The organism is Agrobacterium sp. LAD9 (assembly GCF_003031125.1).
In the GTDB taxonomy this organism is placed as follows: Bacteria; Pseudomonadota; Alphaproteobacteria; order Rhizobiales; family Rhizobiaceae; genus Agrobacterium; species Agrobacterium radiobacter.
On sequence record NZ_PHGS01000013.1, the window covers coordinates 1 to 230686 of the forward strand.

Sequence of the window (230686 nt, forward strand, 5' to 3'; positions counted from 1 at the left end):
GCAAAGTGTATCTCTCGCCTATCATAGATTGCTTCGATGGCATGGTGATCAGTTGGTCGATTGGAACGCAACCTGATGCGGGGTTAGTCAACACGATGCTGGACGCCGCTATCAAGACAGTCACCGATGCCGAAAGCGGGACAATCATCCATTCGGATCGTGGAGCGCATTATCGCTGGCCCGGCTGGCTCACGCGGATCAGCGATGCGAAGCTGGTTCGTTCAATGTCCCGCAAGGGCTGCTCACAAGATAACGCTGGGTGCGAAGGCTTCTTCGGCCGATTGAAAACAGAACTCTTCTACCCTCGAGACTGGAAGACCATCACAATCGAGCAGTTTGTCCACGAGGTTGATGCGTACATCCGATGGTACAATGAAAAGCGCATCAAATTATCACTGGGCTCACGCAGTCCGGTCGAGTATCGAGAAAGCCTTGGCCTAACAGTATAAATTAGTCCAACTTTTTATCCGCATCCCCGCCGGCTCAGTTCTCAATGGAAATCAACAGCTCTCATCTGCCTTGAACCGGTGCAGTGCAAGTTTGTCCTCCTCCGCCCATATCGCAACCGTTTTCAAACCGAGTTCATTGGCCGCGCGGAACACGCGGATCGCAATCTCTGAACGGTTGGCGACAAGGATCTTGGTAATGTGCCTTTTCGGCATATGATTTCCTCGTTGAGAGGCCAACTGTCGCCATCACAAAATCATGCAAAGGCGGTGACTGGCTAAGGTGTCGCTCGATAGCCGCGCATGGCGGGCCAGGTAGGGGCGTGGTCGAACAAGCGCCTCTACGACGTGGAGTTGCCGCGGACAGTTCGATGGCCCCAAAAAATGCTTCATGCTGATCGAAGAGTTCGCTCGAATTGTCGCATGGGGCGCGCATATGGCGCGCCCCATGTCTTGGTCCGCCTTTAGTCTACAATCGCGACGGCTCGCACCGGAGACCCCGTTCCTTCACGAAAATGGAGAGGGAGGCCGAAGTACTCAAACCGCTTACCGACAAGCTTATCGAGATTGGTCAGGTTCTCCGTATTGACGATCTGATATTCAGCGCAAACGGCGTGACCGACGAAGGTCATGTCGTCACTATGATCAATCGCCAGAGAGTCGATGCCAATGTTGACGACACCCCGTTCAGCAAGCCACACCGCGCCTGAGCGATCTAGCCCGGAATAGACGTTAATGAAGTCCTTCGTGCCGAAGGTGCGATCGCCGTGTCCGCTGTAAAGCAGCACGATATCGCCGACCCGAATTTCCTGACCACTTGCTTTCAGCGCGTCTTCAAGGATCTCAGAGGTCATGTAATCGGGGTGCCGAACATGGCTCACATCCAGGCATATCGCCGAGCCGTAGTAGTATTCCAAAGGCATGTCATCAAGCGTTGCGCCGCCAGGATCATACTCGAAGATCGCGTCGGTGTGGGTGCCCGTATGCTCGCTCAGCAGCCAGTTATGCGCTTGAAACCCGAAATTGGTTCCCCACCGGTTTTTGAACCCATCATGGGTCTGGTTGATCATTTTGAAGGGAAGCTGGTGTCCAGGCCACAGAGGCATGCCCTCGTGGATATCCCTCGAAAGATCGAGGACTGTACGCGCTCCACGGTCCAGCGCTCGCTTGCCGACCTTAGGAATGGCCGTTTTTGACGTTCCGTCTGACATTGGTTCGCCTCCTTAAGCGTCTACCAGCGCCGGCTCGATGACCACCGGCAGGATTTCGAGGGTTTCAACGTTCACGAGACCGCGGTCGGTAAGCTTCCAGACAGGGCTGGTAGAGAGCGAGAGGAACGCGAGATGCATGAACGGGCCGTGAACTTGAACACCGAGGCGATCCTGGGCAATCTTGGTCATCTCGGAGACTTTGGCGGTCATCTCTGCCGCGTTCAGTTCATCGTTGATCAGACCGGCCACCGGCAGCGGAAGCGTACCGATGAGTTCGCCATCGTCGACCATGACGATGCCGCCCTGGATTCGGATGACTTCATTGACGGCCTTGACCATATCGTCATGGTTCGTGCCCATGACGATGATGTTGTGCGTGTTGTGCGAAACCGTTTCAGCGATAGCGCCACGCTTCATTCCGAAGCCGTTGATGAACCCGTTCGCAATGCCGCCGTGACGCCCATAACGCTCGACAACCGCGCCGAGGAGGATGTCCTGCTCAACACTTGCCTGTGCGACGTCGTCCTCGACGGAGACGGTAGCCTCAACAGCGCGCGACAGGTTCTGATCAGGGATCAGGCCGACCGCGCGGACCTTCGCCGAATTTCCGGTCGTCTTGGTTTCAAGGTCGGCCTTGGAAATCGGGCTGCGCTTCACGCTCTTGCGGACCCAATCCGGATAGCGATACGGCGGAATTTCGATCTTCAGCTGGTTGTCTTCAGCAACGAGTTTGCCGCCGATGTAAACCTTGTGGACCTGCATTTCCGCAAGATCGCCCTTGACGATGCAAAGATCGGCGAGTTTGCCCGGTGCAAGCACACCAACATCTGGCAGGCCCATCCAGGTGGCCGGATGGATAGTTGCCATCTGGATTGCCAGAACCGGCTTGATACCCGCTGCGATCGTGCGACGAACAACGTCATTCATATGACCATGGTCACGCAGATCGTCCGGCAACATGTCATCGGTGCAAAGGCAAAGATAACGCGGGTCAAGACCATCCTCGGTGTAGACGCGAATGCACTCCTTCATGTTGCGCTGGGTCGATCCTTCGCGCATGAGAATGCGAACACCGTAACGGATCTTTTCGAGGGCTTCCTCCTTAGAGGTCGTCTCATGGCAGGAAATGTCTGTACCGCTAGCAATGATGTGTGCAGCAAGTTGGTCATTGAAAAGCGCCGCGGCGTTACCATCGACAACCTTGCCGGCGGTACGGGTGAACACGGTCGACTTGATCGCGTCGTCGAAAACATCCGGCGTGTTGTCGTACGCGAAGCGGGGTGCACCAACAGACTGCATTTCGCCAATGCCATCCACAGTCGGCATTGCAAGCATCCGAGGCACGTCTGCAGACGTGATATCAACACCGCAGGTTTCGACAAGCGATACGTCAGGGACGCGGCAAGGAACACGGGTGTGAATGCGGTTGGGAAGCAGCGCGCATTCCTTAGCCATTTCCTCCACGCCGTCCGGGCCAAGCACGTTTGCAATCTCGTGCGGATCGGAGACGACAGATGTGGTGCCGGTCGGAAGCGAGAGCCTGGTAAACTCCGTGCAGTTCAACATGGCACTTTCGAAATGCATGTGAGCATCAATCAGGCCCGGCATGACGTGCGCGCCATTCAGCTCAACGATTTCCGTATCAGGCCCAACCAGCGAGGTGCAATCGCCAAGGCGTACAATGTATTCGCCGGAAACGGCGAGTTCAGTCTGATAAATCTCGCCGGAGATGACGTTGACGATGTTGCCGCCACGGAAAACCTTTTCGGCAAAATGCTTGGTGCTCATCAGGACATCGATCAGATGACGGCGGTCCTTGGCGAGTTTGGCTTTTTGCTGTTCGTTCATAATAGAGTTCCTTTCTTCAGTTGTTACTATCGGTCCAGTCGAGTGCCAGCCGCTCATAAAGTTGGCTGGCTCGCCAGATCGCTGTTACGGAGCACGATTCATTGACCTTGTGCGCAAGGGCCGGGTCGCCCGGCCCGACAATGGCGATGGGGGGCGAATTCAACGCGGGAACGAGAACGGACCCGTCAGTGAAATAAGATACGCTTGTCGGCGTGATCCGCCGGCCTTCGATCTCTGCAGTCCTCGCAGTGACCGATTGTATCCAAGCGTCGTCGGGATCGCACGCCACCGCATCGAGAGCGAGAACGGTTTCAATCTCGACATCACCACCAACGCATTCGGCGACGAGTTTTTTCGCATGGCTTGCGGTGAGGCCGGGGATGAGTCGAATATCGACGGTGCACTCGCATCTGTCAGGCACGATGTTTGTTCCAGAGCCTCCCGACACAGTTCCTACATTGTAGGTTGGATCGCCGAGCAGCGGACTAGATGCGACCCCAAAAGAGAGGCTACGTAGCGAAGAAATTGCTGTCGACATTATGTCGATGGCGTTGACACCAAGGTGAGGCATTGACCCATGTGCCGCTTTGCCCTTCGTGGTGAGCTTTAGCCACAACACGCCCTTGTGCCCGATCGCAAGCTCGCCATTTGTTGGCTCGGCTATGACGAGCGCGCCGATCGGGGGAAGTTTGTCCACCACGTGGACAGCTCCCTGACAACCCGTTTCTTCCGATGCAAGAAGCGCGAGCACGACATTGGCCTTGCTTCCCTGAACGCGAAGACGCTCGAAGGCAGTAACCATTGCCGCAACGCCGCATTTCATGTCGGTCGTTCCGCGCCCCCACATCCGGTATTCGCTGATCTCACCACTCAGCGCACTAACCTTCCAGGGCTCTGAACCCAGTGGGACAGTATCTAGGTGGCCGCAAAGACATAAAGCGGCATCGGATGCCCCCGGATTCAGATGCGCGACTATGCTGTCCCGCCCGGGCTCGAGTTCGTGCCATTGAACATCGACACCCAACGATACGAGGCGGTCGGCGATCAGCTTGGCCGCAAGTGTTTCGTTGCCTGGTGGGTTGGACGTATCCAACCGCACCAGCTGCTGAGCAAGTTCGATGGTAGGAACTGCTTCCTCTGGCACTTTATTGAGGGCGCTATTCATCGATAACGGCCACCACATCAGCCTCAATCAGGAAGCCATCATACATCAGGCCCGCAACGCGCACTGCTGTCGCGCCCGGCCCGGGAGTGGGAATGTATTCAAGGCGAACCTTCGTCATCTTCTCCCAGAATTCCTGCGCCTCCGTGCCCGTACCGTTGAAGACGTAGTAGGTGTTGAGCTTCACTACGTCTTTCCAGCTCGCGCCAGCGGCCTTAAGAAGCTTTGTGATATTCTCGAAGACGTTGCGCGTCTGGACTTCGATGTCGCCAACGCCGACGACATTTCCCTTTTCATCGGCCGACAACTGTCCACCGAGATAGATAGTCCGCCCAGCTTTCACGGCTTGTGAGAACGGGGTTGGGATATGCCAGTCCCAATGTCCTTCCGGCTTGATATGCTCCTTCGTGGAGGAGACGCTGAGTGCTGCTGATTCCGACATGCTGTACTCCCTAGTCGTATGGATCGGACGGCTGGCATGCTGTTTGATGCCCGACGACCTCTTGAAATGGCTTAGCTGGCCAGTTGGATCTTCTTGTAGATAGAATCCCAAGGCATTGATTTTTCTACGAAACGGCCGGCGTTCAGGACCGCTCCGTCCTCAAATCGATTTCCGACGATCTGCATGCCGATTGGCAGGCCGCCGGAAGAAAGTCCTACCGGAACAGAAAGGGCGGGATGTCCGGTGTAGTTGAAGTAGCTCGTGAGCGCGAAGCCGATGAGTGGCTCTACCGGAACCCCCTTGATCTCAGTCGGCCCGATCGTGTCGCCACCAATGTTATTTTTGATGCCGAGCAGCGCCGTAGTGGGCGTGATGAGAACGTCGTAGCTGTCCAAGACTGCCTGAACTTTCTCGTAGATCATCGTGCGCAGGATCTGGTGCTGGTGGCGTTCGAGCGTCGTTGCCTTCAGTGCCTTATCGATCCAGTAGCGATGCAAATCGCAGAACTGTTCCGGATGATCGCCGAGCAGATCGATCCCGGCTGCCTTGAGAGCATTGAGACCTTCGATCTGAGAGTGGACGATAAGGTGTCCCCACAATTCGCCGATCTCCAGATGGTCGGCAGTGAAGCCCAGCTTTACCTCTTCGACGATCGCGCCGGCATCCTCGAACACAGCAACGGCACGCTTCATGGCTTCGTCGATTTCATCTTCGATCGGATAGGTGTCGAGGTTGCGCGAGAAGGCGATCCTCAGCCCCTTAACATCCCCTCGAATTTCAGATCGATCGACTTTGGGGCCTCTCGATACGAACGGGTCACGGGAATCGTAACCCTCCAACACTTCCAGCGCGATCGCGGAGTCTTCAATCGTTCTGGTTACCGCGCCGTCGAAAAGAAACGGGCTCGTGCCGCCGAAAGCATTCGGCCGGATAGGCATCGGGATGCGTCCAAAAGTGGGCTTGAGGCCGACTAGGCCACAGAACGCAGCTGGAACTCTGGTGGAACCTCCGCCATCCGTCGCTTGTCCGATTGAAACGAGGCCTGCCGCAACAGCGGCAGCTGCGCCACCCGATGAGCCGCCGCTGTTGTACGACAGGTCGAACGGGTTCTTGGAAGGGCCGAAAAGAGGGTTGTCACCGGTTCCGCGGAAACCGAATATTGCCGCGTTCGTCTTACCAACGATGTTTGCGCCCGCCTTCTCCATACGTTCGACCCAAAGCGAATTGAACGTAGCGATGTTGTTGCGTAGAGCGGGAACGCCACCGAGCGTCGAAGGCCAACCAACCTTGAAGTCGTAGAGATCCTTCATCGCGACGGGGACTCCACCAAGCGGTCCCAGGTCATCCCCGCGTAAAAGTGCGCCTTCCTGCTTCTTCGCCAATTCCCGGGCTTCATCGAAGCCAAGGTGAACGAAGGCGTTCACGATGTGGTTCTTTTCCTCAATTCCCTCGATCGTGGCCTCCAGCAATTCGACTGGAGAAATCTCCTTCTCACGAAGGAGGTTGGAAAGTTCGGTGGCAGATGCGCTTGTGGCGAGCTCTTTCATGCCAACCGTTGGAGTTTTTGAGGCTGTTGAAGCTTGTTCGTTTGTCATGTTCCACTCACATTTTTTATTCTGGATCTTAAAGAGACGCCAACGCTCCAGGAGGTGTAGCGCCACCGTTGCATTTCGCGCTCGCGGTATTACCGGCTACTGCGCACGAAGCGTTTACCCTCCTCGGCAGGACCGTTGGCGCGGCCAGTCAGCGTGACGATCAGAAGCGTCAGAAGATAGGGGAACGCGAGCATGACCTCGACAGGCAGGCCCCATCCTGATTGTTGCTGGCGTACCTGGAGTGCGAATGCCAAACCGAAGACAAGAGAAGACAGGAGAACAAATAGCGGCCGCCAACGTCCTAGAATAATGATCGCAATCGCGATATATCCTTGGCCGGCGGTCATGTTCGTCGTGAACATGCCAATATAGCTCAGAGAGAGAAACGCACCGCCCAGACCCGCGATGACGGACCCTATGATGTAGCAGATGCAACGAAGGCTGTTGACAGGAACGCCGGCCGCATCGGCCGCCCGTGCCTGTTCTCCAACGGCGATGATCGATATGCCCACCGACGTCTTCTTTAATATAAAGGCAAAGCCGATCACCAACAGAACTGAGACGATCAGGAAGGGGTTGATTGCCTGTAAAAGCTCGCCCAGACCTGGGATTTTGCGCAATTTTGCCATTGCGTCGCTGAATTCCGCTGCGCCTGACAGACTTCCGGATCCAAATGTACCCTGGATGAGGCTCGCGCAATAGGTTGTGAAACCAAGCGCGAATATGTTGAACATAATGCCGGTTACGATCTGATCGGCGCCTCGTATGACGATGGCGTAGCTCATCGCCGCTGCTATAAGCGCTACAAAGAGCGATGAAAGCAGCAAGCCAAGATAGAGGTTTCCCGCATAAACGGTAGCCGCGCTCGATGCGAATGCTCCCAGGAGCATGTATCCCTCGAGGCCGAGATTGATCACGCCGGCGCGCCAGGCCAATAGTCCGCCAATGGCAGCCAGTAGCATGGGAGTTGATATCCGCAGGACTGACAGAAAGAGATCTGCGCTGATGAAATCAAACATTGGGCTTGGCCTTTCTCATTGCGGAGCCCGCGAGATGCACGGCGATAAAGATGACAGGCAAGGCAACGAGGCATTGTGCAATGGAACTCGGGACCGCCATCGTGCGATTGAGGACACTGGTGCCGTTGTAGAGGATCGCGAAAAATAACGCCGCGAAGATAACTCCACCCAGCCGATGTCTGCCGAGCAAGGCGATGCCGACGCCTGCGAAACCGTAGCCAGGTGAGAAGGTGGAGAAGAGGTTGCGCTGCACTGCCAGGACCTCGACAGCTCCCGCCAATCCGGCGAGCGCGCCGCCGATTGCCATCGCACCGATCAGAGTGCCACTGATCGAGATACCCGCGAGCAACGCGACTTTCTTATCGGCCCCCACAACTTTAAGAGCGAAGCCCAGTTTTCCCTTATCGATGTAGAAGACAAAGAAGAGTGCTGCCGCAAAAAGCAAAAGGAGCGATGAGTTGACCTGGAACCCAAAATTCAGATTCGGAAGAACAGCACTGCGCGGGAAGTTCTTCGTGATTGCGATCGGTTGCGTCGGGTCTTTCCAAGGACCGCGTGCCAGATATTGACACAGGAAGGCGGCGACGAAATTCAACATGATCGTCGTCAGGACTTCGTTCGCGTCACGTTTCGCCCGCAGCAAGCCGGCAAGGGCACCCCAGGCAGCGCCACCGATGATCCCGGCGACAATTGCCATAGGCAACTGGACATAAATTGGCGCGGGGAACAGTATAGCAATGCCGGTTGCCGCAATGGCCCCAGCAATCAGCTGGCCTTCGCCGCCGGTGTTAAACAGGCCTGCCCGTAGGGGCACGGCCACTGCCAGACCGGCAAGTGCAAGTGGCACGAAATAGCGAAGGGTGAGCGTTAGCTCGTAGGAACCTCCAAGGGCGCCAGTCACAATGGTCCAATATGCAAGTAGGGGATTGACGCCGGCCGCAAGGATAAGGCCCGCGCCGACAATCATGGACAACCCGACGGCAACGGCAACTGGGCCTGCTCGCTGGGCCGTCTCGAACAATGTGGCCATGAAATTAAATCCCGGAGATGAGGTGCTTGAATGTGTTTCGGCGTGGTCGGTCATGCCGCGATCTCCCCGCCGTTGATCATCAGTGGCCCGAGGACCTCTCTTGAATATTCATCTCGGCTGACGATCTTCGCGAAACCGCCACGAAACATAACCGCGATACGGTCAGCGACGGTGAACAGCTCATCAAGCTCGGTGGAGACATAGAGAATTGCCGCGCCTTGCTCTCGCAGCGTCAACAACGTCGACTGGACGAACTCGATTGTCTTGAGGTCGAGGCCAATAGTTGGTTGTGAGGCGATCACAAAGGTGGGCTTGTTTTCGAGAGCCTTGGCAAGTGCAATTCGCTGCTGGTTGCCACCGGATAACAGTCGGACAGGTGCATCGAAACGAGAGGCAGGCACTGAATATGCGGCCCCCATTCTGCGCCCTTCACTTTCGAGTTTCTTCCGTCTTAAGACCCCGAAGCTGTTGAACATGGCGTCGGAGAACCGGTTCATATAAAGGTTCTCGCCGACGGTGAGCTGCATGGCGATACCGTCTTTGCGTTCTTCGGGAATATAGGCTAGGCCCGCGCGACGACGATCCTGCGGCAGAAGACTGGTGATGTCCTGTCCGTTGAGCGTAACCACGCCACTCGCAGAGTTCCTTGTTCCGGCCAACGCCTCGCACAGGTGGGACTGCCCGTTGCCGCTAACACCTGCAATGCCAAGGATTTCACCTGCGGAAATTTCGAAAGAAACATTGTTAACGGAGGGATGATGCTGGTCATCCATCACATGCAGGTTGTTGACAGACACGCGGCGCGATTTTGCGCCGATGTAAGGGCCAAGGGATGGCGCACCGTGATCCTTTGAATCTCCGAACATGTCCCGGATGATTCTCTCATGAGTGAACGTGCTCACAGGTCCTGTACTAACGACTGACCCACCGCGCATGACTGTAAGGCGGTCGCTGAATTCGGTTGCCTCGCGAAGCTTGTGTGTGATCAGGACGACCGCCGTCCCGTTGCTCGCAAGGAGCCTCACGAGCTTGCCGAGCTTCTCAATTTCTGGGGGAGAAAGCACGCTGGTTGGCTCGTCGAGAATAACCAACCGGACATTCCGTATAAGTGCCTTCAAGATCTCGACTTGTTGGCGCTGGCCAAGTGCCAGGGTATGCACTTTCCTATCGAGTGGGATCGTGACGCCGATCTGACGGGCGAGCGCAACGATCCTGTCTCGCATTGACGGCACGCCGGTCGTCTTTCGAACTCGTTTCATCCCGAGCACGATGTTTTCGTAGACAGTCAGTTCGTTTACCAACATGAGGTGCTGGTGAACCATCCCGATGCCAAGATGAAGCGCGTCTGATGGTGAGCTAATATCGACCGCCGCGCCATTGATGAATACGCTGCCACTGTCAGGTTTATTGAACCCGTAGAGCGTGTTCATCAATGTTGATTTGCCAGCGCCGTTTTCTCCGACGACACAATGCACTTCTCCGGCGGAAACGTCGAAGAAGACATTGTTGAGGGCTACGACCGTTCCGAAAGTTTTGCTGACGCCTCGTACTTCCAAGAACGGTTTAGTCGCAGCGCCATGTGTTCCCATTAACATGTGCGTTCTTTCCAAAAGTGTTGATGTTCGAGACGTCAACCGCCAGATCACGGTTGGGGAAGGGCCACTTCCTCAAGCTTGATCTTGCCCGAGCAAATGTCGGCTTTGGTTTGTTTCACGCGTTCCTGGATTTCGGCGGAGACATCGTTGAAGGTACCCAGTGTCACACCGTCTTCGCACAGACCGAACTTATAAACCTTGGCTTCGATCTTATCGTTCAGGAAGTCCTTTGCGATATGATCCCACACCAGCTCATCATTGTAGATACCGCTAGTCAGGACGTCCTTTGAATGCAGACCCTCGTCCGCAAAGCCGCCGATAGCTTTGTTGCCGGTTTCATGGGCTGCCTGAAAAATTCCCTGGCTAGCGGTATCGACGGTGTGACCGACCACCTTCGCGCCGTTCTGGAACATGACGAGAGCAGCTTCCTTCGCCTTACCCGCGTCGGAGAAGCTGTTGGTCCAAACCACATCGACCTTTGCGTCAGGCTTGGCGAGTTTCGCACCTGCCACGAAGCCGCCGCCTTCTTTCAGGATGCCGGGGAGAGGTACGGCGCCAATGTAACCAAGATGGCCGTTTTCAGCGGTGAGTGCAGCAACCATCCCAGGCAGAAGCAGGACGTGGAAGGGATTTTCTTCGTAGACGGAAACGTTCGGAAGGTCGCCCGTTTCGCCGGCCGGCGAGATGACAAAGTGGGTGTCGGGGAAGTCTTCCGCGACACGATGTACGGCAGCCTGGTATCCCTCGCTATGGGCAATAACGAGACCGAAACCGCGTCGGGCAAAGTCGGTCAGAACTTCAACCGCTTTTTCGAACGGCACAGCTTCCGCAAACTCCGACTTCTCGAATTTGTTGTTCTTGATTATCGACTGATAGGCATGGAAGGCGGTCGGATCAAAATTCCCAACCTTCACTTCACCGAGAAATACCGCTGCCACACTTTTGGTGGGCTCTTCAGCACGAGCGGCGGCAGCGAAAGTCATAGCCAGGCCAAAGGAGAGGGCCGTCGCGCAGACAAACTTATGGCGTGATTTGAATCGATTTCCCATTTTTTTTGTTCCCTTGTTTTTTCAAAAATGACCAAGTCACCGTATGTGCTTGAGCCACGCAGACGAGCGGATCCGCTGTGGCGGGAGAGGCATATTTACCTTCTCAATCGCCCGTCTGTTCGCCATAATTAGTCATGTGCACTAACTTGTCAACTGGCTTTGCAAGGGTGTGCTGCACATATTTTGCTTGCCTAATGTTGCGGCAGGTGCCGCCCTAAAGGGCGCGTTTGCGCTCAACGATTAGGCAGGTCGCCGTTGAACTCCGAACTTTTGTGCACGGTGCAAAAGTTAGGCCACTTTTTAATTGTTTTTTTCTCGAATTCGGTCGAACTTATGTTCAGTAAATTTCAGTTGTCACTTTAGGAGCGATATTTTGAAAAACTCTACAAGTCTGGGTGAGGACGAAGGTCAACAAAGCAATCCGCCTTACAGCGGGCTCTACATCGGACAGGTAGCGGAAATCCTGGGTGTTACTACCACGATGATCCGGCAGTGGGAAAAGCACGGTTTCATCTCGACTGTTCGAACCTCTGCCGGGTATCGTGTCTACCCAATGGAGCAAATGAAGCTCATGCAGACCGTTCGCGATCTCGTGAAGTCGGGTGTAAACCCAGCAGGTGTGAAACTCGCTCTACAGCAGATGGAGCCAACGGCTAATAAGGGCTCGATAGCGCCCAATCCAACTGCGTTGGGGCCGAAACTTCATCGACTGCGCACATCGAAGAAAATCAGCCTTCGCGATCTCGGTGCGGCAACTGGTCTCAGTGCCTCACATCTCAGTGCAATCGAGCGTTCGATCAGTCATCCTTCGATCGCTGTGGTTCAGCGACTTTCCGCCGCACTTGGAACGAATATGGTGCAGATCCTTGGCGGCGAGCCGGTGGATAACCAACTGGTCGTGAAGCCGGAAGACCGACGTCCCCTTGATGCGCGCTTGAACGGTGTCGAGATCCAACAACTCTTCCGTGTCGAGACGGTCCTGGAATCGCTTCTGTTTATTGTCGAGCCTGGTGCTTCGAGTGGAGAGAGCTACCAGCACGACGGTGAGGAGTTCCTATACATGCTCGAGGGGGCCCTCGAGCTGATTTTGGATGAGACCGAGACCTATCGGCTTGAGCCTGGTGACTCCATGACTTTTGCGAGCCATCGCCCACACCGCTTCTCTAATCCAGGCGATGCGCCAGCCTCGATCCTGTGGATCAACACTCCACCAACCTTCTGACATCAACATTTGCGCACAAAAATATTCTTAACGCACAAGATCGATTGACGCTCGCATCAGAGAAGACTAGCTTGAGCGCACTTGGATGCTTCTAGTTAAGCAGACAAGTGACACGAGCGAGTGGGAGAGCTCGGTTTTGACCGACGCCGAAGGAGCAACCGCCCCGGAAACTCTCAGGCAAAAGGACCACTCGGCGATTAATGAATCTGGAAAGTGAGGCGCACTTCAGTACGTCTCCGCCGAAGGAATAATATTCTCAGGCATCAAGACAGAGGGGGCCACTCGTTCAACGTGGAGGCCCTATGTTTTCGAATCCCCCCGACAAAGTGCGTTGCGACGACGAGGCGAAGCGACTGCCGTCGGTAGCCGCACCAGTTTCGGATATCTTTAAAATCGGAATTGGTCCCTCATCGTCGCATACCGTAGGCCCGATGGTAGCTGCGCGTCGATTTGTGCATTCACTACCAGCCAATTGCGTTAAAAGGTTGATTGCGACAGCTTTTGGTTCGCTGGCGTGGACGGGCAAAGGTCATGCGACCGATGTTGCCATGATACTTGGGATGGCTGGGTATGAGCCGAAACAGCTGGATCCCGATGCAGTCAACGATATCTTGCGTGACATTGCCTTATCCTGCCAACTTCGGTTGCCGGATGGCTGCGTTATATCATTCGATCCCCAGCGAGACGTCATATTCGACAAGAAGCAGAAGTTCGAGCGTCATCCCAATGCCATGAGGTTTCAAGCGCTCGATCACGATGACGCAGTCTTAGCGGATGAAATGTTCTACTCGATCGGTGGCGGTCTCGTTACTGGAGAGCATGCCGAGGCGAGACACGAAACTTACGTTGTTCCTTTCTCGTTCGCAACGGCGGCCGAATTGTTGGAGCATTGCGAGAAAAATCAAAAGAGCATCGGTGATCTGGTGCTCGCGAATGAGTTGTGTCGTCAGCCCGCTGACGAAATCCACGAGCAGCTCGACGAAATTATTGATGTGATGATGTCATGCATCGACCGGGGCATTAGCCAGACCGGTACTCTCCCTGGGGGACTACAGGTTCCGCGTAGAGCCAATACGCTATACGCCCAGCTCCGGAAAGAGGCTGAGGTGGGTACACGGCCGCCCGGGTTTACCGACATGGAATATGTCTCGGTCTTCGCCATCGCCGTCAACGAGGAGAATGCATCCGGCGGCAGGGTTGTTACGGCGCCGACGAACGGTGCGGCAGGCGTCATTCCCGCCGTCCTCAGGTTCTACAGAGATTTTTGCAAGGGGTCGTCGCGTGAAGGAATGCGAACCTTTCTGCTGACCGCAACAGCGGTCGGTGGCTTGATCAAGGGAAACGCATCGATCTCGGGTGCTGAGGTCGGCTGCCAAGGGGAGGTGGGATCGGCTGCGTCCATGGCGGCAGCCGGTCTGGCTGCTGCGTTGGGAGCGACACCTCGCCAAACCGAAAATGCGGCGGAGATCGCCATGGAACATCATCTGGGCATGACGTGTGATCCGATTGGGGGATTGGTGCAAATACCCTGCATCGAGCGTAACGCGTTCGGAGCCGTAAAGGCCATCAACGCCGCTCGTCTGGCACTGCGCGGGGACGGAACGCATCACGTGACGCTCGACCAGGTCATCAAGACCATGTGGGAGACCGGCCGAGACATGAAGACCAAGTACAAGGAGACCTCACGTGGAGGTCTTGCAATTAACGTTCCCAACTGTTGAGAGGAAACCGACATGAGTAACAGTGAAGCAAACCGGACCACAGATGACACGCGACTTGTCGATCCTGTGTTTGAATCGATAGAGCGGGAATTTGACAGGCAGAACAAGCAGATCGAACTTATCGCCTCCGAAAACATCGTGTCGGCGGCGGTCCTGCGGGCTCAAGGATCGGTACTGACCAACAAATACGCTGAAGGGTATCCCGGTCGCCGATACTACGGTGGCTGCGAGTTCGTCGATGAGGTGGAGTTGCTAGCCATTGAACGCGCACGACAACTTTTCGGTTGCGAATTCGCGAATGTCCAGCCGCACTCGGGAGCACAGGCAAACACCGCAGTGTTTTACACCCTCCTGCAGCCGGGGGACACCTTCCTCGGCATGTCGCTTGCGCATGGTGGTCACTTGACCCACGGTGCGAGCGTTGCGGTATCGGGAACGTGGTTCAAGCCGGTGCACTACGGTGTTCGCGAAGCTGACCAGATCATTGATATGGCCCAGGTTCGTGAATTGGCACTTGAGCACCGCCCGAAATTGATTATCGCTGGCGGTTCCGCCTATCCTAGGCGTATCGATTTTGCAGCCTTCCGCGCAATCGCGGACGAGGTCGATGCCAAGCTGATGGTCGATATGGCGCATTTTGCCGGGCTGGTCGCGGGCGGCAGTTTCCCATCGCCATTTCCTCACGCCCATGTCGTCACCACAACGACGCATAAGACTCTGCGAGGGCCCCGCGGAGGTATGATCCTCACGAACGATGCGGATCTAGCAAAGCGTTTCAACTCCGCGGTGTTCCCGGGCCTGCAAGGTGGTCCTTTGATGCACGTTATTGCCGCGAAGGCAGTCGCTCTCGGTGAGGCACTTGAACCTTCGTTCAAACTCTATGCGCAAGCGGTCATCGATAATGCCAGGGCGCTTGCGAAGCCGCTTGTGGATGCAGGTCTCGACGTCGTTTCCGGCGGTACCGACAGCCACCTTATCCTGGTCGATCTTCGAAAGAAGAGCCTTACAGGTAAAGACGCTGAAGTCGCCCTGGAAAGAGCAGGCTTGACCTGTAACAAAAACGGCATCCCGTTCGATCCGCAAAAGCCGGCGGTAACCTCGGGGATCCGACTTGGGACACCCGCAGGGACGACCCGTGGATTTGGAGCGTCAGAGTTTGCTCAGATTGGGAGCTGGATTGTCGAGGTCCTTGACGGGCTCGCCACCAATGGGCCGGACGGGAATGCTTCTGTCGAAGCGTCGGTTCGAAAGGCTGTGATAGCGCTCTGCGAGCGTTTCCCGCTTGAGCACAAATTCCGATAGAACGACCCGCGTGTCAGCTGTCTGAACCCGTAAGAACAAGAATGATGCCGAAACGATCCACGTCGATGCGTTGTTGCGTCTGACGTGGATCGAAATTCGGTCGATGCTTGCGGGCCTATTTTAGGCAGCGACCGTGGGGATGCGGATAAAAAGTTGGACTAATTTATACTGTTAGGCCAAGGCTTTCTCGATACTCGACCGGACTGCGTGAGCCCAGTGATAATTTGATGCGCTTTTCATTGTACCATCGGATGTACGCATCAACCTCGTGGACAAACTGCTCGATTGTGATGGTCTTCCAGTCTCGAGGGTAGAAGAGTTCTGTTTTCAATCGGCCGAAGAAGCCTTCGCACCCAGCGTTATCTTGTGAGCAGCCCTTGCGGGACATTGAACGAACCAGCTTCGCATCGCTGATCCGCGTGAGCCAGCCGGGCCAGCGATAATGCGCTCCACGATCCGAATGGATGATTGTCCCGCTTTCGGCATCGGTGACTGTCTTGATAGCGGCGTCCAGCATCGTGTTGACTAACCCCGCATCAGGTTGCGTTCCAATCGACCAACTGATCACCATGCCATCGAAGCAATCTATGATAGGCGAGAGATACACTTTGCCGGCTGGGATCTGGAATTCGGTGATGTCCGTGAGCCATTTCTCATTCGGTGTTGCTGCATGGAAGTCGCGGTTGATCAGGTTCTCAGGCGCAGGACTGATTTCTCCCAAGTACGAACCAAAACGCCGTCGCCGTGGTCTGGCGGCGACCAGGCGCTCCTGTTTCATCAATCGCTGCACAACCTTTTCCGAGATTGTCACACTCTGCCTGGCCAGAGACGCCTGCAGTCTACGATAGCCGTAGCAGCGATGGTTGGTTTCAAAGATCTCCGTGATGCTGCGACGGATGGTGGCATACTTGTCTGCCAGGCTCGCTCGGGCGCGGTGGTAGAAGTAGGAGCTTCGCGCAATTCCCAACTGCACTAGCAGTTGTGGCAATCGATAGATGTCTTTGAGGGCGTCAACCAGCTGTGTCTTCTCCCGATTACTCAGGAGTTGCAGATCGACGCCCAGGCCTTTTTTTAGCAGTTCATTGGCCTTCTTCAGCAGATCATGCTCGAGTTGCAATTGGCGGACATCGCGTTGGAGGGCCTCAAGCTGTCGCTCGAGTTCCTCGCGCTCAGGTGCCGGCGCAGAGGTTTTGCGGCGTTTCATCGATGAGGCAACCTCATGACCGAGTGACTCATTCCTCCAACTGTACAATGTTGGCCGACATACGCCCAGCCGGTCGGCGACTTCCTGGGCACTCTCTTCTCCACTGCAAAGATCGAGGACCGCGACCTGCTTCAAGGCCTCAGGATAAGCTGGACGCCAGGATCGACCGGCCATCGAAGTCCTCGCCTCCGGAAACGCCTCTCGAACCCATGCCGTCAAAGTTCCACGACCGGGATAACCCAACGCTCTCATCGTTGAAGAGATACAGCGATCGTGAGTGCGGTAGTGCTCAAGTGCCACCTGCTTCTGGGCCTCGGAAAACTTCGGCGCGCGACCCACAGAACGAACCCGCAGGTCTTGGTGCTGCTCGTATTCGCGGTACCAGTTCCTCAGCGCATTCTTGGTCGGATAACCCAATTGGCGGATCGTCGCCTTAACCCGCTTGCCGAGCTTAATATACAGCTCGACCGCGCGAATTCTGTCTGTATGGGAATACATGAACTACCTCCTGGTGGTCCAAGTTTTCGTCCGCATCCCCGCCGGGTCAGCTCTCAGCGGCAATCAACACTGTCGCGAAACTCACTCGCAAAAGTCAGAGTTTCGCGACAGACATTTGCGACAGAATTACGCCGCGAGTGACATGCTCTCGGCTTTACGCTCTACGAGCGCCCAAATGTGGCCGAAAGGGTCGAAGATCGAGGCCACGCGACGACCGATCATGTCAGTCTGGATTTCGTCGCGGATCACAGCTCCGGCTGAAAGGGCGCGTTGCATCACATCTTCAATGTTGCCAACCTTGAGCTGGAAAATCGTGCTGACCGCTCCCGGCTCTTTCGGGAAGAACGGGCCGCCGTAGGATGTAGACTTTTCGCGATTGGGGTTGGAGCCGGCGACCCATATCAGGAGATTTCCAAACCGCATTTCGACAGCCGCCAGAACGCCATCGATGTCATTAGTGTTCTCTTCATGCGCACCAAAAGCAGCGGCATAGAAGTTGGCGGCCTCTCTCTCCCGCCCATGTTCAACAAACAAAGAAAACTCGACGCTGATATCTTCTGTCATCTTGGCTCCTCGCTCGATCTGAATCACCTCTTCAGCATACCGCGAACTTTGCCGAACCAATGGCATCGGACGAGAAGTTGCTGAATTCAGGATTTCCACGACAAATGATATCACGGCATGAGCTCTGCCTGAACCTCGCCCAACAACGCCATAGCACCCAGCCGACCCAATTCATCAGAGCATTTGGCACTCTTGCCGTAGCAGCAGAATGCAACCGTTACCCTTTCTGAAACCGGCCCGATGCAGGGCAGCCCGGTATCACCAAAGGTAGTCATGCAGGGCACCAACCAGGACTCCCAATGTTCGGCTTCACATCACAAGATGGCCGTCACCGTGGGGATACCCCTCATCCAAGTAGCATCTCTTTGCTGTTTGACTGTCTCTCAACTGTCATGATTTTCGCGGAAATGCTGCTAGTGTGCGTACAAGGCGACCGGGCGTTCGTTCAATTGAGCCTCGGTAGAAACTCATTTGAATCCAGTGGACTAGATGCAAGAAACAAGACAGACCCAGCCATTGTTGCTCGACATGATCTACGCTGCGATCAATTCCGCGCCAACGGCGCTTGCGCGGGTTGCGCTTTACATCGCACAAGATCCTGAGATTATTCTATCGCTCTCCGTAGCGGATCTCGCACGCAATACGGGTAGCGGGCCGGCCTCAATCGTAAGGTTCTGCCGGACGCTCGGATTTTCCGGATTTCGGGATTTTAAGATCGCACTTAGTGGAGAGATAGAGAGAGGGAGGATTCTCAATCTTGCCCAACGAACGGCACCTGAGGATATCTACCTCCCCCCGAAACTTGCGGTGTTGAGCACGGCTCTGCAGAATTCAATCGCTGCGTCAGCGCGTATGCTCGATGAGTCCCAAATTACGGGTCTTGCGATACGAGTTCGAGCTGCCCGGCGTATCGAAGTGTTCGGAATGGGACCATCATCAGTGTGCGCTGATATTTTGGCAATGCGCCTTATCTGGTTAGGGTTTCCGGTTCACTCCCCCAGCTCGGCAAGCTTATCGCATGGGCTCGCGCGAACATTGGACAATTCAAGCCTTGCGATAGGAATTTCGTCTTCAGGCGTCACTGACGAAACCAAGGACTTCCTCTCGATCGCGCGCAAAACGGGCGCACACACGATGGCGATTACGACCCGCTCTGACTGTCCGGTTGCGCAGAACGCCGAGGAAGTAATCGTGGTGACCACAGCGGGAGCATGGCCTGAGGCGGGTTCGGCGATGCACGTACCATCAATAGTGCTGTTAAGTGAATACCTATCGCTCTGCCTTCAGCAGTTGGAATCACGATAGGATCGCATCAGTCCTCTTCCTCCTGCCGTCTGCACCTTGACATAGGCTGGAATAAAGTTCCAAACGTCATAAATCTGAAACTTGGTTCCGATATCTCGTGCTCACCAAAGAAGAGTATGAGGACACAATGGGCGCGACACTCAGTATTTGCGATCTGACAAAGGCTTTTGGGCAAACCCACGTTCTTAGCCAAATTTGCCTTGATGTGCAGGCCGGATCGTTCGTTTCACTATTGGGTCCGTCCGGTTGCGGAAAATCCACTCTCTTACGCATCATTGCAGGATTTGAAGCTCAAGATCAGGGGATGGTCTCGGTGAACGGCCACTCGATCGACCACCTGCCTCCCCGTGCACGTAATCTTGCGATGGTATTCCAGAGCTATGCGCTCTACCCCCACATGACCGTAGGAGAGAATATATCGCTACCCCTTGAGATGGACCGTCTTTCTACGTTTCAGCGTCTCCCACTTCTCGGCAGGTGCACGCCTGGGCAACGGATGCTGATGGCGGACATAACTGAGGAGGTGCGGAAAGTGGCCTCCATTGCTGAGATCGACCACTTGCTCGACCGCCGGCCCGCGCAGCTTTCAGGAGGTCAACGACAACGTGTCGCGCTTGCCCGCGCCATGGTGAGGGCACCGGGATTATTCCTTATGGACGAACCGCTATCGAACCTGGACGCCAAATTGCGTGTGACCATGCGCAGCGAACTGGTGGCCATGAACAAGCGTCTCGATGCGACAGTCCTCTATGTGACGCACGACCAGACTGAGGCGATGACCATGTCCGATCGAATCGCATTGATGATGGGCGGCCAGATTCTTCAATATGACACTCCTGAGGCAATCTATACCGCTCCCGCACACATAGACGTGGCGAGGTTTATCGGTCACCCGTCAATCAACTGCATCCCGGCGCTGAACGACGCGGGCGTGGTCATTGCAGAGGCGGAGCGGTGCAACATACGAACTGCGGAGCGCGAACAGAAGATAACTTTGGGCATCAGGCCAGAGGCATTTGCCCTGCGACCGGCCCCGACCGCCAAGGCAGTTCTCGGGATTCCAGTCAGCCTTGATCGCGTAGAGCTACTTGGACCAGAGGTGCTCCTCTGGTGCACAGCCAAGCGGACAGGGCGAGTTCTCGTTGCCCAGGCGCGCGCAGCGGACCATCGTGCGATGGTGGAATCGGGGCTGCTAACGGGCTCACTTTGGCTTGAGGCATATGGTTCCGGTCTTCACCTCTTCGATCCCAGCGGGAAAGCCATTCCGATCACAAATGCGCTAGGAACCGAGATAAAGGCCCCGCTGGCAGCTGTATCATGACCGCAATCAGTCAATATACCGTAGGTAGCCACGGAGCTATAGCGGCCAGGGCTAAGTCAGAACAAATGGCCCTTTGGTGCATTGGACCGGCAGTCGTTTTGATTGCTGTCACGACCATTGCGCCGTTCGCCGCCGTTCTCGCTTTTAGCTTTACCGACTATGAGTTGGGCAATGTCGGTCTGAATTGGGTCGGATTAGCGAATTTTTCCAAAGCGCTGAGAGATCCGGAGGTGAGGCAGGCTGTGACGAACACCTTCCTGTTCGCCGGCATGGTTGTCCCAACAACTGTGGTCCTCGCGTTATTCTTCGCACTGCTCGTGAATTCTAGGACCGTTACACGCCGGTTTTATGAGCTGGTTTTCTTTTTGCCAATCACCGCGACCATGCCCGTCATGTCGCTTGTATGGAGCTTTATCCTCCACGATCGGATCGGGCCCATAGCCGCACTTCTTCAGTACTTTGAGCTTCCCGCAATAGGCTTCTTTTCCGATCCTGATTTCGCGTTAGGGAGCATCGCTCTTATCGCAATTTGGCAGCACACCTGCTTCTGTTTCATCATTTTCCTTGCTGGATTGACCACAATTCCAAAGGAAATGTACGAGGCGGCCGCTTTGGATGGCGCGGACCGGGGATGGGAGAAGTTCAGGCGCATCACCTGGCCTCAGCTCGCTCCGACTACTTTGGTTGCCGCGCTTCTAACAACGATACGCACCTTCCAAGTTTTTGAATTGGTGGTCGTCCTTACCTCAGGAGGTCCTGCGGGCCGCTCCCAAGTCATTCTCTATAAGACCTATCTGGAAGCATTCTCCTACCTTAGGATCGGCTATGGCAGCGCTCTTACCCTGATATTCGTCGCGATGGTCTGCGCGATCTCTCTCGTGCAGTTCAGAATTGCAAGAAGGCAGCAGGCAGCATGAATCGTGGAAGCTTGAAACCCGCTATTTTTGCACACGTGGTTCTTTCAATCGGTGTGGTCTATTCAATATTTCCGTTTTTCTGGATGATAATAACGTCGCTGCGGTCATCCGGTGACGCGTTTAACAGCGACTCCTTACTCTGGCCTACAAAATGGGACGTTGTTTACAATTACACCCAAGCGCTGCTGACGACGCCTCTACCACGGTTCTTGGCAAACGGTGTGTTTGTGTGCGGCGTGATACTGCTTCTGCAGATCGCCACAGCGCTCCCCTGCGCTTATGCTATCGCGAAACTATCTTTCCGCGGCAGGACGTTTTTGACGGCGACGGTAATTTGCTGTCTCGCAATACCTTTTCAAGCCGTCGCTTTGCCGCTCTTCGTGGGATTGGCTCAGCTGGATCTTCTGAACTCGTATTTCGCGTTGATCTCTCCTTTTGCCGTATCCGTCTTTGCAATCCTGATCCTTGCGCAATATCTGCGCGGATATCCAGACGAGATCATTGAAGCCGCTCGCCTCGATGGGCTTTCGGAAAAAGGAATCCTTTGGCGACTAATTTTGCCCGCAAGCAAGCCTGCCATAGCTGCCTTCGCGATCTTCTCTGTCTCGGCCCATTGGAATGATCTTTATTGGCCATTGATCGTGGTCACCGAGCCAGATCTCGCGCCGCCGACGCTTGGCGTTTTGTTCTTTCGCAGCGAAGAGAGTGGGGATCAGACCGGTCCTCTGATGGCCGCTGCAACGATCGTGACCCTGCCGCTCGTTGTGTTCTTCCTTGCCGCTCAGCGCCGCTTTGTTCAAGGCATCACCATGACGGGCGTGAAATAGCTGTCCGATTAGACACGGTCCGGTGTTCCCACGCTCCGGCCTTAACATATCCGCAAAAATTCTATCAACGGAGTGATCAAAATGCCTATCGTATCGAACATGCCAAAGGCGGCACTCATTGCCATAGCTTTGGGCTGCGCCAGCCTGGGTTCGCCACTCTCCGCAATGGCCGAAGACGTCACCCTTGATGTGATGTATCCTTGGCCGGAGTCGAAAAGTTTCCACGAGCCTCTTGCGCAATCATTCATGGCGGCGAATCCGGATATTAAGATCAAGTTTCGGTTGTCGCCACCCGACTACACGGAAGCGACATTGGCAATCGCTCGCGGTGCGCTGACTGGCGATCTTCCAGACGTCTATTTCTCGGGCTACAGCGAGTTGAACGCTATGGTCGAAACGCTGTCCAAGCGAAAGCAGGCCGTCCCTTTGACGCCCTTCATACAAGCGGAAGGTTCAGAGTGGATCTCCGAGAATTTCGGGCAGGCGCTTCTTGCGCTCGGACAGGTCGACGGCACGCAATATGCAATCCCCTTCAATGCCTCGACCCCGATCATCTACTTCAATGCAGACTTGGTCAAACATGCAGGGCACGATCCTGATGCCTTTCCCAAGGATTGGGATGGACTGATCAAGCTCGCGCACGACATCGGTGCATTGGGTAACGGAATAAGCGGGATGGACTTTTCGGTCGGAGCAATCGAATCCGATTGGGATTGGCAGGCAACCGTCCTCAGCTACGGTGGCGAAATGGTCAGCGCAGACGGGAGAACTGTCGGTTTCGACAACCAGATCGGCCTTAGTGCCATGAAGTTGCTGCAGCGGATCGCGAATGACACCAAAATGAATGTCGCGGCGAAGGCAAGTGCATACCAACAGCAGTTCTTTGCCGGAAAACTCGGGTTCTTCGTGACGTCGCCGTCAAGCGTCGCAAACTTCACCAAAACGGTCGGCGGCCGTTTCGAGATGAGAACCGCAACCTTCCCGATTGCCGCCAAAAACGGCGGTTTGCCGACGGGCGGAAATGCAGTTGCAATTACAGCAAAAGACCAAAAACATCGGGATGCCGCGTGGAAGTACGTCAAATTCGTTACAGGTCCGGAGTCGCAGGCCTTCGTCGCCAGGTCGACAGGCTATATGCCGACCAACCTCAAAGCCGGCGATACGCTAAAAGAATTCTACGTCCAGAATCCGACTTATGCCACCGCGTTCAAGCAGGTTGGCTTTGCCCGTCCCTGGTATAGCTATCCTCGCGGCAACAGCAAGGAAATCTGGGCTGCTCAGCGCCAGGTGTTCGATCAACTTCAACGTGGGAGCATCACACCGGAAGATGGCCTGAAGCGGCTTGTCGATGCGACAAATTCCCTCCTTCAGAACTAGATCCTGCACCTCGCTGATGAGGCCCGGCTTCTTGAGCTGGGCCGAAAGGAACGTAATCATGCAAAAAATCATCCAACTGACCGATCCTCACCTTGTCGCGCCGGGCAATACCTTGTTCGGATTGGATCCTGCACATCGGTTGCGCGACACGCTGGCTCATATAAGCTCGGAGCACCCGGATAGCGCTGCTATTCTCATTACGGGAGATCTGACCGACACTGGAGAGCCAGAAGCCTACAAGCTCCTGCAGAAGATACTCACCGATGTCGCTCTTCCGGTCCATTTGACCCTGGGAAACCATGACAGCCGCAGTGCGTACCGAAATGTCTTCGGCGGACACGGTTTCGTCCAAGAGGTCATCGACCTGAAGGGCTGGCGGATCATTTTACTCGACACAAATGACGAGGACAGTGACTGCGGCTCACTCGATGGTGGCCGGTTGGAATGGCTGGATGAGCAGCTTGTCAGATCGGTCGATGTTCCGGTTGTCATCGCCATGCACCACACACCCAGCAACTTCCACGCCCCCTTTTTCGGCCCGGAAGACGATATGAAGGATCCAGAGGGCTTTCTGCGTGTCATCGGCAAGCACAAGACGGCCCGGCACATGCTTTTCGGCCACCGGCACCTCACGGCGGCCGGAAGCTTTGGTGGCGTTCCGTTCACCGCAAGCCGTGGTACGGCCCACCACATCGCCCTCGACTTCCAGCAATACGGACGATCAACCCTTGTTGCGGCGGCACCGTCCTACGATGTGATTTTCCTTGGTGACGAGAATGTCATCGTGCACTCCCATCATGGGCTTGAAAGCTATCAGGCAATCCGTCCCGGAGATCCGAAAAATGAACTTTATGCCGTCGCGTAGCCTGGTCGGCTCTTGCCCTCCAAAACTTGTCATTTTTGACTTTGATGGAACGCTTGCCGAAACGGAAATCCTTGTGGCCGAAATCATTTCGGCTAAACTTACCCTTCTTGGGTTCGATGTCGCAGCGCATGCCGTCTCGTCGGCATTGTCAGGAGCGGCCAAGGAACAGGATCAGCCTCTTTTAGAGGCGCTTATAGGCAGCCGGCTGCCAGAGGGCTTTATAGAGGATGTTCGCATCGATTGGCGAGCCGCCATATCCAGTGGGGTGGTTCCGACCCGGGGCGCGGTAGACGCGCTGGAAGGTCTTCCGATTCCCTATTGCATTGCATCGAACGCCTCTCGCCCCGATCTGATCCACCGAATGAGATCGGCTGGGCTTCTGCGCCTGGTCGGGCCGCGATTTTTTTCATCGGACGACGTCGGTTTACGGAAGCCAGACCCTTCGGTTTTTCTTCTCGCAGCAGAAGTAATGGGCGTTGAGCCGGATGAATGCCTGATTATCGAAGATAGCACCGTCGGGCTTGAAGCGGCCCGACGCGCCCACATGCGCAGTTGCGCGTTCGTGGGAGGTAAACATCATTCTCCCCAAATGCAGGGGGAGTTGAGAATGTTTGGCCCGGACCTTGTCATTTCAGACCTCAGCGAGCTCAAACTGCTTTTAACTGAGATATGTGGTTCGAGCGCTTTCGGTCATCCAGCATCGCTCTGATCACAGCTTCTGCCGTCTCCTGATCAACCACTTTTCCTGTGTCGGACAGCGTTTGCCTTAAACTGACGTCGGCGGCTTGGAGCTCGAGTTCATCATGCTGGAGGCCTGCTTGGGATGCGATATACGCGAGTGTCCCAAGACTATGCTTGCCGCTGAGAACGACGGACACATTCTGTCCGACATCGCCGGGGTTGAAGGGAAGATACGCAGATTGATTGTTCAATGGCCCAAGTTGCTCGAATGAAAAGCTGTGCCGCCCAATGACCCGTTGGAAGGAGGGAAAGGTGATCCCGAGGCCGCTTGCCACCTTCTCGGAGATGGCGGAGATATTTGACAGATCCCTATCACTATCTCCGAACAAAAATTTCGCGACGGCGAGAGCGTCGAGGATGTTGATGTTTCCACCTCGTTCCCCGACTCCCAAGAACGTCCCTGAAATCCATGTCGCCCCCGCTTCGGCTCCGGCTATGCCATTAGCCAACGCTAACCCGAACATGTCGTGACAATGCATTTCAATCTGAGCGCCGGGAACTGCCTCAAGAAGCCCTTTGATGCGGGAGAAAGTCTGGACTGGCAAACTGCGGGAGACGGACTCCGCGTATCGAAACTTTTGAGCTCCGCCTGAATGCACTATGGCAAGATATTCCTGCAGATAATTGATATCCGCAGACGGCGAATCCTCGCCAGTTGCGACGACGTATAATCCGACCTCGGCGGCGAGTTCCAATGTTGTTGATATGAGGTCGAAGCGATACTGCCAGTCCGCTGACGGAAGTTTGATTTGCGCAAACTTTTCGGATGCCGGGATCGATACAATAACGCCGTCCACGCCCAGAGCCTTTATCTTCTCCAAATCGGCTCGGATCGTTGAAGGGTTTTTCGGCCCGTAGAATGTCGCTACCGGAGTGCGAAGTTTCAGCCGCCTCAAGAGTAACGCATCGGACTCGTAGGAAAATGGGTCTCCTACTTCGAGCTCGTCTAGATCGAGTTGATCCAATAGGTCCGCGAGCATCGAGCAATCCAGGGCCGCAGTGTTGACGAACGCCGAACCGACGTAATCCCGTAAAGTACAGTCGCTTATTTTCATGATGCTATCCTCCTTTGGTCCGCGCTTGTATGTTTCAGCCGGTTCATCTGCCCAATGCGCGTTGGGCTGCTTACGAGGGCTCACTCAAACGAGCCTCGGATGGTCGCGCCCGTCGATGCCTTGCCTGTTGCAGAACCCACGCACCGGACAAAACGATAAAACCACCCCCTATTGATGTCGCAGCGCTAGGCCAGGTGCCGAAGATCAGGATGCTTGACAGCGTCGCAAACACGATCTGGGTGTAGACGATGGGGGCGAGGACCGACGCCTCAGTGAAACGGTGAGCGGCAGCGACGAGGGTGTGGGCGATAGCTCCGAAGATTCCAACCAGGGCAAGGATGACCCATTCGTAGGGAGTAGCTGGCCACGCTAAGAAAGTGGCCGCGAACGGAAGCAGAAGCACCACTCCTAGCGCGCTTGACCAACATTGCATCGCGGCCATGCCATCGACCCCGGATAGCATCCGGGTGAGGATATAATACAGGGAGCCGCAAGCCATCACGCATAGGCTCAGAATCAGGGCGGGATGGAAGTCTCCTTCCCAAGGCTGAAAAACTATGAGAACGCCAAGAAAACCTAAGCAAACTGCAAGGATCCTGGCGAGATCGACATGTTCTTTGAGAAGCGGGACAGCCAATACCGTCACCAGTATCGGGCCTGCAAAGGAGACCGTTGTCGTGACCGTGATAGGAAGGTATTTCAATGCGACGACATTAGCGATTGTCGCGCAAAGCAGGCAGCTTGAGCGTAGAAACTGTTTTCCCGGATCTACTGTGGCGAATATCGAAAATCCGCGCGTAGGCAAGTAATAGATCACAGATGCAAGAAAATGCACTAAATATCGCACGAAAACGATCTGAAGGACCGGCGTGCCAATGACTGTCAACCACTTGGCCGACGTGTCGGTTCCGATAAAAAATACTTGAGCCGCCACCATCAATGTAATTCCGGTCAAGGCTCGTTGACCTATATAATTTGCGTTGGGCATTAGGCACCTCGGAATTCGACCACAAGGGCAAGCTCTCAATTTCAGGCGTGTAGCGACACTCCTGTTCCGGAGCTTCGATCGGCGAATTCATTCAACTCGCCGGTTTGCATGATATCTTCGATGAAAGCTGCGGTCCGTAGCGCCAGCGCGCAGATCGTGAGTGTAGGATTGGCTGTTGAGCCTGTCGGGAAAACAGAGCTTCCGACGATGAAGAGGTTTGGGTGGCCATGTGCGCGGCAGTTCGGGTCGACGACCGAATCCCTGGATTCCAGCCCCATCACGGTCGTTCCCATTATATGGCTTCCCGCTGGATCGGGCTCCAGGGGCGCGTCCTGCATGTGAAGGAAGGTCTCATCTTGGCGGCAGCCAAGCGCGTCAAATATCGCCTTATGCAGTAGAGTCGCCGCGGCGATACCATCCCGCTCATATTGGCCAATCCTGAAGTTGATTTCAGCGCGAGGCGAGCCCCATTCGTCTTTTAACCCGGGGGACAAAGAAACGCGGTTCTCTTTAATAGGCAAAACCTCAAGGACACTTTGAAGGGCGAACTGGCGAGGAACCATGTCCACAAGAGCGGAACGAAGCATCCTGCCACTCAGATGCCGGCGTCCAACGAGATCCAGCAACGTTCCTTCAAGAAATTTTCCCGTATTGCCGAGTGGAGCGCTGTTCGCAATCCGCCACCCGTCGTTTCGAAATGCGGTGCGGAACGCCGCCCTATTTCGGCGAAAGCCTCCGTCTCGGAGCACCTCTATCCCTGACGTCGACTGCGGTCCACGATAAGGAAAGACTGGCTCGCAAAGCAGGGCGCACGAGTACTTCTGCGGGTGATCCATGAGATGGCAACCGACATTGCCGCTCTCATTTGCAATGCCGCCGGGGTACCTTTTGTTTGACTGTAGAAGGAGCTTCGGCGTTTCTATGCCATTGGCTGCGAGAACGAAAATTCTCGCTTGCACGGCTTCGACAGAACCGTCCGGCATCCTAAAAATTGCGGAGGTGACACGGCCGTGCGCAGCTGTTTCGAGCTCCGTGACCGTCGCGTTCTCAAATAAATCGGCTCCAGAAAGCAATGCCTGTCGCAGATGGATAAGCGGATCATATTTTGCGCCGACCGGGCACAGCGGCACGCAAGATGCGTATCCTTCGCACTGCGAGCGGCCGTTGTAACCTTCCACCGAGTTACGGGCTTGGGGGGTGCTGACGACTCGAACAGCCTTACCTTCAAAGCTAAGATGGCCAATTTGGCCAGCAACATATCGGTCTGAATAGCTTTGCGCGATCGGCGGCATTGGAAACGGCCTGCTCCGATAGGCCCCGAGGCTGGCATCAGCATCCGGTTCGCCAGCTACGCCAAGATGTTCTTCTGCTAAACAATACCACGGCTCAATATCGTCATACGATATTGGCCAGTCTCGTCCCCGACCGAAAGCCGATCGCATACGGAAGTCGTTTGGTGACATGCGCAGCGCCGTTCCTAGCCAGGCCAGTCCCGTACCCCCCACAATCCGCAGGTAATCACCCGCGAATTGGCTGTCTTGTGGATGACGAATGCTTGAGTACGGCTTCGTCTTCCATCCCTGTTCCCCAGCCGGAAGCTGTTGCTCATACGGGGCAAAAACCTCCTCCTCATCCGATTTGGCGAAAGCTTCGCGGAGCTTCTGCCTCACCCCACGCGAATCTTCGAAGGAACTGCCTGCTTCGATAATCGCAACAGATAATCCCTTCGCCGCCAGCTTGCTGGCAACCAGCGTGCCGGCGAAGCCCGAGCCGATTATCGCGACGTCGTATGCGAAAGTGGTCATATCTTGCCTCGTTCTGCGATTTCTGGAACATGACTGGTGGAGGACTGTTGTGCCCAATCACCGTATGTGCCTGTGCCACGTGTCATTGGCGCATGGGTTCCAATCGTAGGCCAAACCAACGCTGTCTCGTGTTGGCGCCAACCACACCGCTTCCAGCGACTGCCGACACGAATAGCACCGGTATAAAACAGGTAGACAATCTGGCAGGCAGTAATGAAAAGTGAGGTTTCTTCAATCCAGTCGAGGAAAGTTTCGTCGGGGCTCGAGGGTCGTTTATCTTCCTTGAAAACGCGATAGGCCACGGTCAAGGTCCCGAGATCCCCCACGCTAGCTGCTTCACTCTGTAGAAGAGCAAGGTTTTCAGCAACGAGATCAGCGGAAATGCGGTCGTATCCAGTAAGCTCTTCAACGAGCGTTTGAAAAAGGCCAAAATCGACTCCCCGCATGCCCACCATAATCCCGAGGCCGGAAAGATTGGTCGCAAACTTGATCGGTTCAATTTCAGACTGCAGAAGTGCCGATTTGTGGAACAGAGAAATCAGATCGTCCTTGTGCTTGACCTGATGATCTTCCGCATACATTTGCATCTTGCGGTCGATAACGTCCGCATAGCTTGCTCGCACTCCCAGCAATGGATCATTGATAACAGTGACGGGCCGCTTCTGCTCGAGAACCCAGTTTATCGTCAGGGACACGCCCGCATTGGCAAAAACCCTCTCTCGCTCTGTCTCACTCTCTTGATCGAAAATGATAAAGTACCCGGCCGCCAATAGTACTTCAGTGTCCTTAATCACGGATTCTGCGAAAGCCGCCGTGCTGACATGATGGACGTCGATATCATTTGGGATCCGATCGATGAACGCGGCTAGCACGCTGCTGCCAGCCACCCAACTTTCCTGCGATCTGTTGGAACGAAGTGAGGCGAAGGCCCAATGCATCAATTCCGAAATCATTGCGCGGCCTCCTTCCTTATAGAAAAAAGCCGATAGGTAACGTTGACATGCGCGTAACTGCCGGACGCCAATAATTCGGACGTGAGCGCGTTCACCGAGACGATTTCCTTGAGAAGATCGTCGCGCGCATTGGTGCCAAAACCGAGGAGTATGCACCCTGCATCAGCGAGGAATTGTGGGCCTTCTGAAAGAAACCGTCTGAGCAAGCTATAGCCCGGATCGATTGCCCCCCGTTCCAGCGGGTGAACATACTCATACTCCGCCGGAGCAAAATTCGACGGATAATTCCAAAATATTATATCGAATTTCCGACAGGCTGGAATACTGCTAAATATATCACTTTCAACGACTTCTATATTGGTGATTCCGTTTCTTGCTGCATTCTCCAGCGTGTTTGCAACGGCCTTTGGATTAACATCGCAAGCTACCAGCGACCGGGCGCCGTTCTTCGCCAGATAAAGTCCGGGAAGGCCAAATCCGCACCCAATCTCCAGGATCGTTTTATCGTCCATTGGCGGGAAATTCTCCGTAAGCCACCGCCAGCTCTGAAAATTCTCTGGTGGGAAGACCCCCTCATGCACAGTTAGATCAAGACCAAATTCCCGCATTGAAAGCGGAAACGTGCACTGTTGGCTTGCCTCCAGCGTCGCTCTGATCCTATCGAGGTCGATCATCCTCTTGCCTTTCTGGATCCACGCGCGGGCGACGCGAATGGTGCGCCGCCACTGCCGGGGCTTGGTCGTGCGCTGGTGATGAATCTGAATCCAACAGCGCGCTCCAAAGCGGCATCGAAAACAGTCCGGCTTCAAGTATCAGCCGGTCCCAGGCCGAGAGGACCGGCCCGCGCCTCAAGAGCGCTTCGAGCCCCTCGGCTTCGCCCCGGAAGTAATCCTGGATCGCGGGAAGCGTATCCATCTTCTCTGCAAGGAGATACGCGCGGCGATAACAGAAGCGAGCGTGCTCTATAGCGTCACCGTCTTTCTCGCCATCCGACGCGCTCGCGGTCCGATTGTCGCCGAGAACATCAAGCAGGACACGAAATGATGAATGCGAAATGCGACCGGAGGCGGCTGCCAACCATCCCGTGTCCACATCTCCAGCCATCTGTTGTCGTAGGATTTTCAGCTCAGCTTCCATTATTGCGTTGTCATCGCTAACGTGGATGAGATTGGTCACCGGATTGTCGCAAAAGAAGCGGCCTCGGACAGTGCCGCGTGCCGCGCGCGCAGGCTGAGTGTTTCCTTTCAGTTTCTGCAATCGCTCCAGCGCGTTTGGGCCGCTCCAGATGGTGGCACAAGCCGGGCGCATGTCGAAGAGGTCCAAGACCAGCCGCCAATGCTCTCCACCTGTGGAGCCCGTGAGAGAATAGAAAGAGGCGATCGAAGCGCGGCTGTGAATCGAGAAAAATCGCCTGGCGATCTCCAAACCTGTTTCCCTTCTAATGAAGTCGTCAAGCGAAGCGCTGAGGCCAGACATTCCAACCTCGGGGCCGTAAACCGTCAAGCCGTCGTTGGACATCACGCGGCTCCCGATGCCACTATTTGGACAGGCATTTTGTTGCTTATGCCAACAGTGATGGTCGTTGCCGTAACGCGTTTTCTTTCAAGCCAGGCGGTCAACCTTTGTGGATAGGCGCCGTTGATTACAACACCAGGCACGCCGCGCTTCGCCATGAAATTCGCCGCACAGGCGTCAATTGAAGTGTGCCCGAGCTCTGCCAGATCGTGAGCGTCAATCTGTTCTATCAGGGCGGCTGGATCTTTCGTTGCTGCACCGCGGTAAACCCCGTCAACATCGGTCAGGATCGCGAGATAAGGCGTGGACGTGATCCATGCAATCCAGGCCGCAACGGCATCAGAGGTGATGTCCCAGCTCCATTCAACTGGGTCCATCGTAAACAGCGCCCGAGACGGAAGCAGCACGGGAACCTTGCCATTCTTCGCCAGAGTTCTGCACTCGCCGAGGGCGGAAGACGCAACCAGCTTTGACGAAAATGCTCGGTCGGCCAGTAGGTATCCCGTTTGATCCTGCGCGAGCGCGCACGCGTGGTGGGCCGTAAAAGACTCGAGCGGGTGAGATGCATCGATTGCCTCGATCGCTTTGTCGGGGATGCCTCCACCAGGAACAATCAAAATGCGATGGCCTTGGTCCGTCACCCGCTCAATCTCGGCGAGAGCTGCCTTGCATATGACGGGGTCACGCATCAGGCTTCCGCCGAATTTTACAACAACGGAGAAGCCATAGGAAGGAAAGCCTCTTAAAACGTCCTGCATTTCCAAACCCTCTTCAGTTTAGGCTGCGGCGACGCCATCCGGAATCTTCGAGATGAGGTTTGGCAGCGCCGCCCAGATCTTGTGAAAAGCGGCCGCATAAAGCTTCATGACGCCGGCATCGTTTGGCGGTGCGATCTCTGACACATAAAACATTGTGTCGAGCAGCCTCATGGCGTTGGGAAAATCCGCCTTCGACCATTTTCCTCGGACGTCGGGTAGATACTCAAAGACTGGTTTTGTGAGCCATACCCAGATCGGAACGCCTTCAGCCTGAAGGAGCTTGATGATGAAGTCTCTAGCAACCGGACCGGACGGAAATCCGAGCTGCTCCGGTTCGATTCGCAGTGGAAAGTTGAGCATCGACTGATGACGATCCGAAGGGTCGAACAGAGGAGCCAAGCCTGGGAGCTGGCCAATCTCCCGCCACAGGAGGAGGGCGTTGTTCCTGCGCTTTTCCAGCTGCTGGTCGAGATGCTTCAAACGATAGTTGGCGATCGCCGCAGAGAATACGTTGGGGCGGTAATTGTAGCCCTTCGAGTTCGGGGAGAAAATCCTTGCTCCATTTCGAGACGAACTCGTTAAGGACACCTCATCGACGTGATCGATGAGGTTCAGGTCCCTTGTAAGAACAAACCCGAGTTCACCCGCCCCCAGGTGCTTTGCTCCATTTCCAGAAAGAGCAAGCACATCGGTATCCAGATGCGATCCACCGACAATGCCTCTCACTGCCCCGATTGATTGGCACACGTCGTCGATCAGCGCGATACCTTTTCCTCTCGCTGCAGCCCGAAGATCTGGGACTATAATATTGTTGCCGAACAGATGCGTAGTCAGCACTCCTGCGACATCAGGATCAAGAACGGTTGATGCCGACTTTTCGTCTATTCCGGCCAAACGCGGTTCGACATCGACAAAAACCGGCTCAAGGCCGCTTATGGAGATTGGGCCAACAGCGCCCGGCCAGTTAAGCGCAGAGGTCACGACGCGGCGACCGCGGTCCTTGAAATAGTCCAGCGCAACGTGAACGGCTGCAGTCCCACTACCGACGGCGCGGACAGACAGGCCTCCCGACCATTCCGTCAGCCTTCCCTCAAGTTCGGTCACCAACGGATGGTTTACCCGATGATACTTGCCGCTTTCGACGACGCTGGCAAGCGCCTTCAGATGCTTTCGCTTGGCAGCAGGCCAGGGCGTAACCCGGCCAGGCGAGATGACCGGCGTTCCACCGAAGAGGGCTACTGATGTATCAATGAAACGAGGACTCCTGGCGCTAGCATCAGAAGCTATGCTTACATGCTTGTTCATCGGAACCTCCAGGCCACGGGTCTTCCGCAGGACGCAGACAATCTGATCCCCGAAGCTCAATAGGATATCTATTTTGGCGTTGTAGTCGTTCGCGGCGGGACTAAGCGATGCCTGAAAAGAAGCCTTGCTGCCCGTTGTCATGCCTTCTTCATAAAACTCAGGTTCGATGAAAACATGAGGCAAAGCAAGAATATTCTACAGTATAATCAAAGTATACTGAGGAATATCAGAAAAATACTCGATACCTCAGGTCGCGGAGGCGTAAATGGCTTGTTGGAACAATGACTTGCAGGAACAATAGCTAGCCAAAAATATGCGAGTATATTCCGAATATAACCAACAGCACCCGTCGGCACAGTCTTTCAGGCAGCGCGGCAGACCCGAGCCTCCAGTAGCAAAAAGAGGAAGAGTTTGCCAACAGACGATCGGGAAACAAATCAGGCCGACTACCGGTGTAGCCGGGCCACCAGCAGTTTGATGCGTCATTTCGAAAGCGTCAGGAAGTCGAAGGACACTTGTTTCGGAGAATAAGGTTGCACCATCTCAAGACAGGGGAATAATGCTTATGCAAGATATCTCCCTAGAAAACAGTGGGTCCATGTACCACTGGATTTCTTCTGCGAAGGGACTGGGCATGGAATTACCGCGAGACTGTTCCTCGCCAAACGACTTGATGGCACTTCGAGAGCAATTCGATTTTGGCCACACAATCATGACACACGCGGTGCGACAGGGTATCGCATCATTTACCTTTGCAGGGCTCCGCGTGCCCGCAGTCTTGAACGGCACGGCCGCCACCAATGATATTTCGCAAGTTGTACTCAGTCCTTTAGAGGTTGTGGTTTTTCAGGAACACCTTCACGATCGAATTACAATGCTTGCGAGAAACAATCGCATGCTTCGCGAAATCTGGGCCTTCAATGAACGCTCGCGCTGTTTTCGAGAATTCGAACTGACGTCCACACGAACAGCATGTGAGGTCATCATCCAAACTGCTGACGTCGTGGCGGCATTGCGTGGCGGGTCCGAGAATATGGTGATTGACGCCCTTGAGCGAAACCTTGCCTACCGCCTTAATAGGCTGGAGGTACTTTTATCCCAGCTGGTGAGGGCCCAAGCCGGGCCATGAGGCTCGCGGTTCACAGGCGAGTGCTCAATCGGGAGTAGCTTCTTGTTCGATCACGCGGTTAACGACAGAAATGTGACTATGCAACCTACGCGGCGCGTATTATGCTGGGGACGTTGGCCTCGGGTGGCGGAGCGGTGACATTCAAAGTCCCGCATCAGCGCGCAAATTGGGCTCTGACCTTGGTGTCGGGGGCAGTGCATGTCCATTATGACGGGAGCAATGGCGACTTGCCACGCGCGAACGAGAGGGAACTTATGTTCACGCACCATGACGATGACATAGACGATAGGGGAGGGGCGGACCGGTTTAAGGCCATGCAGGCTTATAGCCGGTTAAAGAGCCTTCTCGTGGCCCAGAGAGTGCCGCCTCACACAAAGCTCGACGCTGGCGTGCTCTGCCGCTATTTGAACGTGAGCAGGACGCCGGTTCGTGAGGCGTTGATCCATCTGTCGATCGAAGAGATCATTCTCAATGTTCCAGGAAGTGGATTTTTTTCAAAGCCTTTGAATGTCGGCGAGATTTCCGAGGACTACGACCTCGCCCTGACAATCCTCAAGCATATAATCGCCAGCGATGTCGGCTCGGTCCCATCTTCTCGCCTCGCGCTTCCGAAGCCTCCTGTTCCCGCCTCTGGGAGGCACGGACAACCACAGCCTGCTTTGGCGTTCAAGGGGTTCATAGAGACGCTCTATGAAAGCGTTGCAAGGGTCGCCGCCAACAGAAAATATCTTCAGGTCGTCCATACCTTTAATGCCCGAACGGCCTTCGTCCGCCACTTGGATCTGCAGCGGGCCGAGCGGTTCGAAGAGATTTCGGCTGATATGAGCGAGCTTCTGGAGTGCCTGCGAAAGAAGGAGATCAAAGGTGCGGTCAAAAATCTTGATCGTCAATTCAGAGCCAAGATCGACATCCTCCACGAACTTGTGAGGGAGGGTAACCTCTACTCGGCAAATGCCAGTGTGAACTGGATGAAACTGTTGAATTAACATTCCAATAAAATGAAAAGAAATAGAAGACGCTGCCTGACCGGCGTCGATAGCGGTCCGAAAACAGCGGGAGAGCACGCCCTTGAGTTTCCTTTCTTCCATGTGCCGCTCAATCGAGCAATCGCGACGGTTGCAGAACGATTTCGAGATTGAGTACGCGTTTCAGCGCTTTGCAATCGAAAAGAGCATCGCTGAGTTTACCCTTTCCGGACTGCGCCCCCCGACTGTTGTTAACGAATGGGGCTTTAGACCATTTAATAGCGACATCGCCGCGCTCGTATCAGAAGTGACGACCTTTCAGGAACGGCTTGACGAACGCATAGGTTCGCTCTCCGGCAACCATGATTTGATGCGCCATCAATGGGAAGTAATTGAGCAGACGCGCGTCTTCCGAATTGGCGAGTTTCTGGAGCCGACGCTCTGCTACGAGGTCATTGAAGAAACTGTTAATCTGATGAACGCTCTGATGGGCGGTATGCGGGAACAGGCGACGTCGATTTTAACCGAGCGGCTCCAGCGTCGTTGTGATATCATTAATGGGCACCCCCTAAGGGCGCGAAAGGCCCGGCTTCACGTCGTGGCGTGACAAGAAACCCCGACGCCGGGGCTCGCCCGGCAACTCCACTACTACTACCTAATCCCAGGCTGGCAAATCATCAACAACACGGATATCGCATCGATAAAGTCCCGCGCGCAACCGCAGGAACTCTACGACCTTGATCCGTCCGATCTCCTTGGTGTTTCGAACATGGAGTCCGTCGCAAGGTTGAAGATCGACATCGCCAATCTTGATCGCCCTCATGTGGCCCTTTGAACTGGGCCAGGTAAACGGGCGCACTCTAACTCGAGGATCCCTAAGTGACTCTGCGGTCCAGATAGCTTCAACGGCCAGACGTCGACGGACCAGCGTTTCCACCCAGTTCTCCAGATCCTGCGCCTCGAGGCCGGTATTGTCCGCCTCAAAAGTTGCGCTTCCCCATCCCGGGAACACTTCCCCGTCAATCATCGGGTAAGGAAATCCAACCGAAACGAGATGCAGCGCTGTGTGAACACGCATCGCGGAAAATCTCAAAGAATGATCAATTCGGGCGATGACCTTCGCGCCCGGCAGAAGATCATCGGGAACCGCGTCGCAGAAATGCTCAAGCACGCCGGGTATCGTTTCGTGCCAATCACTATGGTTGACGGTTAGCACGCGCCCGTCATCGACTATGATTTCGCCTTTGTCTGCTGGTGAAACACCGATGCCGGGATAAAATACGGTACGATCGAGAACAACGCGATTGCCTTGCCGGCACAACACAAGCGCTTCCGCCTCGACCTGATAGGGATCGTCCAGGAAATCCAACACTGTCTGCATGATCTTTCCCGAAGGCCCCTCCCTCGGAAAACCAGGGATGTGGTTGATTCTCTGCGGTTCAATCAATTAAATGCCGAGAAGCCTGTCATAATCAAACAAAAGGTCCGGACGTCGTTGAGGCTTGCGGAAACGCTTCCATCCCCGAAGTGGCGCAAATTGCGCTCAGGAGCGATCGTGATTTCGGGACAAACTACTAAAGCGACGGCAGGGCCGCTGGGCGTGGATCTACCTCATTCGCCCCACGGCTGATCATTTCGTTCACATGATCGCGAGCGTCATCCTGCCAAATCGGCCTGGCAATGGCGCAACGACAGCTTTTACGGGGCAACGGGAATGACGTCATCTATGGTGGTGTTGCCTGAGACTCAGTCTCCGGGAAAGCAGGTGACTACCTCTATTTCAACTTCGGCGCCGGCCAGGTTTCCTGCTCCGTTGGCGATGACCATCTGTATGGATCGGTCCTAGCTGACACTTTATGGGGTGGGAACGGGTGCTGATTTTATCGCCGGTGGCGCCAGGAAGATGCCGGCGACGATATTATTGGTGGTGCCACTGGCAACGACCAGCCTTATCGAGGCAGCAGATCAGAGTGGTCATGATCGAGGCCGCCGAGCGAATAGACCTAATCTGCGACTGGGTGGGCGGTATCGACGAAACTGTCGTCGGCTCATCGATTACCACGCGCAACCTCTACAACTGGCGCTGTCAAGTCTCCTCCCTGTTCACTCCGCGGCGTCCTGCAGATGTCCGTCTTCGTTGGGATTCAGGCTGGCGACGGCCCGCACGAGATCAACAATCTTCCGCCGAAGTCAGGGATCGGTTATCCGGGCGAAAGCCTGATTGAGCGAGACATTTTCACGGGTGACAGGAAACTCCACTTGTGCGCTATTTGCAAGACGGAATGGCACCTTGGGGTCCTCAGCCTCGATACCGTCGAAAAAACTTCGTACATCCACGTGCAGGGCGCGGGCAATCACCACCAGCATGCTTGCCGAGACCCGGTTCGCGCCCTTCTCATATTTCTGGACCTGTTGAAAGGTGACGCCAATATGCGCGCCAAGATCAGACTGAGAAATCCCGTTGATCAAGCGCCGCTTTCGGATGGCGCGGCCGACGGCGACATCGACTGCATGAGGCTCATGTTTCATCTCGTGTCCTCGCAATTACTGAATCCCAACTGGCGGATCAGGCTGAATTCCGCCGACCAGGGCGCAGGTTTGTCGGTTCCAACTCACCGATCGAAGGCTCTTTGAACAGATCCCTAATGGGGACGCCGAGAGCATCTGCTATTTTACCGAGTGAATCGAGGCCCGGATTAATTCGTCTGCGTTCTATCTGCGAGATCGCAACCCGTTCGAGATGAGCATCGAGAGAAAGTCGCTCTTGCGACAACCCTTTCGCGACACGCAGTTTTTTCACATTCCAGGCCAACAGTTCACGTGGAGACATCATGGTTCCACATGAACATTCGGTAGTCAATTAAATAACTGGCTATTCTATACAGATAGATTCGTGCGCTGTCTGGTCGTTGAGAGCGTTTGTGCCGCTGGCGCGCGGCAGGCCGCAAGGGAAGCTTCGCCGCCGCCTGGGCGATACAGCCGACACCTCATATTTTTTGACTTGCCGCCGTCGCCCTTGCCCCCTTTGCTCTTCGCGGCAGTTGGAAGGGTGGCTCATGTTGGAGCGACACGACAGAAAGGTGGACCGGCCAGAGGAGCGGGAAGATCATGAAGAAAGAGCAAGTCGAAGAACTGAGGGAAAAGGTCGGCTGCGGTGCGGTGCTGGAGCAGGCGGGCTTTTCTATTGACGTCAAGGAAAGCACGCGCCGCGCGGTCAAGCATCGCCGCGGGCCGGAGATCATCATTGTCAATCACGAGGGCAAAGGCTGGTTTGATCCGCTCAGCGATGCCAAAGGGGACGTCTTTGACCTTTTGGAGCACCTCGATGGTGCCAGTTTCGTGGAGAGCCTGGATCGGGTTGCGCAACTACTCGGTTATGATCTCTCGGAACCGCAATGGAGGCCGCACTCAAAGGGCCAAGGTTCTTTCGGCTCTACCTCGGAACGATGGGCAAGCCGCCGCAAACCATGGCGGGGCTCGGCCACGTGGCGCTACCTTTGTTCCGAACGGTTCCTGCCATCTTCTCTTCTAGAGGCAGTTATTGCGACGGATATCGTGCGGGAAGGTCCCTATGGCAGCATGTGGGCGGCTCACACGGATGATGCGGGCCAGGTGACGGGTTGGGAAGAACGCGGTGTGGAATGGCATGGCTTTGCGACCGGCGGAACAAAGATCCTGTTTCGGTTCGGTCCGCCTGACGCTGACCGCATCTGCGTCGCCGAGGCCGCGATCGACGCCATGAGCCTCGCCGCAATCGAGGGTGTCCGCGAAGGCACGATTTATCTGAGCACCGGCGGGGGCTGGTCGCCCGCAACGGAAGCCGCGATCCGAGCACTCGTGTCCCGGCCGGGGGTGCAACTTGTTGCTGCCACCGACGCCAATCCCCAGGGAGAAACATTTGCCGGGCGTCTGCGAGCGCTCGCGCAGGAGGTCGGCTGCGACTGGACGCGCCTGCGGCCGAACGAAGAGGACTGGAACGAAGTTCTGAAGGAATCTCAGAAAGAAGAAAGAGAGAGGAGGGAAAGAGGAAAAGGCCTGCCGCATGCCCGCCACTCGCGTCAAGGGTGAAGCTTCGCCCGGCTGTGCCGGCCCTTGACCCGCCTGGACGGAGAGGCGGCCTGAGGGGAGGGGTCAGGAAGGGTTGAAGAGATGATGGCGACCATGAGGATCCGCCGCGCTTCAGCCCGGATGAGGCTGAAGGAGCCCGACATGACCCTCTCCCCCATCCGCAAAATCTATCAAGGCGTCGCCGATCGCCGGCAGATGTTTCGCATGTTTGACCGTCATGCGCAGCGCCCAAACCGAGCGCAGGGTGCCGGTGTCATGAAGTTTGCAATACCCATGACCATGCCGGGTGCCATGCGCGACCATCGCGCCACTCTTTGAGCATCAGGTACACTAGGCCGTGTCCCCATAAACGGGGTTCATCTTCGTCATGGTGTGTGATGCAATCTCCGTGAAAGGAGATCACCATGCACCGTCACGAACTGAGCGACGAAGAATGGGCAGTTATAGAACCGCTTCTGCCGACCAATAGTCGTGGAGTTGAGCGGGTTGACGACCGCCGGGTGATCAACGGCATTCTGTGGCGTTTCAGGACTGGCTCGTCCTGGCGAGATGTGCCGGAGCGTTATGGTCCGCGCACGACGCTTTACAATCGGTTCTCCCGCTGGCGCACGGCAGGCGTCTGGGATCGTCTTCTGGACGCCGTTTCAAAGCGTTACGATGGAGACATCGTGATGATCGACAGTTCTTGTGTTCGCGTTCACCAGCATGGTGCCAATGCTAAAAAGGGGGCTCTGCCGATCCTTGCATGGGACGTTCCCGCGGCGGCCTGACGACAAAGATCCATGCTCTTGTCGATGCAGACGGCAGACCGGTTCGGCTGGAACTCACCGCAGGACAAGCTGCCGATGCACCCATGGCCGAAAAGCTGCTGAGCGACCTGCGGCCCGGCGCAACGATCCTTGCCGACAAGGCATACGACACCGATGCAATTCGTAACTTTGCCAAGCAACGCAAATGCTGGGCGAATATCCCTGCAAAGGCCAATCGAAAGCAGACATTCAGCTTCAGCCGCTGGGTCTACCGTCAGCGCAATCTCGTGGAACGGTTCTTCAACCGTATCAAGCAGATGCGGGGCCTCGCGACACGATACGACCGGCGCGCTGATAATTACCTCGCCGCGCTCAAGCTTGCGGCGACCAGATTATGGATCGCATCAGCTAATGAGTCATCGGGTAATTTGTGGCTGCCTCCCTCGGACCTGAAAGATGGGTCACACTTCTGGCTATCCGAAGCTGAAGGAAGGACGCAACCATGACGTATTATGCCGGACTGGACCTGTCGATGGAAACCACGCAGGTCTGCATTGTGGACGAAACTGGTAGGAAGGTCGCCTTGATGAAAGTCGAGAGCAGTCCTGATATGATCGCATATGCATTGCGCGAAGTCGGCGGCGTCGAACGAGCTGTCATAGAAACCGGACGTATGTCACCGGCGATCTGCCATGGTTTGCGTGCTCTGGATATTCCCATTGTCTGCATCGATGCCCGGCAGGCACATCAAAGCCTAAAGGCATTGAAGGCCAACAAAACCGATCCGCATGACGCAGCCGGCCTGGCCCAACTGGCCAGAACCGGGTTCTACAAGGAGGTGCACGTCAAATCTCCAGCGGCGCACGGCGCGCGAAGCATCATTGCAACACGCAACCACCTAGTCGAATCTCGAGTTCGCCTCGACAACATGATCCGTGGTCTGTGCGCGACCTTCGGCTTCAAGCCCGGGCCTGGCCAAGGCAAGGCGTTTATCGACCGCGTGATGGAGGCGGCCAAAACACCCGGTCTGGGCCAAAGCATCACCGCACTGCTTGCAGTGAGAACAGGCCTGACGGCGCAGATCAAGGAGATGGATCGTGTTCTACGTGAGCTCGCCCATCGATCCCAATCCTGCCGGCAACTCATGACCATCCCTGGTGTCGGTGTGCAAACGTCCGCTGCTTTTGTCGCCGCCGTTGATGAAGTTGGTCGCTTCCGACAATCACGCACCGCCGGCGCTTACTTCGGGCTCGTCCCCAAACGTCATCAATCCGGGGAAATCGATTGGACGGGGCGGATCACCAAACAAGGTGACAGCACGGTGCGGAAACTCCTCTACGAAGCAGCCAACTCGATCCTCACACGCAGTCGCGGGAGCTTTGCGCTCAAGGGGTGGGCAATGAAGATTGCCAAGCGGCGCGGACTGAGAAAGGCACGGGTGGCGCTGGCGCGTCGTCTTGCGGTCATCATGCATGCCATGCTGCGCGATGGCACTTTGTTCGAAGCATGAGGTGAGATAAGATTTATTTGCCAGCGGTGAAGCCGGATAGCTGATCCGAGGGCGGTGTCCCGAGAGGGAACGCAGGGACGAATGATCTGCGAAGGTTACCGGATGGGCCAGAAGCCCGCAACGAGTCAATGCAACATTCGGCCTTGTGAAACCCGATACAGCACGATCGCTGCCTGCAGCCATCAGTGCGGACAGATCCTTGAAACCCTCAAGGGAAACACCGTCAAGCTCTGCAAATTACAGATCCGTGTCCTAGGGCCGAAGCGTGAGGGGGAGGCGAGGCAACTAAGGACAGTTAGCTGAGCCATGGCCTGTATTCACCTCAGCTTAGACCATCGGACCACGAAAACTACACCATGCGGGACCAATCACTGCACCCAGAATCGGGCAGTCCATTATAGAGACCCTCGCCAAACTGCGTTGGATCAAAGAACCAGGCCCGATCGGGACTACTGATATTTTCGGCGGCTCTGACCGAGCTCAGCGCGCCCTTGATCTTTCAACCGTTTTCAGCTGCGCGATCAAGCTTGCTCGTAGTCGAATGAGGCCGGCTTAAGAGCCGGCCTGCCCCTTTGGGTGCCGCTTGCGAGCCGGCGGCGGCAAGGGAAGCTTCGCCGCGGCGGACAGGCGGCGCTTGTGGCTCCCGATTTCTCAGCAGCTGCCGCCGCGCCCTTGCCGCCGCATGCTCTTCGCGGCCGCCAGATGGGGTCCCGCGAAATGTGCGGGAAGGTATTCCGAGTGGAAAAGAGGGCGGCTGGAAAAGGCCGGAAAAAGAATGGAAAAGAAAGAAATCGAGGAACTGCGCAGCCGTGTGCCATGCACGGCGGTGTTGGCAAAGGCGGGCTTTGCCATCGATCTGAAGGAGAGCACCCGGCGGGCGGTAAAATATCGCCGCGACCGTGAGATCATCATCATAATCCATGACGGTCACGGCTGGTTCGATCCGTTTTCCGAAGCCAAAGGCGATGTATTCTCCCTCGTCGCTCATCTAGATGGTGTTGGATTCACGAGAGCACGCGATCGCGTGGCCGAACTGATCGGCTATGTCCCGCAGGAAACCGGCAGGAGGATGGTTGATCGTGCCCGAGGTCCAAACCTTGCAATCGCCGAACGATGGAACTGCCGCCGCCGCCCATGGCTCGGTTCCCAGACTTGGCACTATCTCTCCAGAATAAGGTTGTTGCCACCCCATACACTCCATGCTGCCATATCCCAAAACCAGCTTCGGGAAGGACCTTTTGGCAGCATGTGGGCCGCCCACACGAACGATGTTGGCATCGTCACGGGTTGGGAGGAGCGGGGCGCGGAATGGAGGGGATTTTCGACCGGCGGAACAAAGGCCCTGTTTCGCCTCGGCCGGTCTGCGGCTTCCCGGCTCTGCGTTACGGAAGCGGCGATCGATGCCATGAGCCTCGCTGCGTTCGAGGGTCTGCGTGATGGCACTCTCTACCTGAGTACCGGCGGGGGCTGGTCTCCGGCAACGGATGCGGCGCTGCGGATGCTTGCCGCCTCTTCCGGTGTTCAACTGGTTGCCGCAACCGACAACAACACGCAGGGCGACACGTTCGCCGACCGTCTTCGCACACTTGCCCATGAGGCCGGCTGCGGCTGGCAGCGATTGCGGCCGCCTGCAGATGATTGGAATGAGGCTCTGCAGGAAAGGGAGCGAGAAAAGAGAAAAAGAAGGGAGGAAAGAGAGGGCGTGCGGCATACGCGCCACCCGCGTCAAGGGAAGCTTCGCCCGGCCTGAGCCGGCCAGTCGCGATGCAGGCGGTGGGGGAGGGGAGCAATGTAATCATTATTCTTAGATCGAAAGTAGCCGCTAGTCGATATGTCATCGAGCGACCATCGTTGCTTAACCTATGGATCACAAACAATATAAGCAACACGCGGACAGGATATTTTCGAGATAATACAACTATATATATAGTTGATTGACAAGTAATATTCTACTTGATGTTGCATTTTGGCCAAACCCATGGCGAACTAAATGTGGGCTTGACGGCCCGATACTCAAACCCAAAGGAGAGAGTAATGACTCGTAATAACCAGGCAGAAGGCCGCAAGGTCGCCGATCTGAAAATCGTGACGGTTGCCAAGAGTGCGGTCAAGAGTACGATGGGCGGCAGTGGTCCCATTCAGGAAGTCGACGCCACTGGCGGCACGAAATACGGCTGATCGGAGGGCTGGGGCGGTCGGAAGGCCGCCCCTTGCATTTTGCTATGACCTACTCGATCAAAACGCATCTACGCGTTGCCTCCTGTAATGAGGACCTCGTGATCTTGGATTTACAGACGGACCAGTTCCACATTCTAAATGATATTTCTGCTGAACGCCTAAACTTGGCGATGGAGGGGGAGGATACTACCCTCGCTCAAGCGCTCGAGGATGCTGGCCTTATTGAACACTCAGAAGCCTTTACACCTATTTCGCTCCATCAAACGAGCGGGTTTTTTGAACAACGCTGGATGGCACCTCTTGTGAATTCAACTTGCTCCTGGAAGGACAAGCTATTCGCGACTATTGTTGTAGTCCGGACCAACTGGAAACTTAAGCGGTCCAGCATGGCAGACATTCTGCGCGAGATGGCCGCAACGCCTTCCGCTGCCGGGTATCCTCTCAAAGGTGGGACGCGTCTTGCCGAGTTGATGAGTGCACTCAATGCTGCATTCGCTTTCGACAGAACCCGCAATCAATGTCTTGCATATTCTTATAGTCTCGCATGGATGGCGAGACGACAAGGAATACGGGCGGAGCTTGTAATCGGCGTCAGGACAAAGCCGTTTTTCTCTCACGCGTGGATCGAGTACGGAAACCAGGCTGTCAATGATGACAGCATGCTTCGTGAGAAGCTTTCTGTCATTGCGGTGGCCTGATGCTTTTCATCGCTCCTCATGGTCATCCCTCTTTGCACTCCTGTGAAGTGCGCACCGCAACAATGCAATGCAATAGGCACCAGAACGACCGCTTCACATTCTACTACGACGGCACTTACAATCTCATCAATTTAGCCGAGGGTAAAGCGCTCGTATCGGGCACGGGTTACTGTGGCAAGCAGGAAATTTTGGCCTGCACTACGACCCTGCAGCTATCGAATTTTCTCAAAGAGGCGGTCGGTTTCTTCACTGTCGTTTTTATCGCTGCTGATAGGTTTGAGGTAACAACAAGCCTTTACAGGCACAAGGACGTGTTTTACTGGCAGGCAGGTAATGAATGGCTTGTGGCGGATACGCTTACGGGCTTCGACAGGACGATTGGCCGCCGCAATCTGAATGCGCGATATGCGCGCGAGTTTGTTCTCGACAGCCTGGCCTCAGGCCCAGAAACTCTATTCGAGGGCGTATATCAAGTTGAGATTGGCACGACCATCGCGTTCGACGGGTGCGTCGGAATTAAGCGGACCGTGGGTAATTTTCCCTCAGCACCTAAGGAGGGACTTGCCGAAGAACTAATTTGCAACATTCGGCGCTTTGCAGCGGGAAAGGATCGCGTCATCGTCAGATTTTCTGGCGGTATCGACTCGAGTCTCATACTAGCGGCGGCGAAAGAGGCTCTCGGATCCTGTGAAGCAATTCACACCATAATCCCCGAGGAAAGACAGAATACCGAGTTTGGAATCGCTGAGAAGGTCGCACAAGACCTAGGCTGTAAACTGCGAATCTTGCATTCAGAATACTGGTTGTCTCACCCTAGGAGGAGCCAGTTTTGCGGATCAAAATCTGTAACTTCGCCATTTGACGTGTACCCTTTCTCTCATGATGCAACAGACAGGAGTGGAGCCTTCTTGGAGAGCTTCGAGCGAATCGATACGAGTCGGACCCTATTCCTCTCAGGCCAAGGCGGGGACAACGTCTTTTTGCAGAATCCACCCCCCTATATTGTCAAAGATGCGCTTTTTAGTCGAGGTCCTCACGCCTTCGCGCAAGAAGCGATAAAATTCTGCCGCCTAAAGAACGTTCCTTTGCTCGACGTCATCCGGAAGGCGTTCTGGAATCAAACAGCGGGCGCCGATGTTGCTGAACGCTTGATTGATGTGCCCGCTACACCGCCACATTTGTTGTTGGAAAGACATCGCCCAAAAACCGCAAAGTACTACCACTTGAGGAGCATTCTAGAGGCGTTGCAGCAATATGAGACGAGCACGGAATTCGGGGTTTCCAGTCTTCATCCGCTGCTGTTCCAAAACGTGATTTCCTCCGCACTTAGTATAGAACCTCACGATCTTTATTCGAAGCGTTTTGATCGTATGCCGCAACGCCAGGTGTTGCACTCCCGCTACCACTTGGACGTCGCTTGGCGGCGGACCAAGAAGGCCGCTACAAGTGCCGTTTTCATGTTCTTTATGAACAATAAGGACCTAATTCACGATACTCTTGTAGATGGCTTCATTGCACCGGCGCTGAGTGTCGATCATGCTTGGTTGCGGAAGGAAATAGATTATAATGGGTCCGTTGCAATTACAGATTCTTTTGCGCTGTTTTATAACATGTTGCGCCTAGAGATATTCTGCCGTCAGCACTGCGCCAAGCTGAATTTTATAGCTGATTGAGCGCTTCGGTGCGGCCTGTTCCGCGGCGCGTGAAAATTCTCTACCCTCGCCATGTATTTGCCGACCCTGCCGTCGAGACGAGATTTCGATGCCGTCGGCGGCAGCGAGTGTCCATTCCTCGAGCGATCATGCATGTTACAGATCGTAGCGGTGCCGACCTGCCCACGTCTTACATGCGACGACGACCTTGTTCCAGGAAATACCAGACGGACGGGACGGCCACGTGATGGAACCGCTTTGAGGAAAAGTGCTCGGTCGGCCTGAGCTTCGCCCCAGTTCGTGGCGGCGGAAAGCGTTGCCGGCACCCGCATTCGCGTCGCTGGAAACGGCGGTCGTTCCGGCGAGCGAGATCATGGCGCATGTTGTATGACAGCCGTATACCATCGCCTCACTGGAGAGACAGCGTTTCACCCTAGTCCAATGAACGTCCGGCCTGCGGCGAGAAACCCGCTGCCGGTGAGAGCGGCTTCCCAGGCTTACGCTTTGCAGATCGAGGCGCGTTGAGATCCTAGGGAGGGGCGTCTTCGACCCAGGGACCAGTCTGGTCCTTGGCCACAGGTTTTCTGATGGTGCCTGACGACTGTTGACTTTTTCGACTACGTACGAAATTGTACTTAAGTGCAAGTATGGGAAAGGTTTGAAGATTGAGATAGGTTGTCCAAACCAATAATTTGCATGTGGAGACAAGCAGATGACGATACATCCAAAGGCGCTCAAGTCCTTCAATTTTCCATTCCGTGCGGTGAAAGTTCCTGGTCCAAACTACAGCTCTTTGCTGGTGTCGACTGCGTTATTCTAAACTTACAAGGTTCTCGATGCGGCCATCAAACGATTCCATCGTTGTAGCGGAGTTGCGTCGTCGGCTCTTTGTTGGCGTTCTCCGCCCGGGCTTCCCCGTAAACGTGGCCAACGTCGCCGATGAATTGGGGGTTAGTACCGCTCCAGTTCGAGACGCTTTGATGAAGTTATCTGAGCGAGGACTTATAAATCGTATTGAAGGACGTGGCTTTTTCGTTGCTGTAACGCCGGATCATGAGGCGTCAGAGCTTTTGGAGATTCTCCATAACATTATCACCTTCGCCATCGAAAGGTCGCACACGGCAAATGGCTTAGACCGGATTGAGGAAGCGCCGGCCCCCTCCCTGACTTCTGCGACGGTGAACTGCCATGACAAGCTCAATGAGATGTTGGAGCGCATTTGCTCGCCTACTGTCGCGGCTATAGCGGTTTCTGTAGCTGACAGACTGTGGGATGTTCGAAGACGCATTGCCGACCACACTGGACGTGCCTGCCCCGAGCCGCGATTAATTAGGGTCATCGTGCGTTCCCTAACCCGATCGGACAGAAAGAGGGCAATACGGGTCGTCAATACAGCTTACCAGTTTTGCCAAAAGTTCTTGATGAAGCAAATCGTGAACCGTTAATCGGCCCGAAGATAAGGAATCCTGATGTCAAATCAAAAGTCTCACGTGCGTAGCGCTCTATCCCACGTGTTAAAGGAATTTGCTCGACGTTCTTATGGTACGCTGAGCCTGGCGTTTTTCGTTATTGTTGGTTCAGCTACTTGCGCGGTATTGGCGCCTTATATTTTTTCCAACGCTGTAGACACCATCACAGCCGGCTCGGCAAGCAACGGAATCCTTACGGGGTTGGCTTTATACGCAATGGTGATCGGGTTTTCCCTGACCTTAAGCCAAATGGTAAAATACCTGGCTGCCATGACAGCGGAAAACCTTACACGCGTTTCCAGCACCAGCTTTTTCGGCAGGTTGCTTCGCAAAGAGGCGTCGTTCTTCGTCGAACACAATGCTGCTGAAATCCAATCTGCCCAAGCTCAGGGCACGGCCGCCGTGAACACCATCGTTCAGCTCGGACTTATGTACATCGTTCCCACGACCGCCCAGCTTACGCTGACGCTATTTATCCTGGGTTCCAAGATTGATCTTAGCGTCGCATCGATCGTGTTTGTGTACGGCGCTGTTTATATTTTGCTTACATTCTTTTCCAACAAGTGGGCGAGGCCTCACTTGCAGAAGGCCACAGAGTCCGTTCAGCAAAATGCAAAATTTGTTGGCAATATCGTTCCCGCACTAGAGACACTCAGGTTTTTTGGAAGCGCTGCCTGGATAGGTGAGCGGTTCAACACCACCGCAGATGAAATCTACAGGAACTGGCGTGCATTCTGCATAAAGCGGATGTGCTATTGCGTACTTTATGGCGTAGCGATCGGCGTGCAGTTCCTGATCACTTACTCTCTGTTGCTGCCACGTTACAGCGCCGGTGTCCTTTCTGTAGGGGATATTGTCCTCTTCAATATGCTCCTCCTGCAGTTGAATCTCCCTTTCGAGATGGTGGGACAGACGGTTGATAACTTTGTTCGGGCATTTGTTCAGCTAGTTCCGTTCGCGAAAATGTGGAACGCTGCCGAATTCACAGAGCGACCCACCGTGGCTACATTTGCTCCGACTGAAGGGAAGCTAGAGTTCAAACAAGCCCAGTACAAATACGAGAATGGCCGAGGGGTTGAAGATCTATCGTTCACGGCAGGACGCGGTCGCATTACTTTTATCACCGGTGCTACCGGCTCAGGAAAATCCACTGCGTTCAAACTCGCGCTTCGCTCTCTTGAGCCGCAGTCCGGTTCAATCGAAGTTGACGGGCAAAACCTCAGCACTATCTCCCGTGAGGGCTGGTATGCTGCAGTCGGGGTTGTTCCTCAGGAGGTAATACTTCTTAACGACACTCTGGCGGCCAACATCATTCTTGGTCGAGAGTTCGATAAACAAAGACTGATTGCTTCAGCTCGAAAGGCTGCAATTTACGATCGCGTCCTTTTGATGCCCCAAGGCTTTGAAACAGAAGTTGGAGAGCGCGGCATGAAGCTGTCTGGTGGTGAACGGCAACGTATTGCAATCGCGAGGGCCCTTTATTCAAGCCCGACCTTTCTTTTCCTCGATGAAGCTAGTTCTGCATTGGACGATGCGACGGAGGACCAGATCATGCAGGAGATCAGGGCGCTTACAGGTGACGTCACAGTTGTTGCGATCACACACCGCACGAGCGCAATTACTGCGCAAGACCAAGTCATCGACCTTCATCCCCAGTCAGTGGAGCTAGCCTGACGAGTGGTCGGCCCAAGGCCTGCCTTATGCCTCATCTATGCTTTCCTGGCCCACTACACATGAGTAAACTAACATTCGGCAGCGCTCGCTAGTTTGGCAACATCAACCGAGGTCTCTGTAATGTGCCACGGCTCGTCCTTCAGTAATGACGAAAAGGCTCAGCTTGCCCTAGCACCCCTTGAAGATCCGTGGAGGCGAGCAACCTGGGCCACACGGTCTTACGCTCCAACGGGGGCTCATCTGTTTAGGTGACATGCCTGGCTGCGCCGAGCGGGCCCGCCCAAGGGGCACGTCGCTTCTGCTTGGTGGCTCTATGAGGGGCGAGGAAGGAAACAAGAAGACAACTTTTGCCGCATGCCCGCCGGCCGCGTCAAGGGTAAAGCTTCGCCAGGCATCCGCCTGCCCTTGACACGCCCGGACGGAGAGGCGGCGTGAGGGGAGGGGTCAGGAAGGGCTGAAGAGATGATGGCAACCACGAGGATCTGCCACGCTCCGGCCCGACAAGGCTGAAGGAGCCCGATCATGACCCTTTCTCCCATCCGCAAAGTCTTTGAGGGCGTTGCCGATCGTCGCCGGATGTTCCGCATGTTCGACCGTCACGCCCAGCGCCCGAACCGATGGGAGGGTGACGACAGTTCGCTATATCGCGGCGAGTGGTTCGAGGTTGGTGAAGCCGAACACATTTACATGTTCGAGATCCTGCCGCCGCTGTGGATGCGAGGCGACATGTTCGCGCTGCGCGAGTTCCTCATCGGCTCGATCACCAGCATCTTCTTCACATTATCGATCGACGACCGCATCCGTCATTTCCACGGCTATTGCGATCTGTCCGACAAGGACGCGCCCGAGCGCATGCGCGATGCCATCGTCGAGCGGGAGACCCGGCCGCACCGGGCGATGTCTCGCGAGGAGCGGCTCGAACACATCTGGAGCAGTACGGCCGATGACTATCGCGGTTATGCCGGAGCGCGCTGGCCGGAGACCGATCGCGGCAAGCGCACGGTGCTGCTTTATGGCGGCAGGGAGGGCTCGTTCCTGAAGCGGCTCGACCAGCTTAGCGACAGTGAAATTTCCGCGAAACTGCCGGTGAATCTGCGCTATTTGCCCGACGCGATTGCTGCGTGACGGAGGTGCAGATGTTCACCTTTTCCGTGACGGACGTCCGCATTGTCATGATGCGCGGACGGATCGACGCTTACCCTCAACGGCGGCTTTCGCAATCCCCACTACGGCCTCTATCCCGGTCGTGATGAGCAGCCGGGTGTCTGGCTGGTTGGCGATGAGGGCGTGTATATCATGTCCAACGGCAAGCTCGCTGAAGGGCAGCGTCCAAGCGTCGTCTACGCCGAAGAGTGCAATCCAAAGACCGACCCCGATTATTGGCACTACAAGCGCCAGAATTTCGGGAGCGATGACGGGATCGAGTTTCTCGATGCCGCCATGCTGGTGAAGCTGATAGCCGCAAGCCCCGAATGCACATATCTGAAGATCGTGTTCCAGCCGAACACGATGCAGCTCTTCGTGGTCCAGCGGGACTAGCGATCCGGCGACGGGCACCGTCCGGTGGCCGACCAACAAACCCCATCCTCAACATCCTGCGCATGTCGAGCCGGCTGGCGTCTTCCAGCGGGGCTGAGATGTGCGCCCTCAGTCTGGAGAAACAGCATGTCGCACGACGATCCCTTTACCATCGACATCTTCGGCAATTCCGCCATTCCGTCCGGTCTCGGCATTGGCGTCACCACCTCCGGCAGCTTTGCAGCGGATCCGGCAAACGATCCCGATCCAACGCCGCCAGCTCCGGCATCAGCGCTCGTCGCGTCCCAAGAACCTGCTGACCGCAAACAGGGTGATCGTCCCAATTTCTACCTCGACGATGGCGACCGCAGCCTGGCCGCAACCTGGAAAGAACGCGCACGATTGAACCTGGCAGCGATCCTGACCGCCAGTGAGATCGAACGGAACAATATCCCCATCACGCGCACGCATCAGCGAAAGCTGATCCAGTTCACGGGGTTTGGTGCGTCCGAACTCGCAAACCGCATGTTCCGGCGCCCCGGCGAGGCCGAATTCCGGGACGGCTGGAAAGACCTCGGTAGTTCGCTGGAAAGCGCGGTCTCTGAGACGGACTACGCTTCGCTGTCACGCTGCACGCAATATGCTCATTTCACGCCGGAGTTCATCGTTCGTGCCGTCTGGGCGGGTCTTGAACGCCTTGGATGGCGCGGCGGCCGCGTTCTCGAACCGGGTATCGGTACAGGCCTTTTCCCGGCATTGATGCCGGAGCCGTTCCGCGCATCCAGCTACGTTACCGGCATCGAACTCGATCCGGTCACCGCCCGCATCGTCCGCCTCCTTCAGCCGAAGGCGCGGATCATCAACGGCGACTTTGCCGGTACCCATCTCGGGTTGACCTACGATCTTGCCATTGGCAATCCGCCGTTTTCCGACCGCACGGTGCGTTCCGACCGCAACTATCGCGGCTTTGGTCTCAGGCTGCATGACTATTTCATCGCACGGTCGATCGATCTGCTGAAGCCAGGAGCTCTCGCCGCCTTCGTCACCTCCCACGGTACGATGGACAAGGCGGATACGACTGCGCGTGAGCATATCGCGAAATCGGCCAACCTTGTTGCTGCCATTCGCCTGCCCGAGGGCGCCTTCCGTGCGGATGCCGGAACCGACGTCGTGGTCGACATCCTGTTTTTCCGTAAGCGAAAGGCCGGCGAGGTCGAAGGCGATGTCACCTGGCTCGATGTCGATGAAATCCGGCCAGCCACCCACGATGAAGGCGCGATCCGCGTCAATCGCTGGTTCGCCAGACATCCCGTCTTCGTCCTCGGCCACCATGCCCTTACCTCCGGGCCGTTCGGCGAGACCTACACCTGCGAGCCCCGTCCCGGCGAAGAACTGGAGGGTCTGCTCAAGGCCGCCATCTCGCTGCTTCCCGAACATCTCTATGATGGCGAGCCGAGCGTCATCGATCTCGATCTGGAAGAGGAACTCGCCGATATCGTCGACCTCAAGGCCGATAATACCAAAATCCGGGAAGGGAGCTTCTTCCTCGACAGCCAACATCACCTCATGCAGCTTATCGACGGAACTGCCGTGCCGATCAGCATACGCAAGGGTCGCAGCGCCGACGGCATCACGGAAAAGCATGCCCGGATCATTCGCAAGCTCTTGCCTGTCCGCGATGCCGTGCGCGAGTTGCTGAAGGCCCAGGAACAGGATCGCCCCTGGCGGGATCTTCAGGTCCGGCTGCGTATTGCCTGGGGGGCTTTTGTTCGGGAATTCGGCCCAATCAACCATACCACCGTCTCGATCAGCGAGGACAAACAAACCGATGAGGTCCGTGAGAGCCATCGCCAACCGAATCTGGCGCCGTTCAGGGACGACCCCGATTGCTGGCTGGTGGCATCGATCGAGGACTACGACCTCGACACCGACACGGCCAAGCCCGGTCCGATCTTCTCTGAACGGGTGATCGCGCCACCGGTCGCGCCGGTCATCACCAGTGCCGGTGATGCGCTCGCGGTCGTGCTCAACGAACGCGGGCGTGTCGATCTCGAACACATCGCCGAACTTCTGCACATGTCCGCCGGGCAGGTGATCGAAGAACTCGGGGAGGCAATTTTCCAGAATCCCGCTGACGGCTCCTGGCAGACGTCCGACGCCTATCTCTCCGGCCCGGTTCGCACCAGGCTGACCGAAGCGGAAGTCGCCGCGGCACTCGATCCATCCTTCGCGCGCAATGTCCGCGCCCTGCAGGCGGTCCAGCCGGCCGATCTTCGGCCTTCCGACATCACCGCCCGCCTCGGCGCTCCCTGGATCCCAGCAGCCGACGTTGTGGATTTCGTGAAGGAAATGATGGGCGCCGAGATCCGCATCCACCACATGCCGGAACTGGGAAGCTGGACGGTGGAGGCGCGCCAGCTTGGGTACAGTGCCGCTGGCACCTCCGAGTGGGGCACCAGCCGGCGCGATGCGGGCGAACTGCTTGCCGACGCGCTGAACTCCCGCGTCCCGCAGATCTTCGACATCATTAAGGACGTCGGCGGCGAGCGCAGAATCCTGAATGTGGTGGACACCGAGGCAGCGCGCGACAAGCTTCAGAAGATCAAGGAGGCGTTTCAAAAATGGGTCTGGACCGATCCCGATCGAACTGACCGGTTGGCCAGAATTTACAACGACCGCTTCAACAACATCGCGCCTCGGATCTTTGACGGCTCGCATCTGAAACTGCCTGGCGCCAGCGCGGCCTTCAATCTCTATTCACACCAGAAGCGTGGCATATGGCGCATCATCTCCGCCGGCTCTACCTATCTTGCCCACGCTGTCGGTGCGGGAAAAACGATGACGATGGCCGCCGCCATCATGGAGCAGAAGCGCCTTGGACTGATCGCCAAAGCCATGCAGGTCGTGCCTGGACATTGCCTCGCACAGGCCGCACGTGAGTTCCTCGCGCTTTATCCATCGGCCAACATCCTTGTTGCGGACGAGACCAACTTCACCAAGGAAAAGCGGGCGAGGTTCCTCTCCCGCGCTGCGACTGCGACGTGGGATGCGATCATCATCACCCATTCCGCCTTCAGGTTCATCGGTGTGCCCTCAGCCTTTGAACAACAGATGATCCATGACGAACTGGAGCTCTATGAAGAGATGCTGACCCGGGTCGATAGCGAGGATCGTGTCTCACGCAAGCGGTTGGAACGATTGAAGGAGGGGTTGCAGGAACGACTGGAGGCGCTGTCGACACGCAAGGACGACCTCTTGACCATCTCCGAGATCGGCGTCGACCAGATCGTCGTTGATGAAGCCCAGGAATTTCGCAAATTGTCGTTCGCAACGAACATGTCGACGTTGAAAGGGATCGATCCGAACGGTTCGCAACGCGCCTGGGATCTCTATGTAAAATCCCGGTACATCGAAACCCGCAACCCCGGCCGCGCGCTGGTGCTTGCTTCGGGCACGCCGATCACAAACACGCTTGGCGAGATGTTCTCGATCCAGCGGCTGCTTGGACATGAGGCGCTTGCCGAGCGCGGCCTGCATGAGTTTGATGCCTGGGCAAGCTGCTTCGGCGATACCTCAACCGAACTGGAGATCCAGCCGTCCGGCAAGTTCCGGCCCGTCAGCCGCTTTGCGAGTTTCGTAAACGTGCCTGAGTTGATTGCCATGTTCCGGGCCTTTGCCGACGTGGTGATGCCCGACGATCTTCGTGAATATGTCAGGGTGCCGGCGATCTCCACGGGCCGCCGCCAGATCGTTACCGCCAAGCCGACGCCTGCCTTCAAGATGTATCAGCAGATCCTCGAAGCGCGCATCAAGGCAATCGAGATGCGTGAAGGACCGGCGCAGCCCGGTGACGACATTCTCCTGTCGGTGATCACCGACGGCCGCCATGCGGCGATCGACCTGCGTCTGGTCATGCCTGCCAACGACAACGAGGAGCACAACAAACTCAACTTGCTTGTGCGCAACGCTTTCCGGATTTGGCAGCAAACAGGTGAACACACCTATCGCCGCCCGGATGGCAAGGATTACGACCTGCCGGGCGCCGCCCAGATGATCTTTTCCGATCTCGGGACCATAAATGTCGAGAAGACACGTGGCTTCTCCGCCTACCGCTGGATACGCGATGAACTGATCCGGCTCGGTGTGCCCGCCTCCGAAATCGCCTATATGCAGGATTTCAAGAAAACTGAAGCCAAGCAACGGTTGTTTGGCGACGTGCGCGCGGGCCGCATCCGCTTCCTGCTCGGATCCTCCGAGACAATGGGGACGGGCGTCAACGCGCAGCTTCGCCTGAAAGCCTTGCATCATCTGGACGTGCCATGGCTCCCATCGCAGATTGAGCAGCGCGAGGGACGGATCGTTCGTCAGGGCAACCAGCATGACGAGGTCGATATTTTCGCCTACGCGACGGAAGGCAGTCTCGATGCGTCCATGTGGCAAAACAATGAGCGCAAGGCGAGATTCATCGCTGCGGCATTGAGCGGCGATACCTCGATCCGCAGGCTTGAGGATCTTGGTGAAGGCCAGGCCAACCAGTTCGCAATGGCGAAGGCGATTGCCAGCGGCGACGAGAGGCTGATGCAAAAGGCAGGGCTTGAAGCGGACGTCTCGCGGCTCGAACGGTTGCGTGCTGCCCACGACGACGATCAATATGCTGTTCGACGCCAGATCCGTGACGCCGAGCGTGACATCGAAACCGCGACCCGCCGGATCGGTGAGATCAATGAGGACTTGAAGCGGCTTATTCCTACCGCAGCAGATGCCTTCACCATGACCGTTCTCGGTGAGGTGCACGATGAACGCAAGGAAGCTGGCCGGACGCTGATGCGGGAAATCTTGACGCTGGTGCAGCTTCGCCAGCATGGTGAGGTTCATCTTGCATCGATCGGCGGGTTCGATCTCGTCTATGAGGGGGAACGGTTTGGCAAGGCGGACGGCTATCGTTATGCGACGCTACTGCAGCGCACCGGCGCTGACTATGAGATCGAACTGGCCGTCACGGTGACACCGCTAGGGGCTATCTCCCGCGTTGAACATGCGCTCGACGGGTTTGAGGACGAGCGCGATCGTTATCGCCATCGTCTCGAAGACGCCCGCCGCAGGCTCGCCTCATATCGCACCCGTGAGGGCGGCAACTTCGCCTTCGCTGACGAGCTTGCTTTAAAGCGTCGCCAGTTAAGCGATGTCGATGAGGCATTGGCCGCCTCGATGCGTGAGGAGAGCCAAGGCGTTGAACAGGCAGCCTGATCGCTTCCATCTCTTGTCCCCCGCCGATCGTGGGGGACAAATCGTGTTTGACGCCTGTCCTCCGGCTGTTCACGCACGCAGACCCGCTGGAATTTGCAAAATAGTCAAATAATTCGTATATTCCGACTAAGTTGAATGGAGAGCGGTGATGAAAAAGTTTTCGACTGTCGAATTGCTGCGGGACATCAAGACCGTGACGATGGCTGCGGATCGTCAGCCTGTTGCGATTACGCAGCATCGCAAGCCAAGATATGTGCTGATGACATATGACGAGTTTGAGGCGTTGAAAGGCAGGAGCGATTCCCGCCGGGTCTACGGCCCGAATGAAGCACCAGCTGACCTCGCAGCGATGGTCCTGCCTGAACTGGACAGGCTGATCGAGGAAGGGCGTGACCCCAATGGTTGACGTACCGTCGAATGGTTCTGTCATTCATTACCCCTATCTATGGGCATGGCAACGCGACAAGGGAGAAACCGAGGGTCGAAAGGAACGGCCTGTTTGCATGGTTCTTGCAATCGCCAAGGGCAACCAGACAAATCTCATTCTGCTGGCGATCTCGGGAACACCGCCTCGTGCAGATCAGGTGGCGCTTGAGATCCCGCAACTCGAATGCCGCCGTGCCCGTATCCGCGAATGGAAAGAGGCCTGGATTACAGTGTCGGAATTCAATCACGACGTGGCAGAGACCTCCTTCTACTATGACCCAAACATGGAAGTGCTGGGATCGTTCAGCAAAGGCTTTCTTTCCAAGATTGCCGCAGCCTTCAAGCCATATCTCGCAACGTCAAGCGCAAAAATCAGCCGTATCGACTAAATCTCATACGCAGCAAACAGGTTCTATCAGTTCTTTTTTCCTGATTTTTGCTTCACCCGGATACGCAGCGGGCGGCCCTCTGCATGCTCCAGATCGAAGGCGTTCGTTTTCCTCACGAGATCGCTCAGCTTGCGAAACCCATAAGTTCGCGGGTCAAAATCCGAAGCGAGATTTGCAAGTTGATTGCCGACGGCGCCAAGCGGTACCCATCCATCCTCACTGTCCATCTGAGCGATGACCTTCCTGATGATGGGCGTGGCGGCTGTCGGAGGCTGGAGAGAGGCTGTCGCCTGTGCCGCATCTGTCCCGTTCGCGGCAGCCACGGGCAACAGATTTTCGGTATAGATGAAACGCCGGCAGGCCTGCCTGAAACTTTCAGGCGTCTTCTGCTCTCCAAAACCGAAGACGTCGATGCCTTGTTCACGGATGCGAGAGGCGAGGCGGGTGAAATCGCTGTCGGAAGACACCAGGCAAAAACCGTCGAAGCGGCCACTATGCAGCAGGTCCATCGCGTCGATGACAAGCGTGATATCGGAAGCATTCTTGCCGGTCGTGTAGGCGAACTGCTGCTGGGGAATGATTGCGTGTCTTGCGAGAACGTCGATCCACGCCTTTGAACGGGCATTGGCGAAGTCGCCATAGATGCGTCGAACACTCGCTTCGCCGATCTTGGCAATTTCTTCAAACAGGCCATCAACAATTTTCGCGGAGGCATTGTCAGCGTCGATAAGCACCGCGAGCCGCGGGGAACGGGGTTCTGCCATGCTAAAGGATCCTGCCTATCAAAATTGACGGTAGTCCAACATCAACGAATGGGTGGCGTGTGGCAACCGCGTTGTTTTCCCTTCACTCGCGCTCGCTGGTCTATAGATTAGCGAGCGCTCCGCATCCCCAAGAAAACAGGGAGCGCACCGAATGCGGCCAGTCGGTCCCGCCATCTCAGCTCATTTTCTGGAATTGCTCGCCCCAGTCGCGCATCGTTATCAGTATCGGTGCGAGTGACACACCGAGCGAGGTGAGTTCATACTCTACCTTCGGCGGCACCTCGGGATAAACGATACGCCGAATGATCCCATCCACCTCCAGTTCTCGCAACTGCAGTGTCATCATGCGGGGTGTGGCAGCTGGGACGAGGCGACACAGCGCATTGAAACGCAGCTTGCCGTCCAGCAGGTGAAACAGAATGACTGGCTTCCATATGCCGCCGATGACCGACAGCGTAGCTTCGACTGCGCATCCGGTGCGATCGGCGCGGCGGCGCCCCCGTTTCATGCGGGCACTATCATTCATGATACTACATGCTCAATTTGTGCGTACTTCATCAATATGACTCATAGGCTTATCTAGAGGCTCTGAAAAGGAGATACCTCACATGCAACGATACATATTGACCGGAAACGAAAACCCGCGCCTCAAGCTGACCTCGGGCAATGTGCGCCAGCCGGAGAAAGGCGAAGTTGCCGTAGATCTGCGGGCTGCCTCCCTTAACTTCCGCGACCTGATCATCGCCAGAAACTTCAAGGACGTGGTGCCCCTCTCGGATGGTGCAGGTATCGTGTCGGCCGTAGGCGAGCAGGTAGACGGCTGGAAGGTTGACGATCGCGTGGTAATCGGATTTATGCCGGGATGGGTAGATGGCCCGATCACTGCCGCGAAGAAGGCAACAAGCCTCGGTGGTCAGACCATGGACGGCGTTCTGACAGAGCGCATTGTCGTGCCCGCGGACAGCATCGTGCGTATTCCAGATGCAATGACGTTCGAGGAGGCCGCGACGCTGCCTTGCGCCGGCGTGACGGCGTTTGCAGCCCTGTTTGAACGCCGCCCGGTGCAGCCAGGTGAAACCGTTTTGTTGCTCGGCACGGGCGGCGTATCGATCTTCGCTCTTCAGCTCGCTAAAAAGGCGGGCGCTCGTGTCATCATCACCTCCAGCTCGGACGAAAAGCTCGATCGTGCTCGTACGCTGGGCGCGGATGAAGTCATCAACTACCGCCGCACTCCGGCCTGGCAGGATGAGGTTTTGAAACTCACAGATGGCATCGGCGCTGACCTGGCGGTTGACGTAGCCGGCCCCGCCACGCTCAGCCAGACCCTTGCCGCTACCCGTTTTGATGGTCGTATCTCCCTGATGGGAGTGCTAACCGGGTTTGACGGTCACATTGATACGGGAGCGATTCTGGAAAAGCGGATCACCCTGCAGGGGATCTATGTCGGCCCCGTGGCAACGCTCACGTCCCTCGTGAAGACCGGAATCACCCCCCAGGTTGACCAGGTGTTCCCTTTCGAGGAAGCAGAAGCCGGCTATAACGCGCTGCGGGATGCAGGCCATTTCGGCAAGCTGGTCATCAAGATAGGATAATACCACTGCGCCACGATTCCCTTCCCGCACATATGCGTTTGCCGGGGCGGCTCATCTTGCAATTTAAGGTGATGCGAGCTAAATGTTGTTACGTAACCACAATTTTCGGAGGCTTGTCATGACGGTCACCACGCTATCAGGCCGAGAGCTCAATCAGGATCTTGGCCGCGCAAAACGCGCGGCCAACGAGGGGCCCGTCATCATCACCGACAGAGGACGGCCAGCGCATGTCCTCTTGTCGTTCGACGAGTATAAACGGCTGACCGGAAAAATGCGGACGCTTGGCGACATGCTGGCTGCACCGGGTGCGGGAGAAATTGATTTGCCGCTTTCGCCGCGAACGGAACGTGCGCAGGCAGTTGACCTGTCCTGATGCTATTGCTCGATACGAATGTTGTCTCCGAACTGCGCAAGATTGTGAGCGGCAAGGCGCATCCCAATGTCGTGGTCTGGAACGAAACCGTTGATCCGGACGAAACGTTCATCTCTTCCGTCGTTCTGCATGAGCTTGAGATCGGCGTGCGGTTGGTGGAACACAATGACAGCGCTGCCGGGAGAGTATTGCGCAACTGGCTGGACAACACGGTTATCACGGCGTTCTCGGGTCGAATCCTTCCTCTTGACGACGCGGCGGCCTTACAGGCAGCCAAATGGCATGTGCCTGACCCCAAGCCGATCAACGACGCCTATATCGCGGCGACGGCGCTCGCCCGTCGCATGACACTCGTCACGCGCAACATCAAGGATTTTGCGGGTATGGGCGTGAAACTCGTCAATCCATGGGATCCTTCCATGTAGCCGCGGTGTGATGATTTCGTTCGCGCCAAAACATAGAGACGAAACCGCAATAGCGCTCCATCTTCGCGCAAAGCAGCATCCGGACCCACAAATATTCCAACCCTGTTTCTGGGCAGGTGGTCAGCGGAACTGTTCTCGGCAATTTGGGCCATTCACAAGGGCGTGCAGCATTTGCATGGCTGCATTGCACAATAAATAGTTTCTATCTGGTCAGAAATTAGTCATACAGCACACAGCTGATGCATTTTGACGGTCACCTCCCAGTTCCGTCGCGTCAGCTGTTCCCCTCTGGAGGTTCAAAATCTCCACACTTCATGGGCCGCGGTTTCCGAGGGCCCATTTTTTTGTCTTCCGCTCAACTCTGATGTCGCGTTCCTCGCAAGAGGTGGCATCGGTTTGTGCGTCGTGCGGTGTGGGCTGAAAGTGAATGGGAAGGAGTAAAAGGGGGAGAAGAAACCGGTCGCAGATCGGTCCTCCCGCCGACGCTCACGCTCAACCGCCGCCTGCCGCATCCCGGCAACTCGTCCTTCGCAGGGCCTTAGGCCCCGCTTGTCCTTCGCTGCAGGGACGCTCGGCCGCAGTTGCGCCGGTGCGGCCGTCCCGCGGTCCGGAAGATGTCTTCGGAAAAAAGAAGACACGAACAGGAGCAGCAAAGGGCCGGCTCCGTATCCGGTTAAGGAGAATCCCATGTATCTTGTCACGCTCGATCCACGCGCGCTGAAAGACAACCCCGACAAGACCCGCCAGTCGAAGTCGTCGCCGCAGGCAGATGCGCTGCTTTTGGCCACGATCAAGGCCGTGGGCATCATCCAGCCGCCTGTCGTCGAACCCGAACAGGGGGGCGGCAACGGCTATATCATCGATATCGGCCATCGCCGCGTGCGCCAGGCGATCGCTGCGGGTCTTGAGGAAATTCAGGTCCTCGTCGCGGACACCGCAAACGACAATGGCGCCATGCGCTCCATGGTGGAAAACACCGCCCGCGACGCCCTCAACCCGGTCGACCAATGGCGCGGCATCGAACGGCTCGTCGCTCTCGGCTGGACCGAGGAGGCCATCGCTCTTGCCCTCACATTGCATGTGCGGCAGGTTCGCAAGCTCAGGCTTCTCGCCAATGTGTTGCCTGCGATGCTCGATCAGATGGCGCTCGGCGACATGCCGTCGGAACAGCAACTTCGCACAATCGCATCCGCCAGCGTTGATGAACAGAAACACGTCTGGAAGGCCAACAAGCCGAAGAAGGGCGAGCGGGCGTCGTGGCACCAGATCGCAAGTGCGCTCACCAAAAAACGTATGTATGCGAAGGACGCCAGCTTCGGCGATGACCTTGCAACGGCCTATGGTATCGAATGGGTCGAAGACCTGTTTGCTCCCGCAGACGAGGATACGCGCTACACGACCAATGTCGAAGGCTTCCTCGGTGCGCAACACGAATGGATGACGGCAAACCTGCCCAAGCGCGGTGCTATCGTCGAGGTCAATTCCTGGGGACAACCCGAACTCCCCAAGAAGGCCGATCGCGTCTACGGCAAGCCGCAGAAGTCCGACCACACCGGCATGTATCTCGATCGTGACGGCAAAGTGCAGACGGTCCATTATCGTCTTCCCGAGGTGAAGAAGCCGAAGGGCGCCGGTGGTGCGACGACGGGCGGTGTCGGCGAAGCCGACGATACGATCGTCGCGGCAAAGCCACGCCCCGATGTCACCCAGAAGGGGCTCGACATGATCGGGGACTTCCGTACCGATGCCCTGCACGAGGCGCTCGGTCGCGCGCCAATTGAGGACGAGACTTTGCTGGCCCTGCTGGTGCTCGCCTTCGCAGGGACGAATGTGCGCGTCGACTCCGGTGCCGGCGACACGGTTTACGGGCAGAAGCGTTTCGCCCGCCATGTCGTCCGCCTGGTCGATGAGAATGGTAAGCTCTCCTTCGATCTCGACACATTGCGGGTCGTTGCCCGCACGACGCTGGTCGAGGTGCTGTCATGCCGGCGTGGCATGTCGAACAGCGGTGTCATCTCCAGGATTGCCGGCGATGCCATCGGGGCCGACGGCTATCTCCCGAACATGGGCACCGAAGACTTTCTGCTTTGCTTGTCGCGACAGGCGCTGGAGGCATCGTGCAAGGAAGCTTCGGTTCCGCCACGCCAGAAGGTGCGGGAGACCCGTGCTGCGCTGGTCGACCACTATCAGGACGGCCATTTCGTGCACCCTTCGGCTCTCTTCTCGCCGGATGCCGGCGACGTGGCAGACCTGATCAAGCGTGGCGAGGTTCTCGACGCCGATGAAGACGGTCCGGGGGACGACGAGGACATTGAGGTCTCCGAGGATGTCGAAACTGGCACTGAGGCTGCCGACGGCGAGCCGTCCGAAACCGGCGATGATGAACCGGGTCAGGATCCCGCTGATTCAGACGACGGATCGGACGCTCCGACGCCTGACGATGACGACAGCGCCTACGGCATCGCCGCCGAGTAGCAGCTTCACCTCACCCAGTTCCAGACCAACTCCCGCCGCCGGCTAATCACCGGCGGCGATTTCGTTTCCAGCCTCTCAAACCAAAGGAGAAATCGCATGTCCGCGTCTCTCGTTTTCAAGCTCGTTCCCCTCGGGTCCATCGTGTCCTGGTCTGATGGAACACCAAAGCCGCCGGAGCGTCACAAGAAAAAGCTTGCCACCTGGAAGACCAGAAACAGTTCCGGCCGTCTGATCCGCAAGCAGGCCAGCCAGACCCGCGGCACCTATACCGCGCCGGACTGCTTCACCGTCCATGAAGGTGATCATGGCAGCAACGGTACCATCGTGCTTCGGGTATTTCGCACCTTCGATGTTGGAGCCTGCTCCCTGAGCTTCGCTGTGGTCGAGCGACCTGCGATCGGTTCGGTGCGGATCTTCGATCGCGCCGGTGAGGGCGCGGAGCTTGTTCATGTCGCTGCCGATCGTTCTACGGCGGATGAATGGCTCACCCGGCATCGGCATCCGCACGCCGTGCTGGAGGACGTGACACGCATCCAGGAAAGCCCCTCCGCGGGTCAGGCCGCCGCATAGGCCGTGATTTGCTTTGTGCATCGAAATGACCTGCCGCCGCCGGGCATGTCCGGCGGCGCTTTCGTGTTCAACTCCCTTAGTGAGAAGGAGGACATAGATGTCCGCACTCATGATCTTCGACCATGCTCCGCTCGGCGCCGTCATTTCCTGGTCGGACGGCAGCGCTCGTCCGCCCGAGGACAGAATCCACACGCTTGCCGGATGGAAACGCGACAATGCCGTTGGGAGACTGGTGCGTAAACGCAGCCATTCTGTCATGGGGCAGTCCCGCATCCCTGCAAGCTTCAAAGTCGCCACCGACGGTATCGACGATCTCGGAGCCATCATCGGCCCCGACTTCAGGACATTTGCCGTCGACAGCGTGCTCACTTTCGCTGTGCTCGAACGGCCCGACATCGGCTCCATTCGCATTTTCGACGGTGATGCCGAGGACGCTGAACTCCCGCATCTTGCAGCGGATTGGGACCATGCCGAGATCTGGCTACGGAGCTGCGGGTTTAGCAAGACCAGGTTGAGCGAGGTCACAGCGGATGAAGTCGCCGCCGACCGGATCGAGGGGAGGGTGGCATGAACAAGCCAGCCAAATCCCACGATGCGACCACCCCCGAAAATTCAGTGGTCGAGTTCGCGCGCAGTGCTGAAGATTTCCCGGTCGCCCGGATCGATGAGATCACGCTCGCGATGCTGCCGTTGGTCGACGGCGGCGGCTTTCCTGCCAGTGCCTGGCGCGTATCCAGGCCACTTGGCGAGATGACGCGGGCCGACTATTACGGTCACCAAGGCCGGATGGACGACGAGGCGACATTCCAGGATCGGGTGTTCGAGATGGCCGAGCACCGTCGCGAGCTTTCAGCTCTTGCCCGTATTGAGACGCGGATCGCCTGCAGCACGCCATGGGGCGCCTCGCAAATGGCAACGGTTTATGCCGAAGGTGTCACGTCGCATATGACCGCCAGCCATGGCGGCTTCCATCTGTCGATCGAACGTAATAGCCGGATCCACCCGGCGCTGCGCAAAGGGAGCCCGTGGTACGAAGAAGATGCCGAATGGGCCATCGTCGCCCTGACTTTCCCTGATCTGTTTACCACCTACGAGCGCCGGATCGCCGGTGATGCGATCCGCAATAGCTGGCCGGACGCGTGGGAAAAGATCCATTGCTGCGTACTGGACCCAGCCGAATCCTGGGCCAAGGCCCGCAGGCTTTCCGATGAGGCGCATGCAGACGACTGGGTCGTTATTTCGGCAATCCTTTCCAGCCACCATGTCGGCCTCACAGAGGTGATCGCCACACTCGGCGGCAAGCGTGATCTCGATGCCGTGGAGCGCCGGTATCTCGTGCCCAGTCCCGACTACGCGACCCGAAGTCCGCTTGGTTTCGTCATCGATATGGACCGTCATCAGCTCTATGACGGCCCCTCCAGCTTCATCGGCTGGGACGCGCGGAGGACGAGCGCAAGAAGCCCCTAAGCCCTCGCGTGTTGTTGACCCGCATGGAAGCAGCACATCGCGAGACCCGGCATCATCTCGATCGCGTTCATCGGAAAATCGCTGGCCGCGCCGAACGCATCGCGATCACGCAGAAGCGAAAGCCAGACACCGCGCACGCAACCGGACCGGGTCACGATGGAGCCGCAGCGACGAGATGTTGTTCCATGCGCATTTCGATCGCCTGCAATTCGAAAGGCGTCTCGAGTTCGATGGCCCCGCAGGCAATCTGGCTCGCCAGGACCGGGCCATCGACACGCTGCGGCAAAAGCTCGGCGAAGACGTCTGGCGCAAAGTTGCATAAGCCGCCTGATAGGATGGTCTTGCGGCAGAGACACGGATGGGCGGCGCGGTGATTGCCAACTGCGGTCACGGCGCGTCATTTTCGGGCGGGATCCCACCGCGCGTTTCCGATGATGCCTTCAGCCCCTTGCCGCTCCGCCCCTCGGTTGTGTTGCGGTCTAAACCAGCGGCCGTTTGCTTCAAGGCCGCTATCGCGCCGCGTGGCGGCCGGAGCAGCCTGTCTCACATCATCAACCCGCGTCCCGCGCAGGGCTGCACCCCGCTTGGCCGCAGGCCGATGACGCTCGCCATGGCGGCCCCGGACCCCTGAAGCAACCGTCATTCCGCCGGCTTTTCCAGACCGCACCCGAGGGACGGAGCGGCAAGGGGCCGCTTCGGGTCCCCGGAGGAAAACCCGAGAAGGAAACCCTCATGGCAAAGCCCTCTACACCCTCCCGTCAGTCCACCGGCCCATCGGCTCGCGTCGTCCAGCTCCGCAAGGGAGCAACCCTCGAAATGGTGCGGCTCACTTGCCCCGATACCGCACAGGCACTGCTGATCTCGGAGAGCTTCGGGACCGCCGTAGTCGATAGCGACGGCATCCGCGATCTGCATGAACGCCTGATCATCGAAACCGCACACAGCCTCTCCGATGGGCTCGGCGAGCGGGCGATGCAGATCCATCTGCAGCGTATCGTCGGCGCCTATGTCGGGTCGGCCCATGGTGCGGGGCAATTCTACAGCCGTGCTGTCTCTGAGGCTCGCGACGCAACGGCCAAGGCCGCCAACGACGCCCGCGACGAGGACCTTGATGGCCCGGTCGGCTACGACAGTGCCGCCCAGCGCAAGCGCGAGTTTGCCGCCGATATGGGTATCCAGTCCCATGCGCTCCGCATGGCGGCCGAAGGTGCCGTCGCGGCCTATGAGCAGGTGGTCGGCGAAAGCTGGAAGCCGTTCGACCGTCCGGTCGAGAATCCGGGTCAGGGCCTCGACCGCAAGGCCGCCGCGGCGCAGATGGCGGCTTTCGACTGAACCGCTTGATGGCGGGGCTTTGCCCCGCCATTTCTTGTGCTGACAATAAACCTCCACCTACGGTGGAGGACTGGACGAGTTCTACATCGTCATTGAGAGACCTCCGTGCTTGGACCGTTAGCAGGCCGAGACGCGAAACGGAGGTTTTATGGATGAGCAATCACAATCGCATGCGACGTGGGACTGCAAATACCACGTTGTTTTTGGAAGTAAGTACCGCACGAAAAGGCTCTACGGGGACGTGCGACGTGAATTGGGTGACCTCTTGCACAGGCTTGCTCTGCAAAAGGGTTGCCGGATCGAGGAGGGGCACCTGATGCTCGACCATGTGCATATGCTGATATCGATCCCGCCGAAATATTCAGTTTCGCACATTGTCGGGTTTTTGAAGGGTAAGACGGCGATTTACGTCGCCAACAAATACGCCCGTAAACGGCGTTACAAGGGATACCACTTTTGGGCGCGTGGGTACTTCGTGTCCACGACTGGCTATGATGAGCAGGTCGTCAGACATTATATCCGTAATCAAGAAAAGGCCGACAAAGCTTCCGACTTTGCCGACCTCTTTAATCGCAGCTACTAGCTTATAGCAAAACCGCTTCTAGCGGTTCAAGCGCAGCGTTTCAAACCTCCACCTCTGGTGGAGGTCATGACTCGGCCGAGACCGGTGCCCGCTTGCGGGCGCTTTCGCGATGCAGCCGTTTAACCGTCGCAGTTTGTCACTATATCCCCATGGACGGCGTTATCGATGGGGATGACATGAACAACGAACAATCGTCGAAAGTGAAGCCATGGGTCAGCTCGCAAGGCCCGGTCCTTGCCAGTGCCAATGATCTCAAAAAAGCTGCTGCCATCAACGAATTGCTGAGCGAAGGCGCGGCGATCCTTCCACAAAAGGAAACCGATCCGGTTTTGCCATTCGAGCTCGGCATCTTCGAGCAATTCAGCGCCCGACTTCAGCCTGGAATCGCCAGGATTCGTCTTCGTCGCGCGATTGCGACCTATGCTGCCGCAAAGAACTACTTGCTGGCATCCGCCCAACCTGATCAATGCGCCACGATATTGCGGGACGCCCGACCTTGCCGGTCAGTGCTGACGATAGAATGGCGGCGCAATTGCGCGTTACAGAAATTCGCCGTCAACGCAAATCGCAGGCGGATGCTCGCGGCAGCGCGCCCGTGATCGCCATCGGCGGTGTCCGACAAAGGTGAACCCATCCACCGCGGTCAAGCTGTCACCGCTTGATCGTTTTTCAGTCTGCCGCCCGAAGGCCGACTTCGATGCCATCCCCTTTAATAGCGCATGGATCATCAAGATGCTTTGAATGGTCGCGGCGATGCGACCCCGTCCTCGCTGTCGGTCCTGCAGGAGCCGGCGGCAAGCCGCAACGGCTGCGCCGTCCTCCACTACGTTTCGGCCGTTCCGGTGCAGCTCACCGCCTGACCGCTCCTGCCCTTGTCCCTCCGCGACGGGGCCGCAATGGCGCGGCCTCCCGAGTGGAGGTTTAGGAAAATGAGCAGGAAAGAACACAGCGATCGAACCGACATCTATTCGCGGATCACCGATCGCATCATCGCCGACCTGGAAAAAGGCGTCCGGCCGTGGATGAAACCCTGGAGTTCCGCCAACGCGGTTGGCCGGGTAACCCGGCCGAGGCGCCACAACGGACAACCCTATTCGGGCATGAATGTACTCCTATTGTGGTCGGAGGGTATCGCCCGAGGCTTCGCCTCGTAGACATGGATGACATTCAAGCAGGCATTGCAGCTGGATGCGGCCGTGCGCAAGGGCGAGACCGGCTCGACCGTTGTCTTCGCCAGCCGCTTTACGAAGTCCGAAGATGATGGCGAGGGCGGCGAGGCCGATCGGGAAATACCGTTCCTGAAAGCCTACAGCGTATTCAACGTCGAGCAGATCGACGGTCTGCCTGAGCATTATTATTATCGCCCCGTAGCGCAGATCGATCCTGTCGAGCGCCTCGAACATGCTGACCGGTTCTTTCGTAACACCGGAGCCCTTATCCGGCATGGCGGCAACCAGGCCTATTATTCGCCGGTCATGGACTATATCCAGATGCCACCTTTCGAGACCTTCAAGGATGCTGCCAGCTATTATGCAACCCTGAGTCATGAAGCGGCTCATTGGACGGCGAGCCCCGAGCGGATCGGACGTGACCTCAGCCGCTATGCCAAAGACAGATCGGAACGAAGCCGGGAAGAGCTGATCGCCGAGCTAGGAAGCGTTTTTTTGGCCGCGGACCTGGGAATCTCACCCGAGCTCCAGCCACGGCCCGATCATGCAAGTTACCTCGATTCGTGGTTGAAGATATTGGGTGACGACAAGCGTGCAATCTTTCAGGCGGCAGCCCACGCGCAACGCGCTGTTACCTATCTGCACGGCTTGCAGCCGGACGCGGCTGAAGAAAGCGAGGCGGCGTAACGGTTGTTCCGTCCACCAGATTGCTCATCCTCGCGCGCTCGGCAACCAAACGCGACGGACCCCGATACACGCCCGCGTTCGACCGTTCCGATGGTCCACTTTCGCGGACACTCTAACAGTGGCCCGAAAAGAGAGACGGCACAAGCTGCCTTCCTCTCCGCCCATCGCGGTTCAGAGCGGCAAAGGCGCCGATCGAGACGTACGAGGCCCTTATAACGAAAGCAACGGGGGCCGAAACGCAGCGCGGTGATCTTGTACCGTCTCAGTACCGGATCGAGATGGGTATACTTCGCATGGCGTACTGGGCTGATCCTCAGGTGAGGGGTGCGAGATTCTGCGGTTCACCGATCTCGACCGCATGGCCATCCGGATCATAAAACCGAAATACGCGCTGCCCCCACTCTTGTCGCTCGACGGGATGAATAAGTTCGACATAGGGCGCGATGCTCACGAAGGCGGCGTCCACGTCTTCGTGCTCGAAATACAGCAGAATATTCCGTCGCCCATATGGCTCGGAAAAGTCTGATGTGCGACCCCATATCGTCTGTTCTAGCGCCGCGCCCTCGTGGATTGCGAACCCCGTTTCGAACAGTACGAAACTTCCCGCATCCTCCAGCACCTTCAGACCCAGCCTTTTTTCATAAAATTCCCTCGATCGGCCGATGTCGTGGACGAAAGGAATCGGATTAATAAACCGCATTGTGGTCCCAAGGCTGTTTCCGGATTTCGACGCCACGCTTACAGTCGCCGATGACCAGCTCAGTTTCGCCAACGAATGGTTGGCGCAAGAGTGTATCTCGCATTTCAGTTTTGCACCACATGCGGACAGTCTCACGGCACCCGCGTCTGTGCCGTCGTTCGATGTGGCAGCCCGCATCCCTTCCCGCTGACGCGGAAGTCGGCAATCGGGCAGCCGGGCATCGCACCCCGCGCTCTGATCGGACGTGAAACGGAGAAGGCGCACTTGATCTGTTTCGGCAGGAGGAGCTCCTGACAGCAGTCCTTCGCGCAGGCGCTGGTTCGTACGGCGGATGAGGATAGCGGGGCTGTGCATCGATAAAGCCGCCCCATCCTGCCGCTTCAACCGCCAGGCGGAGCCGGGAGATCGGGTAGCCCGGAAACAGCCGTCGCCAGCGGCGGCGCCAGCATGCGGTCCATCCCGGCAGTCCGCGCCACTGACAAGGTCTGTTCGAAGCCGGGGACCGCCGAGACCCTGCCCCCTGCCAGGTTCCTCCGCCCTAGACACCGGTGCATCCACGCAGACCTCGATGGAATTGGTGTGACCGTAAGACGCCTCCGGCTCGATCGGCTGACCGCAACGGCCGGTCCGGACTATTTTCCGCCGCCCGGCAGGCCGGGCTTTGCATCGCCAAGCAAAATAGCGCGGTCCAGCCGTCCTCCACTACGTTACGTCCCCTGGAGGGGTGCAGTGCCGATCGCTCCCGGTCCTTACACCGCCATCGAGGCAGCGATGGGCGCAGCCCGATCACACGAAAGGAACCAAGTCATGGCAGTCATCGGCGAATTCACCACCAACGGGAACACCATCGTCGGCAACGTTCGCACTCTTACGGTCGCAATGAAGGCCCGCCTCAATCCCATCGAGCGCGTGTCCCGCGGCGCTCCGGACTTCCGCGTCACCTCCGGCGCCGCCGAGGTAGGAGCCGGCTGGAACGCGGTCTCGGCTAACGGCGAGCCCTACATCTCCCTCAAGCTCGACGATCCGAGCTTCACCGCTCCGATCAACGCGGCCCTGTGGCCGGGCGAAAAGGAAGGCGACTACGTCCTCGTCTGGTCCCGCCCGAACCGCGAGGCCGCATGACCGGGATCCCCGAATGGCCCCGCCGCAAGGCGGGGTCGTTCGCACAAAACCACAAGGCCGGACCCAGGCAGCGCGCACGGTTCCGGCTTCGACTTTGTCACGAGGATGGCTCAGACGTTGAGTGCGTCCTTCACCGCCTTGCCCGGCGTGAAGGTAAGCTTTTTTGCGGCCGCGATCTTGATCGTCGCGCCGGTCGCCGGGTTGCGGCCTTCGCGTTCCGGGGTTTCCTTAAGCTTGAATTTGCCAAAGCTCGGGATGGACGTCTCCGCGCCCGCCAGCGCCGCCTCGGTGATCTGCCGGAACACACTCTCTACAATCGCCTTGGCCTGCGCCTTGCTCAGGTTCTGCTCGGATGCGATTTTGTCCGAAATTTCAGTGGTCGTGGTCATAATCCTTGGCTCCTCGTGTTTCATCCCATCCGGTATGATGTTGAAGATAGGAAAACAATAGGGGTCATGAACCAACACCTGCCCGAAAATGCCTGAAAACCACAGGAAATATGCGCTCTCCCAGCGTTTCTGACGCCTGACGTGCGATCCCGCCGCGCCCAACGGTACAATCCCGGCGAACACGTCCGGGCTCTCCCAATACGATGAAGATGCAAGCGGGCATCGAACCCGCCTGCATCTTCGGTGCCATACGGAGAGGTGGGGTCTGCTCAGATAGTCCCATTGTGCCGTTCGGAAATGACGGCCTCAAGGACGCATGGTTCCCCCAATTTTCAGCCCCGTCCCGCAGGGCCGGGTCAGAAAATCGGCTCCCCCATACGCCGGCTCCGCCGGTCGCTACGCAATCCTTGACCCCGCCATCCCCTCACGCCGCTGGTCCTCGTCTTTCACAAACGTCAAGGAGACGACGATGACCTATGCCCTCGAAATCCAGATTGAAGAATTGCGCGCCGAACTACGCAACGCCGTGTACCAAGACGAGTGCCAGTGGATCCTCAACGAACTGGCAGCGGCTGAAGTGCTGCTTGCCGAAAAGGAAACCGCGTTTGACGACCTGCTGTTCGAGCCGCCCGAATAGGGCGGTCATAACCGGTGGCACCTGTCATTTCCCATAGATGACTTCAGCAAACGCCCTTGATTCTCTTGGGTGCATGGTGCCAAAGTTCGCTTCAGCAGCACCCTGATTGAATGCATTTTCGGGGCAAATTGCCAGATATAATTTCAGCATCATGCAAGATCGGACGCAAGCATGGTGGATTTGGCAGTGATTCCAACAAGTCAGTGGATCGAGGCTCAACGCCGCGCCGAAGTCGTGCGACCGCTTGTTGAGCGGAGCCGGTGCCCTCGGCGCGGCGCAAGAGCTTGGAATATCAGAGCGCCAGGTCTATGCACTGGTGCGCCGCATGAGGGAAGCTGGCGGAACCCTCAGTGCGCTGCTGCCGAAAGAGGGCCGAGGCGGTCGCGGCCGGGGGCGGTTGGCACCTTCGGTCGAAGAACTAACGGCGCAGATCATCGAGGATGTGTATCTGACCTCGCAGAAGCGCAACGCCGCCGAGGTCATTCGCGAGGTGCGACGGCGGTTTGCCTCTGCCGGAATTGCCGGCCCCATCTGCGAATACGGTTCGTCGCCGCATCAAGGCGCTCCCGGCATCAACACGGGAAAAGCGCGGCGAGCCGTTTCCTGCCGGACAGTCGATTTCGGGCGCAACGCCAGTGCCGTCCCGACCGCTCGATCTGATGCAGATGGATCATACTCCGGTCGATCTTATCGTGGTCGATCCTATCGACCGGCTGCCGATCGGCCGGCCCTATCTGACGCTCGCCATCGACGTCTTCAGCCGGTGCATCGCAGGGCTTCATCTTTCGCTGGATGCACCCTCGGCAACCGGGGTCGGTCTTTGCCTGACGCATGTGGCTTCTGACAAAGCATCGTGGCTGGAGGCCCGCCACACCGATGCACGTTGGCCGGTCGTCGGCAAGCCCCGCAGGATCGGCGTGGACAATGCCGCCGAATTCCATTCTGACGCCTTCGAGCGGGGATGCGAGCAGCATGGAATCACCATCGATTGGCGGCCGATCGGACAGCCCCATTTTGGTGGAATCATCGAGCGCGTCATCGGCACGATGATGGAGCTGGTGCATGGGCTTCCGGGCACCACTTTTTCCAACACCGCGGAGCGCGGCAACTACGACAGCGACAAGACTTCCTGCCTCACCCTTGAGGAACTGGAAAGGTGGCTCACCGTCGCCATCGCCAAATATTATCACCTGCGCGGCCATGAAGGGTTGGACGGGGAGCCGTCGAACTGGCGGAGGTCGGGGAGACCATCCCGATCCCTGCCGACACCCACGCCTTCCTGATCGACTTTCTGCCGGTGTGCCGACGCAGCCTTCAGCGCAACGGCATCATCCTCGATCACATCGTCTATTTCTCGAATGCCTTGACCCCTTGGATACATGACCGAAACCGCCCCGATCCCCTGATCATCCGGCGCGATCCGCGCGATCTCTCCCGAATCTTCGTTCTCGATCCCTTCGACAATGCCTATCTGGAAGTCCCGTACCGGATGCTTTCGCGACCATCGATCACGCTCTGGGAGCATCGTCTTGCCTTGCGCAGGCTGCGTGAGCAGAACCGGGCAAAGGTCGATGAAACCAGTCTGTTCGCAGCCGTGGACGAAATGCGGGCGATCGAGCGCGATGCCGCGCGCCTGACCCGAACGGCAAGGCGCAACCGGACGCGGCGATCTGTCCGAACCGAACTCGAAGCAGCAGCCCCCGAAGCGCCGCCAGTTCGCAGCACTACGCCGCCTCAACCCTTTGATGATGTGGAGGAATGGTGATGGAGCTTTCGCATCTTCGACCGGAGACATGCCCGATTGCCGAACTTCCAGCCCAGGAGCGCCTGGAACGGATGAACATGGATCGATGGATAAGCTACACCCGCGCCAACCTCGCGGTCGCCACCCTGGAACAGTTGATGCGTGTCGAGCCCGGCAAGATACGGCCGCGCAATATGTTGCTCGTCGGCGCGACCAACAACGGCAAGACGATGATCGCTGAAAAGTTTTTGCGCCAGCATCCTCAACGATCGTCCGACGATGGCGAGCATGAGATTATTCCGGTTCTTGCGGTCCAGATGCCGGCAGAGCCGACGCCGGCCCGCCTGTTCTCGTCTTTGATGATGGCAATGGGCATACCTTCGGGCGGCTTCAACCGAGCAGAGCACAAAGAGGCTTTCGCCCTCGGAATCATGCGCAAGGTCCAGACCCGGCTCATCATCATCGACGAGCTGCATAACCTGCTTGGGGCATCCGCTCGGCGGCAGCGCGAGTTGCTGAACCTTCTGCGCTACATCGGAAACGAACTTCGGATTCCGCTCGCCTGCCTTGGCACGCGCGATGCATATCTGGCCATACGCTCCGACGACCAGCTTGAGAATCGGTTCCATCCCTATCCTCTGCCTCGATGGAGCGACGATGAAGAACTCGGTCGACTCCTGTCGAGCGTCGAGACCATATTGCCGTTGCGGGAACCCTCCCATCTGGGCGCTCCGGAGATGCGAAGCCTCATCCTGCGCCGCTCGGAAGGCACTATCGGGGAAATCGCGAGCCTGTTGACCGAGGCTGCATCCGTCGCCCTGCAATCCGGCTGGGAGCGGATCGACACAGCCGCCGTGATGGAGGCGGCGTATCAGCCGCCCACCGTGCGGCGGCGCTCGGTGGAACGGAGCGTCATGTCGTGACTGAGCCTTCGACCAAGCCGTGGCCGCTGCATCCCCAACCCCGGCCCCATGAGGATCGCCGCGCCTATGTTCGTCGTCTTGCAGAGACCTATGGGGCGGACTACCACCGTTTTTGCCGCTCCGTCCTCGGTCTATCTGCATCGGAGACAGCCGCCATAGGCAAGGAGATGCCAGAAGGTGCGTTGCAACGTTTGGCAAGCGGGACAAGCCTTCCGACCGACAAACTCCGGGATATGCAGTACCCGAACATCATGAATGATGCCGTGGCCGAAATGCGCGCGTTCTTCGAGACTGACGAAGGTCAGCAATGGTTCGACCGCTGCTTTGGGCGGCCAAGCATGATTAGCATTGGCGCACAAACGAACGTTTGTGCAGCCGAGAGACCGCCAACATTCCCAGACGCCCACTGTGGCGACGTCAGCCACTTAAAAAGAGCCTGATTTCCAATACCTTGTCCTCGTTGTCCGCTCTCTGGTTTTTAAACTGCTTGACTCGCGCATAAACCTGTTGCCAAATCCGAGTGATTGGCAACAGGTTTATGCAGCAGAACATGTTCATCGGCTACGCACGAGTTTCGAAGAATGACGGCCAGGAGACGGCCACCCAAATAAAGGCCCTTTGGGAAGCCGGTTGCGGACGTGTATTCGATGAAAAGGCGTCGGGTGGGCGATGGGATCGACCAGAGCTTCATCGGTTGCTTGACCAGTTGCGCGACGGAGACACACTCGTCGTTTGGAAACTCGATCGACTTTCGCGCTCATTAAAGGATCTTCTTAATATTCTTGAGAAGGTCGAAGCCGCTGGCGCCAGCTTCCGGTCGTTGACCGAAGCTGTGGACACCTCAGGGCCGGCGGGCCGGATGATGATGCAGATGCTCGGGGCATTTGCAGAATTCGAGCGCGCCATGGTTCGGGAAAGGACACGCGCGGGATTGAACTCTGCGCGCGAGCAGGGCCGCGTCGGCGGCCGGCGGCCGAAATTCAACGACGAACAGCGCGCAGAAATCATCGACATGCTCGAAGCCGGGCGGAAGCCGGCCGATGTAGCCCGGCTGTTTCGTGTGCATCGAGCGACGATTGCGCGGCTGACGGCTGCGATGAAGTTTGAACAGGCTGAAGATTCGGACGATGCGCCTACGGTCAGAGTTTCCTTTCTGACGCCCAAATTCAGCGCGGACAGGAGACCTCCCCATGGTGAATGAGCGAGCCAGCATCGAAGAAATCCGGGGCTTTTATGCCCGCCTCATGGCGGCGGCGAGCAGATCGTCTGATCCCCGGCTTGAGAGAGCTTTCGAGGCTGTCCCTCGCGAAGCGTTTTTCCCTCCCGGCCCTTGGAAAGTCATGGTCAACCTACGGTATTTTGAGACGCCGAGCGCTGATCCAGTCTACCTCTATCAGAATGCCCTCGTAGCGCTGGATGCAGACAAGGGGATCAATAATGGCGAGCCTTCGCTTCATGCGGCATGGATAGGAGCAGTTGCCCCACAGCGTGGGGAGACCGTCACGCATATCGGCGCAGGAACCGGGTATTACACTGCGATCCTGTCAATGCTCGTATTGCCCACGGGCAAAGTCACCGCATTCGAAATAGACGGGAATCTGGTAGAAAAGGCTATGCGGAACCTCGAACCTTTTGAAGGTGTAGATGTCATCAGCGGTGACGCTACAAGAAAGCGGCTGCCGCTATCGGACGTGATCTATGTGAACGCCGGCGTAGCCGCACCGCCGGCCGACTGGCTAAGAGCACTGAAGCCCGGCGGACGGATGATCTTTCCTTGGCGGCCGAGTGAGGAAGTCGCGCTAACGTTGCTGATCCGCTCTGAAAACGGTGGCTTTAGCGTCACACCTCTAATGCCTGCCTGGTTTATTCCTTGCGTAGGCGCATCGAAGGAAGTCACGCCCTCCAGGGTGGCCGCCAGTTTCGCGGAAGCTCGGTCCATTCGTTCGATTTGGAGAACTGCCGATCGCGCTCCCGACCACAGCGCGATAGCCATCTATCCGGAGGTTTGGTTCTCCACCGGGCCGGCCGCTGCCATTCACTGAAGTCAACTTTGGCATTTTGCTGAAGCGAACTTTGGGAAATGACAGCACCAGTCTAAGGCAGCCTCCCGATTGAAGTTGTTGCAAATTTCCCTATTCTGCGACGTTGCAAAAGTCGGGAAAACATATGTCGCGTTAATCGGGAATTTTGCGACGATTCAGCAAGGCAGTTATATTCTTAGGCCGAGGAAGAGAGATGCAATGTGCATGCGCATAACGGTTATCAGCGGCATGTGCGCTGCATTCTTAAATATTGGAGCAGCCACAGCGATGCCCATGGACATGACGGTAGATCGCCTTCTCAATATCTGCGAAGCGCCCACTGTGCAGGCGGCGACAGTGAAAGGCGACGAACTTGGCTGGCAGCGCCAGACCGATGCGGAAACAGAGGAGTGGCGCACTCATTTCGTCGCCTACAATGGCGGTTCGGTGGAAGTTGTAGGCTGGCGGCGTGATAAGGCTGGTGAAGCCGAATCATTGTCGGTTTGGGTTGCTGTGGGTCCAAGCGGACACAAAGCATGTGCATATTCGACGAAGAAGCCTGCCGAATTTCTCCGTGCTCTATCAGAACGTCTTGGCTCTCCCGACACTCTCGACAGGGAGGACGCTATAGAAATGATATCGGCTTATTGGAAACGAAGTTCGGTCGAGTATACCTTTACTCAGATAGGATCATCCGCAACGATTAATATCGGACAGGGCCAATAAATTAGTGGTGAATGCCTTTATATGTATTGTCGCGGAAATCATTATTTTGAAAAATAACACAAATCAGGTGAGCATATCGAGTAAAAGTCAAGGTTCTGGGGGCGGCAAAACCAAATAAGGAATGACATATTCGTGAACGAAGTTCAGCAATACAAGCGCCTATCGGCTTTTTCAGTCTATTTAATATCAGGCATTAGCCTGACTATGAGTGTGGCGTGGGCGGCTCCCGATGATAAGCGGCGCGGCTGGATATTCAGTGGCATCAACCTAATCAACGCGTTGGAAGGCCAGCCAGCAGATGAAACTGCCGGCAACGAGCGTGATCGTGCTCTGTCTAGCGCTCGGGCCAACGCCTACATCGCTGGTGTGGCGGACGCGACAAGCGGCAAGCGATGGTGCGGCGCAGGCACGGTCATGCCTCACGAGCTTGTCGATCGCACCTATACCTATCTGCGCACCCTCCCGTCGAGCAGCCTTGAAGGGAACGCATCATCGCTCGTGGCCGACGGACTGGCGTGGGCGTTTCCGTGTCGTGCAAACTGAGGGAATTTCGCGACAGAATGCAGGTTTTAATAGCTTCTGATGAGACAAGAGGATGAACACGATGCTCATGGACAAGCTCTCCCCCGAATACGCTCCTTACACCTTCGATGGACTGCCGACGCTCTACGGCGTGGACGGATTTTGGGAAACGGCGCTCCCTATGCCGCAGACGTCGACGCTCTGGCATTCTCTCGTTGCCCTACCTCACCCCCGCCGGGGCTATTCCAGCTACGCCGAACCGGGCGAGGTGCCCGTTTCCTTTGAAAATGACGACGGCGAAGGCGACTCCCCCGATCCCATCATGCTTGAAACGGCACGGTGGCTTATCAAAAACGATGAGGAAGTGGAGCGGGCCATTATCGACACGATCTTGAGCGACATGCCAAGGTTGCGCGACATCCAGAGCGGTATCGTGTTGGGGGACGAGGATAAGCCGCTTCCTGAAAGCTGTGACGAGCCGATGCTGCGTCAGATGGTCCGGCTGCTTCAGCTTACGCTGCCTCCTATTCAGGGTAAGCTCCCCTATTTCGGGGCGGAACTTGCATGTACATGGGATCGGGAGCATGGCTATGGCGTCATGTTCCACGGCACCAATGTTGTGAAGTCCGGCGGAGGCGATATCCCGAACCTCTCGTGGATCGCCAATCGCCACGCCGAAGGACGCACGTGAAATTTGGATGTCGCGGGCATTTGCGGTGTAAAGGCTGCAATTGTTGTTGCCGACCCACCTCGGCTCAGGAGCAGCCACACCCGCTCAGCGGCCGCGCTGTCTGTCGAGGAATTCCAGATAAGCCTTTTGGTGGCCAGCAAAGCCCTTTCTGCCATATATTTCCTCGATCCGAGAAAAGGCCCGAAACGCTCTGTCGGTATCGCCAAGTTTGTACATGGCTTCGCCTTCCTGCATAAGCACTTGATGATCTTCGCGATTTGGATCGTCGTACATGAGAGCCATTGTTTCGATCCATCGGAGGCAACTCTCCTTATCGCCAAGATCGGCGAACCCGTTCCGACACACTCGGCGCCGACATGCCGACGGTGCGGGCAAGCTCGCTCATCGACAGGGCGGGCATCGGAATCCAGTGCGGCAAGAATCTGCGCATCCGTGGCGTCTATGGAAGATTTTCCAGTTTGAAGGTTTGGATGTGATTTCGCTTTCGACATGGAAAGCAATTTACCCAATCATCTGCCGCCATTCCATATAAATCAGCCGGATCGCATTGCATGATGCTCGCAACAGGAGAATATCATGCTGCTTGGGATCGCCGCCGGCCTCACCACTTGCGCTCTATGGGGGCTGACTTTCATCGCCCCACGCGCCGTTGCACCGTTCACGACATGGGATTTGACGATCGCTCGGTATGGCATCTTCGGGCTTGCCTGCCTGCTGCTGATGGCTGATCGGCGGTTCCGGCCCGCAGGCATAGCCCCTTCGCGGCTCCTGATCGGGCTGCTCCTCGGTGGAGCGGGGTATGTCGGGTACTTCATCAGCGCAGCGTTTGCGGTTCAGCTCGCCGGCGCGGCCGTTCCGCCTGTCATCATCGGAACCATGCCGGTGTTCCTGGCGATCATCGCCAATGTCAGGGAACGAACGGCTCCATGGAAAGCACTCGCGCTGCCTTTGATGCTGATCGCGATCGGCGTGGCGATTGTGAATGCCGCGACGATCAGCGCGGCTCATGTTGCGGATACGGCGTCGATCTTGCTCGGCGTCCTCGCCAGCTTGGCAGCGCTGGCGATCTGGATCGCCTACGGCTTGGTGAATGCGGCCGTCATGCGTTCGGCCAACGCGCCGGATGGTCTGCAATGGACAGGACTGCAAGGTGTTGGCGCAGCGATCGGAAGTCTTCTCCTGCTACCGCTTGCATCATTCGATCTCGCACATACGGCATCAGCTCCGGAGGCCTTTCGCTTCATTGCGTGGGCACTGGTCATGGGACTGGCCGGCTCATGGTTCGCGACCTGGTGCTGGGTAATCGCTTCTCGTCGCCTGCCGCTGGCGCTCGCGGCCCAGCTCATCGTTGCGGAAACGGTCTTCGGTCTCGCTTACGGCTTCATATTCGAGGGCCGATTCCCATCTCCCGCCGAGGCGATCGGAGCGACGATGCAGCTCGCCGGCGTCTGCTTCGCCATCGCAGTTTTTAGCAAGCCACGTGAGCCGTCCGGCTTGTCGCAAAACTCAGTCGCATAAATCCGGCTTTTGCGCTTGAGTTTTGCGACAGAAATTCCGCTGAAAATTCAGCGACGATCGATATGTCGCAAATATTAGAATTTCTCTTAGAGCAGTTGGCCCATGTCCAGCGTTGAGAGCCCGGGTTGACTGTCAGCATAACGCGCCGAGATGCTCGATGCCGCCGAGCGCCGCCGGATCAAGGCGGGACTCGAACTCGCCCAGGTCGAACTGGCCGCCTCGCTTGCGGAACAGGCCGGCAGCCATTCTTCTGAGCCTCCGTTCTGACGGGGCTTCTGCCGCTGTTCTTGGCCCACCCCGCCGGATCGACCGACGGCCAAGGCCCGAAGCTCCGCTTCGGTCGCGAACACATCGACACCGCAGCCTGCATTCGTCCGGAAGAGATCGGGGAGGTTGCCGCGACCTTCCTTTCGATCCCCTGTCATCGGCATCGGGGATGTTTGCAGCCCGGTCGTCGCACCGCAACCTGCCGCCACCGGAATTTTCCTTAGCCTTTGGCTCCTCGCGCTCCAAAATTCCGTCGCCGGCAGGTCCTTCGCATGCGCTGCGGCCCTTGCGGGTGCAGCACGCCTTTCCGGGCCGCGGCCTATCCCCGCAATGACACGTTATCGAAAGGAGTAAACATCATGCGCCAACTCGCCCAATTCCTCACCGCCACCGGCCGCCGGCTCCGTGCACTCTGCAAAGTCGCTGGCCACTTCTTCCGCAAAGGAAAGCTCGGCCTCAAACTCGCAATCAAGATCCCGTTCTTCGTCGAGATCGAGATCGCTTTCGAGACCGACTGGGACCGGCGCCGATAAGGCTCCTGTCGAGGCCCGCGCGAGCGGGCCTCGTTCCACCTGCCGCGCAGCCGGGCGATAGCCGCGCGTCCGCTTCTGGCAAACGAGATCGAGAAACAACAGCACGGCGTCCTCTTCCCGCTGGAAGACATGCGCCTTCGCCTGGCCACGCGCACCGATGCGTCCCCAGCGGCGCGTCAGCCGGGTCTCTCCAAACAAGGTCTCCGAAATATCCATGGCATAGTAACGCGCCATGTTCATCGAGGCGTCCGTGCGTTCGATATAAAGCTGATAGGGCTGCGTAATCATGCCGACAGGATCGTCGATCACTGAGCGCAGGTCCAACGAGAGATTTGAATCGGTCATGCCCGACCGATTCATTTGCGTGATGTGTTGGCAATCCGCGAAGAGATGATCGGGCGAGCCGGCCCTGCCGGACGGCTCTACTCGCGCCCCGGGGCGCTCCCGGAGCCCCAAGCGGTCTCCGCGCAGTCGCGTGATGATCCTCTCGCGATGTTGCACTGCCGGCGCGATATCGCGACCGTTGCGGCGCGGAGATGGTGCAGGACCGGCTGGCCGCCGGAAACGGTCACGCCCGCGACAGCGGGCGTGGTTCTCTCTATCTCTATGACGCCGCATTCTACGATCCCCTTCTCCCGCCTCAAGGACATCGCGGTTCCCCCAATTTTGCCGCCGGCCGCTGAAGCGTCCGCCGACAAAATCGGCTCCCCCGCTCGCCGCCGCTGGCGGTCGCGTTCCGCGATCCTTGACCCGCTCGGCGGCGCTCTGTGGCTCCCTTTCGTCATAGACACGAAAGGATACGATCATGACCAGAGTTTACGGCGGCTGCGTGGAGCCGGGTGGTTTCGACCTTGATGACGATCTCGAAACGATCGAGTGCCCGGAGTGCGGCGGTGAAGCATTTGAACGCTACTGGGAGGCCTGCGAAGCCGGTTCGATAAATCAGTATCATACGATCAGATGCACCGAATGCGGTTACGAAGAGGGTGACCTTCCCAACCATGGCGACGACTACGATTTCGCCCGCGATGCGGAGCTTGACGAGATCATCGCGAATTTGGGCTACTGACCTCGCATCAAGGGGCTTCCGCTCTCACCGGGCGGGAGCCCTTTTTTCATGATCGCTCGCCATGCCGTCCGATCTCGGTTCCCAAAAAAGCCCAGCGCTAGTGGACAGGAAAGAGCCGGCTGGTCGCCGGAAACGGACACGGCCCCTGATCGTGGCCGCGGGCTCTCTTCTCTCTCTGACCTCCCATTGTGCACCCGCCACTCCGGCGTCAAGGACTGCGCGGTTCCCCCAATTTTCAGCCGCCGCTTTTGGCGTCGGCAGAAAATCGGCTCCCCCGCTTGCCGCCCATGGCGGTCGCGTGCCGCGATCCCTGACCCCTCGCGGCTATCGTGCGGTCTCCTTCCGTCAGAAAACGAAAGGAGACTTCTTATGACACAGCGCAAGATCAAACACATCGATGGTGGAAGCCCGGAATACTGGCGGCAGCGCACCGAGGGATTTCGTCTTATCCGCGAGGCAGAACGAGTACTAGTCCGTGTAAAAAATGCGCCGCAGTACATCGCCGGTCACTGGGACGAAGATTACGGGGACTATGAGCCTGTCGAAAATCTAGGCCCCTACGACGACATGGATGAGGCGATCCGAGCCATCGAGGCCAATGAGACGGCCGTCGACATCCTCGTTGCCCAGCGCCGGACCCATTTCGGCGACTGGTCCGTCGCAGCCGTGATCCGCGAACTGCGTGCCGACTGAATCGCAGACGAGAGGCGGCACGTCCGCCTCTCGTCTTTTTCGCGTGGTCCTGACCGCTTGCCGGCATCGAGCCTGCGCGCGGTCTTGAGGGGAGAGACTTGCCGCCTCTCTCCTCAAACACCCCTCTCCCTGTGGTGCGGGGCTAACCTCGCCCGGCCTCTCGGGCCGGTAGACGGACGCTGCCGCGACTTCCCCAAACAATAAGGACAGGATGTTCGTCCTGCGCTGCACCCTCATGCTTCGGGCATCCGCTCCTGACGTTCATCGTTTCCTGCGGTGTGCTCGCCGCCCCGTCGTTCGCATGTCATCGATGTCCGTTCCCTGCTCACGGGCATCCCGACTGCTCCCGACGGCGGCTCGCTTCAGCATCTCTCACCGCGATGTCCGGCCCACGCGCTATTCCTCCTCCGCGGATCACAGGCGATACACCTGTGATCGCTGTTGCATCGTCTGACGACTCGCAACAGCATTGGCGGGTCGGGCACGGTGGCCAGGCCGATTGGTTAGAGATGGCAGGATAGGCTATTGGTATACCAATAGCCGTTTCGCCCGGGGGGCGATCGTCGCCAAGCCGACCGAGCGGTTCCATAATCTGCGATTTTTTTGGCAAGCTGGACACGAATGACAGCTGCAAACGATCAGTGTGCGGCCGAAAGGCGGAAGACGATTGGGCCTGTTTTGATGGTCCAGCAGAGCTTGCGACCGGCTGGTATTATACCGCAGTTTAGGCGTTCAGGCGATTGCGCTACTCAGCGAACGAGCGGACAGGTTTTCCGGTGAAGTGGTGAATCAGCGTGTGGGCGCATGCGCGAATGTGTGTTTCTCCGATTGCGTGCACCGGTTGATCGGTGAATGAGTGAACCGGTGAAACGGTGGATGCGTAAATTGGCAAATCCGCGTTTGCGCGAATAGGCGAATGATTGGATCGGTATTTATGCCAACAGTGAATCGGTAGATGAGCAAAGTAGCAACGCGGTGAAACGGTGGGCCACCGATTGGCAAATTTGTAAATGCGCGAACCGTCGTTTTGATGCAATCGCCCTAAACATCCCGGTCGGAATAGTAGACAGCACCCGCTCACAAAAGACGACGTGCGTCCCCATCACAGTCAACCGGAACGAGTTTAGAATACGTGCTACGTCGTAGCGAGAATAGTTTCATTATGCCGGCTTTGTGAACGGTTCACTGTCAGACATGAGAGCCAACGTCTGCCTTAGCTTACGTTGTTCGAGGACAGGCAATCTGCATATTTCCGCCTCTACGAAATCCGTTATTGCTTTGGGATCATCCCCAAATTTTCTTGCTCCTTCAGCACAAAGCGCCACTAACCTGTCCATGGGTTCGATGGGGCACATCATTTTTGAAATCCCCCCTGAAATCTTCGTTCTTCGCTTCGCCGGCCTTCTGAAGTTGAACTTAGCTGTCCGAAAAGCGAGGTTGACCAATGGTGAGCAAATTTCCCGATCTTCGATGCGAAGTAGCGACCACACCTGAACATGTTCGCGATGCTATGATACTCAGAAGCATATGCTTCGTACATGAGCATGGCATCGCGCCTTCCTTTATCTTTGATGGAAATGACCATCAGGCTACGCATTTCGTCTTTTACGACGGTATTGAGCCCGTTGGCTCCCTCCGTATTCGATGGTTTGCCACTTTTGCCAAGTATGAACGTACTTGCTTTCGCGAAAAATACCGGCATCCGTTCACGGTGAAGCGGTGCATTCAGATGACATTCGGTCACGTTGCACGCAAAGGCTATACGCAAGTCCTCACACAGGCTGAAGAGAGGCTTGCTCGGCTGTGGACCAAACTCTTTGATCTTGAAATAGCGGACAGCCCAGCAGTGCATATTGATGGCCATCCCCACCCTTATCTTACAGTTTTAGGTTCTATCCCAGCGTCGGAAGATCCCATCACGACGGAAAGTAGTAGTGCGGTCTTATTACGCGTCGAAGGCCAATGGGATGCCCCAGATGCGTTTAAAACTCTTTAAAAATGGAAAAGTTCGGAATTTTGTCCTGCGACTTTGCCTCAGCAGGGCTTCCTGACAATATTCTTGTGCGTACAAGACTCCATACCGAAATGGTTCGTCGAATCGTGAGCGACCCTATGATGCAACCTCTTGAACTCGCAGGTTTTTTGGAAGAAGTCGCGCAGGGTTATCTGTTGATATCAGAAGAACTTAATCGACTTGAGTCGGAGTCGACGAAGAAATAGTTTTCAACATCTTGCGCAAGCTTTCCTCTCTCTCCAGACGGCCTGATGGAAACGTCAAATCGCTTTTGAATGACGGGTTTGTACTGAAGACGTACACGAGCCAATCATAAACGGCTCCGACCGCCTTGGATTGGCGGCGGTTAGCTGCGGAAATCAGGTAAATGGGAAGAGATACATGAACGCCTAGATCTAGGGGAACCAGTTCTGGATCTGCGAGAACATAGTTCCCGAGCAGACCGACGCCCGCGTCGTTCTTGATTAGCGCAAAATAGGCTAGCGAATTTTCGCAGTGGTGCGTCTGATGTCCGGTATTCACGAGCTTACGCCAGCCATTCCAAATCTCCCGATCAGAATCGTAGTATTTGCACTGTATGTAAGCATGCTGAGGAATGGATTGTCGCAAGGGAATGCCAAATCTCTTAACATACTCCCGGCTGGCAACCGGGATCAAATGTAGGGTTCCAATCTGTATGCAGTCTACATCTGCCCGTGAAATGGAAGACAACGAGACCATTAAATCAGCTTGATTTTTCTCGAAGTTGACCAGCGAGACCTGCTCCTTGATATCGAGACTGAGGCGCGGATAATTGGCGCTGAGCTGGGAGACAGAGGGAGCCACAATGGCTACTGCCAAGCCCGACGTTACGCTGACGACAACCCGGCCGGTAACAGCATCGATGTCGTCTTTCAGGTCATTTGACGCGACGAATAGCTTGAAGTCGAGGTCGGCGGCTTCCATAGCCAGTTTCCGTCCCATCTCGGTCAACGTGACGCCAGAAAAGGTGGAAATCACCAACTGCGACCCGATTTGATCCTGTAGGCGCTTTACATCTCGGCTCACGGTGGGGGCGCTGGTACCAAGCAATTCGGCGGCCCTCGAAAAAGACGGGCTTTTTGCTACGGCAAGAAATGTCCTCAATTCTCGCCAGATCGCAGGCGATAGAAGAGCGGGTATCTCCAATGGGGATTTGTCTAGATCGGTACGTTCACTGCCGAACGGAATGGGAGGCACGGCTTTCGTCATGGCAACCTCTCGTTGGCTAAAAGCAATCTATATACTTAAAGCCGCAGAAAGAGCAACTGCTTGAAATGAATGACGAGGATCTGGCGAAATTAACCAACCCTCAAGAGCAATTGGTTCTAGCGCAACATCGGTTAGCGAAGAATCAGCTTCCTCGACCCACGTTAGTGCATACCGGTTCAGGCTTTGCCGCTATCGCGAATGCCTTTGGGCGGAAAGCCAAAAGCCCTCTCGTGACCGTGCGCTTTAACAATCTCCATAGTAGCACCACGCAACGTATCCTTCTTGGTTGTCAGATCGTAATAATCGTATGGGTTATCGGTCATGAAGAAACGCGCCAAGCCAAGCCCCTGACTTTCAGAAAGAAGCCCCTCAGACATCTCCTTCTGAAGAGTTCGACTGAACCAGTTGCGGCATTGGTGGCTGTATCCCACAGATGCCGCTGGCAGATGAGCGTCTCCGCCGAATATGAAGAGTTTGTTTGTCGGAGCGGCGTGCATGAACCGCCGCAAGAAGTCGCTGGCGTGCAGCGGATTGATGCTCCAAGCCCAACACATGTCTACCGAAACGTTTGTGTAGTGTTTCGCCAACGCGATCATCTCGTCCGAGTGAGGATAGGCAATGTGCATCAAGACGAAGCGAGTGCGAGGGTTCGCCCTGATCAAACCGTCAAGATTTCCGGCCCGTAGGTTTTCGGTTGGCATGAAGTTGTTTTTCGCAAAATAACCCGTGTGGATTTTCCACGGCAGATTATGAGCTGCGCATTGCTCCGCGATACGCGATAAACACCAGTCGCCAAGGCATAGGCGGTCGGCTTCCGATGCGCCTGATCTGGCTTGTCGGACATTCCACAGAGCCAGGGCGGCCTCTTCGTTACTGCGTGGGCTCCACTTTAACGTTCTGGCGTAGGCGTGCTGCGTCTTCACTGCCACTGCATAACTGGAGCTGATCGCAAACAATGTGCCGATTGCGGCTTCCAAGGCTTCAAGAGATTCTATTTTCTCCCCGAGCTGACTTTCAATCTGATTGAAATCCGGGCTGCCTGCCGCAAAGTCGAACATATTCAGGTCGTACAGGAAGAAATCCTGACCTATGATTTCGAGCGGCAAAGGTCTTGAATTGGTGTCAATCTGGACATGATCCAGACCGGCGATTTCCTTCAGAATCGCAAGCCGCTCTCCTTTCTTCCCTGGATACGGGTTGCTCTGCTGCGCCGTCGCCACGGCATCTGAAGTTAGCTCATCAATTGCAAAGACGCGCTTGGCGGCTAACTTCACCGCCTCGGCGTAACCAGTGTGTTGAATGTTATTCCAGTATGACTGGATGTCCCTGAACCGTTTGCCCGAATCTCCGCTGGCTGGATCAATGAGCGCCGCCAGTTTTTCTTCTGGGGCGCCTGCAGATTGCAGATCATGAACGACATAGTTGTCGAAGAGCTGCGTGAGCACGTCTGGCTTCGACGCGCAATAATAATGCTCATACTCCGTGTGCTCGTGGGTGCTGCACATCGCGCTGGAGTAGATAAAATCTGTCAGTTCTGTAGGCATTGAAGCCTCCTTTCGTGATACTCGTTACGAAGCCGTCTTCGACGGCTTCAATGCAATTCTGCTTAGGCCCGAAACTCAGGCATCCCTCGAGACGAGCTCCGTTAGGCCTTGCAGGTCCACTTCTCCCCGCTCAAACGAGCCGATGGCGCGGCCCCTTGCAAACACAATAAGATGGTCCGCAATCTCGAGCGCGTGATTGAAGTTGTGGGTAATAAGAATGACAGCGTTGCCCATCTGTCGTGCCCGGTCGATGTGCTCGATTACCCGGGTCGCTTGTCTGACCGCTAGGGCGGCCGTCGGCTCGTCCAGAATGAGGCAGGAGGAGCCGAAATACATTGCTCTAGCAATGGCAAGAGATTGTTTCTGACCACCAGATAGTGTCGCCGCCCTTGAGCGCAGGCTCCCCCTTAGCTTGACGCCTAACCCATCGAGAGCTTCTTTTGCGAGACGATCGGCCGCCTTGGCATCATAAATCCGGAATTTCCAGAATCCCTTGGTAGGCTCTTGCCCGAGGACGATGTTCCGGGTGACGGAGAGAAGATCGCAGACGGCGAGATCCTGATAACACGTTGCGATCCCGAGCGCTCTGGCCTCATTGGGGCCGGCGAGGGTTACTTTCTTACCCTTGAACCGCAGCTCGCCCGCGTCCGGCCGATAGACGCCTGAAAGGATCTTGATCAGCGTCGACTTTCCAGCGCCGTTATCCCCCAGGAGAACTGTTACCTTGCCGGCCCAGGCTTTCAGCGAGACGTCGGAAAGCGCTGTGGTCGCGCCGAAATATTTCGCGATGTTGACGGCTTCAAGGACGGGTGTCGCATCAACAGATTGAGCTGTACGTTTTGGCTGGACATGGATCGTCATTTCGGCACCTCGCGGTTCGCCTGCGAGGCGACGGAAGCTTTACTCTTGTCCGCATCATGTCCTGCAATGCGCAATGGCAATGCACGCTGCCCAGTGTCTCCTGCCGATTCTTCTCCTGTCATCGGAGCAATGCGCAATATGAGAGTGCTGAACCAGTTGTTCACCAGAACAGCGCCGACGACGATCACACCCATAATTGTCGTATAAAGAAATCCCGGCGCAGAAACGAGCACGAGGCCCGTTTGAATAGACGCGAGTACGATCGCGCCCATCATCGCGCCGATTGCAGAACCATACCCTCCCGACAGGAGCGTTCCTCCGATAACGGAAACCGCAACAGCCTGGAGTTCAATCCCCGTCCCCCGCATGGCGTCGACACTGGCAAATCGCGCGACCTGCATAACACCGACAATTCCTGCGAGACCTCCGGAAAGAACAAAAGCCAGAATGGTCGTCCTGTTTACGTTAACTCCCAGGTTATGGGCCGCTTTCGGATTTTGACCTACAGCCTGAATCCAGTTGCCAAGCCGCGTTCTGAGCAACAGGATCGTTGCAAGACAGGTGATCAGGATAAACCAGACGAGCGACATCCTCATCCCGCCAAACAGCATTGGACCGGCGATTACGTTGGAAACTGCCCGAGGCATGTCAACGGATTTTGGAAAGCCTCCGGTGAAGGCGAGAAGCATGCCTCGATAGACGAGCGACGTCCCCAAGGTGATGATGAAGGAATGGATACCGGTCTTTGTCTGGAGAAGGCCATTGATCAGACCAAGCGTGCATGCTCCGACGATAGCCAGGAAAATGGCGATGACCGGAGGAAGTCCAAGGTCGTTCATAAGCGTGACGACAAAAAAGGACGTCAATCCCAGAATCGCGCCAACCGACAGGTCGAAGTGACCTGCAATCAGAAGAATTGTCATTCCGATGCTGACGATGCCCAGTTCCGCCGCAACGCTACTGACCGAAGCCAAAGTTGGAATTGTCAGAAATAGCGGCGACATGATGCTGAATAGAGTGATGACGACGATTGCAGCGCCGACTGCGGTGAATTCGGGGCGCAACAGCAATTCACGCGTACGCTCAATTGCGTTTCCCGAACGCTCAGAAAGGTATTTTTGAGACATGATGTTGATCCAATCGCGTTAATAGGTCTCGGCAACCGCCGAGACCAAAAACAGATTACCGGTAGCCGGCTGAAACAAGGGGGGCGACTTTGTCGATATTCGATTGATCGACAATTGCTGGTCCGGTGAGAAATGCATTCGCCGGGATGAGGCCATATTTTAAGTAATGCGTCATCAGCAGGACCGGCATGTAGCCGCGCCAATATTGCTGCTGATCGATCGTAAAGTTAAGTTTCCCGGACTTCAGTGCCGCCACACCATTTTCGTCCAGATCCCAGCCGGCAAGCAAAAGATCTGAAATCTCTGCCCTTTCTTTAGCTTCAAGATAAGGGGCAATTGGTGAGCATGCGGAAACCATGGCTCTTGTATCCGTATGCGCTCGCAGATAATTGGTCATCGTCTCGGCGATCTGGCCGGGGTCGAGCGTAAGTTCCTGGACTTCAGCCGTCAGATTTGCAGCTTTCAGAGTGTCGACGACACCAGCTGCGCGTGGTTGGCAGGTCGCGCTGTCACCTGGCTGCGGATTGCCGACGACGACATGACCGGTCTTGATGGTTTCGAGCAATTTCTTTGCGATAGCGACGCCGCCCGCGTATTCATCGGCGCCAACGTGGAAGAGGAAAGGGTCGCTAAAATCACGCAGCTGCGTTCCCTTCCCCGCTTGTGGTCCCAACGCACTTCCAAAGGCTATGCCTTGCGCTTTGCCCTGCTCAATGATGTCATAATAGGATTTGTCGTCCCCGATGCCATTGATGATAATTCCGTCAGCACCGCCAGCAATTGCTGCCGTGATGGTCTCGACTTGCGCCGGAAGAGTGGGGGTACTTGGAAAGACATAGGTGAAATCGACACCCAGGTCCTTGGCGGCATCCTCAGCCCCCTTGTTCAGATAGGCGAAAAAGCCGGTCGGTGCAGCTACACCAATGTGTACGATTTTTAGGCGCTTGTTCTCGGCAGACGCCGGCGCAGCCGAGACAACCGCGGCAATAATTGCGGTTGAAACCACCCTCAGAAAAGTCTTAATCCCGAAGCCGGGAGCTTTGTGGTCATTCAAATTCATTTTGTTCCATCCTCTGATCGCGCCACTTTGGTGACATCTCTAACAAAATGAGTTTAGACTGTTGGTATCCCACTAGGAACTTCAACAATGTTGGGAATCCAACAGAGGCAGATATGAAGGTCGGTAAGAAGGCGTCTTTCGCGGACGTGGCAATAGCTGCTGGCGTCAGCATTGGGACGGTGGACCGCGTCATCAATGGGCGTGGCAATGTAAAGCCTGAAACAGAACAGCGTGTTCTAAAGTACGCCCGAGAGCTTCGCCTGGATCGTATGCTTAGTCTTCGGCCAACCCGAATCTTGAAGCTTGGTGTAGTACTGCAAAACCGCAGCAATCCGTTCTACATGGAACTGGCGGATGCGTTAAAGCGATGCGCCTCTGACTACAGTTACCTCAATTTTCAGGTTGCCTTCTACTTTTATGAGCGTCTCGATTATCGCGATGTCGTGGAAAAGATCGGGATGGCATCAGCCGGCTGTGATGGTGTTTTGGTGGACGTATTCGACCATCCGCAGATAAGAGATATGCTTCAGAGGCTAGCCACCAGTTTGCCCGTCTTTACGCTGGCATCAGATCTCCCAGGTATCGGGAGCATCAGCTTCATCGGAGTCGATGCCCGATCGGAAGGGAGGGTCGCCGGAGAATTGATGGGGCGATTTTTGGGCGCGGCAGGGGGCGATGTTTTGCTCATTTCCGGTCTTCAATCCTTCCATTGTCATGAACAACGAGAAATGGGCTTCCGATCCATCCTGAGAGATAGATTCCCACAATGCACCTTTGCGAGGCCTGTAGAGAGCCAGGAAGACGAGGTTTCCACGGAACTTCTTGTTAAAACCGCTCTTTCGGAACATGAAAATATTGCCGGTATCTACAATATTTCTGTCGGGAGTAAAGCGATAGCCGAGCTTCTTAATAGCACCGGCAAACGGAAGGTATTGCTTATCAGCCATGAGCTGACGCAAGAAAACAGAGGATTGCTAAAAGAGGGCTTGGTTGACGCAATCATAGATCAGGATCCCGTGTCCGAGGCTCGAGTTGCCGTGCAGAGATTTTTAGCTCATTACGGCAGATACGATGGTGAGCCCGGCCGGCCCGAGTTTCGCATCTTCTTGCAAGAAAACTGCTAAGGAAACATTTCCTAGGTGGTGCAGTCGCCTAATGGCTGCGTCGCATAGCAACCGCTGGAACAAAAAATATCGTTACGAGAAGAAAAGGAACCATGGCGAGCAAAGCCCACCGCAAGCCAATTCCTTGCGATAGAAAGCCGAAAAGAGGTGGTCCACAGTAGACAAGCAGCGTTTGTACGGTTGAAAATGACGCCACGTTCTCGGCCGGGGATCGATCGCCAATCGACGCTGCGGCCGATACTGATTGGGGGTGTGCCGTGCTGACACCGAAACCGATAAGCAATATACCCAGAAGGGCAATCCATACATTGGTGGAGACCGCAACGATGGCGCATCCGCTAGCACCGATCAAGATCATTCCCACAGCAACAGTTGCCTTACCGTAGCGCTTGATAAGCGGGTCTGACGCAAGTCTCCCCAAGGCTTGACTGAGGATCACGAGAGGCAAGGCCAGCGCGGCGAGTTCTCCGGGAGCATTGATGATATCACGAAGATAAATAATTCCCCAGTTTCGGGTGATGCCTTCCACAATTACTGTCGCTGAGGCATAAGCGAGTATGTACAGAACAGCCCGTGTCGGAAGAATCATGGAAGGTGGCCCGGCATAATTTTCTGCGTCGGGCTCCCATCTGTTTCTACTGTAAGCAGCCGAAAGAACGGCCGTGAGAGCCAAGAACGTACAGCCGAACTGAACACGGAAGTCTATTTCCATCGCTACTAGAGCCGCGCCGATGAGGGACGCCGCCAACAGCGAAATGCTCCACACCCCATGGCACTTGTTCAGAAGCGGCCGGCCTTGGGACTTCTCCATTTGATGTGCCAAAACGTTGACCGAAACGTTGGCAAGTGCGAGAGCAGCACCCTGTATGGCCAAAGATGTCGCGGCAGAAAAAGCCGAGCCGGCGAGCCCGGTTAGAAGCGGGCACGCGCTAAACATAATTGTAAAGGCGATACTGGCGCGCTTGGCGCCGATTTGCGGTATAAGCCTGGTGAGGAATACGCTGCCAACGATGATTCCCACAGGAATGCCAAGCAAGACTAAGCCAAACTCAAAGTTCGTGGCACCTAATGCTATCTGTAGATCGGGCAGTCTGGACAAGAAGCCGCCCAGCGTTGTCGCGTAGGCCACGAAAGCGATAAATAGAGATTTTGTTCGGTTACGATCACTCTCAGAGGCCACGCTTTTCATTTTAGAAATCACCAAGTCTGAAGGCCGAGCAGTTTCCTGCCAAGCTCATTGAGAGTAGCGGGGCCATATCGAAGTTGCTCCCAACCCCGTGGATCGCCAGGGAACGCACCGCTGGGGAGCTTTTTCATATTTCTCCACACATCAATGCGCTCATCTCTTTCCGCAGAATCGGGCTTGGCGGGATACATCGAGATGTATTGTGCAATTCGGGCACGGTTGCGAGATCGATTGGGCCTGACGCCATGGGGCTGCAACGAATTGAAGATCACCAAGTCACCGGGGTTCATGACCAGGAGTGTTGGTGAAAAGCCCGCGAGATCGGGCCGTAACGGATCGCGATCCTCGGGCTGGCGAGAAATCCAGTTCTCGAGGTCCGAAAACAACTCCGGCACACACTGGAACCCCCCAATTTCTTCGTCCTGGCCGGAGAGGCTGAGGACACCTTGTACGCCGATCGGAAGAGGCCTGAGTGATGTGTCGACATCCCAATGAATGAAACCAGGCTTTCCACTCTGCTCAGGATTGGGAACGTTGAGATTGGCTCGGTCCAAAGCAACCCACAGATCCTCGCGATCCCAGATATCCACAAATGCATCGTAGATCCGCTTCGATTGCCGAAGATCCCACATCAGTTGATGATGGTAAATCTCCAACATTCCTGTACCATTAAGTTCCTTCATTCTGTGCGGCAATCGGTCGCTCGAGAGCCAGGTATCATGGCGATTTGGATCTTTTTCGTCGAACTCCCACAACACGTTCACCAATTGCCGAACTAACTCTGCGTCCGCGGCCTCGCGAATGATGATATAACCTTTGCTGGTCCATTGGTGCCAGTCAGCGTCTGACAATACCCGAAGTGGCAACCTCTTCTTTATGTCCTTGAGTTGGACACCAGAATTATCTGTGGGATGACCATCAGCGTGTTCCGCACGTCTCATTGTTTTCCTCCTCGCAACGAACTGCACAACGATTTTCTACAAAACGGGAAAGGGCGGCGGTGAAAGCCGGGCTCGGCTTGGAGCGGCGCGCTAGAGAGAGAGCGTCGTAGCCCGAACCGGCATCTACAATCTCAACGCCGCAGGCCTTCAGGTAATACTCAAGAGATGCGGACGATAAAGTCCTATCGCCGATGCCAAGAAGGAATATTTCGAGGGTCTTTTGCCAGGCCGCATCGCAGTTGCGGGGAGATCTGGCTAACTTATGTAACTCCTCCACACTGACTGCGCCCGCTCGCTGCCGGTTCTGATGCGCCGACGAAACAAACGATATTTCATGACCACTGCGACTTTTGATTGGAAAGCGCAGCCAAGTGTCGATGATGGAGGCTCCATTAGCAATGGCAAGTAACTGCCTCCGAGGGTTGGTCACAAGCCAAAACGCAGGGTCGAAGACCGCGTTTCGCACTTGAGGGAAAGGGATCGTGCCCTGCTGCCGGAGTGAAAAAATGGCGATACCAAGTTCGTCGTCTTCCGCTTGCTCGAGGCTGATATCGTATCCCCCGGCGGCACAATAGGCGGAAGCACGGAACGCTGTGTGTGGTCCTTCCGTGGTAAAGAACCGCGCACCATAAAAATATCCATTCAATCGCGAGAGCTGCCTTGCCTCCAAAACTCTGTTTCCGAGAAACAGATCTGGTACAGGTGGTTCAACTCCGATGTAGTCATCGCCAGTTGCGGTGTATCCGTAGAACAACGGTCCGCTCAGAATATCTAGGCACGGGTCGGAGAAGCGTTCCCCAATTATCCGACCGTAGTTGTCGGGCGTAAAGCAGCAATCGATATCGTTGGAAACGATAATCAGGTCATCGACTAAAAACCGGAGGGCTCGCGAGACAATAGCATCACACAATATCGCCCTGATCCGGCCAATGGGATAGGACCTCCCGAAATTTTCGCTGGCGACAGAGAAATCGTCGAGACGGCAATACTGATTGAGATACGAGCAAACGTTGCTGGCAAGTTTATCCACGTCGCTGTGTAAGCTAGGTGCGTCGGCATTGATCAGCACGACCACGTGCCCTCCGGCCTTGCCAATATGGTTCACGTGGCTGACAAGAGCTTGCAAATTTGGCTGCTCCAATGCATAGCAAGGAATTGCCGAAACGATGCGCTGGCCCGTGTAGGCTGAAATTTGATGAGCGATGCTATCACTCGCTTCCAGATCCGGAGAAGCGAATTTCGTAGCGAGATAGGTTTCTGCCTCGCGCAGAAAGCCGAAGCGTTGATCAGTATCTATCTTGCGCTCAGCCCATTTTCGACGAAAACTCGGCCTGATAAAATCTGGCTGTCTAGTCAACACATTTTCTCCCAGAAATGCCGGTTTCTAAACTTCGGAGGGGTTCTCCAGTGGCGCTACATGTTGGCCAGATGTGTAAGCTTCGAAACATTCGCATTGCCGGCTTGCTGCCGCACGATGTGATATCCCCACGATGCCCGTCTTCGCGGCGGGTCGGTGACCGTCCCATTTGCTGTCTGTTTGCTTGCTGCAACCAAGTCGATAAATCTCGCCGAAATTGCCACAACCGTCTTCGCAGAAACGACAATTTCATTAACTCGGGCAGAGGCGATATCGATGTACTGCACACCGGGAATACTAAGGCTCAACGTTGGCACTACGGGATCGAGTATCCGGTTGACGGCGTCAGACTTAATTTCGTTAAGTATAAATGCCACGGTCCCAAAACGGCTGTATCGATATCCTCTTACTATTAGTTCCTCGGGTATCCGGTCGTTAATTTTAGCGATCTCCATTGCGATTCTAATTCCCATCGCCCCATCCTCCCGCTCGCTCTCCTTCACAACAACACATGCGATTCAGTTGGAGATTTCCCGTCCTTTAAGCGGCGGAAGACTTCGCTGTTCTCACTTACCTCTGAGTATGAGCCAATATCGACTATTCGGCCCTTATCCATCACGATGATCTTGTCAAATAACCTCGTTAATTCGATATTATGAGTTGCAACAAGGAAGGTCTTATTAGGAAATCCGGAAAGTATTCTTTCATATATCTTGAGTTCGTTTGCCGCATCGACGCTGCTTGTCGGCTCATCCATCATCATAATTTCAAAGGCAGGTGCGTAAAAAACACCTCGGGCCAATGCAAGGCGTTGTTTCTGTCCACCCGAAAGGCTCGACCCATTCTCTCGCATTTCGGCCTTCAAACCTTCAGGTTGCCGAAGGAGAACCTCATCAAAGGTCGAATAAGAAAGAGCCCGCTCTAAATCCCCGAGGTCGTTGACCGCGCCCAACAATATGTTTTCCTGGATCGTGTCTTCGAATACCTCGGGATTCTGAGGCACAAGTAGCGCCATCGATGACAACACAGCGAGGTTGTCATGCTGGTCGCCGTCGATTGTTACTTTGACTGTATCGGGGGTATGTATCCCCGCGAGCAGAAGAAGAAGCGACGACTTGCCGCAACCGCTTTCGCCCACAAGCGCTATCTTTTGTCCCGATTCAAATGACAACGAGCACATCAAGGAGGAGTGCTGAGTGTCACGCGTAAATTTAAGGCCTTCAATTGCCACTGTGTGGAAGGAACGAGAATTAACATGCTCATCAGTATTGACGCTGTCATTCCGGAGATCTGAGAGAGCTTCCATGTCAATATTCCACTGGATAATCTTCTGATACTCCTGGGAAAACGAACGGAAGGTGTTGGTGAATCTGTCCACGTATTGATAGACAGCTGTAACATTACCCGCAAGCACGGCCCCATTTCTGCTGAGCTCACTTGCGATGTAATATAATACGCTGAGTATTTGCATCGTCGTCATAAGCATGGTTACGCAGAACCACTTGGCGGCGTTAACAATGCCATTGGCCCGCATCGTCGGGGCATAACCTTGACCGAGTGATCGTTCGAGCCTTTCGCCAGTGTAACTGGCAGCGCGATAGGCAATGATGGTCAATACTTTCGGCAGCAAATCGAGAAGCGTAGAAGAAATTCGATGGCTGACGGTGTTGATGGTTCGATACCAGCGAGCAAGGCGACCGTCAAAATAGCGGATCAGTAAAAGTGCAACTGTTGCCATTACGAGAGCGCCTAACGAGATCTCCGGGATAAACAGATAAAGCGCAATCAAAGATCCCAGAAACATGACGGCAAACTCGATGTAAACGAATTGCATCGTTATGAACGAGAACAGCGCGAGAGATGATATATTTATTCTGTTTATTATATCTCCGCTGTGGTGGGATTGGTGCCATGCGACAGGCTGGCGCAGTAGGGTATCATATGATGTTCGTATAAATCTTTGTTTTGCGCGGTAAGCCACGTGAAATTCGATATATCGGCCGATTCGGTGAAACAAATTGAAGGCAAAGAAAAGGAGCCCCCATACAAGAAGCCAATACACTACAACGGGTATTATGTTTTCTTTCGCTTCAAGCTGCACCGCGTTTACTATTTTCAGGAATACGAAGGGATATAGGAGCTCGCAGATCGTCGCTAATATATGCAGCGCGTAGAACGAAAGAATCAAATGCCGAGAGCCAGCTGCAATCGTCCACATTCTCCGAAACAAATCTAAATACGCCATTTATCGCTTCTTCTTTGTAGGCACAGTGACAGCGCGCTGCGATAACTATGAGAATTCTATCAAGGTTGCTTCCGCGGCTATGGATGAAGGTCGATAAAACGAGCGCGCCAAAGAGAGATTATTTCCTGCTGCACACCTTCTCGATCTTCTGCGTTGAAAACTCGAAGTAGGTCTCCAACCTTTTGAGTTCCATCCCAATGCGCCTTGAGCGCACTCGCCAACTGAGGCCAGGAAAGTTTTTGACTGTAGTTTGGGACGCGGCGAAGGAACGCCGCACATTTCCCACTTGCTGAGATCTCCTCGACCCACGTCCCGTTTGTTAATTTCCACCACATGTCGTCAATCGGGCCAGCGATGGCTTTCTCTTTCGTAACCATATGATCACGTACAAAAAGGTAATCGAGCTCTGTAGTCAAAAAGGTTCGGAGCGCATCGTCCACGGTTTGGACAATAGGTTCAAAGCTGTTGTTAAAAGATGTGTTCAGGATAATTGGGCAACCAGTCTGGCTCTTGAACTCGCGAGCAAGCTTCCAAAAATCTGGATGTTCTTTCTCTGAAATTACTTGTACGCGCGCCGTGCCGTTCACGTGCGTAACAGCGCCCAACTCGGTTCGTTTTTCTTCTCGAACCTTGGTAACAAAAACCATATGGCCGAGATTTGCAGCAGCAGGGAGTGCTTCGAAATATTCGTCGAAATCTTCATCGAGCACGGCCGGCGCAAACGGACGGAAACTTTCACGCTGCTTAATCGCAAGATTGATCCTCTGCCAATTTTCCTTGGGCCGCGGGTCAGCCAGTATGCTCCTGTTACCTAACGCCCTTGGGCCAAATTCGGAACGGCCTTGGACCCAGCCAATGATTTTTCCATCAGCGATCTTTGATGCGGCGTCTTCAAACACGTTACTGCTGCGGACCGACTTGGTAACGCTGCTCCAAGATTTGAGGACTGCGCTCAGTTGATTTTCAGTTGGTAAATCCGGACCCAAAAGCGGACTGTAGGCAGGATAGCTTTCTCGCTCTATGCGCTTCTCGGAATTAGCTACATGGATAGCGGCGCCCAGCGCGGCACCCGCATCATGCGAAGCAGGGTGAACATAAATGCGTTCGAATATAGATGCCTCAGCGAGGCAGCCGTTCATTACGCAGTTCTGCGCAACTCCACCGGCTAGACAAAGGTTGTGGAAACCCAGTTTGCGCTGCCACCAGGAAGCGATGTCTTGAAGTGCTACTTCAAGCAGCTTCTGGACAGAAGCTGCAAGATGAGCCTTTCTGATCCAACCGCGCGACTTCGGTTCGGCCGGACCAATCGCGCCAACATTGTAGGCGATCTCGCTTAGTCCGTCGACATCCAGCTCGTAAGAGCCGTCCTGATTGAAGCGATATAACTTCGATACGAGACTGTAGAACTTTTCAGCATCCCCGTATGGCGCCAGCCCCATCACCTTATATTCGTCAAAGTTCGAAAATCCAAGGAGTTGGGTTGCATGGCGGTAGAAGTAACCGAATGATGACGCAACGGGATACGAATGCACTTCGCTCAGCTTGCCGTCGACAGCGGCGAAAATTGTCAGAGATTCTTTTTCACCATTTCCGTCCACCACCATGACCAGCGCGTCTTTAAATCTCGAAGCAAAATAAGCGCTGGCTGCATGCGCTTCATGATGACGCACAAAGACAATTTTTTCTTTGGGTATATCTGCGTCAAGCGCACGGGATATGTTACGCGCGATGATTTCCCGGACCGAACCAGTTTTTTGCAGCTTCAGAAGCGCCGCGTCTTTCGCCAAATCGATCTCGAAGAAATCCTCACTGAAAAAGAATGCGAATTTCGAGATTTGGCCAACATCGCCCTCGGCTACCTTAAGAGCTTCCTTCAGGCCGAGAGAGGGAAATCTGTTGGTATGCTTTTGCCTGGAAAGGCGTTCTTCCTCGACTGCGAATAACGGCACGCCATCCTTCACTATGGCTGCTGCAGCGTCGTGAAAGTATAAGGGCGATAGTCCACTGAAGTCATCATCGAGCTCAAAATAGCGCGGGCCGCCGCTGAAACCGATCACATACATTTTATGCGCCCTTTTCAAAAAATCTGTTTCCCCAAACATCCGCTAGGCGATCTGAGACCGCCTTCCAGGTTGGCATCGAGGCAAGTGCCTCAGGTATCCTCGCGATGACCTCTTTGCGAGTTCGAATGCTGTCGAAGAACGCAACCGTCAGTAAGGCAATAGCTCGCGGAGTTTCGCCGCGTAATATCATTTCGCTAACGGTTGGAGGGAAGCCGCGCTCGCATTCAATTGTTCCGACCACGGGAAGGCCATGAGACAAAGCGTCTATGACTTTGACTTTACTCCCGCCACCAAAACGAAGGGGGCAAATGAAGACACTCGCATCGGAAGCGACGTCCGAGAATTGATCGAAAACACCGACACATTCTACCTGTGGCGTGCGTCTGGCCCGCGCGAGCAGTTTTTCGTTCATTCCGCTGCCAGCTAGAATGAGCTTTGCCTCAGGCGCAAGGACGTGAATCAACGGCCATACCTCTTCGAGCAAGAAGTACGCCGCGTCTTCACTTGGAGCCCAACCGTAGTTTGCAACGTACAGAGCTGTAGCACCGTTGCTGGCAGCAAGCGCTTTGGTTGTTTGTTCCTTAATTAGGGAGGGTTCGATCCCGTTTTCGATGGTAAAAGAGTTTAATGAGGGGGTTATTGATAACGCAACTGTTTCGTCAGCGGGTGTGACGAATACACATGCATCAGCTTTCTTCCAGGCAGCGATCTCAAGTGCGCGTGCAGCCTGGATAAGGTCGTTGTCGGCTGACCCGTCGTTGAGAACGGCTGCTTTGTCTGCATCAAGTGCAAACTCGATATTCTCCTCCGTGAGCACGATCCGATGCGAACAGTTTTCACCTATGTAGTGCATCAAGAAATAGCCTTCGACGTGAATGGCCCAAGGGTCTATTTCTTCAATCAAAGGGCCGATAAGCTCTTTTCCGAACTTCGAGTAGTGTTCTCGAACGCGCAGCGGAAATGTGGCAGGCGCGTCGGCGGGTTCTGCGCGTAGCAGCGAGAGCGATGCAAACTTTGTCTTGATCGCTTCGACGTTTTGCAGATCCGACTCGAAGTCTTGCGTTAGGCCAATGTAATGAATATCGAATCTGTCGAGCAATGGTTTTAGGAGGTTCCACTCCCGCACCGCGCCGCCGGAATTCGGCGGGAAGCAAAGTTTGTTCGTTATATAAAGTATTGCGAGTTGCGGCTCACTTTGAGCGTAGGAGGAAGTGCGACGGTAGTGGTATACATGACTTGACGGAAATTTTTCTGTCATGGTCTCTCACCCCTCCGCCCGCGTTACCAGAAAGTTATTGACTGCTAGAGCGTCGATATCGCTTCTCTTAAAGAAGCCGATGCTGTCTTTCGCGCTGTGGCATACGGGCTCGCCTTTGCCATTTAATGAGGTGTTGATAAGGATCGGGATGCCGGTGATTGCCCCTAGCTTGTCTAAGAGAGACCAATACTTCGGATTGGCGTCCTGGCTGACAATCTGGGGTCTAGCAGACCCGTCGACATGCACCACGGCGGGGATTTTTCTGCGTACCTCGTCTTTCACCTTGGCAGCTACGATCATAAATGGATTCGGGTTGCCGACAAAGAAGTCGTGAAAACGATCCTCAAGAACACTCGGCGCAAAGGGCCGCCAGAGTTCGCGTTCCTTTATGCGGTTCAATTTTATGAGTGTCCTGCGTTCAGCCGGATTGCCGAGGAGACTTCTGGCACCCAGCGATCGCGGTCCCACCTCTGCCTTCCCTTGGTGCCAGGCGACAACACCGCTTCCCGCGATGATATCCGCCACGTTCTGGCTCAACTGATCATCGGTGAGTTTTACATATTTAAGATCGGCATTGCGTAGCGCTGCCTCCACTTCGTCGTCGGTTTCTTCGAGTCCCCAATACGCGTGCGTCATGACACTCGGCGCAAAACCAGAACCATAGAGCCCACGTGATGCCAACAATGCAGCCCCCAAGGCAACCCCGCTGTCGTTCGCAGCCGGCTGTACAAAAAGGCGGTCAGCGATATCAGTACGCGCAAGCTTTCCGTTCGCAGAGCAATTGAGAGCCACCCCGCCGGCCATCACCAGATTTCGGCTTCCAGTGTCTTCAACGGCCCGCCGGGCAAGCTCTTGTATGCATTGCTCAAGAGCGAACTGCGCAGATGCCGCGAAGTCCGTATATGCCATCACATCGTCCGATAACCCGGCGGCATAGGGAAAGTGATTTTGCTCGAAGTATCGAAGAAGGGCATCGTGCCTTAGATTAATTCCCTTCCGTCCAATCGCATCGGCGTGCTCGCGGTCGGTCCAGAGCGTGTCGAGGCCAAAAGATATGGGCATGTCCATGTCAGCTCTTCCGTAGGAGGCGAGCCCCATAAACTTTCCTGCCTCCATCTTATCGAAACCCGCATACGCTGATGCAGCTTCATAAAAAAAGCCAAGTGAATCCTCGACGCCGTATGATCGAACCAGATCGATTCCATCTTCCGAGCAGTTGAAAATGCTCGTCGAGGTATCCTCTCCCATCGCATCCATCACGAGAGCAGCAGCTCTTTTGAAGCCGCTAGGATAAAAGGCACTTGCCGCGTGAGAAGCATGGTGGGGGAAAGTTAGGATCGGCGGGACTTCTCTGGGAGAAATGTTCGCGTGAGCGAACAAGTGTTCAAACGAATCGTAAGGTAAAACCTTGGCTTTCTCTTCGGCGTTCAATCCGAGCCATTGGGCCAACGCATTATGGTCAGAACCCAGCGCGATGCAGTCCAAATCTCGGATCGTAATTCCTGCGCTCGCAAGGGCTGCCATCAAAGCGACACTAGGGGACTCTTCAGTGGCGTGTTTTCGTCGAGACAATCTTTCCTGCTCGATGAAGACTACAGTTCTTCCCATATGGAGGAGTGCGACAGAAGGATCGTGGCCACCGTGATTGATTCCGGCAACCCATCCCGATCTCGGCTGCACTTGATCAAACTGAATAGTGTCAGGCAAAATACTCCTCCTTAAGAAATCTGAGATAGCTCCATCCAGGCCTTCAACCGGCTGGCGCTCGGTAATGGCAATGGCATACGCTGCTAGATTCTCCCTGTAGCGAAGCTGCTTAATACCCATCCCGCTTTCTCAACGAAGGATGAGAGTTTTAGAATTGGCAATCTGTTGCCTTTTGTGGAATGCCAAAATTTTTATGCGGGTATTCAGAAATGATGAGCTTCCATGGGGGGCGTGGCGACACAAGATAGCCACCTTGGGGCTGGACCACGAGACCCGGAAAAACTGATACACTCTGCGCCCCCCCAATCGGACTGGAACGCGATTTCTATGCGCATCGACGGCTGCTTCACGGCTAAATCGCCCATGGGGAGCGATATCCGGCTCCATTAGGCGACGGATGTTCTGGAGAAGATGAACGGTAGCAGACCGCCTATATTAGCATTCTCGTCGCGCTGCGGTAGTTCATTTAGCGCGTGGCGCAGCCAAGTAAGTGGGACGACGCCAGAGGACGGCAAGTCAGCTTTAGACTTAAATCACGGCGCTGGCCTCGCTCCGTCAGCGGTATACCCGACCGCCAACTTGCGATGCGCTTTGTCCAGATGGACCCGAAGCCCTGCTCGTTCAGGAATATGCCAGTGTCAACGGCAGCAGCGGCAGATCGGAGTATGTATGGCTTTGCCTTCCAGGGCGCGCGTCCCTTTGCAACTTCCCTCGCACGCCCAAATATGTCCTGCCAGAGGTCGATGACGCGCTTTCGGCCCAGCGGTGGTTTCGGGGGCCGCCAGGTTGTTGCACTGCCACCCTTGCCTGCCTGACCATGCACGCCGAGGACAGTATACGCCCCAGACGCCACTGCTACCGCCAAGGGCTCATCGAAATCTCGGAGGTCATATGCAACTCGCAGTGGGCGCCTCTCGTGCTAGCACTGCGCCGGCAAACATCTGCAATCGAGATCAAGGCCATGTGGGGATGCAGTTGGAGATTCTCAGATCGCTCAGACATGAGCTTGCAGGAGACGTCGAGAAGCTATCGAGATGTTCTCACGCTGTCTGTGTGGGGATCAGAGCCACCGAAAATGGCCAGGCGTTCAGTTTGCCCGACAAGCGCGGGGCCGCTTTCAGGCTAGCGGGAGCATTTGAATGACGGATCTGCGCGGTCCGGAGGCCACTTGAACGGCCACTTTCCCAGTTCCACTGCCCTGAAGCGGGTAAGCAGGAAGCTGCCCCAACTTGAATGTTCGAGCCACGAAGCGGGTTCTTGCGACATATTCGCTGCTTGCTGAACACGTCGGCGACCGGAAGAGAGGATGCCACAACCGGATTGCTTTGAACCGGTGCTAGCACCAAACCCGACTTCCCCATCTTGAGCGCTTCGCCTATGACTGCTACAAAATTGTATCGAAGTACAAGTTTGACCGCAGAACTCCAAGCGTTGCCGATGACATTTCTCCCTTGTTGCAATGCGCCGGGGCGTCGGTTCTGCGCTGATATCTACAAGTCCTTCCAGCAAAATAGCAAGACGGGTTTCCCACTGACAAGCCACCGATCTCTACTGACGAAGGAATGGTACCGGGTGCCGGTCAGCATAGATTGCCCGCACTGCGGTGCGGAGACGCGGACCGCAGGCATCGTGGCCGGCCCATCCAGCTTGGTGAGCATCGCAGGGTTATCGGCAGAGAGTGATGCCAATCAAGCCTGGACGCGGTTTGGTGCGTTTGCATTCATCGAGTCGCTTGGCGGTCGCACCGAAAATATCGAACGCTTCCTCCTCGATCGTTTCCACAACACGTTCTCTTTCAGGAACGATCAGTTGGTGCAGGTCTGCGAGCACTGCGAGGAATGTCTAGCACCAAAAATTACTCGTTCGGGCGTCATGAACGGCTTTGTGCGCCTCGGACAACGGCGGCTGCTGGTCAACGAACGTTTGCTGCTGTTCTCGTCTTCGGTGGCGCTCACAGAGTTTAATGGCGGAACCTCGATCGAGGAATGCGCCCTTCCTCTTCCAGACTACGCGATGATGGTCACCTGCGACACGGAAACCCAAGACGGCGAAACCGGTACCGTCGAATTGTGGCACAGCATCGCGCGCAACGACTATGCGATCGTCGTCAAGAGCCATGATGGACGTGAGCTGTTTCGCGATGGTCTCAATGATGACCTCAAAGAGGTAACCACGACCATTGGAGCGCTCGGGCTGGTCCTGACTCAACTGCATCTGGCGCAGCCTTCGTCGCCCTATTGCGGGGTCGCCCGGGACCTCTTTCTCGAAGCCCTCGAACATGCCGGATATCAGCAGCAAATCTAGGAGGTAAACCGTGCGAATCATGAAAGCGCTGTTTTGGCCGTTAGCCTTGACAATTCCATTGGCCGCATGCGGGCAGCACGCCCAGTCGTCCCGGCCGTTGCCGCCAGCACCATTTGCCTATCTCGGTCTTTCCGCGTGCAGACACTATCCAGGCAATATTGTCGAGTGCCAGCTCGACTATGGAACTGAGTTCGGACGGCATAGGCTCGGCCCGGTACAGCAGATCTCGCGCGATTTGGATACTACCCTCCGTGGCGCTCGCTATCAGGTTTCTTCATGCTGGCCGGTCTCCAGGATCCAGCGGGAACTGCCGAATTTCACATGCCGAATCTATCACGGGCAATCAGACGCCGATGCGGGTTCGGTGCTTGTCAAAGGGGGAACCGCTGTTCGTTTGGCAAGAATCCTGGGAGATCGAGACCAGATCGAGTATCGATGGAAGCCGGATCGGTGGTCGCGGTTACGGGATTGATTTCGTTTGATATTTCTCAGGGTTATATCTGCTTCTGGGGAAAAACTTGTACTCCAGTTATATTTTTTAGTTGATTTCTGATGCGGATTGCGGTCCATAACTTGTATTAAAGTGCAAGTTATGGACCGGTTCGAAATGGATGACAGCCCGCTTTCTTCCTTGAATAGACCGCGACCCAAACTGTCACGAAGGGCAGTCTGGCCAGCGGTAACGTGTGTGCTAATGGCGACATGTTTTGCCGCAACGTCCGCCAAGAGCGACCCGCCTAAGATCGACGAGAACGATGAACGTACCGATTGGTCGTTCCGTTTCGAGGGTAAAACCTCAAGTGAGCCCAGCGCGCTGCCAACACCTGTCGTGGACGCCGACCAACAGCCACCGCCAAGCATCGATCTCACCAGTTTCAATGCGCGTTTTTGGGGGCAGGCCAATACGAACACAGTCCCCGCAAACCTTTCTCTAGTCGCAGAAGCAACGGTCGAATCCGACGACAGTGACCCAGAGCTACCGGGAGAAGCGGCCGGCAGCATGAGAACACGGCGCGACCGCGCCGTGTTCTCATCCATCAGTGTCTTCTCGTTTGACGCGGGCACCGTCCATCGGTCTGCCAATCCAGCCCAAGCCCGTCCCGACCTGCTTTCCGGCGTGCCCGAAGACTACGCAGCCCTTGCAGTGGAAATCGCGGCTGAGGAGGAGGTCGATCCGAACTGGGTTCTGTCGATCATGCGTGCGGAAAACGTGCGGTTCGATCCCGGCCTTGTCAGTTCGGCCGGCGCTGTCGGTCTGATGCAGGTCATGCCGAAGATCGGTGAGGCCTTTGGCGCCCATGACCTCACCGACCCCGAACCGAACATTCGTGCGGGCACGCGTTTCCTGCGGGTGCTCATCGACAAGTATAGCAATCCTGTGCTGATCGCCTCCGCGTACAATGCCGGCGAACCTCGCGTCGATGCACATCAATCCCTGCCGCTGATCCGCGAGACCGCGGACTATGTGACGCGTGTTGTCGGCTACTACACCGGCAAGCCGACAAGTTCCCAGGCCCCGACACCTGGCTCTCAATCCAATCAGCACCGCCGCGCAGGCCCGGCCGACCGGGCAAGGTCCCCGATGCTTGTCTTCTCAGCTGCAAGCCCGCTCGTGTCGGACAGCCGCCTCCCAGAGCCGCTGAAAGCGGCCCAACTCGGCGGTCCGGTCAAAATTGTCAAGGAAGAGGTACTTCAATGAGCATAGTGGTCATGGCAATTCTTGTTGGCAGCGTCACCTGCCGTTCCCTGGTCAAGCGCAAGTGGGCCGGCCGTGTCGCCATGGTGTTGCTTGCGGCCTCGGTGCTGTTCGTCAGTCAATACGAGCCAGCCGCAGCGCAGAGCCTCGATGCCTTGGAGAATGCTGCCGACAGGCTGGTACAGTTCTTTACAGGCGCTTTCGGCCGCTCGGTCGGAGCGATCGCGTTCATTGGCATGTTCCTGGCAGCAGCCTTTGGCTTCTGGTCCTGGGGCGCGCTTCTGCGGGTCGGTGGGAGCCTCGCCGGCATGTTTGCATCCGCCGAACTTGTGGACTTCCTCACTGGCGGCGGATCGTGAACATGGCGAACTCCGGCAACAAGACTTCAGGCGGGGACGACTATATCGAATCCTATCCCGTCATCCTTGCCCTCACGCGCCCGCCGACGGTGATGGGGATCCCTTACACCTACTTCCTGGCGGAATGCTTCGTCTCGCTGATGGTGTTCATGGTGCTGGGTTCCATTCTGTGGTTCCCCGTCTCCTTCGTCACCCTGCACAGTATTCTTTATGTGCTGACGGTCAAACTCGACCTCTGGTTCTTCGACATCCTCGGGCGCCTCAGCATGTGCGGCGTCAATCCCCTCGGCCGGAAACTCGGCGGGGGTATCCGGACCTACGGAGCTTGACCGATGAGCACAATGGCAAGATCGCTGAAGGGTAGCTTGTCGAAGGGCTGGGAGATCTTTGCTGATCGCAGTATCTCGACCCATGTTCCCTTCTACGTTCCGATTGAAAACGGCATTATCCGGCTGAAGAACGATTGCCTGGTATCGACCCTGCGTCTCACAGGCTTCTCCTTCGAGACGGCCGACATCGAAACGATCAACATGCTGCAGCGGCAGCGCAACTCGGCTTTTCGCGCCATTTCCTCGATCGGCAATTTTGCGCTCTATACCCACGTTGTCAGGCGCAAGGTCGCACCGTCCTTGCCGGCGACGTTTATCGATCCCTTCATCCAGCGTCTGGATGATGTCTATCAGGCGAGCATCTCGCGGAACGAGATGTTCGTCAACGACACCTACATCTCGCTTGTCGTGCGACCGCTGTTCAAACAAGGGTCTGCGCTGTCGCGCATCGTGGGCATCGGCGGCGATGTCGTTCGCAAAGAGCAGTTTCGTTCGATGCGTGACAAACTGGTTGAGGCGACGAAAGCGCTCGAAAAGTCGCTCGCCGCCTACGGTCCCAAGGTCCTGCGCGACGTGCAACGGGTCCAGGTTGATCTTGGCAACGGGAAGACGATCTATCGCGACTTTTCCGAAAGCATGGAGCTCGATGAAAGCTCTGCCAAAATCTGGTTCTCGGAACAATGCGAATTCTTCTACACGCTGCTGAATGGAGGCCGTGTCCGGCCAATCCGGCTCGGCAACCTTCCCATTGATGCGATGCTGCCGGCGCGTCGCACATCGATCGGAAACCGGACCATCCATCTTCAGGGCGATACCCCGGGCGATGACCGCTATGCTGCAATGGTTTCCTTGAAGGAATATCCGCCCGAGACGGGCGCCGGCATGCTCGACTATATCCTCAAGCTCCCCTTTGAGATGGTGCTTACCCAGTCCATGTCCTTCATAGACGACATGGCCGCGAGAAGCCGGATCGAGCGCCTTGACCGGCAGCTTTCGAAGGCAGACGAGGGCGGTTCCAGCGTCCAGGCCAATCTCGATATTGCGCGTGACGAACTGGCCAGGAAACGCGTTGCCTTCACCGAGCATCATCTCACTGTCATGCCGGTGGCAAAATCGGCGGCCCAGCTTGATGATGGCGTTGCCCTGATCGGCAACGAGCTTGGTGCGCTGGGTGCTTCCTATGTCCGCGAGGATCTGAACGCGGAGCCGGCCTATTGGGCGCAACTGCCCGGCAATCAGGCCTATATAGCCCGTCGGGCCGTGATCTCGACCCTTAACTGCTCAGGCTTAAGCAGCTTCCATGCCTATCCCTATGGCAAACCGGACGGCAATCATTGGGGGCCGGCGATCACCATATTCGAGACGACGTCAGGGACGCCGTTCTTCTTCAATTTCCACCAGGGCGATGTCGGGCATACGACGGTGTTCGGGCCGACCGGCTCCGGCAAAACCGTCATCATGGCCTTCCTGATCCTTCAGGCATATCGCGTCAGCCCGCGTCTGAAGACGGTTGTCTTCGACAAGGACCGCGGGCTCGACATCATGGTACGGGCTGCCGGCGGAACCTACATGACGCTCGAACCCGGCGAACCGTCCGGTTGGAACCCGCTGCTTCTCGACGATACCGAGGAGAACCGCGTCTTCCTCTATCGGCTCTTGAGCTTCATGTTGAAGCCGGCGAAAGAAGGCGAAAGCCTGACGCCACAGGAAGAGACCATCATCCGCACCGCGATCAAGTCGGTCCTGAAGACGAAGGACCGATCCTATCGCCGCCTGTCGTCACTTCGCGCCCTGCTCGCCGGAAGCGAGCGGACCGAAGGAAGCCTGATTGCACGGCTCGACAAATGGGTCGACCACGGCCCCTATGCCTGGCTCTTTGACAATGCCGACGACAATCTCGATGTCTCCCGGCCGATGATCGGCTTCGACATGACGTCGATCCTCGACGATCCCCCGGTGCGTACGGCAGCACTCCTCTACATGTTCCATCGGCTCGACGAGGTCTATGACGGCAAGGCGCCGATCATCAATCTGATGGACGAGGCCTGGAAGCTGCTCGACGACGACGAATTCAAACGCACCATGAAGGATTACTTCAAGACCATCCGGAAGAGAAATGGTCTCGTGATCTTCGGCACCCAGTCGGCCGACGACGTGGTGCAGTCGAGTGTCAGCCGGACGATCATCGAACAGACGTCGACCAACATCTTCTTCGCCAATCCGAAGGCTGACGAGAACTCCTACATGGAGCATTTCGGTCTCTCCAGGGCCGAGTTCGATTGGGTGAAAAACGGCGACCCGGCCTCCCGCTTCATGCTGATCAAGCAGGCAAAAAGCAGCGTCATCGCCCGTGTCGACATGTCCCATATGCCCGAGTTCATCAAGGTGCTGTCCGGCCGCGAGGAGACCGTCCGCGAGGTCGAGATGCTGCTCGACGAATATGGCAACGATCCGAAGAACTGGCTGTCGAAATTCTGCGACTGGGAGGGGGATGCGTCCGATGACCAACGCAAGGTTTCCTGAACTGGCAACCGTCAGTGCCGTGGTGTTGGCCAGCATGTTTGTGCCGGTGGCCAGCTTTGCTCAGGTGCCGGTAATCGATAACGCCCGCCGCAATATCCAGCAGGCGACGGAGAACTGGTACAAGACCTATCAGGCTGATACCCAGGCATTGAAAGGCGCTTCCGGCGGAACGACCGACAGCGTTGCGCCCGGAGAGGGCTCCGGCGCGCCGGCAGATTGCTCGGCCGAGGGTATGGCCGGTGACACCGCGCCGGCCGGCCCATCGAAGCGCACGCACAGCCAGCAGGAAGTCGCCCGCATGGTGGCGGATGAGGCAATCAGCCAAGGGGTCGATCCCAATTTTGCGCTGGCGATCGCCGAGCAGGAATCACGCTTCCGCCAATCCGCACGATCGCCCGTAGGCGCGACCGGCGTCATGCAGCTTATGCCGGGGACTGCGGCGGGTCTCGGCGTCAACCCTTACGACCTGCGCGACAATATCCGCGGCGGCGTCAAATATATCAAGCAACTGCAGGGCATGTTCGGCAATCGCTACGACCTGATCGCCGCCGGATACAATGCCGGGCCTTATCGCCAGTCCCTGCAGAACGGCCGTATACCCAACATTCCCGAGACACAGGATTACGTCAAAAAGGTCTCGGCCTATTACAGCCGGAACAAGGCCGAGAACGGCGACCGGACCCCGTCGGGCGATGATGTCGAAACGGAAACCGTCAGTGATGCGCGTGGATGCGGCGAGCAGCTGAAAAAGGCGGTCGACCGCAACACCGAGGCACAGGTTGAACGCGGTTCAGTCTGGAACGAGCTCTTGGGAAAATCGATTGCGGCGAACCAGCAGTATCTCCAGCGTCTGCAGGCGGGGCTGCAATCTTCTTCGGCGGCCCTGCGCGGCTCAGGAGGCGGCAACGCCAAGGACCACGATGGTTCCCTCGTCATGGCTGAAGTCCAGTGCCCCTCGACAATCATCGATACCGGCAGCACCCGATGCTTTGCCGTGCCATCGACGGCCACCTCCGAGCAGATCCAGAGCTGGCTCGAGGACCTACAGGAGCAGGCACGCGCCAGCGGCGATGTCGCGACCTTCTCGGTGCTGGAGGATCCCGCACTTGGGCTCGTTACGGTCGTTGACGCCAGGCCGACGGCAAATTGAACAGGAAGAGAGAGGACAGGCAGATGAAAAAAATCGTTATTGCCGCGGCGCTCAGCATCACCACAGTCTCGCACGCCTTTGCGCAGGTGCCGGTCAAGGACGCGGCCAATATCGCGATAAGCGAGAAGATAGAAGAGCTTTCGAAGCAGATCCAGGGCGACACGTCCATCGTCAAGGACAACACGATAAAGACGCTTCAGGCGATCACCGGCGACCGGTCGCAGGATGCGAGCCAATTTGCCAAGCTTGCGACCGGTAGTGGATTCAGCATGGGCCAGGCGCCGGATTTCAACAGCATCCTCTCGGGAAACGAAGCGTTGTTCGGCGGCATCAGCGGTGAATTCCAGAACACGGCCGCCAAGCTGATCAACGGGCTCAATCTGGTGAAAATGGTCGTCGATACCGTCAAGGGAGGCGAGCTGTCGGGCGCCAATCAGGCCTATTCGCAAGGCATCAACGCGCTGACGACACTGACCGCTCTTACGGACGCCATGAACAGCGCCACCAAGGACCGGCAGAACGCCTTCATGCAGGCAACGGAGCAGATCGGCACGGCGCAGGATCTGAAGGGTGCGCTGGAGCAGAACACGCAGATGGTGCTGCAGGGCAACCAGACCGCCAACGAGGCCGTTGGCTCGCTGAACAACCAGGTGATGTTGCTGAACCAGCAGTACAAGGCTGCACTGGCGACCTCATCGCAAAACCTCAAGACTTTCGCAACGCTTCCCGACAGCGTGATGCGCGACGGCGGAGGCGGCGCAGACGCAGCTTCGGTTCGCGACCAGTTGCAGGCATTCGAGGAACAGAACCAGTGAGGTTTTTTCCTGTGCTGGTCCTCGCTCTTGTCATCTTGTCCGGATGCGCAGGAAAGTACGAACAGCTGGCCAAATGCTCAAGCGACGAGAACCCCGTGCCGGCTCTCGGCTACGAGGCAGGGAAAGAACCGACGGCGCCGCAACAGGCGCTCGCGGACATCGTCAGCAGTGATTGCGGTCCAATGCGACCCGTCAATTCCTTTCAGGGGGGATGATGGATCCGGTCAGCTATGCGGTCAATTTTTATGGCGACGCACTCGGATACTTCGACAAGATCAACGAGGCGTCCTTGGAGAAAGCCTGGGGACTGTTCGCCGAGAACAGCGATCTCGTCTCATCGATCCTGGCGTTGTTCCTCATTCTCTACTTTCTCTGGGGCGCGCTCGGCCTGTCGAGCGTGTCTCTTCAGGACATGGCGATCACGGCCTCGAAGCTCGCGCTTGCCTACGCGCTCGTCATGTCCTGGGCCACCTTTTACGACAACATCGGTCAATTCATTCTGACATCACCGCAGGATCTCGGTGCTGCCATTTCGTCAGCGATGGGCGGGGAATCCGCCGGCTCCGATCTTGCGAGCCAAGTCGCGAGCATGGCGCGCAAGGTCTATGACTTCGCCATGCAGCTGTTCAATTCCTACGAATCCGGATGGCTGCCGAACGTCACCGGTGCGGTGGTGGTCTTCATCGTTCTCGTTTTCGGCCTGCTGCCGATGTTGCTGATCCTGACTGGCGTGACACTGTTCGCCAAGATGATCACCGCCGTCATGCTGGCGATCGGGCCGATCGCCATCCTCTCCTATTTCTTTAGCATATCGAGATTTGTCTTCGATGCCTGGGTCAGGGGCATCGCCTACGGCATGTTCATGCTGCTCTTCACCTATGTCATGGCCGGGCTGTCGTTCGGCTTCCTGATTGGGATGATGGACACGATCAATGGTGACATGGCGACCAAGGAAAACGCGCTCGCGATCGTCCTGGCCATGGTGCTCTATCTGGCGCTGATATCCTATTTCATTTTCCAGGTTCCTGAATTCGCGAGGACATTTGCTTATGGCATCGCACCGTCCGTGCCGGGTGGTGGTGGCGTCGACACGACATATGGAGCGGCTCGCGCGCGCCTTTCCTCTGGCACTTCGCGAAGCGGGCAGGCCGCCGCAGTGGCTCTTGGCATGCTGGCCGGGCCAAAAGGCGCGTTGACGGCGGCGGCACTTGCCGGCCGCGGCGGCATGGCTGGCGCTGGCGCGCTCGGCCGGATGCTGACCATGCGCCGGCGCAGCGGTGAATGAGGCGAGAAATGCGCGGGTCGAATTCAGCTTTTCCAAGCGGAAGCCGGGTCTGCCGAGGACGCGGCTCGAAAACATTAACGACGATCATGATTTGGGGATAGAACTTGGCATTGTTCAGAAAGCAACTGCGAGCCGCGCCGACCGATCAGGTCGCCGGTCCGCAGGACATCTACGATCAGCATCTCTCCTGGGGTGAGAAGAACCGCTCGCTTCGCACCTTGATTGGCATCATCCTCCTGGTGTTTGCCTTGGCTGGCTGGGCCGTCGCAGGCGTGCTGTCGTTTTCGGTGGCGCAGCTCTTTCCGCTGGTTCGCACCGAGGTTGTACCTCTGATCGTCGATCGGAACACCGGCTACATGGAGACGGTGACCACGCTCGACAAAGACCGTGCGATGGTCTCCGAAAACCAGGCCGTGCGCGCCGCCTTCGCCGGCAACTACGTGATCCGCCGCGAAACCTACGATCCCCGCTATCTGTCGGATAATTTCGACATGATTGCGCTGTGGTCGGAACCCGGCTCGCAGGCCTTCAAGGACTACGAGGCCTGGATGAACCCCTCCAATCCGAGGGGACCGGTCAAGATGCTTGGCGCAACCGGTGAAATCCGCCCTGAAATCCTCTCGGTCAATCCGCTTAATGCATCGACCATGGCTGTCCGGTTCGAAACGCGCGAACGTCGCCGTGGTGGTGATGTTGTCACGCGCTGGTCGGCGACCATACGCTACCGGCAGATCAACCTGCCCGCCAGCAACCGTGTTCGTCTCTACAATCCTCTCGGCTTCGTCGTGACCGAATATGCAAGGGTTCCCGAGACCATGCCGTCGGGGATCACGCCATGATGAGGCGGACGGTTGCAATGTTTCTGTTCATGCTGCTGGGTCCGCTGGTTGCGCACGCCGAACTGGTTGCCAGGCCAGGTCGCCTCGACCCGAGAATCCGGTCGCTTCCCTACTCGGCCGAGCAGGTCTTCCTCGTGACGGGCACCTACGGATTGGTGACGACGATCCTGTTCGGCGCGGATGAGGATATAACGCAGGTCGCCGCCGGTGACACCGTCTCCTGGCAGATCCTGACCTCGGCCGACCGGCGCTCGCTCACCCTGAAACCGATGGAGAAGGATGCGGCCACCAATCTGTCGGTGGTCACGACGAAGCGAACCTACGCCTTCGACCTGCGTGTCAACGACACCAAGGCGATGCAGAACCAGACCTTCAAATTGCGGTTCACCTATCCCGAGGATGCCGGACTGAAAGGCACGGCAGAACTCTGGAAACAGGCGCAGGATGCCCAGCGCAATCCCAACATCAAGAACATCCGTCGTGACAAGGTCAATTACGACTACGGATTCAAGGGAAGCGATGGAGCCAAACCGCTCTGGGTCTTTGACGATGGATTGAAAACCTTCATGAAATTCACCGGCGACGTTCCTGCGATCTTCATTGTCGACGGGAAGCGCCGCGAGAGCCTCGTCAACTACCGCCGCGAGGCCGACTACATCGTCATCGACAAGGTCTCGCGGCAGTGGACACTGCGCTTTGGCACTGAGGCCGAGACCTGCCTCTTCAATCTCCGGACTGCCCCCGCCGATGTCCCGGCGCCAATCGAGGGTGCGGTATCGCCGAAGCGAATTGGCAGCGGGACATCCAGCCAGCAATCGCAATCAAGATAGGAGGGGCGCCATGTCGGATCCCAACTACCATTCCATCGACACTGATACGTCCCTCGGCGGGCAGGTAAGGCGCGGCGGCATAGGCCTCATGCGTCCGTTTGCAGTCGTTGCCGGTATTGCCGGCGTTGGTGTCGTCCTCTACTTCCTTCTGGCGGGCGGGGAAGAAGAGCCACCGATCGACACGACTCCCCGCGAGGAATTCCGCCCGGTCCAGACACCAAGAAATGAAGGCTTCAGAACACCGTCACCGCCGCCGCTGCCCACGGTCGAGGTCCCGGAAGCACCTCCCCCGCCTCCGCCACCACCGGCCCCGCGCGTGCCGGCCGCAGCCCCAATCGTGCCGCCTGCCGATATCGATTGCTCCCGGGGCAAGAATCCCGACAACCCCAAATGCATCGAGCTGGAGCGGAAGGCTAAATTGTTGGAGCGCGTCCGCTCATCCGCGATGGTCTTCGATCAATCCGACCAGACCAGGAGGGCTGCGGCGACGTCGTCCGATGAACCAGCGGGTCTGTTCGGCGCGAATAGCACGCCAGGTGCATCCAATACCGTGACTGGAGATGCTGGTGGCGCGGTCGATGGTGACCGTGCGTTCCTGAAGTCGATCGGCGGACAGGGGGTGGAGGTGTCGGTCGCCACCGAGAACCGCCGCACGGACGCCTGGATACCGCAGGGCACGATGATCCGGGGAACGCTGGAGACAGCCATCAATTCCGATCTCGCCGGCATGGTGAAGGGGATTGTGCGTGAGGATGTCTATTCCTTTGATGGCCGGCGTATTCTCATTCCGGCCGGATCCTCGCTGATCGGTGACTACAAGTCCGGCGTCCAAAGGGGGCAGGAGCGGATTCTGATTGTCTGGACGCGGATGATCCGCGGCGACGGCGTCTCGGTGCAGCTCGGCTCCTATGGCACCGATCGTCTTGGCCGTTCGGGTATGACCGGCATGGTCGACAGAAAGAATTGGGAGCGGTTCGGACCGCCGGCGCTGATGACGCTGATCGGCGGCGCGACGCAGTACATCGCGCAGCTTGGCCAGAAGGAAGATAGCTACATCACCATCGTCAACGACAATGGCAGCGTCACCCGCATTCCACAGGACAATGGCGAGACATCTCAGGACCGCGCCCGCGCGATTGCCGCCGAGACAATCGCTTCGGGTATCCAGCAAATGGCAGCAACGGCGTTTGAGGATTCCCGCAACATCCGCCCGACCATCCACATTCCGCAGGGCTCCGATATCAACGTCTTCGTGACGCGCGATCTCGATTTTGCCGGCCTTTATCCTGACCCGGTGCGCGAAGAGTTCGAGCGGTTGCGCAAGGTGAGATACGGCAAATGAATGCACGCCCCCAGATTTCCGCCGAACAACACTTTCTGACCGAGGCGCTCGAGCCGATCCGGCTGTTCCTCGACGATCCCGCTGTCGTCGAAATCTCCTGCCAGCGCAGTAACGAAGTCTGGCTGGAAAAGATTGGTCATCTGCAGATGGTGCGCCACGAGATCGCCGGACTGGATCAGGATGTCATCCGCCACATGGCGTCTCGCGCTGCCTCCTTCACCAAGCAGACCGTCAATGCCGAAAATCCACTTCTGTCGGCGACACTGACGGGCGGCGAGCGCGTCCAGTTTGTCTTGAGCCCGACCTCGGCAACCGGTCACGCCTTCTCGATCCGTAAGCAGTTCATCCGACGGTTCGACCTTAACGACTATGAGAAGGCCGGCGCCTTCCGCTTTACCAAGGTAACCGGCGACGACTATCTCGATGATGTCGATGTTGATCTCTCGCGACTGTTGCGGGCTGGAAAGACGAGGGCTTTTCTGGAACTGGCGGCGGCGAACCATCGCAGCATGCTGATCTCGGGAGGGACGTCTACGGGCAAGACCACGTTCCTCAACACGATGCTCACCGCCATCCCGAACCATGAGCGCTTTATCCTGATGCAGGATACAGCCGAGCTGGAACCACGCCAGGAAAACGTTGTCTCGTTGCTGGTCTCGAAGGGGGGGCAAGGGGAGGCGAGGGTAACGATGGGCGACCTGCTGGCGACGGCGCTTCGCCTCCGGCCCGACCGCATCTTCATGGGTGAGTTGCGCGGCGACGAGGCGTTCGACTTTCTGAACGCCATTAACACCGGTCACCCCGGCTCGATGTCAACGATCCACGCCAACTCGCCGCACCATGCTTTCAACCGGCTGTCGACGCTGGTGCTCAACAGCAATGTCCGCATGGAACGCGACGATATCATCCGCTATATCCGGTCGATCATCCCGATCGTAGTCCAGTTGAAGAAAAGCGATGCCGCCGGCGGTCGCGGCGTCAGCGAAATCTATTTTGCCGACGAGGTTGATGAACATGGCCAGCGTATACACGGACGGAGAGATTGATCGCCCGAAATGGACGGGCCTCCAGAAACTGTCCTACCTCACACTGCCGGTCGCACTGCTGGGTGTCGTCGCGCTGTGGCTTGCCTTCTTCACCTTGATCTATGACGCCTATGTCGTTTCCTTCGGTTCACTATCGTATTTCGACTATGTCAGTCAGGTGCGCTTTGCTGACGCCATCCTCTACACGTGGTCGATCATCCATACCCGCAACACGGTTGGATTGTCGCTTCTGGCATTCACGCTTGCATCACCGTTCCTGTTCTTCCTCTTGTGCGTCTGGATGCTCAAGGGAGGCAGGGCGCTCTCGCGAAAAATCCTTTATCTCCTGCATGTGCGGTCGATGTTCAGCCTGATCGCGCTTACCGTGATGATATTTGCCGCTGCCTGGGCTGGCGCTTTTATCTACGGTTTTGCCTTTTATCTCGTCGCCACGAAGGCTGGCGAATATGCCGACATTGCCAGTTATTATGGCAGCCATCTTGCGGCGATGTATCAGGCGCCATTCGGGACGACCGATGCAGCCGGTGGGTACCAGCGGCCATCCCGGCAGACGGTTCAGGCCACACTTGCGGGGATAGCCGCTGCTGGCGCCCTGGTGGGGTTTCCGATCGGTGCAGCGATCCAGAAGCGCCAGCAGATGATCATGGGCAAGGCCCGCCTTGCGACCCTCAAGGATGCGGCAGACTTTCGTCTGCGCGACAAGCACGGGATCGTGCTCGGGCTCAAGCAGGGGCTTCTTCTGCGCAATGACGGCGACCAGCATGTGATGCTGATCGGCTCTCCCGGACAGGGAAAGTCGCGCGGCTTCGTCATCCCCTCGATGATGAGTTTCGAAGGTTCTCAGGTCGTCCTCGACATGAGTGGTGAACTGTTCGAGGAGACCTCCGGTTTTCTGAAGGACAAAGGCTTTGAGACTTTCCTGCTGGCGCCGGGATCGAAATTCACCGACGGTTATAACCCGCTCGACCTGATCAGTACGGATCCGCACCAGCGCATCACCGACCTCCAGAAGCTGACGCAGATGCTGCTGCCGGAGCGGTTGCGCTCCGACTCCTCCGACTTCTGGGAGGAGAGTGCGCGAATTCTTCTCACCGCCATGCTTGGCTTCGTCCTCGAATGCCCTGACACCCGCAAGTCGCTCAGCGAACTCTACCGTATCCTCAACTCGATGTCCGACGAGCGCATGGCGATCGTCCAGCTGCTGGAGAACTACGAGGCGGTCCTGTCTGACCAGACCCGCATGCAGCTCACCAAATTTGCCGGCCGGCATGAGAAGCTGGGCGAGGGGATCGCGGCCGAAATCGTTGCCAAGCTCAACTTCCTGCAGAATCCCTTGGTCGAAGCGCTCACCTCAATCACCACCATTCCGATCGATCGCATTCGGCGCCGCAAAATTGTCATCTATATCCAGGCCGACTGGAATGCCATGCAGATCTATGAGCGGCTGATCTCGATGTTCATCCAGCAAATGGCCGACAAGCTGGTACAGATGGGTCCGTTGCCCAATGGCGAGCACGAAGTGATGATGATGCTTGACGAGTTCGGCAATGGCGGTCGCATCGACACGGTGCTGACGCTCGCCCCATTGATCCGCAAGAACGGCGTGCGTTTCGTCTTCATTCTTCAGGACGGTGCCCAACTGGAGCGATTGTACCAGCGGTCCGGACAGAAGATCCTGATGGGGGCATCGACGATCAAGGTCTTCATGAACTTCCAGAACCAGGACGACGCGATGGCGGTCTCGCTCGCGGCCGGGAAGACGACGGAATGGATCGAGCAATCATCCTATTCCCATCGCCACGGCCGCCGCCAGCGGTCAATTTCGAAGGTGCCAGTCTCTGTCGATCTCCTGCCGGTCAACACGCTGATGATGATGAAACCGGAAGAGGCCATCCTGCAGGTCACCGGCATGCCGGTGATGCGGATCATGAAACTGGATGCCGGTGGCGAGAGGATGTTTGCGAAAGTGCGCAAGTTCAAGATGGTGCCGAAGCCCTGTCTGAAGCCCGTTGAGTGGACGATCGCTGACAGTGACCGTTTCGGATCCCTCACGCCACCCGCGCCGAATGCTGCTACGCCGAGCGATCAGACAGGCGTCGCCGAACTCGGGGGTGACGTTGATCTTGCTGCCGTCGAGCGCGTCCGGAAGCCGCAAGACCTGCGCTTCATCGTCAAGGAGGGCGTTCGTCAGGTTTATATTTCCTCCCTTGATGAGCTGCGTCGCCGGCTGGACCTCGATGAGGCTCGCGTAGCGGGTGTCGCAGAAGAAGACCTTGGCGATGAGCAACAGAAGACGGGTCGTAAGCCCGTGCATGGTGCGGTTGGCCGGAAAGAAAAGCGTGGCGAGACGAAAGACGCCCGCGCCAAACCTGCCGATGACATCGATCTCGATCTCGATATCGATGAAGAAAAGCTTGGCCAGAGCGTCTATTCCGGATCTCCGACGAGGCGGCGCAATCATCAGGATGGCTCATCCGTCACCGCAGGGGCTTCCCATGATCGGTCATCCGGTTCTCCCTTTCTTCAACGCCAGGAAGTGAGTGACGCATTCGGAGGCGATCTTCAGGCCTTGAATGACGTCATCTTCCGGCAGGCTGGGGAAAATGTGGTTGAGCCAGAAGCGTTGAATGCGGACGTCGAGCTCCTGATAGACACTCTCTCGGGCAAGCTGACGGAGGACAGTTCGAGAGCCTGGCTACGCGAGTTCGCGGACACGGCGCGCGATCCGTTGGGCGAAGATGAGGTGGAGTCCAACAGCGAGCCGGGTCGCGCGTAGTGGGCCGCCGTCAAACCAAATCGCAGTTCACAGGGCTTGACCAGGAAAGGTCGTGGTGCCCGAGCATCAGGAGAACGACAACCATGGCAAAAATCCAACGCCTCTCGAGCCTACATATTGCCGGTGAGCGTAGCCTCGAACGGATCGTTGCCGCCGCCAGGGCCGAACCGGGTTTGTGGCTGATGGTGAAGGAGCGCGAAATGGAACTGAGAACGATACGCGCCGATCTCCAGCGTCTCGGTGCTGACGAGAGCGAAATCGACCATCTGTTTCCAAAAAGGCTGAAGCCAATGCTGTCGGACCTCGCAGGCGAACTCGTAGCGCGCATGTTTGGAAGCTGCCCTCCTGACATGCTGGTGCCGGTTCAGGATGCCCTGCTTGCTGCGGCGAAGCGCGAGCTGGATGCGTCACCGCGTTGACCCCTTCCGGGATCTACAAGGCGCGCCCCTTCAGGCATGCCGAACCTTGTCGATCACCCAGTCCTGTAGGCGCTTGGCTGTGGCCTGCGCATTCGCCTCCGCGAGATCCTCGGGAAAGATGCTGAAAATCGGCCCGAGACGCTTCATGCGGGGGACGGTTTTGTCCTTGGCTTCCCGATATTCTTCGGTTTCCATGCCGAAGGCCTCGATGATCAAAGTTGCCGGCCTATGATCCTTATAAGTTGCTTCCAGGATAAAATCCGGCCGGCAAGGCCCAAGCGGTGTTTCGGACGCAAAGAGCGGTTTGGTGATCTTGATGCGGAGATCAGGAACGCCTTCGAATAGGGATCCCTGAAGCCAGAACAGGAGATGGGAGACGTCTCTTTCGAATCCGGATTCCACCGGAAACAGCGTGTCGCCATTATAGACCGGTTGAGCATAGGCCTGGACAGCCCGCGCTGGCCCCTCGTCATCGTCGCCGAAGTCGACGTTGAGCAAACCGAGGAAAGGGCCTCGACGAGCCGGGTCGCCGCGCAAGGGTTGCCGCACTTTCCCGAGCACATCGATTGGTCGCGAGGACGATGCCGGCATGATCGCCTGAGCGGATACGGTTTTCGCAAACAGCAGCATGAAGCCGGTCCGGCGAAGCGTTCCGGGCCAATCCGGACGTGAGGTTTCGAGCAGGCGTTGCCAGCGGCTGTCAGCCGCGCAGTAATCGGCCGCCCACGTCGACAGCAGAGCGTTAAAAGACCATGTTCTCAAGACCCGAAGTTCCCTGGCGGCGGCGCGCAGCTTTGACAGCTGATTTCGAAGCGCAAGATCGCAATCATCTTGCAGTGGAGGAACGACATTCATGCCAGCGTCGTCGAGCAGGCGCCACAGAATGCCACCGAGCTTCGACGGCCTGTCGTTTCGCTCCGTCGAGCGGTTGATGTCGTGGTCGGCGACGTCAGCGAGACGGTCGGGGATGGCCGGCAATGCATCGATGTAACTCCGATCGGATTTTCGGAGCGGCCGAATGTGGTAGCTACGATCGATGAGCGCCGGCGTGGCGTCCTTATCAACGTGAAACGGGCAGGTGCTTGTATGGTTTGGCCGTTCCTTTTGTCGGAGAGGATCCTCGTCCTTCGACGTCAATCGTCGCAGCGAATAGGTGTGCTCCTGTCGGATTGGGGCGAGTAATGGCTGGAACCGACCGGTGAGGCAATCGCACTCGATCCATCCATTCATCACCTTGGCTTGCCTGATCACAGCGAGAGCTATTGCCTTCTCTGCGTTGGAAGCAGCGTCGCCATACCAAGCGCGCAGTGCCGCGGCCTCTTCTTCGGTAAGCTCTGCCAGACTATGAGCGGGGCCGTTCCTGACAACTATGCGCATGAAATTTGCGAACCAGCAGGGTGCAGGCCTTCCTCCGGTCCTGCGGACCGGTCAGCTCCACTTGCATGGGCGGATCGTGCCGGTGTAGGAAGCGTAACAAGCTTGTGAACCGCCCAGTTTGAACTATGGACAACAATTGGTTTACGCTTGGGCGGTGTGGTTTGCAGTCGATATCGGGTGACGGATGAGCAAAAGAGTTTCAAAGATAGTTCCAATGCGCCGTCGTGGTGCGCCTTGCCATTACCTTGTCGGCATGTCTGTCTGTCGCCGCGTAAGCCCGATTGGGGCTGGGGATGGCGGTCGATGCCTCGTCTGAAACACCAGCCCCCGGTCGAGGCCGTCGACATTTCGACACTCGACACGCTGTCGTTCCAGGAGAGGCTTGCCATTGGCCTTGAACGGTTGAAGGCCGAGCGCAAGTTGACAAACCGGGAGTTGGCAGAGCAGCTCGGCGTGCATGAGGCGTATATATCGCAGGTGACGCGGGCCATGCGGGACGTCAAACTGTCGACGCTCGACAAGATGCAGCGTGAGTGGAATGTCGTCATCGAGGATTTGCTCAGGATCACCGAAGCCGACCTCCATCGGATAGCGGTTTGGAAAGCCCGCCGCAAGAAACAGAGAGGCGCCGCGACAGGCTCGTGATGCCGAGGTCGCCCCAGCGGTGACAGGCGAGCTCTAGTAGTTCAGGTTGAACCAGAACCTTTCTTTCACCCCGTCGTCGTTTGGAATATCGAAATAGTAGGGATCGGCGCGGCGCGGGCGCGGAGTGGCGATCTCCTGGATGCAGCTTTCGCCATCCCGGCCGAAGCGCCGATTGATCGTCAAACCTGCTGATCTGGTATTGCCATCGTGCTGGCCCGATGCCCGGCAGACATTGACCGTTTCGATACATTGGTCAGGTTCTCCCCGCCAATTGTTGTCGCCGCCTCGCGAGGAGTAACCCACCGTGGTGCCAGCAGGGCAATCCTCGTAGGTTTCACGGCCAGGCTTTCCCGCCTTTGCCTCATGGCAGATGGGCCAGGAGAAGCCGGGCTTGGACATGGCGGTGATGAGTTTGCGCATCGGCGGAACGCAATAGGGGACGCCATGCCAGGATGGGTTTTTCGATGCGGCGCACAGCAGAACCTGGCATCCCCATTCGGCGTCCTGTGCCTTTGCTGGCACCGCCGAAAGCGCACCTATCAAGCCCGCGGCCAACAACATGATCGCTTTCACAGTCCGTCTCCTTTGAGTCGCTTACTGGATTTGTACCCAGGTGCTGTCGATTTTCGCGAACGATAGGGTGCCGGGCTGCGTCGTGCCCGCAAAGGAACCGCTTGTTGTGGTGATGATCCCGGTACAAGTGACGCCAGGCACGGTCTGTCGGGGTTTGCACTCCGAGATGTGGATCTTGCGGCCGGATTTGGCGATCGCGGCAGTCGCCTCCCTGTCATTGGGAAATTCAAACGTCAGCTGCTTCTGGACCACCTTTTCGAGCTGCGCGATCTCCTGTTCAAGCTCTGTTATCCTGTCAGCCCGTTCCAGCTCGTTGATCGTGTAACCGCCAGCAGATCCAACGACGAAAGCGATACCGGCGGCGACAAGCGATCCATAGTCCAACGTCTTCATCAGTAACCTCAATATCCTTCGATCCCGAGGCGTTTCAGGATCGCGATCGGATCGGTTTCGCACTCCGATTTCCATTCACGATGTTTGGCGCAGGCATAGGCGTATTGGCTAAGGTCCGCCGAGGACAGATCGGCAAGCCCGTTGCCAACCGCCTTCCATTGCTGCACGTCTGCCGGATCGCAGCCAGCACCGCCCGCACCGCAAAAGTCCGGATCGCGTTGCTCGATTTGAGTTTGCGTGGCGCCGTCCTGCGCGCCGGCGATGACCGGAGAAACTGCCAGCAAGATCGCAAAAATAGCAGAAGCTCCGAAAGGGTTTTTCATTTAACCTCCTTGCACTTGCGTGAGCGACAGTGCTTTGTCGCGAGTAATAGGTAGGGGCAGGGGAAGCCCCTCTTCGGTGGCTGGCGCACGGCCGTCAGATTCCTCACCAGACACTGGCGATCCGTTGAAAAGCCAGGGCGGAGACAAGTCCGGCGAGGACCAGATGCCAAAGCCAAGCCCTCTCGCCTTTCTCTCAATATCGAAATAGGCGGGAACCTGGGGCTCGTTGGGATAGTTGAAGGCGTAGCCGATCCCTTCGGCGATCGCCGTCGCCGCCAGATTGGTCTCGCCCACAAAACAATGGGCGATCATATTCTTGTTGCCGTCGCGCCCGACCGGAGCGCAATTGACATTCTGGCCGAACGTTCGAAGAATCATCCACGCGCGCGAGACCTGACCGACCGGCCAGATCACGCCTTCGGTTGTCGCGTTCTGCACCAGCCGGGGGGCTTCATATCCGGCCAGACGGACGCGCTGACGGGTTTTGATGAACTCGAATGTGGTCCCATCGACGATCTGAACTTTGCCGTATATCTGACGCGGAACGTCGGTGGGGCGGGCTTGCCCCAGCGACCCTGTCGGGGTGAGGGCGAGCAGAATCATCGAGATGGTGGCAATCTTCATCGCGACACCCCGGCTTGTTGCATCAGCACGGAGACCGGGTGCGGCATGTCGGGATAGGCCCAGAGCCCTGCGCGGGCAGTGCGCGCGCTTTCCTCGGCAACCCTGTAGCCAGGAACAATGAGTTGGCCGGTGCTATCGACTGCGGCAAATCCCCATCCCTGCGCGATAACATAGGTCGCAAGATCATAACGGTTCTCGCCTGCCGTCGTCTGGCATGCGACTGCCGCATTGTTCTGATCGATCATCTGAATGTTGGTGCAGATGGGCTTTGTGTCTCTGACCAGGGCCTGCATCATGATCACGTTCAGTTCTCCACAGTCGCGCGAAGTCCCCTGAGATACGGTAACGGCGGTCCCGCGCAGGCATGCCTGTAGACCATAGAGCCGATACCGCCGGCCGCCTGAGACCCAGCTATCGCCGGTTTCGAACTGTGCATGCGTCGGAAACGGTACGAATGCGGAAGATGGCGAAAGCGCCGCGTCTTCCGTGACAGGAGCGTCAGCTTGCGATGCCTGAACGGGAACGACTGGTGGCGAAAGAAGCTGCATTTGCGGGAATTCGTTACCGGCAAGCATCGGCATAATGACAATGCCTGCGTAGAAGCCGGAAACTGCGATCGTGGAAATAAGCATCGAGGTCCCGATCCGCATCAGTGCATTGTTGGATTGGCGCGGTGGCGCTCACCGTAGGGATGGAGGAAATGGGCGCTGGCCCAGATACCGGCTTTTGTCCCTCGTGCGACTTGTTCCGCCTGCGCATATTCCGGAAAGACTGGCCGGCCAGCGCTGTCACGGAAGGCGAAGGCTACTCCCTTGCTAATCAGCACTTCAGAGAGCGACCGCGCCGTATCTCCGTCCATGAAAAAGCATTCCGCATATCGTACTGTCGGACGGCCGGGGCTCCGTCCAAGCTCATGGCAGGGGAATGCAATTCCAGCGACGTCCTGTACCTCTGCGATGGTCGCAGTCATCGCGGCAAGCGAGATCATGGCACAGGTCGCGATGACACCCGCATAATCGAGCGACTCGGTTGAACGGCAACCCTGAACCCCGGCTAGCTTTATAATCGTTCCATCTGTCGCGAGAAAAGCGCTGCCGCTCAGCGCAGCTTTCGGGGTGACACTCTGGAGATCAAGTCGTGTTGCGATAGAGGACGTATCGAGCGGTGTCGTCGATGCGGGGACCAGGTCACGCCCTTGCACATAGGCTTGCTGGTAGTAGCTGACAAACTCGGCAGCCGTGCCGGCCCTGGCTGTCTCGGGCAGCGAGATCAGAGCACTCCAAAAGCTGTAAATGAGGAGGCGAAAAGATCGCCATGCGCCATTCTTCATGTTCGCATCCGTCACCTGTTGACTTTTTTGAACATGCACGAAATTGTACTGTAGTGCAAGTATGGAAAAGCCGCGAAGATTAAGGTAAGATTGTTCAGGTACTCAATTTGCATGTGGAGACAAGAAGATGGCGATGTATCAAAGGGCGCTCATAGCCTTCACTCTTCCATTCCGTGCTGTGTGGTTGATGCTCCAGATTGCGTGCTTTTTGCTGGTGTCAGCGGCATGCATTTTGGTCGCAGCCTTCGTCGGCTACTGGATTGTGTTGACGTTCTCCTATGCTTTTCTGCCGCTAGAAACGACGGAAAACCTTTGGCAATGGGCAGCCGATCTCTATGCTCGGTCCGCATGGTTCAAGGCCGCGACAACCACCTCCTTCCTGCTGCTCGTCCTGCCAATCCTTCGATTTTGGCCGGGGAGGGATCCGATTTCCGAGGCTGCACGTGAGCGCGAAATGGTGCGGCTCAATGAGGGGCTAATCGCAGCCCGACAGCAGGAGGAAGCACGAGCAAAGCTTCGTGCCCGGTAAAAGAATGCGTTTCCCTCGTGTCAGATGGGAGCGAAGACAACTTGCCGAACCCATTGGGTTTCGATCTTCCGCTTACGAACGCGTGAGCGGGCTCGATTGGTCGCGACACCGGCTTCGGCCCAAAAGAGTGAGAAATTCAATGACAGCAAAACCTCTCTCGCTCGCTATATCGACCTTCAAGGGCGGGGCCGGAAAGTCGACCCTGAACGTCAATCTTGCTTCGGAGTTTGCGCAGCAGGGGCACAGGACGCTTCTGATCGATTGCGACGAGCAGGAATCCTCGACGCGCTGGTACAATGTCTCCATGAAGCGGGGACTGTTGCCGACCGACGGGACATTGTTGCATCTGCGCGTGGCGCCTGGAGACAGGTTTCGTGAGCGGCTCGACAAGGCTCCCGAAGCGGACATCCGGATCTACGATGTCGGTGGTTACGTGCATCAGCGCGCGATCGAGGTTTACCACGAGTGCGATGCTATCCTCATTCCAGTCATTCCCGAGCCGACGGCTGCCACATCAGCCATCAAGGTGGCTACCATTTTGACGGAGATAGGCCGGAAGCGGGATCGTGGGCCGATCCCATACGCGGCGATCTGGAACTACGTGGACATGATTGCCCTCAAACACAATCGATCCCTTCCCGAGGTTCACGCCATCCTGACGAGCGGTCGGATTCCGATGGTCGAGACGGTCGTGCGCAAGAGCAATCATTTCAGCGATGTCGGGGCCGGTTATGGCTCCCTTTACTCCAAGCTTGCAGGTATCGCGAACAACCCGTCGTTGACGCCGTCGGCCAAGCGCAGGGCCTCGGAAAGCGTGCTCGATGCGATCGATCTGGTGAAAAGGATCAACAACGAGTTCATCGGGCTTCTACAGGCGGAGGCAGCATAAACGATGTCGAGGGAAAGAACGCCTGCCGGAAACATTCTCGCCCTTGCCCGGTCCCGGGAAGAGCAGGCCAGGGATGTGCAGGAGGCCGCGACCTCGTATATGCCAACGACCATCGACCTCGACACACTCATGCCCGATGGCGTTGCGCAAGGGCAGGAAACGGCACCTCCTGAGACCGATGTGCCCAAGGCCCACGCGCCAGCCAGGCAAGAACGCAAGGAGCGATCAATGCCGCAGGCGCCCGCCAAAGCGGCTGGCGTATCCGCGAAACGAAAACGGATATCGCTCTATCTCGACGACGACGTGTTGACGAAGATTTTCCGAGTTTCGTTGGAGAGCCATGAGCAACTGTCGTCGGCGACGCACAGGCTCATCCTGGAGGCGCTGAAGGCGAGGGGGCTGTAGATCGCATGCGACATCCGCCCATCATGTTTCGTCTGCCGGATCACATCCTGAACAATGTCGACGCTCTCGCCGGACGGCTCGACGTCTCCGTCAACATCGTCGCCAAGCTGATCGTCACCAGGGAGATTATGCACGTTCCCGCGATGCTCGAAGAACACGACCGGCAAATGGCGAACATGCATCAGTTTCTCCGCGAACTTGCCTATCGCAATGAGGCGTTTCTTGCGCAAGAGGTTGGACACGCCGAGGGGACTAGGTTGATTGCACAGAAGCTGGACGAGGTGATGGGGGCCATCGACGCCGTCCGCGATGCCGCCTTTGTCCGGCCGTCATCTTACATTGTCGAGCTCATCAGGAAACACGATGAACGAGGTCTCCAGAAATCCCTCGAAGTCTAGACCGGAAGGCCGGCGACTGCCGAGTTACCTTGATTTGATCGAAGACGATCTGCGCCGACGCGGTGGCGGCGGCGGCAGCGGAAAACGACCGTCAGTCGGCCAAAGCAAGCGACCCTCAGCCAAGAATGCTGGCGCTGCCTCGGCGATCAGCCGGGCCGCGGGCAAAAATGCGGTGGTGGTCAAGGTCTTGTCCTATGGCGCCGGCGCTGGTTCCGCCCGCAATGTGCTTTCCTACCAGAGCAAGGAAGAAAAGGCACACGATCAGGACGGCCGCGAAGTATCCGATCTGAACGAAGCGGTGCGTTCATGGGAGAGGGATTTTGGCAACCGGAAGGGGAGCAGCGACGTGCTGCGTCTTACCTACGAGCTTGAAAAAGCCGGTCGCGAAGAAATAGCCCGCGCTCTCGCCTCCCTCGCCGATGACGGTTTCCATCAAGCGGGCGACACTGGCCGGACGTACGCCTTCAGTGTGAGTGACGGCGTAAACGGGCAGACAAGATTGCATTTCGCACTGGTCATTGCGCACGAAAAGAAGGACAGGTCGGATCGAAGCAGCAGCAATCGCATCCCGGGCGAGCTCGATGCGGCCCATGCAATCGACGCACGCATGGACGAGGCGTTGCGGAAAGCGGGGATCACGCCGATCTCGCGATACCCGGCTGAGTTCTCGTCAGGTCCGAAGGGGCTGACCGCAACGCTGCACGCCATGCAGCGCAGGGGTGCGGAGGTAACGCTGTCGACGAAGACGCATGTTGAGGAGCGTCCTGGCAGGAGCGGCCGATACCTGCATGGCACTGAGCGGCGCGAAATCACCACTGCGGATCACAAGCAACTGACGGCGGAAGGGAAAATCGTCGGCGCCCTTATGCAAACCCGTCAGCCGCGGGATTTCATGCACCTGTTGCTGTCAGGACCGGCAAATGTCGATCGCGATCAACTCATTCTTGCCGGCCGTGATTTCCTGAGGGAGCAATTTGCCGGGCATCGCTATGCCTATGCCGTCCATAATCGCACCGATCTCGACAAGCATCCACACCTGCACGTGATTGTCGCGCTACGCAATTCCAATGGCAAGATGCTCAATCCGAACATTCGCGACTTTACCGAATGGCGAGTCCGATTCGCCGACAAAGCACGTGAACGCGGCATCCTGATCGATCGTCAGAAACGCCTTGAGCGCGCGGGCCCACCGCCCGTCAAACGCTGGGAATGGGAGATGTTTCGGCGGATGGGAGCCACGGCCCCGAGTAACGTCGTCGAGAGAGTCCTGGCGAAGGTTCGAGATACGCCGACTGCTCCCAGATTGCTGGATGCACAAAAGCGGCTCAATCAGAGCCGACGCTCGGTCGGACTTGTTCTCAAAATGTTGGACGGCATAGCGAAGGATCGGTCTGCTCCTAGCTCGGCGCGTGAGCTTAGCCAGGACCTGTCGACTGGGCTGCAACGTGAATACCGTCGGCTTGAGGCAGCCGTCCATGCCGGCCGTGATCCAACACGTGAGAAAGGAGAAGAGCACATGCTAAGATCGACACCAATCAACCCCACCCAGGCTAGGGCCGCGAAAGAAACGCTCGCAAACGCTGCGATCAATCTCGCTGCGAAGATTGCCAATCCATACGATCGGCTGATTTTCGAGCAAGCGACGAAAGTTATTGGCAAGGTTGTTGGATTCCAGCTCGACGCGCGCGTTGCGAAAAACCACGATCGCGGTGAGGCTGACAAAGACAAACGCAGCCTGGACGACCTGGCGACGAAGTCGGCGGCTGGTCGCGATCATGTTGCGGAGCAGGGCGTCGTCAACAAGAGCTCAAACAACCGCTCGGTCGATCAATCACGCATCGCCCGGTCCAACGCCGAACACGACACACCGGAAGCCGATCGGCCAGATCGCGAGCGGGAAAAGACCCAGCAACGGTCTCGCGAGGCGCAAAAGTCGGTAAAGCTTCGCCCTCCTCAGGAAAAGGATCGCGACCGAAGCCGCTGAGTGGAAGATACTCATTCGTGTCCTCGGCATTTAATTTAGGCTGACCGTGGCCGGCTCCGTCCCAAAATCCGTTGAATCTCAGCGTGAAGCCGTTGTGTGTCCACTGTTTCGCCCGGATGAAGATATTGTCGTTCCATTTCTCTCGAAGGCGCGATGCTCCGATCCGTTGGCAGCCCAGAATATTCGATAGCCGAAATACCTATGTCGGTTGCCGCAAGAAGACCGGCATCGGTGCTGTTGACAAATATGGCTTCCTTCTTATCGACACCATACCACTCAACGGCTTGTAAGATCATGCCGGAGATCAACCCATCCGTCTTTCGTTGCTCCTCTCCTGCCTGGGCTGCGGTTGCGCTTCGTTGCTGAGAAATATCCCATGCCATCCAGAAATCAGGCATCGCCTCCCGGATCCGCAACAACTCGTCCAGCCGTCCGGTCAGGGCCGCGAATTCTGCTATGCCGTGGGAGCCGACGTCCATTCCTCTTGCATCCGAGACAAACCCAAACCTTACGCCGATCACTCGCAAATTCTGAAGCATTTGGACGAATTCGTTGCTGATGTCTCCCAGCATGAAATCCCTGGGCGGACTATTTCGTCTCAACAGGGTTCCATCTCTCTCGAAAATGACGAGACCTGTCGAGCCGATTTTGCGGAATGTGCTTTCACTGCTATTCATTGGCTAACGATCAAAGCCGGAAGCCAGCCTTGCCTTGTTGAAATCTCAATACCTGGCAACCGCTCCCCTCAGTCTGTTTGGTTGCCGCAGCACCGATTTAAGCGGTCATCAGAACTGGCATTTCAGGCTCCCGCGTGGCAAATGAACGGCCGACATATAAGGGCTGGACAATCTGCAGGTTCACCTGCATTTGCCTGAGGACGCGTTGCGAGACCTCGAAGGCTCCGCAGCATACTGGAAACCTTCCGTAGCGATCGGCCCGACCGAGCTCATCGAACTCTGCCCCGGCACGTTTGTAGAGTCTCCGCATGTGCGGTTCGTAATTCGAGATCAGAGTGTCAATGCCGTTGTCGAGGGCCACTTCGCACAGCGCAAGCAGGAGCAGGCAGAAGGCGTGATCTGGGCGCATGTCGGGAAGGTCGCAGGCAATGGCCTCCTCGTCGATACACATGCGAGTGCCCTCCCATATGCCGGGCGCGACGAGATCGCACGCGTTCGGAAATGTTTCGCGGAAGACGTCGTAGAGAAGTGTGGGGCCTGTCGTCGGCATGAGCCGAACCGAGCCGTAGAGCTTCTCCCGATGGTCGTCGCACCAAATTAGATAGGCAGGATGAAGATCGTCGTAGCGATCCCGTTCATAAGGTCCTGACACTACCACATCCCAACCGAGGTGGTCAGCGAAAACCTTCTTCCTCAGTCGGAATGACTGATCGAGGAGCTCGATATGCTTGTGATATTCGTGAGCCTGCACAAGAACGTACATGATTGCCTCCATCTAGTGACTGGAGGGAGCATGATTGAGAGCGAGGAGACGATAAATATCCAGAGAATTGTACTCCTAGTTCTGGGTATTTACATATGGATTTATCAGACGGAGCTGGATCGCCTTGGCGATCGTGGCCGTGATCGGACCTCCACCAAGTTTGTTGCGGGCTGACTTTAGATACGCTTGAGTGGTGTGTTCCGATAGCTTGAGAATTGCCGCGATGTCCTTGCTGTCCTTCCCGAGAGCCGTCCAGTGGAGGCATTCAAGCTCACGGGCGGCGAGTTGAGGGACCGGGTCGTGTTCACCATAAAGTTCGAAGACGGCTTTCCTATGAATTACGAAGGCAAGGTCTGCCCACTCAGCACGGAATTGCGACACTAGGGCGTGCCATTCGTCCTCGCGTCTTGCGGAGTTTATTGATAAAAGCGCGCGGCGCGTTTTGGTAACAATAGGGATGGAGTAGCCGTTGTCACCGAGCCCATGCTGTTTGGCATCCATGATAAAATCCAGCGCCGGCTGCGGAATTTCGATTTCGCACCAATCGAACGGCAGTTGCCGCAGCAGACCCTCGCGAAGGATTGGATCGATCTTACCGTAGCCACGGAGCAAATACCGTGCAATCCAAGCATCGGGATAGGTTGTTCTAACGAATGGGGTGTCAACCAGATCAGAAACTGTTTGGGCAAGGTGATAGGTGACGAAGTCGATATCGTAGTTCCGCTGAAAGATGGCCAGTGCCGTCTGGACGTTTTGAGCGTCCTCAATTCCCAGGAGAGTTTCTTGCCATCGTGCAGAATAATTCTCCTGTTCCATCCCATGCTCCATCGGAATGATTATTTTCCATAATTTCACTTATCGTGCTGATCGCGAATAGATGGCTCTGTGATCTACTCCGTAGGGCGCCGGGTTGCTGCCGCCGTCAAAACATGACAACAGATACACGCTTTGCAATGGACTACCCAGGGTTTAATTTAGCGCAAAAATTATCCCAGAGAAAAAATTATTCCAATTTCCTGAGCCTTGCACTCACATTAATGTGATATGGGAAATAACCCATGTATCTTGCCGTGTTAGCTAGGGCTCAACACCGTTCCATATGCAAACGTCGATTCCGAATTTACAATCTAAGATAGAAAAATCGCATAATCTTGGTTATGGAACTATCCTGTGTAAGGGCTATTTAGTAATGCGACAGTTGGGCCAGTTAGAGATGCGACAGTCTCGCCTCTCGACGCGCTGGTCAATATCCACGTCGGGAGCAAGGATGACGATCTTCAGCCTGGTCGAGACCATGAGCGGTCGGAGTCGTCATGTCCTTTATGATCACCATGTCGCAGAAAGAATTGCATCGCCTCGAAGTCATTCAGAAGATCCGTGATCAGCGCCTGAGCGTCGTCCAGGCCGCCGAGTTGCTTGGGCTCAGCCGAAGTCAGGTGCACAGGCTGCTGCAGGCCTATGACCATTCAGGTGCGGCCGGCCTGGTTTCGAAGAAGCGAGCGCGGCCCAGCAATCGACGCCACAGCGAGGAGTTTCGCAATGCGGCGCTGGATCTGATCCGCGAGCGCTATCTGGATTTTGGCCCGACGCTGGCACGTGAGACGCTGATCGAACTGCATCATATTTCGGTGGCCAAGGAGACGTTGCGTCAATGGATGACCGAGGCCGGCATCTGGATCTCGCGCCGCGAGCGCAAGAAGCGGGTTTTCCAGCCACGCGGCCGGCGCGACTGCTTTGGCGAACTGGTGCAGATCGATGGTTCGCATCACTGGTGGTTCGAGAACCGTGGCCCCAAATGCGCCCTACTCGTTTATATCGATGACGCCACCGGCAAGCTCTTGCATCTACGGTTTGCCGGATCGGAGAACACATTCGACTATCTGCACGCGACGAAGGCCTATCTGCAGCAATGGGGCAAGCCGCTGGCGTTCTACAGCGACAAGCATGGCGTTTTCCGCAGTACGCATGCGTCGGAGAAAGACCGGACGAGTGGCCTGACACAGTTCGGTCGGGCGCTTTATGAGCTGAACATCGACATTATCTGCGCCAACACCCCGCAGGCCAAAGGCCGTGTGGAGCGCGCCAATCAGACGCTGCAGGATCGCCTTGTGAAGGAATTACGGCTTCGCGGTATCGATACGATTGAGGCAGCCAATGTCTATGCGTCAGAATTTATTGCGGATTTCAATGCCCGTTTTGGCAAACCGCCACGCAATCCGAAAGATATGCATCGGCCACTGGCCGATCATGAGAACCTTGACGGCGCCATGTGCCGCAAGGAAGTCCGCACGCTGTCGCAGGCCCTGACATTGCGCTACGACAAGGTCTTGTTCATTCTCGATCCGACTGACCTTTCCAGGTCCCTGGCGGGTAAGAAGGTCGTCGTCTGCGACTATCCGGATGGTCGTCTGGAGATCATGCACGAGAGCTTCGCCATGCCCTACAGAACCTTCGACAAGTTGCAATCGGTGCATCGGTCCGAAGTCGTTGAGAACAAGCGTTTGGACGACGTGCTGTCGATCGTCGCTGAGCTGCAGGCTGGGCGCCAACAGCAACGTAGCAAGAGCGGCCCTCGCCGCACTGGCCAGACGGATCATATGTTTGGGATACCGGATGGCAGCACGAGCAATGGCTATCAGAAGCGCGGTCGCAAGCCTGGTCGGCGGACGGATTACATGAACGATTCGGAAGTCATTGCCAAAAGGCAGAAGGCACTGGCTCGGATGGAAGCGGCGGAATGAATGGGTGTGGACATAGTCTCAAAGCTAAAGCCGAAGGGGTGCCCCTCACCCGCCCCCGCTCCGCCCTTTCAACCCGGCCCAGCCGGCCGGATCGGGGGCTGATCATCAGAGCCAGTGTCGCGTTTCTAACTGGCCGACAGCGTCGCAGCCCTATTCAGCTTTGACATCCTGCGGTTTTGTTCCTATTGCTTTTCGAAATGAGTACGAAAGTTCGTATTCGTCTTTGATCGCGGGTTGCCATGCCAAGTATCCGCAATATCTCTATCCACGGATATCTGCGCTGGTTGAGTTCGACAAGGAGCCACGACGTGTCCCCTACCGCCAACAGCGATCTCCGCCCCTTTCGAAAGCGCATCGGCAGCTCGCCGTGAGTGAAAACAGGTTCTGGCTCTCTATATTATGGCGTACCAACTTATTTAGCCGCGCATCATCTTCATGGCAACAGCCGACACGCGGCCGGACGGGCTGCCCCGCCCGAAACAACTCACCCCATCCTTTCCGACGCATAGGAGCCGGGACCGGGAGGAAACACCACGGTCCGGCTGCCGTTCAAAAACACACGTCGATGAATGTGGGCATGAATGGCGCGGGCCAGCACTTGCGCCTCCACATCACGGCCGAGCGAGACATAATCCTCGGCCGACTGGGCATGGGTGATGCGCACGATATCCTGCTCGATGATCGGCCCTTCATCCAGATCGGCCGTCACATAATGGGCCGTCGCACCGATCAGCTTCACACCGCGCTGATAGGCTTGCTTGTAGGGGTTTGCGCCCTTGAAGGACGGCAGGAAGGAATGATGGATATTGATGATTTTGCCCGACATGGCCTCGCACATCCTGTCGGAAAGCACCTGCATGTACCGCGCCAGCACGACGAGTTCCGTGCCGGTACTTTCCGCGATCTCCATGATCCGGGCTTCGGCCTGCGGCTTATTCTCCTTCGTCACCGGAATGTGGTGGAAGGGAATGTCGTGATTGACCACCACCTTCTGGTAATCGAAATGGTTGGAGACGACGCCGACGATGTCGATTGGCAAGGCTCCGATACGCCAGCGATAGAGCAGGTCATTGAGGCAATGGCCGAAGCGCGAGACCATCAGCAGAACCTTCATCCGTTCAGCCTGATCGTGCAGCGCCACCTCCATGCCGAATGTCTTCGAAATTGGCGCCAGCCCCGCCATCAGCTCATCCCGCGTCGCACCTTCCTCGGAGATGAAACCCACACGCATGAAAAAGCGACCGGTGCCGAGATCATCGAACTGCGAACTGTCGACGATGTTGCACCCTTTCTCCGCCAGTAGGCCTGAAAGGGCGGCAACGATGCCACGGGTGGATTTGCATGTTACGGTCAGGACGAAGTTCGTCATCCGGCACTCTCTCTGTCATCGATATGGGAAAAACCCGCGCGGTTTGACGCGCGCGGGAAAAGCCGCAAGGGCGGCGGGGAAAAACCGGGCTCAGACGTCGAGCGTGGTTTGATGCTCCCAGGCGGTGAACTGCGCGCAATAGCTGTTCCACTCACCCTGCTTGAGCTTCAGATAGGCCTTCGAGAACTCCATGCCGAGCGCCTGCTGCAATTCCGCATCCTTCTCATATTCGCGCAGCGCATCGAGAAGATTGAGCGGCAGTTTCGGCGCATTCGTCACCGTATGGCCTTCACGATACATGTCGATATCATGATGCGGACCGGGATCGGCCTGCGAGCGGACACCGGAGAGGCCGGCGGCGATGATGATGGCCTGCAGCAGATAGGGATTCACGGCGCCATCCGGCAGGCGCAGTTCGAAACGCCCCGGCCCCGGCACGCGCACCATGTGGGTGCGGTTATTGCCGGTCCAGGTGACCGTGTTCGGTGCCCAGGTCGCACCAGAAATGGTGCGCGGTGCGTTGATGCGCTTGTAGGAATTGACCGTCGGATTGGTGACGGCCGCAAGGGCGGACGCATGTTTCATGATGCCGCCGAGAAACGTCTTGCCCTTTGCAGATAGCCCGAAAGGCATTGCCTTGTCGGCAAAGGCGTTGACCTTGCCGTCGAGGTCCCATACCGAAATATGGGCATGGCAGCCATTGCCGGTCAGCCCCTTGAACGGCTTCGGCATGAAGGTGGCGCGCAGCCCGTGCTTTTCGGCGACGGATTTGACCATGAACTTGAAGAAGGAATGTTTGTCGGCGGTCTGGAGCGCATCGTCATATTCCCAGTTCATCTCGAACTGGCCGTTCGCATCCTCATGGTCGTTCTGGTAGGGCTTCCAGCCAAGCTCCAGCATATAATCGCAAATCTCGGCGATCACGTCGTAACGGCGCATCACCGCCTGCTGGTCGTAGCACGGCTTTTCCGCCGTATCGTATTCGTCGGAGATTTTGGTGCCATCCGGCGAAATCAGGAAAAATTCCGGCTCCACGCCGGTTTTGACCCGTAGCCCTTCCCCGGCCGCTTCCGCGATGAGTTTTTTCAGGACGACGCGCGGCGCCTGTTCCACCGGCTGGTCTTCCATGACGCAATCGGCAGCGACCCAGGCGACATCTTTTTTCCAGGGAAGCTGGATGACCGAAGAGGCATCCGGCACGGCGAAAAGATCGGGATGGGCCGGTGTCAGATCGAACCATGTAGCGAAACCGGCAAAACCAGCGCCGTCCTTCTGCATATCGGCGATGGCTTCTGCGGGAACCAGCTTGGCACGCTGGCCACCGAAGAGATCGGTATAGCTGATCATGAAATATTTGATGCCTTTTTCGGCAGCAAATGTGGAGAGGTCCAGTGTCACGTCATTCCCCTTTTTTTGAATATCAGACACTTCATCGAAAAAGGACGGGCACATCCTCCCAAATGTGCCCGTCCATTCATTCAGTATTTTTAGAAACTGCCTTTCCCCGGGAACCAATTTGTTCCCGCCAGCGGAACCTGCGCCATTGCGGCGGCCTCCATCGTCAACGCCACCAGATCTTCCGGCTCCAGATTGTGGAGATGGTTCTTGCCGCAGGCACGCGCGATGGTCTGCGCTTCCAGCGTCATCACCTTCAGATAGTTGGCGAGGCGACGACCGGCCGCGATCGGATCGAGGCGCGCGGCCAGTTCCGGGTCCTGTGTGGTGATGCCGGCGGGGTCTTTGCCCTCGTGCCAGTCATCATAAGCGCCGGCGGTGGTGCCAAGCTTCCGGTACTCGTCTTCCCAGTGTGGATCGTTGTCACCCAGCGCCACCAGCGCCGCCGTTCCGATGGCAACCGCATCGGCACCGAGAGCCAGCGCTTTTGCAACATCCGCACCTGAACGAATGCCGCCGGAGACGATCAACTGCACCTTGCGGTGCATGCCGAGATCCTGAAGCGCCTGCACGGCGGGGCGAATGCAGGCAAGCGTGGGCATGCCGACATTTTCGATAAAGACATCCTGCGTGGCCGCCGTGCCGCCCTGCATGCCATCAAGCACCACCACATCGGCACCGGCCTTCACCGCCAGCGCCGTGTCGTAATAGGGGCGCGCACCGCCAACCTTGATGTAGATCGGCTTTTCCCAATCGGTGATTTCGCGCAGTTCGAGGATCTTGATTTCCAGATCGTCCGGGCCGGTCCAATCAGGATGGCGGCAGGCGGAACGCTGGTCGATGCCCTTTGGCAGGTTACGCATATTGGCGACGCGATCGGAGATCTTCTGGCCGAGCAACATGCCGCCGCCGCCCGGTTTCGCGCCCTGGCCGACAACGACCTCGATAGCATCCGCACGGCGCAAATCCTTCGGATTCATGCCGTAACGCGACGGCAGATACTGGTAGACCAGCGTCTGGCTGTGACCCCGCTCCTCATCTGTCATGCCACCATCGCCCGTCGTGGTGGAGGTGCCGGCAATGGTCGCACCGCGGCCAAGCGCCTCCTTGGCGTTGCCGGAAAGCGCACCGAAGCTCATGCCGGCAATGGTGATCGGCGTTTTCAGCGTGATCGGCTTTTTGGCAAAGCGTGTGCCCAGCGTGACGGTCGTATCGCATTTCTCGCGATAACCCTCGAGCGGATAACGCGAGATGGACGCACCGAGAAACAGGAGGTCATCGAAATGCGGAACCTTGCGCTTGGTGCCCGCTCCGCGAATATCGTAAATGCCGGTCGCCGCCGCGCGGCGGATTTCCGCCAGCGTATGATCGTCAAAGGTTGCGGATTTGCGTGGCGGGGTGAAGGGGTTGTGATAGCTCATCGGAAAATCCCTCGCCTCAATACGCGTCGGCGTTGTCGATGTTGAAATTGTAGAGCGTGCGGGCGGAACCGTAGCGCTTGAAATCCTGCGGGCTGACATCGGCGACGCCGGCTTTTTCGAGAAGTTCGGCAAGCTTCTCCAGATGTTCCGGCCGCATTTCCTTTTCGATGCAGTCAGCGCCCAGGCTTTTCACCGAGCCGCGCACGAAAAGTTTCGCTTCATAAAGGGAATCGCCGAGCGCATCGCCCGCATCGCCACAGACGACGAGATGGCCGGACTGGCCCATGAAGGCGGACATGTGGCCGATATTGCCCTTCACGACGATATCGATGCCCTTCATGGAAATACCGCAACGGGAGGCGGCATTGCCCTTGATGACCAGAAGCCCGCCACGACCGGTGGCGCCGGCATATTGCGAGGCGTCGCCTTCGATGACGACAGTGCCGGACATCATGTTTTCTGCAACACCCGGTCCGGCCGAGCCGTGAACCGTGACGGTGCCGCCATCATTCATGCCGGCGCAATAATAACCGACCGAACCGCGAACATCGACGATCACGGGGCTGTCGATGCCGACAGCGACGGCATGGTGGCCGCGCGGGTTGACGACTTCGAATTCGGTGTCGTTTACGCCGGAGGAAAGGCCGTGCAGCGCACTGTTGAGTTCACGCAACGGCGTGTGGGAGAGATCGAAAACTGGCATGGATTGTAACTTTCGCAATATGCGCCGATGACGGTTTCAGGCAGCCTTTTCATGGTCCCAGAAATAGACGGTCGCCGGTTCCGGCTCCCAGACGCGGGCATTTTCGATACCGGGCAGATTGACCAGCGCACGATATTCGGAGCCGAAAGCAACATATTGGTCGGTCTCGGCCATCACTGCCGGCTTACAGGCGATCGGATCGCGCACCACGCCGAAACCGGATTTGGTGCCAACGACGAAGGTGAAGAAACCGTCGAGGTCATCGAGCGCACCGGTCAGCGCCTCGCCCAGATCCTTACCCTTGGCCATTTCCGCCGTGAGGTAGGCGGCAGCCACTTCCGAGTCGTTCTGTGTCTCGAAGGTCATGCCCTCACGCACCAGTTCCCGACGCAGATTGTTGTGGTTGGAGAGCGAACCGTTATGCACCAGGCACTGGTCCGCACCGGTGGAAAAGGGGTGCGCACCGAGCGTGGTTACGGCAGATTCCGTCGCCATGCGGGTGTGACCAATGCCGTGGCTGCCGGCCATGGAGCGCACGTCGAAACGGGCGACGACATCCTTCGGCAGACCGGTTTCCTTGTAGATTTCTACGCTGTCGCCGGAACCCATGACCCTGATATCCGGACGGATGGCAGTGAGAACCGCGCGAATGCCGTCGAGCTTATCGGAAGGAATATCCAGCACCGCATGGGTGCTTTTCACCGTGACCGAGGCCTCAACGCCGTTTTCCTTCAAGGCTTCGGCAAGGCCTGAAAAATCGGTAGCAGGATCGGCAGACTGGACGGTTACCTTGGCCCTGCCATCGGCAACACTTCCGTAGATGGCGATGCCGGCAGAATCCGGTCCACGATCCGTCATGGTGACGAGCATGTCGGAGAGCAGCTCGCCCAACTGTGGCTCGAGGCTTTTGTCTTTCAGGAATAGTCCAACAATGCCGCACATCGACAGGCACCTCCATTCGTTTCTGAATGAAGGGCTAACATGCGGAATTTCACAAATCAACTATAAGGAATATTTTTTTCTTCTAAGGCAACTTATCAATCATTGGCCAGCCGCCTTTGCGGATAGGAAATAATCGACAGATAGCGGGCGGGAAGCTTCACCAGCTCCTCCGGCCCATGCGGCGCATCGGCATCGAAAAACAGGGTGTCGCCGGCCTGCATGGTGAAAAGCTGCTCGCCATGGCGATAAACCACCTCGCCCTCCAGCATGTAGAGAAACTCCATGCCCTCATGCTGGAAGGTCGGAAACACGTCCGAGTCTTTCGTCAGAGTGATGAGATAGGGCTCGACGGTGACGCCGCTGGTATTGTTGTCGATATGGCCCAGCAGGCTGTACTGGTGGCCAGCGCGGGTGCCTCTGCGTTCGATGTTCACCCCTTGGCCCGCCTTGACGAAGGTGGCGCTGCGCGGCTCCTCGAAACCACGGAAGAACGCCGTGATCGGCACGCCCAACGCCCTTGAAAGCGTCTGCAGCGTGGTGAGCGACGGGGAGATATTGCCGTTTTCGATCTTTGAGAGCATGCCAACGGATACGCCGGTAGCGGATGCGAGATCGGTGACCGTGATGCCGAGCTTCTTGCGATAGGCGCGCACCTCATGGCCGATCGCCATTTCGAGATTATTAACCCTCGGCTCGCGAACCGCATGTGGGTCCTGCGACAGAAGCGCAGGCTCGGTGTTCGTGCTGTCCTTTGCCATGGGGTCCTCCGGCATGAAGTGTTTTCCCTTCCTTACAGGAAAACTATTTTAATTCGGAGGAAATCTTTGCCGCATGGTATTCGGCGTCTGGCCGAAGCGGGCCTTGAAGCATCCCGAAAAATGTCCGGCACTGGAGAAGCCTGTCGCGAAGGCAACTTCCGCGATGGATAGCGGGCTTTGCTCCAGCAGCCGCCGGGCATGATCGAGACGGATGGTGCGGTAGGTCTCCAAAAACGTCGTTTTCAGATGGGTCCGCCAATATCAAGGCAAAGATACTTCACTTCGATATAGTCCTCGATACCATATTTCGATCCTTCACGACCCTGTCCGGACTGCTTTATCCCGCCGAATGGCGCCAGCTCAGTGGAAATCAGGCCCGTATTGATGCCCACCATGCCATATTCAAGCGCTTCCGCGACACGGAATACCTTGCTAAGGTCCTTGGCATAGAAATACGATGCCAGACCGAATTCGGTATTGTTGGCCATTTCAATGACCTCCTCTTCGCGCTCGAATTTGAAGAGCGGCGCCACCGGACCGAATGTCTCCTCGCGAGCGACCTGCATCTCGGTTGTTACGCCTGTCAGGACAGTCGGCTGGAAAAAGAGCCCGCCACTTTCATGCGGTTTGCCACCAACCGCGACTTTGGCACCTTTTTTTACTGCGTCCGCGATATGCTCCTCGACTTTGGCGACTGCCTTGCGGGTGATGAGCGGGCCTGCGCCAACGCCATCCTCGAAACCATCACCCACCCTGATCGTGGAAACTTTTGCAGCAAGCTTTTCGGCGAATGCGTCATAGACGCCAGACTGCACGTAAAGGCGATTGGCACAGATGCAGGTCTGCCCGTTGTTGCGGTATTTGGAGATCATCGCGCCTTCTACGGCCGCATCCAAATCGGCGTCGTCGAAAACAATGAAGGGTGCATTGCCACCCAACTCGAGGCCGAGCTTCATGATCTGGTCTGCGCCCTGGCGCATGAGAATCTTGCCAACGCCGGTCGAGCCGGTGAATGTCAGTTTGCGGACTTTATCATTTTCGGTGAATTCCTTGCCGACGGAAGAGGAAACCGTGGAGGTAATGACACTCAATATGCCGGCCGGCACTCCCGCCTGCTCGGCGAGAAGCGCCAGCGCCAATGCGGATAGCGGCGTTTCGGCTGCAGGCTTCGAAACCATTGCGCATCCGGCGGCCAGCGCCGGGGCAAACTTGCGCGCCAACATGGCGTTGGGGAAGTTCCACGGTGTGATGGCTGCAACGACGCCGATCGGTTGCTTGATAACGATGATCCGCTTGTCTTGCTGGTGACCAGGGATCGTGTCGCCGTAGACACGTTTTGCCTCCTCCCCGAACCATTCAACATAGGCAGCTCCATAGAGGATTTCCCCGCGCGCCTCAGCAAAGGGCTTGCCCATTTCCAGGGTCAGGATCGTGGCAAGGTCATCTGAATTCGCAACCAGCAGATCGTAAAGCCTGCGCAGGATTACAGCACGCTCTTTACCGGTTTTTTTGGCCCATGATTTTTGCGCCTTGTAGGCAGCGTCAATGGCGCGCGCCGTCTCCGCGCGGCTCATGTCCGGTAGCGTCGCCAGGACTTCACCGGTGGATGGATTGGTAACGTCGAAGCTCCTGCCGCTGTCGCTCACGGCAATCCACTCGCCAGCTAGAAACGCCTTGTCTGTCGCGATAGCTGGATTTTTGAGTCTGGAAAGAAGATGTTCCGAAAGCGCCATGGCAAGGACCTCCTTGATCAATGAAGAGACAGCGATGGAAACGACGGATGCGGACATCCGCTCGCTTCCTCGAAATGCCCGTCGGCGATCAATCCGCCGGTGAGTCCAGCGACTGATCGCCCATGGTTCGAGCAACAATCACGCTGACTTTTGTTTGTAGTAGGTATCTTTCTTGACGATCTTTCCGGCTTCGAATTCCCAGAGATCACAGCCGAGCGTATCGATCGTCGACCCATCTGGAGCGGTTCCACGCACACGCCATTCGCTGAGCGCTTTATTCGCGGCGATCCAGGTCTTTGCCTCGGTCCATCGGATGTCTGGACTGTCGGCGAAGCGCTTGAGAAGCGCGGTGCGGATCGCGTCGGGTCCTGACAGCGTGCGCCCAACCGGTTCCGGGCCGGCTGGTGCCAGCATAACCCCGTTCGGCGCGAAAAATGAAGCCACCGCATCGGCATTGTGCGAGTTGAACGCCGAGAGGATCGCATCCATCAGCTCCATGGTGACTTTTCCTGACATCGAATTCTCCTTGCTTTCGGTCGACTTGATAAGAGCTAATGATTTGTAAAAGAATGGACTGCTGGTATCAGCGAGTGCATTCAATTCGTCGAAATGGTCGCAATCGGGCACAGAGTACCGCTCAATCCGGCGCGTCTTGGTGCGGAATGCCGCTGCGTAGATGTCCGACTGCCGGTGGAATTCGGCGGTTTCTTTCCCGCCGCAGACCACGAGCTGGGGGGCGTCGGTGGCGGGTGGATGGTTCATCGGGCTCTCGCTGTCAGCTTCCGTGGCATCCATCCGGACGGCGTTGTTGAGCGATGTCCGGCATAGTGGCGCCAGTTCGTTGAGCGGAGACACAGGGATGCCCGCCTTGACGAGATCGGCTGGAAGCGAGGCGTCGAGTTTCGTCCAGTCGGTGCCCATCAGCATGGAGGTGATGTGACCTCCCGCGGAGTGGCCCATTACGGTGAGCTTTGATGCATCAATCTTCAGCTTTTCCCCGTTGCGCCAGATCCAGGCGACGGCTTCGCGGGCCTGCCGGGATATCGTCGTGATCGAAACCTCCGGGCAAAGATCGTATCCAACAACGATGACACTGACTCCGTGGCTGACGAAAGGATCGGCGAGAAAGCTGTAGATTGATTTGTCACCGCGTTGCCAGTAGCCGCCGTGAAAATAGACGAGCGCCGGCGCGTCCGGCTCGCCCGCATAAAAAATGTCCAGTTTCTGCTTGGGGCCTGTGCCGTAGACGATGTCGATCAGGCAATTTAAACGAAGGCGAGCCTCTTTGCTTTTGCCGATCCAGTCAGGAACAACGGCAGTGTCGTAGTCCGGCCGGCCGACGCGGAGGTTATATTGAAGCTCTATTTCTTCATCGGAATATATAGGTTGCGAATACATGTAAGGTTTCCATTGGAGAAGTTTCCCTCCCGGTCACGCGGGAGGGGGTGAGAAGATTTGGAACACTAGTTCTTCAGGAGAGAGCATTTTGATTCCGACAGGGGCGCAAACGCCTCGTCGGTCGGGATCGTCCGCACCAGGGAGTAGTAGTCCCAAGGGTACTTTGACTCCTCCGGCGACTTCACGCGAAACAGATAGAGGTCGTGGACCATCAAGCCATCTTCACGGATCTTGCCGTTCCTGGTGAAGAAGTCGTTGATTGGCGTCTCCTTCATCTTGGCCATCACGGCCGCAGTCTTGTCCGTACCGGTTGCGGCGACGGCCTTGAGGTAGTGCATTGTGCTGGAATAGACGCCGGCCTGCGACATGTTCGGCATCTTGCCCATTTTTTCCATGTAGCGCTTCGAAAACGCCCGGGTCTCGTCGTTCAGGTCCCAGTAGAAAGACGAGGTCAGCATCATCCCTTTGGCGATGTCGAGACCGAGGGCGTCCACTTCGTTGTCATAAACGAGCAGCCCCGCGAGCTTTTGATTGCCCTGCCCCATGCCGAATTCGGATGCCTGTTTGATCGCGTTCGAGGTGTCGGCGCCGGCAGTTGCGAAGGCAACAACATCAGGATTGGCCGCTTGCGCCTGGAGAATGTAGGAGGAATAGTCCGGGGCGTTGAGAGGGACTTTCACCGAACCGATCACTTCGCCGCCGGCTGCGGTCACTGCAGCCGAGGTTTGCTTTTCGAAATCATGCCCGAAGGTGTAGTCGACCGTCACGAAATACCATTTCTTGCCGCCTTCCTGGACAACAGCCCTGCCGGTCGAACGGGCAAGCGCCTCCGTGTCGTAGACGTAATGGATTGTGTTGGCGTTGCAGTCTTCGTTGGTGAAGCGGGTGGAGCCGGAAATATTTATGGTGACAAGTCTGTCCTTGGCAGCAGCGATCTTGCTCACCGCCAGACCGGCCGAGGAGTTGTTGATATCCATGATCGCATCGACGCCGTCAACGTCGAACCACTGATTGGCGATCGAGACCGCGAGATCAACCTTGTTCTGCATGTCAGCGGAAACAACCTCGATCTTCTTGCCAAGGACTTCCCCACCAAAATCAGCGACAGCCATTTCGGCAGCCGTGACACTGCCCCTGCCTGCCACATCGGAATAGTTGCCCGACATGTCCATGAGAAGGCCGATCTTGATGGTATCTGCGGCGGCCGTGTAGACGCTCGCCATCAAGGCTGCGATAGCCAAAGAAATTACCTTCAGTTTTGTTTGCATTTTCTTTTCCTCTCTGGTTGTTATGACGATCAAACCTTCGCAGGTATCGGAGTTGCAACGTCTGGCTGATCGCTGGCAGAGCCCCGGACGCGCAGAAGCATGATGAGTTCGCCGACGATGCCGCGTCGGAAGACAAGCACGCAGATGACGAAGAGACCACCTGTAACAACCGGCGCCGGGACGGCAAAACCGGACAGGTAGTGCTCGATGACGGTGATTACCGTTGCGCCAACGGCGGGGCCAAAGAAGGTTCCCATACCGCCCAACAGCGTCATGAGCACCACCTCGCCCGACATCTGCCAGGTGACGTCGGTTAGCGACGCGATCTGGACGGTGATGACCTTGAGACTGCCGGCAAGCCCTGCTAGCGCCGCAGAAATCACGAACGCGCCAAGCTTGTAGCGTTCGGCTCGATAGCCGAGTGAAACGGCTCGGAGCTCGTTGTCGCGAACGGCGCTCAGGATCGCCCCGAAAGGTGAATTCAGCACGCGCCAGGTCGCCGTGAGCGCGGCCGCTGCGATCGCCAGCACGCTGTAATAGAGCACCAGAGGATCGGAAAGATCGAAGATGCCGAACAGAACGCCACGGGGAACCGCCTGGATACCGTCCTCGCCTCCGGCGAAATGTGCCTGCAGGAAACAAAAATAGACCATTTGCCCAAGCGCCAGCGTGATCATCGCGAAGTAAATCCCTTGCCGGCGGATCGCAAGGATGCCGAAAATAAGGCCGATGGCGCTGGCGAAAGCGACACCCGCGAGGATCGCGATTTCCGGAGACAGACCCCACACCTTGAGTGCATGCGCGGTAATATAGGCGCTGCCCCCGAAGAATGCTGCGTGGCCGAACGAAAGCAACCCGACATAGCCGATCAGCAAATTGAACGCGCTTGCAAACAGGGCAAAACAGAGGACACGGGTTGCAAATGTCGGGTAGACCACGAGCGGCGCGACAAGGGCGACAGCCAAACCGAGAGCGACCGCCGGGATCAGTGCCGCGCGTGAAATACGACCGGCGGCGGCGATGGCGTGGCTCGCCGCGCTCATGGCCGTGTCACGTCCGAAGAGACCAGCCGGCCTGAAGAGCAGGACGAGGGCCATGACAACAAAGATCACGACGGTTGCAGCCTGCGGATAGAGAACTTTCGTCAAGCCCTCGAGGATGCCGAGAGCAAAGCCTGTGACCACGGCTCCCATGATCGAGCCCATGCCGCCTGCGACGACGACCGCGAAAACGATGATTATGAGATGGCTGCCCATTAGTGGGCTGACCTGATAAATGGGCGCGGCCAGGACACCTGCGAACGCTGCCAGCATCGCGCCGAGTACATAGGTCGCCGACAGAAGAACAGGCACGTTGACGCCGAAGGTCTCGACGAGACTAGCGTTTTCTGTCGCGGCACGAAGATAGCTTCCGATCTTCGTCTTCTCGATGAGAAGCCATACGGCAAGACACACGACGAGCGAGGCGCCGACAATGAACGCCCTATAGACGGGCACGACAACGATGCCAAGATTCCACACACCAGTCAGAACTGCGGGCGGCGCATAGGGTTTGCCGGCAGCACCGAGCCAATGCCGGAGTGATCCCTCAATGATCAAGGCAAGACCGAAGGTGAGAAGAAGTCCGTATAGATGGTCGAGATTGTAGATCCGTCGCAGAAGCAGACGTTCGATGACGAGCGCGAAAAGACCGACGATTGCTGGCGCTAGAAACAGGGCCGGCCAATAGCCGATACCGCAATACTGCAGCAGAAGCCACGCCGTGACGGCACCGAGCATGTACTGGGCACCATGCGCAAAATTGATGACGCGTAAAAGGCCGAAAATCACGGCAAGACCGAGGCTCAGCACCGCATAGAAGGCGCCGTTGATGACGCCAATCAGCAACTGGCCCAAAATGAGCTGAATAGATAAGTTAAACATCTCAGACTCCGAGATAGGCTTCGAGTTCGGGACGCCGCCGATCAATATCGGCAGCAGGCAACTCGAGCACGACGCGGCCATGCTCCATCACGCAAAGTCGGTCGGCGAGACCACGCGAAAAATTGAAATTCTGTTCGACAAGGAGGATCGTCATCTTGCGCTCTTTGAGGATCTGCAGCGTTTCCGCAATCCGGTCGACGATGACGGGGGCAAGCCCTTCGGTCGGTTCATCAAGCATCAGAAGCCTTGCACCGGTCCTCAGCACGCGGGCCATGGCCAACATCTGCTGCTCACCGCCCGAGAGCCTGGTGCCTGGGCTTGCGCGGCGCTCCTTTAGATTCGGAAACAGCGTGTAAATCTCGTCAATCGTCATGCCGCCGTCTGCGACGACAACCGGCAGAAGAAGATTTTCCTCGACCGTGAGGCTTGCGAAGATGCCACGTTCTTCGGGAACATAGGCCAGGCCTTCATAGGCGAGCCGATGGCGCAGCGTGGTGGTCACATCCTTTCCGTTGATCTCGATCCTGCCCGTACGTTTTTTTAAAAGCGCAGCGATCGCCTTCAACGTTGTCGTTTTCCCGGCGCCGTTGCGACCCGTCAGCATCAAGGTCTCGCCCGGCATGATGGAGAGGTCGACACCGTGTAGGACGTGGCTTTCGCCGTACCAACCCTGCACGCCCGACAGGCGTAGATGCGGTTGCAACTCAGCCATGACCATTCCCCATATAGGCTTCCCGCACGCGGGGATCGGAGCTCACCTCCGCGTAAGTTCCCTCGGCAAGCGTTTCTCCGCGGGCAAGCACCGTCACCCTGTCGCATAGGCGGGAAACAACACCGAGATTATGCTCGACCATTACGACGGTCTTGCCCTTGGCGACCTTGCGAATGAGATCGACCATGTCATCGATGTCTTCCCGCCCCATTCCGGCCATGGGTTCGTCGAGGAGCAAAACATCAGGAGAGAGCGCGAGCGTGGTTGCGATTTCCAGCGCTCGCTTTCGGCCATAAGGCAGCTCACCGGCCAGGCGGTTGGTCCAGGCGGCAAGCCCGACGCTCTCGATCAGTTCTTCGGCGCGGCCATAGAGAGGTTGCAGCGCGCGCCGGGAGCGCCAGAGTTGCGTGGCAAGCCCGGCCGGCCTTTGCAGCGCCACGACAACATTCTCAACCACGGTAAGGCTCGGAAAAATGGCTGAGATCTGGAAGGAGCGGACAAGGCCTTGCCGAGCCACTTCCGCAGGGGGCATGCGGGTAATGTCTTTGCCCCGCAAAAAGATACTGCCGGACGTCGGGGAAAGGGTCTTCGTCAAAAGATTGAAGACCGTGGTTTTCCCGGCGCCGTTCGGGCCGATCAGGGCGTGGATGTGGCCATCAGCGATCGATATGTCGAGATTGTTTACGGCGCGGAAGCCGTAAAATTCTCGCACAAGTTTCGTCGCCTCAAGCACAGGGCCATTTGGCTGCGTCGTCATAGAATGCTGTTCCCGCTGTTCCGTTTTTCGAAACCTATCACAATATATGGAACACAACACCATTGACAGAAACCAATGTCAACGCCCAAAAGTAAAAGTGTAAATTCGAAACCTGTATTCGATGGCGCTTATTTTGGAACGAAGGGTAAGGGAATGACGGCCGAAACCATGGAAAAGAGCAATGACGCGGATCGGCTGGTGCCACTTGAGCGGTACTTTCGTGTGCTCGAATTCCTGGCGTGCTACCCACGAGGCCTTGGCCTCAACGAACTGGTCACGATGATGATGCTCCCAAAAGGAACGGTTCATCGGTTGCTGAGCGCGATGCAGCGAACGGATCTGGTCACAGTTGGAAGCGGGACCAGACCACGTTACATCTTGTCGGCGCGCGTCCAGCGTCTGGGACGGCTCGCAGTTGACTCCGACGTGGTTGCCACGCTCGCGAAACCCCTGCTACAGGACTTCAGCAGTAAAGTCGGCGAAACCTGCTATTTGTGCCGCCTGGACGGAACTTCGATCGAATCCATCGCAATTTCGTCGCCGAATGACACCTGGACGGGCTACGTCCTGCCGGGAAAGATTTTGCAGCCGCACGCGACTGCGGCCGGCAAGGCGATCATGGCGTATCAACCCGCGGAAACGATCGATGCAACGATACGTGGTGGTCTCCCAGCATTAAGCAGTCAGACCATTACCGATCCAGAGATCCTGCTACAGGAATATGCGAGGATCAGAGTTCAGGGCTATGCGACTTGCATCCAGGAAGTTGTCCCAGAACTCTCAGCCTTTGCGGTTCCCATTGATGTTGATGGTATCGGTGTTCGTTACAGTGTCGGCGTACTTGGGCCGCATTCCAGGATCATTCGGTTCATTGATGGAGGGCTGCCGCAAGGGCTGGACGTTCTTGCCAAAGCGCTGACGATGATTGTTTCAGCCCGACGGACGCAAGCGACCTGAGCAATTTATCCAAACGGTCCACAATTCAACCCGATATAACTATAGAACGGCCTAGCCATGACTAAGGAAATTGCGCAGACGCGTATTTAGTGAAGCTTCAAAAGTCTCTTCGGCAGGCCCCTCCACTTCAATTCGACCAGCGTCCATCAGCACGACCCAATCTGCTGCACGGCGTGCGAAGCCCATCTCATGGGTGACCACAACCATTGTCACATGCTCCTCGGCAAGAGATTGCATGACGGCAAGGACTTCGCCAACCTTTTCGGGATCGAGTGCAGAGGTTGGCTCGTCGAACAACAATACGTCTGGCCGCATGGCCAGCGCCCTCGCGATTGCGACCCGTTGTTGCTGGCCACCTGACAGCATCGACGGATACGACGATGCTTTATCTTCCAATCCCACGCGCTTGAGAAGAGCAACCGCCTCTTCAAAGGCCTGATGTCGGGGCAAGCCCTTCACCGTGATTGGTCCCGCGGCCACATTCTGGAGAGCTGTCATATGAGGAAATAGCTCAAAGTTCTGGAAGACCATTCCGATCCGCTGTCTCACGGCAACCGCATCGCGCCCTTTCACAATATCCTGGTCGTCGAACAAGATGCCTCCCTCATCAACTGTTTCGAGAAGGTTCGCGCATCGAAGCAGCGTGGATTTTCCAGAACCCGAAGGTCCGATGATGCAGACTGTCTCACCACGATAGACGTCAAGGTCCACGGAGCGCAGAACAGGGAGACTACCATAACTTTTACTGATGCGCCGGAAGCTTAAGATGGGCGCAGCGTTTTTTCGAAACCGACTCATTCCGTCACCCTGTATTTTTTGTAGAGCCAGTCGACCACCTTGGCTTGAGGATATCCCATCAGCCAATAGAGACCTGCCATCACGCTTAAGAATTCGAAGACTCTAAATGTTTGTGAACGCAAATGCATGGAGGTGTAAGCGAGGTCTGCCACCGAAATGACTGACACCAGCGAGGTATCTTTAAAAAGTGAGATCCAGGTCGAGGCAAGAGCAGGCAGGACCCGTCGGACCGCTTGGGGCAAGATGACAATACGAAAGGCTTGAAAGCCTGTCATACCGAGGGCAAGCGCGGCATTGGTTTGCCCCCTTCTAATCGATACCAATCCAGCCCGAAATGTCTCGCAATTGTATGCCGTGACGTTTAACGTCAATCCAAGCAGGGCAGTGGATACGGCATCCAGGCGGATCCCAAGCGCAACGGGCATCACGTAAAATGCCCAATAGATCTGTAGAACCAAAGGCGTAGACCGGAAGATCTCGACGTATATTGTGGCAGGCATCCTTAAGAACACGTGGCAGGACATTCTCGCTTGCGCGACCAACAAGCCCAATGGCAAGGCAAATGCCATGGTCGCAACCGCCAGAAAGATGGTCATCTCAACACCGTTCAGGAGGGCGTCCCGATGTTCAAAAACAATCTCCCAATCCATCGTCATGATGTGCCCCTATGGGCAAGTGAATCGAACATTCTGTCGCTCAAGCGCGCGAGCGGAAAACAAATGCAGAAATACGCGGCCATCGCGAAGGTATAGAATGTGAATGGCTGATAGGTTTTGCCGGCGAGAATCTGCGTGGCTCTCATCAACTCTGGCACAGCGAGCACGGTTGTAATGGCGGTATCCTTGACGATGACGGTCGCAAGTGAGCCGATTGCTGGCAGCATACGGATCATCGCTTGCGGCATGGTCACCACTCGCAAGACTTGTAGTCTCGTCATGCCGAGCGAGAGGGCAGCCCGGGTCTGGCCCGTGCGAATGGATAAGAGGCCTGCACGCACTATCTCGGCCATATAGGCGCCGCTGTGAATGCTGAGACCTATGACCGCCGCCGAAAACGGTGAGGCAGAAAAACCAAATAGATAAGGACAGGCAAAGAAAATCCAGACCAGTATGGCAAGGATTGGAATAGCGCGCATGGAATCGATGTACAAGCCAAGAGCACCCTGGAGCCAAGGAGAACCTTGGCTCCGAAGTACACCCACCAACATTCCGATGATGCCACTGAATAGCAGCACCAGAGCTGTCAGCTTGAGTGTTACGACGATCGCTGCGCCGAGAAACTGCCAATGAGTAGCGAGCTGTAGAATATATGACATTGCATTACGTTCCCCACCTAGCTGTCGTTGAGCCGATCATTCCTCCTTCATGATACGCATCTCTTCTGCGCGAAGTTTGTCCGCCACACTGTCACGCACATCGGCAAGGAACTTCAGGAAAACCGGGTGCCCTTTGGCGACCGCGATCGCAACCGGCGCCGCCATTTCCCGGCTCACGAGACAGGCGTCGCCTTTCGGCCAGGATTCCAAACCGGGAACCTCTCTCTTCAGTTTCGGCCAGGCCACATTGTCAACAGGGGCGATATCAGCGCGGCCAGATAGTATCTCCTCAACTGGCGAGTTGGCGCCTGATCCCGCCACTCCCCGCTTGACCGCTTTCTTGAAACGTTCAGGAATCCAAGTCTCGGACTGCATACCGATGAAATAGGCAATCGTGATGTCTGACTTATCGAGATCGTCAACGGTCTGAGCAGACGAAAGTTTGGCATTGTCGGAGAGACCGAACATGCACAGGCTCGATTGAGAATACGACACGAAGTCGACGACTTTCGCGCGCGCTGGTGTGATCGCCAATGGCGCTATCGTAATATCTGCCTGCCCTGTCGCGAGGATCGGGACTTTTGTCTCGTGGCTGACGGCGACTATTTCGAGATTGACGCCAAGGTTCTTCGCGATTTCCTTGGCGTAGATCCAGGCAGGCCCGCTGAACGGCTCTCCTGATCCGGATGTATTCTCCGGTAGCCAAGGATACTCACCGATAGCGGCGACCTTGAGGACGCCTGCACTCTCAATACGATCGATGATGGTATCTTGTCCCTTGGTAGGCTTGGACAGTTCCGCATGGGCAAGCGAGACTGTGAGAAGAGCGGCAACGGTCAAAGCTGCGGCTGAAGAACATTTGAATGACATTTGACTTCCCCTTCATTGTTGCTATTTTTGTAAACCTGTATACCAATATGACAAACGTCAAGAGGTTTTTTTGAACGGGATAGGACAAGCACTCGAGGGTAAACGGCGATCACTTGCCGATTTGGTCGCGGATGCGGTGGCGGACGCCATTGCGTCTGGCGAGCTCAAGCCGGGGGAGCGTATCGTGGAAACGACAATTTCGGACCAGATGCAGGTTAGCCGGTTTCCCTTGCGGGAGGGTCTGAAGATTCTGCAGACTCAAGGAATTATCACGGGCGTAGAGCATAAAAGCCCCCGCGTCGCGGCCTTTGATACCGTACATATCAAGCGTGTGCTCGAAGTCCGACTCGCTCTGGAAGAACTACTACTTCGCGACGCGCTTGTTGCATGGCGCGCAGGCCACGCAACGCTCGATGGCCTGCAAGAGGGGCTTCACCAAATGAGGATCGCCGAGACGCTTGGCGACATCACGGCAGCAATGCGTGCCGATGTGGCATATCACCGTCAGATTAGCGTTGCGTCCGGCAATAACGTCACCGCGACACTGTGGAATGCCATTGCGCGTCATGTGTTGATCATCTTCAGTCTCGAAAGAAGCGACGTAGTCAATATTGCAGATCTCGTATCGCAACACGAAGAGTTTCAAGCTTTCATTGAATCACAGGTCGTCAAACCTGGTTCCGAGACGGCACTCCGCAACTACCTGCGGGGCCATATTTTCTTGTTTACGCCTCACTGAATGCAACCAACCCAGTAGGGAGAAACCTGTGGAAACGAAGACCGTAAAATTCACTCAGATGAAAGATGGTGATCGTGAAGACTATCAGTTTCTGACCGCCCACGAGAGGGAATACGCCTCCCATACCGCTGATCGACTACTTGTCGCCATGAAAGATCTGGACGCCTCACTATCTGGCTACCAGGTCACCCGTCTCGAGCATTCGCTTCAGAGCGCTACCCGCGCATGGAAGGCTGGCGCCGACATTGACTGGGTTGTTGCCGCCCTCCTTCATGATATAGGGGACATCTACGCTCCCTATAATCACGATGAGTATGCGGCAGCTATCATCCGTCCTTTCGTACGTGAGCAGTGTGCATGGGTGGTAGAAAAACATGGCGACTTTCAATTGCTGTACTACGGCGAACATGTAGGCGCAAACCCGCTAAAGCGCGAGGCTTATCGCGACAGTCCGTATTTCCAGGATTGTGCGGATTTTTGTGAGCTCTGGGATCAATCAAGCTTCGATCCGCACTATGACTACAAGTCTCTGGAGTTTTTTGCAGACATGGTCAGAGAGGTGTTTAACCGCAAAAGCTACGACCCTGCTGTCATCCGGCGTGGAGAGCGTGAACCTCTCCACGACAATGAAATAGCGGCCCAGCGAACCGCGTGAAGGCTGCGAGTCCGTCCGAATCTCAATCATCGCACTCGAAGCAGGGCCGATGACATATCGGCTTTGCTTACGGCGTCCGTCCAGTTGCGTGAGAGCTAGCTGTCGCCATAGGCCTCGGTCGAAAGTGTTGCGATATGGAACGAACGTCTGTTCCCGGTGACTACGCGGCAGTCAGCTCATCAACTCTTTCCTGGCACTCGCGATCGGTCATATATGCGACCAGATCCTCGATCGTCACCAGCAACAAATCGTGCCGCTCTGCGAACTTTTCGAGGTCCACGAAACGTGCCATCGTACCATCATCGTTGGCAATTTCACATATCACGCCAGATGGTGAACGGCCTGCAAGCCTTGCCAGAGCAACGGCAGCTTCGGTGTGGCCCTGCCGCCCAAGAATCCCCGCAGGATGCGCACGCAGTGGAAATATATGGCCCGGGCGGGCAAACTCGTCTGGTTGCATGCCCGATGTGACAAGCGCGCGTAGTGTTGCCGCACGGTCGGCTGCTGAAATGCCGGTTGTCGTTTCCGGGATATAGTCGACTGATACCGTGAAAGCCGTATTCATACCTTCGGTATTGCAAGGAACCATCAAGGGGATCTCAAGCTCATCCAACCGTTGGCCTTCCATCGCAATACAAATGAGTCCTCGGGCATAGTTCATCATGAACGCGATTGACGCTGGAGTAACGGCGTCGGATGCGATCACAAGATCACCCTCGTTCTCGCGGTCCCTATCATCGACGACGATCACCAGTTCGCCGCGCGAGATTGCCGCGATAGCATCTTTTATTCTACCAATTGCCATGACATTATCCTTTTGAAGTTCTCCTGCGGTTCAGCGCAGGCAAGCCGGTTTCCCAAGTTCCGGGCAAACAATTCGAGAGAGCCGTGGTAAGCGACATATCGATGTCTTCAGGCGTGGCCGCTTCTTGATTGAGCCTGCACTCTGAAGACGGGAAAGTCCGTGCATTGGACAATCCGTGTTCGCTGCCAACTCCTCAAGTGGCAGCCGACATGCCAAGTATCGTGCGGCCGCGCGACATCACGAACGTAGGACGGAGCGAGCGAATTTCGTCGGCAGCCATGCGTTTGGGATCGCCATTGACAGCAATCACATCAGCCACTTTGCCGGGCGTGAGGCTTCCCTTCTCATCCTCCTCCCCCATGGTCGCGGCGGCATCAAGAGTATGCATCCTGAGTGCCTCGTCAAAGCTGATGGCCTCATCCGTATCGATGAAATTGCCCGAATAGGTCTGGCGCTTCATGCAACACCAGATGCTGAAGAATGGATTGGTTGCCTCTCGCTCAGAACCGATCCAGACATCCGAGCTGCCGGAAAGCCGCCAACCACGATCGAGCAACGTACGGAACGGGAAGCGACCACGGCGACCATAATCGCCGAGATAATCGGGGAAGTACTCGCCGAACGTGTATATGAAGACCGGTTGGGGAACTGGAATGATGCCGGCTTGCGACCAGAGGTCTGCCGAACCAGGATTCGGCATGAAATTCCCCGCATGCTCGATGCGCATGCGCGTGCGTCCTGCATTGGCGCCGCCAAGCTTGATGACCATTTTGCAAAGCCAATCCTGTGCGCGATCGCCATTGGCATGGACGGCGAGCTGCAACCCGGCTTCCTGCGTCATCAGGAACGCGCGGCGGAGGAAATACTGGTCGAACGCAATCGATCCAGAAAAACCTGGATGGCCCACGTAACAGCAATTCACCGCCGCCGACTTTGCGGAGAAACCACCGTCCGAAAAGAGTTTCAGGCCCTGGATCCGTATGTCGCGCTCGGAAGCGGTCAATGTGATGTGGTCCTTCCAGTTCTTGACCATGTCCAGGCTCTCCAAGGTCCCGGGCGACCAGAGATAGGTGCGAATGCTGGCCGGTAGCCGTCCCATCTCCGCCAGATCATTCATACATTCGATGCCAATGATCGTCTCTGAAATCTCACCGATGGTGGTGACGCCGTAGGCCGTGAAATATTTCCGAAGCCCCTGCTCGATCGCATCGCGGAGTTCCTCCGCATCAGGTGACGGTAAGGGAAGAAGAGAGTCCATTTCCTTGATGACGCCTGTGGGCTCTCCCGAACCGTCGCGGATCACTTCTGGTCGCCCGGTGACACTGTGGGCGGGTGGCTCGAATTTCCGATCAATGCCGGCCAGTGCAAGCGCCTTACTGTTGAGAACCGAGATATGGCCGCCGGCGCGGAGAACGATCGGGCGTTCCGTGCTGATGGAGTCGAGTTCAGCGCGCGATGGCAGGCGCTTTTCTTCGAGCTTTCGATCAAAAAAAAGATTCGCTTGTCCGACGAGCCATTCGCCTGCGCCGAGTGAGGATTGGTAGGATGAGAGCGCATCAAGGACGTCAGGAATGGTCCCGCATTCCGGGGCGCGGCAGTCGACGGTTTTGTAAGATGTTCGGCACACCACTTCCGCGTGGGCATGCACGTCGACAAAACCCGGCATCAGGGTCTGGTCACCCAGATCGACCACATCGACCTCCGGTCCAAGGTCGGCCACTTCCTGCCGGGTCACAAGGCGGACGATGCGATCGCCCTGCACCAACACGCCTTGCCAGCGATCATCGTCGTTGCTTCCAGCAACGGTGATAACACGACCACCGAGGATCACGATTTGCTTGGACATTTTTTCCTCACTGTCGGACGTGTAACCAGAGACCTCGCATCTCGCGAGTCCTCTGGCGGTTCCACTAGGCGCAATTGACCCAGACGGTCTTGGTCTGGAGAAACTTTTCGATACCCTCCTTACCGTTGTCGCGACCGAAACCGGATTGTTTGTAGCCACCCCAAGGGGCGGAAGCGTCGAACTGGTTGTAGGTGTTGATCCAGACGGTTCCGGTTTGCAACATCGAAGCAAGCTTGTGAGCTCGGCCAATATCTCGCGTCCACACGCCGGCTGCCAGGCCGAAGGTGGTGTCGTTCGCGCGACGAGCGATCTCGTCGAGATCCTCGAAGGGCTGCACGATGACGACCGGTCCAAAGATTTCTTCACGTGCGACCCTGGCATTGTCATCGACATCCAGCAGGATCGTTGGCTTGTAGAAGGACCCTGCGGGCGGGAGGTCGCTCGGGATGTCTCCGCCCGCTGCGACACGGATCCCAGTCTGACGGGACTGTTCGACATAAGATGCGACCCGGTCGCGCTGTTCGGTAGAAATAAGCGGTCCCATCGTCGTGTCTGTCGCGAGTCCGTAACCGACCTTCTGCTTCGACGCTTCGGCGATCAGCGTCTCAGCGGCACGATCGAACACCTTCTTCTCGACCATGATACGCGAGCCTGCGGAGCAGACCTGGCCGGTATAGAAGAACGCCGCGATGGCTGCCGTCTGAAGGGCGGCCTCGATATCGGCGTCAGCAAACACGATGTTTGGGTTCTTGCCGCCGAGTTCGAGGGAAACGTGCTTGAGCGTCGAGGCGGCGCTGCGCGCAATATGCTTACCGACAGTCTCAGAACCGGTAAAGGCGATTTTTGCGATGCTGGGATGACTGATCAGTGCTTCGCCGGTCGTTTCACCCTCGCCTTGCAAAACGTTGAGAACGCCCTCGGGAATCCCGGCTTCCAGTGCCAGTTTGCCCAGAATCAGGGCCGAAAGCGGCGTCTGTTCCGCCGGCTTAAGGACGATTGTGCAGCCAGCGGCGAGCGCCGGTGCGATCTTGAAGCAAGCCTGGCAAAGCGGGAAATTCCATGGAACGATCGCTGCGACCACACCAATCGGCTCGCGACGCGTGTAAACGTGCATGTCAGGAGCATTCACCGGCAGAGTTTCCCCGCCAATCTTCGTTGCCCAACCAGCATTGTAACGTAACGCATCTACGGAAAGGCCGATATCGACGAACTTGATATGCTCGACGGGCTTGCCGCTGTCGAGCGACTCGATTTCCGCGATCTCCTGTGCCCGACTTTCGATCAATTCAGCGAGCCGCATCAGCCGTGCTGCGCGATCCGCGGGACTCATGCGACCCCATGGGCCAACGAGTGCATCGCTTGCCGCTTTGACAGCGCGATCCACGTCTGCGGCCGTGGCATGTGCCGCGCGGGCGATCGCCTTTCCTGTGGCTGGATCGAAGGTTTCGATGGTTCCACCGTCGGACGCATCCAGGAGCTTGCCGCCGATCAGCAGCTGCTGGGGAGCGCCGAGCAGTGCCTTGGCTTTTTCCCCAAGCATATCCTGAGGATTGAAATGTGCGTTCATCTTTGGCTCTCCTCCTTAAAAAGTGCCGATTTGAATTCGGCGGTGTAGATCGATGCGCCGCCAGTGGCGAAATTCGCGACGTCTGCGATCGCCGCCTGGCCTTCGGGTGAACCGAAGGAGCGCGACAGAGTGTCATGGTCGGGATAGGTCATCACCGCTACCATATGTGCTGGTTTAGTGCCCTCACCGGGGCTAACGTCGCCCACGCTATACTCAAAGCCGTTCAGTTCCGGCATGGCGAGGACAAGAGGTACGTGAACTGTCTCGTAATGGCTGTTGAAGGATGCCGGGTCTGCCGGTAGCCCATATACAACTGTGATCCGGATCATAACGCCAACTCCTGGAACCGATCGGTTGAGAACATGCTGCGCCGATGATAGAGCAGCGTCGGGTTTGTGCTGTCGTGGTGGATATTCTGGACGGCGCCGATAATCATGACGTGGTCGCCGCCGGGGATGATCTCGGCGACATGACAGGCGATTACTCCGGAAGCGCCTTCGATTTGCGGCGTGTCGAGATAGCCCGCCGTCCAGGCGACGCCCTCGAATTTTGCATCGCCCTTTCCAGCAAATCTCATCGCCAGATCCGCCTGTTCGCCGGAAAGGATGTGGATCAGGAAGGGCTTTCCGACCGCCTGAAGATCTTTCAGCGTGTTGGATCTCCGGTCAAATGCGGCCAGCATAAGGGGAGGATCGAGCGACAGTGACATGACGGCGGAAAGCGTTGCTCCGCTTGGGTCGCCGTCGCCGTCCAGGGTCGTCACGATTGTAACACCGGATGGCATGTCGGCCATAAGGGCCTTGAGAAGGGCTACGCTCTCTTGCGGTTCCTGTTTCATTTTCTTCTCACAAACGTCGGTTTCAGTGTCCCCCGCGGCACGCAGGCCGCGGGGGTTGTCACTCTTGGGAAGTCTTAGTTCTCTTAGTATCCGCCGCGCCTGGCGGGTTTCACGATGAGCGTCGTGAACAGGATGAACGCAAGGCCAGCGATCAGTGCCGAAGGTAACGAAGCAGTCGTGTATTGGTAAAGCGACGACGACGTGTAGGTCAGCGGATTGAGCAGGCTCAGATAGGTGACGAAACCGGCGATCATTGCAAGGATGGCTGCAGGGTTGAAGCCATTCCAATACCGATACTCATTTTTCGGGCTTCGGTCATAGATTGCGTGGATACTGACAACGCCTCGCCGCAAAATGAAGTAGTCTGCGATCTGGATGCCGCATAGCGGGGCGAACGTCACCGCGATCAATGCCAGGAAGGTGCCGAAGTTGTTGAAAAACAGGTCGGGCACGAGAACACCGACAGCCGCGACTGGTCCGATGGAAATCACCAGGAGCAGCCACCATGGGGCCGATTCCAGCTTCTTGTAGTGGCGCAGACCGATTGACGAGGCATAGATCCCGGCGACGGCCGTACCGAGGTTGGCAGCGGTTACAAAAGCGAGTGCTATGACCGCATAGGTCTCGCCGCCAACGGCGCGCATCCATTGGGCTGGATCTGATATTTGCAGAGCCAGGATGCCAGCTGCGCCGATCATGCTGAGCAATCCAACCACCAGGCCAAACCCCATCATGGCAGGGGGCACTGCGGTCTTGCCGTTAGGCGACATGCGAACCATCGCACCAAAATAAGGCCACCAGGATAGTGCCGGCGCGATCGCCAGTTCGATGCCGGTCGTGTAGTTCCAGAGCGGTTCCTTGGCGGCGTATTGCGGAGCTGCATTCACAAGGTCGTTCCACCGCTGATCGACGATCAGCCAAAGCATCCAGAGCCCGACGACGACGTGCACAACGAGTATCTTGGCGATGCGGTCAACGCCCCTTGCCCCCTTCAGGAGCACGGCAAACGAAATGGAGCAGGCCAGGAGCGTTGCGCAGGTCATGAGCCAACGGTGATCGCCCGGTGGGAGCGCGCCAGCGGCAATGAGAAAATTGATGAGCGATTTCCCGAAGAAAATCAACAGCAAGCAGTTCCAGCCCACGATCGACAGATATTGCAACGTGAATGGAATGATCCAACCCTGGGTGCCGAACTGAGGCTTAGAAGCAGCGATGGAGTCGATGCCATAACGCATGCACACAGGTATGAGCGCCAGGATTACCAGCAGAATCCCGACCATGCTTCCACCGATCAACGTGGTGAAGCTTTGCTTGAAATCGAGATAGTAGCCGACATACTCGCCGATGATATAGCACCAGGTTGCAGCCGCGACTGTTGCCAGCGAAAAAAACAGCTTCCACGATCCCCAGTTGCGTTCCGAACGCAACAGTGGTAGAGCTGACTTGTCAGCTTCAAATCGAGCTGACGCAGCGTGGACAACGCTTGCAGGCATATTGAGTTCCGACATCTTACCATCCCCAGACAAGCAGCATGGCGGGAAGGATGAAGCAGCCGAAAAGCATCCAGAGGCTGCTGATGGTGTCGAAACCTTCTCCCTGATGGGCCGGCTGCGCCAAGAGAGCGAGCCTTCTATCCAGTTCCTCTTCGTAAGTCATTGGTAAGTCTCCCAGTTAGGTTTGATAGCATTCGCATTGTTCTTCTTGCTGTTGGATGTCGCCCCTCGGCGATCCCAGTGGCCTTGGCGGCTTGCGTTATTCTGCGGCAATCTTGTTTGGTTCGAAGTGTGGGATGACCTTACGGCCGATCAGGTCAAGCGAGTTCATGATATCCTCATGAGGCACGCCATCAATGCGCAGCAGAACCTCGTCCACGCCACGCGATTCGAGGTCTTTGAGGCGCTTCACGAAGTCGTCCGGCGTGCCGATCATGACCGACGGGGTCTCAGACAGCAGGAAATCGAGGTTGTTCTCGTTCTCCAGCAGGCGCGTCATCTTTTCGTCGAGGTATTCATAAGAGGCCCGCTTGCCGAGCGGAACATAGAGTTCGAGGATAAACTTGAAGTATCCGAGCGCTACGTCGCGGGCGATGCGGCAGGCTTCTTCCTTTGTCCTGGCACAAAAGGCCGTAGCAACATAGAGACCAAGGTTCTTGTTGGTGCCGCGGAACATTGGCGTCGCACGGCGCTGCCCTTCGCGATAGGCGTCGATGCATTCCTGCAGGTAGTCGAAGCCGAAATAGTTCTCGAAGGTGAGAACGCCAATTCCCCGCTCTCCAGCCATTCGGTGCGTGTCAACACTCGATGCCGCGACAGACACGGGCGGATGCGGGTGCTGCAAACATTGCGGCACGATCGAACGGGCTGGAATTTTCCAGAAAGAACCCTCATAGCCCTCGAAGTCCTCATCGAAGAGCTTCGAGAGAAGCTTCATTCCATCTTCCCATTGCGCGCGGGTTTCAGACGGGTTGACTCCAAACGCTTCGAGCGTCGTCAGGTTATTTGAACGCGCCGTGGCGATCTCGGCACGCCCCTTTGATACGATGTCGAGGGTTGCAAGGCGCTCCGCCACCAGAATGGGATGGTTCCATTGCAGCAAGACGGCGCACATGATGCGCAGTTTGATGTTGCTGGTCTCGCGGGCAATGGCCGCATAGAGCACTTCAGGCGCCGAAACCGTAAAACGCGGCGGGCTAAAATGCTGCTCCGAGGTGCCCCAGCTGGAAAAGCCGAGGGAGTCGGCGCGAACGACTTCCGCAATCATCTCTTCGTAACGGCTCGCAACAGTGCGGCCCGCCATTACTTCACCTTCTTGCAACAGACCAATTTTCATTTTTGCCTCCCAGAAACGTAGGTCACGATCGGATGAGGGACGGTATGCGCGTTATAAACATTCGTCAATACTGTTTTACGCATAATAACAAAATATCAGAACCCGTTTGCGCATTTCTGCGCCGATGACAATAGCGTTCTTGAAGTTGCAGCGCACGGCTCGTAGAAAGGGAACAAAAGGAGTGGTTTCTGTGGACGACAAGCTAGCCTTACACGATCACACGAGCGTCGCGATTGAACTCGCAACCGGGCTTGCGTTCGACCCGAAAGATCTGGAAATAATTGCGCTTCTTCAAACAGACGGCCGAATGCTGTTTACCGAGATCGCCGAGCGGGTGAACCTTACAGAAAAAACTGTGAGGGGCCGTGTACAGGGACTGTTGGATTGTAGTGCGATCCGCATCGTCGCACTTACCACCCCGGCGGCACTCGGATACCGCGCCATCGCGCTGGTAGGCCTGACCTGCGTGCCGGGCTTCCGCCCTTCCGATATTGCCAGTTCGTTGGCGCGGATCGACGGGATTGACTACGTCGTTCTGACGTCTGGCAGATACTCGATTATCGTTGAGATCGTCACAACGGATAGAGATAGCGCTCTGGAAATCCTGCAAGACCGGATACTTCAGGAGCCTGGTTTAGCGTCGTTCGAGATGTTCGAAGGCGCGGTATTGAACTATCAGAAGGCGGGTTTCCTTGGCCCCGGCTACAAGAACGATTCGCTCAAGGTCAACACCAGACCCCTTTCGGACATTGATTGGCAGATAGCGGCCGCGCTTGGCAAGGATGGACGGGCTTCGTACCGCTCGGTCAGCCAGGCGCTGGGAATATCGGAAACGCAGGTTCGCACTCGAGTATCGGCGATGCTCCAAACGAGACAGATGCAGATACTTGCGATTGCGAATCCTCTCGCATTTCCCGATCGTGTAGTTGCCTGGGTTGCGATGAAGTTGGGTCCAAACGCCCCTGTTGCCGATGTTGTCGAGCGTCTGGAGCACGTCTCCGAGGTAACCTATATCCTATCGACGTTTGGCCGGTTCGACCTGTTCATAGAGGTACAAGCTACAGGAGTCGATGTATTGCACGATTTGGTACATGAAAAATTGAAGGCGGTCGACGGCGTTCAATGCCTTGAAACATTTCCGTATTTCAAGCTGCACTATAAACCTCTACTATAGACCTTATAAGCTCGATTTTCTCCAGCTTTTGCCCTCCGATGGACAACCTCTGCGAGGGTCTTGATTCGAGACAACCACGTCAGACTGGCTTTTTCAAGCGGCGGGATTAACCCTTACAAATATTGGCTTACCTCGAGTAAAGCTAGCGGCCGCATTTGCTTGTCGACCAATGCTGCGAGGAGTAGATTCGCGGTGTTGCGTCGGAAGCCAAAAATTGGCTCGTTTCTGGTTTCGAGGGCGATGAGCGGTAAGTGGCCGGCATGGCCACTTGATCGTCACAGCGAAAATGAACAGCAATGATCCATAGCTTGGCGTGCAGACGTCGTTCCACGCATCATCGTTCATCCGACAAAACGGATTGACAAATTCCTGGCGTAGGGCGATCGAAGTGACGATACCTTCCAGGGGATGAAGGCGGTCCGTGGTGATATGACGAATTCCGCGAACCGTAAACGAGCGTTGATCCGAACATACGAGCTTGTCGAATGGCGGGACAGTTCAAACTACGATCCCATCGCAATGGATGCAGCCATCTCGGCCGAATCGACGCGCCGTACAAAGGTGGACATCGATGCACAATATCGACGCCCCACCCAGCGAATCCATCTTCCCGATTCCGGTCAAATGCGAGTTCCTATACCAACCTCACGCTGGTTTCGGCATCAAAAAGATGAATCGCATCTGGCTTCGGCAAAAGATGCAGTTGTTTCCCTGGTTCGAAGGAGACACGCTCGCGGGAAATGGAAATAAGCTCTTCGCCGCCCGCTCTCACAACCATTTGGGTTTCCGAGCCTGTCGGTTCAGTGAGGACCAACTCGGCGGAGAGCCCCGATTGGGTTAGTTGCAGGTCCTCTGGTCTTATCCCCAATACTACCCGCCGCCCCTCGAACTCTGCGTTCACCGGCGGAATTGGCCATCGGGTACCATCGCGAGAGACGAAAGCAGTGTTGGAAATTGTCCCGTGAACAAGGTTCATTGACGGTGAACCGATGAACTCCGCTACAAATAAATTGACAGGCCGATCGTATATTTCGAGTGGTGCGCCGACCTGCTCCACATTGCCATCGCGCATGACCACGATGCGGTCCGCCATGGTCATCGCCTCGATCTGGTCATGAGTGACATACACTGTGGTCGTCCTAAGTTTTTGATGAAGCTCTTTGATTTCGGTCCGCATTTGCACACGCAGCTTTGCGTCAAGGTTCGAGAGCGGCTCATCGAACAGGAAAACCTTCGGATTCCGCACAATAGCGCGGCCCATGGCAACCCGCTGCCGCTGGCCCCCGGAGAGCTGCTTGGGATAGCGATCGAGAAGCGTCGTAAGCCCCAATATTTTCGCCGCTCTGTCTACTTGCTTTGCAATCTCAACCTTCGAGTCCCCCTTGAGCCGCATCGAAAAGCTCATGTTTTCAGCAACGGTCATGTGCGGATAAAGTGCATAGCTTTGAAACACCATCGCGATATCGCGCTGCTTTGGCGCAACATCATTGACAATTTTCGCACCAATCCTGATTTCTCCAGAAGAGACGGTTTCCAAACCGGCAATCATCCTGAGAAGAGTTGATTTGCCACACCCTGAGGGGCCGACCAAGATGACGAATTCGCCATCATCGATACTGATGTTTACGCCGCGAATAATATCGGTCGCACCAAAGGATTTCCTTACGTCTTTTACATCAAGCGAAGCCATAACCTACCTATCTAAGATTAGAGAATTTTGACGGAGGAGACCGCCTCCGATGCGCGCCTTTCGAACGTCGGCAAGTCGAACGCCCCCACACGTGGGAACTCACCCACAACACGTCTTACGTCGACAAGGCAGGACTGAGCGATTGATCCTTGGGACAGGCTTGACGCGGGTTTGTCCAAAGTCAGCACATTTGGGTTGCCGTGCCGTTCTATACCCGTTTCCGGATCTGGATCGAACCATGCGCCTGTGTTCAAGCGCGCAACTCCGGGCATGATATCATCGCAGACAACGGCGCCGGCCAGGCAACGTCCGCGGCCGTTAAATATCTCGACTACATCGCCGCTGCTGATCCCACGTGCCGCCGCGTCGGTCACGTTGATGAAGACAGGTTCCCGGGCGTGGATTTTGCTTTCTGTGCTGTAGGGGCTCGCGTCGAGTTGGCTGTGCAGCCGACGCGACGGCTGGTCGCTCAACAGGTGAATGGGATATTGTTTGGCAATGGGAGATCCAAGCCATTCCTCAGGTTCCAGCCAGCATGGATAGCCGGGGCAATCTGCGAGTTTGTAGCTGGCGATTGTCTCAGAGAAAATCTCAATTTTGCCCGTTGGGGTGGCGAGTGGATATTGCTCCGGCGCGAAGGCAAAGTCCTTCAACATCGTGAAAGGCCGGTCATAAGGCGTCAAATCGACCATGCCTTCTTGCCAAAACTCATCAAATGACGGTAGCTCGACACCTTGGGCGCTGTTCTTCTCGGCGCATTCGCCATAGAGCCTGTTCAGCCAACTCATGACGTCGAGACCTTCACAGAAGGTCTCCTCCGTTCCCAGCCGTCTTGAAATGCGGGAGAAAATTTCAAAGTCGTCAAGGGCTTCTGCAGTCGGTTGGATAGCCTGCTTCATCGCGACCAGGAAACCCTCACGCGCCGCGGATGCTATATCATTGCGTTCAAGCGAAATCGTCGCTGGCAAAACGATGTCAGCACGCTTGGCCGTAGGTGTCCAATACTGCTCATGGACAATGATCGTGTCCGGTTTGCACCAGGCGTGTTGCAGCCTATTGAGATCCTGGTGGTGATGAAAGGGATTGCCACCTGACCAGTAAACTAACCGGATGTCGGGATAGCGATGCGTGGCGCCTTTGTATGTAAATGTTGTGCCTGGGTTAAGAAGCATGTCAGCAATCCGCGCAACCGGAATAAATTCCTTAACCGGATTGTCCAGTTGCGAAAGCCTTGGACCTTTGATGCGCATGTGAGGGCTTCCGACCACGTTGATTGCACCATAGCCTAGTCCAAACCCTCCGCCCGGCTTGCCAATCTGTCCCAACATGGCGGCGAGCGACACGAATGCGGTGAACGGCTGCTCGCCATGCGAAGCTCGCTGCAGGGACCAGGAGATATTCAGCATTGTTCGCGAGCGAGCCATTTCAACGGCCAGTGAGACAATCGTCTCCGCCCTCACGCCGGAAATTTCGGCCGCCCACTCCGGCGTTTTCTTTTGAGCATCGAGGCTACCGACAAGATAGTCGCGGAAGCGTTCGAAGCCTACACAACAACGTCCGATAAAGTCGTAGTCGACGAGATCGCGCTCAATCAGCGTGTAAGCCAGCGCTAGCATGACGGCAGTATCGGTGTTAGGGCGGCACTGTATCCATTGCGCCTTTGCGGCGGCCCCGGCAATGTTGTCACTTACTGGGCCAATATTTACGAATTTCGTCCCGCCCTCGACGAGCCGTGCGACACCGAGATTGGCAGAATGAATATTGACGCCTCCGGCATTGACTTGGGCGTTTTTCGTGGGGATTCCGCCAAACGCGACGAACAGTTCAGTGTTACCCTCCAAAGAGTTCCACGATGAATGATTCGCCATGATCTCATCCATGTCCGCGACAATATAGGGTAAAACGACGTTGGCCGCGGCAAGGCTGTAGGAATCGACATGTCGGACATATCCTCCCAGACAGTTCAGAAATCGGTGAACCTGGCTCTGGGGGTGATGAAAACGTCCGGCGCTGGACCATCCATAGGACCCGCCGAAAATAGAACTGTTGCCGAACGACGTTTTTACGCGATTTAATTCCGAAGCGACCAGCGTAACCGCCTCGTCCCAAGTCACTTCGACGAAAGGATCGCGGCCGCGCATATCGGGCCGGCTACCCGGTCCCCCCTCGAGCCAGCTCTTGCGAACGGCCGGCCGGCGCACGCGCACATCCTGCAAGGACTGGGCAAGCTGGTGCAATCCAATAGGAGACGGGTCTGGATCACGACGAAAGGGCCTGAGTTCGGGCATATTGCCGATATCTGCCTTGACCACTTCGTAGGTGCCCCAGTGAGATACCGTGTATGTCGTGGTTTCCTTGACCCCACCCGCCTCGGAACGATTACTGGTTGACTGGTTCATGATGTTGATCCGCCGCATGTGTTGACTGGCGCGGCCAAAGCCACGTCGTTGTTTGAAACTACTTGACGGCGCCCATCGTCATGCCGCGCACAAGGTGACGCTGCATTAGAATCATGACGATGATGATCGGGATCATGATCCCGACGGCTCCGGCAGCTGCCAGCGACCATTCCGAGACATCCTCTCCACCGAAGGACGCAATCGCAACAGGAAGTGTTCTTGTCCGATTCCCGGTCAGGATCAGTGCGAATAGAAACTCGTTGTAGGCCAGAATAATGCTGAATATCGAAGTTACGGCCAGGCCGGGACGAACAAGAGGAAGCACCACGCGGGAAAAAACTTGCCAATCGTTGCATCCGTCGAGTGCCGCCGCTTCGTCAAGGTCGCGAGGGATTTCGTCGAAGAAGCCATACATCAGCCATATGGTGAACGGCTGATTGATCGCGACAAAAGCCAGTATCAGGATCCAGTAGGTATCATTCAGCCCGGTCCAGCGTCCCATGACAAAGAAGGGAATCGCAAGCAGCATGTACGGAAACATCCGAAGCGAAAAAAGTGCAAAGAGAATTGGAGAGGCGACTTTGCGTCGCATGCGGGAAAGCCCAAATGCCGCGAGACTGCCGATTGGCACAGAAATCAGGACCGTTCCAAGGCAAACGATCAAGCTGTTGAGGAGATAGCGGGGGAACTCGCCAGTCCAAAGAGATATATGATACTCAAACGTCGGTTTGAAAATTATTGTTGGCGGCATCGTGAACGCATCAGCGGGCGTTTTGATCGAGGTCAAAAACGCCCATAGGATGGGGATGAGATTGACGAACGTAATCGCGCAGAGGGCTACAACAACACCTGTGGTCTGCAATGACGGAAATTTAGTGTTCGATTGGGTCATTTTGCCGATCTCCCGAGAGCGCGTGGCCCGAGTGTTGCGATGAGGAAAATCATTGCGAATACGATACAAAGGGTGACAAGGCCGAGCGCTGAAGCCTTTCCGGCTTGGAACGCTCGAAATCCCCATTGATAGGTCAGCATGGTCAAGGTTTCGGTCGCGGTTCCGGGTCCCCCACCGGTCAGGACGTAAATCACGTCAAACGAGCGGAAGAAGTCCATGAGGCGAACAGATGCGACAAAAATCAACATGGGCGCGACTGTGGGCAGTATAACAAAGCGAGCTATTTGGAGCGATGATCCACCGTCGATACGGGCAGCTTCCAGCTGTGATGAATCAACCTGTTGAAGAGCTGCGAACAAAATAAGAATGACCAAGGGAGTCGACACCCAGGCATCGGCTAGGATGACCGTGAGTTTGGCAAAAAATGGGTCCCCAAGCCAATCTGGCGTCTGGACGCCTAAACTTAGAAACGTGGCGTCTATCAGACCCCAGTTCGAAACGAACATCCACTTCAAAATCAGGCCGGAAACGACCGGGGTAACAATGTATGGCAAGAACATAGCGACAACGAAGGCATGAGCGCCGCGCCCCAGAGACGATAAGGCAAGAGCGATCAACAGGCCGCTGGTGAGCTCGACACCCAAAGCAAAAAATGCGAGCGTCGACGTCGTCCACAATGCAGACCAGAAGCGTGGATCCGTTCCAATTTCGATATAGTTCTTGAGGCCAACAAAGGTGGTTCCGCTTGTGCCGGAACTAAAATCGCTGAGGCTCATATAAATGGCGTAACCGAACGGCCAGAGCAAAACCGCTGCCAAAAGCGCCAGACTCGGTAAGAGAAACAACCATGCATGTCGCATTGTTTAACCTTTGGAAAGAAGAACAAGGATACGCGGGCAGCGTATCTGAGCTACAACGCCAACCGCGCTGCGGATCTACGCCGGCAGTCTGTTCAGCATTTCGGGGACCGACGTCGCGAGACTTGCGACGTCGGCAAAGTGTGAGCGATTATTTGTAGTAGCCTTTTGAGGCCAGAAATGTTCTGACCTCCTCGGCTGCATTGTCCATCGCCGGCTTGACTTCCATTTCTCCTGTCAGGGCTTGAAGCACCCGCCTGACGACGATTTCCGCGACATCGTTGAATTCGGGAAGGTCGGGGGTCGGTTTGTCGAGGTCGATCGAGGCACGGACTGCTGGATACCAGGGAAATTTCTTTTCAAGTTCGGGATCGGATGCAACCGAAATGCGAGGCGGATAAGCCCGGTCGGCATTCACCTTCATGTTTTCAGGGCTCATGGCTTCCGCCATGATCTTGAATACCTCCTCTTTATTTGCGGCCGAGCTCTTCGGAATCGCAAAACCATCGAAGGCGATCCGGGCGCCGCCGCCGGGGGCCGCCGCCCAACCTATCTTGTCGACGACTTTCGATTTTGTCGGGTCCTGCATAGAGGCTGCCCGTGTCGTCCATTGCAAACCGAGCGAGGAGATGCCTTGGGACAGGTTGATGGTGTCCTCATCATTGCCGTGCGACGTCCAGCCGCGGGGCGCGTAGGGCACGGTTTCCTTCATTGCTTCAATCGCCTTGAGTCCATTCGGACTGTTGAAGACCGGATTCCAGTTTTTGTCGAACCAGCCGTCTCCCATCGTATTGAGGAACCAGTGAATCCGGTTGATCGCATAATCGACCGGCTTCATGCCTGCCGCGATGTTCGGTTCGCCGGCATCTGCCAGGATCTTCGGCAGTTTCAAATAGTCGTCCATTGTTTCAGGGACTTTTATGCCCATCTTGTCGAAAACATCCTTTCGATAGAAGAGCATTTGCGTATTGATCATCACGGGCATGGCATAGATATGGCCCTTGTAGCTCACCGCATCGATCATCGCCTTTGGATAGTCATCCAGACTATATGTGTCCTTGTATTTGGCCCACAGATCGTCCAGCGGTTCTAGCCAGCCCTTGGAAGCAAAGAGTTTTACGCCGGGGTCGTTGAGATGGACGACGTCGATCCCCGAGGAGCCGGAGGAGAAAGTGATTGAGGAGACCTCAAAGATCTTGTCGAGCAGCATCGTATCGGTGGTGATCGGAACGCCGTATTTGTTGTCCTTCATTTTGTCGGCGTAGAACACCAGGGATGGCGTGCGCGTAACCAGCACATGGATGCCGTCCTGGGCCGTCGCAATACACGGTAAAAATAAGGAAAAAGCTGACGTCGAGACTGCGACAGCACACGCATGTATGATATTTTTCATGATACCCCTCATCGTTTTTGAGTTGACTGGATGGCCTGCGAAAGAAGTCAGATGGTGAATGCTGCCAACGGATCGTGAGGGTCGATCACACGGAGTGGCCGTGTGCCGTCCCAATGAGTTGCTGCCTGCTGCATAAGACGCCGGCGTTCCTTGTGAGCTGGTGGACCTTTAATAAACTCGACGTAACTGCCACGATGCGGCGCTCCCTCGAGATAAATTGTCTCGACGCCGTCATGCGAGAGGCTGGTTTGTACGATTGCGTTATCAGGCAAGTCTTGAATACGATCATTGAAGTCGTCGTAAAATTCGGCGACATGCACCAGTCCGCTCCCGGCATTGGTAATCAGATCACGATAAACGGATGGGGCGTCGTTGTGCTGGAGTATGAGTTCCACCTGTGTTGAGCCGACATAGGAAAACGCCAGGCTCAAATCGACCTCTGTCGGTCGGCCGTGATATGTGAATGCCCTGTAGGAAATGTGCTCGATCAAAAAGAAAGGCCCGACTCCACATTTGGTTGTCCAGTGTTCGACGGCCGCCTCCATATCGGTCACGACGTAACCAAGTTGGTCGATGCTTTTGATGATCGGTTTCACAATAGATATCCTTTCGTTCATGCCGCATGAATTGCCGGTGACGCCGGCTCACGTCGAAGAATTAGTTGCTCTGCAACTCGCAGCGCGTTTGCTGCGATAGTCAGTGACGGGTTAGTGCCGGAACTGGTTGGTAGAAACGACGCATCCACGACATAAAGATTGTTGAGGCCATGTGCTCGATTGTTAGCATCGAGAACGTTTGTTGCCGGATCATTGCCGAAGCGGCAGGTTCCACACGCATGCCCCAGGCTACGCAGCTTTTCGCCAGAGAATACCGGCACCACTTTGTATGGTTTCATGAGCTCAAGAATCTTCCGACGGAAGATCTGGAGACGCTTTTGATCTTCAGCCTGCACTTCGTAGTGCACTGCGATCGCACCGGCGGCTGTAATTCCGACCCTGTTCTCGGCATACGGATAGTCTTCCAGAATAGATGCGAAGACCATAGATCTAGAGAGGAGACGTGTCAGGTAGTGCTCGATTGGCCGTTCCAGCAACTGACCGAAGACAGACAGCATCGGATACCTGCCCGCGAGGTCCGAAAGATAGGTGCGGGCGAGCAGTTGAACCGGCGGCAATCGCCCATTCGACTGAACCGTTCCCAATTTACAATCCTTCGAGTCGTAAAGATCGTTAAACCCGATCTGTTTGAGCAGTTGCCCCTCGGCTATGGGCTTGCTCATCTTTACAATGTAGTAGTCGAGAAAGTGCCGCATCAGATTGCGGCCGACTTGTCCGGACCGGTTCGCAAGCCCTTCCGGCCACTGTTCAGATGTGGATCGAAGCAAGAGCGCCGGGGTCTCCAAAGCGCCTGCTGCGAGGATGACAATCTTTGCCCGTATGCAAATTTTTTGCGTCCCACGACGACAAAGGATTGAAGAGACCGTTGTTCCTTCCGTTTCAATTTTTTCGACTGTGCAAGCGTCCAGGATTGTGGCGCCATGGTCCTCAATCGCCGGGGCCAGGCACATCTTGGCACTGTCCCCCTTGCATGCCCGATTGCAAAGGAAGCCGATACATTCTTTGCAGCCTGGCACGTATTCACACGCCATCGGCAAATGGTAGGGATGAAGGCCGCGAGACTTAAAGTGCGCCACCAATTCAGTGTTGGCGGTCCCGAAGGGAGGAGGTGCCATGACTACCCGCTCCTCTCCGGCAGGCCTCAACTCGTCCTGGCCCGATCGTACGCGGTAAAGGCGCTCAGCCTGACTGTAATAGGGAGCCAGCTGCTTGAAACTGATGGGCCAACGTTGCGGCGCGGTGGAGTTCGGCGCTAAGGAAGCAAACTCTATTGGTTCAAAATCGATGGGAAAGAATCGTTCGCACACCATACCGTAAAGGGAACTACTTCCCCCGCTCCCCTGGCCGAGCATCGGGGTCGCGACCTCGCCGTGCTCGGATAGCTTCACTATCGGGTCGGATCTTCGCCCTGCCCGCTCCAAATAGCCGACCAAGGGCCTGCGTTCCTTATCTGCAAAGAAGAAGCTCTCAGCCCAGTTGCCGCGCAATGTGTCTGATTGTGTCTCGTGGCGTATGCCTTTTTCGCAAAAGAGGACGCTGAAACCGGCTTTCGCGAGGGCGTAGCCTGCGGTCGCCCCGCCGATTCCAGTGCCGACCACAACAACGTCCCACAGCCTCTGATGGGCTTCTTCTGACATGCGCTGACCTCAATACTGTTCCCGATCAGGCCTTTGTTGACCTGAAAATGTTCGTCTAGCGAACTTATGTCCGCATAATGGTCAATCTATTTATAACTGTCAATTCGAAATTAAATTCTATTTTCCGTCAAGAGACCGCTTGAGCGGCCGTTAGGAGTCTTGTATGTCTGCCGCTTCGGGATCAGAATGGGGGTCGAATGACCGAGAGTAATGGTTCAGAAAGTGTGAGGGCTCTGGCACGGGGCCTTCGATTGATCGAAGCCTTTGGGGGAAGCCGGCGCGGCAAGACGCTGGCTGATTTGGCACGAGATACTGATCTTAGCCGTGCGACCGTCCGGCGGTTGCTTCTCACCCTTAAAGAATTGGGATATGTTTCCACGGACGGAAGGCTTTTCAACCTCACCTCTCGTGTGCTGACACTGTCCTACCCCTATCTTTCGTCGGTCGCCCTTACGGACATGTTGCTTCCGCACATGGAGGAGATGCTCGAAGGGTCTTCATATACGTCGTCAAGCGCTGCGATGCTTGATCAGTCTGATGTCGTGTTCACGGCCGGCGTGCCCGCGCGTGGTTTGGTCCGGACTTGGATGACGGTCGGGTTGAGGGTCCCGGCAATCTATTCGTCGATGGGGCGGATAATGTTGTCTTATCTGCCGCCGGACAAACTTGAAGCTATTCTTGAAAAGTCAAACTACGCCGCCCTCACTCCCTTTACCGTGACCGACCGTGAGCAAATCAGGCGGATCATCGCCAAGGCCAAGGGGGACGGTTTCGCCTTTTGCGATCGGGAGATTGATCCGCTCGCTAGAGCCTGTGCCGTCCCGATTTTCGATCGACAGGGACGATGCTGGGCCGCTGTAAGCGCTAGCTGTCACGATCCGTCCAAATCGATGGAAAACTTCGCTGCGGAGTTTCTTCCGCGTCTGAAGCTTGCCTCTGAACAATTCACAAGAAATTTGCCGTATGATCCGTTCATATCGTGAATATCGGATGTAAATCCGATTTTTGGTTGGTTCGAGGCGGTAATTATTCCAGCAGCAGGCGAATAGCCCATAGTTGCGCAGAATTTTTATGTTGACGCCTTTATAAATCAGATTTAAATCTGATTTATATCATCATATTTCGGGAGGCTTCGATGTTGTCGCACCGCCTTGGGCCTATCTCGCAACTCGCCTATGTCGTTGATGACCTGCGCGAATCGGCACGCTTCTGGGCAGAAACTCTGTCCGTCGGACCGTTCTTCTTGCTGGAGCACTGCAAGTTTGTCAGTCTTGAGGTCCGAGGCGAACCGAGCGAGGCGGATTTTAGCCTTGCGATCGCTTGGAGTGGGAATGTCCAGATCGAACTGATTGAGCAGCATAATACCGCTCCATCCGTATTCACCCTCTATCGACCTGATCAACGCAACGGACTCCATCATGTCGGTATAGTCTCGCGTGATTTGGAATCTGACGAAGAGCACCTGTCCGCCCAGGGGCTGAGCAGGGTTCAGGCTGGGCTGTCGACGAGAGGCACCGAAACAGTCTTCCTTCGTGGCGAGCGACCGGGTGTACTTGTCGAGTTGATCAAGAGCGGTGACGGCGGGCGATTTTCGTCCTTGTTAAAGCAGGCCGCCGCCACATGGGATGGGAAAAGTCCCTTCGTAGAAACTCTCGAATAGGAACAATGGATGTTTGAAGCAACTGCACATACCTATGATCTTGGAAATGGACAGACACTTTTCTATCAGGCCTATGCGCCGACAACGCGAGTGCCCGCAACAACGGTTGTATGCCTTCCAGGCTTTTGGCGAAACTCAAAGGATTTCGAGCGCATCGCACGTGTGCTGGCACCTTCAAGACGGGTTGTCATGCCAGACCTGCGCGGAAGGGGACGCTCAACGCGCTCGGCACGTGTTGAAGATTATCACTTCGAGCAGTTGATCACTGATGTATGGGCGCTGGTTGATGATCTCGCGCTTGGACGCGTCGTACTCTTGGGTACGGCGCTCGGCGCCTACATGGCAATCGAAATGGGCTATAGCCACCCTGAACGGGTCGCGGGGATTATCCTCAATGATGCGGGCACGGAGACGGCCCCTCCGGGCAGCAAGCGTGTGAACGCACATGTGGACCATGAGCACTGGACACTTCAGGAGGTGGTCGAGAAAACAAAGAAGCTGAATGGTGCGTTCTTCAAGGATTTCAGCGAAGAAGACTGGGTTCGTTTCTCGTTGCAAGCTTATCGAGAAACCGAAGATGCCCACTACGTTCGCGACTTTGATCCCCTCACCAGCGAAGAGACGGCGCGCTTCAAGAAAGACAGGCCGTCGCTCTGGCAGGAATATACGTCGTTGAAGATGCCCGTCGCTGTTTTGCGCGGCGAAAATTCGGACTATCTCGCATCGGAGCTTGCCGAAAAGATGGCGTTGGCGAATCCGAATACGGTGCTTACCACCGTAGTTGGCCGGGGCCATCCACTCATTCTGGATGAGCCACAAGCCGTTGACGCAATCCACAACCTCCTTGAGCGGGCAGACGAATAAGCCTGCCAGTCCCTTACTGTTCGCGTATTCTTTATCGAAAGGCTGAAACATGAGCGTGACCGTCGAAAAGCTGTTCTTCAAAGGGAACGGAAGGGTGCCGAACTCGCGCCTGCCTCTTCTCATCTATCGTAACGTCATTCAAACCTCGGTTCCGGAAATGGAAAAGGAACTCCGGACGAACGGTTGGATTGCAAGTTGGCATAATGCAGTCGGGATGTTTCCCAAACATCACTTCCACAGCGAAGCCCATGAATTCATAGCAATTACGCGCGGCAGCCTTGAAGGTCTCTTCGGCGGACACGATGGAACACGCGCCATTCTGCGAACCGGTGATGCGGTTATCATTCCGGCCGGTGTTGGCCACCTGGGAATCGCGGTCTCTGAAGATCTGCGCGTATCTGGTGGCTTTCCCGGAGGTTACGGCGTTCTCGATTTCCGGCTAGGGCGGCCGGATGAATATGTTCAAATGTGCGAAGCCGCGAGGCAAGTCCCCATCCCGCCTCTAGATCCGTTCTTGGGCGCCGGCGGCCCGCTTCCCGATCTTTGGAATAAAGCGGACATTGGTCTGTTGGCGGCTTAGGTCGCATAGAAAATTACAAAGGACTTAGGAGAGAGAGTATGACTGGTATTACCAAAAACATCGACGACTTCGATATTCTTGAGGACGCGTCGGGCTACGCCCGACCGAGCGAGGATTTCGGTGAGTCCGAAGTCAGCCAGGATCATGTGGCCAATCTGGAAAAGCTGCGCGAGATGTTGATCAAGCGCCGGCGCTACCTCATCCAGGACGCTATGGTTTATCCGGTGACCTACATCTCCAGGGCTATGGACCTGGCAAAGATGCAGCCGTTGATCGAGGCGATCGAGCGCGCCATTCATCACGAGCAGAAACTCCTGCAGAGCGAATAGCGGCCCTGCTTATAACCGCGCTGGTGGATGCCCCACCTTGCTTTTGCCCGCCCAAAGCGTGGTTGAGATCGTTGATGGATTGCCGCTCAACGGAATGTGTGCCGTGAAGATCTCTGATCACGGCATACAAATTTTTCAAGCAAGACAAAGATGCGGCGGGCTGTCTATCCTCACGGGTAGATCGACGAGTGTGTGTGGCGACAGCATAGTCCGACGATCGGTTTCGGCAACCGGTCTCGCCAAAGGGGCCAGGCTAGAATATCCCCATTGATATGCTGAAAAGCGCAGTTGGCCTTGTTAATAGCGAATGTATCCTTGGTCCGCGGTCGCCCGAACCCGCGAAGCGCTGGTGAGGGGCCATTCCTATTCGCTGGCGCAGACAGTCGTCGTCCCACTCCTCTAGAGAGGCATGATATTTATTTTTACCGACTCTCCCAGGATCTGGATCGACGCGTTGCTGGTCGACCAATCGGACTGCGGATCGAGCAGCGCGAACCCGCTAATCTTGCCCATATAGCTCGGTGTCGCTGACGTTACATACCCGACGCATTTTTCACCGAACATCACCGGCTCGTCACCGCTCGGATCAGCCGGAGGGATAGCAACGGTCGTGTCTATTTCAAAACGGAAAAGCCTGCTGCCTTTGCCGCGCTGGCGTGCCAACAGGGCTGATTTGCCGACGAAATCGGCCTTGTTGATGTCCAACCACCCTTCCCGCCCCATGTCGCGCGGGTCGGCGCCGTGATTTATGTCTATCCCCAGCATCGGAATTCCCGCTTCCATGCGGATCGCAGACAGCGCGAGTAAGCCGACGTCCTTGATGCCGTAGTCGCCGCCAGCCGCCAAGAGCCGCTCGTAGAGACCTGCTTGGTATTCCATCCGGGTGTGCAGTTCCCAAATGACGACTTTCCCATAAGCACTCCGGATCAGCCGCGCGGGAACGTAGCCGATACGGCCGTCCTCGGCGCCGGACGGCAAGCCCGAACGGTCGCCTGGGCCACGCCAGCCGATCCTGTCGAGAACATCCGCCGCGCGAGGTCCTGCCAGGGCCAGCACGGCACGATCGCGGGTCAAATCGGAAATGGTAACATCGCCGAACATCTCCCATCTCAAGCTGTCCAAATCACGCCGAGCGTGCTTCGCAGACCCCGTGAGATAGTAGACCCCCGGTTGTGGCTGGCTGGCTTGCCACAGCCCAACCAATCCTCCTAAACGGTTGAGTGCCGGGGCGTCGACAACTTCGTTGAGTTGTGGCGCATTCACCGCCAGGCGCTGGCTCAAATACGCGCCTGCGTCCGGTCCGATGATTTCAAACTTGCCGTGCGACGTCAAATCGATGATGCCGACAGCGTTCAGCAAAGCTTCACGCTCATCGCCAACAGCGCCCATCCAGTTGGCGGTCATGAAGGACGGTAGTTCTCTTGTATCGTCGCCGGGCCGCGCGAACCATTTTGGAACCTCCCAGCCGTCGACAGTCTCAAGCACTGCGCGCCTGGACTTCATCAGACCGTATACAGGCGATGTCCAAACTGCGCCGGCCCCCAAGGGCTTGCCTGAGTCCATTTCTAGTCCGGCATACGAACCCGTGTGTCCTGTTGCGACACCTTGCATCTTTTGTATCGCATAGAACTTGTCTGCATATTCGCCAAACCGTCGCGGATCCATCTGGCTGAGGTTAATGCTCGGTTCGCCTTCTAGCAGCCATTCAGCGAGATACCGACCCAGTGCGGCGAACAGGAAGCCACCATAGTTGGAGCAACTGAGAAAATAATTCTTGTAGCCATGGGCCGGCCCTACCAACGGCACGCGGTCGGCGCTACGCGGGATGGCACCGTTGACAAATGCTCTGACCCCGACAGACTGTAGGGCTGGGATCAATTCCATCGCGGCGATGATTTTACCCTCTCCACGGTCGGTTTCAGGCGGCAACAGCTCGCCGGAGAAGTCTGACGGAATGCCGTCTACTCCGAAAAAGATCGTGGCGTCGGGGTAGGATGAGAGAATGAGGCCGTCCCGATCTGCGCGCGTGTAAATCGGCGTAGATGGATCATGGAGCATCGGCAACTCGAAATCCAGCGCCTTAACCTCCGGGATGGCATTGAACACCATCATCTGGTGTTCAATGCCAATGGCCGGTATGACTTCCCCGATCATGGCGGAAATCTCGGGTGCCCAGACGCCTGCGCAGTTCACGATATAGTCGGCCTGGATTTTTCCGCGGTTTGTCGAGACCAACCAGGTTTCGTCTTCTTGCCGAACGATCGCTTCAACGCCGCATTGCTGGAAGATTTTAGCCCCCTTGCTCCTTGCCTGGCGCGCGAAGGAGTGCGTGGCCAATGAAGGATCGACGAAGCCGGATGTCGGAAACCACATACCGCCAAGAATACCTGCCGTTTCCATCAGGGGGAACAGTGTCTTGATTTGTTCCGGCCCGACGATTTCCGCTGGCAGGTCTAGCGACTTTGCCACGCCGCTCCAGCGCTTCAGGTCGAGCATCTCAATGTCGTTCCTGGCTATGACCAGATCCCCGGATGAATGCAGGCCGACTGAAGTCTCCGGATCTTTCTCGAACTCACCGTATAGCGCCCTGCCCGCCTTGATAATCTCAAGGTGAACGCGATCGTGGTGGTATTGGGATAGCATTCCGGCGGCATGCCAACTGGAGCCGGATGTCAGCTCTTTTCTTTCGACGAGCACGGCATCCGACTCACCCATAGCGGCCAAGTGATATAGGACGCTACAGCCAACCACGCCTCCACCGATCACAAGCACACGAGTGCGTTTCGGCAAATCCCTTCTGTCTGCAGGGATAGAAACTTCTTCGAGGGAACGCGTCATAGTCACCTGCCGTGAGAAAAGGATAAGGGATGCGATTGCAATCGCTTCGGACTAGGGCACGGCCGCGACATTGAGCGCCTGACAATAGCCATATCGCCAATTGGAACCGTCACCGCTGGGGTATCGTCAGCATTTACAGTTGAGCGGTCCAAAATGAACCTGAAGCGTGCCGATGAACAGGCACCTGTTTCCTATGATTTTCGGTTTGAGCCGGCCAATTGGGCATAAAGTTCACCGCTGTTTCTACCGTTGACAATAGCCGCGATCTTAGCCAAGAGGAATGAGAAGGCAATATAAAACGGAATTTAATTTCGGTTTTGACGAAAAAATCGGTGGCCAGTTCATCCGTGCCAGCCGGGAGAAACGCAGGGGTGACCGCAATGTTAATTTTCGGGAGTACGAAGAGATTTCACTGAGACGGGTTTTGCGGACGCCTTCAATTTACTCCCATGAGGGTGGAGTGGATCTAGGCAGATCGATATGATTTGATATTCGGAATTAAATTCCATTTAGTTGACCTGGCGAGGCGAACCTGCAAGGATGGTGGCACTTAAAAACTCTGCTATTTGAAAACTATCAACGGGAGATCTCGTGTATACAAATCACCCTAACAGCGAACCAGCAGGCGAATTGCCTCTGCGCGGTATTAAGGTTCTCGACCTGTCGCGTGTGTTGGCCGGACCGTGGGCGACAATGACCCTCGCCGATCTGGGAGCAACAGTGTGGAAGGTCGAAAACGTTGACGGTGGCGACGACACTCGCGCCTGGGCTATTCCGAACTACAATGGGGTAAGCACATACTATCTGTGTGCAAATCGAGGCAAGCAATCCATCGCGATCGATTTGAAGACACCGGAAGGCGTTGAAATTATTAAACAACTAGCCGCCGAAAGTGACGTCGTTGTCGAGAATTTCCGGGTCGGGACTGCTGAGAAGCTTGGTATCGGATACGAGCAGCTCAAAGCTGTTAATCCAAGCCTCGTCTATTGTTCCATTTCCGGCTATGGCCGCGACACAGCGGATGCGCGTAGGCCCGGATACGATTTTGTCATCCAAGCCGAAAGCGGGTTGATGTCGATTACCGGAGAGCGCGAAGGTCAGCCGCTGCGAATGGGCGTTGCGATAACCGACGTGGTCTGCGGTATGGTTGCCGCTCAATCGATTCTGGCGGCGCTTTATGAGCGCCAACGGACCGGCCGTGGCCAGCAGATTGACATGGCTCTGTTGGACTGTGCACTGAACCTCCTCATCAATGTGGGCAGTGGTTATCTCAATACACGCGAAGAGGTAAAACGATACGGCAATGCCCATCCGACCGTCGTGCCCTATCAGATCTTTGAGTGCGCTGAAGGAAGCTTTGCTCTGGCGGTTGGCAACGATCGTCAGTTTCGTGCGCTGTGCATCCGCGTCATCGGAGAGCCGGACCTTGCTGAGGACAAACGCTTCCGAACCGCGGGGGATCGTGCGACCAATCGCGCGGATTTGATCCCGATCCTTCAACGCGCATTCCTTAGAAAGAACCGTGACTACTGGATGCAAGCCTGCGCCGACGCGGAAGTGCCAGCGGGGATCGTCAAATCGGTTCCCGAAGCATTGACCAGCAAGACGGTTGAAGAACGGCAGCTTGTCCAAACGCTTCACAATCCGTTTCTTGGAAAAGTTTCGCTGGTCCGCCCCGCTCACGGCCTTGCAGCCCAACGGGCGGCAGACTATATCGCGCCACCTCTCTTGGGTCAGGACACCCGTGAAATTTTGAAACATGTTCTCGGCTATTCCGAGGATGATGTCGATAGGCTGGGGGACAAAGGTGTCGTGTCATTCCTCGATGGCGCCGTGACGGAAATTCCGTCGGGCGCACCACACGTCGATTTTTAATCTGCCGACGGCCCGCGTGTAAGGAGGCTTTCGAGTCTCGCCTTGAGGTCGATCAAGCCGGGACCAATGACCTCCTTCACGGCCTTGTCGCCGATAATCTCCGCAATTCCCCCACACGTGAACGCTAAAGGGGCTGAGCCATCAATCGGCGTGAAAGGCACACCGACTGCCCTGATAAAGCTCGTCCAGGTTCCATACGCGGTGACGTAGCCAAGCTCGGAATATTCGTTCAGCGCATGATCTATCAGAGCTTCAATCTCGCGCCGCTCCCCCGGCGCCTTCGGAAGGAAGCGCTTTTTTAGATGCTCTCTTGCTTCGTGCGAAAGTGCGACGAGGTAGGCAAGTCCAACACCGCTTCGCCACAAGGGCAACTGGGATCCGATATTGAGGCGAAGAGTAACCAAACTCTCGGATCGGCAATTTGCCAAATAGACCATGTGACCTTGATCCCTCGTCCCAAGGGCAACGGCAGCACCGCTCTTGTCCGCAAGCTCCTGCATGAAAGGTCGCGCCAAGTGAACAATCGGATTTCCGCCGAGAGCCGAGTAGCCCAGCGACACCGCTGCGGCACCGAGGTTATAGCGCCCTAAAACCTCATCATATTGCAAATAGCCAAGTCCAGCGAGGGTATAGGTCAGTCGTGATATTGTCGCCTTGGGAAGGCCCGTACGCTCCATCAGCTCGAGGTTTCCAAGAGACTGGTCTCCGGGCCGAAAGGAGCGGAGGATCTGGAGACCTCGGACCAGGGAGGTGGAAAAACCACTTGTGTCCGAAGTATCGTCCGTTGGCTCATGTTTTACTCGTTTACGCACCGCGACTCCAAAATTGGTTTTGACCGACTGCGACGACGAGACTGAATCTCCGTCCCCACTGCATTAGCAACCATACCGTTAGGAATCCAGCCCGAAGAACCAAACCAGGTCGCTCGTCTAAAGATCGAGCGCCAGGACTAAGCCCTGACGTCTCCCATCACCGGGTCCGACCTTGCGACATGAGTCCGATGTCGCCTGTGATTCGCCTGATATATCAATGGTCCCTAGCAAGACGATGAAAAACGGCTAGTTCTCGACAAGCAAACTGTCTTTGACGTCCCACCCGATGAAAACCTCGTCCCCAATGTCCGGCGCTGCAGTTTCGCTTCTCATCTGCATGCATTGCTCCAGGACAAACGAGGAACCAATGTTGATCTTGTGGCGCAGCACGCCATTTGAAAAGACCGCGTCGATTACAGCACCTTTCAAGATGTTGTCGGTTTTCGGTTTAACATGGCCTATCGTGACTGCCTCAGGTCTGACGCAGAGCGATAGATTTTCGCAGGGGCCGTGGCGCGTCGGCACTTTCACTTCAACGCCAACGATAGTGTCCGCCGTCGAATGGTCTGGCCCCGTCTTCATGGCGCGAATCGCGAGCAAATTCGCCTGACCGAGAAAGGCGGCGACGAAGCGACTTTGCGGGCAACGGTAAAGGTCACGGGCAGATCCTATCTGGGCGATGTGTCCAGAGTTCATGATAGCGATCCGATGCGCCATGGCGGCAGCTTCGCTCTGGTCATGGGTAACATAGAGCACGGTTGAGCCGAGTTTCGACTGCAGCAATTTGATCTCAAATTGCATTTCCTCTCGCAGATTCTTGTCCAAGGCGCTCAGCGGCTCGTCCATGATCAGCAGTGACGGATTGTAGATGGAGGCACGCGCAAGGGCGACCCGCTGTTGTTGGCCTCCCGACAAAGCATGTGGGTAGCGATCCTCAAGGCCTTCGAGGCGAACGAGCTTGAGAGACGCGCGTACCTTCTCTTTGATCTCAGACTTGCTTACTCTTCGCATCTGCAGTGGAAAAGCGATATTCTGACCGACGGATCGGTGCGGAAACAGTGAATAGTTCTGGAAGACCATTCCGAGGTTGCGCTTGAAGGGCGGCGTCCCCTCGATGCTTTGTCCGTCGATCAGGATTTGTCCGGCATCTGGGCTTAAGTAACCGGCGGTCAGCCCAAGCAAGGTGGTTTTTCCGGAGCCACTTGGACCAATAATTGAAAAGAATTCTCCCGCTTCGATCGTCAGATCGGTTGGCTGCAGAGCTGTGTGGGCACCATATGTCTTGGTGATTCCGAGATAGTCTATGCGCTTGCCAACGCCCGGCATCGAAGAGCTCCTCGGCTGTGAGTGAAGATGATCGAGATGATTGTCCAAGGCGATAATGGGCATTGGGGAGTTCCAACTACGATTTTGATTTGTCAGCGCTCTGTAAAAGAGCGGCGGCACTCAGCATGCTGAGTGAGATCACGATTGCAACGGTTGATGCTGCCGCGATGGTCGGATCCATCTGGGAACGCAGTTCGTTCCACATAAAGACCGGAAGTGTGATCGAAGAGGCATCAGTCAAGAATAGTGCGATGATGATTTCGTCAAAGGAGAACGCAAAGGCAAAGATTGCACCGATCACCATTGCAAGCCTGATCATCGGTACTGTTACGTGGATAAAAGTAGCCAGCCCATTTGCGCCCAATGTCATTGAGGCCAGTTCGAGATTTTCGCTGTAACCTCTCAGGGCAGCGGAGACGGTGATAAAGCTCAACGGTATCGCGATTGCCGCATGTGCTACGACCACAGCTGAGCCAGAACCGATTAAGCCGAAAAAGGCAAGAATAGGAAATATCCCGATCGCTAGGATAACTTGTGGCATAATGAGTGGGGACAAAATGACCCCTGTTACGACACGGCCATAAGGAAGCTTACCTCGCACAACAGCCAGCGCTGCAATTGCCCCCAAAACTGTTGCGAGGATGGAAACACCTGCTCCGATCAACAATGTGTTGCCGAGCGCGCGAAGATAACCCGGCTTGTCCCAGAGTGCCTGGTACCACTGCATTGATATTCCGTCGAACGAGATCGCCAGAAATCGTTCAGGACTCAGGGAAAGCGGCAGAATGACCAAAATCGGTGTCATCATATAAAGCAGGCCAAGGAAGACCATAGTGAGCGTCACGCAGCGGATCGCGAGGTTAAATGCCTTCCAGTTCATGACATGGTCATCCTTATGCCGAGACGGTTAGCGATCATCACGATCAACCATAGTGAAAGCATCACGGAGATCAGAAGGATTGTTGCGAGCGCCGAGGCAAGCGGCCAGTTTAAGGTTTGCGTAATTTGTTGTTCAATCAAGACGGCAATCATCATGTTGCCATCGCTGCCCATGAGTACAGGCGTCACGTAAAAGCCGAGTGCGGTGATAAAGACGAGTAGGCACCCTGCTACGATCCCCGGCAGGCAAAGCGGCAGATAGATGTGAACAAAGGTTTGTATCGGGTTCGCGCCGAGGATTTCTCCTGCCAACAGCTTTGTCCTGTCGATTTGACGCATCGTGCTCAGAAGAGGCAAGATCATCATTGGCATCAGAACTTGAACCATTCCGACCTGCACCCCGAACGAGTTGTACATCAGCTTCAGCGGTTGATCGATCCAGCCGAGATCGAGCAATGCGCTGTTGATCAGGCCTTTACGACTTAAGAGTGCGATCCAAGCGTAGGTTCTGGTCACGACGCTCGTCCAGAATGGTACCATGACGAGAGCAAAGCCGACCTTTGCCCAAATCGGTCTTGCCGTTGAAATCACGTGAGCGATTGGAAAGCCAATCAGCAAGGCGAGAAACGTCGAAATGAAAGCGGTCTTGAAGGTCTGGACCAAGACGTGAAGATAGACCGAATTGCCAAGGATCGCCGCAAGTTGGCCAATGGATGGATCTGTTCCACCGAAGCCACGGAAAATCACTAGCGTCAGAGGCACGATGAAGGTTGGCACAAGAAAGATCGCCGGCAGAATGATGAGGAGCCGCAGACCTGCTTCGGGTGTCCACCCTCTCCCGACGCGGGTCCTCGCTATGCAAAGAGGGAGACTTTGGCCGGGATTTTTGAGCGCACCGCTCATCTTCAACTCACTCGCTGTTGTACCTGGGGTTATTTCTGACGGACAGCAAGGTCCGTTTCGTCACGGTCGATTCGGCGGGTAAACCTTGGGATGGACGCCGCCGCGCTCACGAAATTGTGGGGCGGCGGCACGGCACCCGCTTGACGGACGGGTCCCCACGGTCGACTTGACCTACCCAAGCAGCCATTTGGTGAATGCGTCGCTGGCTCTTTGAGAATTCTCCGCCCACCACTGGAAATCCTGAATGCGCGTAAGGGGGAAGTTCTTCGGATCCGAAGCCGTTTTTGCCATGGCGGCTGGTGAGGCGATCTTGACGGCTTCAGTGTTGGTCGGTCCGAGTGGTATCAGCTCGACTAACCGCGCTTGAGGCTCGGGCCTGGCCATGTAGGCGGCGAATTCCATCGCGGCCTTCTTGTTCGGGTGTCCCTTCGGAATGACCAACGTATCACCGTCAAGTATTGCCTGATTGAAATTGTAGTCAACCGGTTTCCCGCTTGCACGTAGCAGTTCGACGCGATTGACCCACATCATGGATGTGTCGACTTCGCCATTGGCGAGCAATTGCTGGGATTGGGCTCCCGTGTTCCACCAGACGATGTCGTTGCGGATAGCACTCATGGCCTCGAGCGCGGCATCGATATCGAGCGGGTAAAGCTTATCGAGTGGTATGCCAGCTCCTAGCGCGGCAATATCGAGTGTGAGGCTAGCGTTTTTGAAGAGCCCGCGCGGCCCTTTGCGCTCGCTGCCGAAGATATCAGTCCACCCCTTCGGCACGTCGGCGGATTTGACTGCGTCCGTGTTCCATGCCGGCAAGGTTGCCGCAAGATTGATCAGGAACCAGTTGTCCGAATATGCGCCAGATAGAAGGCTGGCGCGGTCGATACTACCGTAGTCAAGCGGTTCCGAAAGGCCGAGCGCTTGAGCGCTGGCCGCTTCGCCCGAGGTCATCAGCATTACATCGGCCTGTCCCCACGACTTGGATTCGACAATGACCTTCAACTCGGCAAGACCTTTCCACGGTTGCGGACTGATCTTGATGCCGGTTTCCTTGGTGAAATCGTCGTAATAAGCCGTCTGAAACGAAGAAAGCAGATCGCCGCCGCCTGCGGAAATCAGCAGCTCCTTTGGCTTTGACTGAGCCAATACTGGCGATGAAAGTCCGGTCGCCATGACGGTGGTTCCAAGAGCCGATGTTTGAAGAAAAGCACGGCGGGTTTGGTTAAAGCTTCCCAGATTTTGAGTCATTAAACGTCTCCATGTTCCCCTTGTTTGTGCGTGCGCGTCACCCGGTTGGATCCGGATTTCTGATGTTGATGTCAGTTTATTTGAGACTATGCGTTTTCTAAGTAGAGTCAATAAAGTGGAATTTAATTCCGAATGTCTACAAAATCACGCAGGCTTCTTCGAACGCCAGGCGCGGCAGGCGATCGAAGAGTTTCGATGGATCACCGTGACCGATGTTGATGAGAAAATTGGATTTCCACGTGGTACCTTCAAAAAACTCGGCGTCTACCTGGCTTTGGTCGAAGCCGGACATTGGCCCAACGTCGAAACCGATCGCGCGGGCCGCGAGAATGAGGTAGGCGGCTTGCAAAGTCGCATTCCTGAATGCCGTTTCACGGGCAAGGCTTTCGCTTCCTGTAAACCACGCCTTTGCATTGCCATGGGGAAAGAGTGATGTGAGCTTTTCAAAGAACAACATGTCATAGGCAGTGATGATCGTGACTGGCGCAGACATCGTTTTTTCCAGATTGCCCGATGAGAGCGCTGGCCGAAGCCTTTCCTTGGCTTCGTGCGAGGTCAGAAAGACGAACCGTGCCGGAGAACAGTTCGCGGAGGTCGGTCCCATTTTAGTCAAATCATAGAGCCTGCGCAGCCCTGCTTCTTCTATAGGTACAGGGTTCCACCCGTTCTGCGTTCTGGCCTGCAGGAAGAGCTGATCAAGTGCGGAGTCCGGCAAAGGGTGAGACATAGCATTCGAGCCCTTATGCCACAGCTGCTTCAGGAAAAAGCTTGCGAAAACGGCTACCGTGGAACACGAGCGGCTGCCGCTCGTGCAACGCTTCCGCCGCAACCACACGCAGGACAACGATAAGATGGTCGCCGGCGATCACTTTATCGTACACCACGCATTCGAGCGAAGCGACCGCGCCCTCGATGAATACCGCGCCAGCTGGCGATGAACGCCAGTTCACCCCGGCAAAGCGATTACCGTTTTTCAGCGAAAGCTGTTTGCAGACCACGTCCTGAGCTTCACTCAGGACTGACAAGCCGAGCTGGTCGACACGTTGCAACTTAGCCCAGGTTGCCGACGAATTTTGAATGCAGACCGAAACCAGCGGTGGGTCGAGCGACACAGATGTGTATGAGCTCACGGCAAGGCCAACGGGTGCGTTGTCAATGACGGCGCATAAGGCGGCTACCCCGCTGGGGAAGCAGGCGTAAAGACAGCGCAACTCCTGCGCTGACACTGGGCTTCCATCCACCCATTTCATCAGCTTAACTCCTTCACTCATTTGGGGTTCGTTCCTGTGCCGACGTGAATCCGTTCGTTATCCTCAGCGAGAGATCCTGCGCATTTGTGGTGGCTTTCAGAGGCCACTGCGGAGATTTTCGCGGAACGTCGCGCCCGTGTATTCCTTGCGAAACACCCCTCGTCTCTGCAGTTCGGGAACGACGGATCGGACGAACTGGATATAGGATGAGGGGCTAAGTGACGGAGAGACGACAAAGCCGTCGCAGGCACGGGATTCAAACAGATCGTGCATATGGTCTGAGATCATCTTCGGCGTGCCGACGAGTTGCGGCGTCATCTGATTTTCCGCCCAAGAGCGCCCGGCGTCCCGCAGGGTTTTTCCCTGACTGCCTTGCAGGATGACGTCGAACACACCGCGAGCGCCTTGCGAGATCTCCATGTCACTGAGCGGCTGATCTAGATCATATTGCGAAAGATCGATCCCGATTCCGTTCGATATCTCGGCCACTCCGAGCCGTGGGCTGACCAACGAGTTGATATACTCCGCTCTCTCCTTCGCAATCGATTCGGTCTCGCCAATGATGACATCAATTGCGGGAAGAATTGCACAATGGTCAGGATTGCGCCCAGCAGCTTCAACACGGCTTTTCACGTCCGTATAAAATTTCTGCATGTCACTCTTCTGATGCTGTAGCGTAAAGATGATTTCAGCCCATCGTGCGGCAAACTGGCGGCCACGATCGGACGAGCCTGCCTGCATGATGACGGGACTTCCCTGCGGGGATCGAGGTGTCTGCAAGGGACCTCGGGTTTTGACGAACTCACCCTCGTAGTTGGCGTAGTGCACCTTTGACGGGTCCGCCCAGATCGCATTTTCACGGTCAAGGACCAACGCACCTTCGTCCCATGTATCCCAAAGACGATGACACGCTTCCAACACCTCGTCTGCGTGATCATAGCGAAGTGATTTTTCCATCAGTTTTTCAAAGCCGTAATTTTGCGCCTCCCGGTCGTTTGCGGAAGTTACTACGTTCCACGCGGCGCGACCGCGGCTGAGATGATCGAGTGTTGCGAAAGACCTGGCAATATAGAAGGGGTGCAGAAAGGCAGTGGAAATTGTTGCCGAAAGTCCGATATGTTTTGTTACGCGCGCCATAATAGCGAGAACTTGCAGAGGCTCCAGAAGGTACATCTGCCCCGGCTGTCGCAAGTTGGCCTCGAAGTTTCCGGCGTAAGTATCGAACAGGGTTTGTACATCGACAATGAACAAACCGTCGAATTTTCCCTCCTCAAGCACCTTCGCGATAGTTTCGTATCGCTCGGGTTCTAATGATTGCAGCGCGTCACTTTCATAGTGCCGCCATGCTCCATTGTTGTGCCAGGTTGGACCGGCGACGCAGAATCCGACGAAGTGCATTTGTCTGGGCATCGAACTTCCCTTTGATATCGGCAATGACGGCGTGAGGAAAAGCTAAACTCATTTTTTTTATCACGCAAGCAAAAATGAAACATAATTCCATTTTTGTAGAAAGGATGTTTGTTGTGTTGCCGACAAAGAAGTGTGCCTATTGCGCGCGAGACTGCCTTTGCGCAAAAGTATGCCAAAACGGAATTACCCGTTAAGAAAGGGGAGCTGGCGGTCAAGCCTCAAGCACCGCCACCTAACGTGGGAGAACGTATTGGAGTTGCCTCGCAGCGAAGCACTGAACAAGTGTGTGGCCAAACGGGGAATGCCTGCGCGCCCATTCGTGCCCGGGCCGTACGCTTCTGCAGCGATCAATGCAACACGCCTGCGGCACCGGCATGCAGAACGTACTCACCGGTATCCGAGATGATGAGGGGAGCGTCACTATCCACGTAGACTTCCCTCGATGGAAGAACTCTTTCGGCTTTTGGGGCCTAGACCGTATGAAGGCTGTCGAGCGCCACTTTCTACGATTGAGAGCCGCTCGGCAGAGGGCGACAACGGACGATCGCGGCGTGAAGAATTCACCGCAACAGCTGTCAATTTTCAGGGTTATGCGCTACGCGACCATCTGGTTGATATTTTCCCTGACAGCTTTGAGGTTTCCCGCTCGTCCATATTTCTAGTGGTAGGGACAACCGGCTCGCTTCTTGACGTCAAAGCGCTTAAAACACGCCGTAGCCGTCATCGATCAGTCGTCATAGCTCTCAGGGCGCATGTTGCATCACAGGTTGCTCACGATTTCGTCCGGGAGCTCAGTCAAAACGGACTGGCGGTTTCATCCCTGCGCCGATTTTACGACTGCCACGGCGTCTATGATAAATCACCCTCGTGGCAAGAAGTCCCGCCAACATACGGCTCGGCCAGCTCCGGCCGGCCTGGCGCACGAACCACAGATCCGTGCTGTCTGAACGGCGCTCCAAGGCCAATTCGGCGAGTGTCCGGCCATGATGCGTTCCAATGCCCATTCCGTGACCCCAGCAGCCGCAGGCATACAGGATACGCGGATCACGGGTTTGGCCCAGGTGCGGCCTCCAATCGGCGGTAATGGAAATTGGTCCGCCCCAGGTCTGGGCGGTTTTGACCTCACTCATGGCAGGAAAGAATGCGGAAAGATGGCCAAGGTTTTTCAATCGCCACTCAATCTCAGGTGAGAGCGAGCGATCGAAGGGGGCGGAGGTGTAGTAGCCGCCAACATGGAGTATTCGGCCATCGATGGTCGGGGCGAATGAATAAAACATCTGCGACAGAACGTTGACACCGCCGCGGCGCGGCCATCCTGCAGCCTTCCATTGTTTGTCGGTAAGGGGTTCAGTGATGGTCCCCTTGACCATCAGCGGCGTTTGCTCGCGTTGAATGGCAAGGCCGGTCAAACCCGCAAGTTGATGCGTGAAGGCATTCGTCGCCAATACGACCTTCTTGCACCGGGCTAGCCCTGCACCCGTATGCAGCAGGACGTCACGACGCTCTGCCTCAATGGCAGCAACCGGGGTGTTTTCAAAAATTTCAACTCCAAGCCTCTCGGCCGCGGACTTCAAGCCGCGGACGAGCTTCAAAGGATTGAATTGCCCGCCCCGACGATCAAAAACGGCGGCACCCAGGTAGGGACTGGCAAGCTCGGACTCCACCTGACTCTGGCCTAAATAGGACAAAGTCTCCCCATGTCCCATCTTGTCGTAAAGTTTCTGATAGCGTTCGATCTCAGAGTCGCCCTCAATCCGAAGCGCCACCTTCATCGTCCCGGTCGCTGCATAGTCACAGTCGATGGATTCGTCTCGCTGGAGTGCTTCGATGAGTTTTATCCCGTCCGCGACGTAGGACAGACCCTCACCCATTGCGCGCGCACCGTTTCGACGCACAGCCGCAGCTAGGTCGCCTCCCCCGAACTGCACAATGAGTTGCCCTGCATTGCGGCCGCTGGCGCCATAACCGATGACCTCGGCCTCAAGGAGAGCGACTGATGCTCCCGGATCGAGTTTTTTCAAGTGATAGGCCGTTGACAGTCCGGTTATTCCTCCCCCAACGATACAGAAATCGAAAGTTCTCTCTCCGCGCAGCGGCTCGGACGGCGAATAGGGCTGTGAGGTGTCGAACCAAAAGGACTTGGCGCGATGCAGCACCGCACCAGTCGTTTTTGACGTCAAAGCCGTCGGCTGATCGTTTCGAAGGTCCATAGGCAACAATCATCCTTTCTTGCGCGTGCCGCAGCAAGCGGCAGATTGACCAAGACTTGGAACAATCATGAAATTGAAGAACGAAGTCACTTTCGGATATTAATCTGATTTAGTCAAGCGCGCTTTCTGGGGCGACCGCGAGCGTTTCCGGTAGAATACTCCGCAGATATCCAAACTGAATACGCATTGATTCCTCAAAAGAGTCGTCATCGATGGTGCCGTTCAAAATGTACGAGCGGCCCCACAGAGCCTCGACGATCTCAATCGACACTGCGAACTTCTCTGTTAGACCCGGTATTTCCGGCACGATGAACACTTGCTTGAAGCTTTCAAGCAATGAATGCGCAACCTTCTTATTTTCTTCAAATGATGCGCGCCGTGTCTCCCGGTGGAGCATCGGGCCAAGAACGACCTCTGAAACATGGCGATGATCGTTGTAATAATCTCTCGCTCGCACGCCCATTTCGTAGACCCATTGACGCCAGCTCGGATTGCGCACCTGGGCGAGCGCCTGATGAACCTGTACAACGTCTTTTGTCCCAATGACCAAATAACGCCGGCTTAATTCGGTGCGCAACGCGGCCATAGTTGGGAAGAGGTACGCAATAGAAGGCGGCGAAATTTGAGCTTGGCGGGCGATATCATAGAAGCTGATATCCTCGATATTTGCAGTTTGAAGCAAATCCTCTGCAGCTTGAACGATTTTCTCAAAACGCTCCATGCTGCGCGTTTGCGAAGGTCTACGTGCGCTGTGATCTATATTATCAGAGCGACCTTTTCGCAGTGAAGACCGTGGGCGGATGGTTTCCGGTTGGCCTTTGGCGCCCGACTCTGGTTTTCCGCGATCGCTCATAGAAATCTCTCTTGGTTTCGTGCTTTTTTGAATGCGCGAGACGACGGCGCACCCCCAGATAACCCATAACAACCGTTCGCCTCGCGAACAACGGTCGACCTTCCGGTGGGATTTTCACAACGAGCCGACAAAATTGGCCGGCAGTCCTCACAGGTCACCATTTAAGCACTCCATTCACCTCACGTAGCCTTCGGCGGCTGCAATTAATCAGATTTAAATCCGATTTTGGCGAGGTGACTGAGGTTGTTGCATGCTGAGCGAACTTGCGCAAGCCTACGTCATACCGTCGCTTGCTCATGGTTATATATTTGAACGGCGCTTGATGGGCAGAGACGATGATGGAGAACAGGCTGGAGTTTCGGCAAAGTGTGCGTCAACCAGCATTTATCATTCGCCAGTGCGGTGCCCTTACAGATTGCGTTGGCGGAAAGGCTCAAACGCCGCCGCTGTTCGCCGAAGTGGCGGGCACCTTCGCAGCGTGGGGAACTTACGCAATTTGGAATCATAGCCAGACGCTCATGGACCTAGTTTGGGCCAATCCCTTGGCCGTACTAGGTCACACAGGCATGGCACCACATCCCAACACGCAAGGCGACGCGCAAATTTCTTGGGAAAAGCAATTCACTTTTGAGAACTCACGCGCGCTCCAGCGCGATCGCGATCCCCTGCCCGACACCGATGCACATGGTCGATAATGCATAGCGGCCGCCGGTCAGCTTGAGTTCAAGGGCGGCCGTGCCGGTGATGCGGGCGCCGGACATACCGAGCGGGTGGCCAAGCGCAATGGCGCCACCGTTGCGGTTGACGCGTGCATCCTCATCGGCGATGCCGAGTTCGCGAAGGATGGCCAGACCTTGGCTGGCGAAGGCTTCGTTGAGCTCGATCACATCGAACTGCTCCTGCGTCATGTCCAGCCGCGCCATCAGCTTTTGCGACGCGGGAACCGGGCCGATGCCCATGATGCGCGGTGGAACACCTGCGGCTGCACCGCCCATGATGCGGGCGATCGGCGTGAGGCCGTGTTTCTTCAATGCGGCTTCCGAGGCGATGATCAGAGTGGCAGCGCCATCGTTGACGCCGGAGGCATTGCCGGCGGTTACGGTGCCCCCCTCCTTTTTGAAGGGCGTGCCGAGCTTGGCGAGCGTTTCGATCGTGGTTGCCCGCGGGTGCTCGTCCCTGTCGATGGTGATGGGATCACCCTTGCGCTGCGGGATGACGACCGGCGTGATTTCTTGGCCGAGACGTCCGTTGTCCTGGGCGGCGGCGGCCTTGTTCTGGGAGCGGACGGCGAAGGCGTCCTGGTCCGTCCGGCTCACCTTGTAATCCTCGGCGACATTTTCTCCGGTTTCGGGCATGGAATCAACGCCGTATTGGTGCTTCATCAACGGATTGATGAAGCGCCAGCCGATCGTCGTATCGTGGATCTCGGCGGCGCGGGAAAAGGCAGTTTCGGCCTTGGGCATGACGAAGGGCGCCCGCGACATGCTTTCCACGCCCCCGGCAATCATCAGTTCGGCCTCGCCCGCGCGGATGGCGCGCGCGGCAGCGATGACGGCATCCATGCCGGAGCCGCACAGTCGGTTGATGGTCGTACCGGACACTTCCAAGGGCATACCGGCGAGCAGCAATGACATGCGCGCGACGTTGCGATTGTCTTCGCCCGCCTGATTGGCACAGCCGAAAATCACATCATCCACCGCGTGCCAATCAACGGAGGCATTGCGTTGCATCAGCGCCTTGAGCGGAATGGCTCCCAGATCATCGGCCCTGACAGAAGAGAGCGAACCACCGAAGCGGCCAATCGGCGTGCGGATATAGTCGCAGATGAAAGCCTCGGTCATTGCGGAACGCTCCTGGGTGTGGCTCAGAGCGCTTTCTGCAACTCTGGTAGAACCTCGAACAGATCGGCCACGAGGCCGTAGTCTGCGATCTGGAAGATCGGGGCTTCCTCGTCCTTGTTGATGGCCACGATGACTTTCGAGTCCTTCATGCCGGCAAGGTGCTGGATGGCGCCGGAGATGCCGACAGCGATGTACAGCTGCGGGGCGACGACCTTGCCGGTCTGGCCGACCTGCCAGTCGTTGGGGGCATAGCCCGCATCGACGGCTGCGCGCGATGCGCCGACGGCGGCACCGAGCTTGTCGGCCACCGGCAGGATGACCTCCTGGAATTTCTCCGACGAGCCGAGTGCGCGGCCGCCGGAGATGATGATCTTGGCAGACGTCAGTTCCGGCCGATCAGACGAGGAAAGCTGGTTGGAGACGAATGTGGAGAGCCCGGAAGAAAAAGCCGCCGTCGAGGCTGCCTCGACGGCGGCAAGTGGGCCTTGGGAGGCCAGGGAAAAGGAGGCGGTGCGCACAGTGATCACCTTCTTGGCCTCGGTCGTCTGCACCGTCTGGATTGCGTTGCCGGCATAGATCGGCCGCTTGAACGTGTCGGCCGAGATCACTTCGGTGATTTCCGAGATCTGCGCAATGTCGAGCAGGGCTGCGACGCGCGGCAGCACGTTCTTGCCGACCGAGGTAGCGGCCGAAATGATGGTGTCGTAGGAACCGGCGAGCGATACGATCAGCGCTGCGAGCGGCTCTGCGAGATTGTTGGCAAGGTCGTCGCCTTCGGCGAGCAACACCTTGGACACGCCGGAGAGCTTTGCTGCTGCATCGGCCGCGGCCTTGGCGCCCTTGCCGGCGACCAGCACATGCACGTCGCCGCCGATCTGGCTTGCGGCCGTCAGTGTCTTGGCGGTCTGGTCGGACAGCGTTGCGTTGTCGTGATCTGCCAGAAGAAGAATGGCCATGATGTTAGTCTCCCTTTTCCTGGACCCTTAGAGTACGCCGGCTTCGTTTTTCAGCTTGTCGACCAATTCGGCGACCGTCTTGACTTTGATGCCGGCCTTGCGGCCCGACGGCTCCTCGGTCTTCAGCACCTTGAGGCGGGCAGCAGTGTCGACGCCGAAATCGGCCGGGGTCTTCTTGTCGAGCGGCTTCTTCTTCGCCTTCATGATGTTCGGCAGCGAGGCATAGCGCGGCTCGTTGAGGCGCAGGTCGGTGGTGACGACCGCCGGCAGCTTGATCTCGATGGTCTGCAGGCCGCCATCGACTTCGCGGGTGACCGCTGCCTTGCCGTCGCCGATCTCGATCTTCGAGGCAAACGTGCCCTGTGCCCAACCGAGCAGTGCCGAGAGCATCTGGCCGGTCTGGTTGGAATCGTCATCGATCGCCTGCTTGCCGACGATGATCAGGCCGGGCTGCTCAGCCTCGGCCACGCCCTTGATGATCTTGGCGACGGCCAAAGGTTCGACCGCATCGTCGGTCTCGACCAGGATCGCCCGGTCGGCGCCCATCGCCAGCGCCGTGCGCAGGGTTTCCTCGGCCTTGGCCGGGCCAACCGAGACGACGACCACTTCCGACGCCTTGCCGGCTTCCTTCAGACGCAGCGCCTCTTCGACGGAAATCTCGTCGAATGGGTTCATCGACATCTTCACATTGGCAAGCTCGACACCCGAACCATCCGGCTTCACCCGGATCTTCACGTTGAAGTCGACGACCCGCTTGACGGTGACCAGAACTTTCATGCGCCCACCCTATCCGCTTCAATGTTTGCCCAATCCGATACCGCCTTTGGCTCCAAGAACTCCTCGATGCCCCAGACACCGCCTTCACGGGCGCGCCCGGACGCCTTAACGCCGCCAAACGGCGCGCCGGCTCCGCGCGGCCTTCCGTTCATCTCAACCATGCCCGAACGTAGGCGCAGCGCCACTCTGTTGCGCTTCGCGCCATCTTGCGTCTGTACGTAGTTGCTCAGGCCATAGGGCGTGTCGTTTGCCAGCTGTATTGCGTGGTCTTCTGTATCAAACGCGGTCATACAAAGGACAGGCCCGAAGATTTCCTCTTGCGCGATTGTCATGCGGTTATCGACGTCCGCAAAAATCGTTGGACGGACAAAGTAGCCGCGATCGAAATTTGATGGCCGACCAAGCCCGCCAACGACAAGCCGTGCGCCTTCATCGATGCCTTTTTGAATGAGTTCCTGAACCTTCTGAAACTGCGCCGCCGAGGCCAAGGGGCCGATATGCTTGCCACGTTGAGAAGGCAGGCCGACCTCCACTTCTTCTGCCGCCTTCTTGGCCGTTTCCACAGCTGCGTCATATACCGAACGCTCCACAAGCATTCGAGTTGGCGCGTTGCAGCTTTGACCCGTGTTGGTGAAGCAATGAAGCACACCCCGTTTGACTGCATCGGCGTCGGCGTCGGCGAAGACGATGTTCGCCCCCTTCCCGCCGAGCTCCAATGAAACGCGTTTGAGTGTTGGGGCGGCGGCCGTCGAAATCGCGATACCCGCGCGTGTCGAGCCGGTAAAACTAATCATCTCGACGTCTGGATGCTGGGAAAGATGTGCCCCGACGACCGCCCCATTCCCGTTGACAAGGTTGAAGACCCCCTTAGGAACGCGGGCTTCATCGATAAGCTCGGCAAACACAAGAGAGGAAAGTGGCGCAATCTCCGCTGGCTTTAGGACCATGGTGCAACCAGCCAAAAGTGCAGGGATCACCTTCAGCGTCACCTGGTTCATCGGCCAGTTCCATGGCGTAATCAAGCCAACGACGCCGATCGGGTCCATGATGATGCGATCATTGGGGGCATGCGGGCCAAGTGGCCTTTCGAATTCGAAGGTGCGAAAGGCGTTGATGAAATTCGTGATGTGAAACGCGCCGGCAGCGACATGGCGTTCGAGGGCAAGATCGACGGGGGCCCCCATCTCCAGGCTGATGGCGGCTGCGATGTCGGGTCCGCGACGCGTGTAGATCTCCAAAAGCCGCTCGACGAACGCCAGTCGATAGCCAGGATCGCTCGTTGACCAGTTGTCGAAGGCTCGCTTTGCAGCAGCTACCGCCCTGTCCACGTCAGCAACACCACCTGCCGCAAACATTGCGCTGGGCTCCTCGGTTGCCGGATTTGTAACTTGACGCAACTGCTGTTCAAGCGGCTCCACCCAGTTTCCATCGATGAAAATATGGCTTTTCGTGATCATTCCGATCCTCCTCAGATCATGAGCTCGATTAGAAATGGAGCGTTTTGGCGGAAGCTCTGCTGCATCAGGTCCGCACATTGCTCGAGGGTATTCGCACGAGCAGCCTCCACACCCATGCCGTTTGCCAAAGAAACCCAGTTCAGGTCAGGATTGGAAAGATCGAGCATGCTCATCGCCGTGGCTCCAGGCGTCGCACCGACGTTTTTGTATTCGCCGATGAGAATGTTGTATTTTCGATTGTTGAGGATGATGGTCGTATTCGGCAGCCGTTCCCTTGCCTGGGTCCAAAGAGATTGGAGGGAATACATTGCCGATCCATCAGCCTGCAAGCTGATGACGCGCCGGTTGCGCTCAGCCGCAATGGCTGCGCCAGTCGCAACTGGTAGCCCGTCGCCGATCGCTCCACCGGTCAGTTGCAGCCAATCGTGCGGCGGTGAGGCGTGCGTATAGCTATAGAAACTGCGCCCGAAAGACAGGCTTTCGTCCGAAACGATAGCGTTCTCGGGCATGAGCGCTGCCACGGTCTGTGCCAAACCCTCGGGGGTGGGCGCTCCCTGAGCGACATCCGGGCGAAGTCCAAGCTCCGGCGCGGTTACCACCGGTGCACCAAGTGCCTCGGCCAGGGCCAGGAGGGCCTCTTCAGGATCCTGATCCGGACGAGAGAGCACGTGAAACTCCGTGTTTCCGGCATATTGCACAGAGGGCTTGTCAGGATAAGCAAAGAACGAGACAGGCGGCCTGGCTCCGACGAGAACGATATTGCGGAAACGCTTCAGCAATTCGATTGCGTTGTCCGCATTGTAAGGTATGCGATCAAGCTTGAGACGTCCGTGTCCCCGCGAAATCCGCCCGTTCACATATTCGGCCATCAAGGCGCATCCGGTGGCCGCAGCCACACGCCAGGCAAGCATCTGACCCTTGGCGTGCACTGCGCGCCCGGCCAAGAGAAGAAGTGTATCTGCGGGGGAACTGCGGATGAGTCTGGCTACCGTATCCACTGCAAGGGTATCGATCGGAGGCGAGGCGATTGCATTGAGAGGCTCTACCACAACGCCACCGTCGTTCCAGGACATATCAGACGGAAGGATGAGGGTTGCGACATTACCTGATCCGGCTTTTGCTACCTGAATTGCCCTAGCTACATCCTGACCGACAGTCATCGCCGAAGTGCTCGTCTTAACCCAGTTTGATACGGTGCGGGCCATCGCGTCGGTGTCTGCCGTCAACGGTGCATCGAAAGGCCGGTGGAACGTTGCCTGATCCCCGACAATATTGACAATTCCACTTCGCGCTCGGCGTGCATTATGAAGATTGGCCATCCCGTTGGCGAGCCCGGGCCCGCAATGAAGAAGCGTACAAGCAGGCTTCTCGGCAATGCGGAAGTAACCATCTGCCATTCCAGTTACGATGTTCTCTTGCAACCCGAGGACACAGTGCATTCCCGGGATCTGATCGAGAGCGGCGACAAAATGCATCTCGCTTGTCCCAGGATTGGCAAAGCAAACCTCGACGCCGCCATTCAGCAATGTGCGGACGAGACTTTCAGCACCGTTCATTGAACTAACCTTCCCCCAAGATAATGAGCGAAGAGTTCCCTCCTCCGCCCATGGTTCAAATTCCGCTTATCGGAATTTAATTTCAATTCTTGACGCAGACCATAGTCAAGGCTATCGATGCTTTCAAGCAGTTTTTCCGCTTACGGGAACGAATTTGGGTAGCAAACGATGCGCAAGCGCCAGACGGCCATCGAGTTTGGTCCGAGAACACAAGACGACCATCGTTTCGTCGAGGCGTTGGCGCGGGGTCTGTCCGTCTTGCGTGCGTTTCGGCATGGCGACACGGATCTGTCGAACCAAGACTTCGTCGAAAGGACGGGGTTAGCAAAGGCAACTGTCTCACGCCTGACTTTTACGCTGACCCGTCTGGGCTACCTTTCCTACAGCCTTAAGACCGGTCGCTACCGGCTGGAAGCGCCTGTTATGGCACTCGGTTACACCTACCTTGCAGAGCTTGGCATCAAGAGGTTGGCGAAACCGCTCATGCAAGAACTCTCCGACTATGCGGGGTTGCCTGTCGCACTCGGCGCCCGAGATCACATGTCAATGATCTACGTCGAATGTTGCCGCAGTTCTGATGCCATAACCCTCTCCATCGAAGTTGGGGCCCATATCAAGATGGGAAGCAGTGCGCTTGGCCGGGCCTACATTGCAGGCCTCAGCCAGTCTGATCGCACGACCCTCCTGGAAGAGCTTTCCGAGCATGAAGGGGCCAACTGGTCCAGCGTCGAGGCAGGCATTTTGGAGGCTCTGGAAACATATAACAACCATGGCTACTGTCTGTCGGTAGGAAACTGGAAGAGAGACGTCAATTCCGTCGGTGTCCCGTATCGACCACCCGATGGCTCTCCTCCCCTCGCCTTCAACTGCGGAGGGGCGGCGTTTCTTCTGGACCAGAAAAAGCTCATCGATGACATCGCACCACGCCTCGTCGAGCTCGTGAAGCGTCTCGAAACCAGTCAACTTGCAATCTAGAAACGGAGCAGCCGCATGGCTATCGACGCGGAAACACTTGATCAGCTACTGGAAAATGTTGCGCGCTTCGTCCGCAATCGCTTGGTACCGTTCGAGGCCAAGGTTGCTGAGGACGATGCCGTTCCGGAAGATCTCAAACACGAGATGCGGGAGTTAGGACTCTTCGGCCTATCGATTCCGGAAGAGTATGGCGGTCTCGGCCTTAACATGGAGGAAGAGGTTCGCGTCGCTTTCGAACTCGGTCGAACGTCGCCGGCGTTTCGCTCACTGATTGGGACGAACAATGGCATCGGATCCCACGGCCTGATTATGGACGGCACGGAGGCGCAAAAGCAAAAATACCTGCCGCGCCTTGCCTCGGGAGAGCTGATTAGCTCGTTCGCATTGACCGAACCGGAGGCAGGCTCGGATGCCGCTTCATTACGAACGTCCGCCCGTCGCGACGGGGATAACTACGTCTTGAATGGAACGAAGCGCTTTATCACAAATGCGCCACATGCCGGCTTGTTCACGATTTTTGCCCGGACCGAAACGAGCGAACCGAAAGGCGCCATCACGGCCTTTCTCGTCGAGGCGGGAACGCCAGGGCTCTCCCTTGGTGCGATCGATAAAAAAATGGGCCAGCGCGGATCGCACACTTGCGATGTCATCCTTGACAATTGCAAGGTCTCCTCGGCGGCCGTGCTGGGCAGCAAGCCGGGCCAAGGGTTTCGAACAGCCATGAAGACCCTCGACAGAGGACGTCTGCACATCTCGGCAGTCTGCGTTGGTATGGCTGAAAGGTTGATTGCCGACAGCCTCGCGTATGCAATGGAACGCAAACAGTTTGGTCAGCCGATCGCAGAGTTTCAGTTGATCCAGGCAATGCTCGCCGATAGTCGCGCCGAAGCCTATGCGGCACGCTGCATGGTCATAGAGACCGCTAGAGCGAAAGATCGCGGCTCGTCCGTTACGATCGATGCTGCCTGCTCAAAGATGTTTGCGAGCGAGATGGTCGGCCGCGTTGCCGATCGGGCGGTGCAGATTTACGGAGGGGCGGGCTACATGGCCGACTATGGCATAGAGCGTTTTTATCGCGATGTACGCCTATTCCGAATTTACGAGGGCACGACGCAGATCCAGCAGCTGGTTATAGCGCGCAATATGATCAAAGCCCGGAAGGATGCGGCCTGAACACCGCCGATAGATCTTCCGACGCAAAGTCCAAGGTGGAGGAGGTACCCCTCATGAGCAACGAAATCCAACAGGCGTCGATCTTGACACGAACCGACGTCAACGGCGTCGCGGTCCTGACGATCGACAATCCGCCCGTGAACGCACTCTCTCAGGCGCTTCGAAACGCCCTCGTTCATCATATTCGCGAGGTTGGCAACGACAAATGCGTTGAGGCAGTCATCATTACCGGGACGAGCGGCAGGTTCATTGCCGGTGCCGACATTAAGGAGTTTAAAGGGCCAATTTTGGACCCTTCCCTTCCTGACGTACTCAAGGCGATCGAACAATTAGATAAGCCTGTCATAGCAGCGGTTGAAGGTGTGGCACTCGGCGGTGGCGCCGAATTGGCACTTGCATGCCATTATCGCTGCGCCACTGGCGATGCGAAATTCGGCTTTCCGGAGGTAAAACTCGGGATTATACCCGGCGCTGGCGGGATCCCCAGACTCCTGCGGCTTGTCGGCCCAAAGATTACCCTGGATCTTGTCGCGGGTGGCCGACCGATCGACTGCGAAACGGCCTTCGCATTTGGACTGGTAGATAAAATTATCGAACAGGCGGACAAGATCGGAGCCGCAATCGAGTATGCGCTCGAATGCGTGGGCAAGCCTTTGCGCCGGACCTCGCTTTTATCCGTAGCGACCTTTGATGCAGACGCCTTCAATGTACAGTGCGTGGCTTGGAGAAGCCGAGCCCGCGGTCAGGCCTCTGTCATCGCCGCGGTGGATGCTGTCGCCGACAGTTGGGATCGAGGTTTTGCGGAGGCAGACGCGCGTTGCCGTTTGGAATTCACGCGCCTTCGCACATCCGATCAGGCCAATGCACTTCGTCACTTGTTCTTTGCGGAACGACAGGCACAGCACGTGCCGGGCCTTGATAGCGTTCAGGCTGCTAACATAGCGTCTGTGGCTGTGGTAGGGGCCGGCACCATGGGCCGCGGTATTGCGGTGGCGTGCCTGATCGCCGGCTATTGTACTCTTCTCATCGACGTCGATGAGGAAGCCCTCCGTCGAGCAGCCCTCGCCATTGGTGTGGCCGTGGAGAAAACCATAAAGGACAAGGCTGGCAAGAGCGATAAGGCGAGTCAGATTTTGTCCCGGCTTTCAACGGCGCAAACGCTCCAAGATGCCAACAATTCGGATCTTATCGTAGAGGCGGTGTTTGAAGACATTGATGTAAAGTCATCCGTGCTTACGCAGATAGCGATGGCCGCACCCCCGCAAGCGACGATTTGCACCAATACGTCCTATCTTGATATCGATCAGCTCGCCGGGGCTGTTTCCTCCCCGGAACGTTTTATCGGCCTTCACTTTTTTGCTCCGGCTGAAATCATGAGGCTTGTTGAAGTAATCCGCGCAAAGACCTCAGGCGAGCAGGCGGTTGCCACTGGACTGCGCTTTGCGCGCTCGCTGTCGAAGATTCCTGTTCTCGCGGGAGTATGCGATGGCTTCATCGTCAATCGGATCCTTGCGGCTTATCGCCGGGAGATGGAGTATCTCTTGGAGGAAGGGGCTCTGCCACGTGAGATCGATGCCGCGCTAGAACGCTTCGGAATGGCAATGGGGCCCTTTGCCGTGGCTGATCTGTCCGGTCTTGACATCGCATGGGCGCGCCGCAAACGCTTGGCCCCGATGCGCGATCCGCAGGAGCGCTATGTAAAGATTGCTGATCAATTATGCGAGATGGGGCGTCTGGGTCGCAAAACCGGCGCGGGCTGGTATTCGTATGTCGACGGCACCCGCCAATTGGATCCCCTCGTCGAGGAACTTGTCGTCAACTCTTCTCGAGAGAAGGGCATTACCAGACAACCAATTTCCGAGGCAGAGATCGTGGACCGCGCCATCGGCTCGATGATCAGCGAGGCCCGGAAGATTCTCGCTGAGGGGATCGCGCTTCGTGCCTCCGACATCGATCTTGCGATTACGAATGGCCTGGGTTTTCCAGCGTGGCGAGGCGGACCGCTCTATTATGCGGATCGGATGGCGGAGAATCAAGGATAAGAACGTGTTGATGCGAGGTTGATGCAAGACTTCCGCGATACCCCGCCATCCATCCATTGTCATCGCGCAAACAGCGAACACGCAACAGGTCTGAACACGTGTCATGCCCCTCGCAGCGGCAGTTAACGATGTCGCGTTATCGTGGCGCCGCTTCGGCTTCTACTGTTCTGACGGGCTCTCTTGTTGCGCTGGGTTGGCGGCACTCGCCTGGCGGTCCTTATCCATGCCGTCATTGACCGGCGCACCCGAACCGACGTTATCCGCCGATCGGCAAGATGGAGCATTCAGCATTCCGTCACGTTCACAGCAAGGCCGCCAAGGCTTGTCTCCTTGTATCTGCTGTTCATATCCGCTCCGGTCTGACGCATTGTCTCAATGCAAATATCCAAGGGAACGATATGTCCTCCCTCAGATTTGAGGGCAAGCGAAGCTGCGGTGACCGCTTTAACTGCTCCGAAGGCGTTCCGCTCGATACACGGTACCTGCACGAGACCCGCGACAGGGTCGCACGTCATTCCAAGATGGTGTTCCAGCGCGATTTCGGCAGCATGTTCGATTTGCTCCGGCGAACCCCCGAGAGCTGCGGCAAGACCGGCAGCTGCCATTGCAGATGCCGATCCCACTTCACCCTGGCATCCGACCTCAGCACCGGAGATCGAAGCGTTCGACTTGATGATGCCGCCGATCGCGGAGGCTGTAAGAAGAAAGGTGTTGACGGCGTCCTGATTTGCGTCAGCATGAAATTCAACGAAATAGCGTAAAACTGCGGGAATGACGCCGGCCGCACCGTTGGTCGGGGCCGTCACAACCCGCCCGCCGGCCGCATTTTCCTCGTTGACCGCTATCGCGTAGAGCGACAGCCAATCATTGGCGAGAAGCGGATTGAACCGGTTGGTGTGTCGCTCGCGTGCGAGCTTTTCAAATAGAGAGGCCGCTCGTCTTTGTACGCGAAGTCCTCCTGGCAGGATGCCCTCGCCCCTCAAGCCCCTGTCGATACAGTTCGACATTACCGCCCAGATATGCTCCAGCCCCTTTTGAATCTGAACCGCTGTTCTCACCGTCTCCTCATTGGCATGCTTCATTTCGGCGATGGTAAACCCGCTCTGTCGCGCCATTTCAAGCATTTGCTTGGCAGATGCGAAGGGATAGGGAACCACGGGGCCGTGTTCGACCGGACCAGAGATTCGCCTCAACGCCAGTTCATGTTCATCGACGACAAATCCCCCGCCGACGGAATAGTAAACACGCCTGAGGACGAGGACCTCGCCATCATAGGCTTCAAAAGCGAGCCCGTTGGAGTGTCCGGGAAGCGGTGCGGTGCGATTGAAAACAATGTCCTTTGCCGGATCGAACCCATAGGCCGGATGGCCCGGCGGCGCGACGATCTTCTGAAGCTGCGTTTGGCTGATGACTGTATCGATCACGTCGAGATCGACACGGTCCGGTAAGTAACCGTTCAGCCCGAGTATGATGGCTTTGTCCGTGCCATGACCGATACCGGTAAACGCAAGCGACCCATGCAGGAATGTCTTCAGTGATGTTGGCTTGGCTGTCCTCGTTCGGGGCCATTCGGAACTTTGCAACTCGCCCAGGAATCTTCCCGCTGCAACCATCGGGCCAACCGTATGCGAGCTTGAAGGCCCGATACCAACCTTGAAAAGTTCAAATACCGACAAAAACAACGGTAACTTCCTTGCGATATGAGGGAAAGTGGGAGGGCTTGCTGGGCCAGAGTGTGTAGCGCAAAAGTAGATTAATATCTGAAAAAAGCAACGCAAGATATTCTTCTATACGGCCAAAGCGGGGTAACATCGTAGGTGCGAAGATTGAAAAATGTAGAAAAACTGATGTTAATAGGATTTACAAGAATGGCATCCTGTTTTAGAACGGGAATAAGAAACAAAAAAGGGGATGGCGATGTTTGCTGGCACGCCCGACGATGGAACTGGCTGTTTTGCCGGGTATGTTTGCACAGATAAAGCAGGCTGCTGACTGAAAAGCGCGGCAGAACAGGCTTTTTTCGACGACACCGACCGGCTGAGCAAAATTCTTGCGGATGAAAAATGTCCTGCAAATGGACCGTTTTGAAGCAATTGCCGATTTCATCGCGGAGAACCAAGGCCGAAAGGCCTTGTGAGGGTCACCCGGTCGTCACGGCCATCGGGGTTCCCAACGTGCGTTCACGGCGTTTCATACATTGCAGTTGGTTTCAAAAAGGGGAGCATGACCATGTCTGGATTGAATAGACGCCAAATGATGAAGCTGGTTGCCGGAGGTGCCGGTCTCCTTGCCGCGCCTGCTATTGTAAAAGATGCGTTCGCCTCGTCGGGAAGCTTAAACTATATGGGATGGGCCGGGTACGATGCCAGCGGCATTTTTGAGGCTTTTAAGAAAGCTACAGGGATCACCGTAGCACTCACGGAGAATCCTGACCAGGATGCGATGTTCGCGCAGTCAAAGCTTGCGGTTCCGACCGGCAGTGCCGATATAGCTGAACCCACATTTGACCGTTTCAGAAGTTGGGCAAGCAATGGCCTGATCGACCCTTGGAACCTGGATAAACTTTCTCTGTCGAACTACATCGACGGCATGCCCGGAGCAAAACCCGGGGATGAGAGCGAGATCGACGGAAAGCACTATTTTGTTCCGTCGGTATGGGGCACGGAAGGTCTGATCTTCAGCAAGGACGCCGCCCCACTAACCTATGGGGAGGCGAGCCTCGCTGATCTATTCGATGAAAAATATACCGGCCAAGTTGCCGTGCGCGCCCATTCCGCATTGGCTGCAATGGGGCGCGTTCTTGAAACCCAGGGCAAGTTGCCAAAGCCGTTCCGAGATAGCTATCGCGATGAGGCAACGATGCGGGAAGTCTGGGATGTGGTGCTTGCCGAAGCCCTGAAGCACAAGTCCAATATCGCCCAGTTTTGGGCGTCGGAGAACGATGCGCAAGGTGCTTTTCGAACGAATGGTTGCACCATCGGACTCGGCTGGGATTCGACCGCCGTAAACCTGTCGGGCGACAATTTTGGCTTCATTGCGCCAAAGGAAGGAGCCTTTGCCTGGTGTCAAGGCTTTCTGCTGATGAAGAATGCCAAGAACATCGACCAGGCCCATGAATGGGCAAAATGGATGTCTAGCCCCGAAGGGGCGGCCGCCTGGGCCTCTCTCTACAAGTCGAATTCTGCTGCCAAAGGAGCCGTCGATCATGTCGATCAAAGTGTTCGTGATTTCTATGCCGCCGCATATCCAGCGGATGCTGCATCGAAGCTTTGGTGGTGGCCGACCCAAGACGCATGGTTCGTGAAGCTTCGCAGTGAATATGCTGACAAATTCAAGGCAGCGTAAGACTTTTCCTGTAGCAGGCTGCCGATCGATGACGGAATCGGCAGCCAAGACATTGAACAGATCTGCTGATGCAGACAATCAATTGATGAGGCTTCCATGAGCGAGGGCGTAGAACTTTCCGGTGTTTGCGCAGATTTTGGCCATTTTCGCGCCGTCGACAACGTGTCTCTTTCTGTCAAGCCGGGAGAGTTCTTTTCATTTCTTGGGCCATCCGGGTGTGGAAAAACAACCATCCTTCGCATGATTTCCGGGTTCATTTCGCCAAGCCAGGGCCGTATCAGCATTGGGGGCCAGGACATGCGCGGGATTGGACCAAACCGCCGGCCGACCGCGCTTATTTTTCAGAACCTCGCGCTATTCCCGCTTATGACTGTTTGGGAAAACATCGCATTCGGGCTGGAAGTTCGCGGTATGGGTAAGAAAGAGCGCCGGGCAAAGGCCGAAGCGCTGCTAGAATTGGTTGAACTGCCCGACGCAGCAGACAAAGCTGTTGCGCAGTTATCAGGCGGACAAAAGCAGCGCATCGCGATTGCACGGGCTCTTGCAGTTGAACCTAAGGTCATGCTTCTCGATGAACCGCTGTCTGCCCTCGATCTAAAGATGCGCCAGCACATGAGAGCCGAGTTGCGATCAATCCAGAAGCGGACCAATGTCACGTTCATTTATATCACCCACGATCAGGGCGAAGCTCTAGCAATGTCGGATCGGGTTGCCGTGATGTCTCAGGGCCGCCTTCAGCAAGTCAACACGCCGCAGGAAGTTTACAACCACCCGGCAAACGGCTTCGTCGCATCGTTTGTCGGCGAAAACAACGTTTTCGCTGGCAATCTCATCGACATCACGGCCGGCATCGGAACGTTTCGCACAGACGCCGGACTGTTCAAGGCCAAAGTTGGAATGGGTGTGTCCGGGAGCGCCAACGTGAAACTTTATGTGCGCCCGGAAAATGCTGGACTTCAGCGTAAAGCGACCGGAAACAATTGTCTCGCTGTCACAGTTACCGATATTGCCTTTGAGGGCAACTTCGTCAACGTTTTCGCTGTTGACGCAGATGGCAAGAACCGCATCGTCCAGATGCGAAACGAGATTGGCCAGTCGGTTCCATCCCGTGGCGCCGAACTATATTTGGGATTCGATCCGGAGAAAGCGCTGGTATTGGCTGACCATGGAGAGGAGGATATTGGATCGGACGAAAGCGCCCGTGCCGGACCGGAGATCAAGGAGGCAGCCCATGGGTAATATCGTGGTGCGGTACGGCCGCGGAATGGCCGTCATTTGTACCGGCCTGACCGCATTCTGGCTCTTGGTGCTCGTGGTCTTCCCCAACCTGTTCCTCGTTGAACAATCGTTCAGGCCGTATCTGCCTGTGGAGCAGATCGGAGGTCCGAATGATGGCTATACACTTTCCAACTATCTGACTTTTTTGAACCCGTCAGCCACCAAGAGTGTGTTGTTTTTTGACCTTCCGATACACGTCTTTGTTTTCCTCCAGACTGTTTTTGTCAGTTGTATTGTGACGATCACGTCTTTCCTGCTTTGCTACCCAATGGCCTATTATCTCGCGAAAGTTGCCAAGCTGCGCGCGGTGCCGACCCTTTTGATGCTCCTGCTATTGCCTTTGTGGGTAAGCGAGATCCTGCGCAGCTTTGCCTGGTATATTATTCTTTCCTATGCCGGCCCCCTAAACGGGTTTCTGGGTGCGATCGGTCTTGTCAAAGTTCGATGGCTGACCGGTTACAATGGCGTCATCATCGGTCTTGTCTATACCAACATTCTGTTCATGCTCTTCCCAATTTATAATGCGATATCGACACTTGATATTAACCAGATCGAGGCGGCACGTGATATGGGCGCGCGATGGTTGCAGATACACCGACGCATCATTATTCCGCATGCTAAACCGGGAATAGCCTCTGGTTGTGTCATGGTGTTCATGATGTCTGCTGGCGCAGTCTTTGTGCCTATGCTGTTGGGATCGCCGACTTCGCGCTGGTTTACAGAGGTCATCCTCCAATGGATGTTTGAATCTCAGGACTGGCACACCGGATCTGCATATGCCTTCCTACTCCTTATCATCTGCACGATTTTCGTGTCGACGATGATGCGTCTATTCAAAGTCGGCCTTGCCGATATAGCGCGCTGAGGCCCCAAGATGAAAACCAGTGCAAGCCGACTACTTCTGAACTTCTACCTGTTCGTGTTCTTCGCCTTCATGTTGGCGCCGCTTGCTATCATGGGCGGCGGAGCTCTCAATGATTCCCGCTTCCCTTCAGTTTATCCTTGGAAAGGCTTTACCGATCGATGGTTCATCGATCTTTGGAATGATCAAAGGATGTGGGACTCTTCGTTCAACACGCTCATGGTCGCCTTGGCAGTGGTAATTTTGGCGGTCCCAATCGGCACAGCTGGCGCGATTGTGATTAATAGCCTTCAGGGTCGTGCGCGGTCGTTCCTCTATGGCATGATGGTTGCCCCTATCCTTACGCCGGGAGCTGTGATCGGTATTTCAACGCTCTTGTTCTGGAACGAGCTGAATGTCCCTGCTGGCCTCCATCTGTCTGTATTGGGCCAAGTCGCGTACATCTCTGCCTACGTAATGCTGCTGGTCTTTGCGCGCTTGCAGAGTTTTGATCGTGACCTGGAAGAGGCAGCTCTGGATCTCGGGGCGAGCCATTGGCAGGTCATCCGCCGGATTGTGGCGCCGCATCTTTACCCAGCCATCGGTGCTTCGGCTCTGGTCGCGTTTTTTCAGTCGCTGGAAAATTACAACGTCACGCTGTTTACGCGCGGTAATTCGGTAACTCTGACCGTTTATGTAGGGTCGAAGCTGCGCACCGGCTTTACACCTACGATCAATGCCATGGCGCTCATTCTTATCGTCATAACGATCTTTGGGGCAGTGGTTTATGAGATATTGCGGCGCCGTGAGGCACGATACAACGACTATTTGGACATGATGGCGCAGCGCGCCGAACGGGAGGCGCTTGCGCAAAAGCTCGGGACCGTGCGCGGGTAGTCCACAATATATGCGTAAGATCAATGCTTGTGTTTTCACCCCCAGGCGCGCAAGCGATCACTCCACTGACTGCGCGCAGCGTCGAACGGGGGAGCAGCGAGGCGTCAAGAACGTGTGTCGCCGCGGAAAGGAATCATCAGAATGAAAAATCCATCCGACCATGAGATCAGGGAAGGTCGTTTAGACGTCGATGATGGTCATCATATCCACTTCAGGCATTTTGTGCCGAATACGCCGGTCGACCAGATCGCCGTTCTTTGTCTTCCGGGATTTTGGCGTAACGCACGCGACTTCGAGCGTATCGCGTCTCTCCTCGCGCTAAGCCGAATCGTTGTTACACCTGATATGAGAGGCCGTGGCGGTTCGTCCCGCGCCACCGATGCCGGTGACTATCGCTTCGAGCGTCTGATTGAAGATGTCTGGCGGCTGTTGGATCACCTGAATATCGAGACGTGCGTTGTCATCGGCACAACGCTCGGGGGGTTTATGGGGCTGCAGATGGCCTGCGCTAACCGGAAGCGCATTGTGGGCCTTGTGCTCAATGACGTTGGCACGGAGACAACATCGATCGCAAGCAAGCGGTATAGCGCGCTTGTCGATCATGCGGAGTGGAGCCTCGACCAAGTCGTCGCGAAAACGAAACTTGCAAACCTGGATTTCTTCCCTGACTTCAACGAAGAGGATTGGCAAGAGTTCACGTTGCAGGCATACCGACGTGTCGGCGACGATAGATACACCCGTGATTTCGACGAATTGACCGGCGAGGAGACCGCGCGTTTCAAGCGAGAGAAAACGTCCTTCTGGGATGAGTTCATGAGCCTCGACATTCCCATCGCCATCCTGCGCGGAGAGCGTTCCGACTATTTTCCCGAAGCGCTTGCTCGCGAAATGGCCCAGAACCACCCGCGGGCAACGCTGTCAATAGTAGACGGCCGTGGTCATCCCCCTCTTCTGGACGAGCCCCAATCTCGAAAAGCTATTGAAGGTGTGCTGCAAGCCGTCTGCGTACCAATCGATCTATCGCACCCTATAGCCTGAGGTGGCTGGTGGTCGGTGTCGGGTCAATTTCCAATACAGAATCCTAGAAGGTCAGTTTTTTAATGGGTGACATGTTCGATATCGTCATTATCGGAGCTGGCTCTGCGGGTTGCGTCCTCGCCAATCGCCTGTCTCAAGATGTAAATCTCAAGGTTCTGTTGATGGAGGCCGGCGGATGGGATTGGAATCCACTTATTTCCATACCGATCGGAGCGCGGAAAATGACGCAGTACGGGCTGTACGATTGGGGTGACCTTTCCGAGCCAGATCCTGGTCTGAACTCGCGTCGGCTGTCGATCCTGCATGGGAAGGTCATGGGTGGAACGTCTTCCATCAACTACATGGCTCACACGCGCGGACATCCCGCTGACTATGACGCATGGGCAAACGCCGGAGCAAAGGGATGGAGTTATGCCGAGGTTCTGCCCTACTTTAAGGAATGTGAGACATGGCAGGGTGGCGAAACTGCGTGGCGCGGTGGTCAAGGCGAACTTGGTGCGCAAGAGACCGACCTGTCTGACCCGATCTATCAAGCGTGGTTGGAAGCGGCGCGTTTGAAGGGATACAAAAGGACTGCAGACTATAATGCGGAAGAGCCTGAGGGTTTCGGGCCGACGCAATACACCGTCAGGAACGGCAGGCGAGCATCTACAGCGCGCGTTTTTCTGCGGCCGGCGCTAAAGAGGCGCAACCTCACCGTCATCACCCGGGCCATGGCCACTAAGATTCTGTTTGAAGGAAACACGGCGGTTGGCGTCGAATATCGTCATCGAGGAAAGACAAGGACGGTGCGTGCGACGCGACAAATCGTTTTGTCGCTCGGCGCGATCAATACGCCGCATCTTTTGATGCTCTCTGGGATAGGGCCCGCGGACCATTTGCGATCCGTCGGCATCTCGCCGATCGCCGATCTTCCGGTAGGCAAGAATCTTGAAGACCATCTTGGATTCACCATGGAATGGGAACGCAAGCACCCCGGGCATTTCCATCGGACATTGAGGTTAGATCGCGTCGCGCTGAACATGATCCGTGCGTACCTCCATGGAACCGGCCCCGCGACTTCGGTTCCCGGTGGAGTTTTTGGTTTCATCAAATCACAGCCAGAGGTCAAGAGGCCTGATCTGGAGCTGATATTCCTCGTGGTTCCACCGAATGCCAATTTTTGGTTTCGCGGCTTGAAGCAACCATACACCGATGGGTTTGGTATCCGTACACAGCTGATGAGCCAGGAGAGTAGAGGTGAAGTGCTGTTGCGCTCGTCGTCGCCCTTTGAGCGACCTCGCGTCATTTACAATTCGCTCACGGTGCCTGCAGACCTCGCCACCTTGCGGGATGGTTTCAAGAGAAGTTGGGAATTGGGACACTCAACCGAGCTTTCAGAGTTTCGCGGGCCTTTGGTGAGCCCCGCCGAGGCGCCGAGAACCGACGCTGAAATAGACGCCTACATCCGCGCAAAATCAATTCAGCAGTACCATCCATCCAGTACCTGCAAGATGGGTCTCGATGACAGTTGCGTCGTAAACCCTGACCTAACCTTGCGTGGACTTGAAAACCTAACTATCGCCGACGCTTCCGTCATGCCAAAGCTTATCTCCGGTCACGTGAACGTGCCAGTTATCATGATCGCTGCAAAGGCAGCAGCGATGATAAGCAACAGATTAAAGTGCAGCCCTGTCAACACGGGTGAAGACTGCTTGCTTGCGCAAAGTAGATTATCTGGTCCGATATCTGACTAAGTTGCCTTCGACACGATGTATGCGAAGCGGTATGAGAGTGTGGCTGCGTTGTTCCGGCGTCGGAGGATATGAGGAGTTGCCGGGTTCCCGTGACGCATTCCTGTTCCATGAGATGACGTAGCATGTTGCCTCAACCGAGACTGCTCAGATGCATTTTTCGAGCCCAAAGATCCCGGCCTGCACGGTTCTGGTTACGGTCTGGCAAAAGATCTGTTTATGTCCGCAAGCTGCTCCGGTAAGGCCGCCCGTTCGTGAACAGCAAAAACAATGACTACATGGTTTATGTGCCCTACCCTTCTCGCGAAAATCCGACGTTAAAAGATGCTTCGGTTTTAGCCCTGATTTCTTCGATAGACACATTGGGCGCAGTCTCGACTAGGGCCAGGCTTGGCGTACCGTGGCGGGCAATGGTGAAGACGCCGAGATCGGTAATGACGAGGTCGGTCACCCGCTGGCCAGTCAGTGGCAAGGTACATTTCCTGAGAAGCTTTGCCTGCCCCTTTGCCTCGTGTTCCATTACGACCACAACCCTTTTCACGCCGGCCACGAGATCCATCGCGCCGCCCATGCCCTTGACCATCTTTCCTGGGATCATCCAATTGGCGAGATCGCCTTCCTCGGAGATCTGCATTGCACCCAGAATAGACAGGTCGATATGGCCGCCACGGATCATGGCGAAGCTGTCTGCGGAGGAGAAGTAACTCGTCTTAGGCAATTCTGTAATTGTCTGTTTGCCGGCGTTGATTAGATCGGCATCTTCTTCGCCTTCTAACGGGAAGGGTCCCATGCCGAGCATGCCGTTTTCACTTTGGAGCGTCACGTCAATACGTGTTGGAATATAATTCGCAACCAATGTTGGAATGCCGATACCGAGGTTAACGTAGAATCCGTCGTTTATTTCGCGCGCTGCGCGTGCTGCCATTTGTTCGCGTGTCCAGGCCATCTTAGGCGAGCTCCGGTTCGCTTTTGGGGCGAGTGGTCCGTTGTTCAATGCGTTTTTCAGAGTTTACTACGCGTAAAAGACGCTGCACATAGATTCCAGGGGTGTGCACCTGGTCAGGGTCGATTTCACCACATGGCACCAGATACTCCACCTCGGCGACGGTGATCTTTGCCGCAGTCGCCATCATCGGGTTAAAGTTTCGCGCGGTCTTGCGATAGACGAGATTCCCCTCAGTATCTCCCTTGAATGCATGGACGATTGCCAGATCAGCAAACAAACTGGTCTCCATCACGTAGTCCTCCCCACCAAAACAGCGCACTTCCTTTCCCTCCGAGACGAGTGTTCCAACACCGGTCTTGGTATAGAAGGCCGGGATGCCCGCGCCACCGGCGCGAATCCGTTCCGCAAGCGTACCTTGGGGGTTGAATTCCAGTTCTAGTTCACCGGATAAATATTGCTCAGCGAAAAGCTTGTTTTCACCCACGTAAGATGAAATCATCTTCCGGACCTGCCGTGTTTGCAAAAGAAGACCGAGGCCATAGCCGTCAACGCCCGCGTTGTTAGAGATCATCGTTAGGTTCTTGATCCCCGACAGCCGGATTGCTTCGATAAGATTCATGGGAATTCCACACAGTCCGAAGCCTCCCGACATTATCGTCATACCGTCGAACAGCGTGTCGGCGAGCGCTTCCACAGCGGTTGTAGATACCTTCCTCATTGATCGTTTCCTCCGCCCTGCCCTCCTGCGAGGCAGTGATGTGAGACGACAGTAGGGCTTGATCATGCCGCCGGTTAGCCGTATTAATACTGCATTGCACCAACGTAGAAAATTTGTATGACGCCGAAATCAAATGATATTCGCTTCCCTTTGGCCGCGATACCGATACCACTCGTATTTGCAACGCACCGCATCATCCGCGACTGTAATGCGGAGTTCGCCAGTCTTTTCGGATGTGCCCGCGAGGAGCTTCTCGATGAAAGTTTCGCACGTCTTTACCCGAAACTCTCAGACTTCGTGCGTACAGGACATATGTGGCAGGCCCACCTTCGCGGTGGTCAGGTCTATTATGACGAGCGCATCATGACCGCCATCGATGGCACACGTTTCTGGTGTAGAGTACGCGGTCGCCGCCACCACGCCGAGAATCCTTTTGCGGAGGCACTTTATTGTTTTGAACGGTTGACCCGCCCGGTGGCGAGGCAACGGATAACTCTGACCGATCGTCAACGACAGGTTGTCGCGTTGGTCGCTCAGGGAAAGAACAACGCTGCAATCGCGGCTGAACTGAGCCTTTCAAAAAGGACAATTGAATCGCATCGTGCGCGCCTCATGCAGGCTGCGGGACTAAGAAACGCCGCCGAACTCGTCGCTTGGTTCAGTAACGAGGACAGAGGCTAACGGGAGAATATTGTTCTACCACTTCGGCCTCTTCGCTGCTGCCTTAAACGAAAGTTGACGACGGTGTTACGAGCACGACGCGGAACGTAACTTCAGATTAGTACCCGCACCAAGGCACATACTCCAAATGGATATCCATCTGCCAAAGGCTTCGTGAAATGCAACTGCGGGCTCCCGACGCCAAAGCTCAATTTACGATGCGCTCGACATATGCTTCGAAAGCGCATCGGTTCATCAGATGCAGAGCACGCTTCTACAGTCTCGAGTTAGGGATCTGTGGGTTCAAGTCCCATATTTGCCGTTGTGTCGCAGGGCAGAGCACACCACATCCTGCGAGGGACAAGGCAGACAATGAGGTGAAGCCGTTTCTCCGGCTTCACCTCATTGAGTGCCGGCATTTTTTCATGGCCATGAGTGTGAACGACTTAAGCCGCATTACGAGAGCCATATGTCACACTCTCGTGTGCGGCAGGTCTACCTCCACCTGCGAGCGTGAACTGAGAGATTAGCTTCCTGAGATGGTTGGTTTCCTGCGCAAGGGTTGCGCCCGCTGCATTCATCTCCTCAATCATAGCAGCGTTTTGCTGGGTGACTTGGTCCATCTGGTCGACGGCCGTGTTGACTTCGGCAAGTCCTACGGATTGCTCACGCGACGAAAGCGCGATCGCGTCCATATGCTGGAAGATCGTAACCACATAGTCTCCGATGACTTTCAGCGCATCGCCGGTGTCGCGCACCAGCCTGACGCCGCTGTCGACCTCGACGCTGTAATTGCGGATCAGTTCCTTGATTTCCTTGGCTGCCTTGGCGGCGCGCTGGGCAAGTTCGCGCACTCCTGTGCGACGACGGCAAAGCCCTTGCCGGCGTCACCGGCGCGTGCCGCCTCCACGCCGGCATTCAGCGCCAGCAGGTTTGTCTGGAAGGCGATTTCGTCGATCACCGAGATGATGCCGGAGATCTGGCCGGACGATTTCGCGTCTCACAATCGAAGATTGAGTAATTATAATATAATTTTGATGAGTTTCACTCAAACCGGCGAAACAGACAAGTACGTTGCTTTTACTGGTACTCTATAGATAGATGGTCGAGCGCGACGCAGCAATCGCAACGGTCTTTCAAAGTATTTTGTAAAATTTCTCAAAAACAAGAAATGTGGACTTCACGTGTTGGCGGGCATGTGTCTCCGCCACAGATGGATTACGAGCTTCAATCGCGCCGGCGATTTGTTCGTGCTGGTCCTGGAATAAGGTTGCCTCTTCCTTTGTAACAAATTGAGCGAATCTCTGCGCAAAATAATATTGCGTATTTTTCTTGATAAGGTCGATCAACCGTTCATTGCCGGACGCCGCAAAGATTCTATTGTGGAAGTCGCGGTTGGTCTTCATTCGCCGTGAGAGGTCTTCGAAGCGAAGCGCTCCCCGCTCGCGAACCATTGTACTTATCGCTGCTCTGTCTTGCTCCGTTGCTCGAATGGCTGCTTGCGCCGTGGCGAAACCTTCCAGAGACATCCTCACTTCGTAGGATTCGCGTATGTGAAATATGTCGAGTTTCTTGACCTCCCAGCCTCGCTTTCTGCGCGACAGCAATCCATCGACGGAAAGGCGCTGAATTGCCTCCCGAACCGGCGTTCGGCTGACCCCCAAGGCGTCTGCAATCTCAGCTTCGATGAGCGGCGTTCCGGTCCCCAGAGTACCGGCCCGCACGGCTAGGCGCAGCGTTTCATATACGCGTTCGACATGGTTTGTGCTGTCCTCGGTCCGCTCTTCGTCGACATGCTGACGAATTTCCCGGGCGAGAGACCAAAAATCCCCGCCCACAATAGCGAGCTCCTCCAAACCATTCTTCCAGGAGTGCGCGCCGGTGTCGGCTCCGGACGCCGGGCCCGGGCGTACGAGCTCGGAAATCGTCCAGACATCATCGACTTTGGCCTGCTTTTGCATCGCGTTACCTTGCGGGATCATAGTAGTCTCTGTGCACCGTCGTCGTCCCACCGGGACAGCGCTTCTATTGACTCTACCGGGGGAACCGTCGTCAAGTATATATTGACGCATGCATTTCCGTATGCCAGTTTGCATACAAACTAGCATACTTTAAGGTTTGACAAATGAATATCGCGCCCAATGAAACACACGATCCGCAGCATGAGAGCTGGATACCGTCAGCAAACGTTGAAGGCTGCGCGTTCCCACTTCAAAATTTGCCCTTTGGGGTAGCCTTAAATGAAGATCAAGGTTCGTCCGCAATTGTCGTCGCCATCGGAGATTATGCGCTCGATCTTTCGCTTTGCGCCAAGGAGGGGCTCCTTGACGATCTGTTCGCAGGAGAAGCGCGCTCTGTTTTGTCTCAGAGCAATCTCAACGCTCTCATGGGCCGTTCATACCGAGACTGGCATGAATTACGGCTGTGGCTGCATCGCCGACTACGCCTCGACTGGCCGACCCGTACGTCTCTGGAGCGATGCTTGAAGGAGCGCAGAACCATCAGTATGGTTGTTCCGTCGATGATCGGAGACTACACGGACTTTTATACATCCATTGATCACGCAACGAATGTCGGGAAGCTTTTTCGGCCCGATAACCCCTTATTCTCCAACTTCAAAAGCCTTCCGGTCGGTTACCACGGACGCTCTTCTTCGATTTGCATATCGGGCACTCCTGTGCGACGCCCGTCGGGGCAACAGTGCCTGGATACAGGCATCGTATTTGGTCCGTGCCGGATGCTGGATTTCGAGCTTGAACTTGGGGCATTCGTCGGTGGGCCAGTCAACCACGGTCCCCTGCCCCTGGCGGAGGCCGCACAACGATTGTTCGGATTTTGCCTCGTCAATGACTGGAGCGCGCGCGACATTCAGGCGTGGGAATATCAACCTCTGGGACCGTTCCTGTCGAAGAGTTTTGCGACCACGCTTTCCCCGTGGATAGTGACCGCCGAGGCGGTCGCGCCCTTCCGCGTTCCAGCGCGACCTCGAGATGACGGCGATCCCGCGATGCTGAGCTATCTCGTGGATCAACGTGACGCCGAAAAGGGAGCCCTCGACATCCAGCTTAGCGTTGCTCTGGGCGTGGCGGGAAGCGACGTTCACACGGTAACGAGGACCAACGCGTCCGGCCTTTACTGGACCTTTGCGCAAATGATGACCCACCATATGTCAAACGGCTGCAATATGCGTCCCGGCGACCTGATTGCCAGCGGCACGATATCTGGCACCGGGCAAGGCGAGCAAGGTTCGTTGCTTGAGCTAACACGACGCGGCGATGAACCAATCCGTGTGGGTGACGACGGTACACGAGCTTTCCTGCAAGACGGAGATGAAGTCGTTCTAACGGCACGATGCGAGCGGTCTGGTGTCCGCTCGATCGGCTTTGGTGAATGTCGGGGGATTGTTCTTCCGGCGATTTAAACACACTCATTGAGGGAGGAATTCATGAGTAACGAAATTATACTGACAACCCAAAGAGCCTTGAAACGGCTGCGGCAGACTTTCTTTAGCGGATGTTTGGTCGTGTCCGCGATCGCGTTCGGTTCCGGCTCGGCGCAAGCGCAGGAGCTCAAGCCGGTGACGATCGTCCTGCCCGGTTCTTCGGCGATGGCCTGGTATCCGATAGTGGTCGCCAAAGAGCAGGGCTATTTTGCAGAACAGGGATTGGACGTTTCCATTCAAAGCGTCGACGGATCTGGGGCTGTTCTTCAGGCGATGGCCGCCGGCCGCGCGGAATTTGGCGCGCCTGGTCCCGGCCCTGTTCTCAATGCAGCGGCGCGAGGCGGTGACATCAAGTTTTTCTACAACCTCTTTGCTCGTGGCCTGTTCATGCTGGCTGGGGATGAAAACGATGGAATAACATCGGCCGAGCAGCTCCGCGGTAAGCAGATTGGCGTTTCAACAGCCGATGGCGCGGAAGTCTCCTTTACCCGGAATGCGTTGGCATCCGTTGGCCTTCAGATGGGCGACTACAAGTTCGTCACCATTGGCCAAGAGGGAATGGCGGTGACTGCATTTGATCGAGACACTATTGCCGCTTTTGCAGCCTCGTTCACCGGCATCGCTGTTTTGAAAGACCGTGGCGTGAAGGTCTTTGATCTTACACCGCCCGGCTTCCAGCTGTTCGGAAACGGACTTGCCGTCCGTGGCGAAATATATCGTGAGTCGCCGGGTCTGGTCGCGGGGTTTGCGAAAGCGGTCCACAAGGCGACCCTTTGGGGCATGGAAAATCGCGCTGGCGTCCTCAAAGCAGGGGAGAGCTTCAATCCGCAGGAAGTCGAACGCGCGGAATACGCAAAGACCTTGCTTGACTCAGTTATCAAGCAATACCAACCCCTGGAAGGCAACAAGCTGGGCTATCTTCCCGACGCCGGCTGGCAAGCCTGGCAGCATAGCCAAGTGAGTACCGGTGAGATGGAAGCGCCCCTTAAGGATCTCTCCGGCGTCTACACAAATGAATTCGTAGAAAATCTGGGAGACAAATGATGCTGTCAGTGTCACAAGAAACCCCACTGCTGCAGCTTGCTAACGTCAACAAGCATTATCGCCGCGCCAGAAGGCAAGGCCAGGCAGACATCGTTCATGCTGCCAAGGATGTGTCCTTTGATCTTAGCAGGGGCCAAATGGCCTCTCTTGTCGGCGCTAGTGGCTGCGGTAAATCGACGGTTCTGAAGATGATAGCCGGCCTGATCCCGCCCACGGGTGGCGAGATACGAATGAAGAACCGTAAGCTTGCCGGACCGAACGAAGACATAGGCATCATGTTTCAGCAGCCCACGCTGTTGCCCTGGCGTAGCGTTTTGGACAATGTCCTGCTGCCAATCGAGATACGGGACGGTCGGAAAGCTGCCACTGCTGCGAAAGATCGGGCTGCCCAACTGCTTGATATGGCCGGTTTGGCCGAGTTTGCTAACGCTGTTCCCGCCGAATTATCGGGCGGTATGGCACAACGCGCCGCCATTTGCCGAATGCTTGTGACGCAGCCTGAACTCCTGTTGCTCGACGAGCCATTCGGGGCTCTGGACGAATTCACCCGTGAGCAGATGAACGTCGAGTTCGAGCGTATCTGCCAGTCCCGTGATGCCACAGCGATCATCGTCACCCACTCCATACAAGAGGCGGTGTTCCTCGCCGATGCGGTATTTGTGATGTCACCCCGGCCGGGCCGTATCATTAAACGCGTCGAGATCGACCTGCCGCGTCCGCGGACGTCAAACATGATCACGACGGTCCGCTTCAATGAATTTGTACGCGAAATTCACGACCTGCTGTTTGGAGAAGGAGGAACGGCCCATGGCTGATGTTCAAACGGCGTCGCCGGAGACTTTGATTGCGTTGGCCGAGAATGAGCGTAAGACGCTGATCGAACGCACGCCGCAATGGCTCCTTGTCCTGCTCTTTGGAGCGGCAGTGGTTGCCGTCTGGCAGTTTGCGGTGAGCTTCAGCGGCATTTCAGAACTCGTGTTGCCGGGACCGTTCTTGGTATTCGAAGACTTGGTCTTTACGCTCAAGAACCTGTTCACGGGCGGTTATGTAGCCAAGGCGACGTGGACCACTCTGGTTGAAGTCGTCTTTGGTTTTTCCCTGGCGGTTGTTGTGGGCTTGTCGCTCGGTATGTTGATCGGAGCGACATCGTTCGGCGAAAAAGCTGTCATGCCATACGTGGTCGCGATAAACACGATGCCGAAAGTCGCCTTCGCGCCGTTGTTCGTGGCTTGGTTCGGTTTTGGTATAGAGTCAAAGATTATGATGGCTGCCTTCATCTCATTCTTCCCGGTTACGATCAACACCGCAGCAGGTTTGGCGGCGACCGATAAGAACATGGATATGCTTTTTGATTCTTTGGAGGCTAACCGTTGGCAGCGCCTCTTGAAGCTCCAGATGCCGTTCGCGATGCCCTACATTTTTGCAGGTCTCAAGCTTGCCGCCGTTTGGAGTGTCATCGGTGTTGTTGTCGGCGAGTACATGGGCGGCGGAGAAGGTCTTGGCGAGTTGGTACGTGTCGCTGCCAGCCAGTTGCGGGTCGGTCGCGTCTTCGCGCAGATCGCACTGCTCAGCCTTATGGGTATGGCATTGTTTGGCTTTGTCTCACTCCTGGAGCGATACTTCATTCGTTGGCGGCGCTGATACCCCCATTTGCTGATTGAGCAGTGCCGTTCCGTAAGCCGTTGGAGTTTCCCTCTCGGCGCTGGACCGGCGCCTGTTCACACCTCGCAATCAACATCACAATGATTAGGTTGGTGAATTCAAGATTCATCCCAACAGTCGATTCAAAATCCACGCTTGCGTGACAACCTGTGGACCACGGTAGATGATGACACTTTACAGTTATTGGCGATCAACGGCTTCATATCGCGTGCGAATCGCTCTTGCTCTTAAAGGCCTCGGAGTAAATCAAGTGGCGGTAAGCCTTGTGAACAACGGAGGCGAACAGAATGGAGAAGCTTATCGCCGGATAAATTCCCAAGGCCGCGTGCCCAGTCTGGTTCTCGATGACGGCACCGTGCTCACGCAGTCCTTGGCGATAATCGAATATCTCGAGGAGATCTTTCCAACATCACCCCTCCTGCCCACAGATCCCGTTCGGCGAGCGCATATCAGGGCCGCGGCAGCGATTATTGGATGCGACATTCATCCACTTCACAACTCCTCAGTGCTGAACTATCTTCGAACGGAATTGCTCTGCCGGAACGATCAAGTGGATGGGTGGATACATCGCTGGATTGGAGACGGCTTGACCGCTGTGGAAGCGCTCATCGAGGACACCGCATATTGCTTCGGGCCTGAGCCCGGTCTTGCCGAGGTCTTCCTCATACCTCAGGTCTACGCGGCACACCGTTTTGGAGTACCGATGGATACTTTTCCCAATATAGCCCGCGTCGCTATCCTGTGCGAAGGCCACCCCGCCTTCAGGTCAGCGCATCCTGCGGTGCAGCCAGATGCGTCAAATCCTGATGGCTGGCTTGCAACGAACATTGAGAATAGTGTTACCATCGATGGCGGCTAAGCCGCTTGGCGAACAATGGCGCAGTCAATTTCGCGGCGGTCAAAATCGTTCCGCCGACTCGAGTTATTTTGAGACAAGCAATGCGCGTTTCGATCAACCGCATCTGCCGATCCTGCTCTTGCGGCAATGCAAAAAAGATGCTCGGTGACTATAGCTCTAACGCAGCCGACAGCGATGTCATATTTGTTTCGGGCACGGCCTTCTGGCGAACGAGCGCGGAACTCGCTCAGTGGGCTAATGCCGGAACAAGCCTTTGGCTTGCGCCAATCGGCTAGCGTTGAATAGGTTCTGCAAAATTGAAATGTTTTTCGGCCAGACGGTAAAATCGGCGACCGCTTTTCCCTTTCAAAATAGAACCTTACGCAGGGATATGAAACTTTCTTTTCATATTCGCCGCGGCCGTTTTTTGAAAATCGGTACATCGGGTGATTAACTTGTAGGCGCCAGAATGGGGGTCGTTGCCGGATATTTCGGGAAAATAACGCTTTTTTCCGGGCGACCATTTTCAATTTCGGCAATATTTTACGGATTATCAATTGCTTGCATATTTGTTGATTTTTGCTTCTGATTGTTTTTCAAAGAAATGTCGGCTGTTTTTACCTTTTGCCTGAATTCTCGGCATTTTGCGCGAAAACTGGTCGTCTGGCTGTCTATGCAAATTATTTTTCATTGATATCCTCAACTCATCAGCATTGACTAAAGAGAATCTGATGAGCACCCTTCACCATTCAAGCCTTCCCTTTCGACGCAGTGAGTTGCGTTTCGAGCGTCTACTGGAGGGTTTCAGCCCGAGTTTTGAGTTCGAGCCGGTCGATCCGCTTCCGGAGAGCGAGTTCGTCGACAGACTGCGCCGCATTCGGCGCGAGGCGACCGTCGCAGGGCATGACGTCATGCTTGTTCATGCGGATTCCATCGGCTCCTATCGCGTTTCCAACTCATACCTTCGCTATATGTGCGACTGGGCACGCGAAGGCGTGCTGGTGGTCCCAACCGACGAAGACAAGCCGCTGACGCTGTTTTCCATCTTCAGCAGTTCCGTCCTGCTGCCGCCGGCCGGCGAGGCGGTGTTGGTCGAAGACATCTGGCAGGTCGGCACCTGGGGTCGCGAGACCTATAATCGTCCCGGCAAGACGGTCGACAAGGTCGTCGAGGCTGTCGGTTCTTTCCTGGAGCGCGAGGGTTTTGCGTCGTCGCAGATTGGCCTGATCGGCGATGCGACGTCCGCCGGTTACTGGAACGGTCTTGGCAAACGTCTGCCGAAGAGTTCGTTCGTGCAGGCAAGCCCGATCATCGACCGCATGCAGAAGGTGCGTTCGAAGCGAGAGCAAGCGGTGGTGCGTGCCGCGGCCCAGCTGGCCAGCATCGGCATAGAGGCCGCTTACCACGTCACAAAACCCGGCGTGACCGATTATGAAATCTACGCCGCCTTCACCTATGCCCAGATGGCGCGAGGCGGGGAGAGCGGAGACGGCTACCAGATCGGCATCAACCAATACGGCACCCATTGCGGCAAGCCTTACGGCCACGTGGTGCGTAACGGCGACATCATCAATCTCTATATATCGGCGGTGATCTATCAGGGCTACACGGCTCAGATCGCCCGCATGATCGCCGTCGGCGACATTACCGACAAACAGGAAGACGTGCTGCAGATGTGCACCGAAGGTGTTCAGAAAGCAGCGGCGCTGATCAGGCCCGGCGCAATCATTTCCGACCTCGCGAACGCTTCCTTCGAACCCTACATCGCCCGCGGCTACCTTTCGTCCCACGACAGCCGGACAATGCCCTATAACTGGGTGTCCGAAGACGACGGCAAGCCGCGCCTGATCCCGCGCAAGCATGTCGTGGATGAAGATTGGGAGCGCCAGGGCCGCAAGCTGATGCATGTCTATCCGGCGACGCTCGGTCCTCACAATCCCAATGTCGGACATTCCGTCTCGATGGTGAAGTTCAACAATTACAACATCCAGTCGAACAACCACGACAAGCTCGAAGAAGGCATGACCTTCGTCCTCCACTCGCAATGGCTCGAGCCCGAGGTCGCCGGCTGCAATGTCGGCGACTGCTATCTCGTCACCGATACAGGGGCTGAAAACCTCAGCCACCATACTCCACTTGCAGTGCATCGTGTGAAAGCGGGCTCCTGACGCACTGCCTGATCCGTGAATGCCAATAAGAAACCGCCAAATAAAAAACCAGATGGAGAACAGATATGTTTGATAAGATTCGTCGCCGAAAGTTGTTGGCTACGGCAGCCGTTGCGGCGCTTGCATTGACCGTCGGGCTCGGTGCAGGTGAAACTCGTGCCCAATCGAGCGAGAAGGTCACGCTGAAACTGGCCAATTCCCAATGGCTTGATGCGTTGCGCGGCAAGAACCTCTGGGCAGCGGTCAGCAAGTACCAGGAAACCAATCCGAACGTCACGCTTGAGCAGGAAGCCATTCCGTCTGCGGAATTCGCCGACAAGCTGACGACCGAAATGGGCGCAGGCCAGGGGCCGGATGTGGCGATGATGCAGGAAGGCTTGTTCTACGCGATTGCGGATGCAGGTTTCCTCGTCGACCTCTCGGCTGCAGCTGACGGCGCCAAACTGAACAAGAGCAATGAAAACGGCGTGATCGACGGCAAGCGCCTAGGCGTCGCCTGGCAGCGCGCCGTTTATGCCCTGATCTATAACAAGCCCTTGATCGATGCCGCCAATGCGAAGGTGCCGACGACGGTGGATGAGCTCATCGCCTCCGCCAAGGCTGCATCCGCTGCAACTCCGGGCGTGATCGGCTTTACCGCCCGCCACCAGATCAACGATTTTTCGGGCTGGTTCATGGATTTCCAGAGCTGGGCCTACGGCTATGGCGTCAACTGGGTCGATGCAAACGGCAAGCTGACGATCAATACGCCGGAAGCCGTCGCCGCCATCACGGCTTTCAAGAAGGCTTATGACGCCGGCATCATGCCGATCGGCGACAGCTTTCCGACGCAGCGCACGCGCTTCAAGGAAAAGCATGCGGCCTTCTCGATCGACAATTCCGGCGGCACGCTCAATATCGCCTCCGGGGGCGCCCTTCAGTCCGGCGATCTTTATGCTGCTCCGATGCCGTTCAAGAACCCCGGCGCGCATCAGCAGATCTTTGTCGGCGTGAGCTCGCACGGTAAACACCAGAAGGAAGCGATCGCCTTCGTCAAGTGGCTAGTCGGCCCCGTCGGTCAGCAGGCTCTGCGTGACGCATCGGGTCCGGATGCGCTTGCAACCGACGTGCCTGTCAGCGACGCCTACTCCAAGGCCAACCCCTGGGCGCCGACCTTCGTCAAGCTTGCCGAAGCCTCTCGCAGCACGCTGATCAAGGGATATGAAGTCGAAACAGCACAAATCATGCGTTTCGTGATGCAGGCCGTCGAAAAGGTCATCCTTGCGAATGCCGATCCGAAGACGGCGCTCGCCGAAGCTCAGTCAGCCATCGATAAGCAGTTCTGAGAACGTCGCATCAAGAAGGGAGACTGATGTGAGCGCGAGTGGCCTGAAAAACAGGAGCGGCATGGTCAGATTGCTGCCCTATGCCTTCATTCTTCCGCCCATGATCTACCTGGTGGTCTTCATGTTCTGGCCGCTGTCGCGGCAGATGTACATGAGCCTGACCAACACCAGGATAGTCAATCCCAACCGAGGCCGGTTCATCGGCCTCGGCAATTATCAACGGCTGATCGAAGATCCGGCCTTCTATCTCTCCTTGAAGGCAACGCTGACTTATACCGTCCTGACCGTCATTATCGGTGTTGCTCTCGGTGTCGTTGCTGCACTTGCCATCGATCGTCCCTTCAAGGGACGGGCGATCGTTCGGGCAATCCTGCTGTTCGGCTGGGCCGTGCCCGGTGTGGCGGCCTCGCTGATCTGGTTGTGGATGTATAACGAACGATCGGGCATCTTCAATCGCATCACTGAACTGCTCGGCCTCGGACGCTTCTCATGGCTGACCAGCACCGACTATGCGCTCGGCTCGGTTCTTGCCGTGACTGTCTGGCAGGTCGCGCCGTTCGTCATGCTGGTTGTGCTGGCAGCCCTTCAATCGGTGCCGCAGGAAGTGCGCGAAGCCGCCAGGATCGATGGCGCAGATGGGATCAGCACTTTCCGTGCGGTGACACTGCCGCATATCCGCCCCTCGATCCAGCTCGCAGCCCTTCTGGTCGCCGTGTGGTCCATTCGCCGATTCGACATCATCTACCTGCTGACCGGCGGCGGTCCGCTGGGCTCGACCAGTACCCTCGTCGTCAAGCTCCGCCAGACGGCGTTCGAGGGTCATGAACTGGGGATGGCCAGCGCTTATGGCGCGGTCGGTCTCGCGCTGGCGCTGATGGTGGCGGCCATCCACTACACTGTCGAACAACGCCGCATGAAGAGGATGTCTCGATGATGACACCCCGAAAACTCGCCATGAAGGCGCTGCGATATACGCTGATCGGAATTCTGGTCGTACTCGCCGGCTTCCCGGTCTACTGGATGGCGGCCACGGCACTCAACGTCAATTCCCAGCTTTACGGAACCGGCCAGGTTGCCTGGCCGCAGATGCAACATCTGCCGGATCTGGTAACCGAGCTCGGCAATGTTCCGATCGGCCGCTGGCTGTTCAACACGCTGCTGATCGCCTCGGGCGGCACCATTCTGAGCCTGACCCTCGGCGCACTTGCCGGTTATGCCCTGAGCCGTTTCAAGTTCCATGGGCGCGGCCTGGTCGGCTTTCTGCTGTTCATGACGCAGGTCGTTCCCGAAGCGCTGATCCTGGTTCCGCTCTATGCGATGTTCATCACCTTCGGCCTGCTGAACAGTCTCTGGGGCCTGATCCTGGCGAATGTCGGGTTCTCGCTGCCGGTGGCGTGTTTCGTCCTCAAGGGGGCAATGGATGCCGTGCCCTATGAAATCGAGGAGTCCGCGATCATCGACAATTGCCCGCGGTTCAGCGTGCTGACCATGATCATTCTGCCGCTGATCATGCCGAGCATCGCGGCGGCGGCGGTAGTGTCCTTCTTTGCCGGCTGGAACGAGTTCCTGTTTGCCTCAACCTTCCTCATGGATCGGGCCCTGTGGCCAGCAAGTGTCGGTCTCGCCTCGTTCGTCGGGCAATATGAAACTCCGATGTCCGCCGTGCTTGGCGCGGCCCTGGTATTCAGCCTTCCCGCCATCGTCTTTTTTCTTCTTATCCAGCGCAAGATCGTGGCCGGTCTGACGGCTGGCGCCGTGAAGGGATAATCCATGCCCGCCTTGACCTTCAAGAATGTTTCCAAGACCTTTGGCGACAACACCGTGATAGACGCCTTCAGCGCCGACATCCATGACGGCGAATTCCTGGTCCTGCTCGGCCCCTCCGGCTGCGGAAAGTCGACGCTGCTGCGTATGATCGCGGGCCTCAGCGACATTACCTCCGGGGACCTGCTGTTCGACGGGGCTGTCGCCAACGATTGGGAGCCGAAACAACGTGGCGTCGCCTTCGTCTTCCAGACCTATGCGCTCTATCCGCATATGACCGTTCGCGAGAACATCGCGTTTCCGCTGGTCATGGATGCATTTCGCAAGTGGTACCATCTGCCGATCGTCAATATCGTCGCCCGCCACAGGCTGATGAAGAGGGCGGATATCGCCGAGCGGACGCTCAGCATCGCCCGTCAGCTGGAGCTCGAGCCTCTGCTCGACAGGCGCCCGGCGAGCCTGTCGGGTGGACAGCGGCAGCGCGTCGCGCTTGCCCGCGCGCTGGTGCGCAATCCTGCCCTCTATCTGCTCGACGAGCCGCTTTCCAACCTGGATGCCAAGTTGCGCACGCAGATGCGTTCGGAAATCTCGGCTCTGCATCACAAGGTCGGCAAGACCTTCGTCTACGTGACGCACGACCAGGTCGAGGCCATGACCATGGCGACGCGCATCATCGTGATGAACAAGGGCATCGTCCAGCAGGTCGATACGCCTGACGAGATCTACGATCATCCCGCCAATACCTTCGTCGCGCGTTTCGTGGGCGCGCCCCCGATGAACCTCATCCCGGCTTCGGTCAGCAATAACGCTCTCCAGCTTTCGGGTAAGCTCGCGGTCGACCATGCAGCGCCTTTTCCCTCCAGACGGCACATGACATTCGGGGTCAGGCCCGAAAAGCTTTCCCTTCACCCAGCCAGGGAAGGGCGCTTGCCTGCACAGGTGGTGGTGATCGAGCGCCTTGGCGCCGAGACGGTGATCGGTTGCCGGCTGGTGACCGGCGAGGAAAACAAGGACCAGCGATTGCTGGAGCATGACCTCGTCTTCGTCCGGGTCTCGGGCAATCCGAAGGTCAAGATCGGCGAACTGTGTTCGCTGGATTATCAGGCAGACGATGTCCTGTGGTTCGACATCGACAACGGCGATCGCATTTTCCTGGACCAGGAGTGAACATCATGCAGAATTTCCACGTCTCGGCGACCGGGCACAGCCTCAACTACCTTCCTGAATATGTCGCCGTCTGGCAGGGGTTCTTCGAGGAGGAGGGGCTAGGCGTCACCGCAAGCGTTCCCTCTCCCTGGGATCTGGTGCTCAGCGACATCGGCTCGGACAAGGCCGATGCTGCGCTTGGCGGTATCTGGGTCCCGTCGATGTTCCATGGCCGCGGAAAACGCTATACGCCGTTCGCGCAGATCGCGGCCCGCGCGCCCCTGGCCATCCTCGGCCGCGAACTGCCCGGGGATTTCGACTGGCAGGCCGTGCCCGGCAAGACGATCTCGATGAAGGGCAGCAATGGCGCAAGCGTCGGCCTGTTCGCGAAGCTTTTGCTGCGCGAGAACGACGTCGATCCGCTGACGATCAATTTCATCCAGGATCTCGACGGCAAGATGCTGTCCGACCTCTTCGTGGGCGGCATGGGCGATTATCTGGTGATCGATTACCCGTCCGCCGTCACGCTCGCATCGAAGACCGGCGTCCATGTCGTCGCCGAACTCCCCATCACCGGAGGCAACGTGCCGTGGAGCGTCTATTACGCTGAAGGCGAGGGCGACGATGCCCGGCTGGACACCCAGACCCGGTTCGCAAGGGCGCTCGGTCGCGGCATGGCGTGGATCCTGGCCAATGAAGCCGAGGGATACCGCGACTTCCTGGCAAGGACATTCCCGAAATTCTCGCCGGACCTGCTCGTGGGACTGACCGATATCTATCGCGCCAACGGCATGTGGACGACGCCGAGGATCGATCCCGACGCCTATGCTCGCTGGCAGCAGGGCATTGCCAGCGGCCATCTCACAAAGGCGCCGATCGCTTACGGCGATCTCATCGACACGCGCCCGACAGAAGCCTTCGCAGGCGCCTGACGCCAACTTGACCCCTGGAGTACCCGAGACGATGCGCATTGCCGTCATCAATCCCAATACGACTGCGTCGATGACCCAGCGCATCACGGCTGCGGCGCGGGCCGTTGCCGGCCGTGACACGGAAATCGTCGGCCGGCAGCCGGGAGCCGGCCCGGAAGCAATCGAAGGTCCCTTCGACGGGGCGCTTTCTGTGCCTGGCCTGCTCAAGGAAATCGTTGCCGCCGAACGCGATGGCGCCGACGCCCATATCATCGCATGTTTCGACGATACCGGGCTGGATGCGGCAAGGGCGATCGCGACCAAACCCGTGATCGGCATCGGCGAGGCTTCGTTCCATGCCGTCAGCCTTGTCGCGCACAGCTTCTGTGTTGTGACGACGCTTTCCCGCTCGGCACCAGTCATCGAGGACAATATTCACCGTTATGGTTTCGGCCATCGCTGCCGCCGGGTTTTTGCGACCGACATTCCGGTGCTGGAGCTGGAAAATCCGCAAAGCGGCGCGTTCGAGCGGATTTCGGACTTCATTCGCCAGGGGCTGGCCATGGGTGCCGAGGGCGTTTCGCTCGGCTGTGCCGGCATGGCGGAATTCGCGCTCGACCTGCAGAGCACGCACGGCATTCCGGTGGTCGACGGCGTATCGGCGGCCGTCGGTCTTGCTGAGACGCTGGTCAGGTGCGGACTGACCACATCCAAGTCCGGTGTCTGGGCATCGCCGACGCGTCTGCACGTGCTCGAAAAATTTTCCTGACCGACGTCGCGCCTTGCGGGCCTACCGGCCGATACTGGTCTGGGGGGTCGATACGTCGTCGAGCAGCTTCACCAATCTGTCGATCTTTTCGAACCGGGCGAGGCTCGCCTCGCCCATCGTCGTCGATACGCTCCAGGCGAGATAATTGATGATGGTGACGGCGGCGACGAAGGAATTGAAGGGCGAGGGCGACTGGCACCGGCATCGCAGCACATGGTTGGCGGCCTTGGCGCTCGCCGCGGCGCTGAGATCGGTAATCAGCACCGTTATCGCTCCTGCGGTGCGCGCCTCCTTGATGATCGTCGGCAGCAGCCTGGGGCGTCGGCGGAATGCGATGACGAGCACCACGTCGCCCTTCGCGATGGAGGCGATCTCGTGCGAATAGCTCCCTCCGCCGACAGGGATCACCTGTACGTCGCTCTTCATCAGCGTGAAATAATGGGCGGCCTGGAGTGCCAGGCCGTAACCGCTGCGAAGACCCATGATCCACAGGCGACGCGCGCCGACGATCGCCTGGCTGACCTCGTTGAGTGTGGTTTCGGACAGGCTTTCGGCGGTGGTTCGAATATTGTCGATATCCATCTGGACCGTGCTGCTCAGCGTGACCTTGCCTGACGGCGCCCGATCGGGGTCTTCCAGGCCTGCCCGGGGCGATCCCCAGTGCTGGTCGGCCCGGATCTGCCGCTTGGCATCAGGATAGGTCGCATAACCGAGAGAACGGATCAGCCGTGCCGCGGTCGCTTTCGACACCTGCGCCTTTTCCGCAAGCTCGCCGGCCGTGTAGCTCGGCAGGTCCATCTGGTATTGCAGCAGGATGTCGGCAAGCCGCTTTTCGGCGGGCGACAGCGTGGAATAGATCGCGTAGATGCGTGCCTCGAGGGAGCGCGGCCGTTGCTGGGCTGTCGATTTGCGGGACGGACTCACGGGGCATCCTTCGTCTGCATGCGATGAAGCAGACGTTAGGCCAGCCTCAGGTGATCGCGCAAGCTTGAGCGATGTGCGGCACGACAAGAGTCGGGGAGGAACGGGATGTTTATCTCGATCTGCCAACTCGCTTGAAGGCCGTTGTCCACCGTCTGTAATGGGCTCACAAAACGGGGGAAGCCACGTCTCGATTGTCTCCATAGCCCAAAAACGACCGATTAATTGTGCTATGATCAATCAGCATCCCTTGAATGTGTGCATTAAACTCGTCCTTCGACGAACGCCTCAGCTCCTCCACCATCCGAATCACCGCCGAAAGGCGCTCGTGGTGTTGAATACTGAGTTTGCGTCCTCGCGCGACATGGTTTTCGAAATGCTTGCGGGAGGGTTATTCTACTCGGGAAGGCGCGCAGCTTCAAATACGCCTGTGATCTCGGTGCGTGGCAGGCGTTGTTCCACGATGTTCACGACCGAATCAAAGTCGTGGCTGCTCGATATCGCAAAGCACGGGGAGACCTCCTTTCGAATTTTACTCGTGCACGGTGCGCACAAGCAGCCATCCCCGGCGCTATAGAATGGAGGCAACCCCAGCGGTCACCCCAACTTGTTCCGTTTCAATCTGTCAAATCCTGCCTTCGGGAAATATCCCCTCGACCTTCGTTGGGTTTTCGCCTTGCATCGGTCCGATATATTGCTCGAGCTGATCCCGGAACGTTTCGGCACGAGCGCGATCACGCAGAAACTCCCGGAAGTGGATAGGATAGGTCTTATAGGCAAAGATCGGCTCCATGCCTTCCGGTGACGCCATGTCTTCCCGAACCGACCAGGACCGCTTCGTCCCCTGGATTTCCTCGGAGAGTAACCAGGACATATACAGCTTGGCGGCCGCAGGACGTTTAGTGCGGTTGAAGATTGCGCCAGGATGCGCCCAAGAGAGAAACGGCTCAGTCCTCGGAAGGAGAAACTGGGTCGGCCCCTTCGGGTTAGCAACAATCGGCCCGGACGTGGTAAAGGACACAGCCGCCTCACCACTTTCGACGCGCCGGCGCGTTATCCCCGATCCACGGTTCCACAAGATATCCTGCTTCATCAGCTTTTCGATATAGTCCCAGCCGTGCTTGGCCACGATGCGCTCGAACTGGTAAAGGATGGAATCGTCGTCTTGCGGATAGGTCAATGCGATCTGACCCTTCAGCTTCGGGTTCAGGAAATCAACCGCATCATAAGGCGCTTCGTTTTCGGTGAGCTTTGACTTGTTGATGAGGCTGCTGAAGGCGTAGATCGCAACGCTGGTGATCATGCCGTCTGGATCCTTGAAGTCAGGATAGACGGCATCCCAGCCGAGCGGCTTGTAGGCCATGAGCTCGCCACCGGCCTTCCAGCGATCGTAATATTGCCAGGCAAGAATGTGCACCACGTCGCACTGCAATGCATCGAGATCGAGTTGATTGTCGATCCTGACACCCTGATATTTGCTGCGATCCACCAGGATGCGTGCCGTCATTCCGGGGAAGCGTTTGGCAAATGCTTGCTCCATGCCCGCTGCGCCATTGGGGATGTCGCCGCCGCCGTAGACGACCAGCTTGCCGCCTTCTGCGAGTGCAGCCTTGTGCAATTCTTCAAGCGATAGCGTCTCGACCTCCAATGCCGGGGCAGACCCAGCCACTTTGCCCGGGGTCGCCGCTTGGGCGGTCGACGCCAGGATTGGGGCGAGAGCGGCAAACTTGGCCACTGTGCGGCGGGTGAACATCAGATGTCTCCTGTTGACTGTTCTTGATGTTCAGC

210 protein-coding genes, 11 pseudogenes and 1 riboswitch are annotated in these 230686 nt (G+C 56.5%); of the genes and pseudogenes, 110 read left to right on the forward strand and 111 right to left on the reverse strand.

Going from position 1 to position 230686, the window contains the following annotated elements; translation table 11 throughout:
• A partial coding sequence (locus tag DA915_RS13720; protein WP_107676163.1) for an IS3 family transposase occupies positions 1-449 on the forward strand: 449 nt, incomplete at its 5' end.
• Positions 450-506: 57 nt separating this feature from the next.
• On the opposite strand, the pseudogene DA915_RS13725 reads toward DA915_RS13720, so the two are convergent.
• The 10 genes and pseudogenes from DA915_RS13725 to DA915_RS13770 all read right to left on the reverse strand — a co-directional run.
• A pseudogene (locus DA915_RS13725) lies at positions 507-662 on the reverse strand (biotin carboxylase N-terminal domain-containing protein); the annotation flags it as partial.
• 248 nt (positions 663-910) lie between these two features.
• Positions 911-1657, reverse strand: coding sequence for a cyclase family protein (locus DA915_RS13730; protein ID WP_107676165.1), 747 nt, complete (start codon positions 1655-1657; stop codon positions 911-913).
• A 12-nt stretch (positions 1658-1669) separates the two neighbouring features.
• Entirely contained in the window at positions 1670-3505 is a 1836-nt protein-coding gene (locus DA915_RS13735; RefSeq protein ID WP_107676166.1) for an adenine deaminase, read from the reverse strand.
• A 16-nt stretch (positions 3506-3521) separates the two neighbouring features.
• Positions 3522-4670: a M20 family metallopeptidase gene (locus DA915_RS13740; protein WP_192886490.1), complete on the reverse strand. Its 1149-nt coding sequence runs from the start codon at positions 4668-4670 to the stop codon at positions 3522-3524.
• On the reverse strand, positions 4663-5109 hold the full coding sequence (locus tag DA915_RS13745; RefSeq protein WP_107676168.1) for a RidA family protein: 447 nt from the start codon (positions 5107-5109) through the stop codon (positions 4663-4665). Before DA915_RS13745 ends, DA915_RS13740 begins: the two co-directional genes overlap by 8 nt.
• 71 nt (positions 5110-5180) lie before the next feature.
• Positions 5181-6704, reverse strand: coding sequence for an amidase (locus tag DA915_RS13750; protein WP_107676169.1), 1524 nt, complete (start codon positions 6702-6704; stop codon positions 5181-5183).
• 89 nt (positions 6705-6793) lie between these two features.
• Positions 6794-7723: an ABC transporter permease gene (locus tag DA915_RS13755; RefSeq protein WP_107676170.1), complete on the reverse strand. Its 930-nt coding sequence runs from the start codon at positions 7721-7723 to the stop codon at positions 6794-6796.
• Complete coding sequence (locus DA915_RS13760) at positions 7716-8807, reverse strand: ABC transporter permease (protein WP_107676171.1); 1092 nt, start codon at positions 8805-8807, stop codon at positions 7716-7718. The genes DA915_RS13755 and DA915_RS13760 overlap by 8 nt, the downstream gene beginning before the upstream one ends.
• Positions 8804-10348, reverse strand: coding sequence for an ABC transporter ATP-binding protein (locus DA915_RS13765; protein WP_107676172.1), 1545 nt, complete (start codon positions 10346-10348; stop codon positions 8804-8806). The genes DA915_RS13760 and DA915_RS13765 overlap by 4 nt, the downstream gene beginning before the upstream one ends.
• 47 nt (positions 10349-10395) lie before the next feature.
• Positions 10396-11397, reverse strand: a complete 1002-nt coding sequence (locus DA915_RS13770; protein ID WP_107676173.1) for a BMP family protein — start codon at positions 11395-11397, stop codon at positions 10396-10398.
• 373 nt (positions 11398-11770) lie between these two features.
• Between DA915_RS13770 and DA915_RS13775 the strand changes: the two genes are divergently transcribed.
• From DA915_RS13775 to glyA, 3 genes and pseudogenes are all read left to right on the forward strand, one after another.
• The gene (locus tag DA915_RS13775; RefSeq protein WP_107676174.1) at positions 11771-12619 is read left to right on the forward strand and encodes a cupin domain-containing protein; all 849 of its coding nucleotides are present in this window, start codon (positions 11771-11773) and stop codon (positions 12617-12619) included.
• Positions 12620-12730: 111 nt separating this feature from the next.
• Positions 12731-12818: riboswitch (glycine riboswitch) on the forward strand.
• A gap of 103 nt (positions 12819-12921) precedes the next feature.
• Positions 12922-14340 carry an L-serine ammonia-lyase gene (locus tag DA915_RS13780; RefSeq protein WP_107676175.1) on the forward strand — a complete coding sequence of 473 codons (1419 nt, stop codon included), beginning with the start codon at positions 12922-12924 and terminating at the stop codon, positions 14338-14340.
• Between the two features lie 60 nt (positions 14341-14400).
• Positions 14401-15642 (forward strand): annotated as a pseudogene (gene glyA, locus DA915_RS13785) (serine hydroxymethyltransferase); the annotation flags it as partial.
• A gap of 163 nt (positions 15643-15805) precedes the next feature.
• On the opposite strand, the gene DA915_RS13790 reads toward glyA, so the two are convergent.
• Complete coding sequence (locus tag DA915_RS13790) at positions 15806-17344, reverse strand: IS3 family transposase (protein WP_107676177.1); 1539 nt, start codon at positions 17342-17344, stop codon at positions 15806-15808.
• Between the two features lie 126 nt (positions 17345-17470).
• Positions 17471-17908, reverse strand: a complete 438-nt coding sequence (locus tag DA915_RS13795; protein ID WP_107676436.1) for a VOC family protein — start codon at positions 17906-17908, stop codon at positions 17471-17473.
• 489 nt (positions 17909-18397) lie between these two features.
• On the opposite strand from DA915_RS13795, the gene DA915_RS13800 reads away from it, so the two are divergent.
• The 7 genes from DA915_RS13800 to DA915_RS13830 all read left to right on the forward strand — a co-directional run bounded on the left by DA915_RS13800 (position 18398) and on the right by DA915_RS13830 (position 25229).
• Complete coding sequence (locus DA915_RS13800) at positions 18398-19213, forward strand: MurR/RpiR family transcriptional regulator (RefSeq protein ID WP_107676178.1); 816 nt, start codon at positions 18398-18400, stop codon at positions 19211-19213.
• 127 nt (positions 19214-19340) lie between these two features.
• Positions 19341-20534 carry an ABC transporter ATP-binding protein gene (locus DA915_RS13805; protein ID WP_107676437.1) on the forward strand — a complete coding sequence of 398 codons (1194 nt, stop codon included), beginning with the start codon at positions 19341-19343 and terminating at the stop codon, positions 20532-20534.
• Positions 20531-21451, forward strand: a complete 921-nt coding sequence (locus tag DA915_RS13810) for a carbohydrate ABC transporter permease (protein WP_107676179.1) — start codon at positions 20531-20533, stop codon at positions 21449-21451. The genes DA915_RS13805 and DA915_RS13810 overlap by 4 nt, the downstream gene beginning before the upstream one ends.
• Positions 21448-22278 (forward strand): carbohydrate ABC transporter permease, encoded by an 831-nt coding sequence (locus DA915_RS13815; protein WP_107676180.1) that lies wholly within the window; start codon positions 21448-21450, stop codon positions 22276-22278. The genes DA915_RS13810 and DA915_RS13815 overlap by 4 nt, the downstream gene beginning before the upstream one ends.
• Before the next feature lie 81 nt (positions 22279-22359).
• The gene (locus DA915_RS13820; RefSeq protein ID WP_153064551.1) at positions 22360-23655 is read left to right on the forward strand and encodes an ABC transporter substrate-binding protein; all 1296 of its coding nucleotides are present in this window, start codon (positions 22360-22362) and stop codon (positions 23653-23655) included.
• Between the two features lie 58 nt (positions 23656-23713).
• Positions 23714-24520, forward strand: a complete 807-nt coding sequence (locus tag DA915_RS13825) for a phosphodiesterase (RefSeq protein WP_192886491.1) — start codon at positions 23714-23716, stop codon at positions 24518-24520.
• Positions 24498-25229: an HAD family phosphatase gene (locus tag DA915_RS13830; RefSeq protein WP_192886492.1), complete on the forward strand. Its 732-nt coding sequence runs from the start codon at positions 24498-24500 to the stop codon at positions 25227-25229. Before DA915_RS13825 ends, DA915_RS13830 begins: the two co-directional genes overlap by 23 nt.
• Here the strand turns inward: DA915_RS13830 and DA915_RS13835 are convergent.
• From DA915_RS13835 to DA915_RS13870, 8 genes are all read right to left on the reverse strand, one after another.
• The gene (locus DA915_RS13835; RefSeq protein WP_107676184.1) at positions 25168-26316 is read right to left on the reverse strand and encodes a hypothetical protein; all 1149 of its coding nucleotides are present in this window, start codon (positions 26314-26316) and stop codon (positions 25168-25170) included. The genes DA915_RS13830 and DA915_RS13835 overlap by 62 nt on opposite strands.
• A 70-nt stretch (positions 26317-26386) precedes the next feature.
• A complete protein-coding gene (locus tag DA915_RS13840) occupies positions 26387-27271 on the reverse strand; it encodes a DMT family transporter (protein WP_192886494.1) in 885 nt (294 codons plus the stop codon).
• Positions 27272-27345: 74 nt separating this feature from the next.
• Entirely contained in the window at positions 27346-29109 is a 1764-nt protein-coding gene (locus tag DA915_RS13845) for a GMC family oxidoreductase (RefSeq protein ID WP_107676186.1), read from the reverse strand.
• Positions 29106-30062, reverse strand: a complete 957-nt coding sequence (locus DA915_RS13850) for a hypothetical protein (protein ID WP_107676187.1) — start codon at positions 30060-30062, stop codon at positions 29106-29108. Before DA915_RS13850 ends, DA915_RS13845 begins: the two co-directional genes overlap by 4 nt.
• Positions 30059-30736, reverse strand: coding sequence for a class I SAM-dependent methyltransferase (locus DA915_RS13855; RefSeq protein ID WP_107676188.1), 678 nt, complete (start codon positions 30734-30736; stop codon positions 30059-30061). The genes DA915_RS13850 and DA915_RS13855 overlap by 4 nt, the downstream gene beginning before the upstream one ends.
• Positions 30720-31580, reverse strand: coding sequence for a nucleoside-diphosphate kinase (locus DA915_RS13860; protein WP_107676189.1), 861 nt, complete (start codon positions 31578-31580; stop codon positions 30720-30722). The genes DA915_RS13855 and DA915_RS13860 overlap by 17 nt, the downstream gene beginning before the upstream one ends.
• Complete coding sequence (locus DA915_RS13865) at positions 31580-32335, reverse strand: aspartate kinase (protein ID WP_107676190.1); 756 nt, start codon at positions 32333-32335, stop codon at positions 31580-31582. Before DA915_RS13865 ends, DA915_RS13860 begins: the two co-directional genes overlap by 1 nt.
• Positions 32336-32353: 18 nt before the next feature.
• Positions 32354-33640: a DegT/DnrJ/EryC1/StrS family aminotransferase gene (locus DA915_RS13870; protein ID WP_107676438.1), complete on the reverse strand. Its 1287-nt coding sequence runs from the start codon at positions 33638-33640 to the stop codon at positions 32354-32356.
• A 565-nt stretch (positions 33641-34205) separates the two neighbouring features.
• Between DA915_RS13870 and DA915_RS13875 the strand changes: the two genes are divergently transcribed.
• From DA915_RS13875 to DA915_RS13885, 3 genes are all read left to right on the forward strand, one after another.
• Positions 34206-34769 carry a hypothetical protein gene (locus DA915_RS13875; protein WP_153064552.1) on the forward strand — a complete coding sequence of 188 codons (564 nt, stop codon included), beginning with the start codon at positions 34206-34208 and terminating at the stop codon, positions 34767-34769.
• A gap of 254 nt (positions 34770-35023) precedes the next feature.
• A complete protein-coding gene (locus tag DA915_RS13880) occupies positions 35024-35755 on the forward strand; it encodes a GntR family transcriptional regulator (protein ID WP_192886496.1) in 732 nt (243 codons plus the stop codon).
• Positions 35756-35837: 82 nt separating this feature from the next.
• Positions 35838-36341 carry a hypothetical protein gene (locus tag DA915_RS13885; protein ID WP_153064553.1) on the forward strand — a complete coding sequence of 168 codons (504 nt, stop codon included), beginning with the start codon at positions 35838-35840 and terminating at the stop codon, positions 36339-36341.
• Positions 36342-36389: 48 nt separating this feature from the next.
• On the opposite strand, the gene DA915_RS13890 is transcribed toward DA915_RS13885, so the two are convergent.
• The 3 genes and pseudogenes from DA915_RS13890 to DA915_RS13900 form a co-directional block, all read right to left on the reverse strand.
• Positions 36390-37115: an alanyl-tRNA editing protein gene (locus DA915_RS13890; protein ID WP_107676194.1), complete on the reverse strand. Its 726-nt coding sequence runs from the start codon at positions 37113-37115 to the stop codon at positions 36390-36392.
• An 812-nt stretch (positions 37116-37927) separates the two neighbouring features.
• Positions 37928-38263: pseudogene (locus DA915_RS13895) on the reverse strand (helix-turn-helix domain-containing protein); the annotation flags it as partial.
• A gap of 37 nt (positions 38264-38300) precedes the next feature.
• Positions 38301-38567, reverse strand: a complete 267-nt coding sequence (locus DA915_RS13900; protein WP_107676196.1) for a helix-turn-helix transcriptional regulator — start codon at positions 38565-38567, stop codon at positions 38301-38303.
• Positions 38568-38842: 275 nt separating this feature from the next.
• Between DA915_RS13900 and DA915_RS13905 the strand changes: the two genes are divergently transcribed.
• From DA915_RS13905 to DA915_RS13975, 15 genes and pseudogenes are all read left to right on the forward strand, one after another.
• The gene (locus DA915_RS13905; protein ID WP_107676197.1) at positions 38843-39802 is read left to right on the forward strand and encodes a DUF3991 and toprim domain-containing protein; all 960 of its coding nucleotides are present in this window, start codon (positions 38843-38845) and stop codon (positions 39800-39802) included.
• Positions 39803-39943: 141 nt separating this feature from the next.
• A pseudogene (locus DA915_RS13910) lies at positions 39944-40048 on the forward strand (DUF1419 domain-containing protein); the annotation flags it as partial.
• A 152-nt stretch (positions 40049-40200) separates the two neighbouring features.
• Positions 40201-40949 (forward strand): annotated as a pseudogene (locus tag DA915_RS13915) (IS5 family transposase); the annotation flags it as partial.
• Between the two features lie 104 nt (positions 40950-41053).
• Positions 41054-42061, forward strand: a complete 1008-nt coding sequence (locus tag DA915_RS13920; protein WP_107676198.1) for an IS110 family transposase — start codon at positions 41054-41056, stop codon at positions 42059-42061.
• A gap of 775 nt (positions 42062-42836) precedes the next feature.
• A complete protein-coding gene (locus DA915_RS13925) occupies positions 42837-43811 on the forward strand; it encodes a DUF3991 and toprim domain-containing protein (RefSeq protein ID WP_107676199.1) in 975 nt (324 codons plus the stop codon).
• A gap of 284 nt (positions 43812-44095) precedes the next feature.
• A complete protein-coding gene (locus DA915_RS13930; RefSeq protein ID WP_107676200.1) occupies positions 44096-44239 on the forward strand; it encodes an acinetodin/klebsidin/J25 family lasso peptide in 144 nt (47 codons plus the stop codon).
• Positions 44240-44343: 104 nt separating this feature from the next.
• Positions 44344-44937, forward strand: a complete 594-nt coding sequence (locus DA915_RS13935) for a lasso peptide biosynthesis B2 protein (RefSeq protein ID WP_192886500.1) — start codon at positions 44344-44346, stop codon at positions 44935-44937.
• A complete protein-coding gene (locus DA915_RS13940) occupies positions 44937-46610 on the forward strand; it encodes an asparagine synthase-related protein (RefSeq protein WP_107676202.1) in 1674 nt (557 codons plus the stop codon). The genes DA915_RS13935 and DA915_RS13940 overlap by 1 nt, the downstream gene beginning before the upstream one ends.
• Positions 46611-47425: 815 nt before the next feature.
• Entirely contained in the window at positions 47426-48034 is a 609-nt protein-coding gene (locus tag DA915_RS29450; RefSeq protein WP_107676203.1) for a GntR family transcriptional regulator, read from the forward strand.
• Between the two features lie 24 nt (positions 48035-48058).
• Complete coding sequence (locus DA915_RS13950; RefSeq protein ID WP_107676204.1) at positions 48059-49732, forward strand: ABC transporter ATP-binding protein; 1674 nt, start codon at positions 48059-48061, stop codon at positions 49730-49732.
• Between the two features lie 522 nt (positions 49733-50254).
• Positions 50255-50857, forward strand: a complete 603-nt coding sequence (locus tag DA915_RS13955) for a DUF1419 domain-containing protein (RefSeq protein WP_107676205.1) — start codon at positions 50255-50257, stop codon at positions 50855-50857.
• Positions 50858-50868: 11 nt separating this feature from the next.
• A pseudogene (locus DA915_RS13960) lies at positions 50869-51271 on the forward strand (DUF3085 domain-containing protein).
• Positions 51272-51397: 126 nt separating this feature from the next.
• Complete coding sequence (locus DA915_RS13965) at positions 51398-56497, forward strand: lactate dehydrogenase (protein ID WP_107676206.1); 5100 nt, start codon at positions 51398-51400, stop codon at positions 56495-56497.
• A gap of 148 nt (positions 56498-56645) precedes the next feature.
• A complete protein-coding gene (locus DA915_RS13970) occupies positions 56646-56903 on the forward strand; it encodes a type II toxin-antitoxin system Phd/YefM family antitoxin (RefSeq protein WP_107676207.1) in 258 nt (85 codons plus the stop codon).
• A 97-nt stretch (positions 56904-57000) separates the two neighbouring features.
• Positions 57001-57312, forward strand: a complete 312-nt coding sequence (locus DA915_RS13975; RefSeq protein WP_371412713.1) for a hypothetical protein — start codon at positions 57001-57003, stop codon at positions 57310-57312.
• 26 nt (positions 57313-57338) lie between these two features.
• On the opposite strand, the gene DA915_RS13980 is transcribed toward DA915_RS13975, so the two are convergent.
• A complete protein-coding gene (locus DA915_RS13980; protein WP_107676209.1) occupies positions 57339-58076 on the reverse strand; it encodes an NYN domain-containing protein in 738 nt (245 codons plus the stop codon).
• Positions 58077-58251: 175 nt separating this feature from the next.
• Positions 58252-58584 (reverse strand): helix-turn-helix domain-containing protein, encoded by a 333-nt coding sequence (locus DA915_RS13985; protein ID WP_192886502.1) that lies wholly within the window; start codon positions 58582-58584, stop codon positions 58252-58254.
• A 100-nt stretch (positions 58585-58684) separates the two neighbouring features.
• Between DA915_RS13985 and DA915_RS13990 the strand changes: the two genes are divergently transcribed.
• From DA915_RS13990 to DA915_RS14025, 7 genes are all read left to right on the forward strand, one after another.
• A complete protein-coding gene (locus tag DA915_RS13990) occupies positions 58685-59668 on the forward strand; it encodes an NAD(P)-dependent alcohol dehydrogenase (protein WP_107676211.1) in 984 nt (327 codons plus the stop codon).
• 118 nt (positions 59669-59786) lie between these two features.
• Positions 59787-60041, forward strand: a complete 255-nt coding sequence (locus DA915_RS13995; RefSeq protein WP_011982952.1) for a type II toxin-antitoxin system Phd/YefM family antitoxin — start codon at positions 59787-59789, stop codon at positions 60039-60041.
• The gene (locus DA915_RS14000; RefSeq protein WP_107676212.1) at positions 60041-60466 is read left to right on the forward strand and encodes a type II toxin-antitoxin system VapC family toxin; all 426 of its coding nucleotides are present in this window, start codon (positions 60041-60043) and stop codon (positions 60464-60466) included. The genes DA915_RS13995 and DA915_RS14000 overlap by 1 nt, the downstream gene beginning before the upstream one ends.
• 687 nt (positions 60467-61153) lie before the next feature.
• Complete coding sequence (locus DA915_RS14010) at positions 61154-62941, forward strand: ParB N-terminal domain-containing protein (RefSeq protein WP_107676213.1); 1788 nt, start codon at positions 61154-61156, stop codon at positions 62939-62941.
• Positions 62942-63037: 96 nt separating this feature from the next.
• A complete protein-coding gene (locus tag DA915_RS14015) occupies positions 63038-63511 on the forward strand; it encodes a hypothetical protein (RefSeq protein ID WP_107676214.1) in 474 nt (157 codons plus the stop codon).
• Between the two features lie 97 nt (positions 63512-63608).
• On the forward strand, positions 63609-64082 hold the full coding sequence (locus DA915_RS14020) for a hypothetical protein (protein WP_107676215.1): 474 nt from the start codon (positions 63609-63611) through the stop codon (positions 64080-64082).
• Positions 64079-64978, forward strand: a complete 900-nt coding sequence (locus DA915_RS14025) for a hypothetical protein (RefSeq protein WP_107676216.1) — start codon at positions 64079-64081, stop codon at positions 64976-64978. The genes DA915_RS14020 and DA915_RS14025 overlap by 4 nt, the downstream gene beginning before the upstream one ends.
• A 151-nt stretch (positions 64979-65129) precedes the next feature.
• On the opposite strand, the gene DA915_RS28915 is transcribed toward DA915_RS14025, so the two are convergent.
• Positions 65130-65369 (reverse strand): hypothetical protein, encoded by a 240-nt coding sequence (locus DA915_RS28915; protein WP_192886504.1) that lies wholly within the window; start codon positions 65367-65369, stop codon positions 65130-65132.
• 341 nt (positions 65370-65710) lie between these two features.
• Between DA915_RS28915 and DA915_RS14040 the strand changes: the two genes are divergently transcribed.
• From DA915_RS14040 to DA915_RS14055, 5 genes and pseudogenes are all read left to right on the forward strand, one after another.
• Positions 65711-66310 carry a hypothetical protein gene (locus DA915_RS14040; protein WP_107676218.1) on the forward strand — a complete coding sequence of 200 codons (600 nt, stop codon included), beginning with the start codon at positions 65711-65713 and terminating at the stop codon, positions 66308-66310.
• 148 nt (positions 66311-66458) lie between these two features.
• On the forward strand, positions 66459-66893 hold the full coding sequence (tnpA, locus tag DA915_RS14045) for an IS200/IS605 family transposase (protein ID WP_107676219.1): 435 nt from the start codon (positions 66459-66461) through the stop codon (positions 66891-66893).
• A gap of 176 nt (positions 66894-67069) precedes the next feature.
• On the forward strand, positions 67070-67492 hold the full coding sequence (locus tag DA915_RS14050; RefSeq protein ID WP_244600713.1) for a ProQ/FINO family protein: 423 nt from the start codon (positions 67070-67072) through the stop codon (positions 67490-67492).
• A gap of 120 nt (positions 67493-67612) precedes the next feature.
• A complete protein-coding gene (locus DA915_RS28920) occupies positions 67613-67753 on the forward strand; it encodes a hypothetical protein (protein ID WP_192886506.1) in 141 nt (46 codons plus the stop codon).
• Positions 67754-67822: 69 nt separating this feature from the next.
• Positions 67823-68749: pseudogene (locus DA915_RS14055) on the forward strand (ArdC family protein).
• A gap of 313 nt (positions 68750-69062) precedes the next feature.
• On the opposite strand, the gene DA915_RS14060 reads toward DA915_RS14055, so the two are convergent.
• Positions 69063-69449 (reverse strand): VOC family protein, encoded by a 387-nt coding sequence (locus DA915_RS14060; RefSeq protein ID WP_107676220.1) that lies wholly within the window; start codon positions 69447-69449, stop codon positions 69063-69065.
• Positions 69450-70256: 807 nt separating this feature from the next.
• Between DA915_RS14060 and DA915_RS14065 the strand changes: the two genes are divergently transcribed.
• Positions 70257-70571 carry a DUF736 domain-containing protein gene (locus tag DA915_RS14065; RefSeq protein WP_192886507.1) on the forward strand — a complete coding sequence of 105 codons (315 nt, stop codon included), beginning with the start codon at positions 70257-70259 and terminating at the stop codon, positions 70569-70571.
• Positions 70572-70681: 110 nt separating this feature from the next.
• Here DA915_RS14065 and DA915_RS14070 read toward each other — a convergent pair whose 3' ends face one another.
• A complete protein-coding gene (locus DA915_RS14070; RefSeq protein WP_107676221.1) occupies positions 70682-70960 on the reverse strand; it encodes an HU family DNA-binding protein in 279 nt (92 codons plus the stop codon).
• 469 nt (positions 70961-71429) lie between these two features.
• On the opposite strand from DA915_RS14070, the gene DA915_RS28925 reads away from it, so the two are divergent.
• The 10 genes from DA915_RS28925 to DA915_RS14120 all read left to right on the forward strand — a co-directional run bounded on the left by DA915_RS28925 (position 71430) and on the right by DA915_RS14120 (position 78224).
• Positions 71430-71597, forward strand: a complete 168-nt coding sequence (locus DA915_RS28925) for a hypothetical protein (protein WP_192886508.1) — start codon at positions 71430-71432, stop codon at positions 71595-71597.
• Positions 71598-72232: 635 nt separating this feature from the next.
• Positions 72233-72880: a transposase family protein gene (locus DA915_RS29120; protein ID WP_244600714.1), complete on the forward strand. Its 648-nt coding sequence runs from the start codon at positions 72233-72235 to the stop codon at positions 72878-72880.
• Between the two features lie 14 nt (positions 72881-72894).
• On the forward strand, positions 72895-73362 hold the full coding sequence (locus DA915_RS14085) for a Mu transposase C-terminal domain-containing protein (RefSeq protein ID WP_192886510.1): 468 nt from the start codon (positions 72895-72897) through the stop codon (positions 73360-73362).
• Entirely contained in the window at positions 73362-74264 is a 903-nt protein-coding gene (locus DA915_RS14090; RefSeq protein WP_244600715.1) for a TniB family NTP-binding protein, read from the forward strand. Before DA915_RS14085 ends, DA915_RS14090 begins: the two co-directional genes overlap by 1 nt.
• On the forward strand, positions 74261-74704 hold the full coding sequence (locus DA915_RS14095) for a TniQ family protein (RefSeq protein ID WP_192886511.1): 444 nt from the start codon (positions 74261-74263) through the stop codon (positions 74702-74704). Before DA915_RS14090 ends, DA915_RS14095 begins: the two co-directional genes overlap by 4 nt.
• A gap of 110 nt (positions 74705-74814) precedes the next feature.
• Complete coding sequence (locus DA915_RS14100) at positions 74815-75465, forward strand: recombinase family protein (RefSeq protein WP_107676440.1); 651 nt, start codon at positions 74815-74817, stop codon at positions 75463-75465.
• Entirely contained in the window at positions 75455-76306 is an 852-nt protein-coding gene (locus DA915_RS14105; RefSeq protein ID WP_107676227.1) for a protein-L-isoaspartate O-methyltransferase, read from the forward strand. The genes DA915_RS14100 and DA915_RS14105 overlap by 11 nt, the downstream gene beginning before the upstream one ends.
• Before the next feature lie 204 nt (positions 76307-76510).
• Positions 76511-77011 carry a hypothetical protein gene (locus DA915_RS14110; protein ID WP_192886512.1) on the forward strand — a complete coding sequence of 167 codons (501 nt, stop codon included), beginning with the start codon at positions 76511-76513 and terminating at the stop codon, positions 77009-77011.
• Between the two features lie 132 nt (positions 77012-77143).
• On the forward strand, positions 77144-77554 hold the full coding sequence (locus DA915_RS14115; protein ID WP_202864238.1) for a Rap1a/Tai family immunity protein: 411 nt from the start codon (positions 77144-77146) through the stop codon (positions 77552-77554).
• Positions 77555-77606: 52 nt separating this feature from the next.
• Entirely contained in the window at positions 77607-78224 is a 618-nt protein-coding gene (locus DA915_RS14120; RefSeq protein WP_107676228.1) for a hypothetical protein, read from the forward strand.
• Positions 78225-78308: 84 nt separating this feature from the next.
• On the opposite strand, the gene DA915_RS14125 is transcribed toward DA915_RS14120, so the two are convergent.
• Positions 78309-78506: a hypothetical protein gene (locus tag DA915_RS14125; protein WP_153064555.1), complete on the reverse strand. Its 198-nt coding sequence runs from the start codon at positions 78504-78506 to the stop codon at positions 78309-78311.
• 28 nt (positions 78507-78534) lie between these two features.
• The gene (locus tag DA915_RS29455) at positions 78535-78654 is read right to left on the reverse strand and encodes a winged helix-turn-helix transcriptional regulator (RefSeq protein ID WP_371412714.1); all 120 of its coding nucleotides are present in this window, start codon (positions 78652-78654) and stop codon (positions 78535-78537) included.
• A 146-nt stretch (positions 78655-78800) separates the two neighbouring features.
• Between DA915_RS29455 and DA915_RS14135 the strand changes: the two genes are divergently transcribed.
• The gene (locus DA915_RS14135; protein ID WP_107676230.1) at positions 78801-79742 is read left to right on the forward strand and encodes a DMT family transporter; all 942 of its coding nucleotides are present in this window, start codon (positions 78801-78803) and stop codon (positions 79740-79742) included.
• An 851-nt stretch (positions 79743-80593) separates the two neighbouring features.
• Here the strand turns inward: DA915_RS14135 and DA915_RS29205 are convergent.
• Positions 80594-80887: pseudogene (locus DA915_RS29205) on the reverse strand (WGR domain-containing protein); the annotation flags it as partial.
• A gap of 460 nt (positions 80888-81347) precedes the next feature.
• Between DA915_RS29205 and DA915_RS14150 the strand changes: the two are divergent.
• The 3 genes from DA915_RS14150 to DA915_RS14170 all read left to right on the forward strand — a co-directional run bounded on the left by DA915_RS14150 (position 81348) and on the right by DA915_RS14170 (position 84300).
• The gene (locus tag DA915_RS14150) at positions 81348-81611 is read left to right on the forward strand and encodes a hypothetical protein (RefSeq protein ID WP_107676233.1); all 264 of its coding nucleotides are present in this window, start codon (positions 81348-81350) and stop codon (positions 81609-81611) included.
• A gap of 369 nt (positions 81612-81980) precedes the next feature.
• The gene (locus DA915_RS14160) at positions 81981-82304 is read left to right on the forward strand and encodes a hypothetical protein (RefSeq protein WP_107676234.1); all 324 of its coding nucleotides are present in this window, start codon (positions 81981-81983) and stop codon (positions 82302-82304) included.
• Between the two features lie 1444 nt (positions 82305-83748).
• Positions 83749-84300, forward strand: a complete 552-nt coding sequence (locus tag DA915_RS14170) for a hypothetical protein (RefSeq protein ID WP_244600717.1) — start codon at positions 83749-83751, stop codon at positions 84298-84300.
• Between the two features lie 189 nt (positions 84301-84489).
• Here DA915_RS14170 and DA915_RS14180 read toward each other — a convergent pair whose 3' ends face one another.
• The 5 genes from DA915_RS14180 to DA915_RS14200 all read right to left on the reverse strand — a co-directional run bounded on the left by DA915_RS14180 (position 84490) and on the right by DA915_RS14200 (position 90140).
• Positions 84490-85548 (reverse strand): LysR family transcriptional regulator, encoded by a 1059-nt coding sequence (locus DA915_RS14180; protein WP_107676236.1) that lies wholly within the window; start codon positions 85546-85548, stop codon positions 84490-84492.
• 176 nt (positions 85549-85724) lie between these two features.
• The gene (locus tag DA915_RS14185) at positions 85725-87092 is read right to left on the reverse strand and encodes an amidohydrolase family protein (RefSeq protein ID WP_107676237.1); all 1368 of its coding nucleotides are present in this window, start codon (positions 87090-87092) and stop codon (positions 85725-85727) included.
• A 75-nt stretch (positions 87093-87167) separates the two neighbouring features.
• The gene (locus tag DA915_RS14190; protein WP_107676238.1) at positions 87168-87953 is read right to left on the reverse strand and encodes an ATP-binding cassette domain-containing protein; all 786 of its coding nucleotides are present in this window, start codon (positions 87951-87953) and stop codon (positions 87168-87170) included.
• Positions 87950-89080, reverse strand: a complete 1131-nt coding sequence (locus tag DA915_RS14195) for an ABC transporter permease (RefSeq protein ID WP_107676239.1) — start codon at positions 89078-89080, stop codon at positions 87950-87952. Before DA915_RS14195 ends, DA915_RS14190 begins: the two co-directional genes overlap by 4 nt.
• Positions 89081-89135: 55 nt before the next feature.
• A complete protein-coding gene (locus DA915_RS14200) occupies positions 89136-90140 on the reverse strand; it encodes a substrate-binding domain-containing protein (protein WP_107676240.1) in 1005 nt (334 codons plus the stop codon).
• Positions 90141-90253: 113 nt separating this feature from the next.
• Between DA915_RS14200 and DA915_RS14205 the strand changes: the two genes are divergently transcribed.
• Entirely contained in the window at positions 90254-91264 is a 1011-nt protein-coding gene (locus DA915_RS14205; RefSeq protein ID WP_192886513.1) for a LacI family DNA-binding transcriptional regulator, read from the forward strand.
• A gap of 28 nt (positions 91265-91292) precedes the next feature.
• Here DA915_RS14205 and DA915_RS14210 read toward each other — a convergent pair whose 3' ends face one another.
• From DA915_RS14210 to DA915_RS14245, 8 genes are all read right to left on the reverse strand, one after another.
• Positions 91293-92465, reverse strand: coding sequence for an MFS transporter (locus DA915_RS14210; RefSeq protein WP_244600730.1), 1173 nt, complete (start codon positions 92463-92465; stop codon positions 91293-91295).
• Positions 92462-93391, reverse strand: coding sequence for a phytanoyl-CoA dioxygenase (locus DA915_RS14215; RefSeq protein WP_107676243.1), 930 nt, complete (start codon positions 93389-93391; stop codon positions 92462-92464). Before DA915_RS14215 ends, DA915_RS14210 begins: the two co-directional genes overlap by 4 nt.
• Complete coding sequence (locus tag DA915_RS14220; RefSeq protein WP_107676244.1) at positions 93369-94748, reverse strand: hypothetical protein; 1380 nt, start codon at positions 94746-94748, stop codon at positions 93369-93371. Before DA915_RS14220 ends, DA915_RS14215 begins: the two co-directional genes overlap by 23 nt.
• 56 nt (positions 94749-94804) lie before the next feature.
• Entirely contained in the window at positions 94805-95203 is a 399-nt protein-coding gene (locus DA915_RS14225; protein ID WP_153064557.1) for a hypothetical protein, read from the reverse strand.
• Positions 95204-95247: 44 nt separating this feature from the next.
• Entirely contained in the window at positions 95248-96993 is a 1746-nt protein-coding gene (locus tag DA915_RS14230) for an ABC transporter ATP-binding protein (protein WP_107676246.1), read from the reverse strand.
• Between the two features lie 77 nt (positions 96994-97070).
• The gene (locus DA915_RS14235) at positions 97071-99056 is read right to left on the reverse strand and encodes a carbamoyltransferase C-terminal domain-containing protein (protein WP_192886514.1); all 1986 of its coding nucleotides are present in this window, start codon (positions 99054-99056) and stop codon (positions 97071-97073) included.
• A gap of 1 nt (position 99057) precedes the next feature.
• Positions 99058-100314, reverse strand: a complete 1257-nt coding sequence (locus tag DA915_RS14240) for a glycosyltransferase (RefSeq protein WP_107676248.1) — start codon at positions 100312-100314, stop codon at positions 99058-99060.
• Positions 100315-100320: 6 nt separating this feature from the next.
• Positions 100321-102141: a carbamoyltransferase C-terminal domain-containing protein gene (locus tag DA915_RS14245; RefSeq protein ID WP_107676249.1), complete on the reverse strand. Its 1821-nt coding sequence runs from the start codon at positions 102139-102141 to the stop codon at positions 100321-100323.
• A gap of 1290 nt (positions 102142-103431) precedes the next feature.
• Between DA915_RS14245 and DA915_RS14255 the strand changes: the two genes are divergently transcribed.
• From DA915_RS14255 to DA915_RS14325, 14 genes are all read left to right on the forward strand, one after another.
• The gene (locus tag DA915_RS14255; protein ID WP_244600718.1) at positions 103432-104325 is read left to right on the forward strand and encodes a hypothetical protein; all 894 of its coding nucleotides are present in this window, start codon (positions 103432-103434) and stop codon (positions 104323-104325) included.
• A 694-nt stretch (positions 104326-105019) separates the two neighbouring features.
• Complete coding sequence (locus DA915_RS14260) at positions 105020-106024, forward strand: lytic transglycosylase domain-containing protein (protein ID WP_107676251.1); 1005 nt, start codon at positions 105020-105022, stop codon at positions 106022-106024.
• Positions 106021-106380, forward strand: coding sequence for a TrbC/VirB2 family protein (locus tag DA915_RS14265; RefSeq protein WP_107676252.1), 360 nt, complete (start codon positions 106021-106023; stop codon positions 106378-106380). The genes DA915_RS14260 and DA915_RS14265 overlap by 4 nt, the downstream gene beginning before the upstream one ends.
• A 2-nt stretch (positions 106381-106382) precedes the next feature.
• Positions 106383-106709 (forward strand): VirB3 family type IV secretion system protein, encoded by a 327-nt coding sequence (locus DA915_RS14270; RefSeq protein ID WP_107676253.1) that lies wholly within the window; start codon positions 106383-106385, stop codon positions 106707-106709.
• Positions 106710-106712: 3 nt separating this feature from the next.
• Positions 106713-109232: a VirB4 family type IV secretion/conjugal transfer ATPase gene (locus DA915_RS14275; RefSeq protein ID WP_107676254.1), complete on the forward strand. Its 2520-nt coding sequence runs from the start codon at positions 106713-106715 to the stop codon at positions 109230-109232.
• Entirely contained in the window at positions 109210-110382 is a 1173-nt protein-coding gene (locus DA915_RS14280) for a lytic transglycosylase domain-containing protein (protein ID WP_107676255.1), read from the forward strand. The genes DA915_RS14275 and DA915_RS14280 overlap by 23 nt, the downstream gene beginning before the upstream one ends.
• Before the next feature lie 23 nt (positions 110383-110405).
• Positions 110406-111197: a conjugal transfer protein gene (locus tag DA915_RS14285; RefSeq protein WP_107676256.1), complete on the forward strand. Its 792-nt coding sequence runs from the start codon at positions 110406-110408 to the stop codon at positions 111195-111197.
• A gap of 214 nt (positions 111198-111411) precedes the next feature.
• The gene (locus DA915_RS14295; RefSeq protein WP_107676258.1) at positions 111412-112482 is read left to right on the forward strand and encodes a type IV secretion system protein; all 1071 of its coding nucleotides are present in this window, start codon (positions 111412-111414) and stop codon (positions 112480-112482) included.
• Positions 112483-112586: 104 nt separating this feature from the next.
• Positions 112587-113321: a virB8 family protein gene (locus DA915_RS14300; RefSeq protein ID WP_107676259.1), complete on the forward strand. Its 735-nt coding sequence runs from the start codon at positions 112587-112589 to the stop codon at positions 113319-113321.
• On the forward strand, positions 113318-114151 hold the full coding sequence (locus DA915_RS14305; protein ID WP_244600719.1) for a TrbG/VirB9 family P-type conjugative transfer protein: 834 nt from the start codon (positions 113318-113320) through the stop codon (positions 114149-114151). The genes DA915_RS14300 and DA915_RS14305 overlap by 4 nt, the downstream gene beginning before the upstream one ends.
• 10 nt (positions 114152-114161) lie before the next feature.
• Positions 114162-115493, forward strand: a complete 1332-nt coding sequence (gene virB10 / locus DA915_RS14310) for a type IV secretion system protein VirB10 (RefSeq protein WP_107676260.1) — start codon at positions 114162-114164, stop codon at positions 115491-115493.
• Positions 115490-116539 carry a P-type DNA transfer ATPase VirB11 gene (gene virB11 / locus DA915_RS14315; protein ID WP_107676261.1) on the forward strand — a complete coding sequence of 350 codons (1050 nt, stop codon included), beginning with the start codon at positions 115490-115492 and terminating at the stop codon, positions 116537-116539. The genes virB10 and virB11 overlap by 4 nt, the downstream gene beginning before the upstream one ends.
• Positions 116508-119315: a type IV secretory system conjugative DNA transfer family protein gene (locus tag DA915_RS14320; protein WP_107676262.1), complete on the forward strand. Its 2808-nt coding sequence runs from the start codon at positions 116508-116510 to the stop codon at positions 119313-119315. The genes virB11 and DA915_RS14320 overlap by 32 nt, the downstream gene beginning before the upstream one ends.
• An 83-nt stretch (positions 119316-119398) precedes the next feature.
• On the forward strand, positions 119399-119734 hold the full coding sequence (locus tag DA915_RS14325) for a hypothetical protein (protein WP_107676263.1): 336 nt from the start codon (positions 119399-119401) through the stop codon (positions 119732-119734).
• Positions 119735-119764: 30 nt separating this feature from the next.
• Here the strand turns inward: DA915_RS14325 and DA915_RS14330 are convergent, their stop codons facing one another.
• Positions 119765-121111 carry a hypothetical protein gene (locus DA915_RS14330; protein ID WP_107676264.1) on the reverse strand — a complete coding sequence of 449 codons (1347 nt, stop codon included), beginning with the start codon at positions 121109-121111 and terminating at the stop codon, positions 119765-119767.
• Between the two features lie 303 nt (positions 121112-121414).
• Here DA915_RS14330 and DA915_RS14335 point away from each other — a divergent pair, with 303 nt between their 5' ends.
• The gene (locus DA915_RS14335; protein ID WP_107676265.1) at positions 121415-121756 is read left to right on the forward strand and encodes a helix-turn-helix domain-containing protein; all 342 of its coding nucleotides are present in this window, start codon (positions 121415-121417) and stop codon (positions 121754-121756) included.
• Between the two features lie 33 nt (positions 121757-121789).
• Here DA915_RS14335 and DA915_RS14340 read toward each other — a convergent pair whose 3' ends face one another.
• The 6 genes from DA915_RS14340 to DA915_RS14365 are packed head-to-tail and all read right to left on the reverse strand — an operon-like array spanning position 121790 to position 124999.
• Positions 121790-122329, reverse strand: coding sequence for a hypothetical protein (locus DA915_RS14340; RefSeq protein ID WP_371412715.1), 540 nt, complete (start codon positions 122327-122329; stop codon positions 121790-121792).
• A 21-nt stretch (positions 122330-122350) separates the two neighbouring features.
• Entirely contained in the window at positions 122351-122722 is a 372-nt protein-coding gene (locus DA915_RS14345; protein ID WP_107676267.1) for a hypothetical protein, read from the reverse strand.
• 8 nt (positions 122723-122730) lie between these two features.
• Positions 122731-123045, reverse strand: a complete 315-nt coding sequence (locus DA915_RS14350; protein WP_107676268.1) for a hypothetical protein — start codon at positions 123043-123045, stop codon at positions 122731-122733.
• Positions 123046-123669 (reverse strand): thermonuclease family protein, encoded by a 624-nt coding sequence (locus tag DA915_RS14355; protein ID WP_107676269.1) that lies wholly within the window; start codon positions 123667-123669, stop codon positions 123046-123048.
• Complete coding sequence (locus DA915_RS14360; RefSeq protein WP_107676446.1) at positions 123666-124301, reverse strand: thermonuclease family protein; 636 nt, start codon at positions 124299-124301, stop codon at positions 123666-123668. Before DA915_RS14360 ends, DA915_RS14355 begins: the two co-directional genes overlap by 4 nt.
• A gap of 17 nt (positions 124302-124318) precedes the next feature.
• On the reverse strand, positions 124319-124999 hold the full coding sequence (locus tag DA915_RS14365; protein ID WP_107676270.1) for a nuclease: 681 nt from the start codon (positions 124997-124999) through the stop codon (positions 124319-124321).
• 127 nt (positions 125000-125126) lie between these two features.
• On the opposite strand from DA915_RS14365, the gene DA915_RS14370 reads away from it, so the two are divergent.
• The 5 genes from DA915_RS14370 (at position 125127) to DA915_RS14390 (ending at position 129204) form a co-directional block, all read left to right on the forward strand.
• Positions 125127-125528: a hypothetical protein gene (locus DA915_RS14370; RefSeq protein WP_107676271.1), complete on the forward strand. Its 402-nt coding sequence runs from the start codon at positions 125127-125129 to the stop codon at positions 125526-125528.
• Positions 125529-125667: 139 nt separating this feature from the next.
• Positions 125668-126417, forward strand: coding sequence for a ParA family protein (locus DA915_RS14375; RefSeq protein WP_107676272.1), 750 nt, complete (start codon positions 125668-125670; stop codon positions 126415-126417).
• A gap of 3 nt (positions 126418-126420) precedes the next feature.
• On the forward strand, positions 126421-126822 hold the full coding sequence (locus DA915_RS14380) for a hypothetical protein (RefSeq protein WP_107676273.1): 402 nt from the start codon (positions 126421-126423) through the stop codon (positions 126820-126822).
• A gap of 5 nt (positions 126823-126827) precedes the next feature.
• Positions 126828-127220: a hypothetical protein gene (locus tag DA915_RS14385; RefSeq protein WP_107676274.1), complete on the forward strand. Its 393-nt coding sequence runs from the start codon at positions 126828-126830 to the stop codon at positions 127218-127220.
• The gene (locus tag DA915_RS14390; RefSeq protein WP_107676275.1) at positions 127186-129204 is read left to right on the forward strand and encodes a relaxase/mobilization nuclease domain-containing protein; all 2019 of its coding nucleotides are present in this window, start codon (positions 127186-127188) and stop codon (positions 129202-129204) included. The genes DA915_RS14385 and DA915_RS14390 overlap by 35 nt, the downstream gene beginning before the upstream one ends.
• A 35-nt stretch (positions 129205-129239) precedes the next feature.
• On the opposite strand, the gene DA915_RS14395 is transcribed toward DA915_RS14390, so the two are convergent.
• From DA915_RS14395 to DA915_RS14405, 3 genes are all read right to left on the reverse strand, one after another.
• Positions 129240-129881, reverse strand: a complete 642-nt coding sequence (locus DA915_RS14395; protein ID WP_107676276.1) for a hypothetical protein — start codon at positions 129879-129881, stop codon at positions 129240-129242.
• Between the two features lie 97 nt (positions 129882-129978).
• A complete protein-coding gene (locus DA915_RS14400; protein ID WP_107676277.1) occupies positions 129979-130644 on the reverse strand; it encodes an acyl-homoserine-lactone synthase in 666 nt (221 codons plus the stop codon).
• A gap of 75 nt (positions 130645-130719) precedes the next feature.
• The gene (locus DA915_RS14405; RefSeq protein WP_107676447.1) at positions 130720-131460 is read right to left on the reverse strand and encodes a LuxR family transcriptional regulator; all 741 of its coding nucleotides are present in this window, start codon (positions 131458-131460) and stop codon (positions 130720-130722) included.
• A gap of 497 nt (positions 131461-131957) precedes the next feature.
• Between DA915_RS14405 and DA915_RS14410 the strand changes: the two genes are divergently transcribed.
• Positions 131958-133385, forward strand: coding sequence for an ISNCY family transposase (locus tag DA915_RS14410; protein WP_107676278.1), 1428 nt, complete (start codon positions 131958-131960; stop codon positions 133383-133385).
• A gap of 484 nt (positions 133386-133869) precedes the next feature.
• Here DA915_RS14410 and purU read toward each other — a convergent pair whose 3' ends face one another.
• The 14 genes and pseudogenes from purU to DA915_RS14475 form a co-directional block, all read right to left on the reverse strand.
• Entirely contained in the window at positions 133870-134754 is an 885-nt protein-coding gene (gene purU, locus DA915_RS14415; protein ID WP_107676279.1) for a formyltetrahydrofolate deformylase, read from the reverse strand.
• Between the two features lie 90 nt (positions 134755-134844).
• Positions 134845-136152 (reverse strand): type III glutamate--ammonia ligase, encoded by a 1308-nt coding sequence (gene glnT, locus DA915_RS14420; RefSeq protein WP_107676448.1) that lies wholly within the window; start codon positions 136150-136152, stop codon positions 134845-134847.
• An 89-nt stretch (positions 136153-136241) separates the two neighbouring features.
• Positions 136242-137570: an FMN-binding glutamate synthase family protein gene (locus DA915_RS14425; protein WP_107676280.1), complete on the reverse strand. Its 1329-nt coding sequence runs from the start codon at positions 137568-137570 to the stop codon at positions 136242-136244.
• 16 nt (positions 137571-137586) lie between these two features.
• Positions 137587-138273, reverse strand: coding sequence for a GXGXG domain-containing protein (locus DA915_RS14430; RefSeq protein ID WP_107676281.1), 687 nt, complete (start codon positions 138271-138273; stop codon positions 137587-137589).
• Between the two features lie 36 nt (positions 138274-138309).
• On the reverse strand, positions 138310-139215 hold the full coding sequence (locus tag DA915_RS14435; protein ID WP_107676282.1) for a glutamine amidotransferase family protein: 906 nt from the start codon (positions 139213-139215) through the stop codon (positions 138310-138312).
• A 95-nt stretch (positions 139216-139310) separates the two neighbouring features.
• A complete protein-coding gene (locus tag DA915_RS14440) occupies positions 139311-139988 on the reverse strand; it encodes an XRE family transcriptional regulator (RefSeq protein WP_192886515.1) in 678 nt (225 codons plus the stop codon).
• A 33-nt stretch (positions 139989-140021) separates the two neighbouring features.
• Positions 140022-140231: pseudogene (locus tag DA915_RS14445) on the reverse strand (helix-turn-helix domain-containing protein); the annotation flags it as partial.
• Entirely contained in the window at positions 140216-141706 is a 1491-nt protein-coding gene (locus tag DA915_RS14450; protein ID WP_107676450.1) for an NAD-dependent succinate-semialdehyde dehydrogenase, read from the reverse strand. The pseudogene DA915_RS14445 and the gene DA915_RS14450, both read right to left, overlap by 16 nt.
• A gap of 138 nt (positions 141707-141844) precedes the next feature.
• Complete coding sequence (locus DA915_RS14455; protein WP_107676283.1) at positions 141845-143104, reverse strand: nuclear transport factor 2 family protein; 1260 nt, start codon at positions 143102-143104, stop codon at positions 141845-141847.
• 65 nt (positions 143105-143169) lie between these two features.
• A complete protein-coding gene (locus DA915_RS14460; RefSeq protein ID WP_107676284.1) occupies positions 143170-144372 on the reverse strand; it encodes an ABC transporter substrate-binding protein in 1203 nt (400 codons plus the stop codon).
• 29 nt (positions 144373-144401) lie between these two features.
• A complete protein-coding gene (locus tag DA915_RS29210; RefSeq protein ID WP_244600731.1) occupies positions 144402-145415 on the reverse strand; it encodes a branched-chain amino acid ABC transporter permease in 1014 nt (337 codons plus the stop codon).
• Positions 145416-145421: 6 nt separating this feature from the next.
• Positions 145422-146294, reverse strand: a pseudogene (locus DA915_RS29215) (branched-chain amino acid ABC transporter permease); the annotation flags it as partial.
• 1 nt (position 146295) lies between these two features.
• The gene (locus tag DA915_RS14470; RefSeq protein WP_107676451.1) at positions 146296-147006 is read right to left on the reverse strand and encodes an ABC transporter ATP-binding protein; all 711 of its coding nucleotides are present in this window, start codon (positions 147004-147006) and stop codon (positions 146296-146298) included.
• Complete coding sequence (locus tag DA915_RS14475) at positions 146999-147763, reverse strand: ABC transporter ATP-binding protein (protein WP_107676286.1); 765 nt, start codon at positions 147761-147763, stop codon at positions 146999-147001. Before DA915_RS14475 ends, DA915_RS14470 begins: the two co-directional genes overlap by 8 nt.
• A 153-nt stretch (positions 147764-147916) precedes the next feature.
• Between DA915_RS14475 and DA915_RS14480 the strand changes: the two genes are divergently transcribed.
• Positions 147917-148720: an IclR family transcriptional regulator gene (locus DA915_RS14480; RefSeq protein ID WP_192886516.1), complete on the forward strand. Its 804-nt coding sequence runs from the start codon at positions 147917-147919 to the stop codon at positions 148718-148720.
• 51 nt (positions 148721-148771) lie between these two features.
• On the opposite strand, the gene DA915_RS14485 is transcribed toward DA915_RS14480, so the two are convergent.
• The 4 genes from DA915_RS14485 to DA915_RS14500 are packed head-to-tail and all read right to left on the reverse strand — an operon-like array spanning position 148772 to position 151703.
• A complete protein-coding gene (locus DA915_RS14485) occupies positions 148772-149518 on the reverse strand; it encodes an amino acid ABC transporter ATP-binding protein (RefSeq protein ID WP_107676288.1) in 747 nt (248 codons plus the stop codon).
• Positions 149515-150174 (reverse strand): amino acid ABC transporter permease, encoded by a 660-nt coding sequence (locus tag DA915_RS14490; protein WP_107676289.1) that lies wholly within the window; start codon positions 150172-150174, stop codon positions 149515-149517. The genes DA915_RS14485 and DA915_RS14490 overlap by 4 nt, the downstream gene beginning before the upstream one ends.
• Complete coding sequence (locus DA915_RS14495) at positions 150171-150833, reverse strand: amino acid ABC transporter permease (RefSeq protein ID WP_107676290.1); 663 nt, start codon at positions 150831-150833, stop codon at positions 150171-150173. The genes DA915_RS14490 and DA915_RS14495 overlap by 4 nt, the downstream gene beginning before the upstream one ends.
• Before the next feature lie 36 nt (positions 150834-150869).
• Positions 150870-151703 carry an ABC transporter substrate-binding protein gene (locus DA915_RS14500; RefSeq protein WP_107676291.1) on the reverse strand — a complete coding sequence of 278 codons (834 nt, stop codon included), beginning with the start codon at positions 151701-151703 and terminating at the stop codon, positions 150870-150872.
• Between the two features lie 70 nt (positions 151704-151773).
• Between DA915_RS14500 and DA915_RS14505 the strand changes: the two genes are divergently transcribed.
• Positions 151774-152442: a GntR family transcriptional regulator gene (locus DA915_RS14505; protein WP_107676292.1), complete on the forward strand. Its 669-nt coding sequence runs from the start codon at positions 151774-151776 to the stop codon at positions 152440-152442.
• Positions 152443-152500: 58 nt separating this feature from the next.
• Positions 152501-153097: an HD domain-containing protein gene (locus DA915_RS14510; RefSeq protein ID WP_107676452.1), complete on the forward strand. Its 597-nt coding sequence runs from the start codon at positions 152501-152503 to the stop codon at positions 153095-153097.
• Positions 153098-153257: 160 nt separating this feature from the next.
• Here the strand turns inward: DA915_RS14510 and ribB are convergent, their stop codons facing one another.
• The 8 genes from ribB to DA915_RS14545 all read right to left on the reverse strand — a co-directional run bounded on the left by ribB (position 153258) and on the right by DA915_RS14545 (position 160982).
• Positions 153258-153902 (reverse strand): 3,4-dihydroxy-2-butanone-4-phosphate synthase, encoded by a 645-nt coding sequence (ribB, locus tag DA915_RS14515; RefSeq protein ID WP_107676293.1) that lies wholly within the window; start codon positions 153900-153902, stop codon positions 153258-153260.
• 193 nt (positions 153903-154095) lie between these two features.
• Positions 154096-155748, reverse strand: coding sequence for an amidohydrolase (locus tag DA915_RS14520; RefSeq protein WP_107676294.1), 1653 nt, complete (start codon positions 155746-155748; stop codon positions 154096-154098).
• A 64-nt stretch (positions 155749-155812) separates the two neighbouring features.
• Positions 155813-157315 carry an aldehyde dehydrogenase gene (locus DA915_RS14525; protein ID WP_107676295.1) on the reverse strand — a complete coding sequence of 501 codons (1503 nt, stop codon included), beginning with the start codon at positions 157313-157315 and terminating at the stop codon, positions 155813-155815.
• Positions 157312-157644 (reverse strand): EthD family reductase, encoded by a 333-nt coding sequence (locus DA915_RS14530; RefSeq protein ID WP_107676296.1) that lies wholly within the window; start codon positions 157642-157644, stop codon positions 157312-157314. The genes DA915_RS14525 and DA915_RS14530 overlap by 4 nt, the downstream gene beginning before the upstream one ends.
• Positions 157641-158153, reverse strand: a complete 513-nt coding sequence (locus DA915_RS14535; RefSeq protein WP_107676297.1) for a flavin reductase family protein — start codon at positions 158151-158153, stop codon at positions 157641-157643. Before DA915_RS14535 ends, DA915_RS14530 begins: the two co-directional genes overlap by 4 nt.
• 83 nt (positions 158154-158236) lie before the next feature.
• Entirely contained in the window at positions 158237-159661 is a 1425-nt protein-coding gene (locus DA915_RS14540; protein ID WP_202864239.1) for a cytosine permease, read from the reverse strand.
• 1 nt (position 159662) lies between these two features.
• The gene (locus DA915_RS28930) at positions 159663-159809 is read right to left on the reverse strand and encodes a hypothetical protein (RefSeq protein ID WP_192886518.1); all 147 of its coding nucleotides are present in this window, start codon (positions 159807-159809) and stop codon (positions 159663-159665) included.
• Positions 159810-159905: 96 nt separating this feature from the next.
• Positions 159906-160982, reverse strand: coding sequence for an LLM class flavin-dependent oxidoreductase (locus tag DA915_RS14545; RefSeq protein ID WP_107676298.1), 1077 nt, complete (start codon positions 160980-160982; stop codon positions 159906-159908).
• A gap of 190 nt (positions 160983-161172) precedes the next feature.
• Between DA915_RS14545 and DA915_RS14550 the strand changes: the two genes are divergently transcribed.
• Positions 161173-162156 (forward strand): Lrp/AsnC family transcriptional regulator, encoded by a 984-nt coding sequence (locus DA915_RS14550; RefSeq protein ID WP_192886519.1) that lies wholly within the window; start codon positions 161173-161175, stop codon positions 162154-162156.
• 634 nt (positions 162157-162790) lie between these two features.
• On the opposite strand, the gene DA915_RS14555 is transcribed toward DA915_RS14550, so the two are convergent.
• The 7 genes from DA915_RS14555 to DA915_RS14585 all read right to left on the reverse strand — a co-directional run bounded on the left by DA915_RS14555 (position 162791) and on the right by DA915_RS14585 (position 171641).
• Positions 162791-163846 carry an ABC transporter ATP-binding protein gene (locus DA915_RS14555; RefSeq protein WP_107676300.1) on the reverse strand — a complete coding sequence of 352 codons (1056 nt, stop codon included), beginning with the start codon at positions 163844-163846 and terminating at the stop codon, positions 162791-162793.
• 17 nt (positions 163847-163863) lie between these two features.
• The gene (locus DA915_RS14560; protein ID WP_107676454.1) at positions 163864-166245 is read right to left on the reverse strand and encodes a molybdopterin-dependent oxidoreductase; all 2382 of its coding nucleotides are present in this window, start codon (positions 166243-166245) and stop codon (positions 163864-163866) included.
• A 58-nt stretch (positions 166246-166303) separates the two neighbouring features.
• Positions 166304-167137: a carbohydrate ABC transporter permease gene (locus tag DA915_RS14565; protein WP_192886521.1), complete on the reverse strand. Its 834-nt coding sequence runs from the start codon at positions 167135-167137 to the stop codon at positions 166304-166306.
• Positions 167134-167997: a carbohydrate ABC transporter permease gene (locus tag DA915_RS14570; RefSeq protein ID WP_107676302.1), complete on the reverse strand. Its 864-nt coding sequence runs from the start codon at positions 167995-167997 to the stop codon at positions 167134-167136. The genes DA915_RS14565 and DA915_RS14570 overlap by 4 nt, the downstream gene beginning before the upstream one ends.
• Before the next feature lie 148 nt (positions 167998-168145).
• Positions 168146-169387: an extracellular solute-binding protein gene (locus DA915_RS14575; RefSeq protein WP_192886523.1), complete on the reverse strand. Its 1242-nt coding sequence runs from the start codon at positions 169385-169387 to the stop codon at positions 168146-168148.
• A 47-nt stretch (positions 169388-169434) separates the two neighbouring features.
• Positions 169435-169983, reverse strand: coding sequence for a VOC family protein (locus tag DA915_RS14580; protein WP_192886524.1), 549 nt, complete (start codon positions 169981-169983; stop codon positions 169435-169437).
• A gap of 17 nt (positions 169984-170000) precedes the next feature.
• The gene (locus DA915_RS14585; RefSeq protein WP_107676305.1) at positions 170001-171641 is read right to left on the reverse strand and encodes a GMC oxidoreductase; all 1641 of its coding nucleotides are present in this window, start codon (positions 171639-171641) and stop codon (positions 170001-170003) included.
• Positions 171642-171838: 197 nt separating this feature from the next.
• Between DA915_RS14585 and DA915_RS14590 the strand changes: the two genes are divergently transcribed.
• From DA915_RS14590 to DA915_RS14610, 5 genes are all read left to right on the forward strand, one after another.
• Entirely contained in the window at positions 171839-172624 is a 786-nt protein-coding gene (locus DA915_RS14590) for an IclR family transcriptional regulator C-terminal domain-containing protein (protein ID WP_107676306.1), read from the forward strand.
• A gap of 152 nt (positions 172625-172776) precedes the next feature.
• Positions 172777-173301: a VOC family protein gene (locus DA915_RS14595; protein WP_107676307.1), complete on the forward strand. Its 525-nt coding sequence runs from the start codon at positions 172777-172779 to the stop codon at positions 173299-173301.
• A gap of 9 nt (positions 173302-173310) precedes the next feature.
• Positions 173311-174165, forward strand: a complete 855-nt coding sequence (locus DA915_RS14600) for an alpha/beta fold hydrolase (RefSeq protein ID WP_107676308.1) — start codon at positions 173311-173313, stop codon at positions 174163-174165.
• Positions 174166-174214: 49 nt separating this feature from the next.
• Positions 174215-174745: a cupin domain-containing protein gene (locus tag DA915_RS14605; protein ID WP_107676309.1), complete on the forward strand. Its 531-nt coding sequence runs from the start codon at positions 174215-174217 to the stop codon at positions 174743-174745.
• A 38-nt stretch (positions 174746-174783) separates the two neighbouring features.
• Positions 174784-175074, forward strand: coding sequence for a hypothetical protein (locus tag DA915_RS14610; RefSeq protein WP_107676310.1), 291 nt, complete (start codon positions 174784-174786; stop codon positions 175072-175074).
• A 399-nt stretch (positions 175075-175473) separates the two neighbouring features.
• On the opposite strand, the gene DA915_RS14615 is transcribed toward DA915_RS14610, so the two are convergent.
• Complete coding sequence (locus DA915_RS14615) at positions 175474-177912, reverse strand: FAD-dependent oxidoreductase (protein WP_107676311.1); 2439 nt, start codon at positions 177910-177912, stop codon at positions 175474-175476.
• Between the two features lie 591 nt (positions 177913-178503).
• On the opposite strand from DA915_RS14615, the gene DA915_RS14620 reads away from it, so the two are divergent.
• Positions 178504-179787 (forward strand): CaiB/BaiF CoA-transferase family protein, encoded by a 1284-nt coding sequence (locus tag DA915_RS14620; RefSeq protein ID WP_107676312.1) that lies wholly within the window; start codon positions 178504-178506, stop codon positions 179785-179787.
• On the opposite strand, the gene DA915_RS14625 is transcribed toward DA915_RS14620, so the two are convergent.
• From DA915_RS14625 to DA915_RS14700, 15 genes are all read right to left on the reverse strand, one after another.
• Positions 179784-180599 carry an IclR family transcriptional regulator gene (locus DA915_RS14625; RefSeq protein WP_107676313.1) on the reverse strand — a complete coding sequence of 272 codons (816 nt, stop codon included), beginning with the start codon at positions 180597-180599 and terminating at the stop codon, positions 179784-179786. The genes DA915_RS14620 and DA915_RS14625 overlap by 4 nt on opposite strands.
• 246 nt (positions 180600-180845) lie before the next feature.
• Complete coding sequence (locus DA915_RS14630; protein WP_107676314.1) at positions 180846-181988, reverse strand: ABC transporter ATP-binding protein; 1143 nt, start codon at positions 181986-181988, stop codon at positions 180846-180848.
• A 13-nt stretch (positions 181989-182001) separates the two neighbouring features.
• Positions 182002-182805, reverse strand: a complete 804-nt coding sequence (locus DA915_RS14635) for an ABC transporter permease (RefSeq protein ID WP_107676315.1) — start codon at positions 182803-182805, stop codon at positions 182002-182004.
• Complete coding sequence (locus tag DA915_RS14640) at positions 182802-183707, reverse strand: ABC transporter permease (RefSeq protein WP_107676316.1); 906 nt, start codon at positions 183705-183707, stop codon at positions 182802-182804. Before DA915_RS14640 ends, DA915_RS14635 begins: the two co-directional genes overlap by 4 nt.
• Positions 183708-183878: 171 nt before the next feature.
• Positions 183879-184952: an extracellular solute-binding protein gene (locus DA915_RS14645; RefSeq protein WP_107676317.1), complete on the reverse strand. Its 1074-nt coding sequence runs from the start codon at positions 184950-184952 to the stop codon at positions 183879-183881.
• Between the two features lie 136 nt (positions 184953-185088).
• A complete protein-coding gene (locus DA915_RS14650; protein WP_107676318.1) occupies positions 185089-185679 on the reverse strand; it encodes a malonic semialdehyde reductase in 591 nt (196 codons plus the stop codon).
• Between the two features lie 13 nt (positions 185680-185692).
• The gene (locus DA915_RS14655) at positions 185693-186223 is read right to left on the reverse strand and encodes a flavin reductase family protein (RefSeq protein WP_202864240.1); all 531 of its coding nucleotides are present in this window, start codon (positions 186221-186223) and stop codon (positions 185693-185695) included.
• A 75-nt stretch (positions 186224-186298) separates the two neighbouring features.
• Positions 186299-187612: an LLM class flavin-dependent oxidoreductase gene (locus DA915_RS14660; RefSeq protein WP_107676319.1), complete on the reverse strand. Its 1314-nt coding sequence runs from the start codon at positions 187610-187612 to the stop codon at positions 186299-186301.
• 791 nt (positions 187613-188403) lie between these two features.
• Entirely contained in the window at positions 188404-189822 is a 1419-nt protein-coding gene (locus DA915_RS14670; RefSeq protein WP_107676321.1) for an FAD-binding oxidoreductase, read from the reverse strand.
• A 109-nt stretch (positions 189823-189931) separates the two neighbouring features.
• Positions 189932-190675 carry a TetR/AcrR family transcriptional regulator gene (locus DA915_RS14675; RefSeq protein ID WP_107676322.1) on the reverse strand — a complete coding sequence of 248 codons (744 nt, stop codon included), beginning with the start codon at positions 190673-190675 and terminating at the stop codon, positions 189932-189934.
• Positions 190676-191310: 635 nt separating this feature from the next.
• The gene (gene pcaF, locus DA915_RS14680; RefSeq protein WP_107676323.1) at positions 191311-192516 is read right to left on the reverse strand and encodes a 3-oxoadipyl-CoA thiolase; all 1206 of its coding nucleotides are present in this window, start codon (positions 192514-192516) and stop codon (positions 191311-191313) included.
• 23 nt (positions 192517-192539) lie between these two features.
• The gene (locus DA915_RS14685; RefSeq protein ID WP_107676324.1) at positions 192540-193472 is read right to left on the reverse strand and encodes an electron transfer flavoprotein subunit alpha/FixB family protein; all 933 of its coding nucleotides are present in this window, start codon (positions 193470-193472) and stop codon (positions 192540-192542) included.
• A gap of 27 nt (positions 193473-193499) precedes the next feature.
• Positions 193500-194249, reverse strand: coding sequence for an electron transfer flavoprotein subunit beta/FixA family protein (locus DA915_RS14690; RefSeq protein WP_107676325.1), 750 nt, complete (start codon positions 194247-194249; stop codon positions 193500-193502).
• Positions 194246-195706: an aldehyde dehydrogenase family protein gene (locus DA915_RS14695; RefSeq protein WP_107676326.1), complete on the reverse strand. Its 1461-nt coding sequence runs from the start codon at positions 195704-195706 to the stop codon at positions 194246-194248. The genes DA915_RS14690 and DA915_RS14695 overlap by 4 nt, the downstream gene beginning before the upstream one ends.
• Before the next feature lie 11 nt (positions 195707-195717).
• Entirely contained in the window at positions 195718-197262 is a 1545-nt protein-coding gene (locus DA915_RS14700; RefSeq protein WP_107676327.1) for an acetolactate synthase large subunit, read from the reverse strand.
• A 168-nt stretch (positions 197263-197430) separates the two neighbouring features.
• On the opposite strand from DA915_RS14700, the gene DA915_RS14705 reads away from it, so the two are divergent.
• The 3 genes from DA915_RS14705 to DA915_RS14715 are packed head-to-tail and all read left to right on the forward strand — an operon-like array spanning position 197431 to position 201452.
• The gene (locus DA915_RS14705) at positions 197431-198237 is read left to right on the forward strand and encodes an IclR family transcriptional regulator (RefSeq protein ID WP_107676328.1); all 807 of its coding nucleotides are present in this window, start codon (positions 197431-197433) and stop codon (positions 198235-198237) included.
• A gap of 15 nt (positions 198238-198252) precedes the next feature.
• Positions 198253-199410 carry an acyl-CoA dehydrogenase family protein gene (locus tag DA915_RS14710; protein ID WP_107676329.1) on the forward strand — a complete coding sequence of 386 codons (1158 nt, stop codon included), beginning with the start codon at positions 198253-198255 and terminating at the stop codon, positions 199408-199410.
• Positions 199411-199463: 53 nt separating this feature from the next.
• Positions 199464-201452, forward strand: a complete 1989-nt coding sequence (locus DA915_RS14715) for a 3-hydroxyacyl-CoA dehydrogenase NAD-binding domain-containing protein (RefSeq protein WP_107676330.1) — start codon at positions 199464-199466, stop codon at positions 201450-201452.
• A 284-nt stretch (positions 201453-201736) separates the two neighbouring features.
• Here DA915_RS14715 and DA915_RS14720 read toward each other — a convergent pair whose 3' ends face one another.
• The gene (locus DA915_RS14720) at positions 201737-203134 is read right to left on the reverse strand and encodes an L-serine ammonia-lyase (RefSeq protein WP_107676331.1); all 1398 of its coding nucleotides are present in this window, start codon (positions 203132-203134) and stop codon (positions 201737-201739) included.
• A 571-nt stretch (positions 203135-203705) separates the two neighbouring features.
• Here DA915_RS14720 and DA915_RS14725 point away from each other — a divergent pair.
• The 6 genes from DA915_RS14725 (at position 203706) to DA915_RS14750 (ending at position 210587) form a co-directional block, all read left to right on the forward strand.
• Positions 203706-204797 (forward strand): extracellular solute-binding protein, encoded by a 1092-nt coding sequence (locus DA915_RS14725; protein WP_192886528.1) that lies wholly within the window; start codon positions 203706-203708, stop codon positions 204795-204797.
• Positions 204798-204893: 96 nt separating this feature from the next.
• A complete protein-coding gene (locus DA915_RS14730; protein WP_107676333.1) occupies positions 204894-206036 on the forward strand; it encodes an ABC transporter ATP-binding protein in 1143 nt (380 codons plus the stop codon).
• Positions 206029-206940, forward strand: a complete 912-nt coding sequence (locus DA915_RS14735; RefSeq protein WP_107676334.1) for an ABC transporter permease — start codon at positions 206029-206031, stop codon at positions 206938-206940. The genes DA915_RS14730 and DA915_RS14735 overlap by 8 nt, the downstream gene beginning before the upstream one ends.
• 9 nt (positions 206941-206949) lie before the next feature.
• Positions 206950-207813 (forward strand): ABC transporter permease, encoded by an 864-nt coding sequence (locus DA915_RS14740; RefSeq protein ID WP_107676335.1) that lies wholly within the window; start codon positions 206950-206952, stop codon positions 207811-207813.
• Positions 207814-207954: 141 nt separating this feature from the next.
• Positions 207955-208851 carry an alpha/beta fold hydrolase gene (locus DA915_RS14745; RefSeq protein WP_107676336.1) on the forward strand — a complete coding sequence of 299 codons (897 nt, stop codon included), beginning with the start codon at positions 207955-207957 and terminating at the stop codon, positions 208849-208851.
• 62 nt (positions 208852-208913) lie between these two features.
• On the forward strand, positions 208914-210587 hold the full coding sequence (locus DA915_RS14750; RefSeq protein ID WP_107676337.1) for a GMC family oxidoreductase: 1674 nt from the start codon (positions 208914-208916) through the stop codon (positions 210585-210587).
• A gap of 289 nt (positions 210588-210876) precedes the next feature.
• Here the strand turns inward: DA915_RS14750 and DA915_RS14755 are convergent, their stop codons facing one another.
• Both DA915_RS14755 and DA915_RS14760 read right to left on the reverse strand, forming a co-directional pair.
• Positions 210877-211530 (reverse strand): 3-oxoacid CoA-transferase subunit B, encoded by a 654-nt coding sequence (locus tag DA915_RS14755; RefSeq protein ID WP_107676338.1) that lies wholly within the window; start codon positions 211528-211530, stop codon positions 210877-210879.
• Position 211531: 1 nt separating this feature from the next.
• Positions 211532-212248, reverse strand: a complete 717-nt coding sequence (locus tag DA915_RS14760; RefSeq protein ID WP_107676339.1) for a CoA transferase subunit A — start codon at positions 212246-212248, stop codon at positions 211532-211534.
• 117 nt (positions 212249-212365) lie between these two features.
• On the opposite strand from DA915_RS14760, the gene DA915_RS14765 reads away from it, so the two are divergent.
• Positions 212366-212929, forward strand: coding sequence for a PAS and helix-turn-helix domain-containing protein (locus DA915_RS14765; protein ID WP_107676340.1), 564 nt, complete (start codon positions 212366-212368; stop codon positions 212927-212929).
• Between the two features lie 425 nt (positions 212930-213354).
• Here the strand turns inward: DA915_RS14765 and DA915_RS14770 are convergent.
• Positions 213355-213902 (reverse strand): annotated as a pseudogene (locus tag DA915_RS14770) (methyl-accepting chemotaxis protein); the annotation flags it as partial.
• Between the two features lie 142 nt (positions 213903-214044).
• Positions 214045-214890: a GntR family transcriptional regulator gene (locus DA915_RS14775; protein ID WP_192886529.1), complete on the reverse strand. Its 846-nt coding sequence runs from the start codon at positions 214888-214890 to the stop codon at positions 214045-214047.
• Positions 214891-215033: 143 nt separating this feature from the next.
• Here DA915_RS14775 and fahA point away from each other — a divergent pair, with 143 nt between their 5' ends.
• The 5 genes from fahA (at position 215034) to maiA (ending at position 219915) form a co-directional block, all read left to right on the forward strand.
• Positions 215034-216329 (forward strand): fumarylacetoacetase, encoded by a 1296-nt coding sequence (gene fahA / locus DA915_RS14780; protein WP_107676342.1) that lies wholly within the window; start codon positions 215034-215036, stop codon positions 216327-216329.
• Positions 216330-216353: 24 nt separating this feature from the next.
• Complete coding sequence (locus tag DA915_RS14785; protein WP_107676343.1) at positions 216354-217394, forward strand: ABC transporter substrate-binding protein; 1041 nt, start codon at positions 216354-216356, stop codon at positions 217392-217394.
• Positions 217391-218209 (forward strand): ABC transporter ATP-binding protein, encoded by an 819-nt coding sequence (locus tag DA915_RS14790; protein WP_107676344.1) that lies wholly within the window; start codon positions 217391-217393, stop codon positions 218207-218209. The genes DA915_RS14785 and DA915_RS14790 overlap by 4 nt, the downstream gene beginning before the upstream one ends.
• Complete coding sequence (locus DA915_RS14795; protein ID WP_107676345.1) at positions 218202-219035, forward strand: ABC transporter permease; 834 nt, start codon at positions 218202-218204, stop codon at positions 219033-219035. Before DA915_RS14790 ends, DA915_RS14795 begins: the two co-directional genes overlap by 8 nt.
• Before the next feature lie 184 nt (positions 219036-219219).
• The gene (gene maiA, locus DA915_RS14800) at positions 219220-219915 is read left to right on the forward strand and encodes a maleylacetoacetate isomerase (RefSeq protein ID WP_371412716.1); all 696 of its coding nucleotides are present in this window, start codon (positions 219220-219222) and stop codon (positions 219913-219915) included.
• 532 nt (positions 219916-220447) lie between these two features.
• Here the strand turns inward: maiA and DA915_RS28935 are convergent.
• The gene (locus DA915_RS28935) at positions 220448-220585 is read right to left on the reverse strand and encodes a hypothetical protein (protein WP_192886531.1); all 138 of its coding nucleotides are present in this window, start codon (positions 220583-220585) and stop codon (positions 220448-220450) included.
• Between the two features lie 40 nt (positions 220586-220625).
• Between DA915_RS28935 and DA915_RS14805 the strand changes: the two genes are divergently transcribed.
• The 7 genes from DA915_RS14805 (at position 220626) to DA915_RS14835 (ending at position 227977) form a co-directional block, all read left to right on the forward strand.
• Complete coding sequence (locus tag DA915_RS14805; RefSeq protein ID WP_107676346.1) at positions 220626-222062, forward strand: Xaa-Pro peptidase family protein; 1437 nt, start codon at positions 220626-220628, stop codon at positions 222060-222062.
• 65 nt (positions 222063-222127) lie between these two features.
• On the forward strand, positions 222128-223387 hold the full coding sequence (locus tag DA915_RS14810; protein WP_107676347.1) for an ABC transporter substrate-binding protein: 1260 nt from the start codon (positions 222128-222130) through the stop codon (positions 223385-223387).
• Between the two features lie 28 nt (positions 223388-223415).
• A complete protein-coding gene (locus DA915_RS14815) occupies positions 223416-224321 on the forward strand; it encodes a carbohydrate ABC transporter permease (RefSeq protein WP_107676348.1) in 906 nt (301 codons plus the stop codon).
• Positions 224318-225154: a carbohydrate ABC transporter permease gene (locus DA915_RS14820; RefSeq protein WP_107676349.1), complete on the forward strand. Its 837-nt coding sequence runs from the start codon at positions 224318-224320 to the stop codon at positions 225152-225154. Before DA915_RS14815 ends, DA915_RS14820 begins: the two co-directional genes overlap by 4 nt.
• A gap of 3 nt (positions 225155-225157) precedes the next feature.
• Positions 225158-226318 (forward strand): ABC transporter ATP-binding protein, encoded by a 1161-nt coding sequence (locus DA915_RS14825; protein WP_107676350.1) that lies wholly within the window; start codon positions 225158-225160, stop codon positions 226316-226318.
• A gap of 5 nt (positions 226319-226323) precedes the next feature.
• On the forward strand, positions 226324-227229 hold the full coding sequence (locus DA915_RS14830; protein ID WP_107676351.1) for an ABC transporter substrate-binding protein: 906 nt from the start codon (positions 226324-226326) through the stop codon (positions 227227-227229).
• 31 nt (positions 227230-227260) lie between these two features.
• Entirely contained in the window at positions 227261-227977 is a 717-nt protein-coding gene (locus DA915_RS14835) for an aspartate/glutamate racemase family protein (RefSeq protein WP_107676352.1), read from the forward strand.
• A 21-nt stretch (positions 227978-227998) separates the two neighbouring features.
• Here DA915_RS14835 and DA915_RS14840 read toward each other — a convergent pair whose 3' ends face one another.
• Both DA915_RS14840 and DA915_RS14845 read right to left on the reverse strand, forming a co-directional pair.
• The gene (locus DA915_RS14840) at positions 227999-228901 is read right to left on the reverse strand and encodes a MurR/RpiR family transcriptional regulator (RefSeq protein WP_107676353.1); all 903 of its coding nucleotides are present in this window, start codon (positions 228899-228901) and stop codon (positions 227999-228001) included.
• Between the two features lie 622 nt (positions 228902-229523).
• The gene (locus tag DA915_RS14845) at positions 229524-230651 is read right to left on the reverse strand and encodes an ABC transporter substrate-binding protein (protein WP_107676354.1); all 1128 of its coding nucleotides are present in this window, start codon (positions 230649-230651) and stop codon (positions 229524-229526) included.
• Between the last annotated feature and the right edge of the window lie 35 nt (positions 230652-230686).

What these genes read in the sequence shown, in the direction of transcription:
- DA915_RS13730 (WP_107676165.1), bottom strand. Translation starts at nt 1,657, where the DNA reads ATGTCAGACGGAACGTCAAAAACGGCCATTCCTAAGGTCGGCAAGCGA.
- DA915_RS13735 (WP_107676166.1), bottom strand. Translation starts at nt 3,505, where the DNA reads ATGAACGAACAGCAAAAAGCCAAACTCGCCAAGGACCGCCGTCATCTG.
- DA915_RS13740 (WP_192886490.1), bottom strand. Translation starts at nt 4,670, where the DNA reads ATGAATAGCGCCCTCAATAAAGTGCCAGAGGAAGCAGTTCCTACCATC.
- DA915_RS13745 (WP_107676168.1), bottom strand. Translation starts at nt 5,109, where the DNA reads ATGTCGGAATCAGCAGCACTCAGCGTCTCCTCCACGAAGGAGCATATC.
- DA915_RS13750 (WP_107676169.1), bottom strand. Translation starts at nt 6,704, where the DNA reads ATGACAAACGAACAAGCTTCAACAGCCTCAAAAACTCCAACGGTTGGC.
- DA915_RS13755 (WP_107676170.1), bottom strand. Translation starts at nt 7,723, where the DNA reads ATGTTTGATTTCATCAGCGCAGATCTCTTTCTGTCAGTCCTGCGGATA.
- DA915_RS13760 (WP_107676171.1), bottom strand. Translation starts at nt 8,807, where the DNA reads ATGACCGACCACGCCGAAACACATTCAAGCACCTCATCTCCGGGATTT.
- DA915_RS13765 (WP_107676172.1), bottom strand. Translation starts at nt 10,348, where the DNA reads ATGTTAATGGGAACACATGGCGCTGCGACTAAACCGTTCTTGGAAGTA.
- DA915_RS13770 (WP_107676173.1), bottom strand. Translation starts at nt 11,397, where the DNA reads ATGGGAAATCGATTCAAATCACGCCATAAGTTTGTCTGCGCGACGGCC.
- DA915_RS13780 (WP_107676175.1), top strand. Translation starts at nt 12,922, where the DNA reads ATGTTTTCGAATCCCCCCGACAAAGTGCGTTGCGACGACGAGGCGAAG.
- DA915_RS13790 (WP_107676177.1), bottom strand. Translation starts at nt 17,344, where the DNA reads ATGTATTCCCATACAGACAGAATTCGCGCGGTCGAGCTGTATATTAAG.
- DA915_RS13795 (WP_107676436.1), bottom strand. Translation starts at nt 17,908, where the DNA reads ATGACAGAAGATATCAGCGTCGAGTTTTCTTTGTTTGTTGAACATGGG.
- DA915_RS13800 (WP_107676178.1), top strand. Translation starts at nt 18,398, where the DNA reads ATGCAAGAAACAAGACAGACCCAGCCATTGTTGCTCGACATGATCTAC.
- DA915_RS13805 (WP_107676437.1), top strand. Translation starts at nt 19,341, where the DNA reads ATGGGCGCGACACTCAGTATTTGCGATCTGACAAAGGCTTTTGGGCAA.
- DA915_RS13810 (WP_107676179.1), top strand. Translation starts at nt 20,531, where the DNA reads ATGACCGCAATCAGTCAATATACCGTAGGTAGCCACGGAGCTATAGCG.
- DA915_RS13815 (WP_107676180.1), top strand. Translation starts at nt 21,448, where the DNA reads ATGAATCGTGGAAGCTTGAAACCCGCTATTTTTGCACACGTGGTTCTT.
- DA915_RS13820 (WP_153064551.1), top strand. Translation starts at nt 22,360, where the DNA reads ATGCCTATCGTATCGAACATGCCAAAGGCGGCACTCATTGCCATAGCT.
- DA915_RS13825 (WP_192886491.1), top strand. Translation starts at nt 23,714, where the DNA reads ATGCAAAAAATCATCCAACTGACCGATCCTCACCTTGTCGCGCCGGGC.
- DA915_RS13830 (WP_192886492.1), top strand. Translation starts at nt 24,498, where the DNA reads ATGAACTTTATGCCGTCGCGTAGCCTGGTCGGCTCTTGCCCTCCAAAA.
- DA915_RS13835 (WP_107676184.1), bottom strand. Translation starts at nt 26,316, where the DNA reads ATGAAAATAAGCGACTGTACTTTACGGGATTACGTCGGTTCGGCGTTC.
- DA915_RS13845 (WP_107676186.1), bottom strand. Translation starts at nt 29,109, where the DNA reads ATGACCACTTTCGCATACGACGTCGCGATAATCGGCTCGGGCTTCGCC.
- DA915_RS13850 (WP_107676187.1), bottom strand. Translation starts at nt 30,062, where the DNA reads ATGATTTCGGAATTGATGCATTGGGCCTTCGCCTCACTTCGTTCCAAC.
- DA915_RS13855 (WP_107676188.1), bottom strand. Translation starts at nt 30,736, where the DNA reads ATGATCGACCTCGATAGGATCAGAGCGACGCTGGAGGCAAGCCAACAG.
- DA915_RS13860 (WP_107676189.1), bottom strand. Translation starts at nt 31,580, where the DNA reads ATGTCCAACGACGGCTTGACGGTTTACGGCCCCGAGGTTGGAATGTCT.
- DA915_RS13865 (WP_107676190.1), bottom strand. Translation starts at nt 32,335, where the DNA reads ATGCAGGACGTTTTAAGAGGCTTTCCTTCCTATGGCTTCTCCGTTGTT.
- DA915_RS13870 (WP_107676438.1), bottom strand. Translation starts at nt 33,640, where the DNA reads ATGAACAAGCATGTAAGCATAGCTTCTGATGCTAGCGCCAGGAGTCCT.
- DA915_RS13875 (WP_153064552.1), top strand. Translation starts at nt 34,206, where the DNA reads ATGCAAGATATCTCCCTAGAAAACAGTGGGTCCATGTACCACTGGATT.
- DA915_RS13880 (WP_192886496.1), top strand. Translation starts at nt 35,024, where the DNA reads ATGTTCACGCACCATGACGATGACATAGACGATAGGGGAGGGGCGGAC.
- DA915_RS13890 (WP_107676194.1), bottom strand. Translation starts at nt 37,115, where the DNA reads ATGCAGACAGTGTTGGATTTCCTGGACGATCCCTATCAGGTCGAGGCG.
- DA915_RS13900 (WP_107676196.1), bottom strand. Translation starts at nt 38,567, where the DNA reads ATGATGTCTCCACGTGAACTGTTGGCCTGGAATGTGAAAAAACTGCGT.
- DA915_RS13905 (WP_107676197.1), top strand. Translation starts at nt 38,843, where the DNA reads ATGAAGAAAGAGCAAGTCGAAGAACTGAGGGAAAAGGTCGGCTGCGGT.
- DA915_RS13920 (WP_107676198.1), top strand. Translation starts at nt 41,054, where the DNA reads ATGACGTATTATGCCGGACTGGACCTGTCGATGGAAACCACGCAGGTC.
- DA915_RS13925 (WP_107676199.1), top strand. Translation starts at nt 42,837, where the DNA reads ATGGAAAAGAAAGAAATCGAGGAACTGCGCAGCCGTGTGCCATGCACG.
- DA915_RS13930 (WP_107676200.1), top strand. Translation starts at nt 44,096, where the DNA reads ATGACTCGTAATAACCAGGCAGAAGGCCGCAAGGTCGCCGATCTGAAA.
- DA915_RS13940 (WP_107676202.1), top strand. Translation starts at nt 44,937, where the DNA reads ATGCTTTTCATCGCTCCTCATGGTCATCCCTCTTTGCACTCCTGTGAA.
- DA915_RS29450 (WP_107676203.1), top strand. Translation starts at nt 47,426, where the DNA reads ATGCGGCCATCAAACGATTCCATCGTTGTAGCGGAGTTGCGTCGTCGG.
- DA915_RS13950 (WP_107676204.1), top strand. Translation starts at nt 48,059, where the DNA reads ATGTCAAATCAAAAGTCTCACGTGCGTAGCGCTCTATCCCACGTGTTA.
- DA915_RS13955 (WP_107676205.1), top strand. Translation starts at nt 50,255, where the DNA reads ATGACCCTTTCTCCCATCCGCAAAGTCTTTGAGGGCGTTGCCGATCGT.
- DA915_RS13965 (WP_107676206.1), top strand. Translation starts at nt 51,398, where the DNA reads ATGTCGCACGACGATCCCTTTACCATCGACATCTTCGGCAATTCCGCC.
- DA915_RS13970 (WP_107676207.1), top strand. Translation starts at nt 56,646, where the DNA reads ATGAAAAAGTTTTCGACTGTCGAATTGCTGCGGGACATCAAGACCGTG.
- DA915_RS13975 (WP_371412713.1), top strand. Translation starts at nt 57,001, where the DNA reads ATGGTTCTTGCAATCGCCAAGGGCAACCAGACAAATCTCATTCTGCTG.
- DA915_RS13980 (WP_107676209.1), bottom strand. Translation starts at nt 58,076, where the DNA reads ATGGCAGAACCCCGTTCCCCGCGGCTCGCGGTGCTTATCGACGCTGAC.
- DA915_RS13985 (WP_192886502.1), bottom strand. Translation starts at nt 58,584, where the DNA reads ATGAAACGGGGGCGCCGCCGCGCCGATCGCACCGGATGCGCAGTCGAA.
- DA915_RS13990 (WP_107676211.1), top strand. Translation starts at nt 58,685, where the DNA reads ATGCAACGATACATATTGACCGGAAACGAAAACCCGCGCCTCAAGCTG.
- DA915_RS13995 (WP_011982952.1), top strand. Translation starts at nt 59,787, where the DNA reads ATGACGGTCACCACGCTATCAGGCCGAGAGCTCAATCAGGATCTTGGC.
- DA915_RS14000 (WP_107676212.1), top strand. Translation starts at nt 60,041, where the DNA reads ATGCTATTGCTCGATACGAATGTTGTCTCCGAACTGCGCAAGATTGTG.
- DA915_RS14010 (WP_107676213.1), top strand. Translation starts at nt 61,154, where the DNA reads ATGTATCTTGTCACGCTCGATCCACGCGCGCTGAAAGACAACCCCGAC.
- DA915_RS14015 (WP_107676214.1), top strand. Translation starts at nt 63,038, where the DNA reads ATGTCCGCGTCTCTCGTTTTCAAGCTCGTTCCCCTCGGGTCCATCGTG.
- DA915_RS14020 (WP_107676215.1), top strand. Translation starts at nt 63,609, where the DNA reads ATGTCCGCACTCATGATCTTCGACCATGCTCCGCTCGGCGCCGTCATT.
- DA915_RS14025 (WP_107676216.1), top strand. Translation starts at nt 64,079, where the DNA reads ATGAACAAGCCAGCCAAATCCCACGATGCGACCACCCCCGAAAATTCA.
- DA915_RS14040 (WP_107676218.1), top strand. Translation starts at nt 65,711, where the DNA reads ATGGCAAAGCCCTCTACACCCTCCCGTCAGTCCACCGGCCCATCGGCT.
- tnpA (WP_107676219.1), top strand. Translation starts at nt 66,459, where the DNA reads ATGGATGAGCAATCACAATCGCATGCGACGTGGGACTGCAAATACCAC.
- DA915_RS14050 (WP_244600713.1), top strand. Translation starts at nt 67,070, where the DNA reads ATGAACAACGAACAATCGTCGAAAGTGAAGCCATGGGTCAGCTCGCAA.
- DA915_RS28920 (WP_192886506.1), top strand. Translation starts at nt 67,613, where the DNA reads ATGGATCATCAAGATGCTTTGAATGGTCGCGGCGATGCGACCCCGTCC.
- DA915_RS14060 (WP_107676220.1), bottom strand. Translation starts at nt 69,449, where the DNA reads ATGCGGTTTATTAATCCGATTCCTTTCGTCCACGACATCGGCCGATCG.
- DA915_RS14065 (WP_192886507.1), top strand. Translation starts at nt 70,257, where the DNA reads ATGGCAGTCATCGGCGAATTCACCACCAACGGGAACACCATCGTCGGC.
- DA915_RS14070 (WP_107676221.1), bottom strand. Translation starts at nt 70,960, where the DNA reads ATGACCACGACCACTGAAATTTCGGACAAAATCGCATCCGAGCAGAAC.
- DA915_RS28925 (WP_192886508.1), top strand. Translation starts at nt 71,430, where the DNA reads ATGACCTATGCCCTCGAAATCCAGATTGAAGAATTGCGCGCCGAACTA.
- DA915_RS14090 (WP_244600715.1), top strand. Translation starts at nt 73,362, where the DNA reads ATGGAGCTTTCGCATCTTCGACCGGAGACATGCCCGATTGCCGAACTT.
- DA915_RS14100 (WP_107676440.1), top strand. Translation starts at nt 74,815, where the DNA reads ATGTTCATCGGCTACGCACGAGTTTCGAAGAATGACGGCCAGGAGACG.
- DA915_RS14105 (WP_107676227.1), top strand. Translation starts at nt 75,455, where the DNA reads ATGGTGAATGAGCGAGCCAGCATCGAAGAAATCCGGGGCTTTTATGCC.
- DA915_RS14110 (WP_192886512.1), top strand. Translation starts at nt 76,511, where the DNA reads ATGCGCATAACGGTTATCAGCGGCATGTGCGCTGCATTCTTAAATATT.
- DA915_RS14120 (WP_107676228.1), top strand. Translation starts at nt 77,607, where the DNA reads ATGAACACGATGCTCATGGACAAGCTCTCCCCCGAATACGCTCCTTAC.
- DA915_RS14125 (WP_153064555.1), bottom strand. Translation starts at nt 78,506, where the DNA reads ATGGCTCTCATGTACGACGATCCAAATCGCGAAGATCATCAAGTGCTT.
- DA915_RS29455 (WP_371412714.1), bottom strand. Translation starts at nt 78,654, where the DNA reads ATGCGCAGATTCTTGCCGCACTGGATTCCGATGCCCGCCCTGTCGATG.
- DA915_RS14135 (WP_107676230.1), top strand. Translation starts at nt 78,801, where the DNA reads ATGCTGCTTGGGATCGCCGCCGGCCTCACCACTTGCGCTCTATGGGGG.
- DA915_RS14150 (WP_107676233.1), top strand. Translation starts at nt 81,348, where the DNA reads ATGACCAGAGTTTACGGCGGCTGCGTGGAGCCGGGTGGTTTCGACCTT.
- DA915_RS14160 (WP_107676234.1), top strand. Translation starts at nt 81,981, where the DNA reads ATGACACAGCGCAAGATCAAACACATCGATGGTGGAAGCCCGGAATAC.
- DA915_RS14170 (WP_244600717.1), top strand. Translation starts at nt 83,749, where the DNA reads ATGGTGAGCAAATTTCCCGATCTTCGATGCGAAGTAGCGACCACACCT.
- DA915_RS14180 (WP_107676236.1), bottom strand. Translation starts at nt 85,548, where the DNA reads ATGACGAAAGCCGTGCCTCCCATTCCGTTCGGCAGTGAACGTACCGAT.
- DA915_RS14185 (WP_107676237.1), bottom strand. Translation starts at nt 87,092, where the DNA reads ATGCCTACAGAACTGACAGATTTTATCTACTCCAGCGCGATGTGCAGC.
- DA915_RS14190 (WP_107676238.1), bottom strand. Translation starts at nt 87,953, where the DNA reads ATGACGATCCATGTCCAGCCAAAACGTACAGCTCAATCTGTTGATGCG.
- DA915_RS14195 (WP_107676239.1), bottom strand. Translation starts at nt 89,080, where the DNA reads ATGTCTCAAAAATACCTTTCTGAGCGTTCGGGAAACGCAATTGAGCGT.
- DA915_RS14200 (WP_107676240.1), bottom strand. Translation starts at nt 90,140, where the DNA reads ATGAATTTGAATGACCACAAAGCTCCCGGCTTCGGGATTAAGACTTTT.
- DA915_RS14205 (WP_192886513.1), top strand. Translation starts at nt 90,254, where the DNA reads ATGAAGGTCGGTAAGAAGGCGTCTTTCGCGGACGTGGCAATAGCTGCT.
- DA915_RS14215 (WP_107676243.1), bottom strand. Translation starts at nt 93,391, where the DNA reads ATGAGACGTGCGGAACACGCTGATGGTCATCCCACAGATAATTCTGGT.
- DA915_RS14225 (WP_153064557.1), bottom strand. Translation starts at nt 95,203, where the DNA reads ATGGAGATCGCTAAAATTAACGACCGGATACCCGAGGAACTAATAGTA.
- DA915_RS14230 (WP_107676246.1), bottom strand. Translation starts at nt 96,993, where the DNA reads ATGGCGTATTTAGATTTGTTTCGGAGAATGTGGACGATTGCAGCTGGC.
- DA915_RS14235 (WP_192886514.1), bottom strand. Translation starts at nt 99,056, where the DNA reads ATGTATGTGATCGGTTTCAGCGGCGGCCCGCGCTATTTTGAGCTCGAT.
- DA915_RS14240 (WP_107676248.1), bottom strand. Translation starts at nt 100,314, where the DNA reads ATGACAGAAAAATTTCCGTCAAGTCATGTATACCACTACCGTCGCACT.
- DA915_RS14245 (WP_107676249.1), bottom strand. Translation starts at nt 102,141, where the DNA reads ATGGGTATTAAGCAGCTTCGCTACAGGGAGAATCTAGCAGCGTATGCC.
- DA915_RS14260 (WP_107676251.1), top strand. Translation starts at nt 105,020, where the DNA reads ATGGCGACATGTTTTGCCGCAACGTCCGCCAAGAGCGACCCGCCTAAG.
- DA915_RS14265 (WP_107676252.1), top strand. Translation starts at nt 106,021, where the DNA reads ATGAGCATAGTGGTCATGGCAATTCTTGTTGGCAGCGTCACCTGCCGT.
- DA915_RS14270 (WP_107676253.1), top strand. Translation starts at nt 106,383, where the DNA reads ATGGCGAACTCCGGCAACAAGACTTCAGGCGGGGACGACTATATCGAA.
- DA915_RS14275 (WP_107676254.1), top strand. Translation starts at nt 106,713, where the DNA reads ATGAGCACAATGGCAAGATCGCTGAAGGGTAGCTTGTCGAAGGGCTGG.
- DA915_RS14280 (WP_107676255.1), top strand. Translation starts at nt 109,210, where the DNA reads ATGACCAACGCAAGGTTTCCTGAACTGGCAACCGTCAGTGCCGTGGTG.
- DA915_RS14285 (WP_107676256.1), top strand. Translation starts at nt 110,406, where the DNA reads ATGAAAAAAATCGTTATTGCCGCGGCGCTCAGCATCACCACAGTCTCG.
- DA915_RS14295 (WP_107676258.1), top strand. Translation starts at nt 111,412, where the DNA reads ATGGATCCGGTCAGCTATGCGGTCAATTTTTATGGCGACGCACTCGGA.
- DA915_RS14305 (WP_244600719.1), top strand. Translation starts at nt 113,318, where the DNA reads ATGATGAGGCGGACGGTTGCAATGTTTCTGTTCATGCTGCTGGGTCCG.
- virB10 (WP_107676260.1), top strand. Translation starts at nt 114,162, where the DNA reads ATGTCGGATCCCAACTACCATTCCATCGACACTGATACGTCCCTCGGC.
- virB11 (WP_107676261.1), top strand. Translation starts at nt 115,490, where the DNA reads ATGAATGCACGCCCCCAGATTTCCGCCGAACAACACTTTCTGACCGAG.
- DA915_RS14320 (WP_107676262.1), top strand. Translation starts at nt 116,508, where the DNA reads ATGGCCAGCGTATACACGGACGGAGAGATTGATCGCCCGAAATGGACG.
- DA915_RS14325 (WP_107676263.1), top strand. Translation starts at nt 119,399, where the DNA reads ATGGCAAAAATCCAACGCCTCTCGAGCCTACATATTGCCGGTGAGCGT.
- DA915_RS14330 (WP_107676264.1), bottom strand. Translation starts at nt 121,111, where the DNA reads ATGCGCATAGTTGTCAGGAACGGCCCCGCTCATAGTCTGGCAGAGCTT.
- DA915_RS14335 (WP_107676265.1), top strand. Translation starts at nt 121,415, where the DNA reads ATGCCTCGTCTGAAACACCAGCCCCCGGTCGAGGCCGTCGACATTTCG.
- DA915_RS14345 (WP_107676267.1), bottom strand. Translation starts at nt 122,722, where the DNA reads ATGAAGACGTTGGACTATGGATCGCTTGTCGCCGCCGGTATCGCTTTC.
- DA915_RS14350 (WP_107676268.1), bottom strand. Translation starts at nt 123,045, where the DNA reads ATGAAAAACCCTTTCGGAGCTTCTGCTATTTTTGCGATCTTGCTGGCA.
- DA915_RS14355 (WP_107676269.1), bottom strand. Translation starts at nt 123,669, where the DNA reads ATGAAGATTGCCACCATCTCGATGATTCTGCTCGCCCTCACCCCGACA.
- DA915_RS14360 (WP_107676446.1), bottom strand. Translation starts at nt 124,301, where the DNA reads ATGCTTATTTCCACGATCGCAGTTTCCGGCTTCTACGCAGGCATTGTC.
- DA915_RS14365 (WP_107676270.1), bottom strand. Translation starts at nt 124,999, where the DNA reads ATGAAGAATGGCGCATGGCGATCTTTTCGCCTCCTCATTTACAGCTTT.
- DA915_RS14370 (WP_107676271.1), top strand. Translation starts at nt 125,127, where the DNA reads ATGGCGATGTATCAAAGGGCGCTCATAGCCTTCACTCTTCCATTCCGT.
- DA915_RS14375 (WP_107676272.1), top strand. Translation starts at nt 125,668, where the DNA reads ATGACAGCAAAACCTCTCTCGCTCGCTATATCGACCTTCAAGGGCGGG.
- DA915_RS14380 (WP_107676273.1), top strand. Translation starts at nt 126,421, where the DNA reads ATGTCGAGGGAAAGAACGCCTGCCGGAAACATTCTCGCCCTTGCCCGG.
- DA915_RS14385 (WP_107676274.1), top strand. Translation starts at nt 126,828, where the DNA reads ATGCGACATCCGCCCATCATGTTTCGTCTGCCGGATCACATCCTGAAC.
- DA915_RS14390 (WP_107676275.1), top strand. Translation starts at nt 127,186, where the DNA reads ATGAACGAGGTCTCCAGAAATCCCTCGAAGTCTAGACCGGAAGGCCGG.
- DA915_RS14395 (WP_107676276.1), bottom strand. Translation starts at nt 129,881, where the DNA reads ATGAATAGCAGTGAAAGCACATTCCGCAAAATCGGCTCGACAGGTCTC.
- DA915_RS14400 (WP_107676277.1), bottom strand. Translation starts at nt 130,644, where the DNA reads ATGTACGTTCTTGTGCAGGCTCACGAATATCACAAGCATATCGAGCTC.
- DA915_RS14405 (WP_107676447.1), bottom strand. Translation starts at nt 131,460, where the DNA reads ATGGAACAGGAGAATTATTCTGCACGATGGCAAGAAACTCTCCTGGGA.
- DA915_RS14410 (WP_107676278.1), top strand. Translation starts at nt 131,958, where the DNA reads ATGTCCTTTATGATCACCATGTCGCAGAAAGAATTGCATCGCCTCGAA.
- purU (WP_107676279.1), bottom strand. Translation starts at nt 134,754, where the DNA reads ATGACGAACTTCGTCCTGACCGTAACATGCAAATCCACCCGTGGCATC.
- DA915_RS14425 (WP_107676280.1), bottom strand. Translation starts at nt 137,570, where the DNA reads ATGAGCTATCACAACCCCTTCACCCCGCCACGCAAATCCGCAACCTTT.
- DA915_RS14430 (WP_107676281.1), bottom strand. Translation starts at nt 138,273, where the DNA reads ATGCCAGTTTTCGATCTCTCCCACACGCCGTTGCGTGAACTCAACAGT.
- DA915_RS14435 (WP_107676282.1), bottom strand. Translation starts at nt 139,215, where the DNA reads ATGTGCGGCATTGTTGGACTATTCCTGAAAGACAAAAGCCTCGAGCCA.
- DA915_RS14440 (WP_192886515.1), bottom strand. Translation starts at nt 139,988, where the DNA reads ATGCCGGAGGACCCCATGGCAAAGGACAGCACGAACACCGAGCCTGCG.
- DA915_RS14450 (WP_107676450.1), bottom strand. Translation starts at nt 141,706, where the DNA reads ATGGCGCTTTCGGAACATCTTCTTTCCAGACTCAAAAATCCAGCTATC.
- DA915_RS14455 (WP_107676283.1), bottom strand. Translation starts at nt 143,104, where the DNA reads ATGTATTCGCAACCTATATATTCCGATGAAGAAATAGAGCTTCAATAT.
- DA915_RS14460 (WP_107676284.1), bottom strand. Translation starts at nt 144,372, where the DNA reads ATGCAAACAAAACTGAAGGTAATTTCTTTGGCTATCGCAGCCTTGATG.
- DA915_RS29210 (WP_244600731.1), bottom strand. Translation starts at nt 145,415, where the DNA reads ATGAGCGCGGCGAGCCACGCCATCGCCGCCGCCGGTCGTATTTCACGC.
- DA915_RS14470 (WP_107676451.1), bottom strand. Translation starts at nt 147,006, where the DNA reads ATGGCTGAGTTGCAACCGCATCTACGCCTGTCGGGCGTGCAGGGTTGG.
- DA915_RS14475 (WP_107676286.1), bottom strand. Translation starts at nt 147,763, where the DNA reads ATGACGACGCAGCCAAATGGCCCTGTGCTTGAGGCGACGAAACTTGTG.
- DA915_RS14480 (WP_192886516.1), top strand. Translation starts at nt 147,917, where the DNA reads ATGACGGCCGAAACCATGGAAAAGAGCAATGACGCGGATCGGCTGGTG.
- DA915_RS14485 (WP_107676288.1), bottom strand. Translation starts at nt 149,518, where the DNA reads ATGAGTCGGTTTCGAAAAAACGCTGCGCCCATCTTAAGCTTCCGGCGC.
- DA915_RS14490 (WP_107676289.1), bottom strand. Translation starts at nt 150,174, where the DNA reads ATGACGATGGATTGGGAGATTGTTTTTGAACATCGGGACGCCCTCCTG.
- DA915_RS14495 (WP_107676290.1), bottom strand. Translation starts at nt 150,833, where the DNA reads ATGTCATATATTCTACAGCTCGCTACTCATTGGCAGTTTCTCGGCGCA.
- DA915_RS14500 (WP_107676291.1), bottom strand. Translation starts at nt 151,703, where the DNA reads ATGTCATTCAAATGTTCTTCAGCCGCAGCTTTGACCGTTGCCGCTCTT.
- DA915_RS14510 (WP_107676452.1), top strand. Translation starts at nt 152,501, where the DNA reads ATGAAAGATGGTGATCGTGAAGACTATCAGTTTCTGACCGCCCACGAG.
- ribB (WP_107676293.1), bottom strand. Translation starts at nt 153,902, where the DNA reads ATGGCAATTGGTAGAATAAAAGATGCTATCGCGGCAATCTCGCGCGGC.
- DA915_RS14520 (WP_107676294.1), bottom strand. Translation starts at nt 155,748, where the DNA reads ATGTCCAAGCAAATCGTGATCCTCGGTGGTCGTGTTATCACCGTTGCT.
- DA915_RS14525 (WP_107676295.1), bottom strand. Translation starts at nt 157,315, where the DNA reads ATGAACGCACATTTCAATCCTCAGGATATGCTTGGGGAAAAAGCCAAG.
- DA915_RS14530 (WP_107676296.1), bottom strand. Translation starts at nt 157,644, where the DNA reads ATGATCCGGATCACAGTTGTATATGGGCTACCGGCAGACCCGGCATCC.
- DA915_RS14535 (WP_107676297.1), bottom strand. Translation starts at nt 158,153, where the DNA reads ATGAAACAGGAACCGCAAGAGAGCGTAGCCCTTCTCAAGGCCCTTATG.
- DA915_RS14540 (WP_202864239.1), bottom strand. Translation starts at nt 159,661, where the DNA reads ATGTCGGAACTCAATATGCCTGCAAGCGTTGTCCACGCTGCGTCAGCT.
- DA915_RS28930 (WP_192886518.1), bottom strand. Translation starts at nt 159,809, where the DNA reads ATGACTTACGAAGAGGAACTGGATAGAAGGCTCGCTCTCTTGGCGCAG.
- DA915_RS14545 (WP_107676298.1), bottom strand. Translation starts at nt 160,982, where the DNA reads ATGAAAATTGGTCTGTTGCAAGAAGGTGAAGTAATGGCGGGCCGCACT.
- DA915_RS14555 (WP_107676300.1), bottom strand. Translation starts at nt 163,846, where the DNA reads ATGGCTTCGCTTGATGTAAAAGACGTAAGGAAATCCTTTGGTGCGACC.
- DA915_RS14560 (WP_107676454.1), bottom strand. Translation starts at nt 166,245, where the DNA reads ATGAACCAGTCAACCAGTAATCGTTCCGAGGCGGGTGGGGTCAAGGAA.
- DA915_RS14565 (WP_192886521.1), bottom strand. Translation starts at nt 167,137, where the DNA reads ATGACCCAATCGAACACTAAATTTCCGTCATTGCAGACCACAGGTGTT.
- DA915_RS14570 (WP_107676302.1), bottom strand. Translation starts at nt 167,997, where the DNA reads ATGCGACATGCATGGTTGTTTCTCTTACCGAGTCTGGCGCTTTTGGCA.
- DA915_RS14575 (WP_192886523.1), bottom strand. Translation starts at nt 169,387, where the DNA reads ATGAAAAATATCATACATGCGTGTGCTGTCGCAGTCTCGACGTCAGCT.
- DA915_RS14585 (WP_107676305.1), bottom strand. Translation starts at nt 171,641, where the DNA reads ATGTCAGAAGAAGCCCATCAGAGGCTGTGGGACGTTGTTGTGGTCGGC.
- DA915_RS14590 (WP_107676306.1), top strand. Translation starts at nt 171,839, where the DNA reads ATGACCGAGAGTAATGGTTCAGAAAGTGTGAGGGCTCTGGCACGGGGC.
- DA915_RS14595 (WP_107676307.1), top strand. Translation starts at nt 172,777, where the DNA reads ATGTTGTCGCACCGCCTTGGGCCTATCTCGCAACTCGCCTATGTCGTT.
- DA915_RS14600 (WP_107676308.1), top strand. Translation starts at nt 173,311, where the DNA reads ATGTTTGAAGCAACTGCACATACCTATGATCTTGGAAATGGACAGACA.
- DA915_RS14605 (WP_107676309.1), top strand. Translation starts at nt 174,215, where the DNA reads ATGAGCGTGACCGTCGAAAAGCTGTTCTTCAAAGGGAACGGAAGGGTG.
- DA915_RS14610 (WP_107676310.1), top strand. Translation starts at nt 174,784, where the DNA reads ATGACTGGTATTACCAAAAACATCGACGACTTCGATATTCTTGAGGAC.
- DA915_RS14615 (WP_107676311.1), bottom strand. Translation starts at nt 177,912, where the DNA reads ATGACGCGTTCCCTCGAAGAAGTTTCTATCCCTGCAGACAGAAGGGAT.
- DA915_RS14630 (WP_107676314.1), bottom strand. Translation starts at nt 181,988, where the DNA reads ATGCCCATTATCGCCTTGGACAATCATCTCGATCATCTTCACTCACAG.
- DA915_RS14635 (WP_107676315.1), bottom strand. Translation starts at nt 182,805, where the DNA reads ATGAACTGGAAGGCATTTAACCTCGCGATCCGCTGCGTGACGCTCACT.
- DA915_RS14640 (WP_107676316.1), bottom strand. Translation starts at nt 183,707, where the DNA reads ATGAGCGGTGCGCTCAAAAATCCCGGCCAAAGTCTCCCTCTTTGCATA.
- DA915_RS14645 (WP_107676317.1), bottom strand. Translation starts at nt 184,952, where the DNA reads ATGACTCAAAATCTGGGAAGCTTTAACCAAACCCGCCGTGCTTTTCTT.
- DA915_RS14650 (WP_107676318.1), bottom strand. Translation starts at nt 185,679, where the DNA reads ATGTCTCACCCTTTGCCGGACTCCGCACTTGATCAGCTCTTCCTGCAG.
- DA915_RS14655 (WP_202864240.1), bottom strand. Translation starts at nt 186,223, where the DNA reads ATGAGTGAAGGAGTTAAGCTGATGAAATGGGTGGATGGAAGCCCAGTG.
- DA915_RS14660 (WP_107676319.1), bottom strand. Translation starts at nt 187,612, where the DNA reads ATGCCCAGACAAATGCACTTCGTCGGATTCTGCGTCGCCGGTCCAACC.
- DA915_RS14670 (WP_107676321.1), bottom strand. Translation starts at nt 189,822, where the DNA reads ATGGACCTTCGAAACGATCAGCCGACGGCTTTGACGTCAAAAACGACT.
- DA915_RS14675 (WP_107676322.1), bottom strand. Translation starts at nt 190,675, where the DNA reads ATGAGCGATCGCGGAAAACCAGAGTCGGGCGCCAAAGGCCAACCGGAA.
- pcaF (WP_107676323.1), bottom strand. Translation starts at nt 192,516, where the DNA reads ATGACCGAGGCTTTCATCTGCGACTATATCCGCACGCCGATTGGCCGC.
- DA915_RS14685 (WP_107676324.1), bottom strand. Translation starts at nt 193,472, where the DNA reads ATGGCCATTCTTCTTCTGGCAGATCACGACAACGCAACGCTGTCCGAC.
- DA915_RS14690 (WP_107676325.1), bottom strand. Translation starts at nt 194,249, where the DNA reads ATGAAAGTTCTGGTCACCGTCAAGCGGGTCGTCGACTTCAACGTGAAG.
- DA915_RS14695 (WP_107676326.1), bottom strand. Translation starts at nt 195,706, where the DNA reads ATGATCACGAAAAGCCATATTTTCATCGATGGAAACTGGGTGGAGCCG.
- DA915_RS14700 (WP_107676327.1), bottom strand. Translation starts at nt 197,262, where the DNA reads ATGAACGGTGCTGAAAGTCTCGTCCGCACATTGCTGAATGGCGGCGTC.
- DA915_RS14705 (WP_107676328.1), top strand. Translation starts at nt 197,431, where the DNA reads ATGCGCAAGCGCCAGACGGCCATCGAGTTTGGTCCGAGAACACAAGAC.
- DA915_RS14710 (WP_107676329.1), top strand. Translation starts at nt 198,253, where the DNA reads ATGGCTATCGACGCGGAAACACTTGATCAGCTACTGGAAAATGTTGCG.
- DA915_RS14715 (WP_107676330.1), top strand. Translation starts at nt 199,464, where the DNA reads ATGAGCAACGAAATCCAACAGGCGTCGATCTTGACACGAACCGACGTC.
- DA915_RS14725 (WP_192886528.1), top strand. Translation starts at nt 203,706, where the DNA reads ATGATGAAGCTGGTTGCCGGAGGTGCCGGTCTCCTTGCCGCGCCTGCT.
- DA915_RS14730 (WP_107676333.1), top strand. Translation starts at nt 204,894, where the DNA reads ATGAGCGAGGGCGTAGAACTTTCCGGTGTTTGCGCAGATTTTGGCCAT.
- DA915_RS14735 (WP_107676334.1), top strand. Translation starts at nt 206,029, where the DNA reads ATGGGTAATATCGTGGTGCGGTACGGCCGCGGAATGGCCGTCATTTGT.
- DA915_RS14740 (WP_107676335.1), top strand. Translation starts at nt 206,950, where the DNA reads ATGAAAACCAGTGCAAGCCGACTACTTCTGAACTTCTACCTGTTCGTG.
- DA915_RS14745 (WP_107676336.1), top strand. Translation starts at nt 207,955, where the DNA reads ATGAAAAATCCATCCGACCATGAGATCAGGGAAGGTCGTTTAGACGTC.
- DA915_RS14750 (WP_107676337.1), top strand. Translation starts at nt 208,914, where the DNA reads ATGGGTGACATGTTCGATATCGTCATTATCGGAGCTGGCTCTGCGGGT.
- DA915_RS14755 (WP_107676338.1), bottom strand. Translation starts at nt 211,530, where the DNA reads ATGGCCTGGACACGCGAACAAATGGCAGCACGCGCAGCGCGCGAAATA.
- DA915_RS14760 (WP_107676339.1), bottom strand. Translation starts at nt 212,248, where the DNA reads ATGAGGAAGGTATCTACAACCGCTGTGGAAGCGCTCGCCGACACGCTG.
- DA915_RS14765 (WP_107676340.1), top strand. Translation starts at nt 212,366, where the DNA reads ATGACGCCGAAATCAAATGATATTCGCTTCCCTTTGGCCGCGATACCG.
- DA915_RS14775 (WP_192886529.1), bottom strand. Translation starts at nt 214,890, where the DNA reads ATGATCCCGCAAGGTAACGCGATGCAAAAGCAGGCCAAAGTCGATGAT.
- fahA (WP_107676342.1), top strand. Translation starts at nt 215,034, where the DNA reads ATGAATATCGCGCCCAATGAAACACACGATCCGCAGCATGAGAGCTGG.
- DA915_RS14785 (WP_107676343.1), top strand. Translation starts at nt 216,354, where the DNA reads ATGAGTAACGAAATTATACTGACAACCCAAAGAGCCTTGAAACGGCTG.
- DA915_RS14790 (WP_107676344.1), top strand. Translation starts at nt 217,391, where the DNA reads ATGATGCTGTCAGTGTCACAAGAAACCCCACTGCTGCAGCTTGCTAAC.
- DA915_RS14795 (WP_107676345.1), top strand. Translation starts at nt 218,202, where the DNA reads ATGGCTGATGTTCAAACGGCGTCGCCGGAGACTTTGATTGCGTTGGCC.
- maiA (WP_371412716.1), top strand. Translation starts at nt 219,220, where the DNA reads ATGATGACACTTTACAGTTATTGGCGATCAACGGCTTCATATCGCGTG.
- DA915_RS28935 (WP_192886531.1), bottom strand. Translation starts at nt 220,585, where the DNA reads ATGAAAAATAATTTGCATAGACAGCCAGACGACCAGTTTTCGCGCAAA.
- DA915_RS14805 (WP_107676346.1), top strand. Translation starts at nt 220,626, where the DNA reads ATGAGCACCCTTCACCATTCAAGCCTTCCCTTTCGACGCAGTGAGTTG.
- DA915_RS14810 (WP_107676347.1), top strand. Translation starts at nt 222,128, where the DNA reads ATGTTTGATAAGATTCGTCGCCGAAAGTTGTTGGCTACGGCAGCCGTT.
- DA915_RS14820 (WP_107676349.1), top strand. Translation starts at nt 224,318, where the DNA reads ATGATGACACCCCGAAAACTCGCCATGAAGGCGCTGCGATATACGCTG.
- DA915_RS14825 (WP_107676350.1), top strand. Translation starts at nt 225,158, where the DNA reads ATGCCCGCCTTGACCTTCAAGAATGTTTCCAAGACCTTTGGCGACAAC.
- DA915_RS14830 (WP_107676351.1), top strand. Translation starts at nt 226,324, where the DNA reads ATGCAGAATTTCCACGTCTCGGCGACCGGGCACAGCCTCAACTACCTT.
- DA915_RS14835 (WP_107676352.1), top strand. Translation starts at nt 227,261, where the DNA reads ATGCGCATTGCCGTCATCAATCCCAATACGACTGCGTCGATGACCCAG.
- DA915_RS14845 (WP_107676354.1), bottom strand. Translation starts at nt 230,651, where the DNA reads ATGTTCACCCGCCGCACAGTGGCCAAGTTTGCCGCTCTCGCCCCAATC.